The sequence below is a fragment of the Microbacterium sp. A93 genome (assembly GCF_051842835.1).
This window is the reverse complement of sequence record NZ_JBPXMT010000015.1, coordinates 1-213156: the sequence shown is the minus strand read 5'-3', so window position 1 is coordinate 213156 and position 213156 is coordinate 1. Positions and strand designations below refer to the sequence as shown.

Annotated in this window: 199 protein-coding genes, 4 tRNA genes and 1 pseudogene; 124 read left to right on the top strand and 80 right to left on the bottom strand. The window is 69.0% G+C overall.

From position 1 onward, the window contains the following. The first annotated feature begins 124 nt into the window (after positions 1 to 124). A complete protein-coding gene (locus tag ACSU1G_RS30500; protein ID WP_439284711.1) occupies positions 125 to 1087 on the top strand; it encodes an EamA family transporter in 963 nt (320 codons plus the stop codon). Here the strand turns inward: ACSU1G_RS30500 and ACSU1G_RS30495 are convergent. The 3 genes from ACSU1G_RS30495 to ACSU1G_RS30485 form a co-directional block, all read right to left on the bottom strand. Beyond that, entirely contained in the window at positions 1042 to 3384 is a 2343-nt protein-coding gene (locus tag ACSU1G_RS30495; RefSeq protein ID WP_439284709.1) for a S9 family peptidase, read from the bottom strand. The genes ACSU1G_RS30500 and ACSU1G_RS30495 overlap by 46 nt on opposite strands. Positions 3385 to 3424: 40 nt before the next feature. After that, entirely contained in the window at positions 3425 to 4168 is a 744-nt protein-coding gene (locus ACSU1G_RS30490) for an SDR family NAD(P)-dependent oxidoreductase (RefSeq protein WP_439284707.1), read from the bottom strand. Between the two features lie 104 nt (positions 4169 to 4272). Next, complete coding sequence (locus ACSU1G_RS30485; RefSeq protein WP_439284726.1) at positions 4273 to 5679, bottom strand: NCS2 family permease; 1407 nt, start codon at positions 5677 to 5679, stop codon at positions 4273 to 4275. 347 nt (positions 5680 to 6026) lie between these two features. Between ACSU1G_RS30485 and ACSU1G_RS30480 the strand changes: the two genes are divergently transcribed. From ACSU1G_RS30480 to ACSU1G_RS30455, 6 genes are all read left to right on the top strand, one after another. Beyond that, the gene (locus tag ACSU1G_RS30480; protein ID WP_439284705.1) at positions 6027 to 6848 is read left to right on the top strand and encodes an ABC transporter ATP-binding protein; all 822 of its coding nucleotides are present in this window, start codon (positions 6027 to 6029) and stop codon (positions 6846 to 6848) included. Next, the gene (locus ACSU1G_RS30475; protein ID WP_439284703.1) at positions 6835 to 7548 is read left to right on the top strand and encodes an ABC transporter ATP-binding protein; all 714 of its coding nucleotides are present in this window, start codon (positions 6835 to 6837) and stop codon (positions 7546 to 7548) included. The genes ACSU1G_RS30480 and ACSU1G_RS30475 overlap by 14 nt, the downstream gene beginning before the upstream one ends. Continuing rightward, a complete protein-coding gene (locus ACSU1G_RS30470; protein ID WP_439284701.1) occupies positions 7548 to 8429 on the top strand; it encodes a branched-chain amino acid ABC transporter permease in 882 nt (293 codons plus the stop codon). The genes ACSU1G_RS30475 and ACSU1G_RS30470 overlap by 1 nt, the downstream gene beginning before the upstream one ends. Further along, positions 8429 to 9559 (top strand): branched-chain amino acid ABC transporter permease, encoded by a 1131-nt coding sequence (locus ACSU1G_RS30465; protein ID WP_439284699.1) that lies wholly within the window; start codon positions 8429 to 8431, stop codon positions 9557 to 9559. The genes ACSU1G_RS30470 and ACSU1G_RS30465 overlap by 1 nt, the downstream gene beginning before the upstream one ends. Then, entirely contained in the window at positions 9556 to 10833 is a 1278-nt protein-coding gene (locus tag ACSU1G_RS30460) for an ABC transporter substrate-binding protein (protein ID WP_439284697.1), read from the top strand. Before ACSU1G_RS30465 ends, ACSU1G_RS30460 begins: the two co-directional genes overlap by 4 nt. A 64-nt stretch (positions 10834 to 10897) precedes the next feature. Then, entirely contained in the window at positions 10898 to 12250 is a 1353-nt protein-coding gene (locus ACSU1G_RS30455) for an MFS transporter (RefSeq protein ID WP_439284695.1), read from the top strand. Here ACSU1G_RS30455 and ACSU1G_RS30450 read toward each other — a convergent pair. Beyond that, positions 12247 to 13161, bottom strand: coding sequence for a phosphatase PAP2 family protein (locus ACSU1G_RS30450; protein WP_439284693.1), 915 nt, complete (start codon positions 13159 to 13161; stop codon positions 12247 to 12249). The genes ACSU1G_RS30455 and ACSU1G_RS30450 overlap by 4 nt on opposite strands. Positions 13162 to 13246: 85 nt before the next feature. Here ACSU1G_RS30450 and ACSU1G_RS30445 point away from each other — a divergent pair, with 85 nt between their 5' ends. The 4 genes from ACSU1G_RS30445 to menD all read left to right on the top strand — a co-directional run bounded on the left by ACSU1G_RS30445 (position 13247) and on the right by menD (position 19220). After that, entirely contained in the window at positions 13247 to 13870 is a 624-nt protein-coding gene (locus tag ACSU1G_RS30445; protein ID WP_439284691.1) for a hypothetical protein, read from the top strand. 47 nt (positions 13871 to 13917) lie between these two features. Further along, entirely contained in the window at positions 13918 to 14961 is a 1044-nt protein-coding gene (locus tag ACSU1G_RS30440) for an o-succinylbenzoate synthase (RefSeq protein WP_439284689.1), read from the top strand. Between the two features lie 166 nt (positions 14962 to 15127). After that, on the top strand, positions 15128 to 17221 hold the full coding sequence (locus tag ACSU1G_RS30435; protein WP_439284687.1) for a PhoX family protein: 2094 nt from the start codon (positions 15128 to 15130) through the stop codon (positions 17219 to 17221). A gap of 73 nt (positions 17222 to 17294) precedes the next feature. Next, entirely contained in the window at positions 17295 to 19220 is a 1926-nt protein-coding gene (gene menD / locus ACSU1G_RS30430; RefSeq protein ID WP_439284685.1) for a 2-succinyl-5-enolpyruvyl-6-hydroxy-3-cyclohexene-1-carboxylate synthase, read from the top strand. A gap of 87 nt (positions 19221 to 19307) precedes the next feature. On the opposite strand, the gene ACSU1G_RS30425 is transcribed toward menD, so the two are convergent. Beyond that, positions 19308 to 20531: an NAD(P)/FAD-dependent oxidoreductase gene (locus ACSU1G_RS30425; protein WP_439284683.1), complete on the bottom strand. Its 1224-nt coding sequence runs from the start codon at positions 20529 to 20531 to the stop codon at positions 19308 to 19310. A gap of 163 nt (positions 20532 to 20694) precedes the next feature. Here ACSU1G_RS30425 and ACSU1G_RS30420 point away from each other — a divergent pair, with 163 nt between their 5' ends. After that, complete coding sequence (locus ACSU1G_RS30420) at positions 20695 to 21174, top strand: Lrp/AsnC family transcriptional regulator (RefSeq protein WP_439284681.1); 480 nt, start codon at positions 20695 to 20697, stop codon at positions 21172 to 21174. 142 nt (positions 21175 to 21316) lie between these two features. On the opposite strand, the gene ACSU1G_RS30415 is transcribed toward ACSU1G_RS30420, so the two are convergent. Then, the gene (locus ACSU1G_RS30415; RefSeq protein WP_439284680.1) at positions 21317 to 22750 is read right to left on the bottom strand and encodes an isochorismate synthase; all 1434 of its coding nucleotides are present in this window, start codon (positions 22748 to 22750) and stop codon (positions 21317 to 21319) included. Positions 22751 to 22816: 66 nt separating this feature from the next. On the opposite strand from ACSU1G_RS30415, the gene ACSU1G_RS30410 reads away from it, so the two are divergent. Beyond that, entirely contained in the window at positions 22817 to 24166 is a 1350-nt protein-coding gene (locus ACSU1G_RS30410; RefSeq protein WP_439284678.1) for a geranylgeranyl reductase family protein, read from the top strand. Further along, on the top strand, positions 24138 to 25268 hold the full coding sequence (locus ACSU1G_RS30405) for a polyprenyl synthetase family protein (protein ID WP_439284676.1): 1131 nt from the start codon (positions 24138 to 24140) through the stop codon (positions 25266 to 25268). Before ACSU1G_RS30410 ends, ACSU1G_RS30405 begins: the two co-directional genes overlap by 29 nt. Before the next feature lie 94 nt (positions 25269 to 25362). Here ACSU1G_RS30405 and ACSU1G_RS30400 read toward each other — a convergent pair whose 3' ends face one another. Genes ACSU1G_RS30400 through ACSU1G_RS30370 form a run of 7 tightly spaced genes read right to left on the bottom strand, consistent with a single transcriptional unit; the run spans position 25363 to position 34155 of the window. Further along, the gene (locus tag ACSU1G_RS30400) at positions 25363 to 25848 is read right to left on the bottom strand and encodes an HIT family protein (RefSeq protein WP_439284674.1); all 486 of its coding nucleotides are present in this window, start codon (positions 25846 to 25848) and stop codon (positions 25363 to 25365) included. After that, positions 25845 to 26363 carry a hypothetical protein gene (locus ACSU1G_RS30395; protein WP_439284672.1) on the bottom strand — a complete coding sequence of 173 codons (519 nt, stop codon included), beginning with the start codon at positions 26361 to 26363 and terminating at the stop codon, positions 25845 to 25847. Before ACSU1G_RS30395 ends, ACSU1G_RS30400 begins: the two co-directional genes overlap by 4 nt. 9 nt (positions 26364 to 26372) lie before the next feature. Continuing rightward, positions 26373 to 27275 (bottom strand): EamA family transporter RarD, encoded by a 903-nt coding sequence (rarD, locus tag ACSU1G_RS30390; RefSeq protein WP_439284670.1) that lies wholly within the window; start codon positions 27273 to 27275, stop codon positions 26373 to 26375. Continuing rightward, positions 27272 to 31351, bottom strand: a complete 4080-nt coding sequence (eccCa, locus tag ACSU1G_RS30385; RefSeq protein WP_439284668.1) for a type VII secretion protein EccCa — start codon at positions 31349 to 31351, stop codon at positions 27272 to 27274. The genes rarD and eccCa overlap by 4 nt, the downstream gene beginning before the upstream one ends. Next, positions 31348 to 32415 carry a hypothetical protein gene (locus tag ACSU1G_RS30380; RefSeq protein ID WP_439284667.1) on the bottom strand — a complete coding sequence of 356 codons (1068 nt, stop codon included), beginning with the start codon at positions 32413 to 32415 and terminating at the stop codon, positions 31348 to 31350. Before ACSU1G_RS30380 ends, eccCa begins: the two co-directional genes overlap by 4 nt. Beyond that, positions 32415 to 33767 (bottom strand): type VII secretion integral membrane protein EccD, encoded by a 1353-nt coding sequence (gene eccD, locus ACSU1G_RS30375; protein ID WP_439284665.1) that lies wholly within the window; start codon positions 33765 to 33767, stop codon positions 32415 to 32417. The genes ACSU1G_RS30380 and eccD overlap by 1 nt, the downstream gene beginning before the upstream one ends. A gap of 1 nt (position 33768) precedes the next feature. Beyond that, entirely contained in the window at positions 33769 to 34155 is a 387-nt protein-coding gene (locus ACSU1G_RS30370) for a hypothetical protein (protein ID WP_439284664.1), read from the bottom strand. A 277-nt stretch (positions 34156 to 34432) separates the two neighbouring features. On the opposite strand from ACSU1G_RS30370, the gene ACSU1G_RS30365 reads away from it, so the two are divergent. The 5 genes from ACSU1G_RS30365 to htpX all read left to right on the top strand — a co-directional run bounded on the left by ACSU1G_RS30365 (position 34433) and on the right by htpX (position 39005). After that, the gene (locus ACSU1G_RS30365) at positions 34433 to 34792 is read left to right on the top strand and encodes a hypothetical protein (protein WP_439284662.1); all 360 of its coding nucleotides are present in this window, start codon (positions 34433 to 34435) and stop codon (positions 34790 to 34792) included. A 92-nt stretch (positions 34793 to 34884) separates the two neighbouring features. Next, a complete protein-coding gene (locus ACSU1G_RS30360; RefSeq protein ID WP_439284660.1) occupies positions 34885 to 35184 on the top strand; it encodes a hypothetical protein in 300 nt (99 codons plus the stop codon). 173 nt (positions 35185 to 35357) lie between these two features. Continuing rightward, entirely contained in the window at positions 35358 to 36761 is a 1404-nt protein-coding gene (locus ACSU1G_RS30355) for an FAD-dependent oxidoreductase (protein ID WP_439284659.1), read from the top strand. Between the two features lie 17 nt (positions 36762 to 36778). Next, positions 36779 to 38107 (top strand): MFS transporter, encoded by a 1329-nt coding sequence (locus ACSU1G_RS30350; protein WP_439284657.1) that lies wholly within the window; start codon positions 36779 to 36781, stop codon positions 38105 to 38107. 28 nt (positions 38108 to 38135) lie between these two features. Beyond that, positions 38136 to 39005, top strand: coding sequence for a zinc metalloprotease HtpX (htpX, locus tag ACSU1G_RS30345; protein ID WP_439284655.1), 870 nt, complete (start codon positions 38136 to 38138; stop codon positions 39003 to 39005). 69 nt (positions 39006 to 39074) lie between these two features. On the opposite strand, the gene ACSU1G_RS30340 is transcribed toward htpX, so the two are convergent. Together ACSU1G_RS30340 and ACSU1G_RS30335 are read right to left on the bottom strand one after the other, a co-directional pair. Next, positions 39075 to 39563 (bottom strand): hypothetical protein, encoded by a 489-nt coding sequence (locus tag ACSU1G_RS30340; RefSeq protein WP_439284654.1) that lies wholly within the window; start codon positions 39561 to 39563, stop codon positions 39075 to 39077. Positions 39564 to 39571: 8 nt separating this feature from the next. Next, positions 39572 to 40060 (bottom strand): YajQ family cyclic di-GMP-binding protein, encoded by a 489-nt coding sequence (locus ACSU1G_RS30335; RefSeq protein ID WP_439284652.1) that lies wholly within the window; start codon positions 40058 to 40060, stop codon positions 39572 to 39574. Between the two features lie 178 nt (positions 40061 to 40238). Here ACSU1G_RS30335 and ACSU1G_RS30330 point away from each other — a divergent pair. Next, a tRNA-Tyr gene (locus ACSU1G_RS30330) sits at positions 40239 to 40320 on the top strand. A gap of 67 nt (positions 40321 to 40387) precedes the next feature. Here ACSU1G_RS30330 and ACSU1G_RS30325 read toward each other — a convergent pair. Both ACSU1G_RS30325 and ACSU1G_RS30320 read right to left on the bottom strand, forming a co-directional pair. Next, a complete protein-coding gene (locus ACSU1G_RS30325; protein WP_439284650.1) occupies positions 40388 to 41320 on the bottom strand; it encodes an NADP-dependent oxidoreductase in 933 nt (310 codons plus the stop codon). Positions 41321 to 41379: 59 nt separating this feature from the next. Continuing rightward, positions 41380 to 41841: a hypothetical protein gene (locus tag ACSU1G_RS30320; RefSeq protein WP_439284648.1), complete on the bottom strand. Its 462-nt coding sequence runs from the start codon at positions 41839 to 41841 to the stop codon at positions 41380 to 41382. Between the two features lie 205 nt (positions 41842 to 42046). Between ACSU1G_RS30320 and ACSU1G_RS30315 the strand changes: the two genes are divergently transcribed. Then, positions 42047 to 42421 carry a thioredoxin family protein gene (locus tag ACSU1G_RS30315; RefSeq protein ID WP_439284646.1) on the top strand — a complete coding sequence of 125 codons (375 nt, stop codon included), beginning with the start codon at positions 42047 to 42049 and terminating at the stop codon, positions 42419 to 42421. Between the two features lie 9 nt (positions 42422 to 42430). Here ACSU1G_RS30315 and ACSU1G_RS30310 read toward each other — a convergent pair whose 3' ends face one another. Beyond that, a complete protein-coding gene (locus tag ACSU1G_RS30310; RefSeq protein WP_439284644.1) occupies positions 42431 to 43411 on the bottom strand; it encodes a DNA-3-methyladenine glycosylase family protein in 981 nt (326 codons plus the stop codon). 90 nt (positions 43412 to 43501) lie between these two features. Here ACSU1G_RS30310 and ACSU1G_RS30305 point away from each other — a divergent pair, with 90 nt between their 5' ends. Then, a complete protein-coding gene (locus ACSU1G_RS30305) occupies positions 43502 to 44989 on the top strand; it encodes a cystathionine beta-synthase (RefSeq protein WP_439284724.1) in 1488 nt (495 codons plus the stop codon). 20 nt (positions 44990 to 45009) lie between these two features. After that, positions 45010 to 46203 (top strand): cystathionine gamma-synthase, encoded by a 1194-nt coding sequence (locus ACSU1G_RS30300; protein WP_439284642.1) that lies wholly within the window; start codon positions 45010 to 45012, stop codon positions 46201 to 46203. Between the two features lie 119 nt (positions 46204 to 46322). Here the strand turns inward: ACSU1G_RS30300 and ACSU1G_RS30295 are convergent, their stop codons facing one another. Next, on the bottom strand, positions 46323 to 46925 hold the full coding sequence (locus ACSU1G_RS30295) for a hypothetical protein (protein WP_439284640.1): 603 nt from the start codon (positions 46923 to 46925) through the stop codon (positions 46323 to 46325). 381 nt (positions 46926 to 47306) lie between these two features. Between ACSU1G_RS30295 and ACSU1G_RS30290 the strand changes: the two genes are divergently transcribed. From ACSU1G_RS30290 to ACSU1G_RS30250, 9 genes are all read left to right on the top strand, one after another. Further along, complete coding sequence (locus ACSU1G_RS30290; protein WP_439284638.1) at positions 47307 to 49298, top strand: DEAD/DEAH box helicase; 1992 nt, start codon at positions 47307 to 47309, stop codon at positions 49296 to 49298. Positions 49299 to 49365: 67 nt separating this feature from the next. Then, positions 49366 to 49437: transfer RNA gene (locus tag ACSU1G_RS30285), tRNA-Thr, on the top strand. Between the two features lie 55 nt (positions 49438 to 49492). Then, positions 49493 to 49566 (top strand) — tRNA-Met (locus tag ACSU1G_RS30280). 58 nt (positions 49567 to 49624) lie between these two features. After that, positions 49625 to 49861, top strand: coding sequence for a hypothetical protein (locus ACSU1G_RS30275; RefSeq protein WP_439284636.1), 237 nt, complete (start codon positions 49625 to 49627; stop codon positions 49859 to 49861). A gap of 70 nt (positions 49862 to 49931) precedes the next feature. Further along, positions 49932 to 50381, top strand: a complete 450-nt coding sequence (locus ACSU1G_RS30270) for an FAS1-like dehydratase domain-containing protein (protein WP_439284634.1) — start codon at positions 49932 to 49934, stop codon at positions 50379 to 50381. Beyond that, positions 50381 to 50806, top strand: a complete 426-nt coding sequence (locus tag ACSU1G_RS30265) for a MaoC family dehydratase (protein ID WP_439284722.1) — start codon at positions 50381 to 50383, stop codon at positions 50804 to 50806. The genes ACSU1G_RS30270 and ACSU1G_RS30265 overlap by 1 nt, the downstream gene beginning before the upstream one ends. Beyond that, positions 50803 to 51900, top strand: a complete 1098-nt coding sequence (locus tag ACSU1G_RS30260) for a UDP-N-acetylmuramate dehydrogenase (protein WP_439284632.1) — start codon at positions 50803 to 50805, stop codon at positions 51898 to 51900. Before ACSU1G_RS30265 ends, ACSU1G_RS30260 begins: the two co-directional genes overlap by 4 nt. A 69-nt stretch (positions 51901 to 51969) precedes the next feature. Beyond that, positions 51970 to 52773 (top strand): SGNH/GDSL hydrolase family protein, encoded by an 804-nt coding sequence (locus tag ACSU1G_RS30255; protein WP_439284630.1) that lies wholly within the window; start codon positions 51970 to 51972, stop codon positions 52771 to 52773. Between the two features lie 62 nt (positions 52774 to 52835). Beyond that, the gene (locus tag ACSU1G_RS30250; RefSeq protein ID WP_439284629.1) at positions 52836 to 53834 is read left to right on the top strand and encodes an NAD(P)/FAD-dependent oxidoreductase; all 999 of its coding nucleotides are present in this window, start codon (positions 52836 to 52838) and stop codon (positions 53832 to 53834) included. A gap of 22 nt (positions 53835 to 53856) precedes the next feature. Here ACSU1G_RS30250 and asd read toward each other — a convergent pair whose 3' ends face one another. The 11 genes from asd to ACSU1G_RS30195 all read right to left on the bottom strand — a co-directional run bounded on the left by asd (position 53857) and on the right by ACSU1G_RS30195 (position 62926). Beyond that, positions 53857 to 55044 (bottom strand): aspartate-semialdehyde dehydrogenase, encoded by a 1188-nt coding sequence (asd, locus tag ACSU1G_RS30245; protein WP_439284627.1) that lies wholly within the window; start codon positions 55042 to 55044, stop codon positions 53857 to 53859. Positions 55045 to 55054: 10 nt separating this feature from the next. Further along, on the bottom strand, positions 55055 to 55273 hold the full coding sequence (locus ACSU1G_RS30240) for an NF038396 family protein (RefSeq protein WP_439284625.1): 219 nt from the start codon (positions 55271 to 55273) through the stop codon (positions 55055 to 55057). Next, positions 55270 to 55797 (bottom strand): dihydrofolate reductase, encoded by a 528-nt coding sequence (locus ACSU1G_RS30235; RefSeq protein ID WP_439284623.1) that lies wholly within the window; start codon positions 55795 to 55797, stop codon positions 55270 to 55272. The genes ACSU1G_RS30240 and ACSU1G_RS30235 overlap by 4 nt, the downstream gene beginning before the upstream one ends. Beyond that, positions 55787 to 56590 carry a thymidylate synthase gene (locus ACSU1G_RS30230; protein ID WP_439284622.1) on the bottom strand — a complete coding sequence of 268 codons (804 nt, stop codon included), beginning with the start codon at positions 56588 to 56590 and terminating at the stop codon, positions 55787 to 55789. The genes ACSU1G_RS30235 and ACSU1G_RS30230 overlap by 11 nt, the downstream gene beginning before the upstream one ends. Beyond that, a complete protein-coding gene (locus ACSU1G_RS30225) occupies positions 56587 to 56982 on the bottom strand; it encodes a GntR family transcriptional regulator (protein WP_439284620.1) in 396 nt (131 codons plus the stop codon). Before ACSU1G_RS30225 ends, ACSU1G_RS30230 begins: the two co-directional genes overlap by 4 nt. Beyond that, on the bottom strand, positions 56979 to 58004 hold the full coding sequence (locus tag ACSU1G_RS30220; protein ID WP_439284618.1) for a hypothetical protein: 1026 nt from the start codon (positions 58002 to 58004) through the stop codon (positions 56979 to 56981). The genes ACSU1G_RS30225 and ACSU1G_RS30220 overlap by 4 nt, the downstream gene beginning before the upstream one ends. Then, positions 58001 to 59773 carry a hypothetical protein gene (locus ACSU1G_RS30215; RefSeq protein WP_439284616.1) on the bottom strand — a complete coding sequence of 591 codons (1773 nt, stop codon included), beginning with the start codon at positions 59771 to 59773 and terminating at the stop codon, positions 58001 to 58003. The genes ACSU1G_RS30220 and ACSU1G_RS30215 overlap by 4 nt, the downstream gene beginning before the upstream one ends. Before the next feature lie 79 nt (positions 59774 to 59852). Continuing rightward, positions 59853 to 60212 (bottom strand): GNAT family N-acetyltransferase, encoded by a 360-nt coding sequence (locus ACSU1G_RS30210; protein ID WP_439284614.1) that lies wholly within the window; start codon positions 60210 to 60212, stop codon positions 59853 to 59855. Between the two features lie 32 nt (positions 60213 to 60244). After that, the gene (locus tag ACSU1G_RS30205; RefSeq protein ID WP_439284613.1) at positions 60245 to 61240 is read right to left on the bottom strand and encodes an NUDIX hydrolase; all 996 of its coding nucleotides are present in this window, start codon (positions 61238 to 61240) and stop codon (positions 60245 to 60247) included. Next, a complete protein-coding gene (gene mshD, locus ACSU1G_RS30200; protein WP_439284611.1) occupies positions 61240 to 62205 on the bottom strand; it encodes a mycothiol synthase in 966 nt (321 codons plus the stop codon). Before mshD ends, ACSU1G_RS30205 begins: the two co-directional genes overlap by 1 nt. A gap of 10 nt (positions 62206 to 62215) precedes the next feature. Further along, on the bottom strand, positions 62216 to 62926 hold the full coding sequence (locus ACSU1G_RS30195) for a winged helix-turn-helix transcriptional regulator (protein WP_439284610.1): 711 nt from the start codon (positions 62924 to 62926) through the stop codon (positions 62216 to 62218). Positions 62927 to 63013: 87 nt separating this feature from the next. On the opposite strand from ACSU1G_RS30195, the gene ACSU1G_RS30190 reads away from it, so the two are divergent. The 4 genes from ACSU1G_RS30190 (at position 63014) to ygfZ (ending at position 66176) form a co-directional block, all read left to right on the top strand. Beyond that, on the top strand, positions 63014 to 63844 hold the full coding sequence (locus tag ACSU1G_RS30190; protein ID WP_439284608.1) for a hypothetical protein: 831 nt from the start codon (positions 63014 to 63016) through the stop codon (positions 63842 to 63844). Between the two features lie 18 nt (positions 63845 to 63862). Beyond that, complete coding sequence (locus tag ACSU1G_RS30185; RefSeq protein ID WP_439284606.1) at positions 63863 to 64207, top strand: hypothetical protein; 345 nt, start codon at positions 63863 to 63865, stop codon at positions 64205 to 64207. 147 nt (positions 64208 to 64354) lie between these two features. Further along, a complete protein-coding gene (locus ACSU1G_RS30180; RefSeq protein WP_439284604.1) occupies positions 64355 to 65005 on the top strand; it encodes an FABP family protein in 651 nt (216 codons plus the stop codon). 4 nt (positions 65006 to 65009) lie between these two features. Then, positions 65010 to 66176 carry a CAF17-like 4Fe-4S cluster assembly/insertion protein YgfZ gene (gene ygfZ / locus ACSU1G_RS30175; RefSeq protein WP_439284602.1) on the top strand — a complete coding sequence of 389 codons (1167 nt, stop codon included), beginning with the start codon at positions 65010 to 65012 and terminating at the stop codon, positions 66174 to 66176. Positions 66177 to 66238: 62 nt separating this feature from the next. On the opposite strand, the gene ACSU1G_RS30170 is transcribed toward ygfZ, so the two are convergent. Genes ACSU1G_RS30170 through ACSU1G_RS30150 form a run of 5 tightly spaced genes read right to left on the bottom strand, consistent with a single transcriptional unit; the run spans position 66239 to position 70155 of the window. Further along, complete coding sequence (locus ACSU1G_RS30170; protein WP_439284600.1) at positions 66239 to 66985, bottom strand: GNAT family N-acetyltransferase; 747 nt, start codon at positions 66983 to 66985, stop codon at positions 66239 to 66241. Between the two features lie 13 nt (positions 66986 to 66998). Next, positions 66999 to 68030 (bottom strand): 6-phosphofructokinase, encoded by a 1032-nt coding sequence (locus ACSU1G_RS30165; protein WP_439284598.1) that lies wholly within the window; start codon positions 68028 to 68030, stop codon positions 66999 to 67001. 38 nt (positions 68031 to 68068) lie between these two features. Then, a complete protein-coding gene (locus ACSU1G_RS30160) occupies positions 68069 to 68323 on the bottom strand; it encodes a PspC domain-containing protein (RefSeq protein ID WP_439284596.1) in 255 nt (84 codons plus the stop codon). 12 nt (positions 68324 to 68335) lie between these two features. Further along, a complete protein-coding gene (locus tag ACSU1G_RS30155; protein WP_439284594.1) occupies positions 68336 to 68701 on the bottom strand; it encodes a hypothetical protein in 366 nt (121 codons plus the stop codon). A gap of 5 nt (positions 68702 to 68706) precedes the next feature. After that, positions 68707 to 70155, bottom strand: coding sequence for a PspC domain-containing protein (locus ACSU1G_RS30150; protein ID WP_439284592.1), 1449 nt, complete (start codon positions 70153 to 70155; stop codon positions 68707 to 68709). Positions 70156 to 70279: 124 nt separating this feature from the next. Between ACSU1G_RS30150 and ACSU1G_RS30145 the strand changes: the two genes are divergently transcribed. Both ACSU1G_RS30145 and ACSU1G_RS30140 read left to right on the top strand, forming a co-directional pair. Continuing rightward, the gene (locus ACSU1G_RS30145; RefSeq protein WP_439284590.1) at positions 70280 to 71548 is read left to right on the top strand and encodes an ATP-binding protein; all 1269 of its coding nucleotides are present in this window, start codon (positions 70280 to 70282) and stop codon (positions 71546 to 71548) included. Next, positions 71545 to 72204: a response regulator gene (locus ACSU1G_RS30140; RefSeq protein ID WP_439284588.1), complete on the top strand. Its 660-nt coding sequence runs from the start codon at positions 71545 to 71547 to the stop codon at positions 72202 to 72204. Before ACSU1G_RS30145 ends, ACSU1G_RS30140 begins: the two co-directional genes overlap by 4 nt. On the opposite strand, the gene ACSU1G_RS30135 is transcribed toward ACSU1G_RS30140, so the two are convergent. From ACSU1G_RS30135 to ACSU1G_RS30115, 5 genes are all read right to left on the bottom strand, one after another. Next, positions 72170 to 72805, bottom strand: coding sequence for a sulfate/molybdate ABC transporter ATP-binding protein (locus ACSU1G_RS30135; protein WP_439284587.1), 636 nt, complete (start codon positions 72803 to 72805; stop codon positions 72170 to 72172). The two genes, ACSU1G_RS30140 and ACSU1G_RS30135, sit on opposite strands and share 35 nt — an antisense overlap. Continuing rightward, positions 72802 to 73632 (bottom strand): ABC transporter permease, encoded by an 831-nt coding sequence (locus ACSU1G_RS30130; protein WP_439284585.1) that lies wholly within the window; start codon positions 73630 to 73632, stop codon positions 72802 to 72804. The genes ACSU1G_RS30135 and ACSU1G_RS30130 overlap by 4 nt, the downstream gene beginning before the upstream one ends. After that, positions 73610 to 74410 carry a molybdate ABC transporter substrate-binding protein gene (gene modA / locus ACSU1G_RS30125; RefSeq protein ID WP_439284583.1) on the bottom strand — a complete coding sequence of 267 codons (801 nt, stop codon included), beginning with the start codon at positions 74408 to 74410 and terminating at the stop codon, positions 73610 to 73612. Before modA ends, ACSU1G_RS30130 begins: the two co-directional genes overlap by 23 nt. Next, a complete protein-coding gene (locus tag ACSU1G_RS30120; RefSeq protein WP_439284581.1) occupies positions 74407 to 74802 on the bottom strand; it encodes a TOBE domain-containing protein in 396 nt (131 codons plus the stop codon). Before ACSU1G_RS30120 ends, modA begins: the two co-directional genes overlap by 4 nt. Positions 74803 to 74890: 88 nt before the next feature. Beyond that, positions 74891 to 76096, bottom strand: coding sequence for a pyridoxal phosphate-dependent aminotransferase (locus ACSU1G_RS30115; protein WP_439284579.1), 1206 nt, complete (start codon positions 76094 to 76096; stop codon positions 74891 to 74893). Between the two features lie 227 nt (positions 76097 to 76323). Here ACSU1G_RS30115 and ACSU1G_RS30110 point away from each other — a divergent pair. The 13 genes from ACSU1G_RS30110 to ACSU1G_RS30050 all read left to right on the top strand — a co-directional run bounded on the left by ACSU1G_RS30110 (position 76324) and on the right by ACSU1G_RS30050 (position 88572). After that, positions 76324 to 76396, top strand: a tRNA-Trp gene (locus ACSU1G_RS30110). Between the two features lie 72 nt (positions 76397 to 76468). Beyond that, complete coding sequence (gene secE / locus ACSU1G_RS30105; RefSeq protein ID WP_439284578.1) at positions 76469 to 76729, top strand: preprotein translocase subunit SecE; 261 nt, start codon at positions 76469 to 76471, stop codon at positions 76727 to 76729. A gap of 438 nt (positions 76730 to 77167) precedes the next feature. After that, positions 77168 to 77932 carry a transcription termination/antitermination protein NusG gene (nusG, locus tag ACSU1G_RS30100; RefSeq protein ID WP_439284721.1) on the top strand — a complete coding sequence of 255 codons (765 nt, stop codon included), beginning with the start codon at positions 77168 to 77170 and terminating at the stop codon, positions 77930 to 77932. Between the two features lie 141 nt (positions 77933 to 78073). Next, positions 78074 to 78508 carry a 50S ribosomal protein L11 gene (gene rplK, locus ACSU1G_RS30095; protein WP_439284576.1) on the top strand — a complete coding sequence of 145 codons (435 nt, stop codon included), beginning with the start codon at positions 78074 to 78076 and terminating at the stop codon, positions 78506 to 78508. Positions 78509 to 78600: 92 nt separating this feature from the next. Then, a complete protein-coding gene (gene rplA, locus ACSU1G_RS30090) occupies positions 78601 to 79317 on the top strand; it encodes a 50S ribosomal protein L1 (RefSeq protein WP_439284574.1) in 717 nt (238 codons plus the stop codon). Between the two features lie 103 nt (positions 79318 to 79420). Further along, the gene (locus tag ACSU1G_RS30085; RefSeq protein WP_439284572.1) at positions 79421 to 80500 is read left to right on the top strand and encodes a GNAT family N-acetyltransferase; all 1080 of its coding nucleotides are present in this window, start codon (positions 79421 to 79423) and stop codon (positions 80498 to 80500) included. Positions 80501 to 80644: 144 nt separating this feature from the next. Continuing rightward, positions 80645 to 82480, top strand: coding sequence for an FAD-dependent oxidoreductase (locus ACSU1G_RS30080; RefSeq protein WP_439284570.1), 1836 nt, complete (start codon positions 80645 to 80647; stop codon positions 82478 to 82480). Then, on the top strand, positions 82477 to 83463 hold the full coding sequence (locus ACSU1G_RS30075; RefSeq protein ID WP_439284568.1) for a DMT family transporter: 987 nt from the start codon (positions 82477 to 82479) through the stop codon (positions 83461 to 83463). Before ACSU1G_RS30080 ends, ACSU1G_RS30075 begins: the two co-directional genes overlap by 4 nt. After that, positions 83463 to 84248 (top strand): IclR family transcriptional regulator, encoded by a 786-nt coding sequence (locus tag ACSU1G_RS30070; RefSeq protein WP_439284566.1) that lies wholly within the window; start codon positions 83463 to 83465, stop codon positions 84246 to 84248. Before ACSU1G_RS30075 ends, ACSU1G_RS30070 begins: the two co-directional genes overlap by 1 nt. A gap of 143 nt (positions 84249 to 84391) precedes the next feature. Continuing rightward, complete coding sequence (locus ACSU1G_RS30065; RefSeq protein WP_439284564.1) at positions 84392 to 84685, top strand: YciI family protein; 294 nt, start codon at positions 84392 to 84394, stop codon at positions 84683 to 84685. Positions 84686 to 84689: 4 nt separating this feature from the next. Further along, complete coding sequence (locus ACSU1G_RS30060) at positions 84690 to 85793, top strand: zinc-binding dehydrogenase (protein ID WP_439284562.1); 1104 nt, start codon at positions 84690 to 84692, stop codon at positions 85791 to 85793. Next, positions 85790 to 87457 carry an FAD-dependent oxidoreductase gene (locus ACSU1G_RS30055; protein ID WP_439284560.1) on the top strand — a complete coding sequence of 556 codons (1668 nt, stop codon included), beginning with the start codon at positions 85790 to 85792 and terminating at the stop codon, positions 87455 to 87457. Before ACSU1G_RS30060 ends, ACSU1G_RS30055 begins: the two co-directional genes overlap by 4 nt. Next, a complete protein-coding gene (locus tag ACSU1G_RS30050) occupies positions 87454 to 88572 on the top strand; it encodes a Gfo/Idh/MocA family protein (protein WP_439284558.1) in 1119 nt (372 codons plus the stop codon). Before ACSU1G_RS30055 ends, ACSU1G_RS30050 begins: the two co-directional genes overlap by 4 nt. On the opposite strand, the gene ACSU1G_RS30045 is transcribed toward ACSU1G_RS30050, so the two are convergent. Then, on the bottom strand, positions 88533 to 89426 hold the full coding sequence (locus tag ACSU1G_RS30045) for a GlxA family transcriptional regulator (RefSeq protein WP_439284719.1): 894 nt from the start codon (positions 89424 to 89426) through the stop codon (positions 88533 to 88535). The two genes, ACSU1G_RS30050 and ACSU1G_RS30045, sit on opposite strands and share 40 nt — an antisense overlap. On the opposite strand from ACSU1G_RS30045, the gene ACSU1G_RS30040 reads away from it, so the two are divergent. Beyond that, complete coding sequence (locus tag ACSU1G_RS30040; protein ID WP_439284556.1) at positions 89335 to 89931, top strand: HD domain-containing protein; 597 nt, start codon at positions 89335 to 89337, stop codon at positions 89929 to 89931. The two genes, ACSU1G_RS30045 and ACSU1G_RS30040, sit on opposite strands and share 92 nt — an antisense overlap. A gap of 184 nt (positions 89932 to 90115) precedes the next feature. Here ACSU1G_RS30040 and ACSU1G_RS30035 read toward each other — a convergent pair whose 3' ends face one another. From ACSU1G_RS30035 to ACSU1G_RS30025, 3 genes are read right to left on the bottom strand one after another with little or no spacing between them, the layout of a single operon-like run. Next, complete coding sequence (locus ACSU1G_RS30035; RefSeq protein ID WP_439284554.1) at positions 90116 to 91699, bottom strand: tripartite tricarboxylate transporter permease; 1584 nt, start codon at positions 91697 to 91699, stop codon at positions 90116 to 90118. Beyond that, the gene (locus ACSU1G_RS30030; protein WP_439284553.1) at positions 91696 to 92217 is read right to left on the bottom strand and encodes a tripartite tricarboxylate transporter TctB family protein; all 522 of its coding nucleotides are present in this window, start codon (positions 92215 to 92217) and stop codon (positions 91696 to 91698) included. The genes ACSU1G_RS30035 and ACSU1G_RS30030 overlap by 4 nt, the downstream gene beginning before the upstream one ends. Before the next feature lie 3 nt (positions 92218 to 92220). Next, complete coding sequence (locus ACSU1G_RS30025; RefSeq protein WP_439284552.1) at positions 92221 to 93210, bottom strand: tripartite tricarboxylate transporter substrate binding protein; 990 nt, start codon at positions 93208 to 93210, stop codon at positions 92221 to 92223. A 347-nt stretch (positions 93211 to 93557) separates the two neighbouring features. On the opposite strand from ACSU1G_RS30025, the gene ACSU1G_RS30020 reads away from it, so the two are divergent. The 7 genes from ACSU1G_RS30020 (at position 93558) to ACSU1G_RS29990 (ending at position 106311) form a co-directional block, all read left to right on the top strand. Next, the gene (locus ACSU1G_RS30020; protein WP_439284550.1) at positions 93558 to 94628 is read left to right on the top strand and encodes a LacI family DNA-binding transcriptional regulator; all 1071 of its coding nucleotides are present in this window, start codon (positions 93558 to 93560) and stop codon (positions 94626 to 94628) included. A 327-nt stretch (positions 94629 to 94955) separates the two neighbouring features. Further along, positions 94956 to 95501 (top strand): 50S ribosomal protein L10, encoded by a 546-nt coding sequence (rplJ, locus tag ACSU1G_RS30015; RefSeq protein WP_439284548.1) that lies wholly within the window; start codon positions 94956 to 94958, stop codon positions 95499 to 95501. A 94-nt stretch (positions 95502 to 95595) separates the two neighbouring features. Further along, the gene (gene rplL / locus ACSU1G_RS30010; protein ID WP_439284546.1) at positions 95596 to 95979 is read left to right on the top strand and encodes a 50S ribosomal protein L7/L12; all 384 of its coding nucleotides are present in this window, start codon (positions 95596 to 95598) and stop codon (positions 95977 to 95979) included. Between the two features lie 310 nt (positions 95980 to 96289). After that, positions 96290 to 97492 (top strand): acyltransferase family protein, encoded by a 1203-nt coding sequence (locus ACSU1G_RS30005; RefSeq protein ID WP_439284544.1) that lies wholly within the window; start codon positions 96290 to 96292, stop codon positions 97490 to 97492. A gap of 247 nt (positions 97493 to 97739) precedes the next feature. Continuing rightward, positions 97740 to 101261 (top strand): DNA-directed RNA polymerase subunit beta, encoded by a 3522-nt coding sequence (rpoB, locus tag ACSU1G_RS30000; protein WP_439284542.1) that lies wholly within the window; start codon positions 97740 to 97742, stop codon positions 101259 to 101261. Between the two features lie 104 nt (positions 101262 to 101365). Beyond that, positions 101366 to 105262, top strand: a complete 3897-nt coding sequence (locus tag ACSU1G_RS29995) for a DNA-directed RNA polymerase subunit beta' (protein WP_439284540.1) — start codon at positions 101366 to 101368, stop codon at positions 105260 to 105262. Between the two features lie 164 nt (positions 105263 to 105426). After that, positions 105427 to 106311, top strand: a complete 885-nt coding sequence (locus ACSU1G_RS29990; RefSeq protein WP_439284538.1) for an aldo/keto reductase — start codon at positions 105427 to 105429, stop codon at positions 106309 to 106311. A gap of 83 nt (positions 106312 to 106394) precedes the next feature. On the opposite strand, the gene ACSU1G_RS29985 is transcribed toward ACSU1G_RS29990, so the two are convergent. Continuing rightward, complete coding sequence (locus ACSU1G_RS29985) at positions 106395 to 107675, bottom strand: lipid II:glycine glycyltransferase FemX (RefSeq protein WP_439284537.1); 1281 nt, start codon at positions 107673 to 107675, stop codon at positions 106395 to 106397. 50 nt (positions 107676 to 107725) lie between these two features. Between ACSU1G_RS29985 and ACSU1G_RS29980 the strand changes: the two genes are divergently transcribed. The 37 genes from ACSU1G_RS29980 (at position 107726) to rplQ (ending at position 136274) form a co-directional block, all read left to right on the top strand. Then, complete coding sequence (locus ACSU1G_RS29980) at positions 107726 to 109138, top strand: carboxylate--amine ligase (protein ID WP_439284535.1); 1413 nt, start codon at positions 107726 to 107728, stop codon at positions 109136 to 109138. Between the two features lie 379 nt (positions 109139 to 109517). Next, positions 109518 to 109892 (top strand): 30S ribosomal protein S12, encoded by a 375-nt coding sequence (gene rpsL / locus ACSU1G_RS29975; RefSeq protein ID WP_309811927.1) that lies wholly within the window; start codon positions 109518 to 109520, stop codon positions 109890 to 109892. Next, a complete protein-coding gene (gene rpsG, locus ACSU1G_RS29970) occupies positions 109892 to 110362 on the top strand; it encodes a 30S ribosomal protein S7 (protein ID WP_439284533.1) in 471 nt (156 codons plus the stop codon). The genes rpsL and rpsG overlap by 1 nt, the downstream gene beginning before the upstream one ends. Before the next feature lie 90 nt (positions 110363 to 110452). Further along, complete coding sequence (gene fusA / locus ACSU1G_RS29965) at positions 110453 to 112567, top strand: elongation factor G (RefSeq protein ID WP_439284531.1); 2115 nt, start codon at positions 110453 to 110455, stop codon at positions 112565 to 112567. A gap of 291 nt (positions 112568 to 112858) precedes the next feature. Further along, positions 112859 to 114049 (top strand): elongation factor Tu, encoded by a 1191-nt coding sequence (gene tuf, locus ACSU1G_RS29960; protein WP_439284529.1) that lies wholly within the window; start codon positions 112859 to 112861, stop codon positions 114047 to 114049. A gap of 119 nt (positions 114050 to 114168) precedes the next feature. Continuing rightward, positions 114169 to 118272, top strand: a complete 4104-nt coding sequence (locus ACSU1G_RS29955) for a hypothetical protein (RefSeq protein WP_439284527.1) — start codon at positions 114169 to 114171, stop codon at positions 118270 to 118272. Between the two features lie 60 nt (positions 118273 to 118332). Beyond that, on the top strand, positions 118333 to 118461 hold the full coding sequence (locus tag ACSU1G_RS29950) for a hypothetical protein (protein WP_439284525.1): 129 nt from the start codon (positions 118333 to 118335) through the stop codon (positions 118459 to 118461). A 5-nt stretch (positions 118462 to 118466) separates the two neighbouring features. Then, on the top strand, positions 118467 to 119033 hold the full coding sequence (locus ACSU1G_RS29945; RefSeq protein WP_439284523.1) for a DUF3817 domain-containing protein: 567 nt from the start codon (positions 118467 to 118469) through the stop codon (positions 119031 to 119033). A gap of 467 nt (positions 119034 to 119500) precedes the next feature. Further along, entirely contained in the window at positions 119501 to 119809 is a 309-nt protein-coding gene (rpsJ, locus tag ACSU1G_RS29940) for a 30S ribosomal protein S10 (RefSeq protein WP_010145320.1), read from the top strand. A 20-nt stretch (positions 119810 to 119829) separates the two neighbouring features. Next, the gene (rplC, locus tag ACSU1G_RS29935; protein WP_439284521.1) at positions 119830 to 120480 is read left to right on the top strand and encodes a 50S ribosomal protein L3; all 651 of its coding nucleotides are present in this window, start codon (positions 119830 to 119832) and stop codon (positions 120478 to 120480) included. 4 nt (positions 120481 to 120484) lie between these two features. Continuing rightward, entirely contained in the window at positions 120485 to 121144 is a 660-nt protein-coding gene (gene rplD, locus ACSU1G_RS29930; protein WP_439284519.1) for a 50S ribosomal protein L4, read from the top strand. Next, positions 121141 to 121446 (top strand): 50S ribosomal protein L23, encoded by a 306-nt coding sequence (gene rplW / locus ACSU1G_RS29925; RefSeq protein WP_309811899.1) that lies wholly within the window; start codon positions 121141 to 121143, stop codon positions 121444 to 121446. The genes rplD and rplW overlap by 4 nt, the downstream gene beginning before the upstream one ends. A gap of 36 nt (positions 121447 to 121482) precedes the next feature. Further along, positions 121483 to 122322, top strand: a complete 840-nt coding sequence (rplB, locus tag ACSU1G_RS29920) for a 50S ribosomal protein L2 (RefSeq protein ID WP_439284517.1) — start codon at positions 121483 to 121485, stop codon at positions 122320 to 122322. A gap of 13 nt (positions 122323 to 122335) precedes the next feature. After that, on the top strand, positions 122336 to 122617 hold the full coding sequence (rpsS, locus tag ACSU1G_RS29915) for a 30S ribosomal protein S19 (RefSeq protein WP_309811895.1): 282 nt from the start codon (positions 122336 to 122338) through the stop codon (positions 122615 to 122617). A 41-nt stretch (positions 122618 to 122658) separates the two neighbouring features. Next, positions 122659 to 123021, top strand: a complete 363-nt coding sequence (gene rplV / locus ACSU1G_RS29910) for a 50S ribosomal protein L22 (protein WP_439284514.1) — start codon at positions 122659 to 122661, stop codon at positions 123019 to 123021. A 3-nt stretch (positions 123022 to 123024) separates the two neighbouring features. After that, positions 123025 to 123840: a 30S ribosomal protein S3 gene (gene rpsC, locus ACSU1G_RS29905; RefSeq protein ID WP_439284512.1), complete on the top strand. Its 816-nt coding sequence runs from the start codon at positions 123025 to 123027 to the stop codon at positions 123838 to 123840. Continuing rightward, positions 123840 to 124256 (top strand): 50S ribosomal protein L16, encoded by a 417-nt coding sequence (rplP, locus tag ACSU1G_RS29900; protein ID WP_439284510.1) that lies wholly within the window; start codon positions 123840 to 123842, stop codon positions 124254 to 124256. Before rpsC ends, rplP begins: the two co-directional genes overlap by 1 nt. Positions 124257 to 124258: 2 nt before the next feature. Beyond that, complete coding sequence (rpmC, locus tag ACSU1G_RS29895; RefSeq protein ID WP_439284508.1) at positions 124259 to 124585, top strand: 50S ribosomal protein L29; 327 nt, start codon at positions 124259 to 124261, stop codon at positions 124583 to 124585. Between the two features lie 20 nt (positions 124586 to 124605). Continuing rightward, the gene (gene rpsQ / locus ACSU1G_RS29890; RefSeq protein ID WP_439284718.1) at positions 124606 to 124908 is read left to right on the top strand and encodes a 30S ribosomal protein S17; all 303 of its coding nucleotides are present in this window, start codon (positions 124606 to 124608) and stop codon (positions 124906 to 124908) included. 439 nt (positions 124909 to 125347) lie between these two features. Beyond that, the gene (rplN, locus tag ACSU1G_RS29885) at positions 125348 to 125716 is read left to right on the top strand and encodes a 50S ribosomal protein L14 (RefSeq protein WP_115931886.1); all 369 of its coding nucleotides are present in this window, start codon (positions 125348 to 125350) and stop codon (positions 125714 to 125716) included. 5 nt (positions 125717 to 125721) lie between these two features. Further along, the gene (rplX, locus tag ACSU1G_RS29880) at positions 125722 to 126063 is read left to right on the top strand and encodes a 50S ribosomal protein L24 (protein ID WP_439284506.1); all 342 of its coding nucleotides are present in this window, start codon (positions 125722 to 125724) and stop codon (positions 126061 to 126063) included. After that, positions 126063 to 126680 (top strand): 50S ribosomal protein L5, encoded by a 618-nt coding sequence (rplE, locus tag ACSU1G_RS29875; RefSeq protein ID WP_439284504.1) that lies wholly within the window; start codon positions 126063 to 126065, stop codon positions 126678 to 126680. The genes rplX and rplE overlap by 1 nt, the downstream gene beginning before the upstream one ends. Before the next feature lie 73 nt (positions 126681 to 126753). Next, positions 126754 to 127152 carry a 30S ribosomal protein S8 gene (gene rpsH, locus ACSU1G_RS29870; RefSeq protein WP_439284502.1) on the top strand — a complete coding sequence of 133 codons (399 nt, stop codon included), beginning with the start codon at positions 126754 to 126756 and terminating at the stop codon, positions 127150 to 127152. A 30-nt stretch (positions 127153 to 127182) separates the two neighbouring features. Next, the gene (gene rplF / locus ACSU1G_RS29865; protein ID WP_439284500.1) at positions 127183 to 127716 is read left to right on the top strand and encodes a 50S ribosomal protein L6; all 534 of its coding nucleotides are present in this window, start codon (positions 127183 to 127185) and stop codon (positions 127714 to 127716) included. Then, the gene (gene rplR / locus ACSU1G_RS29860) at positions 127716 to 128090 is read left to right on the top strand and encodes a 50S ribosomal protein L18 (RefSeq protein ID WP_439284498.1); all 375 of its coding nucleotides are present in this window, start codon (positions 127716 to 127718) and stop codon (positions 128088 to 128090) included. Before rplF ends, rplR begins: the two co-directional genes overlap by 1 nt. Further along, positions 128087 to 128896, top strand: a complete 810-nt coding sequence (gene rpsE, locus ACSU1G_RS29855; protein ID WP_439284496.1) for a 30S ribosomal protein S5 — start codon at positions 128087 to 128089, stop codon at positions 128894 to 128896. Before rplR ends, rpsE begins: the two co-directional genes overlap by 4 nt. Then, on the top strand, positions 128889 to 129116 hold the full coding sequence (rpmD, locus tag ACSU1G_RS29850) for a 50S ribosomal protein L30 (protein ID WP_363356135.1): 228 nt from the start codon (positions 128889 to 128891) through the stop codon (positions 129114 to 129116). The genes rpsE and rpmD overlap by 8 nt, the downstream gene beginning before the upstream one ends. Next, positions 129109 to 129567, top strand: coding sequence for a 50S ribosomal protein L15 (rplO, locus tag ACSU1G_RS29845; RefSeq protein WP_439284494.1), 459 nt, complete (start codon positions 129109 to 129111; stop codon positions 129565 to 129567). The genes rpmD and rplO overlap by 8 nt, the downstream gene beginning before the upstream one ends. 189 nt (positions 129568 to 129756) lie before the next feature. Continuing rightward, complete coding sequence (gene secY, locus ACSU1G_RS29840; protein WP_439284492.1) at positions 129757 to 131064, top strand: preprotein translocase subunit SecY; 1308 nt, start codon at positions 129757 to 129759, stop codon at positions 131062 to 131064. 122 nt (positions 131065 to 131186) lie between these two features. Further along, positions 131187 to 131822: an adenylate kinase gene (locus tag ACSU1G_RS29835; protein ID WP_439284491.1), complete on the top strand. Its 636-nt coding sequence runs from the start codon at positions 131187 to 131189 to the stop codon at positions 131820 to 131822. Between the two features lie 57 nt (positions 131823 to 131879). After that, positions 131880 to 132719 carry a type I methionyl aminopeptidase gene (map, locus tag ACSU1G_RS29830; RefSeq protein ID WP_439284489.1) on the top strand — a complete coding sequence of 280 codons (840 nt, stop codon included), beginning with the start codon at positions 131880 to 131882 and terminating at the stop codon, positions 132717 to 132719. A 208-nt stretch (positions 132720 to 132927) separates the two neighbouring features. Further along, on the top strand, positions 132928 to 133149 hold the full coding sequence (gene infA, locus ACSU1G_RS29825) for a translation initiation factor IF-1 (RefSeq protein WP_439284488.1): 222 nt from the start codon (positions 132928 to 132930) through the stop codon (positions 133147 to 133149). Between the two features lie 40 nt (positions 133150 to 133189). Further along, positions 133190 to 133303, top strand: a complete 114-nt coding sequence (gene rpmJ, locus ACSU1G_RS29820) for a 50S ribosomal protein L36 (protein WP_115931874.1) — start codon at positions 133190 to 133192, stop codon at positions 133301 to 133303. 292 nt (positions 133304 to 133595) lie between these two features. After that, on the top strand, positions 133596 to 133964 hold the full coding sequence (rpsM, locus tag ACSU1G_RS29815; protein ID WP_439284486.1) for a 30S ribosomal protein S13: 369 nt from the start codon (positions 133596 to 133598) through the stop codon (positions 133962 to 133964). Positions 133965 to 134046: 82 nt separating this feature from the next. Beyond that, positions 134047 to 134451: a 30S ribosomal protein S11 gene (gene rpsK / locus ACSU1G_RS29810; RefSeq protein WP_439284484.1), complete on the top strand. Its 405-nt coding sequence runs from the start codon at positions 134047 to 134049 to the stop codon at positions 134449 to 134451. Positions 134452 to 134574: 123 nt separating this feature from the next. Further along, positions 134575 to 135573: a DNA-directed RNA polymerase subunit alpha gene (locus ACSU1G_RS29805; protein ID WP_439284482.1), complete on the top strand. Its 999-nt coding sequence runs from the start codon at positions 134575 to 134577 to the stop codon at positions 135571 to 135573. 98 nt (positions 135574 to 135671) lie between these two features. Further along, positions 135672 to 136274, top strand: a complete 603-nt coding sequence (rplQ, locus tag ACSU1G_RS29800) for a 50S ribosomal protein L17 (protein WP_439284480.1) — start codon at positions 135672 to 135674, stop codon at positions 136272 to 136274. Positions 136275 to 136424: 150 nt separating this feature from the next. Here rplQ and ACSU1G_RS29795 read toward each other — a convergent pair whose 3' ends face one another. After that, positions 136425 to 137354, bottom strand: a complete 930-nt coding sequence (locus ACSU1G_RS29795; protein ID WP_439284478.1) for a CPBP family glutamic-type intramembrane protease — start codon at positions 137352 to 137354, stop codon at positions 136425 to 136427. 36 nt (positions 137355 to 137390) lie between these two features. Between ACSU1G_RS29795 and truA the strand changes: the two genes are divergently transcribed. Continuing rightward, a complete protein-coding gene (truA, locus tag ACSU1G_RS29790; RefSeq protein ID WP_439284476.1) occupies positions 137391 to 138269 on the top strand; it encodes a tRNA pseudouridine(38-40) synthase TruA in 879 nt (292 codons plus the stop codon). A 98-nt stretch (positions 138270 to 138367) separates the two neighbouring features. Here the strand turns inward: truA and ACSU1G_RS29785 are convergent, their stop codons facing one another. After that, the gene (locus tag ACSU1G_RS29785) at positions 138368 to 140101 is read right to left on the bottom strand and encodes a DUF222 domain-containing protein (RefSeq protein WP_439284475.1); all 1734 of its coding nucleotides are present in this window, start codon (positions 140099 to 140101) and stop codon (positions 138368 to 138370) included. A 402-nt stretch (positions 140102 to 140503) separates the two neighbouring features. On the opposite strand from ACSU1G_RS29785, the gene ACSU1G_RS29780 reads away from it, so the two are divergent. The 3 genes from ACSU1G_RS29780 to rpsI all read left to right on the top strand — a co-directional run bounded on the left by ACSU1G_RS29780 (position 140504) and on the right by rpsI (position 143916). After that, on the top strand, positions 140504 to 142495 hold the full coding sequence (locus ACSU1G_RS29780) for an S-layer homology domain-containing protein (protein ID WP_439284473.1): 1992 nt from the start codon (positions 140504 to 140506) through the stop codon (positions 142493 to 142495). 444 nt (positions 142496 to 142939) lie between these two features. Further along, positions 142940 to 143383 carry a 50S ribosomal protein L13 gene (gene rplM / locus ACSU1G_RS29775; RefSeq protein WP_439284471.1) on the top strand — a complete coding sequence of 148 codons (444 nt, stop codon included), beginning with the start codon at positions 142940 to 142942 and terminating at the stop codon, positions 143381 to 143383. A gap of 35 nt (positions 143384 to 143418) precedes the next feature. Then, a complete protein-coding gene (rpsI, locus tag ACSU1G_RS29770) occupies positions 143419 to 143916 on the top strand; it encodes a 30S ribosomal protein S9 (protein ID WP_439284469.1) in 498 nt (165 codons plus the stop codon). Between the two features lie 231 nt (positions 143917 to 144147). On the opposite strand, the gene ACSU1G_RS29765 is transcribed toward rpsI, so the two are convergent. Then, positions 144148 to 145326 (bottom strand): peptidoglycan recognition protein family protein, encoded by a 1179-nt coding sequence (locus ACSU1G_RS29765; protein WP_439284467.1) that lies wholly within the window; start codon positions 145324 to 145326, stop codon positions 144148 to 144150. A gap of 321 nt (positions 145327 to 145647) precedes the next feature. Here ACSU1G_RS29765 and ACSU1G_RS29760 point away from each other — a divergent pair, with 321 nt between their 5' ends. Both ACSU1G_RS29760 and ACSU1G_RS29755 read left to right on the top strand, forming a co-directional pair. Beyond that, on the top strand, positions 145648 to 147426 hold the full coding sequence (locus tag ACSU1G_RS29760) for an ABC transporter transmembrane domain-containing protein (protein WP_439284465.1): 1779 nt from the start codon (positions 145648 to 145650) through the stop codon (positions 147424 to 147426). Then, positions 147423 to 149261 carry an ABC transporter ATP-binding protein gene (locus ACSU1G_RS29755; RefSeq protein ID WP_439284463.1) on the top strand — a complete coding sequence of 613 codons (1839 nt, stop codon included), beginning with the start codon at positions 147423 to 147425 and terminating at the stop codon, positions 149259 to 149261. The genes ACSU1G_RS29760 and ACSU1G_RS29755 overlap by 4 nt, the downstream gene beginning before the upstream one ends. Before the next feature lie 122 nt (positions 149262 to 149383). Here ACSU1G_RS29755 and ACSU1G_RS29750 read toward each other — a convergent pair whose 3' ends face one another. The 12 genes from ACSU1G_RS29750 to ACSU1G_RS29695 all read right to left on the bottom strand — a co-directional run bounded on the left by ACSU1G_RS29750 (position 149384) and on the right by ACSU1G_RS29695 (position 163162). Next, a complete protein-coding gene (locus ACSU1G_RS29750) occupies positions 149384 to 150385 on the bottom strand; it encodes an endonuclease domain-containing protein (protein WP_439284461.1) in 1002 nt (333 codons plus the stop codon). A gap of 213 nt (positions 150386 to 150598) precedes the next feature. Next, positions 150599 to 151558, bottom strand: a complete 960-nt coding sequence (locus tag ACSU1G_RS29745) for a siderophore-interacting protein (RefSeq protein ID WP_439284460.1) — start codon at positions 151556 to 151558, stop codon at positions 150599 to 150601. 47 nt (positions 151559 to 151605) lie between these two features. After that, positions 151606 to 153423 carry a glycoside hydrolase family 15 protein gene (locus tag ACSU1G_RS29740; RefSeq protein WP_439284458.1) on the bottom strand — a complete coding sequence of 606 codons (1818 nt, stop codon included), beginning with the start codon at positions 153421 to 153423 and terminating at the stop codon, positions 151606 to 151608. Further along, the gene (locus ACSU1G_RS29735) at positions 153420 to 154211 is read right to left on the bottom strand and encodes an SDR family oxidoreductase (protein ID WP_439284456.1); all 792 of its coding nucleotides are present in this window, start codon (positions 154209 to 154211) and stop codon (positions 153420 to 153422) included. The genes ACSU1G_RS29740 and ACSU1G_RS29735 overlap by 4 nt, the downstream gene beginning before the upstream one ends. Continuing rightward, a complete protein-coding gene (locus ACSU1G_RS29730) occupies positions 154186 to 155493 on the bottom strand; it encodes an acyltransferase family protein (protein WP_439284454.1) in 1308 nt (435 codons plus the stop codon). Before ACSU1G_RS29730 ends, ACSU1G_RS29735 begins: the two co-directional genes overlap by 26 nt. Before the next feature lie 105 nt (positions 155494 to 155598). Then, positions 155599 to 156411 carry an ABC transporter ATP-binding protein gene (locus ACSU1G_RS29725; RefSeq protein WP_439284452.1) on the bottom strand — a complete coding sequence of 271 codons (813 nt, stop codon included), beginning with the start codon at positions 156409 to 156411 and terminating at the stop codon, positions 155599 to 155601. Then, entirely contained in the window at positions 156408 to 157505 is a 1098-nt protein-coding gene (locus ACSU1G_RS29720; RefSeq protein WP_439284716.1) for a FecCD family ABC transporter permease, read from the bottom strand. Before ACSU1G_RS29720 ends, ACSU1G_RS29725 begins: the two co-directional genes overlap by 4 nt. Then, on the bottom strand, positions 157502 to 158629 hold the full coding sequence (locus tag ACSU1G_RS29715; protein ID WP_439284451.1) for a FecCD family ABC transporter permease: 1128 nt from the start codon (positions 158627 to 158629) through the stop codon (positions 157502 to 157504). Before ACSU1G_RS29715 ends, ACSU1G_RS29720 begins: the two co-directional genes overlap by 4 nt. Beyond that, positions 158626 to 159729: an iron-siderophore ABC transporter substrate-binding protein gene (locus ACSU1G_RS29710; protein WP_439284449.1), complete on the bottom strand. Its 1104-nt coding sequence runs from the start codon at positions 159727 to 159729 to the stop codon at positions 158626 to 158628. Before ACSU1G_RS29710 ends, ACSU1G_RS29715 begins: the two co-directional genes overlap by 4 nt. A 213-nt stretch (positions 159730 to 159942) precedes the next feature. Further along, positions 159943 to 160806 (bottom strand): AraC family transcriptional regulator, encoded by an 864-nt coding sequence (locus ACSU1G_RS29705; RefSeq protein WP_439284447.1) that lies wholly within the window; start codon positions 160804 to 160806, stop codon positions 159943 to 159945. Between the two features lie 119 nt (positions 160807 to 160925). After that, positions 160926 to 161663 carry an amino acid ABC transporter ATP-binding protein gene (locus tag ACSU1G_RS29700; RefSeq protein WP_439284714.1) on the bottom strand — a complete coding sequence of 246 codons (738 nt, stop codon included), beginning with the start codon at positions 161661 to 161663 and terminating at the stop codon, positions 160926 to 160928. A 71-nt stretch (positions 161664 to 161734) separates the two neighbouring features. After that, positions 161735 to 163162, bottom strand: coding sequence for an amino acid ABC transporter substrate-binding protein/permease (locus ACSU1G_RS29695; protein WP_439284713.1), 1428 nt, complete (start codon positions 163160 to 163162; stop codon positions 161735 to 161737). A gap of 247 nt (positions 163163 to 163409) precedes the next feature. On the opposite strand from ACSU1G_RS29695, the gene ACSU1G_RS29690 reads away from it, so the two are divergent. The 3 genes from ACSU1G_RS29690 to ACSU1G_RS29680 are packed head-to-tail and all read left to right on the top strand — an operon-like array spanning position 163410 to position 166805. Next, positions 163410 to 164702, top strand: coding sequence for a type III polyketide synthase (locus ACSU1G_RS29690; protein WP_439284445.1), 1293 nt, complete (start codon positions 163410 to 163412; stop codon positions 164700 to 164702). Continuing rightward, a complete protein-coding gene (locus tag ACSU1G_RS29685) occupies positions 164699 to 165481 on the top strand; it encodes a class I SAM-dependent methyltransferase (RefSeq protein ID WP_439284443.1) in 783 nt (260 codons plus the stop codon). Before ACSU1G_RS29690 ends, ACSU1G_RS29685 begins: the two co-directional genes overlap by 4 nt. Beyond that, a complete protein-coding gene (locus ACSU1G_RS29680; protein WP_439284441.1) occupies positions 165459 to 166805 on the top strand; it encodes an FAD-dependent oxidoreductase in 1347 nt (448 codons plus the stop codon). Before ACSU1G_RS29685 ends, ACSU1G_RS29680 begins: the two co-directional genes overlap by 23 nt. On the opposite strand, the gene ACSU1G_RS29675 is transcribed toward ACSU1G_RS29680, so the two are convergent. Beyond that, the gene (locus ACSU1G_RS29675) at positions 166802 to 167845 is read right to left on the bottom strand and encodes an LLM class flavin-dependent oxidoreductase (RefSeq protein WP_439284439.1); all 1044 of its coding nucleotides are present in this window, start codon (positions 167843 to 167845) and stop codon (positions 166802 to 166804) included. The genes ACSU1G_RS29680 and ACSU1G_RS29675 overlap by 4 nt on opposite strands. A gap of 91 nt (positions 167846 to 167936) precedes the next feature. Between ACSU1G_RS29675 and ACSU1G_RS29670 the strand changes: the two genes are divergently transcribed. The 3 genes from ACSU1G_RS29670 to ACSU1G_RS29660 all read left to right on the top strand — a co-directional run bounded on the left by ACSU1G_RS29670 (position 167937) and on the right by ACSU1G_RS29660 (position 170288). After that, positions 167937 to 168470 carry a MarR family winged helix-turn-helix transcriptional regulator gene (locus ACSU1G_RS29670; protein ID WP_439284437.1) on the top strand — a complete coding sequence of 178 codons (534 nt, stop codon included), beginning with the start codon at positions 167937 to 167939 and terminating at the stop codon, positions 168468 to 168470. Between the two features lie 230 nt (positions 168471 to 168700). Further along, positions 168701 to 170059, top strand: a complete 1359-nt coding sequence (gene glmM, locus ACSU1G_RS29665) for a phosphoglucosamine mutase (RefSeq protein ID WP_439284435.1) — start codon at positions 168701 to 168703, stop codon at positions 170057 to 170059. 7 nt (positions 170060 to 170066) lie between these two features. Continuing rightward, entirely contained in the window at positions 170067 to 170288 is a 222-nt protein-coding gene (locus tag ACSU1G_RS29660; protein WP_439284433.1) for a hypothetical protein, read from the top strand. 105 nt (positions 170289 to 170393) lie between these two features. On the opposite strand, the gene ACSU1G_RS29655 is transcribed toward ACSU1G_RS29660, so the two are convergent. Then, positions 170394 to 171308 carry a transporter substrate-binding domain-containing protein gene (locus ACSU1G_RS29655; protein WP_439284431.1) on the bottom strand — a complete coding sequence of 305 codons (915 nt, stop codon included), beginning with the start codon at positions 171306 to 171308 and terminating at the stop codon, positions 170394 to 170396. 237 nt (positions 171309 to 171545) lie between these two features. On the opposite strand from ACSU1G_RS29655, the gene ACSU1G_RS29650 reads away from it, so the two are divergent. Both ACSU1G_RS29650 and ACSU1G_RS29645 read left to right on the top strand, forming a co-directional pair. Next, on the top strand, positions 171546 to 172775 hold the full coding sequence (locus tag ACSU1G_RS29650; RefSeq protein ID WP_439284430.1) for an MFS transporter: 1230 nt from the start codon (positions 171546 to 171548) through the stop codon (positions 172773 to 172775). A gap of 58 nt (positions 172776 to 172833) precedes the next feature. Then, positions 172834 to 173646 carry an IclR family transcriptional regulator gene (locus ACSU1G_RS29645; RefSeq protein ID WP_439284429.1) on the top strand — a complete coding sequence of 271 codons (813 nt, stop codon included), beginning with the start codon at positions 172834 to 172836 and terminating at the stop codon, positions 173644 to 173646. 167 nt (positions 173647 to 173813) lie between these two features. Here the strand turns inward: ACSU1G_RS29645 and ACSU1G_RS29640 are convergent, their stop codons facing one another. The 10 genes from ACSU1G_RS29640 to ACSU1G_RS29595 form a co-directional block, all read right to left on the bottom strand. Beyond that, the gene (locus tag ACSU1G_RS29640; protein WP_439284428.1) at positions 173814 to 174611 is read right to left on the bottom strand and encodes an enoyl-CoA hydratase/isomerase family protein; all 798 of its coding nucleotides are present in this window, start codon (positions 174609 to 174611) and stop codon (positions 173814 to 173816) included. Then, complete coding sequence (locus ACSU1G_RS29635; protein ID WP_439284427.1) at positions 174608 to 175891, bottom strand: CaiB/BaiF CoA transferase family protein; 1284 nt, start codon at positions 175889 to 175891, stop codon at positions 174608 to 174610. Before ACSU1G_RS29635 ends, ACSU1G_RS29640 begins: the two co-directional genes overlap by 4 nt. Continuing rightward, positions 175878 to 177095 carry a citramalate synthase gene (locus ACSU1G_RS29630; RefSeq protein WP_439284425.1) on the bottom strand — a complete coding sequence of 406 codons (1218 nt, stop codon included), beginning with the start codon at positions 177093 to 177095 and terminating at the stop codon, positions 175878 to 175880. The genes ACSU1G_RS29635 and ACSU1G_RS29630 overlap by 14 nt, the downstream gene beginning before the upstream one ends. Then, entirely contained in the window at positions 177095 to 178555 is a 1461-nt protein-coding gene (locus tag ACSU1G_RS29625) for an MmgE/PrpD family protein (RefSeq protein ID WP_439284424.1), read from the bottom strand. The genes ACSU1G_RS29630 and ACSU1G_RS29625 overlap by 1 nt, the downstream gene beginning before the upstream one ends. A gap of 8 nt (positions 178556 to 178563) precedes the next feature. Next, positions 178564 to 179751, bottom strand: coding sequence for an acyl-CoA dehydrogenase family protein (locus ACSU1G_RS29620; RefSeq protein ID WP_439284422.1), 1188 nt, complete (start codon positions 179749 to 179751; stop codon positions 178564 to 178566). 282 nt (positions 179752 to 180033) lie between these two features. Then, entirely contained in the window at positions 180034 to 180939 is a 906-nt protein-coding gene (locus ACSU1G_RS29615; RefSeq protein ID WP_439284421.1) for a transporter substrate-binding domain-containing protein, read from the bottom strand. Positions 180940 to 180979: 40 nt separating this feature from the next. Continuing rightward, complete coding sequence (locus tag ACSU1G_RS29610) at positions 180980 to 181870, bottom strand: amino acid ABC transporter permease (RefSeq protein ID WP_439284419.1); 891 nt, start codon at positions 181868 to 181870, stop codon at positions 180980 to 180982. A gap of 10 nt (positions 181871 to 181880) precedes the next feature. Then, positions 181881 to 182690 carry an amino acid ABC transporter ATP-binding protein gene (locus tag ACSU1G_RS29605; protein WP_439284418.1) on the bottom strand — a complete coding sequence of 270 codons (810 nt, stop codon included), beginning with the start codon at positions 182688 to 182690 and terminating at the stop codon, positions 181881 to 181883. 9 nt (positions 182691 to 182699) lie between these two features. Further along, on the bottom strand, positions 182700 to 184190 hold the full coding sequence (locus ACSU1G_RS29600) for an aldehyde dehydrogenase family protein (protein ID WP_439284416.1): 1491 nt from the start codon (positions 184188 to 184190) through the stop codon (positions 182700 to 182702). Then, positions 184190 to 184945: an SDR family NAD(P)-dependent oxidoreductase gene (locus tag ACSU1G_RS29595; protein WP_439284414.1), complete on the bottom strand. Its 756-nt coding sequence runs from the start codon at positions 184943 to 184945 to the stop codon at positions 184190 to 184192. Before ACSU1G_RS29595 ends, ACSU1G_RS29600 begins: the two co-directional genes overlap by 1 nt. Before the next feature lie 352 nt (positions 184946 to 185297). Here ACSU1G_RS29595 and ACSU1G_RS29590 point away from each other — a divergent pair, with 352 nt between their 5' ends. The 3 genes from ACSU1G_RS29590 to ACSU1G_RS29580 all read left to right on the top strand — a co-directional run bounded on the left by ACSU1G_RS29590 (position 185298) and on the right by ACSU1G_RS29580 (position 188989). Next, a complete protein-coding gene (locus ACSU1G_RS29590) occupies positions 185298 to 186920 on the top strand; it encodes a sulfatase family protein (protein ID WP_439284412.1) in 1623 nt (540 codons plus the stop codon). Then, positions 186911 to 187915 (top strand): formylglycine-generating enzyme family protein, encoded by a 1005-nt coding sequence (locus tag ACSU1G_RS29585; RefSeq protein ID WP_439284410.1) that lies wholly within the window; start codon positions 186911 to 186913, stop codon positions 187913 to 187915. Before ACSU1G_RS29590 ends, ACSU1G_RS29585 begins: the two co-directional genes overlap by 10 nt. Positions 187916 to 188038: 123 nt before the next feature. After that, positions 188039 to 188989 (top strand): hypothetical protein, encoded by a 951-nt coding sequence (locus tag ACSU1G_RS29580; protein ID WP_439284408.1) that lies wholly within the window; start codon positions 188039 to 188041, stop codon positions 188987 to 188989. Positions 188990 to 189078: 89 nt separating this feature from the next. Here ACSU1G_RS29580 and mdlC read toward each other — a convergent pair whose 3' ends face one another. The 6 genes from mdlC to coaA form a co-directional block, all read right to left on the bottom strand. Beyond that, positions 189079 to 190680, bottom strand: a complete 1602-nt coding sequence (gene mdlC, locus ACSU1G_RS29575) for a benzoylformate decarboxylase (RefSeq protein ID WP_439284406.1) — start codon at positions 190678 to 190680, stop codon at positions 189079 to 189081. A 95-nt stretch (positions 190681 to 190775) separates the two neighbouring features. Beyond that, on the bottom strand, positions 190776 to 192230 hold the full coding sequence (locus tag ACSU1G_RS29570) for a benzaldehyde dehydrogenase (RefSeq protein WP_439284404.1): 1455 nt from the start codon (positions 192228 to 192230) through the stop codon (positions 190776 to 190778). A gap of 285 nt (positions 192231 to 192515) precedes the next feature. Continuing rightward, positions 192516 to 192941 carry a large conductance mechanosensitive channel protein MscL gene (gene mscL / locus ACSU1G_RS29565; protein WP_439284402.1) on the bottom strand — a complete coding sequence of 142 codons (426 nt, stop codon included), beginning with the start codon at positions 192939 to 192941 and terminating at the stop codon, positions 192516 to 192518. A gap of 147 nt (positions 192942 to 193088) precedes the next feature. Beyond that, positions 193089 to 193658, bottom strand: coding sequence for an AMIN-like domain-containing (lipo)protein (locus ACSU1G_RS29560; protein ID WP_439284401.1), 570 nt, complete (start codon positions 193656 to 193658; stop codon positions 193089 to 193091). Positions 193659 to 193858: 200 nt separating this feature from the next. Next, the gene (locus tag ACSU1G_RS29555) at positions 193859 to 194626 is read right to left on the bottom strand and encodes a M15 family metallopeptidase (protein ID WP_439284400.1); all 768 of its coding nucleotides are present in this window, start codon (positions 194624 to 194626) and stop codon (positions 193859 to 193861) included. After that, positions 194626 to 195684, bottom strand: a complete 1059-nt coding sequence (gene coaA, locus ACSU1G_RS29550; protein WP_439284399.1) for a type I pantothenate kinase — start codon at positions 195682 to 195684, stop codon at positions 194626 to 194628. Before coaA ends, ACSU1G_RS29555 begins: the two co-directional genes overlap by 1 nt. 175 nt (positions 195685 to 195859) lie before the next feature. On the opposite strand from coaA, the gene ACSU1G_RS29545 reads away from it, so the two are divergent. After that, a complete protein-coding gene (locus ACSU1G_RS29545) occupies positions 195860 to 196972 on the top strand; it encodes a hypothetical protein (protein WP_439284397.1) in 1113 nt (370 codons plus the stop codon). A 55-nt stretch (positions 196973 to 197027) separates the two neighbouring features. Then, positions 197028 to 197912, top strand: a complete 885-nt coding sequence (locus ACSU1G_RS29540; RefSeq protein ID WP_439284395.1) for an SGNH/GDSL hydrolase family protein — start codon at positions 197028 to 197030, stop codon at positions 197910 to 197912. A 14-nt stretch (positions 197913 to 197926) separates the two neighbouring features. Here the strand turns inward: ACSU1G_RS29540 and ACSU1G_RS29535 are convergent, their stop codons facing one another. Then, positions 197927 to 199357: a hypothetical protein gene (locus tag ACSU1G_RS29535; RefSeq protein WP_439284393.1), complete on the bottom strand. Its 1431-nt coding sequence runs from the start codon at positions 199355 to 199357 to the stop codon at positions 197927 to 197929. A 156-nt stretch (positions 199358 to 199513) separates the two neighbouring features. On the opposite strand from ACSU1G_RS29535, the gene glmS reads away from it, so the two are divergent. From glmS to ACSU1G_RS29490, 9 genes are all read left to right on the top strand, one after another. Further along, the gene (gene glmS / locus ACSU1G_RS29530) at positions 199514 to 201385 is read left to right on the top strand and encodes a glutamine--fructose-6-phosphate transaminase (isomerizing) (RefSeq protein WP_439284391.1); all 1872 of its coding nucleotides are present in this window, start codon (positions 199514 to 199516) and stop codon (positions 201383 to 201385) included. Positions 201386 to 201631: 246 nt separating this feature from the next. Then, the gene (locus ACSU1G_RS29525) at positions 201632 to 203422 is read left to right on the top strand and encodes a polysaccharide biosynthesis protein (protein WP_439284389.1); all 1791 of its coding nucleotides are present in this window, start codon (positions 201632 to 201634) and stop codon (positions 203420 to 203422) included. 55 nt (positions 203423 to 203477) lie between these two features. Beyond that, the gene (locus ACSU1G_RS29520; RefSeq protein ID WP_439284387.1) at positions 203478 to 205373 is read left to right on the top strand and encodes a GNAT family N-acetyltransferase; all 1896 of its coding nucleotides are present in this window, start codon (positions 203478 to 203480) and stop codon (positions 205371 to 205373) included. Then, positions 205366 to 206544 (top strand): DegT/DnrJ/EryC1/StrS family aminotransferase, encoded by a 1179-nt coding sequence (locus ACSU1G_RS29515; RefSeq protein WP_439284385.1) that lies wholly within the window; start codon positions 205366 to 205368, stop codon positions 206542 to 206544. The genes ACSU1G_RS29520 and ACSU1G_RS29515 overlap by 8 nt, the downstream gene beginning before the upstream one ends. Next, a complete protein-coding gene (locus ACSU1G_RS29510) occupies positions 206541 to 207131 on the top strand; it encodes a sugar transferase (RefSeq protein ID WP_439284383.1) in 591 nt (196 codons plus the stop codon). Before ACSU1G_RS29515 ends, ACSU1G_RS29510 begins: the two co-directional genes overlap by 4 nt. Before the next feature lie 46 nt (positions 207132 to 207177). Then, a complete protein-coding gene (locus ACSU1G_RS29505; protein ID WP_439284381.1) occupies positions 207178 to 208224 on the top strand; it encodes an SDR family NAD(P)-dependent oxidoreductase in 1047 nt (348 codons plus the stop codon). Further along, complete coding sequence (locus tag ACSU1G_RS29500) at positions 208221 to 209324, top strand: polysaccharide biosynthesis C-terminal domain-containing protein (RefSeq protein WP_439284379.1); 1104 nt, start codon at positions 208221 to 208223, stop codon at positions 209322 to 209324. Before ACSU1G_RS29505 ends, ACSU1G_RS29500 begins: the two co-directional genes overlap by 4 nt. Before the next feature lie 28 nt (positions 209325 to 209352). Then, positions 209353 to 210471: a non-hydrolyzing UDP-N-acetylglucosamine 2-epimerase gene (gene wecB, locus ACSU1G_RS29495; RefSeq protein ID WP_439284377.1), complete on the top strand. Its 1119-nt coding sequence runs from the start codon at positions 209353 to 209355 to the stop codon at positions 210469 to 210471. Between the two features lie 107 nt (positions 210472 to 210578). Then, positions 210579 to 212099 (top strand): hypothetical protein, encoded by a 1521-nt coding sequence (locus ACSU1G_RS29490; RefSeq protein WP_439284375.1) that lies wholly within the window; start codon positions 210579 to 210581, stop codon positions 212097 to 212099. Between the two features lie 46 nt (positions 212100 to 212145). Here the strand turns inward: ACSU1G_RS29490 and ACSU1G_RS29485 are convergent. Continuing rightward, positions 212146 to 212616, bottom strand: a pseudogene (locus ACSU1G_RS29485) (IS1634 family transposase); the annotation flags it as partial. Positions 212617 to 213156: the final 540 nt, after the last annotated feature.

The following is a 213156-nucleotide window of genomic DNA, read 5'->3' as shown; positions in this document are numbered from 1 at the left end:
TGACATCACCCCCCGGATCATCAACGACTGGGGGCAGCAATCATGCCGAGGCCTTCCGGCCAGCACACCCACATCCTCTACGAAGAAGGGGCTCCAAGAAAGGTAACGGGGGCAGAATGAGGGGGTGACCCCCTCGACGAATCCCCTGCCCCGGATTGTGCCGGCCGCCCCACCCGGCACCCCGCCGGCCGGCCAGCAGAACCTGCTGGCCGGCGTCGGGCTGGTGATCGGGGCCTGCATCTCGCTGCAGTTCGGTGCGGCCGTGGCCGTCCAACTGTTCCCGCACCTGGGCTCGTGGGGTGTGACCACGCTGCGGCTGGGACTGGCCGCCGTGATCCTGCTGGTGGTCGTCCGGCCGAAGGTGCGGGCCTGGACCCGCCGGCAGTGGACCGCGGTGGTGCTCTTCGGTGCGGCGATGGGCTGCATGAACGGCAGTTTCTACGCGGCGATCGAGCGGATCCCACTCGGGGCGGCGGTCTCCATCGAGTTCCTCGGCCCGCTGGTGCTCGCGGCGGTGCTGGCCCGTCGGCTGCTGGACGGCCTCTGGGTGGCGGTGGCACTGGCCGGCATGGTCCTGCTGGGGCTGGACAGTGCGTGGGGGGAGCCCCTGGACCCGGTCGGCGTGGTGCTCGCCCTGGTAGCGGGGGCGTTCTGGGCGGGATACGTCCTGACCAGCGCCCGGGTGGGCCGGTTGGTGCCCGGGGCCGGCGGGCTGGCCGTCGCGCTGGTGGTGGCCACGGCCGTGGTCGCGCCGCTCGGCGCACCCGGCGCGGTGCGGGCCTTCGGCGATCCGATGCTGCTCGGGATGGCCCTGGTGACCGCGCTGCTGGCCTCGCTCGTGCCGTACACGCTGGAGCTGTCCGCCCTGCGCCGGGTGCCGGCCCCCGTGTTCAGCATCCTGCTCAGCCTCGAGCCGGCCTTCGCGGCCCTGTTCGGCTGGATCCTGCTGGGCCAGGAGTCGGGGCTGCTGCGCAACCTCGCCATCGTGCTGGTCATCATCGCCAGCGCCGGGGTCACCCTGACCGGCCGCCGGGCCGCGGGTCAGCGCAGCTCGGTGGCCCCCAGCGCGGTCAACAGGAAGGCGTAGTCCCACGCCCGGTCCTCCCAGGCCCGGTACCGGCCGGAGGCCCCGCCGTGACCGCCGTCCATCTCGGTCTTCAGCACAATGGGCGCCCCGCCCTCGGCCAGCGGAGCAGACTGGTCCGAGGTGACCGTCCGGCGCAGCTGCTGCACCCACTTGGCCGGCTCCACGTAGAGCACGCGCGTGTCGTTCAGGGAGGTCACGGCGGCCACGGCCGGGTAGTCGGCGGCCCGCACGTTCTCGTACGGGGTGTACTCCTGCATGTACCGGTACACCTCGGGGTCCTCGATCGGGTTGCCCCACTCCTCCCACTCGAGGGCGGAGAGCGGCAGGTCCGGGTCCAGGATGGAGGTCAGCGCGTCCACGAACGGCACCTGGGCCACGCAGGCCCGGTAGAGCTCCGGCGCCAGGTTCAGTACCCCGCCCATCAGCAGGCCGCCGGCCGAGCCGCCCATCGCCGCGATCCGGTCCGGATTGACCCAGCCGGACTGCGCCACGAAGCGGGTGGCGTCCGCGAAGTCCGTGAACGAGTTCTTCTTCGCCAGCTTCTTGCCGTCGTCATACCAGCCGCGGCCCAGCTCGCCGCCGCCGCGCACATGCGCCACCACGTAGACCACGCCCCGGTCCAGCAGGGACAGCCGTGCCGCGGACAGGCCCGGGTCCATGGACATCTCATAGCTGCCGTAGCCGTAGACCACACAGGGGTTGGAGCCGTCCCACTCGGTGTCCTTCCGGCGGATCACGGTCAGCGGGATGGCCACCTTCCGGCCGCCGGCTGCCGCCGACTGCGCCGCCGGCGCGGAGTCCGCCGGTGCCCACCAGCGCTCCACCAGGTACTGCTCCGGGTCATAGCCCGGCACCTCCACCTGCCGGCGCAGGTGCAGCGTGCCGGTCTTCGTGCCGCCTCCCACCTCGTAGTCCAGGACCTGGGACGGGGTGATCCAGGAGGAGTAGGCCAGCCGCAGGAACGGGGACTCGAAGGGCGCCCCGGCCAGCTCGCAGGAGTACAGCTCCTCCCCGAAGTCCGGCTCCACGGCCGTGGCCTGGTCCTCGGCGCCGAGGCCGGCCAGAGGCATGATCAGGGTGCGCGGGGTGGTCTCGCGGCGCACCCCGAGGGCCAGGTGGGTGGCGGTGACGGCGGCGCCGTCCACCTTCACGGTCTCCGAGTGCCCGACGACGGTGCGCCAGGACCGCGGATCCGTCACCGTCTCGCGGGCGGCGAGCGAGACCATGTTGTTCGGGGCCGGCGCCGGGCTGGGCGCCCCGTCCTGCGCAGCGTCGCCCGCGGTGAAGTCCTTGTTGTGCACGATCACGTAGTGGCGCTCACCGTCCAGGGTGACCGGGTCCACGCCGTGCAGCAGCCCGAGGTCCCGGGACACCAGCATCCGCAGCTCGCCCAGCGGCTCGTCCACCGTGGCCGGCAAGTCCAGGGCGAGGGTCTCGGCGACCTCGGAGTTGCCCACGGAGACCAGCAGCTCGGTGCGGTCGGCGGAGAGACCGAAACCGGACCACAGGCCGGGATCGTCCTCCTGGAACAGCAGCTGGTCCTGCTCCACGGCGGTGCCGAGGGTGTGCGCGAGGATGCGGTAGGGGCGCCACGAGTCGTCCGGGACGGTGTAGAACACGCGCGTGCCGGTGGCATCGAACACGATCCCGTAGGAGACGTTGGGGATCTCATCCGCCAGCTCCGCGCCCGTGGCCAGGTTCCGGAGGCGCAGGGTGAAGCGCTCGTCCCCGGCATGGTCCACGGCGTAGGCCATCAGCGTGCCGTCCCGGGAGACGGCCAGCCCGCCGAGGGAGAAGAAGGGCTGGCCCTCCGCCTCGGCATTGCCGTCCAGGATGACCTGTTCACCCTGGACCGGCACGCCCGGTTCGATCACCGGGGGAGTCCAGTCAGCGAGCCGGTCTCCGGTGTCCGTGGCCTTCACCCGGCAGTGACGGGCGTACTGCTGGCCCTCCTCGGTGCGGGAGAAGTACCACCAGCCGTCCCGGCGGGCCGGCACCGAGAGGTCGGTCTCCACGGTGTGGGCCTTGATCTCACCGAAGATGGCCGTCCGCAGGGCGTCCTGGTCCGCCGTGACGGAGTCCGTGTAGGCGTTCTCCGCGGTCAGATGCGCGAGCACCTCCTCGGACTCCTTGTCCCGCAGCCAGTCGAAGTCGTCCGTGAAGGTGTGCCCGTGGTATTCGCGGGCCACCGGCCGCGCCGCGGCCACCGGGGGAGCGGTGACCGCGGGGGTGGTGAGGCGGTGCTGGGAGGAGGCGGCCGTCGTCGTGCTGTCCGTGCTGGTGTGCTGGGAAGTCATGGTGCCCATTCAACCGCATGGCTCCGGCCGCCCGGCGTGGTTACCGCGGGGCCATCCGGATGGCGCCGTCCAGGCGGATGGTCTCGCCGTTGAGCATCCGGTTCTCGACGATGTGGGTGACCAGGGCCGCGTACTCCTCCGGCTGGCCCAGGCGGGAGGGGAAGGGGACCTGCTCGCCGAGCGATGCCTGGGCGGCTTCCGGCAGACCGGCCATCATGGGCGTCCAGAAGATCCCCGGGGCGATCGTCATGACCCGGATGCCGTACCGGGCCAGCTCGCGCGCGATCGGCAGCGTCATCGCGGCCACACCACCCTTGGAGGCGGAGTACGCGGCCTGGCCGATCTGCCCCTCGAAGGCCGCCACGGAGGCGGTGTTGACGATGATCCCGCGCTCGCCGTCCTCACCGGGCTCGTTCTGGGACATGGCCTCGGACGCCAGCCGGATCACGTTGAACGTGCCGATGAGGTTGATCTGGATGGTCCGGGCGAAGGACTCCAGCTCGTGCGGCCCGGTCTTGCCCAGCACCTTCTCGGCGGTGGCGATACCGGCGCAATTCACGACGCCGGCCAGCGGCCCGCCCTGCTGGCCCGCCACCTCGACGGCGTGGGCCACCTGCGCCGGGTCGGTCACGTCCGTCTCGACCAGGACGGCACCCTCCGGGGGCGTGCCCTTCAGGTCGGCGGCGACCACGTGGGCGCCGCGGGCGAGCAGGGCGGTGGCGGTCGCGGCACCGAGGCCGGAGGCCCCGCCGGTGACGAGGAAGGTGCGGTCAGTGAATTCCATGGATGCTCCCGGGTTCGGTGGGCAGGTCGGTGGGCGGGCCGGTGGTCAGGCCGATGTTCGCCTGTTGATCACCCGACCGTAGCGCAGGGCGGCCGTGGGGTGGGTCACAGTCCCAGCAGTCCGCGGAACACGCCCATCCCGAAGTACAGGACGAAGGCCGCGGCCACCACCCACAGCAGCGGGTGGACGTCCTTGGCCCGGCCCTGGGCGGTGCGGATGACGGCGTAGGCGATCATGCCGGCGCCGATCCCGTTGGCGATCGAATAGGTGAACGGCATCAGGATGAAGGTGAGGAAGGCGGGGAAGGCCACGCCCCAGTCGGACCAGTCGATCTGGACCACCTGGGTGGCCATCATGAAGCCGACGACCACCAGGGCCGGGGCCACGGCCTCGAACGGCACCAGGTGGATCAGCGGCGTCAGGAACATGGCCAGCAGGAACAGTCCGCCGGTCACCACGGAGGCGAACCCGGTCCGGGCCCCCTCGCCGATCCCCGTGCCGGACTCCACGAAGATCTGGTTGGCCGAGCCGGAGGCCCCGCCGCCGGCCGAGACCGCGAGGGCGTCCACCATCAGCACGCGGTTCAGGTGCGGGATGGTCCCGTCCTGCGTGACGTTCCCGGCCTCGCGGGCCAGCCCCACGGAGGTGCCCATGGCGTCGAAGAACACGGAGAGCAGCACCACGAACACGAGCAGGACGGCCATCAGGGGCCCCACCTGGGTGAAGGCCCCGAAGAGGTCCGCCTGGCCGATCAGGGACAGGTCCGGTGCGGTCCAGGCGGGGAAGGAGGGGGCCACCAGTGACCACCCCATCGGGTCCACCTGGCCCGCCTCGTCCACCGAGGGGCCGATGTGGAAGACCGCCTCCAGGATGTTGGCCAGCACGGTGGCCACCACGATCCCGATCAGGATGGCCCCGCGCGTCTTGCGGATGACCAGCACCGAGGTGACCAGCAGGCCCACGATGAACACGAGCACCGGCCAGCCCTCCAGGTCGCCGCCCGTGCCCAGGCCCACGGGAACGGTGGTGCCCGCGGCGTCCGGGATGCGGCGGATGAAGCCCGAGTTGACCAGGCCGATCAGGGCGATGAACAGCCCGATCCCCACCACGATCGCGGTCTTGAGTCCCTCAGGCACCGCGTTGAACACCGCCTTCCGGAAGCCCGTGGCCACCAGCAGGGCCATGACCAGTCCGGCGATCACCACCAGGCCCATCATGGCCGGCCAGGTCAGTCCCTGGGTGGTGGCGACGGTGATGGCCACCAGGGCGTTGACGCCGAGTCCCGCGGCCAGGGCGAAGGGATGCCGGGCCCAGACGCCCATGGCGATGGTCGCGATCCCGGCCACCAGCGCGGTCACGGCAGCCACCCGGGCGATGCCGAGGGTGTCCCCCTGGGCGTCCGGCCCGGACAGCACTAGCGGGTTCAGCACGATGATGTAGCTCATCGCCAGGAAGGTGGCGAGGCCGCCCCGGACCTCCTGCCCCAGGGAGGACCCACGCCTGGAGATCATGAAGAAGCGGTCGAGTCCGTTGCGCGGCTGGGTGGCGACGGCGGTGTTCAGGGTGTCCAGCGGGGGGTGATCGGGCAAAGGCATGGGGACATGCTAATGGCGGGAGGAACGCTCCGGGGCGCTGGGCGGGACGCTGTGAGGGGCACGGTGCGGGCTCCGGACAACGAATCGGGAACGGCCACCCGGATTGCCACCAAAATTGTTGCCAATCTCACAGCGAGCGTCTACGATCCAAGCCAGACGCTGTTGTGATCCGGGACACCCCCCTCCCGGTCCTGCACGTCTGGAGCGTTCCACCCGAGGGCGCCCTCCCCCATCCCGACTCGCACCGGAAGAACAGTGGGCACATGGCGGCACGTTTGACGTTGACGGATGTCAACCTGCATTTCGGCGGGGTGACCGTGCTGAAGGACGTCGGCTTCGTCGTGGAGCCGGGAACGATCCTCGGCCTGGTCGGTCCCAACGGCGCGGGCAAGACCTCACTGTTCAACTGCATCTCCGGCCACTACCGGCCCAGCTCCGGGTCCATCCGGATCGACGACGCCGAGATCAGTCAGACCCGGCCGGCGGGGATGTCCCGGCACGGATTGGCCCGCACTTTCCAACACCCGGCCCTCCAGCTGGAGTCCACCGTCCTGGACAATGTGCTCCTCGGCGGACACAGCCGCCTGCCCGGCGGCCCGGCCGAATGGGCCCTCCGGCTGCCGCCGATGGTACGCAGCGAACGCGCGCTGCGGACCGAGGCGCTGGGCGTGCTGGATGATCTGGGCCTGGGCTGGGCGGCACACCGGAGCGCCGATGAGCTGTCCCACGGCCTGCACAAGGGCATCGAGCTCTGCCGCGCCCTGATGGCCAAGCCTCAGGTGCTGCTGCTGGACGAGCCCGCCGCCGGACTGTCCCACGGCGAGATCGACGATTTCATCGCGACCATCCGGACGCTCAAAGCTGCCGGGGAGATCACGCTCGTGATCGTGGAACACCACATGGGCGTGATCTCCGCGCTTGCGGACCGCGTGGTGGTGCTGGACCACGGCAGCAAGCTGATGGAGGGCACCGCGGCGGAGGCCCAGTCCGACCCCCGGGTCATCGAGGCCTACCTCGGCCGGGACGGCACAGAGGATGCAGAGGCCACAGAGGGTGGGGAGGGGATCGGCGATGACGTTGCTTGAGATCACCGACCTGACGGCGCACTACGGCCCCGTCCAGGTCCTGCACGGAGTCTCCCTGACCGTCCCGGAGCGGGGCGCCGTAGGCATCCTGGGGGCGAACGGGGCCGGGAAGACCACCACGTTGCGCGCCATCAGTGGCGCGGTCCGGTCCGCCGGGAGCATCCGCTTCGAGGGCCAGGACATCCGTGGTCGGAAACCCCACGAAGTGGCCGCCCTGGGCATCGCGCACGTGCCGGAGGGACGCGGGACGCTGGGCAACCTGACGGTGAAGGAGAACCTGCAGGTGGGTGCCTACCTGCGCAAGGACCGCGCCGGCGTGCGGACGGACATCGAGCACCTGCTCGAGCTGTTCCCCAACCTGAAGGCGCGCTACACCTCCAACGCCTCGGCGATGTCCGGTGGCGAGCAGCAGATGCTGGCCGTGGGCCGCGCCTACATGGCCCGCCCCAAGCTCCTGCTGCTGGATGAGGCCTCCCTGGGGCTGGCCCCCAGTACCGCGCAGACCGTCTACAACGCGATCCGGGTGCTCCGTGAGGAGACCGGCGTGGCCATGCTGCTCGTGGAACAGAACGCCAACCTCGCCTTCAGCATCGTGGACACCGCCACCGTGCTGGAGACCGGTCGCAGCGTCCTCAGCGGCACCTCGGCGGAGCTCAAAGGCCGCGACGAGATCCGCAAGGCTTACCTGGGAGGCTCATGATGGGAACCGTCATTCAACTGGTGGTGGACGGGCTCGCCCTGGGCTCGGTCTACGGGGCGATCGCGCTCGCGATCGTCCTGGTGAACCAGTCCACCGGCATGATCAACTTCGCCCAGGGCGGGATGGCCGTCCTCTCCGCCTACCTCGCCTTCACCTTCCTCGGGCTGGGCCTGCCCCTGATCCTGGCGATCATCCTGTCCGTGGCCGCCTCCTTTGTGATCGGTGCACTGATCGAACGCTTCATCATGCGCCGCTTCATGGGCGGCGCGGAGGACACCCAGGTGGTGGTCACGGTCGGCCTGCTGACCCTCTTCACGGGCATCTGCGGCTGGCTGTGGTCCTACAACAACCACCAGTTCCCGTCCCTGTTCCCGTCCTCGGCCTTCCACGTCCTGGGCGCTGCGATCAGCTGGCGGTCCCTCGGCACCTTCCTGGTGATCGCCGCCATCATGATCCTGTTGCAGCTGCTCTTCCAACGAACCAAACTCGGCCTCGCACTGAGGGCCGTGGCGGACAACCGGCAGTCCGCCTCCTTCTCCGGGCTGCCGGTCGGACGGCTGCTGATGATCGGGTGGGGCCTGGCCGCAGCCCTGGGCGCGGTGGCCGGCGCCCTGGTGGCGCCGCGGCTCTCCCTGACCCCGGGCATGCTGGACACCACCCTCGTCTATGCGTTGGCCGCCGTGATCCTCGGCGGCATCACCAGCCCCCTGGGGGTGGTCGTCGCGGCGTGGCTGATCGGCGTCCTGGAGAACCTCGCTGCCGTCTACATCCCCGTGATCGGCTATGACCTGAAGATCGCGGTGCCGTTCATCCTGTTGTTCGTGGTGTTGCTGCTGCGGCCCCAGGGCCTGTTCGGGCGCAAGACCGTGGTGCGTGTCTGATGGGCGCGCAGCAGACCGGACTGCTCCGGAAGCCGTGGTTCCAGGGTGCCGTGACCCTGCTGGTGGTGGCCGCCCTGGTGGTGGCCCCGCTGGTGCTGCCCATCCCCGTCAACCAGTCGTTGGCGCGGATCGGCGTCTTCGCGGTGGCCGTCCTCGGACTGAACGTCATCATGGGATACACCGGCGTGGTCTCCCTGGGCCAGATCTTCTTCCTCGGCCTGGGCGCCTACGTGACGGCGTACGGCGTGAACAGTGAGTGGAACATCGGGCTGGTGTTCCTGGCCACGGTGCTCATCTGCGGCGTCGCCGGACTGGTGGTGGCCCTGGCCGCAGCGCGGCTCGGTGGACTCGCCATCGCCATGATCACCATCGCGCTGCCGATCATCGGTGTGCCCCTGGCCAAACGCCTCAGCGAGTTCACCGGTGGCTCGCAGGGTACCTCCGCCCGGTTCACCTCCGCCCCGGACTGGAGCGGGCTGGCCAATGACCAGTGGCAGTACTACCTGGTCCTGCTCATCGGTGGGGTGACCTTCCTGCTGGTCCACAACCTGGTCCGCGGCAAGTACGGCCGGGCCTTCCGGATCGTCAAGGAGAACGAGGCCGTGGCCGGCGCCATGGGCATCTCGCCCTACCGCTACAAGGTCCTGGCCTTCACCATCGCCTCGATGGTGGGCGGTGTCAGCGGGTTCCTCTACATGGTGGTGATCCAGTACACCTCACCGGAGACCCTGGCCTTCCACCACTCCATCAGCCTGCTGGCCTCCATGGTGGTCGGTGGTGCCGGCAGCATCATCGGCTCGTTGATCGGCGGCGTCTACTACGTCCTGGTCCCCAACTTCACCAATGACGTGGCCCCCACCCTCACCTCGCTGATCCAGGGCATCATCCTGCTGGTGGTGCTGTTCGTCCTGCCGGGCGGTATCGCCAGCCTGCCGAGGATCGTGCGCCGCTGGACCGGCCGCTCCTCACGTCACGGGGCGGCCCCTGCCACCCCTCCACCCGGCACCACCCCCGGCACCACCCCCGGTGCCATTGCCGGCAACACCACCAGCAGTACCCCCGGCAGTACCCCCAGTAACACCCCCGCACCTGACGAAGGCGCACCACCAGAGAAGGAAGTCTCGCCATGACACCGCACCGCATGAACCTGAAGAAGAAGGTGCTCAGCGCCGTGGCCCTGAGTGCCGCAGCCGCCCTGGCCCTGTCCGGCTGTGGGCGCTCGGATGGCGGGGGAGGAGGCGGTGAGGACGGTGAGGGCGTGACGGCCAGCCCCGGCATCACCGACGAGACCCTGACCCTGGGCGTCACCACCCCGCTCAGCGGCGGCACCGCCGGACCGGGTACCTGCACGGTGGCCGGCCTGGCCGCCTATATGGGTGCGGCCAATGAGGCCGGCGGCATCGAGTTCGGTGACGGCAAGACCCGCACCGTGGAGATCGAGGCGTTCGACGACGCCTATGACCCGCAGAAGGCCCTGTCCAACTTCCAGCAGAACAACGGCCAGGTGTTCGCGTTCACCTCCGGGCTGGGCACGCCCACCAACCGCGCCTACCGTGAGGCGGCGATCGACTCCGAGGTGCCTCAGGTCCTGGTGCAGACCGGTGACCCGATCTTCAGCGACCGCGAGGAGAGCCCCTGGCAGCTCGGTTTCGTGCCGATCTACCAGAACGAGGGCGAGGCCTTCGGCGAGCTGCTGGCCAGCTCGGACGAAGACCTGACGGTGGCCATCCTGTCCCAGAACGACGACTACGGCGAGGGCTACGTGGAGGGCTTCAAGGACGCGATCTCCGGCTCCGAGAACATCGAGGTCGTCACCGAGCTGACGTACGAGGCCACGGACACCTCGGTGGACGCCCAGCTCACCGAGCTGGCCGGCAGCGAGGCGGACGTGTTCTTCAACGCCATGTCCATCACCCCGCTGGTCATCTCCGCGATCGAGAAGAGCCGCGAGCTGGGCTGGTCCCCGAGCTGGTTCCTGCCCTCGAACACCTCCAGCCCGGTCGCCATCCTCGACCCCGCCGGTGCTGACGCCGAGGACGGCTTCTACTCCGTGTCCTTCGCCAAGGCCCCGCAGAGCCCGGCCTTCGCCGAGGACGAGGACGTGGTGGCCTTCCTGGAGAACCTCGAGAAGTACGCCTCGGAGTACACGACCACCCCGGACTTCCCGCACTGCATGTGGAGCTACATGGTCGGGGCCACCCTCGAGGAGTCCTTCAAGAACATGACCGAACCCACCCGGGAGAACTTCATGGAGGCGCTGCGTGACATCGAGGACCTGAAGGCGCCGCTGATGCTGGAGGGGACCTCGGTGGACACCACCGAGGACGGCCAGCCGGCGGTCTCCACCGTGGTCGTGCAGAAGTACAACGGCACCGGCTACGCGACCGCGGAGTCCTTCGAGTAAGAGCCACGCCCCTCCCCGGAGGGAGCCCGCCGCGGCGCCCCCAGCTCCCATCGAAAGGCAGGCCATGTCCCCAGCCGAGGACAGGCCTCGCCGGTTCGGTGGCCGCGGGGGGTTCCGCGGCGGACCGCTGGAGCAGGCCTTCCAGATCTACGCGCCCTCGGCGGTCTACTCCGTGGGGCTGGGCGCACTCACACCCGCCATGGCCCCGGCCGCCACGGCCTTCGGTGCCTCGGTGGCGCTCGCAGCCGCCTCCGTGGTGCTGGTGGGGCTCGGCTCCCTGGCCGCCAACGCCCCGGCGGCCTGGCTGGCCTCCCGCGCCGGGGAACGGTTCACCATCATCGTCTCCGCCTGGGCCGGGACCCTGGGCGCCCTGCTGACGCTGGCCGCCGTCGCCGGCTGGTTGCCGGTCCCACCCCGGACCGGACTCGGGATCCTGATGGCCGGCCTCGTGGTGGTCGGCATGGCCGGCGCGGGTTTCAACCTCGCCCGCCAGTCCTACCTGGCGGTCGCCGTCCCGGGCAGCCATCGGGCCCGGGCCATGTCCACCCTCGGCGGCACCATCCGCATGGGCCTGTTCGTCGGTCCCTTCCTCGGTGCCGGCCTGCAGGCCCTGCTCGGTCTGCAGGGGGCGTTCGTGGCTGCGGTGGCGGCCATGGCACTGGCCGCCGGCCTGAGCTTCACCATCCGCGACCTCCCGCTCCCCGGCCCTCAGCACCAGGGCCCGACGCCGGCCACGGACTCCCAGCCCGACCTCACCGCCCAGCCCCCCGCCCAGCCCGCCGCCCAGCCCGCAGCCCGGCCCCCGCGGCCCACCATGCGGTGGCTGGCCCGCCGGCACCGGCGGGTGCTGCTCACCTCCGGGATCGGGGTGGTGTGCCTGTCCGCGGCCCGGGCCAGCCGCTCCGCCGTGATCCCGCTGTGGGCCACGGAACTCGGACTGTCCCCGGCGGCCGCCTCCGCTGTGTACGGGCTCTCCGGGCTGGCCGATCTGCTGATGTTCTATCCCTCGGGGCTCATGATGGACCGCCGGGGGCGCCGCGTGGTGGCCGTGTGCTGTCTGGCGGGACTGGCCCTGGGCACTGCGCTGGTCCCCGTGACCGGTTCCCCCTGGTGGTTCGCCGGCGTGGCCCTGCTGGTGGGACTGGGCAACGGCTTCGGCTCGGGGATCGTGATGACCCTCGGCGCGGACTACTCCCCGCCGGATGGACGGCCCCAATTCCTGGCCCTGTGGAGACTCCAGTCCGATGCGGGGATGCTCGGTGGCCCGGCCGTCCTCTCCCTCGTCACCGGGCTGGCGGGCCTGGCCGCGGGGATCTGGGCCGTGGCCGCGATCGCCGCGGTGGGAGCCGTCATCTTCGCCCGGTCCCTGCCGCCCGGCCCCGGCCCGGTGGCCGAGCCCGCGCAGGTCGCCGGCTAGCGCCATCCCGACTGCCAGCGGAAGAACGCGGAGAGTCCCGCGAAGACCAGCAGCCCCGGCCCGGTGGCCATCAACAGCCCGGTGAGGAAGTGCCAGCCGGAATACCAGTCCGGGTCCGGGGTCAGCGCCGCGGTGCCGCCGGCCATCTCGAACGCCCCCCACGCCCCCACGGTCAGGACCGCGCCGGCCACCGCCAGGCCCCCGTCCCACAGCGGGTGCCCGCCGGGGTGGGGATACCGCCGGGAGCGGGTGCCACGGAGGTTCCAGTCGGGTCCGGTGCGCAGGATGATGAAGCCCGCGGCGAGCCCCCAGAACCCGGCCACGAGGTAGGCGGCCACCATGTCCGCGGGCCGGTGCCACGTCTCGATGAAGGTCCCCGCGCCCACGGCCGTGGCGAAGAGCGCGCCCACCGCGGCGGTCAGAGGCCGCCACCGCGGTGCCACCATCAGGAACACCGCCACCACGGCGGCTGCCGCGAACGTGGTGTGCCCCGAGGGCAGGGAGTTCCCCGTGTAGTACGGCACCCCGTTGTCCAGGTCCGGCCGCACCAGCACCCAGTTCTTCAGTACCTGCGTGCTCAGATTGGCGGCCCCGAAGGCCAGCGCGGCCACGAGGGACGCGAGCCAGCGCCGCCGGTAGACGGTCAACACCAGGAACACCACGACGCCGGCCACCCCCACGATCTGCGGCAGCCGGTTGAGCACGGTGAGGGTGGACCCCTGGAGGCCCGCCAGCCGGTGCGTGGCCGCCTCCAGGGCCAGGTACTCGGTCAGCTGGCCCTGCTGCGTGGTCACGAAGATCTCGAACACCACGGCCACCAGGGCCGCGGTGATCACCAGGGCCAGTACCCAGGCCCACGTGCTGCGGGCCGGACGGAGGCGGATCGGGGAGGCGGAGGCAGCAGCGGGCATGCTGGCCATTCTCGTGCAACCGGCTGGGAGGAATCCGAACGGCGGGCCGTGGTGCCGCTCACGTGGCCCGCCTACTGTAGGGGCCATGGCACACAGTGCGCGGAATGCGCCCGAGCACCAGCAGACAGCAACCCCGCAGACAGCAACCCGACAGGCACTCTCCGTCTTCGGGCCCACGAGCCGTCAGGAACCCCTCGAATGGACCGGTGAGGCGCCGCTGGCGCCGGAACTGGCCCGGTTCTACCGCGAGGTCGGCCCGGAGTGGATCGAGATCGACACGGCGGGGCTGCCCTTCCAGTTCTTCGCCCTGGAGCAGCTGTGGGGCGAGCAGGCCGGCTATCGGTGGAACCGTCGGACCGGCGCGCAGCTGGCGGACTGGAACGAGGAGTGGACGGTGGTGGCCAAGCAGGGCTCCGACCCGTTCATCCTGGACGGGCTGACGGGCAGGATCCTCACGGCGCCCGGTGATGACGGCTGGGAGGACCGGCTCGCCGACCCCGAGCCGACCTTCGAGTCCCTCGAGGAGATGGCACTGGCCCTCGCTGCCACGGGCACCGCCTGGGCCCGGTGGGATGACCCCTTCGACGAGCGGTGGTCCCTGCGCCGCGAGACCACGGACTCCGTGGTCGAGGCCTTGGAATCAGTCCTCGGCAGCCACCCCCGCGCCGCCGCCGTGGCCCGCAAGTTCGGCTATTACGCCGCCGTCTGAGGGACGGGATCCCGGCCCCGGGGACCGCCCGTCCGTAGACTGGGCCGGTGACTGAGACCGGTATCCCACCCCTGCTGGACGGCCTACGGATCCCGGAGCCGGACGAGCTCCTGGACGGGGCCGTCGTCGTGTCCCAGAGGATGCACACCCGCTTCCGGGGGACCACCGTGCGCGAGGCGATGCTGCTGCGCGGGCCGGCCGGATGGGCCGAGTTCTCACCCTTCCCCGAATACGGGCCCGCCGAGGGCTCGCGCTGGCTGGCCGCCGCCATCGAGGCGGGCTGGCACGGCTGGCCGGCGCCGGTCCGGGACCGGGTCCCCGTCAACGCGACCGTCCCCGCGGTGCCGACGGCCGACGTCGGGAGGGTCCTGGACTCCTTCGGCGAGGTTCCTGCCGTCAAGGTCAAGGTCGCGGAGACCGGTCGCACCGGCCCTGAGGGCGTGGAGGAGGACGTGGCCCGCGTGGCCGAGGTGCGCCGGCTGCGCCCGGACGCCGACCTGCGGATCGACGCCAACCAGTCCTGGGACCACGGCACCGCGCTGTCCGCCCTGCCCCGGCTCGCCGAATATGACCTCGAGTACGCCGAACAGCCCGTGGCCGGGATCCAGGGCCTGGCCCGGCTGCGGGAGGCCCTGGCCGCTGCCGGCACGGAGGTGAGGATCGCCGCCGACGAGTCCGTGCGCAAGGAGACGGATCCGCTCGCCGTGGCCCGCGCCGGCGCCGCCGACCTCGTGGTGGTCAAGGTCCAGCCGCTCGGCGGGGTGCGCCGGACCCTGGGGATCGTGGCGGCCGCCGGGCTGGACGCCGTGGTGTCCTCCGCCCTGGACACCTCCGTGGGGATCGCCGCGGGGGTCGCGCTGGCCGCGTCCCTGCCGCGGCTGCCGTACGCCTGCGGGCTGGGCACCGTGGCGCTGTTCACCGAGGACGTGGCGGAGGACCCGTGGATCCCCGACGCCGGCCGGCTGGTGGTGCGGGACCGTCCGGTCCCCGAGGCGGGGGCGCTGGTCCGGCTGCGCGCTGACGAGGACCGCCAGCGCTGGTGGCACCAGCGGCTGCGGACGGCCTGGGCCGAGTTGGCGGCGACGAGCTGACCCCTCGGCGGGGTCTTCGCCTCGGGATCGTCGGTCGTCTCGAGGGGATGTACGTTCCGCTCACCGACTGTTCACCGGGCGGTCACCGCGGGTCATCCGGGAATCGATGTGGGGGGAGCAGGGTGGGCCTGAACCCGAACCCCCGCGTCTGACCTGAAGGACTCCCATGCTCAAGCGTCACCTGCCCATGGCCGGCCACACCCGTGGCAACCGCCTGCCCATCACCTGCGAGCTCAAGTGTGGCAGCGCCTGCGCGCATCCGGTGCCGAACACCTCGGACAACTCGCACTTCCGGGACATCGCCAACGCTGCGATCTCCCGCCGCGCCGCCCTGGGCCTGGGCGGCGGTCTGGCGGCCGCCGTGGTCATCGGCGCGAGCGCCCTGGACCGCGCCCCCGCGGCCGTGGCGGACCGCGGCGTCTACCCGAAGGGCGGCGGCAAGCTGCCCTTCACCGCGATCGCCCCGGTGGAGCGCACGGTGGATGACATGACCGTGCCCGCCGGCTACGACTGGGCGCCCATCATCCGCTGGGGCGACCCGCTGTTCGACGACTCCCCGGAATTCGACCTCGAGCAGCAGACCGGGGCGTCCCAGGCCTTGCAGTTCGGCTACAACTCGGACTACCTCGATGTCATCTCGGACGGCGGCGACGACCGCCGCGGCTACCTGGTGAACAACCACGAGTACACGAACGAGAACATCATGTTCTCCCCGGAGTACATCAAGTCCAACCCCCAGGACGTCATCGAGGCCGGCATCGAGGCGCACGGCCTCTCGATCGTGGAACTGAAGCGTGCCGGCAAGGGCCAGCCCTGGGAGTACGTCCGCGGGGGCCGCCGCAACCGCCGCATCACCGGCTCCACCCCGTTCACCGTGGACGGCCCGGCCGCCGGCTCCGACCTGCTCAAGACCACGGACGACCCCACCGGCACCAAGGTGCTCGGCACCCTGAACAACTGTGCGGGCGGCACCACGCCGTGGGGCACCGTGTTATCCGGTGAGGAGAACTTCGACCAGTACTTCGTGGGCACCGGCGCCGAGGCCGAGCGCCGACTGGGGATCTCTCCCGGCCCGACCTCTCGCCGCTGGGACACCGTGGACCCGCGCTTCAACCTGAACAACTCCGGCTACGCCAACGAGGCCAACCGCTTCGGCTGGGTCGTGGAGATCGATCCGGAGGACCCGACCTCCACCCCGGTCAAGCACACCGCCCTGGGCCGCTTCAAGCACGAGGCCGGCACCGCCGTCATCTCCCGCGACGGCCATGCCGTGGTCTACTCCGGTGACGATCAGGCCAACGACTACGCGTACAAGTTCGTCTCGCGCAAGAAGTTCCGCAAGGGCGACAAGAAGCACAACATGACCCTGTTGTCCGAGGGCACCCTGTATGTGGCCCAGTTCCACGGCAACTCCCCGGACTCTGAGATCGACGGCTCCGGCGCCGTGCCCTCCGACGGTGACTTCGACGGCTGGGGCCGCTGGATCCCGCTGGTGAAGAACGACACGTCCCTGGTGAAGGGCTTCACCGTGGAGGAGGTGCTCGTCAACACCCGCCTGGCCGCGGACACGATGGGCCCCACCAAGATGGACCGCCCGGAGGACTTTGAGGCCAACCCGGTCTCCGGCAAGGTCTACCTGGCCCTGACCAACAACTCCGGCCGCACCCCCGACGCCGTGGACGAGGCCAACCCGGTCTCCAGCCCCAGCGGCGGCAACCGCGATGGGCACGTCATCGAGATGATCGAGCGCCGCGGCGACCACACCTCCGAGCGCTTCAACTGGAACATCCTGTTCCTGGCCGGCGATCCGAACCAGGAGGGCAACAAGGCCTACTTCGACGGTGTCCCGCTGGAGATGGTCTCGCCGATCTCCTGCCCGGACAACCTGGCCTTCGACTCGAAGGGCAACCTCTGGGTCTCCACGGACGGCCAACCGGGCAAGATCGGCTATGCCGACGCCCTGCACAAGGTCACCCTCGAGGGCCGCAACCGCGGTCTCGTGGAGCAGTTCCTGGCCGTGCCGGCCGACGCCGAGACCTGTGGCCCCGTGATCCACGACGAGGACAACTCCGTGTTCGTGGCCGTGCAGCACCCGGGTGAGGGCGGCAACTGGGGGGCCCATACCTCCTACTTCCCGGACTTCGTCCCGGACGGCCCGCTGAAGGGTGACAAGGTCGCCGTCCCGCGCCCCGCCGTGGTCCAGGTGTTCTCCACCACGGGCAACAACGGCGTGGGCCGGGGCCGGGGCAACGGGCGCTGAGCATCCCGGCGGGTCTCCGGCTGATCACCGGCCGTCCACCCGGTGATCAGCCGGAATCCGTAGGATGAGGACCATGGAGCATTCACGGCGTGAGCCCACCGACATCCGTCCCGTCCTGGCCCTGGATTCGATGCAGGTGGCCCGGACGGTGGCGGACGCTCTGGTGGAGGGCGGCCTGCGCGAGGCCGTGGTGGCCCCCGGCTCCCGCTCGGCACCGCTCGTCTACGCCCTCGCCGAGGCCGAGCGGGCCGGCCGGGTCCGGCTCCATGTGCGCATCGACGAACGCTCGGCCGCCTACACCGCGCTGGGACTGTCCCTGGCCTCGGGCCGTCCGGTCGGGGTGGTGACCACCTCCGGGACGGCCGTGGGCAACCTGCTGCCGGCGCTCATGGAGGCGGACCACTCCGCGGTCCAGCTCGTGGCCCTGACGGCGGACCGCCCGGACGAGCTGCAGGGCACCGGCGCCAACCAGACCACCCGGCAGGACGGGATCTTCCCCGAGCACGTGCGCTTCGCCACCACCCTCAGCGGAGACGTTCCCCTGGACCTGGACGCGGATCAGATGCCGGAGTGGCTGGCGGCCGAGGCCGCCGAGTTCTCGGACGACGACCCCCGGGCCACCGCCCTGGACCAGCACGCCGGGCATCTGCGGTCCGTGGTGTCCCGGGCCCTGCTGGCCGCCGGCGGCTTCGACACCGAGGACGTGGAGGGGTTTGGTGGGACGCCCGGCGTCGCCGTGCGGGAATCAGCGCCCGGACCGATCCACCTGAACCTCCGCTTCCGGGAGCCCCTGGTCCCCGCAGGACAGGGTCACTCCAGCTGGGTCTCGCCCGCCGGGGAAGAACTCATCACCGGGCCGTCCGGCCCGCTCACGGTGAACCCCATGGACCTCACCGAACAGCTCGACCTGGACGTCTCGGAACTGCCCGAGTCCCGCACCGTGGTGGTGGCCGGCCACGGCTCCGGCCCCCTGCCGGCCGCGTTCGCCGCGGCCCTCGGGCTGCCCCTGCTGGCCGAGCCGAGCTCGAACTCCCGCTTCGGCTTCAACGCGATCGGCGCCTATCCCTGGCTGCTCGGGTCTCAGGGAGGGCTCGGGGAGGACTCCCATCCGCTGGCCGGGACCATCGAACAGGTCATCCTCTTCGGCCGTCCCACCCTCACCCGCCAGATCTCCGCGCTGCTGGCCCGCGAGGACGTGAGCACCGCATTCCACCAACCGGAACCGGTGGCCTGGTTCGAGCCCGGCGCACGCCGGGAACGGCCCGTGGAGGACCTGGAGGAACTGGCCGTGGTGGCCGGGCGCGGGCCTGCCGGCTGGCTGACGGACTGGCAACGGGCCGGTGTCCGGGCCCAGTCGGCGGTGGATGACGCGCTGGCCACCCGCCACGATGCGGTCGGGCGGCCCGGGGCCTTGCGCACCAGCCAGCTCGTCGCCACCACCGTGCGCGGCCCGCTCGTGCTCGGCTCCTCCTCCGTGATCCGGGATGTGGACCTCTCCTGGCGCCCGCCGACGTCCCCGGAGTCCGTGGTCTTCGCCAACCGCGGTCTGTCCGGGATCGACGGCACCGTCTCCACGGCGACCGGCATCGCGCTGGGCACGGGTCGGCGCACGGTGCTGCTGTGCGGGGACCTGACCCTGCTGCATGATGCCGGGGGACTGCTGATCGGGCCGGGGGAGCAGGAGCCGGACCTGGACATCGTGGTGGTCAATGACGCCGGTGGGGCCATCTTCGCCGGGCTGGAGCACGGTCTCGTGGCCGAACAGGCGGGCATGGCCCCCGTGGTGGAGCGCTTCTTCGGCACCCCGCAGGACGTGGACGTGCGGTCGTTGTGCGCCGCCTATGGGCTGGACTGGGCCCCGGTCGAGTCCGAGGACGGGCTGTTGGCCGCCCTCGGCAGCCCGGCCCGGGGCCGCCGCGTGCTGGAGCTGCGTTCGGACCGTTCGGCCCGTCCCTCGGTCCGCCGCCACGTCGAGGACGCGGTCCGCGCGACCTTCTGACCTCCCATCATGAGAGCGACAACCATCATGAGAGCGACAACTGTCGATCGGCTCGGCGTGTCCCGACGACTACCGCAGCCGTGATGGTCAGCGCAAGGGGTCGAACGGGGCGATCGCCGGGTCGATCCGGCCCGTGACGATCTGCTCGGCCAGCAGCTTGCCCGTGGCCGGTCCCAGGACGACGCCCCACATGCCGTGCCCGCCGGCCACGTAGACGCCCGGCGCCTGCGTGGCTCCCACGAGTGGCAGCCCGTCCGGGGTCACCGGGCGGGACCCCACCCACTCGTCCTGCCGGTCATCAAGGTCCATGCCCGTCATCAGCGACCGGGCCTGATTGACGATGGCCTCGATCCGGCGGGGCTGCAGCGGCTCGTCGGGTCCGCGGAACTCCATGGTCCCGGCGATCCGGAACCGCCCCTGGTAGGGCGTGCAGGCGATCCGCTGGGCCGGCAGGTAGACCGGATAGCGGGCCGGCTCCTCGGTGGCCACGGAGAACGAGTAGCCCCGCCCGGCCTGCACCTTGGTCTTCACGCCCAGGGTGCGGGTCAGTGCGGGCAGCCACGCCCCGGTGGCCACCACCACCGAGTCCGCGCTGAGGGTCTCTCCGTCCGCGAGGGTGACCCCCGGGCGGATCCCGCCCGTGAGGCCGGTGACCGCGGTGCCGGTCCGGAGGGTCCCGCCGCGGGCCACGAAGGCGTCGGCGAGGGCCTGGACGAACGGTCCGGGCTCGATGAAGCGTTGCCCGCCCATGCGGTAGACCACCTCGACCTGCTCGGAGAGCTGGGGGACCACCGCACGCGGGTTGTCCACCCGTTCGAGCGGGACGTCCTGACCGTGCCGGACCACGCCCTCGACCTCCCGGAGGAATCCTGCCGACTGCCGTTCCTCGGTGAATCCCACGATGAACGGCCCCTCCTTCGTCCAGGCGTCGACTCCCGATCCGGTCAGCTCGTCGAAGCATTCCAAGGCGATCCGGTCGATCGGCGTCAGCGCGGCCATCGTGCGCTCCCAGGCCCGTCGGGTGCCGTGCGCGGCGAACCGGGCCAGGAAGGACCACAGGCCCGGGTCCGCGCGGAACGGTACATGCAGCGCTGCATCGCGGTCGAGCAGGGCGGTCGGGCCGTAGGTCCACAGGCCGGGGTCGGCCAGCGGGATGGTCTTGCCCGGGGAGAGCCAGCCGGCGTTGCCCCACGAGGATCCGGCGGCCACGCCCGTGCGGTCCACGACCGTGACCTCCACGCCGTGCTCCTGCAGGTGCCAGGCGGTGGCGAGTCCGACCATTCCTGCACCGATGACGATTGAACTGGACATGCTGGCCTCCTGGGGACGCTCCCGGACACGGGATGGTGTTCTTCCCCACAGGCTGGCAGATTCCACCTACTCTGGGGGGACCATTTGTCGATTCCGCACCAAGAGCCGAAGATTCGACGGATTCCACCGCAGGTAGCGCTGTCCGAGAGGAACGACTGACCCCATGGCATCACGAGACGGAATCGACCGCCCGAGGCTGGATGAGGTGGACGTGGCCATCCTCCGGCTCCTGGAGCGCAGTGGCCGGATGCCGTTCAGCGAGCTGGCCACCCGGGTGGGCATCGCCGAATCCACGTGCCACAAGCGGGTGCGGGCGCTCGTCTCCTCGGGCGCGATCTCCGGCTTTCACGCCACGGTGGATCCGGCCGTCCGGGGACTCGGCCTGGAGGCGCTCATCGCCGTGCGGCTGCACGCCCACGCCCGTTCGGGCCTGCGCCGCTTCCAGCGGTACCTGGAATCGCTGCCGGCCACCCAGCGGGTGTACTTCCTCGCCGGAGACCGGGACTTCCTGCTGCACGTCGCCGTGCGGGACGCCGCCGAGTTGCGGACCCTGGTCTCGGACACCCTCAGCGTGCGCGAGGAGGTGGCCGCCACGAACACGAGCCTGATCTTCGAGCACGCCCCCGGCCGGCTTGCCGACTGACCCGGATAAGTACCTGACGTCCCGGAACACGGCACCGCCAGTTGTCGACTCCACCGGCGAGTCTCGACGTCAATTGCGGCCGTGATGCATGGGGCGGCCGTGATGCAGGGTGCCACCGTGATCCGGACGGGTGGTCAGGCAGTCAGTCGCGCAGTCCCAGCGCCTGCAGCATGGGGCGCATCTTGGCGTGGGTCTCGGCCAACTCGGCCTCGGGGTCCGAGGCCGCCACGATCCCGCAGCCGGCGTACAGACGCACCGTGTGCGGGTCCTCCACGACGGCCCCGCGCAACGCGATGCCGAACTCGCCGTTCCCGTTGCCGTCCAGCCACCCCACCGGGCCGGCGAAGAGCCCGCGGTCCAGGCCGTGGTCGGCGGTCTCCAACTGGCCGATGAGCGCGGCGGCTGTCTCACGCGGGGTGCCGCACACTGCGGCCGTGGGATGCAGCACCTCGGTGAGGGCCAGTGCGCCGGGCCCCGTGCGCCGTGTCCCGTCCGCGCCCACGAGCCGCGCGGTGACATCCGTGGCGAGATGCCACACATTGGGCAGCTCCAGGACGAACGGTGAGTCCGGGGCCTGAAGGGAGGTGGTGAACGGCTCCAGCCGCTCGGTCAGCGAGTCCACGGCCAGCCGGTGTTCGTACCGCTGCTTGGGGTTCTCGGAGAGCAGGCGCCGGGCGTAGTCGCCACCAGCCGCGCCCAGCGGTGCCCCGTCCCGGTCCAAGGTCCCCGCCAGGACCCGGGCCTGGGCGGTGTCCCCGTCCACCTTGACCAGCATCTCCGGCGTCGAGCCGATCAGCCCGTCCACGGCGTAGGTCCAGCAGTCCCGGTACCGCTCGGACAGGGCGCGCAGCACCCCGGGCACGTCCACGGGATCGTCGGAGCGGACCACGGCGTCACGGGCGAGCACGAGCTTCGTCAGGTGCCCGGCCTCGATCTGGTCCACCCCACGGGCGACGGCGGCCCGGTAGCCGTCCTGGGAGAGCACCCCGTCGGTGAGCTGGAGACCTTCCCCCGCCGGCCTGGCGGACGCAGGACGTGCCGACGCGGGGCCTGCCGCGGGGGCGGACTCGGCGAGGAACTCGGCCAGCCGCTGCTCGGCACCGTCCCGGTCCGGCCGCCAACCGGCGGCGGCCCGCTCGGCGTAGGCGGGGGAGTCGAGGTCCACCTGCCAGGTCAGCCAGGACCGGCCCTGGGCTGAGCCGAGGACGAACTCGGGGACCGCGAGGACGGAGTCGGCGGGGCTGTCGTCGGCGAAGGCGAACGCGGCGAAGGCGAGCGGGGAGCGCCGGGGCAGGCCGACGTCGGGCACGGTGCTCCGGTCCGCACCCTCTGATTCGGCCGCCTCGGCCGCCGTGGCGGCCATCCACCAGCGGCGGGCCGCCTCGAAACGGCCGGGGCCGGTCACGGTGAAACGGGCGGCGGAGCCGAGCCCCACCATGCCCTCGCCCGAACGGATCCAGGCACACTCCGAACCCGTGGAGATCAGCTCGGCCAGGGCCGCTCCGCCGGGGAGGGGACGCGCACAGGTGAAGGACGCCAATCGGGGTGCGGGCGCCGCAGATCCAGGGTTGCTCATGACCTGTCCAGCGTACCGCCAGCGTCGGTGCGGCCGGCCCGTTGCGGCTGATGGGAGAATGGAGGAGTGGCCACTGAAACTACATCCCAAGTCCTCATCGCTGGTGGCGGTCCGGCCGGCGCCACCGCCGCCTGGCACCTCGCGAACGCCGGCGTTCAGGTCACCGTGCTGGAGAAGACGGCCTACCCGCGCGAGAAGGTCTGCGGCGACGGCCTGACCCCGCAGGCGGTGCGCGAGATGAACCTGATGGGGATCCGGCATGCCCCCGGGGACGGCTGGCAGCACATCAAGGGGTTGCGACTGGTGGCCGAGGGCCGCGCCGTGGAGGTCCCGTGGCCGCAGACCCACACCTGGCCGGACTACGCCCTGGTGCGGACCCGCGAGGACTTCGACGAGGTGCTGGCGAACCACGCCCGCGCCGCCGGCGCCACCATCCTGGAACGCCACTCCGTCACCACCGTGCTGCGCGCCGAGGACGGCACCGTCAACGGCCTGCGCGCCGAGCTGTTGGACCCGCGGGGGCGCAAGACCGGCGAGTTCCGGGACTTCCACGCCCCGATCGTGATCGCCGCGGACGGCAACTCCACCCGCACCGCGGTCTCCGCCGGACTGGCCAAACGGGACGACCGGCCCATGGGCGTGGCGGTCCGCGCCTACTACGAGATCCCGGACGTCTCGCCACGCCACGACCATGACTGGATGGAGTCCTGGCTCCAGTTGCCCGACGCCCAGGGCAACCTGCTGCCCGGCTATGGCTGGCTGTTCCCGCTGGGCGGCGGCACCGTGAACGTCGGGCTCGGCATCCTGGACACCTCCCCCCAGTTCGGCAAGCTCAACTACCGCTCCATCCTCAAGGACTGGTCCGGGGCGCTGACCGAGTCCTGGGGCCTGTCTGAGGACACCCGGACCTCGAAGATCCTCAGCGCCGCCCTGCCGATGGGCTTCAACCGCACCCCGCAGTACGTGCCCGGGATGCTCCTCGCCGGCGATTCCGCCGGCATGGTCTCCCCGTTCAACGGCGAGGGGATCTCCTTCGCCATGGAGTCGGCCCGGATGGCCGCGGACCTGGCGGTCACGGCCCTGCAACGCCCGACGGCGGCCGGCCGGGAGGCCGAGATGTCCCGTTACCCGGTGCTCACCCAGGAGGCGTGGGGTGCCCACTTCGCCCTCGGCACGCGCTTTGCCGAGCTCATCGGCCACCCCGCCGTGCTGAAGGCCGCCCTGGCCACCGGCATGCGGGTCAGACCCCTGTTCCGGACCGTGGTCCAGGTGATGGCCAATCTCGTGGACGAGCGGGGCACGGCCCCGGTGGACCGGATCGTCCGGCTCCTGGAGTCGGTGGTCCCCGCAGCGACCACCCAGGGACCGGCGGCCGGACCCGGCGTCAATGCGCCGTCCCCGGCCAACGTTGGATAGTGTTGCTCAGGTGACTTCACCCGAGCCCGCACCCCGTGCCGACGCCGCTGCCGGCGTGACGATCGGTGACCTCGCCCTGCCTCGCGGTTTCGAGAACCTGGCGGCCCACGGCGACCTGCTGGACGTGGTCATCACGGCCCTCGACGCGGTGGAGGGGGAACTGGCCACCGCCGTGTCCAATGCAGACCAGCTGGCGGACCACACCTCCCGGCACCTGCTGGAGGCCGGCGGCAAGCGGATCCGCCCCCTGCTGACCATCCTCTCCTCCCTCGTGGGTGATCCCGGGGTCGGGACCGGGCAGGTCGGCGAGGTCCCGGCGGCCGTCCGCTCGGCCGCCGTCGTGATGGAGCTGACCCACCTGGCCACCCTGTACCACGATGACGTCATGGACGAGGCGCCCGTGCGCCGCGGCGCCCCGGCCGCACACCAGGTGTGGGGCAACTCGATCGCGATCCTCGCCGGCGACCTGATCTTTGCCCGCGCCTCGCTGTTGATGGCCTCCCTCGGCCCCGACGCCGTGGCCATCCAGGCCCGGACCTTCGAGCGGCTCGTGATGGGCCAGCTGTGGGAGACGGTGGGGCCCACCGAACAGGACGACCCCCTGGAGCACTACCTGCGGGTGATCGGCGGGAAGACGGGCTCGCTCATCGCGGCGGCCGGACAGCTGGGCGCCCACTTCGGCGGCTGCGACGCGGCCACCGTGCACCTGCTCGAGGAGTACGGGGAGAAGGTCGGGACGGCCTTCCAGCTGGCGGATGACGTGATCGACTTGACGAGCTCCTCCCACGCCTCCGGCAAGACGCCCGGCACGGATCTGAAGGAACGGGTGCCGACCCTGCCGGTGCTGCTGCTGCGGCAGGCGGCCGAACAGGATCCCTCGGCCCGTGCCGCGCTCGAACTGGTGGACGGACCGCTGGACACGGACGAGCAGCTGGCGGCGGCCGTGGCGGCCGTGTCCACGCACCCGGTGATCGAGCAGGCGTGGGAGATCACCCGGGGTTGGGCGGCGGACGCCGTCCAGGCCTTGGAGCCGTTGGCCGACTCCCCGGTCAAGGGCGCGCTGGTGGCCTTCGCCGACTACGTGGTCGACCGCGACAACTGACCTTCAGGACCTCTGGAGTTTTCAGTCGACTTGGGGTGGGTTCCACGCCGAATGACCCACCCCAAGTCGACTGAAAACGGGGAGGGTCGGGCGGTCAGGGGAGGTGGGTGGGGCCGGGGTCGAGCACCGCGGCCAGTTCGCGGGCCTTGACCGCCCGGACCGCCGGTTCCACGGGGTGGCGCAACTGCCGGTAGAGCTGGTCCTCGTGCCAGCGCGGGAACACGTGCAGGTGGTAGTGCCAGACGTGCTGGTTGCCGGCGGGCTCGTTGTGCTGGCGGGTGGAGACACCGTCCGGGGACCAGACCTGCTTCATGGCCAGCGCCACCTGACGGGTCATCAGGGCGATTCGCTGCAGCACCCGGTCCGGGAGGTCGTACAGCGTCTCGTAGTGCTCCGTGGGGGAGATCATGGCGTGGCCTTCGTGATCGCCGAAGCCGTCCACGGCGATGAAGACCATCAGGTCCTCATCCTGGAAGACGAGGTCCTCGAGCTCACAGCGGTTGTCCGGGGCCGACACGTCGGCCGAGGCCAGGCCGCAGAAGGGGCACTCGTACCCCTCGGGGGCGTGGGAGTGGATCACTCCTCGGGCCCCTCGGGTTCCTCGGATCCATCCGGCTCTTCGAAGGTCCAGGCCAGCAGGTCCGTGGTGAACTCGCTGAAGGTCCCGCCCTCGCACCGCCACACGCCGTGCTCCGCGTCCGCGCCCGTGGAGCGGCGCCAGACCAGAGGATCCGGCAGCTCGGCATCCTCCACGCGCAGCCCCCAGACGGTGGATTCCGCGGCGTCCTCGAGGAACAGCACGAAGCCGTCCAGGATCTCCAGCTCGTCGGCATCCCAGAAGAAGTGGTCCGTCTCCAGCAGGTCCGGGCAATTGCCCAAGGCGAGGTGGAACTCATACAGGGCCAGCGGCAGCGGGACCCGGCCGGTGCCGTTGAGGCGTGCCTCGGCCGCGGGGGAGGCGGCCAGCAGGGCATCCAGCTCGCCGGGTTCCATCCCATCCTCCGGGACCCACGGGGTCTCCAGGAGGGTGGGGACGAGCTTCTGGAAGATCGGCAGGAAGATGGAGGCGGTTGGTGCGGTGGGATCGGCAGGCATGGGCCCAGTCTAAGGTCTCGGGTTGCGCCGGGCCGCGCGCAGGGAGTCGGTCATCAGCACCACCAGGGCGCACCAGATGAGGATGAACCCGGCCCAGCGCCCGGTGCTCATGGCCTCGCCGAAGACCAGGAGGCCGATGAGGAACTGGATGACCGGATTGATGTACTGCAGCAGCCCCAGCAGGGTCAGCGGCAGCCGGCTGGCCCCGGCCCCGAAGAGGATCAGCGGGATCGCCGTCACGGGCCCGGACAGCACCAGGATCCAGAAGTGCCCCGTGCCGTGGGAGAGCATCGTCAGCTGATCCGTGGCGGCCAGCCACCACATGCCGGCCAGGCACACCGGCACGAGCAGGATGGTCTCGGCACCCAGCGAGGCCACGGGGCTGACGGACGTGGCCAGCCGGCTCTTGACGATGCCGTAGCCCCCGAAGCTCAGGGCCAGCAGGAGCGCCAGCCACGGGAACGCCCCGTGACCCACCACCATGACCACCACGGCCGCCACCGAGAGGGCCACGGCCACCCACTGGGCCCGCCGGAGCCGCTCCCCGAACAGGAGAACCCCGGCCAGCACGGAGATCAGCGGGTTGATGAAGTACCCCAGCGCCGCCTCGAGGGTCTGCCCCGAGAGCACCGCGTAGGTGTAGATGGCCCAATTGCCCGTGATCAGGACGGCGGCCAGGGCTGTGGCACCCAGCCGCCGCGCCCCGCCCAGCTGCCGGCCGACGTCGTTCCAGCGCCGCAGGGCGAACAGCAACACCACGCAGGTGATGAGCGTGAAGCCGATCCGGGCGAAGACCACCTCGAGCGCGGTGGCCGGGACCGTGGCCGCCATGTAGAGCGGCAGCCCGCCCCAGAAGAGGTAGGCGCCCGCCCCGAACCCCAGGCCCGCCGACGTGACGGGGCGTTGAGTCACTCCGCCGTGCTGTCGAAGAAGGTCTGGACGGTCATGACGGGTTTGCCCGTCTGGAGCAGCTGGCCGCGGCCCGGTGGCATCTTCCGGGCCTTCAGGCCGTTGATGAGGTTGCCCTCGCGCTTGTCACCGGACATGATCAGCGCCGAGGTGCCGTTGTCCCGCAGGGTGGAGAAGAACGTCTCGTACATGCCGCGGGAGGCGCCGCGCACCCTGCGGGTCAGCACGAAGTTGATCCGCAGGTCGGCCGCCATGGGGATGAACGGCACGAAGCCGCCCAGCGGTGACTGACCCCCGCCCACCGTCAGCACGTCGTAGTCGTCGATCAGGGCCACGATCCGCGTCTGGCGCTGATCCGTGCTCTGGTCCTCCTTCGGATCCTGGCGCTTGCGCAGCTCGTTGACCACGGCACCCACCAGGGACTTGGCCACCTCGGCATTGGTGGCATAGCCGCCCAGGTAGTCGTCCGGGACGAAGTCGCCGAGGCCGCGGCGCGGATCGAACACCACGAACATCAGCTCCTCGTCCGTGTGGTTCGCGGTGAAGCGGTGGACCACCTGACGCAGCAGGTTCGTCTTGCCGGACTCCTCGTCTCCCATCACGATCAGGTTGCGGTCCGCCCGCTCCAGGTCGAGCTGCTGCACGCCCAGGTCCAGCTCCCGCAGGCCCAGTGGGAACAGCCCCTTGCGCTCCGGGGTGGGGACCGAGGCGGCCTCCACGAACGGAGGCAGGACGCGGACCTTCATGGCGGAGCCGGTGGAGAACCGGCCGACGTGGGCCACCAGGTCCTTGAGCCCGTCCGTGGCGGATTCGCGCTCCGCCTGGCCGTCGATCCGTGGCAGGGCCAGATGACCCTGCAGCTTGAGCGGCATCAGACCGCGACCGGGGGCCTCGGGGTTGACGTTGGCGGCCAGCTTGCGGTCGATGGTCGAGTCCCCGGGCTCGGCGAGGGCCAGCTCGATCCGGTGCGTGAAGTACGACTGATGGGTGGCCCGGATCTCGTTGTTGCGGTTCACGGAGGAGATGATGTGGATGCCGTAGCCGGAACCACGGGTCATGAGGGTGACGATCTTGGGCAGCAGGTCGTCGAACTCCTCCTGGAACTGGCCGTGGCCGTCCACCACCAGGAAGATGTCCGCGCTGGGCAGCTCCGGGATCTGACCGGCGGCGTGCATCCTGCGCATGGTGGTCAGGGAGTCGATGGAGTGCTTCTCGAAGACCCGCTCCCGGTGGGCCAGCATGCCGACGATCTCGTCCACGGTGCGGGAGATGACCTCGGTGTTGGTCCGGATGGCGACGCCGCCCACGTGGGGCAGGTCCTGCAGCGGCAGCAGGCCGGAACCCAGCAGGTCGATGCAGTAGATGCCGACCTGTTGCGGTGAATGGGTCAACGCCAAGGACGTCACGAGGGTCCGCAGGGCGGTGGACTTGCCGGACTGGGGGCCGCCGTGGACGATCATGTTGCCCGAGCCCGTGGTGAAGTCGATCTCCCACAGGCCCTGCCACTGCCGCGCCGGATCGTCCAGTAGGCCGATCGGCACCGTGAGGTTCCCCCCGGCGGGGAGGCGCAGTCCCTGCTCGGTGTTCTTCGGCTCGCCGACGATCTGGTCCAGGGTCGCCTCCAGCGGCAGCGGAGGCAGCCAGATCGGCTTCACGGACGGTGGGTAGGTGCGCAGGGTGTCCATCATGGTGGACATCACGGTGGGGCCGGTGGTGCGGCGGGCCGGCCCGTCCTTCTTCGGAGCCGGGGCACCCTCCTCGCCGGGCTGACCCGAGCCCTGCTCCTCCAGGATCAGGGAGTAGTCCGGGGCACGCAGCACCGGTGGGATCTCGTCCTCCGGACTGGCCTCTTCCTCCTCCTCGATCACCTCGTCCTCGAGTGGACCGGAGACGTAGCCGGACTTGAACCGCGAGTACACGGTGGTGTCCACCTTGAGATAGCCGTAGCCGGGCAGGGGTGGCAGGTGGAAGGCATCCGGGGTGTCCAGCACGGTGCGGGACTCGGACTCGGAGAGGGTGCGCAGCCCGATCCGGTAGGACAGGTAGGTCTCCAGTCCGCGCAGCTTGCCGGACTCCACCCGCTGGGAGCTCAGCAGCAGGTGCACGCCGATCGAGCGGCCGATGCGCCCGATGGACAGGAACAGGTCGATGAAGTCGGGGCGGGCCGTCAGCAGCTCGCCGAACTCGTCGATGATGACGACCAGGTGCGGCAGGGGCTCGATGTCCCGGCCTTTGGACCGTTCCTCATCCCGGTGGATCTGGTAGTCGGTGATGTTGGCGATGTTGCCGGCGGCCTTGAGCACCTCCTGCCGGCGCAGGATCTCGCCGTTCAGGGAGGCATAGACGCGCTCCACCAGGGTCAGGTCGTCGGAGAGGTTGGTGATGATGCCCGTGACGTGGGGCGCGCCCTCGAAGGGGGCGAAGGTCGCGCCGCCCTTGAAGTCCACCAGCACCATGGCCAGGCTGTCCGGGGAGTGGGTGGTCAGCAGGCCGAACACCAGCGAGCGCAGCATCTCCGACTTGCCGGAACCGGTGGCGCCCACGCAGAGCCCGTGCGGGCCCATGCCGAGCTGGGCGGCCTCCTTGAGGTCCAGCAACACGGGCTTGCCCTTGTCATCCGGTCCCAGCGGGACCCGCAGGAAGTCGGCCTGGGAGCGGGGTCGCCAATTACGTTCGACGTCGGCCCGGTCCAGTTCGGGGGACAGGTGCAGCATCTGCAGGAAGGACGAGGAGGAGGCGGCCTCGGCGCCGGTGTGCTCCAGGGAGTCGAAGGACAGCCTCAGCGGGGCGAGGTCTGCCACCAGTCCCGTGGCCATGCTGGTGTCGAGGGGGTCCAACACGCCCTCGGTGCGTTGCGGGCTGCCCTGGTCCTCGGTGCGGTCCTCCAACAGGAACCAGGGGCGGCCATCCGCGGCCTGCGCGTCCGGGCCGTGGCCCGGGTGATGACCGTCATGGAGGGTCACCCGGTAGCTCACCTCAGAGGGTTCCTGGAGCCGGTCCGCACACAGGTGCAGCGCCGTGATGCCGCGGGACTGCAGGCCGTGGTGCGAGTCGCCGAAGGACAGGTCGGTGGAGGTGTGGCCGTAGCGGTCCACGATCACGATGAGCCGGGACAGCATGGCCGGGCCTTTGGCGGTCTCCTCACCGAACTTGGTGTACTCGCCGGCGACCTTGGAGCGGTACTGCAGGTCAACCTCCAACAGCTCCTCCAGGGACTCCGGATCCGGGGCGATGAGCTTGACGGGGCCGGTGTAGTGCTTGGCCGAGGAGTCGTCCAGGTGGGGGAGCAGCTCCAGCCAGTCCCAGTCCTCACGGCTGGCGCGCGGGGTGATCAGGGCGATCCGCAGGTCCTCGGGGGACTGAAGGGCGGCCGCCCCGGCCACCAGGGATCGGACGACCTGGAGGGTGAGCTCGCGCGGGCCCACCAAGGAGACGTTGCCGGCCGAGTCCAGGGGGAGGGTCACGGGCATGTCCGGGGCCTTCTCGAAGCGGCTCTTGAGGGCCTCGGCCTCCCGCATCATGAACTCGTCCTGCAGGGCGGTGGAGCTCTCCGTCACGGAGATGTCGATCTCGCGGGTGGGACGCCGCCCCGAGCCCAGTCGGATCTGCAGGAAGTCCTCGTCGTACCGCCGGCGTTCCCACACGCGCGCCGGGTTGCGGATGATGTCGAACAGCGCCGCCGCCGGCGGGGACGAGGCCCGGGCCGCCAGCTGGGCCCGCTGTTCGTCATCCCGCAGCTTCACCCGGGTCCGCTCCAGGTAGCGGGCATAGGTGTCCCGCATGGTCTTGCGCAGCCGGCCGGCCTTGCCCCGCTGGGAGAACATCATGATCACGGCCACGGTGAGGGAGAGCATCATGGCGATGGCCCCGACGGCGGCGAAGGGGCTCTGCCGGAAGGTCATCATCACCATCATCGAGGCGCCGGCGGCGAACATCGGCATGATCCGCAGGAACCCGGCATTGCTCTCGCCCTCGGCAGCCGCCGGGTCCAAGGGCTGAGGCCCCTCGATCCGGAAGGGCCGGTAGAGCCGGGCCGGGGCCGAGGTGCGGGCGGGCCGGTGGATGATCTTCCGGGTCACCGTGCCCCCTGGGTGTTGGCGGCGGCCAACGCCTGGGCGGACAGCTCCGCCGCGGCCAGCCGGTTCTCGGGTCGGATCAGAGGCAGGGTGATGCCCACCCCGCCGCCGATGTGACGGTCGTGGCGCAGGGCCACAGCGCCCACCCCGATCCGGGTGAGCGCCGCCGCCTGGGCCAGGGGGTCCAGGACGCCGTTGCGGGAGGTCCCCACCACGGCGGCCACCACGGGGATGGCGGAGAGGAAGGGGTCTGACTGCCAATGCCGCAGGTAGCCGGCGGCCTCGTCCACCCCGGCGGCCGTGGCCGGGACCACGAAGACGGCGGCATGGGCGCGCGTCAGCACCGCAGCCGTGTCCGGGTGCTCGGGGCCGGTCGGGCAATCGATCACGGTGACGGGGAAGTAGCGGGAGAGTCCGGACAGCAGGGTGGTGGCGGCCGCCTCGCCCAGGGCCCGGCCGGTGACCCGCGGGCCGGTGTAGTACAGGTCGTTGCTGCCGGGGGACATCAGCGCGGTGACGGAGTCGAAGGTCGTGGTCTCCAGAGAGGCCAGGCCGGCGGCGATCTGGTCCGCACCGGGGGCGGGGCGGTTCCCGAGCCGCAGGCCCAGGGAGCCGCAGGCCGGATCCAGGTCCAGGGCGGCCACCGGTTCGGGGCGCAAGGCGGCGAAGGTGGCGGCGGTCAGGGCGGACACCACGGTCTTGCCCGCCCCGCCCCGCAGGGAGACCACTGCGATGCGCCGTCCGGTGGTGACGGGGGACTGGACCACCTTCGCGGAGGATGCCAGCCGGTCACCGGTCCGGTCGTGTCCCCACAGCGCGCCCAGGGCGCGCCAGCCGCGGGACCACAGGGTCAGGGCCGGACGGCGGGAATAGTCCCGCTGGACCCGGGCGGCCACGGACTCGAAACCCACCGAGGGGTCGTCCTGCGCCCGGTGGAGGTCCTGCCGCAGGTCGGTCCGGGTGGACCAGAGCGCGTCATCGGAGTCCCCGGCCCGGCCGGTGCCGGCACGGGGACGGACCGGTGCGGGGCCGGCGTCGTTCCAGGGGTCCAGGGGGGCAGCGGACATCAGAAGGTCTCCAACAGGGTGGCGTAGATCCCGTAGTAGCCGATCAGCAGCGGGATGGGGGCGAGCAGGGCGATGGCTTCGATGGTGTCCCCGGTCTTGCGCATCCGCGCCTGGGAGTGTTCCGGCAACTCGACGGACAGGCTGGCGCCGGTCACGAGGGCCAGGGCCAGCAGCGCGGCCAGGAACACCCCCTCGAAGTCCGGGAGGAAGGCCGAGGCCAGGCGGACCAGCGCCAGCGTCCCGAGGCCCGTGGCCAGGTACAGCGGGATGCGCTCGGCGGCCAGGGGGAAGGAGCGGGCCCGCAGGCCCAACGCCAGCACCATGCAGGCCAGAAGCGGCAGGGAGTAGGGGTAGGCCTGGGTGTCCCCGCCCACCAGCCAGACAGACAGGGCCGCGGAGAGCGAGCAGACGATGGCGCTGGAGATCAGGCCGCCGTGGGCGGAATCGATCGCCGTGGCGACGTCACGGCGCAGGACGGCGGCGCCGTTGGCATGTCGGTCGTCCATCCCCGCCAGTCCGGAGACCCCCAGGGCGATCGACGGGAGGATCCCCAGCACCAACAGGGCGATGATCCCGGCGATGGCGGCCGAGCCGACCACCGGATCCGCGGCCCGGTCTCCGATGGCCCACACCGACAGGGCCGGGGCCACGGCCCAGACGGCCGTGAGGATACCGGTCACCGCCGCGGAGATGAACATGGACAGGGGACGGTTGACGATGAAACCCAGGACGCCCTGGACCACAGCGGCCAGCCCCGCCAGCGCCAGGTAGGACCACGGGGTGGGAAGGCCCAGTCCTACCAGTCCGGAGACGGCGAACAGGGTGCCCGCGCCGGCCAGGGTGCTGGCCACCGCCTGCTGCCGGCCGGGGGAGGAGACCACGGCGGCGGCCACGAGCGCCACGCCGGCCAGACCGAGGGCGATCCAGTGCTGCTGCGCCGGGGCGAAGGACGCCAACAGCCCGGTGATCGCCAGCCAGGAGCCGAGCGCGGCGAGAAGTCCCGAGATGATGAACTTGTACACCGGGGACCACCGGCCCGGGACGGCCTCGGTGTGGTCGGAGACCGTGTCATTTAGGTCGTAGACGATCGGCGACGGGGGTGCCTCGGTGCGAGACACCAGGCGGAGGCGCTCGCCGTCCAGGACGCCGGACTCGCCCAGGGTCTGGGAGGTGGGGACCTCTCCGCCGTCGGTGCGGACCAGCAGCTTGGCGCCCAGCGAATCCTGAGGCTGATCCCCCAACACGTCCAGGATCTGCGGCATCAGGGTCCCCACGGGGGTGTCCGAAGGCAACAGCAGGTCCGCGTTGCGCCGCTGACCCACCAGGGCCACTCGCGTATAGGGGCTGGGCACGTCAGGACCTCCAGGGGGTCGGTGGCAGGGCGGTCAGTGAGGAGAGGGCAGTGGGAGAGGTCGAGGCTGCCGGGGCACCCTGAGGCTGCTCCTGCTCCTGCTGCTTGCGTTCCTGCTCCATCTGCTCCCGCTCCAGCTGCTGCTGTTCCTGCTGCTGTTGGCGCTCGTTGCGGTCATTGATGTAGTTGGTGAGGATGTTGATCACGAAGGAGAGCGCCACGCAGAAGGCGCAGATCAGGGCGGCGATGATGAGGCCGTAGACGAAGGAGTTCTTGCGGTCCTTCCAGCGGCGTTCCGTGGGGTTCAGCCCGAACAGGAAGGAGGCGCTGAGCCGGTTGCGCCGCACCTCGACCGACTCGATGAGCTGTGAGTCGAAATCCATGGCCATGGCTGCTGTTCCCCCTTACCCCGGCATCCACCGGATCTCTTGGCGTCGGCGCACCCCGGCATCGCGACCCTGCATATCATTCCAGTATTCCTCCGGGGGCGGAAACGACTGCACCGGGCGTGCATGGGGAGTTCTCCCCATCGGATCCGGTTGACCAGAGTCCACTGCTGGCAGAAGGATGGAGACATCGGGCCGGCGGATTGCCACTCTGGGCAGGCGTCAGGCACACCATCAACGGACCACCGGTCCGACTCAAGAACTCCACTAGGGGATGAACATGCCAAAGCTTGAACTCACTGAAGGCCTTGAGACGTTTGAAAAGGCCGCTCGGGACTCCGGGGACTCCGGCGAACTCCTGGTCGTCGAGGTGCAGAACCTCGAGAACTCCGTCGTCTCGCTGAAGGAGACTTTCAAGGGCGCCGGCGCCAACGCCTACACGAATTTCATGGTCAAGGTCAACGAGTGCCAGAGCACTCTGGTCGAGGCGCTGTCCATGATCAACACCGGCCAGGCCGATCTCTACAAGGCCTACAACGTCTCCGAGGAGACCTCGGTGTCTGATGCCGATGCCGCCGGTGGCGACAACCTCGACCTGTCCTGGGGTGGCGCCAGCGGTGGCGGCTCCTCCATGGCCTGATCGATCCCGATCCGAGCGGGAGGCCCCGCTCGATCACTCATTCATCACCTTCAGATTTCGCCGGGTCCCCCGGACACCGAAAGGACTAGACCATGGTTATCAAGTACGACTCCGGAGCATCGGCCGCCTACGAGTATGAGGTCGGGCAGATCGCCGACCGCATCGAGGGCATCCTCGGTGACCGCGAGCAGCAGAAGGCCTACGTGGAGGAGAACTACGAGGCCACCGGCACCTCGGAGGATCTCTCCGGCGTGGAAGCCAAGTGGCTGGCCGCTTGTGAGCAGGTCCGCGACCTGGTCCGCGAGGCACGGACGCTGATGGAGAAGAACGACGTCACCGCTGAGGAAGCCGCCAAGGCTGCCGGCGGAGCCGTTGCAAGCATGGGCGGCTGAGTAACGCCCACCCATCGCCGATCCAGCGCGCAGACAGGGGCTGGCCCACAAGGGCCGGCCCCTGCTTTTCGTGCATTGCATCACGGTCACTGCGCGTATTTCACCCTTCCCGTTAGACTGGATCGCTGGCGGGACCTCTCGCCCGCCCACGACCCCACGTGATTGGACATCCAGTGACCTCTGCCCCCGACCGCCCCCTCCGCCTCGCCATCATCGGTGCCGGCCCGGCTGGCGTGTACACGGCAGACCTGCTGACCAAGGCCGAACGTGACTTCGAGGTCAGTATCGACCTCTTCGACCGCTATCCGGCTCCCTACGGCCTGATCCGCTACGGCGTGGCCCCGGACCACCCGCGCATCAAGGGGATCGTCAAGGCTCTGCACAAGGTCATGGACCGCGGGGACATCCGCTTCCTGGGCGGCGTGGACTACGGGACGGACATCACCCTGGCGGACCTGCGCGAGCACTATGACGCCATCGTCTTCTCCACCGGTGCCATCAAGGACGCGGACCTGCCCATCCCGGGCTCCGACCTGCAGGGCTCCTTCGGCGGTGCCGAGTTCGTCTCCTGGTATGACGGTCACCCGGACGTCCCGCGCGAGTGGCCGCTGACGGCCCGTGAGGTCGCCGTGATCGGCAACGGCAACGTGGCCTTGGACGTGGCCCGGATGCTCTCCAAGCACGCCGACGACCTGCTGGTCACCGAGATCCCGGAGAACGTCTACGCCGGACTCAAGTCCTCGCCCGTCACGGACGTCCACGTCTTCGGCCGCCGCGGCCCCGCGCAGGTGAAGTTCACCCCGCTGGAGCTGCGCGAGCTGGCGCACTCGAAGGACGTGGACCTGGTGCTCTACCCGGAGGACTTCGAGTTCGACGCCGCCTCCGAGGAGGCCGCCACCTCCAACAACCAGATCAAGACCATGGTCGGCACGCTGACCAATTGGCTGGTCGAGGAGCAGGACACCGGCGCCTCCCGCCGGCTGCACCTGCACTTCCTGCAGCAGCCCGTGGAGATCCTGGGTGAGCACGGTCAGGTCGTCGGGCTGCGGATGGAGCGCATGGAGCTGGACGGCACCGGCAACGTCAAGGGCACGGGCGAGTTCACCCATTACCCGGTCCAGGCCGTCTACCGCGCCATCGGCTACCACGGCTCCGAGGTGCCCGGGCTCGCCTACGACGAGCGCAAGGGCGTCATCCCCAACGACGCCGGCCGCATCCTGGGTGCCGACGGCACCCCGGTGCCCGGACTGTATGCCTCCGGCTGGATCAAGCGCGGCCCGGTGGGCCTGATCGGCCACACCAAGGGCGACGCGCTCGAGACGATCGGCTGCCTGCTGGAGGACCAACCGACCCTGTGGACGGCACGGAACCCGGATGAGCAGGCCGTGCTCGACCTGCTCGAGTCCCGGGGGATCGACTACACCTCGTGGGAGGGCTGGCTGGCCCTGGACGAGCACGAGCTGTCCCTGGGCGCCGAGGCCAGTGCCAACGGCCCCGTGGCGCGCGAGCGCGTCAAGGTGGTGCCGCGGGAGGACATGACCCGCATCAGCCGCGGCGTCCTGTCCCACCACGGCTGAGCGCAGACCGACCCGCGGTGCCCCGCCTGTTCGCCGACCTCACCCCGCTGAAGGTCAGCCCCGCCTACCGGCGGCTGTGGATCGGCAACTCACTCTCGGCGATCGGCACCCAGCTGACCCTGGTGGCGGTCAGCCTCGAGGTCTTCCACCTCACGGGCTCCTCCCTGGCGGTCGGGATGCTGGGGCTCTTCGCCCTGGTGCCGCTCGTGGTGGCCGGCCTGTACGGCGGTGCCGTGGCGGACCATGTGGACCGGCGCAAACTGGCGTTGGGTTCCTCCGCCGTGCTGTGGCTGACCACCGCGCTGATCGCGGCCCACGCCTGGCTGGGCATCGAGAACGTCTGGGTGCTGTACACCCTGGTGGCGGTGCACTCCGGGGCCTCCGGCATCAACCAGCCCACCCGGGGCGCCATCATCCCCGCCCTGGTGGGGACCAAGCTGCTGCCGGCCGCCAACGCCCTGAACATGATGACGTTCTCGGTGGCCATGATGGTCGGACCCCTGCTCGCCGGGGTGCTGGTGGCCGGTGTGGGCTACGCGTGGACCTACTCCGTGGACGTGGTGACGTTCCTGGCCGCCCTCTACGCCGTCTGGCGGTTGCCCTCGCTCCCGCCGCAGCGCGACCCCGCCGCGGAGGGCCAGGGTCAGGGTGCGCAGCAGGGGCCGCGCCGTGTGGGCTGGCGCTCCGTGGTCGAGGGCTTCGCCTTCCTCGCCTCCCGGCCCAACCTGCGGATGACCTTCCTGGCGGACATCGTGGCCATGGCCACCGCCTTCCCGCGGGCCCTGCTGCCCGCGGTCGGCGCCGTACTCGGTGCCGCGATGCTGGGAGGCGGGGAGGCCGCCGTCGGGATCCTGCTGGCCGCCATGGCGCTGGGGGCCTTCCTGACGGGGCTGTTCTCCGGGCCGCTGACCCGGATCGTGCGGCACGGGGTGGCGGTGTACGCCGCGATCATGGCCTGGGGGCTGGCGGTGGCCGGTTTCGGCGTGGTGGTGTTCTTCGCCGCCCGGGGCGAAGCCGCCGGCGAGGACCTGGCGCCCTACCTGTGGGCGGGCGCGGGCTGCCTCGCGCTGGCGGGTTGCGCGGACTCCGTCTCCTCCGTGTTCCGGAACACCATCCTGCAGACGGCCACCCCGGACCACCTGCGCGGGCGGTTGCAGGGTGTGTTCATCGTGGTGGTGGCGGGTGGGCCGCGGGTGGGGGAGATGCTCACCGGCAGTGCCGCGGAATGGATCACCGAGCCGGTGACCCTGATCGCCGGCGGGGTGCTGTGCGTGCTCGGGGTGAGCGCCCTGATGCGCTGGCAACCCGGGTTCCTGCGGTACGACGCGCGGCATCCCGTGCCCTAGTGGAAGCCGTGCCGACTAGGCTGAAGGTATGAATCGGCACCACAACGGATTGAAGACGACGCTGCTGTTCGCCGGCCTGTTCGCGGTGCTGCTCGCCATCGGCGGGATGATCGCCGCCGGCACCGGCCGGGCGATGTGGATCTGGGTCTTCGCCGTGATCGGGGTGGCCACCACCGCCTACAGCTACTGGAACAGTGACAAGATCGCCATCCGGTCCATGCACGCCTACCCGGTCACGGAGCAGGAGCAGCCGGAGATGTACCGGATCGTGGCGGAACTGTCCCAGGCGGCCAACCAGCCGATGCCCCGGCTCTACGTGGCGCCCACGCCGTCCCCCAACGCCTTCGCCACGGGTCGCAACCCGCAGCACGCGGCCGTGTGCTGCACCGAGGGGATCCTGAGGATCCTGAATGCCCGTGAGCTGCGCGGGGTGCTGGGCCATGAGCTGATGCACGTCTACAACCGGGACATCCTGACGTCCTCCGTGGCGGCCGCGGTGGCCGGGGTGATCACCTCGGTGGCCCAGTTCATGCTGTTCTTCGGGGGAGGCCGCGGCAATCGCGGGGGCAACCCGCTGGCGATGATCGCCCTGGCGTTGCTGGCACCGCTGGCCGCGTCCCTGATCCAGATGTCCATCTCCCGGACCCGTGAGTATGACGCGGATGAGGACGGGTCCCGGCTGACGGGGGATCCGCTCGCACTGGCCTCGGCCCTCCACAAGCTGCAGAACGGCATCCAGGCGGCGCCGCTCCCGGATGACCAGCGGCTGCAGAACACCGCCCACCTGATGATCGCCAACCCCTTCAAGAACGTGAAGAACATGTTCTCCACGCACCCGCCCATGACCGAGCGCGTCCAGCGGCTCGAGGGGATGGCCCGGGAACTGGGCCACGGCTAGTCCGGCTAGTACGGCTAGTCCGGTCAGCCGAACGGCGGACTGGACTAGAAGGCTAGCAGGGCTGGAAGGCTAGGACGCCGGGACCAGTCCGCCGGCCCGCTGCCAGGCACGGGCCAGCCGGTCCTTGACCGGTGCGTCCATCAGCTCCTCTGCCGCGGCCTCGGCCCGGCGGATCGAGCCGCCGGCGGCCTGGCGGGCCTCCTCGGCAATCGCCCGCTGACGGCGGTGCCAGTCCCGGTCCTCATGACGGGGTTCCGCGGCAATCGATTCCAGCTGGGCGGCGATCCGGTTCTGGTTGCGCTCGGCCGCGCGAAGCCGCTCAGGCTCCAGCGCCTGGTCGATGAACCCGCCGTGGACCACGAGCCCGATCGTGGCGTCGACCCCATGCCGCAGGGCGATCGCCAGCACCTTCTCGGGGGAGACGCCGCCGGCGACTGACGGCTGGGTCTGCCAGGGCTGCCGGGCCAGGGGACGGCCACGCTGGGCGTCCACCAAGGCCTCGCCGAGGGAGGCCTCCGAGGTGCTGACGATGCCGTCAGGGGTGATCAGGTAGAGCATGGGGTTCCTCAGCGGAAGTTGATGAACTGCAGGTCGGCGTCCTCGAAGCCTTTGAGCAGGCTGATGGTCGCCTGCAGGTCATCGCGGGACTTGGAGGAGACGCGCAACTCGTCCCCCTGGATGGAGGCCTTGATGGACTTCGGACCCTCGTCCCGGATCAGCTTGGTGATCTTCTTCGCCGTCGGCTGGTCGATCCCCTCCTTGATGCTGGCCTCCAGGCGGTACTCCTTGCCGGAGGCGTAGGGCTCACCGGTCTCGAGGGACTTCAGGGAGATGTTGCGCTTGACGAGCTTGGACTGGAAGACATCCAGGACGGCCTTGACCCGTTCCTCGGAGGAGGCCTTCATCAGGATGGACTCGCCGCTGAAATCGACTTCCGCACCGACGCCCTTGAAGTCGTACCGCTGGGCGATCTCCTTCTGCGCCTGGTTCAGGGCGTTGCTGATCTCCTGCTTGTCTACCTTGCTGACCACATCAAACGTTGAATCGCTGGCCATGGCTCCTCTTCGGGTCCTCGGGGGTGGGTGCGTCTCGCCGACAGCCTACCGGTGGGCTGAGAGCGGTGGGCGGATCGGTCCGCGTCCCGATTCGAAATCTCGGCCCGGCTCCGCTAAAGTGAGGTGTCGCCGACCGAACGGACTGGTCCAGATCAGTTCCGAGCGGGTGGCAGGCCCCGGCAGATTACCCGAGTGGCCAAAGGGGGCTGACTGTAAATCAGCTGGCATTGCCTTCACTGGTTCGAATCCAGTATCTGCCACACCGCAAAAGCCGCGGGAGTCACCGACTCCCGCGGCTTTTTCGTGTCCAGCCGGCCCGCCAGAACCTCAGAACGTCAGGACCAGCCGGCCGCGGACGCCTCCGGCCTCCAAGCGACGGTGGGCCTGCGGGGCCTGTTCCGCGGGCACGGCCTCCGCCACACGCAGGCTCAGCACGCCGTCCTCCGCCTGTTGCCGGAGCGTGTCCAGCTTCTGTTGTTCGCGGGCGTAGTCCGCGACCAGGATCGGGTGGAACCTGACGCCGCGTTCGCTCGCCTCGTCGTAGCCCCGGATGGTGATGACAGTGCCACCATCCCGGAGGGCGGGGGCGACGGCGGCGTGCAGCATCGCGCCATCGACGGCACCGTCCACGCCGTCGGGGAACTGCTCACGGACGCGGGCGGCGAACTCCTCACCGCGGGGCAGCACCACGTCCGCCCCGAGGCCCACCACGAGCTCCTCATCCTTCTCGGCGGCATCGGCGATGACCGTCAGACCGTCCGCCTTGGCCAGCTGCACGGCGTAGCCGCCCATGGCCCCGGCCGCCCCGGTGACGGCGAGGACGCTGCCGGGCGGCAACCCGAGGGTGTCCAGGGCCAGCCGCGCGGTGAGGCCGTTCATGGGCAGCGTGCTGGCCTCCACGGGACTGCTGCCGCGGGGCGCTGCGGTCACCGATCCGGCGGGCAACACCACCTGCTCCGCGTAGGCCCCGTGCGAGCCGCGCGGCACCACGATGCCCATCACCGCGTTCCCGACCTGCAGGGTGGTCGAGGCGCCGGGGCCGATCTCCTCCAGTACCCCGGCGACGTCCATCCCGGGGACCAGCGGGAGGGACTGTCCGGAGGTGTCCCGCTGCCCGGAGCGCAGGATGGTGTCCGTGGGATTCACGGCGGCCGCCTGGACGCGGATCCGCACCTCTCCCTCGGACACGGCGGGTCGGGGCAGGTCAACGACCTGCAGGGCGTCGGGTGTTCCGGGTTCGTGGATTCCAATGGCTCGCATACCCGGGCAACGGGTCCGCCCTCGGGGTTATTCCGTCTGAGCGTGGTTCACGGCGTGGTTCACGCCGCGGCGGGCAGGGGCGTCAGATCCCAGATGGTGCAGTAGGCCCGGTCCGGGGCCCCCATGACCGCCTCGTAGTAGGCCCAGGCCCACGCCGGTGCCCCGTTGGAATCTGGCGGGGCCACGGGGCAGGTACCGGGATTCAGCCACCGCCCGTCCGCACAGATGAAGTCCAGGTGTTCTGCCACGGAGCTGTCGCGGGGAGGACGCAGGGAGTCCTTGAGGTCCTCGGCGAGGGCCACCCCGTAGAGCTCCGTGGCATCGGTGTCCACGACCAGTCCGCAGTCCCGTTCGAAGGCGTGCACCCACTCCAGCGATTCGGCCAGCGCCTGCTCCGGCTCATCCTGTTGGACCACCACCATCAGGGTGGCGCGCCGTCCGGGAGCCATCCGGCCCGGGTCCGCCGGTCCGTGTTTGGGCTGCGGCGATGGAAGGTGCTGGGGGGAGAGTTCGTGCGTCATCGGAAGCTCCTGATCTGGCGTCTCGGCCGGCGGCCCCGGCGGGGTACCGGTGTCTCCGAGGCTAGGAACGCGGCGCCGCGACGCATCAGGGGGGCGGACCCCCGCGGTGGGCGACGCGCGGGCGGGATGTTCGCTGTGGAGTGAAGGACCCGGTGCCTGTGGATCCCGCCTTCGCGGTCCCGGGCCCGGCCGTTAGGGTGGGTCCATGGCTACCACTGAGATCACCGAAGCGGGTTTCGAGCAGACCCTGACCGAGAATGACATTGTCTTCGTGGACTTCTGGGCTGGCTGGTGCGGACCGTGCAAGCAGTTCGCCCCGGTCTATGAGGAGGTCTCCGGAGAACATCCGGACGTACTCTTCGGCAAGGTGGACACGGAGGCCGAGAGCGGTCTGGCCTCGGCCGCCAACATCACCTCGATCCCCACCCTGATGGCCTTCCGGGACCAGGTCCTGGTCTTCGCCCAGCCGGGTGCCATCAACTCCACCCAGCTCCAGGAGCTCGTCACCGCCGTCAAGTCCCTGGACATGGATGAGGTCCGGGAGAAGCTGGCCAGCAACCAGAACCCGGACCAGAACTAGCTAGCCCGGCTACCGCCGCCGGTGGTCCGCCGGCGCCAGTTTGGGGCCGAAGCGGCTGAACCGGTAACCGGCCAGCCCGATGAGGCGGACCACCCGCTGCCGGTGCCCGGCCCAGGGGGACAGCAGTCGCAGCATCCCGGCGTCGTCGGTCCGCCGGCCCGAGAGCGCCTCACCCACGTGGTGCGCCAGGTGGTAATCGCCGACCGCCACCGTATCCGCCGCCCCGTGGGTCCGTTGCACGGTCTCCGCGGCGGTCCACGCGCCGATCCCCGGCAGGGTGGTCAGCGCGCCGACCACCTGGTCCACCTCGTCCGCGCCCCGTGCCCCGAGCCGTTCCAGTGCCGTGGCCCGTTCGGCCACCCGCAGCAGGGCCCTGGACTGGGCCGGCTGGACCCAGCCGGCATGCCACTGCCAGCTGGGGACATGCCGCACCACCCGGGCGGTGGGTGGCAGCAGCATCCCCGCGGGCGCCGGTGCCGGGGCGGGGTCCCCGTGGCTCCGCACGAGCCACCGCCAGCCGGCCCGGGCCTGATCGTGGGTGACCTTCTGTTCCAGGACCACCATGAACAGCTGGTCCACCATCCGGCCGGTGGCCGGTAGCCGCAGCCCGGGATGCGCCCTCCGGGCCCGGACCACGGCGGGCGGAAGTCCCCCCGCCCCGTCCGAGGCCAACCGCGCATCAAAAGCCGACCAGTCGTCGTCGAGCCCCAGCAGCCGGTGCGCGCCGTCCACCGCCGCCTGCGCACCCGGACCCCACGCCAGCACCGGCACCGGCCCCGGGACCAGGGCGGAGGGAGCGGGGCGTATCAGCATCGTCACGGGGTCGCCGGTGCCCGGGACCCGGAAGCAGAGCCAGACCCCCTCCGGCCGCGACTGCACGGTCGGATCCGCGTGGCCGCGCTGCAGCACCCCGAGCGTCAGCCGCACGTCCACCGGCACGTCAGGGCGCAGTGTCGCCGAGGCGTCGGGGGTGGGTAACGAGTCCAGCACTCCACCATTGTCCCAGTCACGCGGATTCATGATCTTGGCGTGCCCCCGCGGCCCGGCGGTACCGTGGGGACCATGACAGATCATCAGGGCATGACCTATGCCGACAACGTCCTCGGCCTCATCGGCAACACCCCGCTGGTGAAGTTGAACCGGGTCACGGAGGGCATCAAGGCCACCGTCCTCGTCAAGCCCGAATACCTGAACCCGGGTGGTTCGGTGAAGGACCGCATCGCCCTGAAGATGATCGAGAACGCGGAGGCCGAGGGCAAGCTGGCCCCCGGTGGCACCGTGGTGGAGCCGACCTCCGGCAACACCGGGGTCGGGCTGGCGATGGTCGCCCAGCTCAAGGGCTACCGCTCCGTGTTCGTCACCCCGGACAAGGTGGGCCAGGAGAAGCGGGACGTGCTGACGGCCTACGGTGCCGAGGTGGTCGTCACGACGTCCTCCGTGCCCCCGGAGTCGGAGGACTCCTACTACGGCGTGGCCAACCGCCTGGAGCGGGACATCGCCGGCGCCTACCAGCCCAACCAGTTCTTCAACCCCTCCGCCCCGGAATGCCACTACGAGACCACCGGCCCGGAGATCTGGCGGGACACCGCCGGCCGGCTGACCCACGTGGTGATCGGTGCCGGCACCGGCGGAACCATCACCGGTACCGGCCGCTACCTGCACGATGTCTCGAAGGACCGCCCCGCCGGCCCCGTGAAGGTGATCGCCGCGGACCCGGACGGCTCCATCTACTCCGGTGGGACCGGACGCCCCTACTCCGTGGAGGGCGTGGGCGAGGACATGTGGCCCGGCAACTATGACAAGACCGTCCCGGACGAGGTCATCGCCGTGGACGACGCCGCCTCCTTCGAGATGACCCGTCGCCTCGCGGCCGAGGAGGGCCTGCTCGTGGGCGGATCCTCCGGCATGGCCGTCGTCGCGGGCCTGCAGGCCGCCCGGGAGCTGGGCGAGGACGACGTGATGGTCATCATCCTGCCGGACTCCGGCCGCGGCTACCTGGGCAAGATCTTCAACGAGGCCTGGATGGACGAGATGGGCTTCACCACCACCCGGCAGGACTCGGTGCTGCCGCCGGAGAAGGCCGCCAACACCGGGCCCGACGCCGGCCCGGCGGCTTCCGCGGCTCCCTCACCGGACGCTGTGCCCGCCTGGGATGTGCCCGTCGGCGAGATCCTGGCGGAGAAGTCCACCTGGCTGCCGGGTGCGCTGCCGGCCGTGGTCACGGCGCCGAAGGACGCCACCCTGGCCGAGGCGATCTCCACCATGAACCGCTACGGGGTGGACGCACTGCCCGTGGTCGGCGCCCCGCGGGACGACCTGCGGGTCGGCGAGATCCTCGGCGCGGTGGACGTGATCACCCTGACCGACCTGCTGGCCTCCGGACGGGCCCGGCCCACGGATACGGTGTCCGACCACGTCGGCGCCCCGCTGCCGAAGGTCAACGTCAACGCCCCGCTGTCCTCCGCCCGTGAAGCCCTGCGCTCCGCCCCCGCCGTGATGGCCACCCACCAGGGTGTGGTCACCGGCATCGTCACCCTGCACGACCTGCTGGCCCGCGTGGCCCGCTGAATGACCCGAGAGGAATCAGCATGAGCGAGTACCAGTACACCTATGAGGGTTTCAACACCCGCGCCATCCACGCCGGCCAGGCCCACGAGGAGGTCTACGGCGCGGTGGTCCCGCCCGTGCACCTGTCCACCACCTACGCCCCCGTGAAGGTGGGCGAGCTGCGTCACGGCTATGACTACGGCCGCGGCACCAACCCCACCCGCGACTCCCTCCAGGTCCAGCTCGCCGCGCTCGAGGGCGGGGTGGACGGGAAGGCACAGGCGTTCACCTTCGGCTCCGGGCTGGCCGCGGAGAACGCCCTGATCCACGCGATCGCCGGCCCCGGCGCGCACATCGTGATGGGCAACGACGTCTACGGCGGCACCTACCGCCTCGTGGACAAGATCCTCGGCCCCTGGGGCGTCGGACACACCGTGGTGGACATGGGGGACCTCTCTGCCGTGGAGCAGGCCCTGGCCGCAACCGCCAGCGCCGGAGCCACAGACCGCATCCTGTGGCTGGAGACCCCGTCCAACCCGATGATGAAGATCTCGGACATCGCCGCGCTCGCCGAGGTGGCGCACGCCGTCGGGGCGCTGCTGGTGGTGGACAACACCTTCGCCACGCCCTACCTGCAGCTGCCACTGGAACTCGGCGCCGACGTCGTGGTCCACTCCACCACCAAGTACATCGGCGGGCACTCCGACGTGATCGGCGGAGCCGTGGTGGTCAACGATGCGGAGATCGCCGAGAAGGTCAAGTTCCAGCAGTTCGCGGCCGGCGCCGTCAACGGGCCCCTGGACGCGTACCTGACCACCCGGGGACTCAAGACGCTCGGGGTGCGCATGGACCGCCACAACGCCAACGCCGGCACGATCGCCCAGTACCTGCTGTCGGTGCCCGGCGTGGAGCGCGTGCTCTACCCGGGCCTGGCGGACCACCCGGGGCACGAGCTGGCGGCGAAGCAGATGCGTGGCTTCGGCGGCATGGTCTCCGTCCAGTTCACTGGGGGAGCGGCCGCTGCCAAGCAGGTCGCCGAGACCACCCGCCTGTTCCAGCTGGCCGAGTCCCTGGGCGGCATCGAGTCCCTGATGAACTACCCGGCCGAGATGACCCACGCCTCCGTGGCCGGCACCGAGCTGGCCGTGCCGGACAACCTGGTGCGCCTATCAGTGGGGATTGAGGACGTGGCCGACCTGATCGACGACCTGGACCGCGCCATCAGCAGCCTCTGACCCACACCACCTGAACCTCGCACACTGAGTAGCACGAATTGGTCCCGATCAGGCGTTCCTGGGGCCAATTCGTGCTACTCAGCTGCGCGGCTACTCGGTTGCAGGGTGGGGGCGAATCGTCAGCGCAGGAACTTACGGACGGCGGGAACCCAGAGCAGGGCGGCACCGGCCAGCAGCACCACGGCCAGGACGATCAGCAGCGGGTGGCCTCGGACGATCAGAGGGATACCGACGATCACGGCGACCCCCGTCAGCAGGCCGGCCGCACTGCGCCGTGACCGCAGCAGCTGCACCGTGCCGGTGCCGGCGGCCACCGCCAGGACGCCGGCCAGTCCCGCGAGGACGTACTGCCCTGTGGGGGTGGACTCCGGGGCGGCGACATCAAATCCGCTGGCTGGCCCGGCGCCCCCTGGAGCCGGGGCGTTGAGACCGGCCAGCAGGAAGGCCACGGTCACCAGGGCGAAGAGTGCGGTCGCCGCGGCCCACCACCAGCGGGCGACCTTGAGGGCGGTCGGGGTGGCGGCCTGGCGGGCCTCGGCGGCCCGCTCCTCGGTGGCCTGACGTTCCGCCCGCCGCTCACGCTCCACCCGGGTCCGCTCGGCGTCATCCTTCGAGGTGTCCAGGAAGGCACGCGTGGCCTTGCCCGCCGCACGGGCGAAGCGGTGGTGTGGTTGATCCGGTCGTTGATCCGGTGGCTGATCCGGTGGTTGGTCCTGGGGCACGTGACGAGCCTAACGGCCCGGATCGGCTGATACGGCACCCTGCGACTACCGTGATGCGATAGACTGATTGCACCATTCCGGTCAAATCCCCTGTGCATGCCCCGCCGTAGCTGATACAGCGAGGCATCAAGTTGTGTGGCCCGCTTTCGGCAGAGTGTCGACAGTGCGGGCGGCCGGTCCTTCAACCCCCTTCCGTTCCTCCGCTGTTGATCTGTGCCGCCCGTGCGGTCGGATCGCTACCGGAACCGGCAGGGTGGGGACCGCCAGGAGAAATGGAACGGGCGTGATGTTGGACCACGCCACGGGGAGCACCGGAGAGCAATAATCCGATGCGTTGCGGCACCCAACCGGCTGCAATCACCGACCCCGTGAGGAATCACCGTGACTGACCACGCCCAGAATGACACCACCCAGACCGCTGTCCAGGACCCCGTAGAGGCTCCTGTGGAAGCCGCTGTGGATGCCCCTGCAGAAACCGCTGTGGATGCACCCGTAGAAGCCCCTGACGAGACGCCGGCCGAGACGCCGGCCGGTCCTGCTTTCGCCGATCTCGGCATCGACGGCCGCGTCCTCGCCGCCGTCTCCGACCTCGGCTACGAGACCCCGTCCCCGATCCAGGCCGAGACCATCCCGCTGCTGCTCAACGGCCGCGACGTGGTGGGCCTCGCCCAGACCGGCACCGGCAAGACCGCCGCCTTCGCCATCCCGGCCCTGTCCCGACTGGCCGAGACCGCGGACGTCTCCGGGCCGGCGTCGTCCCCGCAGATCCTGGTCCTGGCCCCGACCCGCGAACTGGCCCTGCAGGTGGCCGAGGCCTTCACCTCCTACGCCAAGCACATCAAGGGCGTGACCGTGCTTCCCGTGTACGGCGGCGCCCCCTACGGCCCGCAGCTCTCCGGACTGCGCCGTGGCGCCCAGGTCGTGGTGGGCACCCCCGGCCGCGTCATCGACCACCTGTCCAAGGGGTCGCTGAACCTGTCCGACCTGCAGTACATGGTCCTGGACGAGGCCGACGAGATGCTGCGCATGGGCTTCGCCGAGGAGGTCGACCAGATCCTCTCCGCCACCCCGGAGGGCAAGCAGACCGCACTGTTCTCGGCCACCATGCCGCGCGCCATCCAGCGGATCGCCGGCAAGTACCTCAACAACCCCGTTGAGGTCAGCGTGGCCGCGAAGAACACCACCGCCGGCAACATCCGCCAGCGCTTCATGCAGGTCAGCCACCAGTGGAAGCTCGAGGCGATCACCCGCATCCTCGAGACCGAGGAGCATGACGGCGTGATCGCCTTCGTGCGGACCCGTAACGCCACCGAGGAGCTCACCACCAAGCTCAACGCCCGGGGTTTCCGCGCCGCCGCCATCTCCGGCGACATCGCGCAGAACCAGCGGGAGAAGACCGTGGAGAACCTGCGCGCCGGCCGGGTGGACATCCTGGTCGCCACGGACGTGGCCGCCCGCGGCCTGGACGTGGAGCGCATCAGCCACGTGTTCAACTACGACATCCCGCATGACACGGAGGGCTACGTCCACCGCATCGGCCGTACCGGCCGCGCGGGGCGTTCGGGCAACGCCGTGCTGTTCATGACCCCGCGGGAGAAGTACCTGCTGCGCGCCATCGAGAAGGCCACCCGCCAGACCGTTGAGCAGATGTCCATGCCGTCCGTGGCGGACGTCAACAAGACCCGCATGGGCCGTTTCAGCTCCCAGATCACCGAGACCCTGTCCCAGGGCGATCTGGGGATCTTCCGCGAGCTCATCGACTCCTACGTGGCGGAGAACGATGTCGACGCCGAGGACGTGGCCGCGGCCCTGGCCAAGATGGCCCAGGGCGGCCGTCCGCTGCTGACCGAGGAGCAGGACATGCCTCCGGCCCGGATGGACCGTGGCGGCCGGGACGACCGCTCCGAGCGGGACGGCCGCGGTTCCCGCGGACCGCAGCGCGGCCCCGCCGAGGGCAACGCCACCTACCGTATCTCCCTGGGGCGCCAGGACCGGGTGCAGCCGGGCAACATCGTGGGCGCCCTGGCCAATGAGGCCGGACTGCGCTCGAACCAGATCGGTCACATCGACATCCGCTCCAACCACTCCCTCGTGGAGCTGCCGGCGGATCTGTCCGGCCAGCAGTGGAGCGCCCTGGGCAACACCACCATCAACGGCCGGCCGATCGAGATCCAGAAGGACACCGGACGTCCGACCAGCGCCGAGCGGGACAGCAAGCCCTTCCGGTCCGGCGGAGGCGGCTACCAGGGCAAGTCCGGTGGTGGGTTCAAGGGCGGTTCCGGCGGCTACAAGGGTGGTGCGAAGGGCGCTTCCGGCGGTTACAAGGGCGGCGGCAAGAAGTCCTTCGACAAGCCCTCACGCGACCGTTACTGACCGGTTCTGACGTGGAAACACCTCGATTTCATTTGTGTGAATATCGCTGGTAGAGTTTCACGTCGTTGCCCCGATAGCTCAGTGGTAGAGCGCCATCTTGGTAAGATGGAGGTCCCGGGATCGATTCCCGGTCGGGGCTCTGAATGAGAGCCCGTGCGTTGCGAGATGTCGCGGCACGGGCACACTCATTTCATGGCGGCGTAGCTCAGCTGGTTAGAGCGCACGACTCATAATCGTGAGGTCGGGGGATCGAGTCCCCCCGCCGCTACGGAACTGGACCTGGACCCTCGCGGGGCCGGGTCCTTTTTCGTTGCTACGGTAGAGCGGTGTTCAATCCCTGGGACAACGGCTCGAGGCCGTATCGCATCACCCTGCTGACCGGCACGGGACTGATCCTGCTCGGCATCGTCCTGGCGGTGGTCGGCGGCGCGGTGTCCCTCCTGCCGCTCCAGTGGACGGCCATCGGGCTCATCGGCCTCGGGCTCGTGACCCACCTCGCGGCGCAGGTCCTGCGCGCACGGGACTCCCGGCTGCGGAACCGGGGCGGTTCTTCCCGCGGCTGACAGCCTCCGGCAGCCGGTAGTCTGGAGGGCGATCAGACCGCCGTCATCAACACACCTCAGGAGGACCGCCGTGGGCGTGAACCCGGACCTGCAGGGGCGCAGCTATCCGCCCACCGAGCCCTATCTCGTCGGCCGGGAGAAGATCCGTGAGTTCGCCGCGGCGGTGCAGGCCACCCACCCCGCCCACACGGACCTGGCCGCCGCCCAGCGGCTCGGCTACGCCGATCTGGTGGCGCCGCCCACCTTCCTGGTGACCCTGGCGCAGCGGGCCGAGGCCGCCGTCGTGAACGATCCGGAGGCCGGCATCGACTTCTCCCGGGTGGTCCACGCGGACGAGCGCTTCACCCACCACCGGCCAGCCGTGGCCGGGGACGAGCTGATCGGCACCACCTCCGTGGAATCCGTGAAGTCCCTGGGCGGCCACACCATGGTCACCACCGCCACCGAGATCACCACCGCCGGCGGTGAGGCCGTCAGCACGGTGCGGTCCACCCTGCTGGTCCGCGGAGAGGCAGCATGATGCAGAAGGGCGATTCCATCGGCTCCACCACCCTCACCCTGAGCCGCGCGGACCTCGTGCGCTACGCGGGGGCCTCGGGCGACTTCAACCCGATCCACTGGTCCGAGTCCACGGCCCGCTCCGTGCAGCTGCCCGGGGTGATCGCGCACGGCATGCTGACCATGGGCGCCGCCGTCCAGCTCGTCACGGACTGGTGTGGGGACCCCGGGGCGATCCTCGACTACCAGACCCGCTTCTCCGCCATGGTCCCGGTGGACGAGGCCGAGGGCGCCACCCTCGAGGTGTCCGGCAAGATCGGCAAGGTCTGGCCCGCAGCAGAGTCCGGTCCCGGCGCCGGCACCGTCCGGATCGACCTCACCGTCACCGACCCGCGGAACGGGAATGCGAAGATCCTGACCAAGGCGCAGGCGGTCGTGCGCCGGTGAGCGGACCCGTGAGGCTCGCCGAGCACACCACCAGCCGCGTGGGCGGCCCGGCTGCCGACTGGATCGAGGCCACCTCGGCCTCGCAGGCCGTTGAAGCCATCCGGGCGCTGGACTCCTCCGGGATCCCCCTGCTGGTCCTGGGGGGCGGCTCGAACACCCTGATGGCCGACGCCGGCTTCCCCGGTACCGTGGTCCAGCTCGCCTTCACCGGGACGCAGGTCATCCAGGAGGCGTCCGGCGGGACCACGCTCGTGCGCCTGGCCGCCGGGCAGGACTGGGACGAGGCCGTGGCCTGGACCGTGGCGCAGGGACTGACCGGGCTCGAGGCACTCTCGGGCATCCCGGGCTCGGCCGGGGCCACCCCGGTGCAGAACGTGGGCGCCTACGGGGCGGATGTCTCCCATACCCTGGTCTCCGTGCAGGCCTGGGACCGGGTGGCGGGGGATCTGGTCACGCTCACCGCGCAGGACCTGCAGTTCGGGTACCGGGACTCCATCATCAAGCGCAGCCTGCTGGCCTCCGATGACACCACGCCGCGCTGGGTGGTGCTCTCCGCGGACTTCCGCCTGCACCACACCGGCCGCACCGCGCCCGTGCGGTTCTCCCAGCTGGCCCACGCCCTGGGCGTGGAGGAGGGGGAATGGGCCCCGTTGGAGACCATCCGCCACCACGTGCTGCACCTGCGCGCCGGCAAGGGCATGGTCTTGGACCCGGAGGATCATGACACGTGGTCCACGGGCTCCTTCTTCACCAACCCGATCGTGCCGGCCCCGGTGCGCGCCCATCTGCCGGGGGACGCCCCGGCCTATGGTGCGGGGGCGGACGAGGACGGGAACGCCCTGGTCAAGCTCTCCGCCGCGTGGCTGATCGACCGCGCCGGGTTCTCGAAGGGCTTCGGGCTGGGACCGGAGGAGCACGACGTCGCCGGGGCCCGCGCGTCGTTGTCCACCAAGCACACGCTCGCGGTGACCAACCGCGGTACGGCGCGCACCGCGGACCTGCTGGCCATCGCCCGGACGGTGCGGGACGGCGTGAGGGACCGGTGGGGCGTGGAGCTGCACCCCGAGCCGGTGCTGGTGGGCTGCAGGCTGTAACGACCCGTTCACGGGGCCGTCACCGGCAGGCCACCCGCCTGCACGGTCACCTGCCTAACGTCATCCCCCATGGGCGGATTGTTTGTGGCCATCGGAGACTCCTTCACCGAAGGCGTGGGGGACTGGGACGCCCGGCACCCCAACGGGGTGCGCGGCTGGGCGGACCGGGTGGCCAAACAGCTGTCCAAGGCCGACCCGGACAGCCGCTACGCCAACCTGGCGATCCGCAGCCGACGCCTCGCGGGGGTGGCCGAGGAGCAGATCGGACCGGCCCTGGAGATGAAACCGGATCTCATCAGCTTCTATGCGGGCGGCAACGACCTGCTGGAGGTGCGCCAGGACCTGGGGGTGGTCCTGGCGGCCTACACCCGGGCGGTGGAGCGGCTCGTGGCCTCCGGGGCGCAGGTGCTGCTCTTCACGGGGTTCGACGTCCCGCTGCACCCCGTGCTGGAACCGTTCAAGCGCCGGAACTGGGTGTTCAACGACCACGTCCGTCAGACCGCCCGCCGGCACCCGGACTCCGTGACCCTGGTGGACTACTGGATGTGGGACGCCTACCGTGACCGCCGGATGTGGGACATCGACAAGCTCCACATGAACCGGGCCGGCCACCGCTACATGGCCATCCAGATCCTCAACATCCTGTGCGTCCGGCACCAGCTGGAGTTCGAGCCCTTCGGGCCCAGCGAGCGGGTGGGGCCCGTCCAGTCCCTCAACCGGGATGTGGAGTGGCTGCGTCAGTGGGTGCTGCCCATGTTCGGCCGCCGGATCCGGGGCGTCACGCTCGGTGACGAGCTGCGGCCCAAATGGCCCGAGCCCATCCGGCCGGCAGACGGCATGAAGAAGACCTACCGCAGGCGGCGCAAGCTGTAGGTGGATTTGCTGTTCAGCAAGAATGTTTGCGCACTGGTCAACATGGCTGCAGGATGAACGCCATGACCTCAACACACGAGCCCTCCACAACCCCACCCCTCGACGTCCTGGTGGCCGGCGGTGGCGCCGCCGGCCTTGCCGCGGCGGTGACGCTGGCGCGGTCTCGCCGGACCGTCACCGTGGTGGATTCCGGCCGGCCGCGCAATGCCCCGGCCGAGGGCATCCATGCCCTGCTCGGCCGCGAGGGCATCAGCCCGGCGGAGCTCCTCGCCGCCGGTCGCCGCGAGGTCACCGGCTACGGGGGAGCGGTGCTGGACGGGAAGATCACGGCGGTCCGCCGCCTGGCGGACGGCCGCTTCGAGGCCACGGTGCGCGGTGATGCGGGCCAGGGCGAGGGCGAGGGCGAGGGCGAGGGCGAGGGCACGGTCCTCACCGCCCGCCGGCTGCTCATCGCCACGGGACTCACGGATGAGCTGCCGGACGTCCCCGGGCTGGCCGAGCACTGGGGCCGCAGCGTCATCCACTGCCCCTACTGCCACGGCTGGGAGGTCCGGGACCGCTCCATCCTGATCCTGGGGACCTCACCGAACTCGGTGCACCAGGCCCTGCTGTTCAGCCAGCTCAGCGCGGATGTCACGTTCCTGGCGGAGATCGGGCGGGGGCCCGGGCTGGAGGCAGATCAGGTGCGGATGCTGGCAGCGCGCGGGATCGAGGTGGTCGCGGGGGAGGCGGCCGGCGTCGAGTCGACGCTCCAGGCCGGCGAGGCCCGTCTCGCCGGGGTGCGCCTGACCGGCGGTGAGCTGCTGCCCGCCGAGGTGCTCGTGGTGGCCCCGCGGATGCTGGCGAACACCGAGGTTTTCGAGCCGCTCGGACTGCGCCTGGAGGAGAACCCGATGGGCCGGTTCATCTCCACGGAGGACATGGGCCGCACCGGCGTGACCGGTGTCTGGGCCGCCGGCAACTCCTCGGACCTCTCCGCCCAGGTCGGGGCGGCCGCCGCGGCCGGGACCATGACCGCCGCCCTGATCAACGCGGAGATGGTGATGGAGGGGCTGGCCTAGATCTAGAAGAGCTGACCGGGGTTCAGAGGTTGCCGGTGGCGATGGCCAGCATGCGGCGCACCGGCTCGGCGGCGCCCCAGAGCAGCTGATCGCCCACGGTGAACGCGGAGAGGTACTCCGGGCCCATCTCCATCTTGCGCAGCCGGCCCACGGGGATGGTCATGGAGCCGGAGGCGGCCACCGGGGTCAGGCCCGCCATGGAGGCCTCCTTGGTGTTCGGCACCACGGAGGCCCACTCGTTGTCCGCGGCGATGATCTGCTCGATCTCGTCCAGCGGCACGTCCTTCGTGAGCTTCAGGGTCAGGGCCTGGGAGTGGGAGCGCAGGGTACCGATCCGCACGCACAGCGAGTCGAAGGGGATCCGCTCGCCGTGTGCTGAGCCGGCGCCGCGCCCGAGGATCTTGTTGGTCTCGTCCCCGGCCTTCTTCTCCTCCTTGGACATGCCGTTGCCCAGGTCGGCGTCGATCCAGGGGATGAGGGAGCCGGCCAGCGGGACGCCGAACTGGGAGGCGTCCAGGGCACCGTCGCGCTGGGCGGCGGAGACCTTCCGGTCGATCTCGAGGATGGCGGAGGCCGGATCGGCGAGCTCGTCCGCCACCAGGCCGTGCAGGGTGCCGAACTGGGTCAGCAGCTCGCGCATGTGGCGGGCGCCGCCGCCGGAGGCCGCCTGGTAGGTCATGGCGGTGCCCCACTCCACGAGGCCGGCCTTGAAGAGTCCGCCCAGGCCCATGAGCATGCAGGAGACGGTGCAGTTGCCGCCCACGAAGTCCTTGACCCCGGAGGCCAGGCCGGCATCGATGACGTTGCGGTTGATCGGGTCCAGCACGATGATCGAGGAGTCGTCCATGCGCAGCGTGGAGGCGGCGTCGATCCAGATGCCGTCCCAGCCGGCGGCCCGCAGCTTCGGGTAGACGGCCTGCGTGTAGTCCCCGCCCTGGGTGGTCAGGATGACGGGCAGCTTCGCCAGCGTCTCGAGGTCATAGGCGTCCTGCAGGGTGCCGGCATCACCCTGCATCCCGGCCAGCTTCGGCGCGGGCTTGCCGGCGGCCGAGGTGGAGAAGAACACCGGGTTCAGGCGGCGGAAATCGCCCTCCTCGGCCATCCGCTGCATGAGCACGGAACCGACCATGCCGCGCCAGCCGATGAGTCCCACGGTGGGGGTGGCGGCGGCCTCAGGGGTGGACAGGATGGTTGAATCAGGGGAAAGCATGTAGGCCAGTCTACGGGCCTTCGGTGTCAGACGTCAGTGACGTGCGCTTCTTCAGGGCCCATAATCCGCCGAAGATGAACACCTGCGTGAGCACCACGAGGAAGACCACGCCCATCACCACGTTGCCCGTGAAGATCATCACCAGGCCCATCACGGCGGTGACCAGGCCCAGGATCGGGCAGGCGATGAACGCGATGAAGGTCAGGGTGGTCTTGTTCATCAGGCTCATGGCCTCTCCCAGCGTTCGAAGCGGTAGCCGTCATGGTCCTGGACCGCGGTGCGGTCCCACTGGCCGTCCAAGGCGGGGGCGTGGGTGTCTCCGGTGACGTCGGTGTCGATCACCGTGATCTCGGCCAGCGTCGCCACATCGAGGGCCTGCTCGTAGAGCGTCGCCCCGCCGATCACCCAGATCAGGTCCAGCCCGTCGGCCTCGGCGGCGGCCTCGAGGGCCTCCTGGAACCCGGGGACGACGACGGCCCCCGCCTGGCGCATGGCCGTGGCCGATTCCTGGCGCCGGGACACCACGATGTTGGTGCGACCCGGCAGGGGGCGGAACTTCTCCGGGAAGGAGTCCCAGGTGCGCCGGCCCATGATGACGGGGTGGCCGAGGGTGAGCTCCTTGAAGTGGGCGAGGTCCTCCGGCAGGTGCCAGGGCATGGTCCCGTCGGCGCCGATCACCCGGTCCGGGGACTGGGCCCAGATCATGCCGATGCGGGAGGGGGTGCTGGTGGAACGGGGTGGGTCAGACGGCAATGGGGGCCTTGATCGTCGGGTGGTGCTGGTAGTCGACCAGCGCGAAGTCCTCGAGCCGAAAGCTGAACAGGTCATCCGGGGTGCGGGCGATCTGCAGCTGCGGGTAGGGGTACGGCTTGCGGCTGAGTTGTTCGGTGACCTGGTCCACGTGGTTGGCGTAGATGTGGCAGTCGCCACCGGTCCACACGAACTCACCGGGTTCCAGTCCGGTCTGCTGGGCCACCATGACGGTCAGCAGGGCGTAGGAGGCGATGTTGAACGGCACGCCGAGGAAGAGGTCCGCCGAGCGCTGGTACAGCTGGCAGGACAGGCGGCCGTCCGCCACGTAGAACTGGAACATCGCGTGACACGGCGGCAGGGCCATGTTCTCCACCTCGGCCGGGTTCCACGCGGTGACGAGGTGCCGGCGGGAGTCCGGGTTGGTCTTGATCGACTCCACGACCTGGGCGATCTGGTCGATCTGCCCACCGTCCGGCGTGGGCCAGGAACGCCACTGCACGCCGTAGACGGGGCCGAGTTCACCGTCCGCGTCCGCCCATTCATCCCAGATCTTCACGCCGCGCTCCTGCAGCCAGCGGACATTGGAGTCCCCGCGCAGGAACCAGAGCAGCTCCAGCGCCACCGACTTGAAGTGCACGCGTTTGGTGGTGATCAGCGGGAAGGACGCGGAGAGGTCGTAGCGCAGCTGGCGTCCGAAGACGCTGCGGGTTCCGGTTCCGGTGCGGTCGGTCTTGACGGCGCCGTCGGCCAGGACCTCGGCCAACAGGTCCTCATACGGGGTCGGAATGCTCACCGGCCCAGTCTACTGGCCGTCCGGGCCACCAGATCCATCGTCTCCTGTCGGCTGAAACCGGCCTCGGTCGCCTTCCGCACGAGGTCCTCGGCGGCCTGCACGACGCCGGCCGGAGGCTTGCGCTGCGACCCCGGCGGCCGCTCGGGCAGGGTGTCAGCCACCGTGGTGCCGTGCCGGCGGCGGGACAGCACGTACCCGGCGGCCTCGAGTTCGCGGTAGGCCCGCGCCACGGTTCCCACGGCGATCCCGAGGTCTGAGGCCAGCGCCCGGACCGAGGGCAGCCGGGCACCGGGGGCCAGCGTGCCGTCGTCGACCAGCTCGGTGATCCGGGCCCGCAACTGCTCGAACGGCGGCACCGGCGAGGACAGGTCCAGGGTGATCTCGGCACTCATGGTGAGCTGACTTTCGCGGCCCTGATGTCGTGAAGGGCCGCCGGGCGCCAGAGCAGTAGGACGAGCATCCCCGCCAGCGCCGCGAGGGGGATGCCGTAGACCAGCAGCTCGATCGCGGGGGACAGATCCGGTGCCGGCGCGGTGATACCCGCAGCATACTCCTGGGCCAACTCCTCGAGGTCGCCGTACCTGGTGCGGTGGGCGTGGCCTCGCAACCCCTGGGCCCAGCTGGAGGTGGCCACCGCTGCCACGGCGAGGGTGGCCGCGGAAGCGGTGCGGAGGATGCGGTGCACCGCGAGGCGCCGGACGGCATCGTCGGCTGCGGGGGAGAGTCCGGTCAGTGAGGGGCGGCGAGCCATGAGGACGGTGGCGGCCCAGGTGGCGGCGGCCAGCAGTGCCAGCGCCAGGACCAGGTAGGGGGCGAACGCGGTTCCGGGGCGGGATCCGGCGGTGTAGGTGCCCATGGTGTGGTTCTGCGTGACGTAGCTCAGGTACAGGGCGTCGACCCCTGGGGTGGACCAGGACACCACCACGACCGCCACCGCCACGAGGCCGCTCCCCACGCTGACCCACAGCAGGGGCCCCGGGACGTAGTCCAGGGTGCGGCGGGCCACCAGGCGGGCGTTGCGCACCGGTCCGGTCTGCCGGGGCCAGGTGTGCTGGGCCACCGCGTAGATCCCCAGCAGCAGTAGCGCAGGGAGGGCGGCCGTCAGCACGGCGGACACCGGGTCCGGGGGCGGCGCGGGGGCCGCGACGGCCTCGGCCCCCTGCCGGGCATCGGCGCCGTCCTGCGGGCCGTCCGTCGAGAGGCCGCCGTCGGCGAGCCCCTGGAGCAGGAAGACGGCGAAGAGGACGGCCAGGGTGGCGATCAGGGCCATGGCGAAGCCGTGCATCCGGGCCGAGGTCACGGGGGCGCCGTCGTCCGGGGACCAGCCGGACAGCCGGACCAGGGCGTAGACCAGGATCGCGAGGGCGGTGAGGGCCAGGCCCAGGCCGAGGAGGAGGACGGGAAGCACGGTCATCGCTGGGGGACCTCCTGCTGGAGCCGGTCGGGAACGGGACGGGACGGTCGCGTGGCCACGCCGGGCACCGCGGGGGCGGGGGCGATGAGGCAGGCCACGATGAGGCCGAACAGCGCGAACAGCAGCAGGCCCCGGGTCATCAGCAGGCCGTCCGGCAACTCGTTGATCCCGGGGTCGAAGACGGCGGAGGTGATGAAGCCGTTCCACACCTGCACGCCCGCCAGGAGGGCTGCCCCGGTCACGGCGAGGACGCCGGCTGCGCCGACCGCCAGGATGCGGTTGGCCCCGCCGGTGCGGATGGCCTCGTCCTGTGCGGGGGTGGCACGGCCGAGGTCCGGCCGGCGCAGGGCCAGCCGGGACAGTGCCAGGCAGAGCACGGCGAAGCCCGCCGTGGTGACCGCCAGGGCCGCTGCCAGCTCGGCCGCCTGCCGGGTCTGGAAGGCCGGCGTGACCAGGCACAGCACGCACCACACCGCGGCCAGCACCACCGCCAGCCCCAGGGCTGCCAGGGGCCACCGCGAGGATCTTCCGGTGCTCGAGGGGGCATCGGCAGGGCAGTGGCCGCGGCGGACGCCCAGCTCGGTGAACCCCAAGATCAGCAGGGCGGCGGCGCAGGGCAGGGCAGTCCACAGGAGGAGGGACCACGGGCCGCCGTGGTCGGACGGAGCGGCCCTGAGGAAGAGGAGGAAGGCGACCATCACACCGATTGGGACCCCGGCGGTCCACGCGATCGTCGCCCCGTCGAGGCGTAGCCGCAGTACAGCGCGCGCGGTCCCGGGCCGTGACGGTGAGCTGACCGCTCGGGGCGAGCGGCCGGCGTCGTAGGCCTGGCGTCCGGATGCCGTGTGGGAGCCGAGCTCGGAAACGTGGGGCGAGCGCCAGAACAGCAGGACGACCAGCAGGGCGATGCAGAGGCCGGCCCACCAGGGGGCGGGCTCCGCGCCCATCTGACTGATGCCGAGCACCATGGCGGCGGCCGTGCGCAGGGCCCGGTTGACGGCGATCCGCCGGACGAGGTCGTCATCGTGGGGGTGCAGGCCGAACAGGAGGGGCCGGCGGGCGATGGTCTGCAGCACCACCATGAATCCCACCCCGGTCAGCACCAGCGCCAGGACCAGCCACGGGACCACATCCGTGCCGGCGCGCTGCCCTGCCTCGAACCACGAGCTGCCGCCACTGCCCGTCTCATCACTCCATTGCTCGTCGATCTGCCGGGCCTCGACGCCCGGCACGGTCCAGGTCAGGGCCACCGGGCCAAGGGCGGCCACCGCGATCAGCACGGTGAAGGCCGTCAGGTACCGGGGCAGCAGATCAGCGGGCCGGCGGTCCTTCAGCCGCGCTGTCCGCACGGCACCGGACTGCCGGGGCCAGGTGTACTGGGCCACCACGTAGACGAGCACGAAGCCCAGGACGGGGCCGAGGGTGATGCCGAGCCCTTCGACCCAGGTCAGTCCGGGCACGGGGGCACTGATGATGGTGCGGTGGATCTCGCCCTCGGTCTCGGTGGTGACGGGGAAGGCGCCGTCGCCGAAGACCTGGTACTCCTCCGCGGTCCGCAGCCTGCTCAGCCCGGCGGTACCCGAGGCGAAGAAGGCGATGAGGGCCGTGATCATGGCGTGGGTGCGGACGGCGCGGACGGGGTCCCCGCGGCCGGGACTCCACGCGGTGCCGCGCAGGATCAGATAGAGCACCCCGAGGCCGAGGGCCAGCCCCAGCCCAGCCGAGCCGGCCCAACCGAGCCACTGGCCGCCGTCGTCCACTTCACCCATGGTGCCCCCTTGTGTCTGTATCAATGTATCAAGTCATTGACACATTCAAAAGGGGCGACCCGGAAAGGGGCAGCGGCGATTACTCCGGCAGTTGCCCCTCGAACACCATCGGCTGGTACTCCGGGTAACGCCGCAGGTAGTCCTGCACATAGGAGCAGTGGGGCACGACCGAGTAGCCCTCGGCCTTCAGCCGCTCCAACACGATCGTCACGAGGGCCCGGGCGTAACCGCGGCGCCCGAAGGACTCGTCGATGATGGTGTGCTGCAACACCACCACGGCCTGATCGCCCACGGTCTGCTCCGTGTAACCGAGGAAGCCGATGAACTGGTCCCGCTGCCACAACTCGACCCGCCCGCGGTCTGGGTCTCGCTCCACGCGCAACTCGTCGTGGACGATCTTGGGTGCCTGCTCGGAGTCCTGCTCGCCGCCGGTGGTCATGGCTCGACCCTAACCCAGTCCGCCGGCGAAGATCAGTCGTCCCAGACGTCGTAGGTCTCGACCGAGACGATCTTCCCGCCGAGGTCCAGGGCCTGATGCGCCACGATCAGCGCCCCGGGGGAGAGGAAGGGGTCCTTCTCCGGCAGGGCAGCCAGGACGGCCGGCGCGATGTTCTGGGCCAGCACCTCCAGCAGCAGCGGCAGTACGGGCCGGTGGGTGCACAACAGGGTCGAGCGCTGCTTGCCGAGCAGTCTGGCCATCTCCTGGCGAGCCTTCTGGGGCTTGTTCTTGGCCGACTTCTCGGTGAAGGCGGACACCTCCTTGAAGACGCGCTTGGTGTCCTTGACGTAAGGGGTCACGGTCTCCACGCAGCGCAGCCACGGGGAGGTGATGACCTTCTGCGGGTCCCAGACGGCCAGGAGCCGGCGGACGGCCACCGCCTGGCGTCGGCCCGTCGCCGCGAGCGGGCGTTGGCCCTCCGCCCGGGACCAGGAGGAACGCGGCTTGGCCTTGGCATGGCGCAGGATGATGAACGGGGCGGTGCGCAGCGTCTGGTTCCGGTGTGCGGCGATCAGCGCCTCCAGCGGCTCGGCGTCCGTGGCGTTGGTGAGCAGCCCGCGGGCCGCCTCAGCCGTGACCCACTGGGTGCGGTCCACCTCCTGGCCGTCCGGCACCGGCGTGACCCGGCCGGCCTCGGCGGCCCAATACCAGACCTCTTTCGTGGTCTTCTTGCCGTTGCCGATCGTGTAGCGGGTGATCGGCAGGGGGAGCCCGAGCTCGACCTCGAGCCCGATCTCCTCGAGGACCTCGCGCCGCGCGCATTCGGGGAGGGTCTCGCCGTCGTCCAGCTTGCCCTTGGGCCAGGACCAGTCGTCGTAGTGGGGACGGTGGATCAGCAGGACCTCGAGCCCCTGGCCCGTGGCGCGCCACGGCAGGACCCCGGCGGCGAGGACCTGAGCTGTGGGTCCGGCATCCAGGGCGACGGCGGTGGAACGGGAGGCCACCATGCGGTGGTTCTCGGTGCTCATCAGGCGCCGGGGGCGTACATCACGTCGGTGTCCCAGCGGATGAAGCCGAGCGCGCGGTACAGCTCCACGGCGGGCGTGTTGTCCGCATCCACGTAGAGCATCACGGCCGCCACGCCCTGCTGCTGCAGGTGGCGGATGCCGGCCACGGTCAGTGCCCTGCCCAGGCCGCGCCCCTGCGCCGCCGGGGCGATCCCCACCGAGTACACCTCGCCCAGCGGAGGACTGTCCTCCACCCCGGGATGGATCTTCGTCCAGTGGAAGCCCAGCAGGGTGCCGTCGGCATCCTCGGCCAGCAGGAACCCCACCGGGTCGAACCAGGGCTCGGCCATCCGCGCGTCCAGGTCGGTCTGGTCCAGGGCGCCCTGTTCCGGGTGGCTGGCGAAGGCCGCGGCGTTGACCGCGAGCCAGGCCGCGTCATCGGCGCCGGGGACGAAGGAGCGGATCGTGACCCCGTCCGGCAGCGGCAGTGCGGTGAAGGGCTCCTGATGGGTCAGGCGCAGCCGCAGCAGCTCGCGGACGGGGGTGTAGCCGAACTGCTCGGCCAGCCGGGCGGCGGCCGCGTGGTTGCCGTGGGCCCAGGCGTTCAACGGGACGGCTCGGCCGGGGCGGTTCTGCACGCCCCGTGCCAGCGCGGTGGCGACCCCTTGTGAACGGCAGTTCGGGTGCACCACCAGTTCCAGTGTTCCCGCGGCCTCGGCGCCGTCGTCGGGTGCAGGCGAGATGGCGACGGCGGCGCCCGCCAGCTCGCCCTCCCGCCCCTCCTGATGGTCCAGCCAGGCGATTACGGTGTGGACCCGGTCCGGATCGTCCGTGGTGCGCAGCTCGACCCAGGTCTGGTCGGAGAACGGGGGGTTGCCGTCGGCCTGTTCGGCGGCCTCGGCCAAGGTCACGAGGTCTCGCAGCCGAGCGGCCTCGAGCTGGCCGGCGCTCGTGGACAAGGTCGGGGATTCGTGCGGGTGGTCCATGGGGCCAACCCTAGTCGCTCTGACGTGCATCCTCCCTGCCGTTGTCCCGGGGAACGAAGCGGTAGCCCACGTTGCGCACGGTGCCGATCAGCTGCTCCTGGTCTGGTCCCAGCTTGGCCCGCAGCCGCCGTACATGGACGTCCACCGTGCGGGTGCCGCCGAAGTAGTCATAACCCCACACCTCGTGCAACAGCTGCTCCCGGGTGAAGACCAGGCCGGGGTGCTGCACCAGGTGCTTGAGCAGCTCGAACTCCTTGAACGTGAGGTTCATCGGCTCACCGTGGACCTGAGCCGTATAGGTGGAGGCGTCCACATAGATCCCGGACGCACGGATCGGCTGATCCTTCGCGGACACGGCCTCGCCGGCGCCTGACCGGGGCAGGAGCGCCAGACGCAGCCGGGCTGTCACCTCGGCGGGGCCGGCGGTGTCCAGCAGGAAGTCGCGCGCACGCCAGGCCGGGGAGAAGCCCGCGAGCCCACCCTCCGTCAGGACCGGCAGCAGCGGCAGCTCGGGTGAGGCGGCGGCCAGGGCCCGGCACAGGTTGCGGGCGGCGGCGAGGTCCCGGCGGGCATCCACCAGGACGACGTCGGCCTCCGGGTGCCGCAGCACCGACTCGGCCCGCGGTGGTCCCGCGATCGTGCGGTGGTCCAGGAAGGCCAGGGAGTCCAGGACCGCCTCGGGGCGGTCAGACGCGCCGGAGAGCATCAACAGAACGGCCATGAAGGGCCTCCTCCTCCGGGTCTTCCGGGTCAGGACGATTATAGGGAACGGTCGGTGTCCGGATGGAGTCAATGGCAGGATGGAAGGGTGAAGCATCCACTGTTGGCCGGCACGGCCGCGATCGCCGCCGTGCTGGTGGCCGCCGGAGGCCTTGCAGCGGTCTGGCTCGGTACCGGGTGGACGGTGTGGGCCGTGGTCTTCGTGGCGGCCGCGCTCGTGGTCGTCGTCGCCCTGGGGTGGCCGCAGATGCTCGGCGCCCCCGCCCGGAAGTCATTGACCGCCGTGCTCGGCCTGGCCGGACTCGCCGCCGCCGTGGCCGCGGGCCTCTGGCCCGGGCGGGAACCCGGTGAAGGCCCCGAGGAGTTCGGGGCCTCACTCATCGAGCCGATCGCGGTGGCCATCGCCCTCGGGGTGGTGGCCGCGTTCATGGTCCAGCTGTTCCGTGGCTCCGGCAGCCCCCACCGCCTGGAATCCACCGCCGGGACCATCGCCGGCGTGGCCGTGGTGTGCTGCGGTGCCGGTTGGGTGGCCCTCACCCGGTACGACGCCGGCCCTCTCGCCTTCTCGGTGGGCCTCTCCCTGGCGCTCGCGGCCCTGGCCGGACTGGTGTCGTCCCCGCGTCGCGCCGGAAAGCGCACCAGCGCGGGGCTGTCCGCGGTGCTCTCCGTGGTGCTGGCCGGCGTCGCGCCCTGGTTGGTGGCTGGCATCTGGCCCGCAGCCTGGCCGGAGTATCCGCTGCCGAGCGCCGTGGTGGCCGGTGCCCTGGCCGGCCTGGTGCTTGTGCTGATGGGAGGCCTGGCGCCGGAGGACGGCCCGGGCCGCCCCGCGGGTCGTCGCGCGGCGATGGCCCTGGGTGCGGCCCCGGTGGCAGTGGCGGGACTTGTGACCTATTTCGTGTTCAGGATCATGCCGGTCTGACCGGCGGGAGGAGATGTCATGACTGATATGGCCGCGGCCCACTACACGGCTGCGCTGGAGGAGGGCGGGGACGACGCTTTTGAGCGGGCGTTCCGGTTCGTCGGTGGGGTGCTCACCCAGGTCTTCGGGGGTTCCGGGGCCGATGTGGTGGGAGCCTCCGTGGTGGTGCGCCGCCGCAGTGACGAGGACGAGGTCCTGCGCATCGACGCCGTCAACGCGGAGGACGGGGACCAGATCCTGCAGGCGATCCAGGGGGACCTGGACACCTACCCGGAGGACGAGTTCGTGACCTACTGGCTGGAACAGGTCAAGGGCGGACGTCATGTGGCGGGACGCGACGGCGATGAGACGCGGCAGGACTAGCTCTGGAGTAGGATCGGGGACATGTCGATTCTTGCACTTGAGGTTTTCTTCACCACCCTGCTCGTCATCGCCGGACTGGCCATGGCGGCCTTCGCCGTACTCGTGGTGACCGGCCTGTACAAGGGCCAGCGCTGAGGCTGAGCCCGCGTGGCCACTGAACTCCCGTTTGACCTGACCCCGGAGCTCGCTCCACTCTCCTGGCTCATCGGCGCCTGGGAGGGGCAGGGGCGCCTCGGCTCTGGCGAGGACGGGACCGAGATCTTCTATCAGCGGATCGATTTCACCGACCACCATCTGCCCTTCATCGAGTACCGGGCCGAATCCTGGCTCTGCGAAGCGGACGGCACCCTGTTGCGCCCGCTCACCGTGGAGAACGGCTTCTGGGCCCTGGACCGGGAACGCCGCGACGGGGACCCGGGTCCGGGCATGCAGCCGGCCGACGTGGTGCCCGTCCTGCGGTCCGCCGACGATGTGGAGACCTTCCGCCGGCCGGACGGCTCCTTCCCGATCACCGCACAGATCTCCCACCCCGGTTCCCTGACCGAGCTGTACTACGGCGTGATCAAGGGCCCCCAGCTCGAGCTGGCCACCGATTCCGTCCTGCGCGGTTCGGCCGCCGGGCCGTACGAGGGCGGATCCCGGATCATGGGCCTGGTCAACGGCCAGATGTTCTGGCGTTGGGACGCCACCCACACTTCCGAGGCCGGCGAAGAGCCGCATGCCTCGGCCATTCTCGACCGGATGCCGGACCCCACCCAGGGGCGGCTGGCGCCCGGGAAGCCACGAACGGAGTCCTGAGACTGTGTCTGTCCTGCCTTCTGCCCTGCTGTCCGTCAAGGGGGCTGTGGCCGGTAACGGCCCTGACGCCCCGGTAGCCGCCCACTATGGCCAGCCGAACGCCGAGCAGCGGGCTCTGGCGGAGGGGACTGCGGTGGTGGATCTGTCGCACCGCGGCGTGGTGACCGTGACCGGCGCCGACCGGCTGACCTGGTTGAACGTGCTGAGCAGCCAGAAACTTGACCGCCTGGCGCCCGGTACCTCGAGCGAGACCCTGTTCCTGGACGTCCAGGGCCGGATCGAATTCGACTGTCACCTCGTGGACGACGGCGAGACGACCTGGCTCACCGTGGAGCCCGGGCATAGCGACGGGTTGACCGCCTGGCTGCAGAACATGAGGTTCGCCTCCCGTGTCGAGGTCGCCGACCGCACCGGGGAGATCTCCGTGCTCGGCTCGACCGCGGCCGTGCCCGGGTGGGATGCGGACGGTGACTCCGTGGCCGTCGCCCGGTGGCAGGACCCGTGGCCGGCCATCGGCGAAGGCGGTTTCCCCTATACCGCCGACCCGGATCCCGCCCAGCACCCGGCGGCCGACTGGACCTGGAACGAGTACCTCGTGCCGTCGTCGGTGCTGGCGGAGTCCGGGGTGGAGGCCCTGCCCGAGGGCTGGACCCTGGCCGGCACGATGTCCTCGGAGGCCCTGCGGGTAGCGGCTCTGCGCCCGCGGCAGGGCATGGACACGGATGAGCGGACCATCCCGCATGAGGTCGACCTGGTCCGTACCGCCGTGCACCTGGACAAGGGCTGCTACAAAGGCCAGGAGACCATCGCCCGGGTCCACAACCTGGGCCGGCCGCCGCGGCGCCTGACGTTCCTGCAGCTCGACGGCTCGGGCCACACCCTGCCGGCGCCCGGCTCCGATGTGGTGGCGCGGCCGGAGACGGAGGACCAGGCGGCGACGGCCCGGCCCGTCGGCACCCTGACCTCCGTGGCCCTGCACCACGAGATGGGCCCCATCGCGCTGGCCATGCTCAAGCGCAACACCGACCCCGAGGCCGGGCTGCTGGTGCGCAACGGATCGGCCGAGGACGGCTGGTCCTTCACCGCAGCGACCCAGGAGACGGTGGTCTCGCCGCAGGCCGGCCAGGTCCTCGGGCGCCAGACCGGATTCCTCCGCAAGGGCGGTCGCTGAGCCGGAGGGGCGACCGGCAGTATGGAAGGGCCGCGAGCCGGAGTGCCTCAGACCGACATGCCCTACTGGTCGAACAGCATCGTCGTCTGTGAACCGGCCAGCTCGAAGCCCAGTGATGCGGCCACCCGCTGCGCCCCGGTGTTGCCCAGCGCCGCCCGCCACTGGGGGATCAGGCCTTCCGTGACGGCCTCCTCCATCGCGACCGCACCGGCATACGACCCCAGTCCCATGAGCCGGACGTCCGGACGGACCAGGACGCCCAGGTGGGCGATCAGCCCCTGCCATTCCTCGTACCCGGCACCTGCCACCGGCCGACCGGCGGGGGTGCCCGCGCCGTCGTCGGGAATGAGGGTGAAGGTGGAGTCCAGTCCGGACAGGCCCACCTCGGTGAGGTCATCGGCAGGGCACTGGGCCTCCACCTCCTGGGCGTCCGCGGCCTCGTAGGACACCGCCACGGTGGAGGACCGGTCCAGCTCGGGGACCTCGTCCGCGTAGTACAGCACCCATTCGCCGAGGGATCGGGCGGAGTGCCCCGCCCCGAGGCGGATCATGGTCGATTCCAGGGCCAGGACCTCGTCGTCCAGACCCCGCGCCGCATCCAGCAGCCAGCTGGGCCCGTAGAGCACGGAGGTGCCGTACAGCCGGACGAAGGTGGCGATCCGGTCGTCCTCGAGGGGTTGGTCATCGATCGGCACCTCGATCCGGTGGCCCCCGGCGGCGGACGCCTCGGTGATCGCGCCGTCCTCGATCCCCAGGATGCGGGACCAGGCCAACTCGATGATCTGACGGGTATGGGTGTTGACGGGCATGCCGTCCACGCTACTACCGCCCGAACAGCACCTTGGCCTCGTCATAGCGATGCGCCGGGACCTCCTTGAGCCCGTCCAGCGCTGCCGCCAGGTCCACCTGCACGATCTCGGTGCCGTCCAGGGCGACCATCTGCCCGAACCGGCCCTGGGCGACCAGATCGATGGCGCCCATGCCGAAGCGCGTGGCCAGCACGCGGTCGAAGCCGGTGGGGGCGCCGCCGCGCTGGATGTGGCCCAGCACGGTGTTGCGTGTCTCGATCCCGGTGGTGTCCTCGATCTGGCGGGTGACCCATTCGCCGATGCCGCCCAGCCGCGGCCGTCCGGAGGCGTCCGCCCCACCCTCGGCCAGCGGATCGTCCTGGCCCTCGGGGACGAAGCCCTCGGCCACCACCACCAGGGGGGCGCGGCCGCGGTCATGCACCTGCTTGACCCACTCGCAGACCTGTTCCATGGAGGTGCGCTGTTCGGGGATGAGGATGGCGTGGGCGCCGGCGGACATCCCCGAGTGCAGGGCGATCCAGCCGACGTGCCGACCCATCACCTCGGCCACCATGCAGCGGTGGTGGGACTCGCCGGTGGTGCGCAGCCGGTCCATCGCGTCCGTGGCGATCGAGACGGCGGTGTCGAAGCCGAAGGTGTAGTCCGTGGCCTTCAGGTCGTTGTCGATCGTCTTCGGCACACCCACGAGGGGCACGCCCTCGTCCGCCAGCCGCTTTGCCCCGGCCAGGGTGCCCTCGCCGCCGATGACGACCACCGCGTCCAGGGCCCTCTCCGCCATCCGGGCCTTGATGTTCTCCGGTCCGCCGCCCGGGTGGTTGTACGGGTGGGTGCGCGAGGTGCCGAGGATGGTGCCGCCCGTGCGGGCCAGACCGCGGACCCTCTGCCGGGGCAGGTCTTCCATGTCCGCCTCGATCAGCCCACGCCAGCCGTCCCGGATGCCGACCAGCTCGTAGTCATAGGACTTGATCCCGTGCAGCACGGCCGATCGGATGACGGCGTTGAGGCCGGGGCAGTCCCCGCCGCTCGTGAGGAGGCCGACGCGCATGCTGGGGGTCCTTTCAGAGGGCTACAGGAACCTCCAACCTACAGAGGTCGTTGCGTTCCGGGGAACATGCGTTCCAGGGGGATGGTGTTGTCCTGCCACGGCAGCAGGATCCAGGCGATCACATACGCGGCGGGGCCGATCACCGGCAGGATGAAACTGAGCAGGACCACGATCCTGACCATCGTCGGGTCCCAGCCGAACTTGGCGGCGATCCCGCCGCAGATGCCGCCGATCCAGCGGCGCGGGCCGCGGCGGAAGGGGATGTTCCTCAGGGTGCGGTACAACGTGTCCATGGTGGATCTCCTCTATCGGGTCTTGCTTCGGGTGGCGCCGGCGATGCCGCCGGCCAGCAGGGCCGCGCCGCCGACCACGGCGAGCCCGATCATCACCAGCACCGGGTCCACGTTCCAGTCAAGCACGGTGACGGACAGGGACCATAGGGCCACCAGCAGGGCGATCACGCCCCACACGAGGGTGCCGGTACGCAGGGTTGAACCCTCCTGGGATGCCCCGGGCACGACGTCGGCCGGACCGTCGGTCTCGAAGGCCCGGTCGGCCGCGCGGTTGGCCTCATAGTGGCGGTCGTGCACCGTGCCGCGGGTGATCTCGTCCTCGAGGGCGTCGCCCTCGGGATCATGTTGGGGGGTGTACTCGGGGCGGGGGGTGGTCATGTCATTCACTCCTGCGTGGTGCTGGTGTCGGTGCTGGTGCTGGTGTCGGTGCTGTCGGTGCCGTCCGTCGTGGCGGTGGGCGCCTCGGCGCGGACGTTCAGCGTGGAGAAGGAGAGGTCTGCGTTCACCACGATCTGCTCGTCCCCGGGGGCGTCCACCACCCGGATGCGGCCGGCGTCGTCGGTGCCGAGGTTGGGTCCGCCCACGGAGCTGAAGGAACTCTCCACCTCCAGGTAGACGTCCACGTCATCCGGGACGACCAGGTCCACGGTGGAGAAGCTGAGGTCCATCTCCACGGGGTCCACCGTGGCGGCCGGGCCGCCCTCGAGGCCGGTGAGGTTGAGGGTGGCGTCACCGAAGCTCAGCTCGTAGCCGTCCGTGGGATTGCCGGACAGCACCCCGCCGTCCCAGTCGCCGCGCACGGACCAGGAGTCCCACGGGACTCCGTGGCCGTCGCTGAACGCGGCGCCGCCGGTCGCTCCGATCACGGGCAGGGCGAGGATGGCCGTGGTCACGGTCAGCCCGCCCCCGCCGCGGCCGGCGACCGCCCCGATGATCAGGCCGAGTGCCAGCACGGCGAGGGTGGTGGCCAGGGAGGCGGCCCAGATGACGGGCCACGAGGCCGTGAAGACGTCCAGGTACCGCAGCAGGGAGACTGCGGCTCCGGCCAGCACGGCCAGCCCGACGACGGCCAGCTGGGTCGAGCCCGCCAGCGAGGGTGGGGTGCGGTTCACCGGGGGTGCCGGTTGGTACGGGGGTTGGTGCGGGGGCTGGTAGGGGGGCCGGTACGGCGGCTGGTAGGCGGGGGCTGACATCGGTTCGGGTCCTTCCGGGACGGGGGAGGCGGAGGGTGGAGCGGAGGCGGCACCGGCGTACCAGCCGGTGTCCGAGGGCGCCAGGTAGATGGGTTCGGTGCCCGTGGGGCCGGCGCTGCCGGCGGTGCCCACTGGATTGGTTGAGGCCTCCGTGGATGCCGCGGTCGCCGAGGTTTCAGGGGAGCCGCCGGAACCGATGGCGCCCTGACGGCCCCTGGAGGCCACGAGCCAGACGAAGAAGCCGATGACCGCGAGCCCGACGATGCCGCCGAAGTCCCAGAAACCCTCACCCCGGCCGATCTGGCCGGGGATGCTGAACAGGTTGCCGATCCCCAGCACCACGGCGATCAGTGCGCCGGTGGTGCCGGAACTCCACCGTCCACGGGCGGCCTCCCGGGCGTGGATGCGGCCGTCGGGCTCGGGCAGGAACATCCAGGCCGCCCCGTAGAGCAGGACGGTCAGTCCGGCCGTCAGCAGGGTGAGGACCACGAACAGGGCGCGGCCCAGGGTGCGGTCCAGGCCGAGGCGTTCGGAGGCTCCGGCGACCACACCGCCGATCCAGCGGTTCGGGGAGCGCACGGTGCGCAGCGATTCGATCCAGGGGTAGAAGCCGCCGGGGTGGACATCGTTCTCGTTCATGGTTCCATCGTTGCCTCCCGCCGGCCTGTGCGGTATCCGTCATGCCCCTGATCCGACCCGGAGAACCCCCTGACCGGTGCCCGTCGAGGCCCCCGGAGCCTCCCGCGTCGGGCAGGATGGAGCCATGACCGCAGTGTCCGACCGTCTTCTGACCCGTCCCCGTGAGCACCGTGCCATTGCCGGCGTCTGTGCCGGGCTGGCGCGCTACCTCGGGTTGCCCCTGGGCTGGGTCCGGCTCGGGGTCGTGGCCCTGTCGCTGCTCAGCGGGGTCGGCGTGGTGTTCTACGCCTGGCTGTGGATCTTCGTCCCGGATGAGCGGGAGGCCGTGGTCGGCACCGCCGGACCCGTGCGCGGCGCCCCCGAGCAGACCCGGTCCTGGTCATCCCGCGTGAAGCTCGCCGACCTGCCGGAGTCCCTCGGCCGCGGCTGGCAGGTCGTCCTGGGCATCGTGCTCCTCGGCCTGGCCGCTGCCCTGACCCTCCAGATGGTGGCCGGCGTCGGGCTGAACTGGGGCATGCTCGGCCCGGCCACCGTCGTCCTGCTCGGCGTGGCACTGGTCTGGCTCCAGTTCGACGCCCTGCGCGGAGGCGCCGGTGAACACCGCGTCCACCGCGTCACCTTCCTCGTCCTCGGCCTGCTCCTGGTCATGGCGGGCATCCTGACGCTCGCCGCCGGATTCGTCGGCACCCAGGACCTGTGGCTCGGCCTCGTGGTGGCGCTGGTCATCCTGGCCGGCGTGACCCTCGTGGCCGCCCCCTGGGGGCTGAAGCTCTGGCGGGACGCCGCCGCGAAGTCCTCCGCGCTCGCGGTCCAGACCGAGCGGGCCGAGATCGCCGCCCACCTGCACGACTCCGTGCTGCAGACCCTCGCCCTGATCCAGCGGAACGCGGACGACTCGGCCACGGTCGCACGGCTCGCCCGCGCCCAGGAGCGCGACCTGCGCCAGTACCTCTACGCCGATCCCACCCGCCCGGACGGCAACCTGACGGACCGGCTGCAGGACCTCGCGGCCGCCATCGAGGACAACCACGGCCAGCCCATCGAGGTCGTCACGGCGGGCACCGCCACCGGCGGATGGCTGGACCCGGTGCTGCAGGCCTCCCGCGAGGCCATGCTCAACGCCGTGCGCCATGCAGGGCAGGGAGGCCCCGTGCGCGTCTACGCGGAAGCCGGCCCGGCCGCCGTCGAGGTCTTCGTGAAGGACCGCGGCCAGGGCTTCGACCTGGACGCCATCCCGCCGGACCGCCTCGGGATCCGGGAGTCCGTGATCGGCCGGATGGAGCGCGCCGGCGGGACGGCCGCCATTTCCACCGGCGAGGATGGCACTGAAGTCCGTCTGCACCTGCCGGTTCCCGAGGCACACCAGACCAGGAGAGAAGGACCCACCGTATGAGTACCAGTAACGCCGTCCGCGTCGTCATCGTGGACGACCACGCGATCTTCCGGACCGGGCTGAAGGCGGACCTGGACCCGGCCGCCGTCGAGGTGGTGGGCGAGGCCGGGGACGTGGACGCGGCGATCCGCGTCATCCACGAGACCGAGCCGGACGTGGTGCTGCTGGACGTGCACCTGCCCGGCGGGCGGGGCGGCGGCGGGGCCGAGGTGGCGGCCTCCTGCCAGTCACTGGCGCCCGAGGTGCGGTTCCTGGCGATCTCGGTCTCGGATTCCGCCGAGGACGTGGTGGCGGTGATCCGGGCCGGGGCCCGCGGCTACGTCACCAAGACCATCTCGGGGCCGGAGGTCTCGGACGCCGTGCGGCGGGTGGCCGGCGGGGACGCCGTGTTCTCGCCGCGGCTGGCCGGATTCGTGCTGGACGCCTTCGGCACCGCGGACGTGGCCGTGCGGGACGAGGAGTTGGACCGGCTCTCCGCCCGGGAACTCGAGGTCATGCGGCTGATTGCCCGCGGCTACACCTACCGTGAGGCCGCGAAGGACCTGTTCATCTCCGTGCGGACCATCGAGACCCACGTGTCCAACGTGCTGCGCAAGCTGCAGCTCTCCAACCGCCACGAGCTCACGCGCTGGGCGGGGGAGCGGGGATTGTTGTGACCGCGTCCGCCAACGCATCGACGTCCGCCTCCTGATGGGAGACCAGCACGGTGGTGCGGCCGGTCAGCCCCTCGGCCAGCAGGGCCCGGATCTGCGGGACCGCCTGGGCGTCCAGGGCGGCGAGCGGCTCGTCCAGCAGGACCAGATCCGGGCCTGAGGCCAGCACGCGGGCGATCGCGGTGCGCTGCGCCTGACCCCCGGAGAGTTGGTGTGGGCGGCGCCCGGCCAGGTGCCCCACCCCCATCCGCTCCAGCCAGTCCCGGGCCACCTGACGGCGCTGCGCGCGGTGTACGACGCCGGCCCGGCGCAGTCCGAAGGCGACGTTCGCCTCGGCCGTGAGGTGGGGGAAGAGCAGGGCATCCTGCGTCAGGTAGCCGACGTTCCGGCGTCGTGCGGGGGTCCAGGTGTGCGCATCGAAGAGGACGCGGTCCCCGAGGAGGGCGTGACCGGACTCCGGCCGCAGCCAGCCGGCCACGGCGGAGAGCACCGTCGACTTGCCGGCGCCGTTGGCCCCGGTCAGGGCGAGGGTCTGGCCCGGTTCCACCGTGAACCCGACGTCCACCCCGCGTTCGGGGACCACCACGTGGCAGTCCAGCCTCACGGGGTGCTTCCCCGGCGGCCGTAGGCCACCGTGATGACCACGAGCGCGACCACCACGAGGACCAGGGACAGGGCGACGGCAGCCTGCGGGTCCGTCTCGCGTTCCAGGTAGACCTGCAGGGGCAGCGTGCGGGTGGTGCCCTGCAGGGAGCCCGCGAAGGTGATCGTGGCTCCGAACTCGCCCAGGGCGCGGGCGAAGGTCAGGACCAGCCCGGAGACCAGTCCGGGCACGAGCAGCGGCAGCGTCACCGTGAAGAAGGTGCGCAGCGGCGAGGCCCCGAGGGACAGGGCCGTGCGCTCGTGGGCCTCCCCGCGGGTCAGTAGCGCCCCCTCGAGGGCCACCACGAGGAACGGCAGGGACACGAACACCTGCGCCATCACCACGGCGGTGGAGGTGAAGGCGATCTCGATCCCGAGCACGTGCAGGTGCTCTCCGATCAGGCCGCGCCGGCCGAAGGCCTCGGTCAGGGCGATGCCGCCGACCACGGGCGGGACCACCAGCGGCAACAGCACGAGGGCCCGGGCCAGGCTGCGGCCCGGGAAGTCCAGGCGGGTCAGGACCAGGGCCAGTGGGGTCCCGAGCAACAGGCAGATCGCGGCGGCCGTCAGGGCCGTGCGCAGGGAGAGCCCGAGGGCGTCGAGGGCGCTCGGGGAGGTCAGCAGTTCCGGCAGCCGGGCCGGGTCCACCCCGGCCAGGAGCGCGGCGAACGGCACCAGGAGGGCCAGCCCGCCGAGCAGTCCCACTGCGATCAGTGCCCCGGGGGGCCGGACTCGGACGGTGCGGTCGGGCAGGGCCATCGTGCGGCTACTTCGGAGGGCCGAAGCCATGGTCCTCCAACACTGACTGACCGTGGCCGGAGAGCACGTGGTCCACGAAGCTCCGGGCCAGCTCGGCCTGTTCCGGGCTGTGGTCGCCGGCGCCGCGCAGCACCGCGATCGGGTAGGTGTTCACGGCGGCCGCGGCGTGCTCGAGCGTGATGGTGTCCACGGCGTCCCCGGCCCCGGCGGCGTCCGTGACGTAGACCAGGCCCGCGTCCGCCTCCCCGGAGGTGACCTTGCCGAGGACGTCCGTCACCTGGGCCTCCTCGCTCACCGGGGTCAGCTCCACGCCGGCGTCCTCCGCCAGGGTGGCGGTGGCGGCACCGCAGGGGACCTGGGGCGCGCACACCACGAGCTTGGCATCAGAGTGCTCAAGGTCCTGCAGGGAGGAGAGGTCTGAGGGGTTGCCGGCAGGGGTGATGAGGGTCAGCATGTTGGTGGCGAAGGCGGTGGGATCCCCGGACACCTCCGAGGCCGCCACGGCCCGGTCCATGGTGTGCCCGTCGGCCGAGGCGAAGACGTCCGCCGGGGCGCCGGCGGTGATCTGCTCCACGAGCGTGGAGGAACCGGCGACGTTGTACTCGACCTCGGCCCCGGGGTACTCCGCCTCGAAGGTCTCGGCCAGTTCCTCGAACGGGGCGCCCAGGGAGGCGGCCGCGAAGACCGTGAGGGTGGCGTCCGTCTCGCCGGCGTGCACATCAGCGCCGGCGCAGCCGCTCAGGGTCAGGACCGCCAGGGACAGGACCGCCAGGGGTCGCACGGCGGTGTGGTTCACGGCGGATCTCATGGGGCCGTCTCGCGGTTGATGATCACGGTGGTCGCCTTGACCACGGCGGTGGCCGGCATCCCCGGTTCCAGGCCCAGTTCGCGCGCCGCCTCGGCGCTCATGAGGGACACCACCCGGAACGGGCCGCACTGCAACTCCACCTGGGCCATCACGGTGTCCATCACCACCCGGGTCACCAGGCCGGCAAAGGTGTTCCGGGCGGAGGTGGGCGCCTGATCGTCCGGTTCGTTCGAGGCTTCCCGGGCCAGGGCCGCCACCTCCACCCCGTCCACGGCGGCCTTGCCCGCGTCGTCCGTGCGCCCGGTCAGCCGCCCGGCCGTGACCCACCGGCGCACCGTGTCATCACTGACGCCCAGGTAGCGGGCGGCCTCGGAGACGCGCAGAAGAGTCATGCTCGCGACTCTAATGCACGCAGGTGCGGTTCAGGAGGGTCTTCTGGTCCGCATCTGCGGATTCTGTGGGGAGGGGTGGCGGGAGGGGTCAGCGGGAGAGGAGGGCGCGGATGCGCTCCACACCTTCGGCCAGATCCTCGTCTCCCAGGGCGTAGGACAGCCGCAGGAATCCCGAGGGGCCGAAGGCCTCTCCGGGCACGACGGCGACCTCGGCCTCCTCGAGGATGTAACCGGCCAGCTCGGCTGAGGTCTGGTGTTTCCCGCCCAGCGCACCGCGGACGTCCACGTACGCATAGAAGGCCCCCTCCGGCGTCGGGCAGGAGAATCCGGGCACCGTGTTGAGGCCGGTGACGATGGCCTTCCGGCGGCGGTCGAAGGCGGTCTTCATCTCGTCCACGGCATCCAGCGGCCCGGAGACGGCGGCCAGGGCCGCGCGCTGGGAGACGTTGGCGACGTTCGAGGTGGCGTGCGACTGCAGGTTGGTGGCGGCCTTGATGACGTCCACGGGGCCGGCCATCCAGCCCACGCGCCAGCCGGTCATGGCGTAGGTCTTGGCCACGCCGTTGAGGACGACCACCTGGTCGGCCAGCTCGGGCACGGCCGTGGCGATCGAGGTGAAGGGCACGCCGTCATAGGTGAGGTGCTCGTAGATCTCGTCCGTGACGACCCAGAGGCCGCGCTCGTGCGCCCAGCGGCCGATGGCGGCGGTCTCCTCGGGTGAGTAGACGGCACCGGTCGGATTGGAGGGGGAGACGAAGGAGAGCACCTTGGTGCGGTCGGTCACGGCGGCGTCGAGCTGCTCCACGGTGACCTTGTAGCCGTTCTCCGGCCCGGCGAAGACGTCGACGGGGACACCTCCGGCCAGCCGGATCGACTCAGGGTAGGTGGTCCAGTACGGGGTGGGGACGATGACCTCGTCGCCCGGATCCAGCAGCGCGGCGAAGGTGTTGTAGACCGCCTGTTTGCCGCCGTTGGTCACCAGGACCTGGGCCGGCTCGATCTGGAACCCGGAGTCACGCAGGGTCTTCTCCGCGATCGCCTGCTTCAGCTCCGGCAACCCGCTGGCGGGGGAGTAGCGGTGGTTCTTGGGGTCCCGCGCGGCCTGGACGGCCGCCTCGACGATGTAGTCAGGGGTGGGGAAGTCCGGCTCCCCGGCGCCGAACCCGATCACCGGGCGTCCAGCGGCCTTGAGCGCCTTCGCCTTCGCGTCCACGGCGAGGGTCGCGGACTCGGCGATCGAGCCGATCCGCTGGGATACGCGGCGGCGGGGCTGGGGGGACGGTGTGTTCGGCATGGGGTCCTTCCGGCGGGTGGATTCCGGGTGTCGTTGGGCTCCAGCCTAGTGGGCTGCCATGGCATGCCATAGCGTGGATGGCGCGGGATGGCGCGGGATGGCAGGCCGCCGGAGCAGGCCGGTTCGACTCACCGACGGTGATGACGTAAAGTTGTTCCCCGGTGTTGAAAAACACCACGCTGGGCCGTGCCATGGCATGTCCGTTCGGAGATGACATTCCGGCCCATAGGGTAGTGGCGCAATTGGTAGCGCAGCGGTCTCCAAAACCGCAGGTTGCAGGTTCGAGTCCTGTCTACCCTGCGCAGGGCGGTCCCGGTGATCCGGGGGCGCTCGGCAGGACAGTTTAAGTGTCGACCTAGCAAGTGAGGCCACGTGACCGAGGCAGCTGCGAACAGCACGGGGGATCAGTCCTCCGGGGCGCCGCGGAAGCGAGGCTTCTTCGGCCGCATCCCTCTGTTCTTGCGCCAGGTGGTGGACGAACTCAGGAAGGTCGTCACGCCCACCCGCGAGGAGCTGGTGAAGCTCACGGGCGTCGTGCTCGTCTTCGTGATCTTCATGATCTTGCTGGTCACCTTGTTGGACTTCTTGTTCGGCTCGGGTGCCTCCTTCGTCTTCGGCGACGGCAGCGCCTGAGTCCGCAGGCGGGTCTGCGCAGGGGGCGCACCACACCCGTCCCGCCGGAGGAGATGCCCTGCCGGAAGTACGTTGAACGCGTGAAGAAAGCAGGAACCAGTGTCCGAGCAGGAACTCGAACCGCAGGCCGACGCCCTAGCCGAGGCCGATGCCCTCGAAGAGGAGCAGTCCCAGCCGTCTCAGGACCCTCAGACCGCTGAGGACGCCGCCGTTGCCGGCGAGCCCGTCGTTCCGGCCGACCCGGCCGAGGAGTCGGAGGCTGAGGCAGAGGCGGAGGCTGAGGCAGACCCGCAGGTCGCCGTGGACCCCGCGATCGAGGCCGACGGGATCGATGAGGCCCACGACGAGACCGCGGAACCGGCCGTCGAGGCCTCCGAGGTCGATCCCGAGGCTGAGAGCCGTGAAGCCCCAGCCGAGGACGCTGAGGACCAGGGTGAGATGACCCTGCAGGAGGAGGACCTGGCCCAGAGCGGCGCTGAGTCCGCCGATCGGTCGGACGCCGACCTGGTGGGCGAGGACTCCCTGGACGTGGAGCCGGTCGCCGAGGCGGCGCCTGAAGTAGAGGCCGAGCCTGAGGTCGACCCCTCCGAGGAACTCCGGACCCGACTGCGCCGTCAGCCGGGCGACTGGTACGTCATCCACACCTATGCGGGCTACGAGAAGCGCGTGAAGACCAACCTGGAGACGCGTATCCAGACCCAGGAGATGGAGGACTACATCTATGAGATCGAAGTCCCCATGGAAGAGGTCGTGGAGATCCGCAACACCACGCGCAAGCTCGTCAACCGGGTGCGCATCCCCGGCTACGTGCTCGTGCGGATGGACCTGACCGACGCCTCGTGGGGCGTCGTCCGCCACACCCCGGGTGTGACCGGCTTCGTGGGCAACGCCCACGATCCGTTCCCGCTGTCCCTGGACGAGGTGCACTCCATGCTGGCCCCCTCGGCCCTGCAGGAGGCCACCAAGATGGCCGAGGCCGAAGGTCGTCCCGCCCCGGCCGGCGCCGGCGCCAACGCCCCGGCGATCGAGATCGATTTCGAGGTCGGCGAGGCGGTCACCGTCAACGACGGCCCGTTCGAGACGCTGCCGGCCACCATCTCCGAGGTCAAGGTCGAATCCCAGCAGCTCGTGGTCCTCGTGACCATCTTCGAGCGCGAGACCCCGGTCACCCTGTCCTTCAACCAGGTCACCAAGATCCGGTAGAGGACGTACAGACTTCGCCGCCGACCGGTTGCTTTGCCGGGCGGAGGGCGGACCGGCCACCGCGCCACGGTGGCCACCCGCTCCGGGCACACTCCTGTGCTCCGGGGAACACGCAAGAAGTTACAGAAGAAGGAGCCGATCATGGCCCCCAAGAAGAAGAAGGTCGCAGGCCTGATCAAGCTGCAGATCCAGGCAGGAGCGGCCAACCCGGCCCCTCCGATCGGCCCTGCGCTCGGTCAGCACGGCGTGAACATCATGGAGTTCTGCAAGGCGTACAACGCCGCGACGGAATCCCAGCGTGGCAACGTCGTCCCGGTCGAGATCACCGTGTACGAAGACCGTTCGTTCACCTTCATCACCAAGACCCCGCCGGCCGCTGAGCTGATCAAGAAGGCCGCCAAGGTCTCCAAGGGCTCCGCCACCCCGCATACGGACAAGGTCGGCAAGCTGACCAGCGCCCAGTGCGAGGAGATCGCCCAGACCAAGATGGAAGATCTCAACGCCAACGATCTCGCGGCTGCCACCAAGATCATCGCCGGCACCGCCCGCTCCATGGGCATCACCGTCGACGGCTGACGGAACCACCCACTTTTCGTCACCACAGTACTCACCCAGTGGCAGGGTCGCGCGCGACCCGCAGACCACGACTGCATAAGGAGAACACGCAGATGGCACAGCGCAGCAAAGCATACAAGTCGGCCCAGGAAAAGATCGGCGAGACCGTCTACGGTCCCGTCGAGGCGATCGCCTTGGCCAAGGAGACCAACCCCTCCAAGTCGGACGCCACCGTGGAGGTCGCCTTCCGCTTGAGCGTCGACCCCCGCAAGGCCGACCAGATGGTGCGCGGCACCGTCAACCTTCCGCACGGCACCGGCAAGGTCGCCCGCGTGGTCGTCTTCGCCACCGGTGACCGGGCCGCGGCGGCTGAGGCGGCGGGCGCCGACTTCGTCGGCTCCGATGACCTGATCGCCAAGGTCCAGGGCGGCTGGACCGACTTCGACGCCGCCGTGGCGTCCCCGGACATGATGGGCAAGGTCGGCCGCCTGGGCAAGATCCTCGGCCCCCGTAACCTCATGCCGAACCCGAAGACCGGCACGGTGACCCCGGACGTGGCCAAGGCCGTCACGGACATCAAGGGCGGCAAGATCGACTTCCGCGTCGACAAGCACTCCAACCTGCACTTCATCATCGGCAAGACCAGCTTCGCCGCCGAGCAGCTGACCGAGAACTACGCCGCTGCCCTGGAGGAGGTGCTGCGCCTGAAGCCCTCCGCGTCCAAGGGCCGGTACATCTCCAAGGCCACGGTCTCCACGACCTTCGGCCCCGGCATCCGGGTGGACCCGAACGTCGTGAAGATCGAGTCGGAGGCGGACGCCCAGGCCTGACCTGAGCGTCTGAGCCCAGGCTCACCAGCCCGAGGCCGGAACCCGCGAGTGATCGCCGGTTCCGGCCTCGGGCGTTTAATGGCCGGAGTGTTTAATGAGGGGTATGAGAACCGCATGGCTCCGGCTGCCTGACGCCCTCGACCAGGCCCGCCTGCCGATGCCCCCGGCCACGGCCGACTTCCTGCAGGTGGCGCAGCTGGCCAATCTGGTGACGTCCCTGTTCTGGGGGACCAACGACTTCTACGTCTCGCCGGAGCATCAGCTGGCCGGTGCCACCGCCCGGGGCGAGGTCCGCAGCTACGTCGTGGCCCGTGAACCCCTGGGCACGGAGGGTGCGGATCGGATCGTCGGGTATGCCACGCTGAGCCTGCCGGTTGAACCCGGCGGCACGGAAGCCGGCGGCACGGAATCCGGCGCCGAGCAGCACGCGGAGGTGTGGGTGGGCGTCCACCCGGACTTCCGCCGCCGAGGGGTGGGATCCGCACTGCTGCGCGAGGCCGAGGCCGAGGCGGCCCGCCGGGGGTGCTCCGTCCTGCGGTCCTGGACGGACAACGCCCTGCTGGACCCGGCCGCCGTCGGCTCCGGCCCGGTCTTCGTCACCGGCACCTCGCTGCAGACCGGCCTGATCCCGGCGGTCCGTACCGGTGACCAGGCGGAGCCCGACGCCGGCCCCGTTGCCGTGCGCTGGGAGGCGCCGGACGCGGCGTTCGCAGCGACTCACGGCTATGGTCTGGCGCAGGTGGAGTGGACCTCCGTGCTGGACCTGCGGGAGGCCGCCGGTGCGGCGCTGCGGGCCGAGTCCGGATCGACGTCGGTGGCGGAACACGGCTATGAGCTGGTCGGCTGGGAACGTGCGGATGATGACCGGGGCGTGAGCATCGTGACCACGGCGGTGCGGGATCCGGCGACAGGCCAGCTCGTGGGACACACGGACATCGAGACCTCTGCCGACCTGCCGCAGACGGCATATCAGGGCAGCACACCGGTCCACCCCGACCACCGCGGGCGAGGCCTGGTCCTGCTGCTCAAGGCGGTCAACATCTCCCGGCTCCTGGAGCTGAAGCCCGAGACGGAGCGCCTCTACACCTGGAACGACGCTGAGCACCAGGAGATCCTCCGGGCGAACGACGAGCTCGGGTTTGTTCCGGCGGCCACCCGCCCGGGGTGGCGGAAGAGCATCTGAGTCCCGTTCAACGGGAAGGTGGAGTCCGATCAGGTGATTCGTGCGCCACGATGGTCCGTGAGCCGCGTCACGGATGCGGCGGAAGCATGCCGCAGCACAGCATGCCGCAACCCAGCATGCCGCAACACAGAATCAGGTGGGCCGATGTCCGAGAATCCAGCCACACAGCCGACCTCCGCGCCGGAGGCGTCCCCGAGGCCTTCGAGCCTGCCCTGGGACCGCGAGGTCGACCTGCTGGTGCTGGGCGCCGGGGCCGCCGGCCTGACGGCCGCCCTGACCGGCGCCCGGGAAGGCCTGGACGTGCTGGTGCTGGAGAAGACCGGGTACATCGGCGGTACCACCGCCTACTCGGCGGGAACCTGCTGGATCCCGGACAACCCCTTCCAACGTGAGACCGGGAACACCGACGACGCCGAACGGGCCGAGCGCTACCTGGACCGGCTGGTGGGGGAGAAGTCGGACAAGGCCTTGCGGCAGGCGTACCTGGACCACGGGCCGCAGATGCTGGACTACATGGCGGACCTGGGCGTCACGTTCCGTCCCTCGCCCGCCGTGGTGGACTACCACTCCGAGCTGCCGGAGACCGGCCAGACCGGGCGGGCGTTGGAGCCCGAGCCTTTCGACGGCCGTCTGCTCGGCCGGGACCGGTTCCGGCAGATCCGCCCGCCGGTGCCGGAGTTCGCCCTCATGGGTGGGACCCTGATGCTCCGCCGGCCGGAGGTCGCCACGCTGCTGGGCCTGTTCTCCGGGGAGGCCGGCAAGACGCTCCGGGCCGGGACCACGGCGCTGGGTCTGGGGGCCCGGTGGGCCCTGGACCGGGTGCGCTATCCGCGGGGCACCCGGTTGGTGATGGGTAACGCGCTGGTGGCCCGCCTCTACCATGGGCTGCTGCAGCGGGGCGGTGAGGTGTGGCGGAATGCCTACACCGCCGAGCTGGTGCGCGAGGGCACGGAGTCGGGCGAGGAGTTGGGCGAGGCGGGGACGGTGCCGGGCGCCGTCGTGGGGGTTGTGGTGGGGCACGGCGGACGCCAGCTGCGGATCCGTGCTCGGCGCGGCGTCGTCCTGGCCGCCGGGGGCTTCGCGCAGAGCCCGGAGCTACGGGAGCGGTTCCTGCCCTCGCCCACGCCCCAGTTCTCCCGTGCCGGCGAGGGCGCCACGGGGGACACCCTGCGGCTCAGCGCGGCCGTGGGGGCGTCGGCCGGAACGGACGACGGAGAGAACGCCCTGTGGTTCCCGTCCTCGATCGGCACTCGCGCGGACGGATCCACCGTGGTGTTCCCGCACATCTGGGACCGGGCCAAGCCGGGGCTGATCGCGGTCAACGCCGCCGGGCGGCGCTTCGTGGACGAATCGGTCTCCTACCACCGCTTCGTGCGGGCCATGTACGCCTCCCACCAGGCCGTGCCGACCATCCCGGCCTGGCTCGTGGTGGACTCCCGCACCCTGGCGACATACGGTCTGGGCATGATCACCATGCCGCACCTGCCGGCGGCCGCACTGCAGAAGTACCTTGACTCCGGCTACCTGTACCGCGGGGCGAGCCTGGCGGAGCTGGCCGGGCAGATCGGTGTGGACGCGGCGGGGCTGCAGGAGACCGTGGCCCGATACAACGGCTTCGCCGAGACCGGCGTGGACGAGGACTTCCACAAGGGCGAGCTGCTGTTCGGGCGGGTGGCCGGGGATCCCGGGCACGAGCCGAACCCGAACGTCGGACCGGTACAGCACGGTCCCTTCTACGCGATGGCCGTGGTCCCGACCCCGTTGGCCACCGCCTACGGGATCCGGATCAACGCGCAGGCGCAGGTGGTGGATGCGGCCGGGGCGGCCATCGCCGGTCTCTACGCCGCCGGCAACGACGCCGCGTCCGTGATGGGCAGCGAGTACCCGGGCGCCGGCTCACAGGTGGGCTCGGGCATGACCTTCGGCTGGGTGGCCGCGCGGCACGCCGCCGGCCTGGACGCATCCGGCCCGGGTACATGAACAGAACACTCTCGCTGCTGCTGGCGCTGGCCGGCGGCGTGGCGATCGCGGTCCAGGCCCGGATCACCGGCGCGCTGCGGACCGAGCTGGGGGATCCGACCCTGGCCGCCTCCGTCACCTTCGGCTCCGGCCTGGTGCTGATGCTGGTGGTCAACGGTCTGATCCCCGCCAACCGCCGTGGCGTCGTCCGGCTGGTCCGGGGGGCCATGACGGGACGATTCCCCTGGGTCTTCGCCCTCTCCGGACTGCTCGGGGCGTTCGCCGTGTACGGCCAGGCGGTGACCGTGGACCTCGTGGGCGTCGCCCTGTTCTCACTGATGTTCATCGGCGGACAGATGCTCTCCTCCACGGTGCTGGACACCATGGGGTGGGTCCCATCCGGCCGCCAGCGGCTGGGACGGCGCCGGCTGGCCGGCCTGGTCCTCGGCCTGGCCGGTGTGGGACTGGCGGTCTCGCCCCGGCTGCTCGGCGGGGACGTGGACTCCTCGGCCCTGGCGGTCCTCGCCCTGCCGCTGGTGTTGGTCCTGGCCGGAGGGTTGCTGCAGCCGCCGCAGATGGCGATGAACGGGGTCATCGGGGCCGCCGTGGGCCGGGTGGAGCCGATCGTGCTGTTCAACTACCTCACCGGAACCCTGGCCCTGCTGGCGGTGGCCGCGCCGCGGATCGCCGCCGGCGGATTCCACGGCCTGCCGCTGGAGCCCGGGGACTGGTGGTACTACACCGGCGGCCTGCTGGGTTCCGTGGTGGTGATCGGCGGGGCGATCCTCACGCGCACGATCGGGGCGATGCTGTTCACCCTCGGACTGGTGGCCGGGCAGCTGGCGGGCTCGCTCGTGCTGGACACCGCCTGGCCGACCCCGGGGGCCGAGGTGACCTGGCCGGTGGTCACCGGCGCCGTGATCACCCTGCTGGCCCTGATGCTGGCCTCGGCCACGGCACTGCGGCGCGGGCTCGCGCCAGCCGGAGATCGGAGGACCACCTGATGGCCAACTCCCGCTCCGGGGAGTCGTTGATCCAGCGCCTCGTGCGGGTCCTGCACGCCTTCGACGCCGACCATCCAGAACTCACCGCCTCCGAGCTGGCGGACCGTGCCGGGCTGTCCTCCTCCACCGCCCACCGGCTGGCCGGGGACATGGCGGCGGAGGGCCTGCTGCGGCGGACCCCCGGCGGTCAGTTCCGGATCGGGCTCGTGCTGTGGGAGCTGGGCCAACGCAGCTCCACATACCAGGAGTTCGGCCAGGCCGCGCTGCCGTTCATGGAGGCCGTCCATGTGACGCAGCGCCAGAACACCTCCCTGGCGATCCTGGACGAGCAGGACGGCACCATCATCTACCTGGAGCGGCTCATCAGCCAGGACGTGCCCACAGACCTGACGAAGATCGCCGGGCGGCTGCCCGCGCTGTCCACCGCCCCCGGCCTGGCGATCCTGGCCTACTCGCCCCGGCACCTGCAGGAGCAATTCCTCACCTCGCCGTGGGACCGCTTCACCCGGGACTCGGGCATCACCCAGGAGGGCCTGCGGCGGCGGCTGGCGCAGGCGCGGACGGACGGCTATGTGCACCTGCGCGGCGTCACGGTGGCCGGCTCCTCGGGGACGGCGGCCCCGGTGTTCGGGCCGGGCGGCCGGGTACTCGGGGCCATCTCGATCGTGGCCCAGGTGGACCAGGTCAACCTGCAGATCCAGGTCCCCGTGCTGCTCGCCGCGGCCCGCGGGCTGTCCCGTCAGATGGGCTCCCGCGGCCGGTCCGGGGCGCCGGACGCACGCTGACCCGCGCTCACCCGTGTAGCCGTGCTGGAGCATGATTCCCGTTGAACGGGAAGGAGGGAGCGGAGGGGCCGCCGGTGCCCGCACGATAGGACGTAATGCCGGTCACGTCGCCGGCGTGCACGTCAACTGCAAGGAGCACCACCATGGCTGCCTACGCCGTCACCTACAACTACGTCCCCGAGACCGAGGAGATGGTGGCCGTCCGCCCTACTCACGTGGACTTCTTGTCCGGCCTCCACGAGCAGGGCACGCTGCTGGTCTCCGGCCGCCTGACCGAGGCCGATCCGCTGGGCGCGCTGCTGATCATCAAGGGCGACTCCGTGGACGAGGTCGCCTCGATCATGGACGGGGATCCCTTCCACGCCGGTGGTTTCGTGGCCGAGCGGACCGTGCGCCGGTGGAACATCGCCTTCGGCTCCATCGAAGGTGCCGAGTAACCGCATGACCAGCCCTGCTGCCACCGCTGCCGCCACCGCTACCGCTGCTGTCACCACCAGCCGGCGGACCATCGAGTACCGCAGCCTCCCGGCACCCGTTCCCGCTCCGGGCACGGCCGTGGTCCGGATGGCCTCGGTGACCCTGTGCGGCACCGACGCCCATATCTGGGACGACGACTACGCCACCGAGCTGCCGATCATCCAGGGCCATGAGGCGGCCGGCACCATCGTGGCCCTCGATCCGGCCGATGCCGTCTCCACTGCCGGCTGGACCCTCGGCGAGAGGGTGGCCGTCTCCCCGATGTTCTACTGCGGACAGTGTTATGCCTGCTCCGTGGGCCGGGTCAACGCCTGCCGCCACATGAGCGTGTACGGCTGCTACGAGGACGGCTCCCTCGTGACGGAGCAGGCCATCCCGCTGGAGAAGCTCTACCGCGTGCCGGACGGGCTGGACCTGTCCCTCGCCCCGCTGGCCGAGCCGACCTCCATCGCCCTGCAGGCCGTCCACCGCGGCCGGGCGCAAGCCGGTGAACGCGTCCTGGTCTCCGGAGCCGGCCCGATCGGCCTGCTGGCCACCGTCTACCTCAAAGACCTCGGCTGCGACGTCACCGTCGCGGACATGAACCCCTCCCGGCTGGCGCTCGCCGCGGGACTCGGTGCGGACCGCACCTTCACCGTCACCCCCGGGGATTTCCCGACGGCGGCGCAGCGGGCCGAGCTGGACGAGCTCACCGGCGGGGATGGGCCGTCCCTGGTCATCGACGCCACCGGTGCGCCGGCCTCCGTCGCCACCGGTGTGGACCTGGTGGCCACCGCCGGCCGCGTGGTCTGCGTGGGCATCTCCGACGCCGAACTGCGCCTGACGCTGCGGACCCTGCCGGTCAAGGAGATCGACCTGCTGGGCTCCCGCAACTCACAGAACCTCATCGGCGAGGCCCTGGACCTGCTGGACCGGCACCAGGACATCATCGCCCCCCTGCTGACCCACCGCTTCGCCTTCGAGGACCTGGACGCCGCCTTCGCCACCCTGGTGGACCCGGCGGCCGGCGTCGGGAAGATCGCGATCGACTTCGGCACCAGCACCAGCAAAGGACACCCCGGATCATGACCGAACCCCGCCCGCCGCTCACGACTCCACTGCTGACACCCGTGGCCGAGCTGGCCGAACGGTATGACCTGGTGGTCATCGGCTCCGGATGCGCCGGGATGACGGCCGCCCTCGTGGCCCGAGACGCCGGTGCCTCCGTACTGGTGCTCGAGAAGGACGAGCAGCTGGGTGGGACCACAGCGGCCGGGGGCGGGGTCATGTGGGCCCCCGACAACCACCTGATGGGCTCACTCGATTTCACGGACACCCCCGAGGACGCTGCCGCCTATGTGCGGGCCGCGACGGGCGGCAGGCTCTCCGAGGAGGAGGTCGGCTGGTACGTGGCCACCGCCGCCGAGGCGGTGCGCTTCCTGGATGAGCACACGCACGTGGACTACGCCCCGTTGTCCCGCCCGGATTACCACATGGACTGGCCCGGGGCCACGGCCGGTGGGCGCGGACTGGACCACCGCGAGTTCGACCCGTCCGTGGTGCCGGGACTCACCGAGGCCTTGCGTCCGCCGACCTACCTGTCATTGATCACCATGGATGAGCGGGACCAGCTGCACGGCGCGGCGCCGGACCCCGAGCTGCTGGACGGGCGCGCGGAGCGCGGGGTGCGCACCATGGGTGGGGCGCTGGCCGGTGCCCTGACCGCCTCGGCCTGGGAGGCCGGCGTCGTGATCGCGGCGCCCGCCCCCGCCACCGGACTGGAGCGATCCGGCGGACAGTCCGGCGGGCAGTGGCAGGTGACCGTGGCCGGGGTCAAGGACATCTCGGCCGCCTCCGTGGTCATCGCCTCCGGCGGCTTCGAATGGTCACCCGAGCTGACCGGCACCCTGCTGACGTTCCCCATCACGCCGATCTCCGCACCGAGCAACACCGGTGACGGGCTGAAGCTCGGGATGGCCGTGGGTGCCTCATTCGCCGAGACCACGGACATCTGGGGCGTCCCGGTCATCACCGCCCACGGGGCCCAGTACGGCGGGCATCCTTCGGGCCGCATGGGCAACGTGGAGGCCACCCTGCCCGGCGGGATCGTGGTGAACTCCGCGGGACGGCGCTTCGTCAACGAGGCGCTGAACTACCACGACTTCTCCCGCGTCTTCGCCAATATCGACCCGGCCACCTCGGACTTCGCCAACATCCCGGCGTTCCTGGTGATGGACTCACGGTTCGTGTCCCGCTACCCCGTGGCCGGTCACCCCCTATTTGACGACCCGGCGGACGCCCCTGACTGGCTGGTCCGGGCGGACACCCTTACTGAGCTGGGCGCGCTGATCGGGGTGGACCCGGACGGGCTCGAGGCCACGGTGGCCGCGTTCAACCCGGCCGCCGCACGGGGCGAGGACCCGGAGTTCGGACGCGGCTCCTCGGAGCAGGACCGGCACCTCGGCGATCCCGCCCACGCACCCAACCCCTGCCTGGCCCCGGTGGCCCAGGCGCCGTTCTACGCCGTGCAGCTGCACCCGGGCGTGCTGGGAACCGCCGGAGGCCTGCGCGCAGACCTGGACGGGCGGGTCCTGGACTGGACCGGAGCCCCGCTGGAGGGCCTCTACGCCGCCGGCAACTGCTCGGCCACCGTGTTCAAGGACGCCTATCCCGGGGGCGGGGCCACCATCGGCTCCGCCATCACGCGGGCCTACGCGGCCGGCCGGCACCTGGCGCAGGCGGTGCGGGCATGACCGGCGGGGCGGGCCGGGCAGGCGTCCTGCGCGTCGGCATCGCCGGGGGCGGGGCGATCTTCCGCAACCACCTGGAGGCCTACCGGGCCGTAGACGAGGCCGGCCGGGACACGGGGCAGACCGTGGAGGTCGTCGCCCTGTGCGACATCGACGCCGAGCGAGCTGGCCAGGTCGCGGCGGCACACGGGATCGGCCACGCCTTCGGCTCCGTCACCGAGATGCTGGCCTGGCGCGGCACGGACGGCCGCGGGATCGACGTGATCTCGGTCTGCACCCCGCATCCCACCCACGAGGCCGTGGTCACCGAGGCCGCCGCCGCCGGGGTGCACGTGCTGTGCGAGAAGCCGATCGCGATCGACCTCGCCGCCGCCGAGCGCATGGTCGCCGCCTGCCGCGAGGCCGGCGTGAGGTTCGGGGTGCTGTTCCAGCGCCGCTTCTGGCCCGCCGCCCAGCGGATCCGCGCCGCGATCGACGACGGCACCCTCGGCATCCCGATCCTCGGCCACTGCTTCGTGCTGCTGCACCGCGAGCCGGAGTACTACTCCGCCACCGCCTGGCGCGGCACGTGGGCCTCGGACGGCGGCGGGGTGCTCATGACCCAGGGCATCCACTACATCGACCTGCTCCAGTGGTACCTGGGGGAGGTGGTGGAGGTCCACGGCCACACCGCCACCTATGTGCACGGCGAGCACATCGAGGTCGAGGACTCCGCCGTGGCCACCCTGCGGTTCGCCTCCGGGGCGCTGGCCACCCTGCATGCCTCCACCGCCGTGACGCCGTCCCTGGGCGTCCAGATCCGGGTGACCGGATCCACGGGGGCGTCGGCACAGCTGACCGAATTCCCCGAGGGCACCGACGGCCGCGTGGACATCTGGGCCACGGGGGACAGCGTGGGGGCGCAGGAGACCTGGCCTGCCGCAGCGGCTCCCAACGTGGACCTCGCCACCATCAACGGCGCCCTCATCCCCTGGCACCGGGCCCAGGTGGCCGACTTCGTGGACGCCGTCCGCACCGGCCGGGAGCCGGCCGTCACCGGCGAGGAGGCCATGAAGTCGCTGCGCATCCTGCTGGCGGTCTACGAGTCCTCCCGGACCGGGGCGCCCGTCCGGTTCTGAGCGGAGGCGGTGCTGGCGGTGCTGGTGAAGCGCTGGCGGTATTCGGTGGGGGTGGTCCCCAGCTGGCGGGCGACGACCCGGCGGAGGGTCTCGTCGCTGCCGAAGCCGCTGCGCCGGGCCGTGGCCGTCACGCTGAGGCCGTCGAGGAGCAGCTGGGTCGCCCGGTCCAGGCGGGCCTGCTCGACCCAGCGTGCCGGGGTGGTCTCCAGTTCGGTCCGGAACAGGCGGGTCAATTGCCGGGAGCTGACGGTGGCCGCCCGGGACATGGTGTTCAAGCTGTGGTCCGCCGCCGGGTCGGCCAGGACCGCCTCGGTGACCGCCCGCAAGGGGCTGTCCGGTGCCGCGGACCCGGACAGTGCGGTGGAGTATTGGGACTGCCCGCCGGGGCGCCGCAGGAACATGACCAGCTCCCGGGCGATGTCTCGCGCCGCCCGGGGGCCGTGGTCGTCCTCCACGAGGGCCAGCGCCAGATCGATCCCGGCGGTGATGCCGGCCGAGGTGTAGCACTGTCCGGCGCGGACGTGGATGACGTCCGGTTCCACCCGGACCCGGGGATACCGGCGGGACAGGGCCGCGGCGTGGCGCCAGTGGGTCGTGGCCCGGCGGCCGTCCAGCAGCCCGAGCTCGGCCAGCACGAACGCCCCGGTGCACACCGAGGCCACCCGCGCGGCCCGGCCGGCCAGACCCTCCACCAGGGACAGCAGCGCCTGGTCGATCCGACCCTGCGGCAGCGCCGGAGAGCCCGGCACCACCAGCGTGTCGATGGGCCCCAGTCCCTCCGCCGCCACCGTGGGGCCCAGCCGGACCCCGGACGAGGCCGTGACCGGTCCGCCGCTGGGCGAGACGAGGCTGATGGCGTACGGATGGGAGCTGGTGCGGGAGGCCAGCTCGGACCTGATCTATGACCACTCCCGCCGCGTCTACGTCTTCGGCGCCCTGCGCGGCCGGGAGCAGGGGCTGGCGTACGACCCGGAGCTGCTGTACGTGGGCGCGATGTTCCACGACCCGGGCCTGACCGAGAAGTACCGCCGCGACGACCAGCGCTTCGAGGTCGACGGCGCCGACGAGGCCCGCCGGTTCCTGACCTCGCACGGCATCGCCGAGCAGCAGGCCGACCGCGTCTGGCAGGCCATCGCCCTGCACACCACCCCGGAGATCCCGCTACACATGGTCCCGGAGGTCGCCCTCGTCACCCGGGGGTGGAACTGGACGTGCTCGGCGTCGGCTATGACGCGATCACCGAGGAGCAGCGCCGGGCCGTGGTGGCCGCACACCCGCGCCCGGACTTCAAGGAGCAGATCCTGCAGGCGTTCACCGAGGGGATCGGGAACCGCCCCGAGACGACCTTCGGCAACGTGAAGGCCGACGTGCTGGAGCACTTCGTCCCGGGCTTCGAGCGCGGGGACTTCGTGGAGGTCATCCGGGCCAACGCCTGGGCCGAGTGAATGACTGTTCCGGGCAGCCGGAACGTCCGGGGGAACGACGACGGCCGGTCACCTTCCGTGCGGAAGGCGACCGGCCGTCGTCGTGCGGGGTGGTGTTGTTACGGAATCAGGACCGAGAGGCCCTCGTCCTTGCCCGCCAGCGCCTGCTTGCGGCGGGTGCGCATGGCCTGCAGCGGCGGCAGGAGCAGGGCGGCCGCCGAGATCGCGAAGAGCACCAGGGCGATGGGGCTGGTCAGGAACGCCTCGGGGCCGCCGCCGATCAGGGTGCGCCGCAGGTTGGACTCGGCCAGGGGGCCGAGGATGAGACCCAGGACAGCGGGTCCGGCGGGGAAGCCGAAGCGCAGCATGAACAGCCCGACCACGCCCATGATCAGCATGACGAACACGTCGAAGACCGAGTTGCTGATCGAGTAGGTGCCGACCATGCAGAACACCAGGATGATGACCCACAGGTATTGGTTCTTCAGCTCGAGCAGCTTGACCATGGACTTCATGCGGACCAGGGAGAGTGCCAGGGAGAGCACGGTGGCCACCAACAGGATCGTCGCCAGCGTGTAGACCAGGGACGGCTGGTTGGTGAACAGCGCCGGTCCGGGCTGGATGCCCCAGATCATCATGGACCCGATCAGCACCGCCATCACCGAGTCGCCGGGGACGCCGAGTGCCATGGTGGTGGTCACGGAGCCGCCCAGGGTGGCCGTGGAGGAGGTGTCTGCGGCGGTCAGGCCCTCGATGGAGCCGTGGCCGAACTCCTCCTTGTGCTTGGACAGGCGCTTGGCGTTGTCCCAGGAGATGATCCCGGCGATGTCTCCGCCCACCGCGGGGACCAGGCCCACTACGGACCCGGTGCCCGCGCCGATGCTCATGGACTTGAGCAGCCGACCGGTCAGCTCCTTGCCCGGCCACCAGGCGCCGAGCTGGCTGATGGGCTTGTCCTGGGACTTGTTCTTCTGGTGCGTGACCATCTGGTTGAGCACCTCGGCCAGGCCGAAGAGCCCGATGATCACGGGGATGAAGGGCACGCCGCCGTTGAGCTCGAGGATGCCCAGGGTGAAGCGCTGGTCCCCGGTGATCGGGTCCCGGCCCACGGTGGCCAACAGCAGGCCGAACGCACCGGCGATCAGTCCCTTGAAGATGCGGCCGGAGGAGACACCGATCATCATGGTCAGGCCGAACACCACCAGGGCGAACATCTCCGGCGGGCCGAACTCCCGGGCAAAGCCCGCCAGCGGGATGCCGAACAGGGACAGCACGATGATGCCGAAGATCATCCCGAACGCCGAGCCCAGGGCGGATGCCGTCATCGCCAGTCCGGCCTTGCCCTGCTTGGCCAGCGGGTAGCCGTCGAAGGTGGTGGCGATCGAGGCCGGGGTGCCCGGGGTGTTGATCAGGATCGAGGGCACACGGTCACCGAACTGGGCCGCCACATAGATGGTCAGCAGCACGGCCAGGCCCTGGATGGGCTCCATGGTCAGGGTGAAGCCGGAGGCCAGGGCCACGGCCATGGTGGCGGTGACGCCGGGGAAGGCACCCACGAGCATGCCGACCAGCATGCCCAAGCCGATGTACAGCAGGGTGTCCCACTGCAGGACCTCCAGGATGCCCTCGGTGACGGCGTTGGCCGCCACCGGCAGGGGCAGAGGGGGCAACAGGGGCAGGGTGTTCAACAGGTCGGGGATCACAGGGGCACCTTCAGCAGGACGATGAACAGGACGTGCAGGATGACGCCGATGATGATGGGCAGGAACACCAGCACCTTCCAGTTGCGGATCCCGTAGACCACCAGCAGCACGAAGGTCGCCACCAGGGTGATCAGCCAGAACTGGAGCACGTTGAACAGCAGCAGGTAGCCGATCAACACCAGTCCGGTCAGCACCATCTGCCCGATGCCCCACCAGGTCATGTCATCGGGGATGTCCGAGGGGCGGACCCCGCGCAGCACGTTGGTGAAGATCAGCAGCACGCCGAGGGCGATCAGGCCCCAGGCCAGCATGCTCGGCCAGAACCGAGGCCCGACCCCGGCACCGCGATCAGTGATGTCACCCACCAGGACCAGCACCGTGAGGCCCAACCCGATCGCGGCAGCGACCGGGATCAGTTCCCGCAACCGGTACGGCAGGTTCTTCAGGAGTGCGACGTCCTCGGGGTGCTCCCCGGGCCGCTCGGCGGTGCCGACCGGCCCGGGGGTTTCGGTGGACATGGGTCAGCCCTGCTTGGACTGTGCCAGCTCGATCCACGGGCCGTAGCGTTCTTCCTCGGCCTGGATGAAGTCCGTGAACTTTTCGGCAGAGCTGTCGGTGACGGGCACCAGGTTCGACTGCTCGATGACGGACTGGTAGTCCTCGTTCTGAGTCGCCGCGGCGATCGCGTCAGACAGGGTCTGGACCACGTCATCCGGGGTGCCAGCCGGGGCCATCAGGCCGGTGAAGGAGGCGTTCTGCAGGTCGACGCCCTGTTCAGCGGCGGTCGGCACGTCGGGGTAGTCCTCTTGCCGCTCCTCCGACAGCACGGCCAGGTAGCGCAGCTCGCCGCCGTCCACCTGGGCCTTCTGGGAGCCCATGGCGTCGATGGAGAAGTCCACGTCACCGGCGGCTGCGGCCGCGATGGACGGTGCGGAGCCGTCGAAGGGCACGTTGGTCAGCTCGATGCCGGCCAGCTCCTGGAAGCCCTGGGCGGGGTTGTCCCACACGGAGCCGACGCCGGGGGAGGAATAGGTGAGTTCGCCCGGGGCGGCCTTCGCCGCATCGATCAGGGCCTGCAGATCTTCATAGGGGCTGTCCGTAGGCACCGCGATGGCTCCGGGGCCCTCGAGGATCTTGCCGAGGAAGGCGTAGTCGGCCGGGGCGATGTCGTAGTCCATGAACTGCAGGGTGGCCACCTCGGCGCCGAGCATGGAGAGGTTGTAGCCGTCCGGCTCCTGCTCCTTGAGCCAGTTGTAGCCGACCGAGCCGTTGGCGCCGGGGCGGTTCTCCACGATGACGCTGACGCCGAGCTCGTCCTCGAGCAGGGGGGCCAGGGTGCGGGCCGAGAGGTCGCCGGAGCCGCCGGCCGCCCACGGCACCACGAGTCGGACGTCCTTCGTGGGGAACTCGTCCCCCTCGCCGGAACCGCCGGCGTTGTCAGCGCAACCGGACAGCAGCAGTCCGGCGACGGCCAGTGCGGCCGTGGAGGTCATCAGGGTGCGTTTTTTCATGTCTGTCTCCTGGGGATACACGAGGGTGCGGATGGGGTGCCGTTGGCTTGCGGCTGGTGATGCCCATCACAGAATGCGAGGTGAACAGAAGGATGGCATGAATGACACGACAAAGGCCAGCCGATTGCCAGAATTTGCCAAAATGCCGCCTCCGTGACGGATGGGTGACGCGACTCAACCACGGTCCTTCCGGGGATCTTCCGGGTCATCGGAACCAGATCGGTGCTGGACTATTGATGGCAAACGGTGGAAAGATCCTGCACACAGCCCAGCCCGCCGTACCCGGTCCGTTCTCCCGATGTCCCACGATGTCCCCCGAATATCCTTCGACAAAAGTTGACAACGCCATGAATGCAGCACGGAACAACGCGATGCGGAATGACGCGGTGCCGAACCATGCAGTGCCGAACCATGCGGCGCCCTCTGGCGTGCCTGAAGGCCGGGTGCGCCTGGAGGACGTCGCGCGGGCGGCCGGTGTGGCCCCGTCCACCGTCTCCCGGGCCTTCACCCGTCCGGACCGGGTGAACTTCCAGACCGTGGAGAGGGTCATGGAAGCCGCGGGGCAGCTGGGATACCGCCGCGAGCCGCCGCGGCCGGCAGCGGTGACGGCCTCCCGGACGGTTAACCTGCTGGTGCAGGACCTGGCGAACCCGTTCTTCGCCGACCTGCTGAAGGGCGCCGTGAACCAGGCTCGTTCCTCGGGCTACCTGGTGACCCTGGGGGATGCCGAGGAGTCCGCGACCATGGAGCGGACCCTGCTGGAGCGGTTGACGGGGGAGGCCAACGGGGTGGTGGCCGCGGCCCGTTGGACCTCGGACACCGAGCTGCGGGAGATGGCGCGGAGGCGCCCGCTCGTGCTGTTCAACCGGGAGGTGGCCGGTATCAGCTCGGTGGTCGCCGGGGACGCCGACTCCAGCCGCCACCTCATCGAACACCTGCATGCACTGGGGCACCGACGGATCGTCTACTGCGCGGGGCCACGCAGCGCCTGGAGCAACGCGCTGCGGCAGAAGGCCCAGGACGAGGCGGCGCAGGCGCTGGGGATCGAGCTGATCACCGTGGGCCCCTTCAAGCCGTTGATCGGCCAGGGCCCCGCGGCGGCCGCGCTGGCCTGGGCCCGGAAGCCCACCGCCATCATCGGCTACAACGATCAGCTGGCGGTCGGCATCCTGCGGCACCTGCTGTCCCTGGGGGTGGACGTCCCGGGGCGTGTCTCCGTGGCCGGGTATGACAACACCTATGGTTCCGAGTTCGTCCACACCGGGCTGACCTGTGTGGATGCCCCGGTGGAGCAGTCCGGCCGGGCCGCCGTGGACCTGGTGCTCGCGCAGATGGCGGGGGAGGGTACGGTGCGTCAGCTCCGCCTCGCCTCGGGGTTGCAGGTGCGCGGGTCGACCGGCCCCGCGCGCAGCGGCTGAGCGGGGGGTGAGCGGGGGGTGGGCGGAGGCTGGATGGCGGTGGGCGAGAGTACGCGGCCTCGATTTGGTGACCGGCCGTCGTCGGGACTATCGTGGGGGGAACCAAAGACCGCCGGTCGTTGGCGCACGCCGGGAATCCTCGCTGATCCCCGGTGGGCGCAACCGTAAAGCCCTCCACACGGAGGCGGCCCGCGCAGGTGATACTGAGCAATGCTTCACGGTCCTTCCGGGCCGTCCTGCCACGCCCCGTGCACCTGCACGGGGCGTTTTTCGTTGCCTAGTCCTCTAGGGGAGGGTGACCGGCCCCACTGCAATGGAAGGAGTGCCATGGCGACGTCTGAGAAGAACGCTGTTGTGGCGGAGTTGGCGGATCTGTTCCGTACCTCCACCGCAGCTGTGCTGACGGAATACCGTGGACTCACCGTGGCGGAGCTCAAGGAGCTTCGCCGTGCACTCGGTGAGAACGCGACCTATGCCGTGGTGAAGAACACGCTCACTGAAATCGCGGCCGATCAGGCCGGCGTCGATGCCTTCAAGGGCAAGATGACCGGTCCGTCCGCAATTGCCTTCGTCTCCGGTGACCCGGTGGACGCGGCCAAGGCGATGCGTGACTTTGCCAAAACCCACGAGGCGCTGGTCGTCAAGGGTGGCTACATGGAGGGCCAGTTCCTCGATGCGGCCGGCATGACGAAGCTCGCGGACCTTGAGTCCCGCGAGGTTCTGCTGTCCAAGCTGGCGGGTGCCATGATGGGCAACCTCCACAAGGCGGCCTACATGTTCCAGGCCCCGCTCTCGAAGGCCGTCCGCACCGTGGACGCCCTGCGTGCGAAGGTCGACGAGTCCGGTGGCGCCGCGGCGCCGACCGCCGAGTAACACCACCCCGGTCGCTCGTGCGGCCAACACACCCTCACATCCGTGAAAACTCATCCGTGCCATCTGTGAATGCGCGGAAGTAAAGGAGCCCACCATGGCTAAGCTGTCCACCGAAGAACTGCTCGAGGCCTTCTCCGAGCTGTCCCTCATCGAGCTCTCCGAGTTCGTCAAGGCCTTCGAGGAGAAGTTCGAAGTCACCGCTGCCGCCCCGGTCGCCGCTGCAGGTGCCGCCCCGGCCGCCGCTGCCGCTGAGGCCGAAGAGGAGCAGACCGAGTTCGACGTGGTCCTCGAGGCCCCCGGCGAGAAGAAGATCGGCGTCATCAAGGAGGTCCGCGCTCTGACCTCGCTGGGTCTGAAGGAAGCCAAGGACCTCGTCGACGCCGCTCCGAAGGCCGTCCTGGAGGGCGTCAACAAGGAGACTGCCGACAAGGCCAAGGAGCAGCTCGAGGGCGCCGGCGCCACCGTCACCCTCAAGTGATGAGGGCGGCCCGGTCCTGACCGAGCCGCTGTCTGCTTGCTTGAACGGCCCCATCCGAACCGCTGTGCGGGGAGGATGGGGCCGCTCTGTGTTTAACGGCTCCCTGATGGTTTCGCGGCTCCCCGATGATGGAGTCATTCCCAGCATCCGTTCAGACAGGCTTCGTATGATCACGAAACGATAAAGACGACGCCCGCCTCGACGAACGCCAGGCACACACCACGGGGGGTGCGGAGCGCGTCTGCGGTGCCACCGAACGGGATCGGTGATGCCGTCTGGACCGCCTGGACAGTGAGGGAGGGGGCCGAGCATGGTCGCGACAACGGAGCTGCCGCGGGTCGAGCCGCGAATCCGGGGGGCCGGGTCGGACGTACTGGAGGCACCGGGTACGACGACGGCCGCGCCCCTCCCAGCCCGGCCTCGCCTGGCGCTGCTGGATGGTCTCCGGCTGCTCGCCGCCCTCGCCGTGGTGCTCTTCCACTGGACGGCGTGGCACCACGGGTATTGGGGGCGCCACGGGGAACCAGCCGCCGAGGCTTGGCCGTGGCTCAGTCAGTTCAGCTCCGTGGGGGCCCTCGGCGTCCAGCTGTTCTTCATCATCTCGGGCTTCGTGATCCTGCTCTCCTCCTACGGCAAGTCCCCGGCGAGGTTCATCGGCTCCCGTGTGGGACGCCTGTATCCCGCCTACTGGGTGGCCGTGCTCGCCACCGCCACGCTGACCTTCGTGATCTGGCCGGAGATGGGCTCCCAGCGCAGCCCCTCGGACATCTGGGCCAACCTCACCATGTTCCAGGGTGGGATGGGGGTCGGCCACATCGACGGCGTGTACTGGACCCTGTGGGTGGAGATGAAGTTCTACCTGTGGATCCTGGCCTTCACCCTGATCGGGATGACCGTGCGCCGGGTCCAGGCCTTCGCCCTGGTCTGGCCGCTGCTCGGCAACGCCATCTACTTCGGCCTCCGGGCGTCCGGGCAGTCGGTCTCCTGGGTGGAGCACGTCTTCTTCCCCCAGTACTCGGCGCTCTTCGCCGGGGGGATGGCCCTGTTCCTGCTCTTCAAGTTCGGTCACACGCCACTGCGCTGGGTGGCCCTGGTGGTGAACGTGGCGATCGGCAGTCTGTGGTCCGCCCGGGTCCAGCAGCCGGAGACCGTGAAGCTCACCGGCTACGACTACCCGTTCTGGGTCTTCGTGGCGATCGCCGCCGTGCTGTTCGCGCTCGTGGCCGTGGTGGTGCTGACCCCGCTGGCCCGTCTGCAGGTGCCGGGGATGACCCTGGCCGGACAACTGACCTACCCCGTGTACCTCCTCCACCAGCTGTGGGGGTGGTGGCTGATCATGCTGCTCTCACCCCACCTGCCGCGGGAGGCAGTCCTGGTGGTGGCCCTGGCCGCCGTGCTGGGTGCCGCATGGTTGCTGCACCGATGGGTCGAGCGCCCGCTGGGCCCCAGACTGCAGCGGGCGGTGACGGCCGGCGTCGGGCGTTGGTCAGTCCTGGGCTCCCGCCGTCTCTAACACATGCCTCCGGTGCCCTCGGCGGCGGCGCGCGGGCGGGACTGGACTTCGGGGCCCAGGATGGTTAGGATGATTCCTTACGTCTCCCCTCAGTCCACTGTGCCCTTCCCCCGACTATGTCTTTAGATATGCCGGGGTTACTGGGGCGTGGCGTCTGGTCTGGCCTTCAAATAGCGGTGGGCCCCAGCGTTGTGGACTGAAATGGGGGAGTGCACGGAAGTAAAGACGGTCTGTGGAAGGATCCCTCTTGGTCGCCTCGAGCACCTCAAATACCGATACCGCTAATTTCCCCGGGGGCGTCTCGCCCCGCTCCGGCGCCAGTGCTGGCCGAATCTCCTTCGCGAAGATTCATGAGCCGCTGGAAGTGCCGGACCTGTTGGCCCTGCAGACGGAGTCGTTCGATCGGCTCGTGGGCAATGATCGGTGGGCCGAGCGCGTGGCCCACGCCCAGGAGATCGGTGACGACTCCGTGGCGGCCACCTCCGGTTTCGCCGATATCTTCGAGGAGATCTCCCCGATCGAGGACTTCCAGGGCACCATGTCCCTGTCCTTCACCGAGCCGGAGTTCTCGGACCCGAAGATGCCGGTGGACGAGTGCAAGGAGCGCGACACCACCTACGCGGCCCCGCTGTACGTCAAGGCCGAGTTCATGAACAACAACACCGGCGAGATCAAGCAGCAGACGGTGTTCATGGGCGATTTCCCGCTCATGACGGACAAGGGCACCTTCGTCATCAACGGCACCGAGCGCGTGGTCGTCTCCCAGCTCGTCCGTTCGCCCGGCGCCTACTTCGAGCGCACCCCGGACAAGACCAGTGACAAGGACATCTTCACTGCGAAGATCATCCCGTCCCGTGGTGCCTGGTTCGAGCTCGAGGTGGACAAGCGCGACCAGGTGGGCGTCCGCCTGGACCGCAAGCGCAAGCAGCCCGTGACCGTGCTGCTCAAGGCCATGGGTTGGTCCGAGTCCCGCATCCTGGAGGAGTTCGGTCAGTACGACTCCATCCGTGCCACCCTCGAGAAGGACCCCACCGAGGGCCAGAACGAGGCGCTGCTGGACATCTACCGCAAGCTCCGCCCGGGCGAGCCCGCCGCCGTGGACGCCGCGCAGAACCTGTTGAACAACCTGTACTTCACCCCGAAGCGCTACGACCTGGCGAAGGTGGGCCGTTACAAGCTCAACCGCAAGCTGGGCGTGGACGTGCCGCTGTCCGATCCGAACGCCTCCGTGTTGACGGAGGATGACATCCGCCAGATGGTGCACTTCATCGTGGCCCTGCACGCCAACGAGAAGACCATCCCCGGCAAGCGTGGCGGCGAGTCCGTGGACGTGCGCGTCGAGGTCGATGACATCGACCACTTCGGCAACCGCCGTATCCGCGCCGTCGGTGAGCTGATCGAGAACCAGATCCGCACCGGCCTGTCCCGCATGGAGCGCGTGGTGCGCGAGCGGATGACCACCCAGGACGTCGAGGCGATCACCCCGCAGACCCTGATCAACATCCGCCCCGTGGTGGCCTCGATCAAGGAGTTCTTCGGAACCTCCCAGCTCTCGCAGTTCATGGACCAGAACAACCCGCTGGCGGGACTGACCCACAAGCGGCGCCTGTCCGCGCTCGGCCCGGGCGGCTTGTCCCGTGACCGTGCGGGCATGGAAGTCCGTGACGTGCACCCGTCCCACTACGGCCGCATGTGCCCCATCGAGACCCCGGAAGGCCCGAACATCGGCCTCATCGGCTCGCTGGCCACGTACGGCCGCATCAACCCCTTCGGCTTCATCGAGACCCCGTACCGCAAGGTCGTGGACGGCATCGTGACCGAGCAGGTCGACTACCTGACCGCCGATGACGAGCTGGAAGCCCAGATCGCCCAGGCCAACGCCCCGCTGAACGAGGACGGCTCCTTCGCCGAGGACCTCGTGCTCTGCCGCCAGCGCGGCGGCGGCGGCGAGCCCGTGCTGTCCGGTGTGGACGAGATCGACTACATGGACGTCTCCCCGCGGCAGATGGTCTCGGCCGCCACCGCGCTGATTCCGTTCCTGGAGCACGACGACGCCAACCGCGCCCTGATGGGTGCGAACATGCAGCGCCAAGCCGTGCCGCTGCTCCAGGCCGAGGCACCCCTGGTGGGCACCGGCATGGAGAAGTACATCGCGGTGGACGCCGGCGACTCCATCACGGCCGAGGCCCCCGGCGTCGTGACCGAGGTCGCGGCCGACCTCGTGACCGTCATGAACGATGACGGCACCATGCGCCACTACCCGATCATGAAGTTCGCCCGCTCCAACCAGGGCAACGCCTACAACCAGCGGGTGCGCGTCACCGAGGGTGACCGCGTGGAGAAGCTGTCGGTCATCGCCGACGGCCCCGCCACGGACCACGGCGAACTGGCGCTCGGCAAGAACCTGCTGGTGGCCTTCATGCCCTGGGAGGGCCTGAACTACGAGGATGCCATCATCCTGTCCCAGCGCATGGTCTCCGAGGACGTGCTCACCTCGATCCACATCGAGGAGCACGAGGTCGACGCCCGTGACACCAAGCTGGGCGCCGAGGAGGTCACCCGGGACATCCCGAACGTCTCCGACGAGGTGCTGGCCCAGCTCGACGAGCGCGGCATCATCTACGTCGGTGCCGAGGTCGAGGCCGGGGACGTCCTGGTGGGGCGTGTGACCCCGAAGGGCGAGACCGAGCTGACCCCGGAGGAGCGGTTGCTGCGCGCCATCTTCGGCGAGAAGTCCCGCGAAGTGCGTGACACCTCCCTGAAGGTGCCCCACGGCGAGTCCGGCACCGTGATCGGCGTGCGGATCTTCGACCGCGACGAGGACGACGACCTGCCCCCGGGCGTGAACCAGCTGGTCCGCGTGTACGTGGCCCAGAAGCGCAAGATCACGGACGGCGACAAGATGGCCGGCCGCCACGGCAACAAGGGCGTCATCTCCAAGATCCTGCCGATGGAGGACATGCCGTTCCTCGAGGACGGCACCCCGGTGGACATCATCCTGAACCCCCTGGGTGTTCCGGGTCGTATGAACCTGGGTCAGGTCATGGAGCTGCACCTGGGTTGGGCCGCCTCCCGCGGCTGGGACATCCAGGGCGAGCCCGAGTGGCTCAAGGACCTGCCGAACCTGCCGCGTTCCTCCGGTCCGGTCAACGTCGGCACCCCGGTGTTCGACGGTGCCGAGGCCCACGAGATCGAGGGTCTGCTCGGCCACGTCAACGTCACCCGCGACGGCCAGCGCCTGGTGGGCACCAACGGCAAGGCCACCCTGTTCGACGGCCGCTCCGGCGAGCCCTTCCCGGACCCGGTCTCCGTGGGCTACATGTACATGCTGAAGCTGCATCACCTGGTGGATGACAAGATCCACGCGCGCTCCACCGGCCCGTACTCCATGATCACGCAGCAGCCGCTGGGTGGTAAGGCACAGTTCGGTGGCCAGCGCTTCGGTGAGATGGAGGTCTGGGCCCTGGAGGCGTACGGCGCCGCCTACACCCTGCAGGAGCTCCTGACGATCAAGTCGGATGACATCCATGGTCGTGTGAAGGTCTACGAGGCCATCGTGAAGGGCGAGAACATCCCGGAGCCGGGCGTTCCCGAGTCGTTCAAGGTCCTCATCAAGGAAATGCAGTCGTTGTGCCTGAATGTGGAGGTCCTCTCCGCCGACGGCACCACGATCGAGATGCGTGACTCGGACGATGAAGTCTTCCGGGCCGCCGAGGAACTGGGTATCGACCTGTCCCACGCCGAGCCCAGCTCGGTCGAAGAGGTCTGAGCCGGTCCGGATCACCGGACACCCCTGTTCCCCGTCCCACCCCAGACTTCAAAAGACTTCTTCCACGTCTTGAATCACGCAACGAATCAGGAGTTCAACGGACCATGTCCAACGACAACTCATCATTTGGCCACATGCGCATTGGCCTCGCGACTGCGGACGAGATCCGCGATTGGTCTTTCGGCGAGGTCAAGAAGCCCGAAACCATCAACTACCGCACCCTGAAGCCGGAGAAGGACGGACTCTTCTGCGAGAAGATCTTCGGCCCCACCCGGGACTGGGAGTGCTACTGCGGCAAGTACAAGCGCGTCCGCTTCAAGGGCATCATCTGTGAGCGCTGCGGCGTCGAGGTGACCCGCTCCAAGGTCCGCCGTGAGCGGATGGGCCACGTCGAGCTGGCTGCCTCGGTCACCCACATCTGGTACTTCAAGGGCGTGCCCTCTCGCCTGGGCTACCTGCTGGACCTGGCACCGAAGGATCTCGAGAAGATCATCTACTTCGCGGCCTACATGATCACCTCGGTGGATGAGGAGGCCCGCCACGCGGACCTGCCGAACCTGCAGGCCGAGCACGACCAGGAGACCAAGCACCTGGCGGACACGCGCGATGCCGACATCGCCGCCGTCGCCGGGGACCTGGAGAAGAACCTGGCCAAGCTGGAGGCCGAGGGGGCCAAGGCTGCCGAGAAGAAGAAGGCCCGCGACTCCGCGGACAAGACCATGGCGCAGATCCGCAAGCGGGCCGACGCCGAGCTGGACCGGATGGAGAAGATCTGGGACAGCTTCAAGACCCTCAAGGTCGCAGACCTCGAGGGCGATGAGGGCCTGTTCCGTGCGATGCGTGACAAGTACGGCAAGTACTTCGAGGGCTCCATGGGCGCCGAGTCCATCAAGAAGCGTCTCGAGACCTTCGACCTGGTGGGCGAGTCCGAGTCCCTGCGGGAGATCATCAAGACCGGCAAGGGCCAGCGCAAGACCCGCGCCCTGAAGCGTCTGAAGGTCGTCAACGCGTTCCTCACCACGGACAACTCGCCGCTGGGCATGGTCCTGGACGCCGTCCCGGTGATCCCGCCGGAGCTGCGCCCGATGGTCCAGCTGGACGGTGGCCGCTTCGCGACCTCCGACCTGAACGACCTGTACCGCCGGGTGATCAACCGCAACAACCGCCTGAAGCGCCTGCTGGACCTCGGTGCTCCCGAGATCATCGTGAACAACGAGAAGCGCATGCTCCAGGAAGCGGTCGACTCCCTGTTCGACAACGGCCGCCGCGGCCGTCCGGTCACCGGACCGGGCAACCGTCCGTTGAAGTCGCTGTCCGACATGCTCAAGGGCAAGCAGGGCCGGTTCCGCCAGAACCTGCTCGGCAAGCGCGTGGACTACTCCGGGCGTTCCGTGATCGTGGTGGGTCCGCAGCTGAAGCTGCACCAGTGTGGCCTGCCGAAGCAGATGGCGCTGGAGCTGTTCAAGCCCTTCGTCATGAAGCGTCTGGTGGACCTGAACCACGCTCAGAACATCAAGTCCGCCAAGCGGATGGTGGAGCGTTTCCGCCCGCAGGTGTGGGACGTGCTCGAAGAGGTCATCAGCGAGCACCCGGTGTTGCTGAACCGTGCACCCACCCTGCACCGCCTCGGCATCCAGGCCTTCGAGCCGATGCTGGTGGAGGGCAAGGCCCTGCAGCTGCACCCGTTGGTCTGTGGCGCGTTCAACGCCGACTTCGACGGTGACCAGATGGCAGTGCACCTGCCGCTGAGCCCCGAGGCGCAGGCTGAGGCGCGGTTGCTGATGCTCTCGAGCCACAACATCCTGAAGCCCTCCGACGGCCGCGCCGTGGCCGTCCCGGCCCAGGACATGATCATCGGTCTCAACCACCTCACCACCGTGCGTGAGGACGAGACCGGTGCCGGCAACGAGTACTCCTCCGTCGCCGAGGCCCTGATGGCCTTCGACGCCGGCCAGCTGCACCTGAACGCCCCGGTCCGGATCACGGTGGAGGGGTTCGTCCCCTCGGCCGAGTCCCCGGCTCCCGAAGGCTGGGTGGAGGGCGCCTCGGTGATCCTGGACACCACCCTGGGTGTGGTCCTGTTCAACGAGCTGCTCCCGGTCGACTACCCGTGGCTGTCCACCCAGGCGACCAAGGGCTCCCTCGGGGCCTTGGTCAACGACCTGGCGGAGCGGTACCCGATGGTGCAGACCGCGGCGACGCTGGACAACCTCAAGGATGCCGGTTTCCACTGGGGCACCTGGTCGGGTGTCACCGTGGCGATCTCGGACATCACCTCGGACTTCGACAAGGCGGCCATCATGGTCGGCTACGAGGACCAGGCGCTCAAGGTCCAGGCCCAGTACGACAAGGGCTTGATCGCGGATGAGGAGCGCCGTTCCGAGCTGATCGACATCTGGAACAAGGCCACTGACGAGGTGGCCGCCGCGATGAAGAAGGGGATGCCGGAACTCAACACCATCAACCGCATGGTGACCTCCGGTGCTCGTGGTAACTGGCTGCAGGTCCGGCAGATCGCCGGTATCCGTGGCCTGGTGGCCAACCCGCAGGGTGAGATCATCCCGCGGCCCATCAAGTCCTCCTACCGGGAGGGCCTGTCCGTGCTCGAGTACTTCATCGCCACCCACGGTGCCCGTAAGGGCCTCGCGGATACCGCGCTGAAGACCGCCAACTCGGGTTACCTGACCCGTCGTCTGGTGGACGTCTCCCAGGACGTCATCGTCCGCGAGGAGGACTGCGGCACCGAGCGCGGCCTGACCGAGGTCATCGGCGTGCCGAACGCCGACGGCGAGCTCGTGCGTCACGAGACCGTGGAGAACTCCTCGTTCGCCCGGACCCTCGCGGTGGACGTGTCATCCGAGGACGGCACCGTGTTGGGCGGGGCCGGCGAGGCCATCGGCGATGTCGCCATCGACGCGTTCATCGCCGCGGGCATCACCGAGATCAAGGTGCGCTCCGTGCTCACCTGTGAGTCCGCTGTCGGGACCTGTGCCAAGTGCTACGGCCGTTCCATGGCCACCGGTCAGCTGGTGGACATCGGCGAGGCCGTGGGCATCATCGCGGCCCAGTCCATCGGTGAGCCGGGTACCCAGCTCACCATGCGGACCTTCCACACCGGTGGTGTGGCCTCCGCGGACGACATCACCCAGGGTCTGCCTCGTATTCAAGAGCTCTTCGAGGCACGTACCCCGAAGGGTGTGGCCCCGATCTCCGAGGTCGCCGGCCGCGTCAACATCGAGGACGGCGAGAAGCAGCTGCGCCTGGTGCTGACTCCGGATGACGGCTCTGAGGAGATCGCCTACCCGGTGCTGCGCCGCTCGCGCATGCTGGTGACCGACGGCGAGCACGTGGCCGTGGGCACTCAGCTGGTGGCCGGCGCCGTGGACCCGAAGCAGGTGCTGCGCGTGCTCGGTCCCCGGGCCGCCCAGAAGTTCCTGGTCCAGGAGGTCCAGGACGTGTACCAGTCCCAGGGTGTGGGCATCCACGACAAGCACGTGGAGGTCATCGTCCGCCAGATGCTGCGGCGGATCACCGTCATCGAGTCCGGGGAGACCAACCTCTTGCCGGGCGAGTTGGCGGACCGTTCGCGCTTCACCGCGGCGAACCGCCAGGCCGTGGCCGAGGGTCGCCAGCCGGCCTCCGGCCGTGACGAGCTCATGGGCATCACCAAGGCCTCGCTCGCCACCGACTCGTGGCTGTCCGCCGCGTCCTTCCAGGAGACCACCCGCGTGCTGACGCAGGCGGCCATGGAGGGCAAGTCGGACCCGCTGCTGGGCCTGAAGGAGAACGTGATCATCGGCAAGCTGATCCCGGCCGGCACCGGCCTGGACCGCTACACCAAGGTCAACGTGGAGCCCACCGAGGAGGCCAAGGCCAACCTGTTCACCGGGCCGGCCGGCTTCGCGGACTTCGATTACCCGGGGCTCGACCAGTCCGGCACGCCGGAGTTCCACGCGATCAGCCTGGACGACTACGGCATGGGTGGCGACTTCCGCGGCTGACCCCCGCTGAAGCGCTAGCCTTCTGAGCGCAAAGTGACCTGACCCCCCACCGTTGTGACGGGGTCAGGTCACTTTGCGCTTAAAGGTCACGGTGATTCTGCACCACGGTGTTTCAGAAGCGCTGTGTTTCAGGACCACGACGCCGGCATGGCAGGCTGGGTGCCATGGTCACCCAGATTTCTGCTCCCCTCACCGGCACCAACATCCCCGACGGCCGCGTCGACGGCGATGGCAGCGCTAAGCCCGCCGTCAGGATCCCACTCATCGGGCTCGGCACCTGGCCCCTGACCGGAGCCGAGTGCACCGCGGCCGTCTCGACCGCGCTCGAGGCCGGGTACCGGCATCTGGACACGGCCGAGAACTACCGGAACGAGGACGCGGTGGGGCGGGCCGTCGTCGAATCCGGCATCGACCGGGACAAGGTGTTCGTGACCTCGAAGTTCAACCGCGAGTGGCACGGACCGGTGCAGTCGGTGCGCGCCGGGCTCGAGGACGCGCTCGAGCGGGCCGGTCTGGAGTACTTCGACCTGTACCTGGTGCACTGGCCCAACCCGGACCAGGGGAGGTACGTCCAGGCGTGCGAGGCCCTGGCCGAGCTGACCGGTACCGGGTTGATCCGCTCCTGGGGCGTCTCCAATTTCAAGCCCGCCCACCTGCAGGAGGTGCTGGCGGCCGGGCTGGTGCCGGCCCTCAACCAGATCCATTGCCAGCCGGCGTTCGCCCAGCGAGCCGTGCAGGAGGCCAACACCGCCGCCGGCGTGCTGACGGCGGCCTACACGCCGTTGGGCCGGGGCAGTGAGTTGCTGCAGCAGCCCGCGATCACGCGGATCGCCTCACGCCTGGGCCGGACGGCCGCCCAGGTGGTGCTGCGCTGGCATGTGCAACAGGGCCGGATCGCCCTGCCGAAGTCGGCGGACCCACAGCGTCAGCGGGAGAACCTGGATGTGTTCTCCTTCGAGCTGACCGCCGAGGACCTGGCCGCGGTGGACGCGCTGGACTCGGCCACCCCGCCCGAGTCCTTCAAGGACGCGGACGCGTTCGGGCACTGAGCCAGCCGGGGACCAACTGCGGGACCAGCCCCGGCATCAACCCGTGATCAGCCCGGGAATCAACCCCGTGATCAGCCCAGGAATCAGCCCCGCCGGGACATGTACAGCTTGAACGCCGCGGCCAGCGCGCGGTTCACGGGATAGTCCCACTCGCCGTAGGTCTGGACCACGTCGGCCCCCATGGTCGTCTTGAAGCGGGTCAGTCCGGCCAGCTCGTACTCGGGGTCCAGGGAGGGGGACATCCCGCCGAGGTCGAACCAGGTGCAGCCGGCGGCCAGGGAGTCCTGGATCTGCCGCAGCTGCAGGGCCCGGGGGGCGTAGCGCTTGCGTTCCTCGGAGGAAGAGGCGCCGTAGACGTACCAGCCGAACTGGGCCTGACGCACGTAGATGGCGGCGGCGAGCAGCTGGTCGCCGAAGTGGGCCAGGTACAGGGTGCACTCGGTGTCCGGTGCCGCGTTGAGCTCGGTGAACATGCGCTGGAAGTAGGCCAGGGGCCGGCCGGTGAAGCGGTCGCGGGTGGCGGTCTCCTCGTACAGGGCCTGCCAGGCGGGCAGGTCCTCGGCCGTGCCCACGGTGACCGTGAGCTCGGAGCGGGTGGACTTGCGGGTCTGCCGTCGGGAGGTCGAGTCCATCCGGCTCAGGGCCGCCTCGAGGGCGGGGGACTCGCCGTTCTTGTTGGGTTCCACGGGGGTGCCGTCCGGGCCGGGGGCATCCAGCGCGGGCTGCAGGGGGATGCGCGCCTGGAACTGTGGCTGGCCCGCCTCGAACTCCTCGGACTCGCCCGGGGCACGCCAGCCCAGCGCGGTGAGCCGTTCGCGGACCTGGGCGGCCTCCGGCGCGGTGTGGATCGGCTTCAGCTGGGTGACGGAGCGGTGGTCTCCGGCGGCCAGGGCCTTGCGCACCTCGGCACCGTCCCAGCGGTTGACCACGCCCGGCAGGCCCACCCGGACCAGGAAGGCGCCACGGGACTTCAGGTACTGCACCAGGGGGACCAGCACGGACTCCAGGTCCACCCCGGCATCCCCACCGCCCTCACCAGCGCTGCGATCGAACACGGGGCCTTCGGCGACGTAGGCCAGGGAGCGGTTCCTCAACACCGGCACGGGGACGGGCAGCCGGCGGAACAGCACCAGGGCGGCGGCGCGGAGGGTCTCACCGTCGTAGAAGCCCAGCGAATCCCCACGCCAGTCGATCTTCACGCCGGGCCACTGCGGGCTCTGGAGGAAGGACGCCTCGGGGTGTTCCGCCAGGAACCTGCCGTGCTCGGCGCGGGTGATCCGGCGGACGGTGAACGGACGCCTGCCGGTACCGGAGCCGGTACTGGAGCGGGGGGTTGAACTGGGGGTGGAGGCTAGATCTGGCACGCCTCCCACCCTAGCCGCCGGGGGTCTGCCCCGCCGGTAACATCGAAGCCATGGCCTCGACCGTGGTACCCGCTGAGCAACCCTTCGTTCCCGTGATCACCGGGGGGGATGTGGGCGCCTACTCCCTGGCCCGCGAGTTCCACGAGGCCTACGGCGTGATCTCCGCCGTGGTGCCCACCACGGTCAACCGCAACCTGCGGCACTCGCGCATCCTGCAGGCCTTCCCCGCCGGGCCGATGACGGAGGAGCAACCCGTGATCGACGCGCTCGTGCGGGTCGCCGGTCAGCTGCGCCGGGCGGGTGCAGCCCAGGACCGGCCCCTGTTGCTGCTGGCCAGCTACGACCACCTCGTGCGGTTCGCGGTCCGCCACCGCGCGAGGCTGGCGGCCGCCGGCTACACCGTGCCCTACCCGGACGAGGAGTCGCTGGACGCGGCCGCCCTGAAGGAGAACTTCTACGCGCTCTGCGAGCGGCTGGCGGTGCCCTACCCGAAGACCACCTCCTACGACGCCGGCTCCCACACTCCCGAGGCAGCGCGCCGGTTCGCCGCGGGGCTGGGCGGGACGGGGTTGGGCGGGACGGGGCTGGGTCGGACGGGGACAGCGGGGGAGGAGGACGGGTCCGGGGTCCGGTTCCCCGTGATCCTCAAGGCCGGGGACGGCGGAGCCTGGGCGGACATCCGTTTCGAGGGGCGTCGCAAGGTCCACGTGGTGCACGAGACGGCCGGGCATGGCAGGTCCGGTGCCGAGGAGATCGAGCGGCTCGTCACCCTCGCCAGCGAGGCCGGCTACACGGGGTCCCTGATCGTGCAGGAACTGGTGCCGGGGCCCGATTCCCAGCTGGGCATCGCGACGTTCTTCCGTGACCGCACCGGGGCCACCCGCCTCGTCTCCTACGGTGAGGTCATCGTGGAGGACCACGCGCCGGGGACCGAGGGCAACGCCCGCGCGGTGCTGGCCTCACAGCACCCCGTCATCGCCGAGCAGGGCGCCGCTCTGTTGGAGGCCCTGGACTGGCACGGCTTCGCGATGTTCGACACCAAGATCGATCCCCGCACCGACCAGGCACAGTTCCTGGAGATGAATCCCCGGCTGGGGCGCAACCACTACTACCTCACGGCGGCCGGGGCGAACCCCGCGCCCTACCTCGTGGAGGAGTACCTGGGCGGAGTATCGGTCACGCCCGGCTCCGCCACTCCCGAATCCGCCGCCTCGGGCGCCGCGGCCCCTGAGTCCATCACCACCGCCGGCCCGGCGCTGATCACCACCATCCCGATGTCCCTGGTGCGCCGGTACGCCACCGAGTCCCAGCGCGGGCGCATCCGCCAGGCCGCGCAGCAGGGGCGGGTCGTCCGCCCGTTCTCCTACCCGGCCGACCGGGACCTGCGCCGCGAGGCCTACCACCGGGCCACCGAGCTCAACGCCCTGCGGGTCTTCCGGAACCATCCGGCGCCGGACGCCTGAGGCGCGACCGGAGGCCTGAGGCGAAACCGGACGCCTGAGGCGAGATCTGCCCAGGAGGCGCCCGGCCGGCGTCGTGCTCGGATTCCCCAGGGCCGGTCCCTGTGCACCGGTTTCCTGAGCACTGCCAGCGGGTGGTAGGATGAACTCAATTGTTTTTGTGTGGCACCAGGGACACAGTCCGGGTTGCGGGGTTCTTGCGCAACGAATGCCACACTTTTGCACGCCTACGGTCGTTCACGCGAACCCCCTCGGGTGCGAAGAAACGACCACCAGCAGTCCAGGTTGACGCGGGCCCGTCCTGTGCGCCCGCATGGGCTGGAGCAAGCAAGTCAGCAGACATCAGCAACTGACCTGGAAACAAACAACGGAGAGTCCAAGAGTGCCTACGATTCAGCAGCTGGTCCGCAAGGGCCGCTCACCGAAGGTTGTCAATACCAAGGCCCCGGCCTTGCAGGGCAACCCCATGCGCCGTGGCGTGTGCACCCGTGTGTACACCACCACCCCCAAGAAGCCGAACTCCGCCCTGCGTAAGGTCGCCCGCGTCCGCCTGAACGGTGGCATCGAGGTCACCGCGTACATCCCGGGCGAGGGTCACAACCTGCAGGAGCACTCCATCGTGCTCGTGCGCGGTGGCCGCGTGAAGGACCTGCCGGGTGTCCGCTACAAGATCGTCCGCGGCGCCCTCGACACCCAGGGTGTCAAGGGTCGCGGCCAGGCCCGCAGCCGCTACGGCGCGAAGAAGGAGAAGAAGTAATGCCACGTAAGGGCCCCGCGCCGAAGCGCCCCCTCGTCGTAGACCCGGTCTACGGCTCCCCGCTGGTCACCCAGCTCATCAACAAGGTGCTCGTGGACGGCAAGAAGTCCACCGCCGAGCACATCGTCTACGGCGCCCTCGAGGGCACCCGCGAGAAGAGCGGCACCGATCCGGTGACCACCCTCAAGAAGGCCATGGACAACGTCCGCCCGGCCCTCGAGGTCAAGTCCCGCCGTGTCGGCGGCGCCACCTACCAGGTGCCGATCGAGGTCAAGCCCGGCCGCGCCACCGCCCTGGCGCTGCGCTGGCTCGTCGGCTACTCCAAGGCCCGCCGCGAGAAGACGATGACCGAGCGTCTGCTCAACGAGATCCTGGACGCCTCCAACGGCCTCGGTGCCGCGGTGAAGCGCCGCGAGGACACGCACAAGATGGCCGAGTCCAACAAGGCGTTCGCCCACTACCGCTGGTGACCCACGGAGGCCCGGAGGCCGTTGTCTAGGCTTCCGGGCACCGTGCCGCTATCCGACTGGAACCACCCACCCAAACCTTAGGGAGACACCGTGGCACAGGACGTGCTGACCGACCTCAAAAAGGTCCGCAACATCGGCATCATGGCGCATATCGATGCCGGCAAGACCACCACTACCGAGCGCATCCTGTTCTACACGGGCGTCAACCACAAGCTGGGCGAGACCCACGACGGCGCGTCCACCACCGACTGGATGGAGCAGGAGAAGGAACGCGGCATCACCATCACCTCCGCCGCGGTGACCTGCTTCTGGGACGACAACCAGATCAACATCATCGACACCCCGGGGCACGTGGACTTCACCGTCGAGGTGGAGCGGTCCCTGCGCGTGCTCGATGGCGCCGTCGCCGTCTTCGACGGCAAGGAAGGCGTGGAGCCGCAGTCCGAGACCGTGTGGCGCCAGGCGGACAAGTACAACGTCCCCCGCATCTGCTTCGTCAACAAGATGGACAAGCTGGGCGCGGACTTCTACTACACCGTGGACACCATCGTCTCCCGTCTCGGCGCCAAGCCGGTCGTGATGCAGTTGCCGATCGGTGCTGAGAACGACTTCGTCGGCGTCGTGGACCTCGTGACCATGAAGGCCTTCGTCTGGGAGGGCGACTCCAAGGGTGACGTCACCATGGGTGCCGCCTACGAGATCAAGGACATCCCGGCCGACCTGGTGGAGAAGGCCGAGAAGTACCGCGCGGACCTCATCGAGGCCGTCGCGGACACCTCCGAAGAGCTGATGGAGAAGTACCTCGAGGGCGAGGAGATCACCAACGAGGAGATCGTCGCCGGCGTGCGTCACCTGACGATCAACGCCCTGGCCTACCCGGTGTTCTGTGGTTCTGCCTTCAAGAACCGCGGTGTGCAGCCGATGCTGGACGCCGTGGTCTCCTACCTGCCGAACCCCATGGACGCCGGTGCCATCAACGGCCTCGACGTCCGGGACGAGGAGAAGGTGCTCACCCGCGAGCCCTCGAAGGACGAGCCGTTCTCGGCCCTGGCCTTCAAGATCGCGGCCCACCCGTTCTTCGGCCAGCTGACCTTCATCCGCGCCTACTCGGGCAGCCTGAAGCCGGGCGACCAGATCCTGAACTCCACCAAGGGGAAGAAGGAGCGCATCGGCAAGCTGTTCCAGATGCACGCCAACAAGGAGAACCCGGTCGAGGAGGTCGTGGCGGGGCACATCTACGCCGTGATCGGCCTCAAGGACACCACCACGGGTGACACCCTGTGCGCCGTGAACGCACCGATCATCCTCGAGTCCATGTCCTTCCCGGAGCCCGTGATCTCCGTGGCGATCGAGCCGAAGACCAAGGGTGACCAGGAGAAGCTCTCCACCGCCATCCAGAAGCTCGTCGCCGAAGACCCCACGTTCACCGTGAACCTGGACGAGGAGACCGGCCAGACCGTCATCGGCGGCATGGGCGAGCTCCACCTGGACGTGTTCGTGGACCGTATGCGCCGCGAGTTCAAGGTCGAGGCCAACGTGGGCAAGCCCCAGGTGGCCTACCGCGAGACCATCAAGAAGAAGGTCGACAAGATCGACTACACGCACAAGAAGCAGACCGGTGGTTCCGGTCAGTTCGCCAAGGTGCAGATGTCCTTTGAGCCGCTGGACACCTCGGACGGCGAGTTCTACGAGTTCGTCAATGCCGTCACCGGCGGCCGCATCCCGCGCGAGTACATCCCGTCCGTGGACGCCGGCATCCAGGACGCCATGCAGTTCGGCATCCTGGCCGGCTACCCCATGGTCGGCGTGAAGGCGACCCTCCTGGACGGCGCGTACCACGACGTCGACTCCTCGGAGATGGCGTTCAAGCTCGCCGGCTCCATGGTGTACAAGGAAGGCATGCGCCGGGCCAACCCGGTCATCCTCGAGCCGCTGATGGCCGTGGAGGTCCGCACGCCGGAGGAGTACATGGGAGACGTCATCGGTGACCTGAACTCCCGCCGTGGGCAGATCCAGTCCATGGAGGATGCCCAGGGCGTCAAGGTCATCAAGTCCAGCGTCCCGCTGTCCGAGATGTTCGGTTACATCGGTGACCTGCGGTCCAAGACCCAAGGCCGTGCCGTGTACTCGATGACGTTCGACTCCTACGCCGAGGTCCCCAAGGCCGTGGCCGAGGAGATCATTCAGAAGAACAGCGGCGAATAGCCCGCTGTTCACACCCTCAACGTGTCCGCCACCATGGCGGGGCCTTCAGAAGAAGAGGCCCCACCATTGGAACGGACAGGTGGCCCGCCCGCATTCCGGAGGGCGTCTCCACCACAGGACGGAAGGTCGGTCCGCGTCATATGGCGGTCCGGGTGGCCTGATCTAAGGACCGGTCCTGACCCAATCCGGAGAATTATCACCAGCAGACAGATCGAAGTAGACTTTCCCAAGTTGTCAGCACGCCACCCGCGGCTGAGAAGTCTCTTCAGATAAACGTTCTAGGAGGAACCTGTGTCGAAGGCAAAATTCGAGCGCTCGAAGCCGCACGTCAACGTCGGTACCATCGGCCACGTTGACCACGGCAAGACCACGCTCACCGCGGCCATCTCGAAGGTCCTGTACGACAAGTACCCGGACCTCAACGAGGCCCGCGACTTCGCGACCATTGACTCGGCGCCGGAAGAGCGCCAGCGTGGCATCACCATCAACATCTCCCACGTGGAGTACCAGACGGAGAAGCGTCACTACGCCCACGTCGACGCCCCGGGTCACGCTGACTACATCAAGAACATGATCACCGGTGCTGCCCAGATGGACGGTGCCATCCTGGTGGTCGCCGCCACCGACGGCCCGATGGCCCAGACCCGCGAGCACGTGCTGCTGGCCCGCCAGGTCGGCGTTCCGGCACTGCTGGTCGCGCTGAACAAGTCGGACATGGTCGAGGACGAGGAGCTCCTGGAGCTCGTCGAGATGGAGGTCCGCGAGCTGCTGTCCTCGCAGGAGTTCGACGGCGACGAGGCCCCGGTCATCCGCACCTCCGGCCTGAAGGCCCTCGAAGGCGACCCCAAGTGGGTCAAGTCCGTTGAGGACCTGATGGACGCTGTGGACTCCTTCATCCCGGATCCGGTCCGCGACAAGGACAAGCCGTTCCTGATGCCGATCGAGGACGTCTTCACCATCACCGGCCGCGGCACCGTCGTGACCGGCCGCGCCGAGCGCGGCACCCTGAAGATCAACTCCGAGGTCGAGATCGTGGGCATCCGCGATATGCAGAAGACCACGGTCACCGGTATCGAGATGTTCCACAAGCAGCTCGACGAGGCCTGGGCCGGCGAGAACTGTGGCCTGCTGCTTCGCGGTCTGAAGCGCGAGGACGTGGAGCGCGGCCAGGTCGTTGTGGCCCCGGGTTCCATCACCCCGCACACCGACTTCGAGGGCAACGTCTACATCCTGTCCAAGGATGAGGGCGGGCGTCACAACCCGTTCTACTCGAACTACCGCCCGCAGTTCTACTTCCGCACGACCGACGTCACCGGCGTCATCACGCTGCCGGAAGGCACCGAGATGGTCATGCCGGGCGACACCACCGAGATGACGGTCGCGCTGATCCAGCCGATCGCCATGGAGGACGGCCTCGGCTTCGCCATCCGCGAGGGTGGCCGCACCGTGGGCTCCGGCCGCGTCACCAAGATCATCAAGTGATCTGAGGCGTCACACCTCGACAACCCCTTCGGCTTCGGCCGGAGGGGTTGTTGCGTTCACGGGACGGACACCTGTGGACAAGGCGCTGGCTGGTCTCGGGAACCCCGTACGCTGACGCTGTGGGAATAGTCATAGCGCTTGTGCTCGGTCTGGTCATCGGTGGGCTCCTCGGCCGGGTCTACGGTCGGCGTACACGCCGATCTGAGGTGGAGGGGCCTGCAACGGCGCGCGGTGAGTTGGCCCGCGCGTGGCAGGAAGGGTACGACGCCGGCTCGCGCACCTCTGCAATGCTCGTCAGCCCCGCGCCCATCACCTCTGCGCCCATCGCCTCTGCGCCCGCCAGCCCTGCGCCCGCCAGCCCTGCGCCCGCCAGCCCTGCGCTGGCCGAGCCCGTGCCCGTCAGCCAGGGGCCCCTGCAACAACCCTTCGCGCCGCCCACGTCGGCTGTGGCGCCCTCACAGGCCGCGCCCTCACTGTCGGCGCCGCCCGCCGTCCGGTCAGCAGCCCCGCCCCTGCCGGTGATGCCTGCCATGCCGGTGATGCCCGCCGCATCGGAGGAGGAGCAGGCCGAGGCCAAGGATCGGCGCGACCGCCGGAACGTCAACATCACCCTGTACACGGCGTGCCTGTTGCTGGTGGCGGCAGCGTCGCTGTTCATCGGCGCCGCATTGCCGGCGACGGCCAGGCTCGCGGGACTGGCCGTCGTCGTGAGCCTGTTCTACGCCGGGGGACTGATGGTCCATGCGGTGAGCCGGACACTCCGACCGGCAGCCACGGCCTTCGCCGGCACGGGGCTGGCCCTGCTGCCGGTGGCGGGAGTGGCCCTGGACCTGCTCGTGGTGCATCGGCCGGAGGTCTCGTGGCTGATCACCTCCGTGGTGGGAACGATCATGATGGTCGTGGCCGCCGTGCGACTGGACAGCCGTGTGGTGGCCTACCTGACCGTGCCGTTCCTGCTCTCCACCGTGATGGCCTCCGGTGCCGCGGTACAGCAGGGCATGGTCTGGGCACTGATCGCCTCGATCGGGCTGGCGGTGCTGATGGCCTGGTGGTCCGTGGACGCGGAGGACCGGAACCTGTGGATGCCCCCGGCCTACCGTGAGGCGACGGCCCGGACCCACCAGTGGATCGTGCCGGGCGCGGTGGCAGCGGGACTGTTCCTGGGCGTGTGGATCGAGCCGGTGCAGATGCTCCTGCTGCTGCTCGCCGCGTGCGCCTACTACGCGACGGTGGCGGTCATCGGCCCGCCGCGGTACCGGCTGGCCTCTGCCTATGCGGTCCGCGGCGGGCTTCTACTGGCGCTGCTCGCGTGGGCGGCCATGCTGGAATGGCCCGTCTCCGTGACGCTGACCTTCCTCGTGGTGTACCTGTGCCTGCAGATCCCGCTGGTGCGGTGGGGGAGGGACGGCGGGGGATACCTGCCCGCGGGTACCGCGGCCCTGATCGACCACGGCATCAGCTGGATCCTGGCGGCGTCGACCGCGCTGGCCGCGCAGATTTGGGTGGCGAGCCTGGCCTGGTCCGGGCTCCGCGGCACCCAGAGTGCTGGGAGTGGCGACGGTGCCGTGCTCGAGCTGGCGCCGGGTCTCGGCTGGGCGGCCGTGATCGTGGTGGTCACCACGGCCTTGTACTCCCTGATCTTCCTCCGCACCATCCCCGCGACGGAGGTCGCGCCGCTGGTCTGGCAGGCCGCGACCCCGCTGTCCGCCGTGCCGCTGCTCGTCCACGCCGCAGCGGCTGGCGTGCCGGAGCGCGCGTGGAACCTGGAGATTGTCCTGGTGGTGACCCTGGTGATGGAGGCCCTGATCCTGGTGCAGCTGACGCGCGATGGCCACCGGCACCGGCTCGACGCCCGGATCGCACCCCATGCGATGGCAGCCGGCGCGGTGGCTCTGGTCTACCTCCTTACCGACCGGATGGCGGAGCGCTGGGCAGAGGGCGGGGCAGAAGGGTGGGCAGAGGGCTCGACCGCTCTGGTGGTCACCGCCCTGGCCGCCCTGGTCTGGGCCACCGTCACAGCACTCCACCGGGGGACACTCAGCGGTTCGTCCGGGCTCGGCCTGCCGGTGGGCGTATGGTCCGGCGCCAGCCTGCTGGCGGTCCTCCTGCTGCTCGGGGTGGAGATGTCTGGCGGAGTGGACCTGCTGGGCTGGTACGGAGTCGCCGTGGTGACCGGTGCTGTCGCCCTGTGGTGGCTGGCCCGGGGCCTTCGGGCGGAGGTGGAGCAGCGGGTGGACACGGCCCGGCTGGTCATCCTGGGCATCGGAGCCCTGAGCCTGATCGTCGCCACGGTGCGGTTCGCCGGGGCCACCGGATCCGCCTCCGGGATCTGGTCTTGGCATGTGGTCATCGCGCTGGGACTGCTGACGGGCTGGCTGGTGACGGTCGCCGTCGTGACGACGGACCGGCTCCCGGACGGGGTGCGGACCGCCGTGCTCCTGACCGGTCAGGCAACCTCGGCGATGCTGGTCTCCACGGTGACCGACCGCCTGGGTGGGGACGGATCCGCCGCTCGGGCCGCCGCCGCAGCGGCCCTGGTCTGCGGGGTGGCCCTGCGCCAACGCTTCGCGCGGCGGCTTCCGGGCGCTGATGACGCCTCCGGTGCTGCCGGCGGTATGCACGGCAGAGTCGCCTCGTGGCTCGTGACGGGTGCCGTGGCCCTGCTGTGGCTCATCGAACTCGGGACCGGCGGCGACCGTGCCGCCCTGATGGTCGTGGCGGTGGCCCTGATCGCCGCCGGGCTGGTCCTGCGAGCCGCCCGAGGAGGCCATTGGGCCGTACTGGCCGGAGGCCCCGCCCTCGTGGTGGCGGCCTCGCCATGGTTCGGATTGACCGGCGGTTGGCTCCCGGACGCCTTGTTCCCGACGTCGGCCGCGGTCGCCCTGCTGCTGCTCCTCGCCTTGGCCGTGGCCGCCGCGGAGATCGCGACGGCGGTGCGAGGTCCGGCTGCCGGTGTGGTCACTGGTCAGGATGTAGGACGGGCATCAGGTGAGGTGCCGTGGTGGGCTGACCTCACGGTGTTTCGGCTGGTGGCCACCGCCGCCCTCGGGGTGGCATCGCTGGTGCTCGGTCTCACCGGAGACGTGGACGGCACCCCGCATGCCGGCGCCCTGGCCATGACCATGGCTGCAGGTGGCCTGGTGGGGTATGTCTTCGCGCGGACTCGGGGAATTGCCTGGCTGGTCATCGGCACGGTGGTGGGTGTCCCGTCGGCCGTGTGGCTCCTGACCATGTGGTGGCAGGACCGCGGGTTGTGGTTCCCGGACGGGGACTGGCGTGCCGTGGGCAGCGGCCTGGTGGCCCTGGCGGTTCTGGGATGGTGGGCCGTCCTGGACGCCCGGGGAGATCGGAGGGCTCGGGAGGGTGCTGGCTCCCGTGCGCGGGCCGCGATCCTCTGGCAGGGTGGGCTGGTGGTGGTGCTGATCACCGCACTGGCTACCGTGCTCGACGTCGGGCTGCGCGCCGGCATGCCGGAGGATGCAGCCGTCTGGACCAGCCTCGCGGCCGCCGTGATGGCCCTCTGGCTCACCGTGGACGCGTGGGGACGGACCCTGCTATGGCCCGGGTCCCCGGCGGCCTGGGTGCTGAACGGCAGGGACGCTGCTGTGGTGCTGACCTGGGCTGCAGTGTCCCGGGCCTGGTGGCAGACGGCGATCGTGGACGATCCGGGCCGGGCCGGCTGGTGGAACGTCCAGCTGCTGGTCGTCGTGCTGGTGGGGCTGGGGTACTGGCATCTGCTGCACCGGCCGAATCATGGGACAGCTGGTGAGGAATCGGGCGAGGCATCGGGTGAGGACGCTGGCGAGGTGATGGGTGGCCAGGTGGGTGACGTGGCCGACGAGACAACCTCCCGCCGGCCCCTGTGGTGTTTCCTGGCAGCAGCGCTGGTCTTCACGCTGGCCGCGACCTACGTGTTGGCCAATGGAACGGCCGGTATGCAGCTCACCGTGCTTATCGGCTTCGCGCTCCTGGTGGTCCTCGGCCTGACCCGCCGTGAACAGATGCTCACCTGGTGGGGTGCGGGCGGTGTGGCACTCTCGGTGCTCTGGTATCTGCGCGGCTACACCTACATCTACCTGGCCCTGCTGGGACTCGTGCTGATCGTCCTGGCGGTGCGACAGCTGCGCCGACACCAATCGCGGCAGGTGGCAGGACAAGAGATGGCCGATGAGCAGTCTGCCGACGAGCGGCACGCCGATCAAGGGTCGGCCGGTGAGCGGTGAGCGGCGACCGGTGACCCGGGAAGCGGTGAACGGCACGCGGGGGACCGGTAGGCTGGGCCCATGGAATTTCTCATTGCCCTCGTGGTCATCGCGGCGGTGGTCTACGCGATCGTGCGGTTGCGCAAGACCTTCCGCAGCGAGATCGGCCGTGCCAAGCGCATCAAGCGCGCGAACGACTCCGACCGTTGAGCTCCATGAGCCCTCAGAGCAACAACGCCGAGCCCCGCGCGGATACCGCGACTCCCGGTACGTCGAGTGCTGGAGCACCGGCCGCCGGTCTCGACCGCGGGACCCTGATGCCCGGGCCCCGAGCCCTGTACCGGTTCTTCGCCACGGCGGAGATGGGCACCTGGGCCCTGCTGATCCTGGCCATGATCCTGAAGTACTCCGGTACCACCGACGCGTTGATGACGGTGGGCGGAGGACTGCACGGCTTCGTTTTCCTCTGCTACTGCGTGGTCAGCGTGGGCGTCTGGGTCAACCAGCGGTGGACTGCCGGTCGGGGTGCGGCCGCCGTGCTCCTGGCCGTGGTGCCCTTCGCCACCCTGCCGTTCGAGCATTCGCTGGCCAAGCGCGGTGAGCCGGACGCCACCTGGCGCCTGGTGGACGGGCGGAGTCCGCGGCCGGCCGGGTTCTGGGAGTCGCTGGAAGCCTGGGTCCTGCGTCACGTGATCCTGGCCGCGGTACTGGTGGTGGCCGCCGTCGCGGTGGTGTTCTCCCTGCTGTTGCTCGCGGGACCGCCGGGAGAATGGTTCAGCTGAACTGGTGCTGAGCTGGTGCTGAGCTGGTTCTGGAGCTGGCTCAGCGGCCGTCCAGGGCCGGAACTGCGCCGATCCTGCGCCGAAATAGAGCGTGCACCGCGGGTGAATTCGCGCCTGCGGCATGGATCTGTCATACTGGATCAGTTGCTCAAGCACTTGGGCGTGTGTGGAGCTGTGTCGCGGATGTTCTCCGGGGCCAACCACTCCGCCGTTCAAGACCAAATACAACACATAATCCCCATCAGGATCAGGCGGTCCTGTGATCTGCTGTGTCTCTGGCATGGTGAATGCCTGCGGAGCAGATCGCGACACGCCCGACCGCGTGGGTCGATGCCCCGGCAGGGCGAGGAACCCGGACTATCCGGATTCGGTCTGCGTGGGTGGATAAAGAAGCGCGGGACCGGTTCACCGGGCCCGTTGCGAACAGGGACAGGTACGGACAACAAGTACGAAAGAGGCATGACGCCATGGCGGGACAGAAAATCCGCATCCGGCTGAAGTCGTATGACCACGAGGTCATTGACACTTCGGCTCGGAAGATCGTCGACACGGTCACGCGCGCAGGAGCAACGGTGGTGGGCCCCGTGCCGCTGCCGACTGAGAAGAACGTGTACGTCGTGATCCGCTCTCCCCACAAGTACAAGGACAGCCGCGAGCACTTTGAGATGCGCACGCACAAGCGGCTGATCGACATCATCGATCCGACGCCGAAGGCCGTTGACTCGCTCATGCGTCTCGACCTGCCGGCCGACGTCAACATCGAAATCAAGCTCTGAGAGGGAGGTGCTGAGAAACTATGACCATCATGCGTAATGTCAAGGGCCTGTTGGGCACGAAGCTCGGCATGACCCAGGTCTGGGATGCAGACAACAAGCTCATCCCCGTCACTGTCGTCCAAGCCGAATCCAACGTCGTGACCCAGCTGCGGAACGCGGAAGCCAATGGCTACTCCGCCGTGCAGATCGCCTACGGGGCGATCGATCCGCGCAAGGTCACCAAGCCGCTCGCCGGCCACTTCGAGGCCGCAGGGGTCACCCCGCGCCGCCACGTGGTCGAGCTGCGGACCGCTGACTCCGCCGAGTACACGCTCGGACAGGATCTCACCGTGGAGGTCTTCGAGGCCGGCCAGAAGGTCGACGTCATCGGGACCACCAAGGGCAAGGGCTTCGCCGGTGTTATGAAGCGTCACGGCTTCGCCGGCGTCAGCGCCTCCCACGGCGCCCACAAGAACCACCGCAAGCCGGGTTCCGTCGGTGGCGCCTCCACCCCGGGCCGCGTCTTCAAGGGCCAGAAGTTGCCTGGCCGCATGGGCGCCGTCCGCCAGACCACCCAGAACCTCACGCTCCACGGCATCGACGTGGAGAAGAACCTGCTGCTGATCAAGGGCGCCGTCCCGGGTCCTCGCGGCCGGGTCGTCCTGGTTCGCACCGCAGTGAAGGGAGCATGAGCAGATGGCTACCGAATCTAACGCAGCCAACACCGCTTCGGTCGTCGCCGTGGATCTCCCCGCCGAGATCTTCGACGTCCAGTCCAACGTGCCGTTGATGCACCAGGTCGTGGTGGCCCAGCTGGCCGCCGCCCGCCAGGGCACGCACAAGGTCAAGCGTCGGGGCGAGGTCTCCGGCGCCGGCCGCAAGCCGTTCAAGCAGAAGGGCACCGGCCGCGCCCGTCAGGGTTCGATCCGCGCTCCGCAGATGACCGGTGGCGGTGTGGTCCACGGCCCCGAGCCGCGCGACTACTCCCAGCGCACCCCCAAGAAGATGAAGGCCGCCGCACTGCGTGGCGCCCTCTCCGACCGGGCCCGTAACGACCGCGTCCACGTGATCGAGGAACTGGTTGCGGCCGGAACCCCGAACACCAAGGCGGCCAAGTCCGCTCTGGCATCGCTGACCACAGGCCGTAAGAACATCCTGCTGGTCATCGAGCGTGCCGACGACGCCGCGGCGCTGAGCGCCCGCAACCTGGAGTCGGTGCACACCCTGTACTTCGACCAGCTGAACACGTACGACGTGCTGGTCAGCGATGACGTGGTCTTCACCCGCGCCGCCTATGAGGGCTTCGTGGCCCAGGCAGCCGCGAAGGCCAGCGCACAGAAGGAGGATGCCAAGTGAGCGGCTCCATCAACAAGAACCCCCGCGACGTGGTCATTGCCCCGGTCGTGTCGGAAAAGAGCTACGGCCTGATCGATGAGGGTAAGTACACCTTCCTGGTCGACCCGCGCTCCAACAAGACCGAGATCAAGCAGGCGGTGGAGTCCATCTTCTCCGTCAAGGTTGACTCGATCAATACCCTGAATCGTGCCGGCAAGCGTAAGCGCACCAAGTTCGGTTGGGGCTCTCGCAAGAGCACCAAGCGAGCGGTCGTAACGCTCAAAGAGGGCACGATTGACATCTTCGGAGGTCCGCTCGCCTGAGGCGTAGCGGAGACCACTTAATCGAGGAACTGACACATGGCTATCCGTAAATACAAGCCGACCACCCCGGGCCTTCGCGGCTCGTCCGTGGCCGACTTCGCAGAAATCACCCGGACCACCCCGGAGAAGTCGCTGCTCCGTCCGCTCACCAAGAGCGGCGGACGCAACAACTCCGGCAAGATCACCACCCGCCACAAGGGCGGCGGTCACAAGCGCCAGTACCGAGTCATCGACTTCCGTCGTCATGACAAGGACGGCGTTCCCGCCAAGGTCGCTCACATCGAGTACGACCCGAACCGGACCGCTCGCATCGCCCTGCTCCACTACGTGGACGGCACCAAGCGCTACATCCTGGCCCCGGCCAAGCTGAACCAGGGTGACATGGTTGAGGCCGGCGCCACCGCGGACATCAAGCCCGGCAACAACCTGCCGCTGCGCAACATGCCCCTCGGCACCGTCATCCACGCCGTGGAACTTCGTCCCGGCGGCGGTGCCAAGTTGGCCCGCTCCGCCGGTTCGTCCATCCAGCTGGTGGCTCGCGAGGGCAAGTACGCCCAGCTGCGTCTGCCCTCCGGCGAGATCCGCAACGTCGATGTGCGCTGCCGCGCCACCGTCGGCGAGGTCGGCAACGCCGAGCAGTCGAACATCAACTGGGGCAAGGCCGGCCGCATGCGGTGGAAGGGCGTTCGCCCGACCGTCCGCGGCGTGGTCATGAACCCCGTCGACCACCCCCACGGTGGTGGCGAGGGCAAGACCTCCGGTGGTCGTCACCCGGTCAACCCCAATGGCAAGCTAGAGGGCCGCACCCGCCGCCCCAACAAGGAAAGCGACAAGCTCATCGTGCGCCGTCGCCGTTCCGGCAAGAACAAGCGATAGGAGCGGAGGAGACATGCCACGCAGCCTGAAGAAGGGTCCCTTCGTCGACCAGCACCTCTACCTCAAGGTGGATGCTGAGAACGAAAAGGGCACGAAGAACGTCATCAAGACCTGGTCCCGCCGGTCCATGATCATCCCCGACATGCTCGGCCACACGATCGCGGTGCACGACGGGCGTAAGCACGTCCCGGTGTTCATCACCGAGTCGATGGTCGGGCACAAGCTCGGCGAGTTTGCCCAGACGCGGACCTACCGCGGTCACGTGAAAGACGACCGGAAGGGCAAGCGCCGCTGACGCGGGGCTTGACCGTCCGAGAACTCGAAAGAAGGAAAGCAATGGAAGCCAAGGCAATTGCGCGCCACCTGCGTGTAACGCCGATGAAGGCCCGGCGCGTCGTCAACCTTGTCCGTGGCAGGCAGGCGAACGAAGCGCTGGCCATCCTGAAGTTCGCCCAGCAGGGCGCTTCGGAGCCGGTATACAAGCTGGTCGCCTCCGCGGTGGCCAACGCCCGGGTCAAGGCCGACCGTGAGGGTCTGGCGTTCAACGAGGACGCCCTGTTCATCACCGAGGCCTTCGTCGACGAAGGACCGACCATGAAGCGATTCCAGCCGCGTGCCCAGGGCCGCGCCGGACGCATCAACAAGCGCACCAGCCACGTGACCGTGGTCGTTGCCACCGAGGAAGAGAAGGGGAAGTAGCCCATGGGTCAGAAGATCAACCCGAACGGTTTCCGCCTCGGCATCACCACCGACCATGTCTCGCACTGGTTCGCTGACTCCAGCAAGGAAGGCCAGCGGTACAAGGACTTCCTGAAGGAAGACATCAAGATCCGCGAGCTGATGACGCACGGTATGGAGCGTGCCGGCATCTCGAAGGTGGAGATCGAGCGGACCCGTGACCGTGTGCGGGTGGACATCCACACCGCACGTCCCGGCATCGTCATCGGTCGCCGTGGCGCCGAAGCCGACCGCATCCGCGGTGAGCTCGAGAAGCTCACCGCCAAGCAGATCCAGCTGAACATCCTCGAGGTCAAGAACCCCGAGGTGGACGCCCAGCTGGTCGCCCAGGGTGTGGCCGAGCAGCTCGCCTCTCGCGTGGCCTTCCGTCGGGCCATGAAGAAGGCCATCCAGTCCGCCACCCGTGCCGGTGCTCAGGGCATCCGTATCCAGTGCGCCGGTCGCCTGGGTGGCGCTGAGATGTCCCGCTCGGAGTTCTACCGCGAAGGCCGTGTGCCGCTGCACACCCTGCGCGCGAACATCGATTTCGGCAAGTTCGAAGCCAAGACCACCTTCGGCCGCATCGGCGTGAAGGTCTGGATCTACAAGGGCGACCTGACGGCCAAGGAATTGGCCGCCAAGGAAGCTGCTGCACCGTCCGGCCGTGGTGGCCGCGGTGGCGACCGCCGTGGCCCTGGTGGCCCCGGTGGTGGCGACCGCCGTCGTCGCCCCGAGCGCGCTCCGCGTCAGGACTCGGCTGCTGCAGGCACCTCTGCGCCCGCTGAAGGAGGCAATGCCTGATGTTGATTCCCCGTCGAGTCAAGCACCGCAAGCAGCACCACCCGAAGCGTTCGGGGATGGCGAAGGGCGGCACCACCGTCACCTTCGGCGAGTGGGGCATCCAGGCCATGACTCCGGCCTATGTCACCAACCGTCAGATCGAGTCCGCCCGTATTGCCATGACGCGCTACATCAAGCGTGGCGGCAACGTGTGGATCAACATCTACCCCGACCGTCCGATCACCAAGAAGCCTGCCGAGACCCGCATGGGTTCCGGTAAGGGTTCCCCCGAGTGGTGGGTCGCCAACGTCAAGCCGGGTCGTGTGCTCTTCGAGCTCTCCGGCGTCAGCGAGGACGTGGCCCGCGAGGCGCTGCGACTGGCTATGCACAAGCTGCCGTTGAAGGCACGTATCGTCCGCCGAGAGGGTGGTGAGTGATCATGGCTACCGGTTCGAAGGAACTGAACGTCGAGGCCCTGGATGGCCTGGACAACGCCCGTCTGGCCGAGGAGCTCAAGCGCTCCAAGGAGGAACTGTTCAACCTCCGTTTCCAGTCGGCCACCGGCCAGCTGGACAACCATGGCCGGTTGAAGACCGTCAAGCGTGACATCGCACGGATCTACACGATCCTGCGGGAGCGCGAGCTCGGTCTCCGCGAGGACGTCGAGGCTCCGGCCGAGGACGTCAAGGCTGACAAGAAGGCCAAGAAGGCTGCCAAGTCCGCCGACACCGAGAACACCGAGAAGACCGAGGAGGAGGCCAAGTGACTGAGAACGCCAACGCATCCGTGAACGACGACGCCACTGCAGCCGCTGCCGCCGGTACTGCCGGTGAGACCGAGCGTAACGACCGCAAGTCCGTGCGCGGCATCGTCGTGTCGGACAAGATGGACAAGACCATCGTGGTGCAGGTCCAGGACCTGAAGAAGCACGCCCTGTACGGCAAGGTGCTGCGGACCTCCAAGAAGCTGAAGGCCCACGACGAGGAGAACTCGGCCGGCATCGGCGACCGCGTGGTCCTCTCCGAGACCCGTCCGGTCTCCGCCACCAAGCGGTGGCGCCTGGTCGAGATCACCGAGCGCGCCAAGTAGTCTGCGCTCCGCCTCAGATCTCGGGTCCAACAACCCAGCACGACGTCGGCCGGTCACCTTCCCTGCGGAAGGGGCCGGCCGTCGTCGTCCCCGGGTTGATCTCCGGTTGAGGGGCAGCTCGAGTTGAGGGACAACCAGTGTGGATTAACCCCCGTGGCGCGGATGCGCTAGGATAGAGTGTCTGTGCGCCCTTGTTGGCGGGACCATCCATCCCGCGCGCCGAGGGTTTCGCAAAACTTCTCGATCAGCCGCCTCGGCCCTGCCCTGCGGATTGACGGTTGTTGCAGCGCCGGTTCCTGTCTGACAGGGGGACCGGAAGGCTCTGCAGCCGGCTCTCTCGCCATGGGGGAGGGGTAAGCGGCCCGGGAACATCAAAATATCCGTTCCGCAAGGCTCGCCCGGCTTCGGGGGAGAACCAGCGCGACGACAGGAGTTATGAGTGATTCAGCAGGAGTCGCGGCTTAAGATCGCTGACAACACCGGTGCCAAGGAAATCTTGACCATCCGTGTTCTCGGTGGATCTGGACGCCGCTATGCAGGTATTGGCGACACCATCGTCGCCACCGTGAAGGACGCCATCCCTGGCGGCAACGTCAAGAAGGGCGACGTCGTCAAGGCTGTCATCGTGCGGACCAAGAAGGAGCGTCGGCGTCCCGATGGTTCCTACATCAAGTTCGACGAGAACGCCGCCGTCATCCTCAAGACCGACGGCGAGCCGCGAGGCACCCGCATCTTCGGCCCCGTGGGTCGCGAGCTGCGTGACAAGAAGTTCATGAAGATCGTGTCACTGGCACCGGAGGTGATCTGACCACTATGGCAAAGATCAAGAAGGACGATCTCGTCCAGATCATCGCCGGCAAGGACAAGGGCAAGCAGGGCAAGGTCCTGCGGGTCTTCCCGTCCCGTGACCGCGTGTTGGTGGAGGGCGTCAACCGCGTCACCAAGCACCTGCGCGCCGGCCAGAACAACAACGGATCCACCGAAGGCGGCCTGCAGGTCGTCGAGGCACCCGTGCACGTGTCCAACGTGGCGGTTGTGGATCCCGAGACCAAGAAGCCGACCCGCGTGGGTTACCGCTTCGAGACCGTTGAGAAGAACGGCGAGTCGAAGACCGTCAAGGTCCGCTTCGCCAAGGCTTCCGGAAAGGTGCTGTGATGACTGAGACCACTGAAGCAGCAGCAACCCCTGCGGAAGCCCCGATCACGGTGCGCCCGCGTCTGAAGACCAGGTACCGCGAAGAGATTCGCAACACCCTTCAGGAAGAGTTCGGCTACCCCAACACCATGCAGATCCCCGGTCTGGTGAAGGTCGTGGTGAACATGGGCGTCGGCGAGGCCGCCAAGGACTCGAAGATCATCGACGGTGCCATCCGCGATCTGACCCAGATCACGGGTCAGAAGCCGCAGGTGACCAAGGCCCGCAAGTCCATCGCGCAGTTCAAGCTGCGTGAGGGCATGCCGATCGGCACCCACGCGACCCTGCGTGGCGACCGCATGTGGGAGTTCCTGGACCGCCTCGTCACCCTGGCGCTGCCGCGTATCCGTGACTTCCGCGGCCTGTCCCCGAAGCAGTTCGACGGCAACGGCAACTACACCTTCGGTCTGGCTGAGCAGTCGGTCTTCCACGAGATCGACCAGGACAAGATCGACCGCGTGCGCGGCATGGACATCACTGTGGTGACCACCGCCAAGAACGACGACGAAGGCCGTGCCCTGCTCAAGGCGCTCGGTTTCCCGTTCCAGTCGAACGAACCCCAGACCGCCCAGAAGTAAAGATCTACGTTGCAGGTCCCCACCGGTGTAGGCCGAACGGGGAAACCGTAGCGAGGAAGGGCACGAAGCCCACATGACCATGACAGATCCTGTCGCAGATATGTTGACGCGTCTGCGCAATGCCAACTCGGCCTTCCACGACTCCGTGGAAATGCCGTCGTCCAAGCTGAAGATTCGCGTGGCTGACATCCTCAAGAACGAGGGTTACATCGCCGAATACACCGAAGAGGATGCCCCGGTGGGCAAGAAGCTCGTCATCGAGCTGAAGTTCAGTCCTCAGCGTGAGCGGGCCATTGCCGGCCTGCGCCGTATCTCCAAGCCCGGACTGCGCGTCTACGCGAAGTCCACCAACCTCCCGCATGTGCTGGGCGGCCTGGGGATTGCCATCCTGTCCACCTCCTCCGGTCTGCTCACCGACCGTCAGGCAGCCAAGAAGGGCGTGGGTGGGGAAGTCCTCGCCTACGTCTGGTAACGGCGAGTACGGAAGAAAGGTAGAACAGACATGTCACGTATTGGACGTCTTCCGATCACCGTGCCGTCCGGCGTCGAGATCAAGGTCGACGGCGACACTGTTGCCGTCAAGGGCCCCAAGGGCGAGCTGAGCCATGTGATGGCCAGCCCGATCGGGGTCTCGTTCGAGGAGGGCATCATCACGGTGACCCGCCCCGACGACGAGCGCGAATCGCGTTCGCTCCACGGTCTCACCCGCACGCTGATCTCGAACATGATCGTCGGTGTCACCGACGGTTACGAGAAGAAGCTCGAAGTCATCGGCACCGGTTACCGCGTGCTGGCCAAGGGCTCGGACCTCGAGTTCGCGCTCGGCTACTCCCACCCCGTTCCCGTCAAGGCACCTGAAGGCATCTCCTTCGCGGTCGAGGGCAACAAGGTGACCGTGGCCGGCATCGACAAGCAGCGCGTCGGCGAGACCGCTGCCAACATCCGCAAGCTGCGCCGTCCCGACCCGTACAAGGGCAAGGGCGTTCGTTACGCAGGCGAGGTTATTCGCCGCAAGGCCGGAAAGGCAGGTAAGTAATGTCCACGCTGAAAGTGAAGGGCAAGGGGAAGTACGTCTCCCGCACCCGCCGCCACTTGCGCGTCCGCAAGCGGATTTCCGGCACTGCCATCCGTCCCCGCCTGGTGGTCAACCGCTCGGCACGGCACATGTTCGTGCAGCTGGTGGACGACACCCGCGGCGTGACGCTGGCCTCGGCCTCCACCATGGAAGCCGACCTGCGCGCGCTCGAGGGCGACAAGTCCGTCAAGGCCAAGAAGGTCGGCGAGCTGATGGCCGAGCGCGCCAAGGCTGCCGGCATCGAGGCCGTGGTCTTCGACCGTGGCGGCAACAAGTACCACGGCCGTGTGGCCGCCGTCGCTGACGGCGCCCGGGAAGGTGGGCTGAAGCTGTGAGCGAGACGAACACCGAGAGCAACAAGAAGGACACTCAGGTGACCGAAAACACCGAGAACACTGCCGTGGTCGCCGCGTCGGAGACTGCTGGCGGTTCCGCCAGCCAGTCCACCGAGGCTGCTGGCCGGGGCGGCCGTGGCGGCAACGACCGCGGTGGCCGTGGCGGCAGCGGCGGCGGTGGTCGCGGTGGTAATGACCGCGGTGGCCGTGGCGGCAATGACCGTGGTGGCCGTGGCGGTCGCGATGACGACAAGGACAAGTTCCTTGAGCGCGTCGTGGCCATCAACCGCGTGTCCAAGGTCGTGAAGGGCGGACGTCGGTTCTCCTTCACCGCCCTCGTGGTGGTGGGCGACGGCGACGGTATGGTCGGCGTCGGGTACGGCAAGGCCAAGGAAGTTCCGGCAGCCATCCAGAAGGGTGTGGAAGAGGCCAAGAAGTCCTTCTTCCGCGTTCCCCGCGTCGGCACCACCATCCCGCACCTGGTGCAGGGTGAGGATGCCGCCGGTGTGGTGCTCCTGCGTCCGGCGTCCCCGGGTACCGGCGTGATCGCCGGTGGTCCGGTCCGCGCCGTGCTGGAGTGCGCCGGTGTCCACGATGTGCTGTCCAAGTCGATGGGCTCAGCCAACGTGATCAACATCATCCGCGGCACCGTGGCCGCCCTCAAGATGCTGGAGGAGCCGCAGTCCGTGGCAGCCCGTCGTGGCAAGCCCCTGGACGAGGTTGCTCCGCATGCGATGCTCCGCACCATCGAGGAGGATCGCGCCAAGAAGAGCGCAGACAAGGCAGGTGCGGCATCCCGTGGCTAATTTCAGCACCCGGAAGAACGTCGCCGTGAGCGACGCCACTCTGGAAATCACCCAGACCAAGTCCGTCATCGGCGGCAAGCAGAACCACCGGGACACCTTGCGGTCCCTCGGTCTGAAGCGCATCGGCCACACGGTCACCCGCTCAGCCGATGCGGTCACCGTAGGCATGGTCAACACCGTGCCGCACCTGGTGAATGTGGAGGAGATCAACAATGGCTGACGAAATTCAGGACGCCATCAGGGTCCAGGACCTACGTCCGGCCCCCGGCGCCAAGAAGTCCAAGACCCGTGTGGGTCGTGGCCATGGTTCCAAGGGCAAGACGGCAGGCCGCGGTATGAAGGGCACCAAGGCGCGTTACCAGGTGAAGGCCGGCTTCGAAGGCGGCCAGCTGCCGCTGCACATGCGCCTGCCGAAGCTGCGTGGGTTCAAGAACCCGTTCAAGGTCGAGTACCAGGTCGTGAACCTGGACAAGCTGTCGGAGAACTTCTCGACCGGCGGCGATGTGACCGTGGACGCCCTCGTGGACAAGGGCCTGGTCCGCAAGAACCAGCCCGTCAAGGTCCTCGGCACCGGCGAGGTCTCCGTGGCGCTGAACGTGAAGGCCAACGCCTTCTCGTCCTCCGCCATCGAGAAGATCTCGGCTGCCGGCGGATCCACCGAGACCGTCTGATAGTCCTGTGACGGTTTGATGCACCGACGTAGGCCCCCGGGCCGCTGTTCCACGTGGAGTCCATGTGGGGGAGCGGCACGGGGGCCTTCTTCTTTCCGATAGACTCGCTCAGTGGTTCACTGGGCCACCCCTCACTGACCACAACATCAGCTGGCCCCCAGCACAGCAACCCCACCACCAGGAGGACGCTTGTTCAGCGCGATTGCCCGGGTTTTCCGGACGCCCGACCTGCGGCGAAAGATCTGGTTCACCCTCGGGATCGTCGTCATCTACCGGATCGGTGCCTTCGTCCCGACTCCCGGTGTCGACTACGGGACCGTCCAGGTCTGCCTCGACCAGGGCAACACCTCCGGTGGGCTCTACTCCTTCGTGAACATGTTCTCCGGCGGCGCCATGCTGCAGGTGTCCGTCTTCGCGCTCGGCATCATGCCGTACATCACGGCCGCCATCATCGTGCAGTTGCTGCGCGTGGTGATCCCCCGCTTCGAGGAGCTGCAGAAGGAAGGGGCGCAGGGCCAGTCGAAGCTGACCCAGTACACGCGCTACCTCACCGTGGCCCTGGCCCTCTTGAACGCCACCACCATCGTCTCGCTGGCACGCACCGGCGCACTGCTCGGCTGTAACCTGCCGATCGTGCCGGATGACAGCCTGTGGACCATCCTGCTGATGATCATCACCCTGACCTCGGGCACCGTCATGATCATGTGGCTGGGTGAGCTCATCACCGAACGTGGCGTCGGCAACGGCATGTCCCTGCTGATCTTCCTGTCCATCGCCGCCGGCTTCCCGGCCGGTCTGGGACAGATCTGGACCACCCAGGGTTGGCGCGTGTTCGGCATCGTGATGATCGTCGGGCTGCTGACCATCATGGCAGTGGTGTTCGTGGAGGAGTCCCAGCGCCGCGTTCCCGTGCAGTACGCCAAGCGCCAGATCGGCCGACGCACCGTGGGTGGGACCACCACGTACATCCCGATCAAGGTCAACATGGCCGGCGTGATCCCCGTGATCTTCGCGTCCTCGATCATGATGCTCCCGGGCATCCTCATCCAGTTCAACACCCCACAGGACGGCAGCAACCCTCCGGGGTGGATCCTGTTCCTCTCCGAGTACTTCGGCACCGGTTCCCACCCGGTCTACATGGCCATGTTCTTCCTGCTGACGATCGGCTTCACGTACTTCTACGTGACGATCACGTTCAACCCGGTCGAGATCAGCGACAACATGAAGAAATACGGCGGCTTCATCCCGGGCGTCCGCGCAGGTGGGCCCACGGAGAAGTACCTGGAGTACGTCATCAGCCGGATCACCTTCCCCGGTGCCCTGTACCTTGGTGTCTTGGCGATGATCCCGATGATCGCCTTCGTGCTGATCAATGCCGACCAGAACTTCCCGTTCGGTGGCATCTCCATCCTCATCATGGTGGGTGTTGCGCTGCAGACCATCAAGCAGATCAACGCCCAGATGGAGCAGCACAACTACGAGGGCCTGCTGCGGTAGATTCCTGCCACAGCTGGGCGGTGGCTGTCCTGCTCCATCCGCTCCGGCCCCGTCCGCGCGTACCCGATCCCCAGACGTACTCCTGAACAACGAAAAATGCTGATCGACAGTAAGGAATACCTATGACCCGCATGCTGATCATGGGCCCTCCCGGGTCCGGCAAGGGCACTCAGGCTTCCCGCATCGCGGACAAGCTCGGCATCGTGGCTATCTCCACGGGCGATATCTTCCGGTTCAACGTCAAGGAAATGACGGCTCTGGGCAAGGAAGCCAAGAAGTACATGGACAACGGAGACTTCGTCCCGGACGAGGTGACCAACCGGATGGTGGCCGACCGCATCCGACAGTCCGATGCCGAACACGGCTTCCTGCTGGACGGCTACCCGCGCACCGCCGGTCAGGTGGAGGCCCTGGACGGGTTCCTCACCGAGGACGGACAGGCCCTGAACGTGGTCATCGAGCTCACCGTTCCGGATGACGAGCTGGTCACCCGGCTGCTGGGCCGGGCCGAGAGTGAGGGCCGCGCCGATGACACCAAGGAGGTCATCCAGCACCGCCTGGACCTCTACCACGAGCAGACCGCAGCCGTGATCGAGTCCTACGTGGGCCGCGGCATCGTGGCCCGCGTGGACGGCAGCGGTCAGATCGATGACATCACCGAGAGCCTGCTGCAGGCCGTGTACTCCGTGCGCGAACGGACCGGCAACCTGCCGATCGTCGAGCCGGTGGGCGACGGCGACGCCTCGAACCCCGAGTAGCCCCCGCCGGGTCACCCGCCAGACCACCCCTTCCGAGAGAATCGAGCACCGCCACCGATGAGCCGTCGCCAGGTCGAGCTGAAGACCGTCCCGCAGATGCAGACCATGCAGCGCGCGGGGCTCGTCCTACACCGAGCCCTGGACGCGGCGGTGGCGGCCTCGGTCCCGGGCACGACGACGGCCGCGGTAGACGCCGTGTTCGCTTCCGTTCTCGAAGGGGCTGGCGCCACCCCCAACTTCCTCGGGTACTACGGCTATCCCAAGACCATCTGCGCCTCGGTCAACGAGGAGGTGGTCCACGGGATCCCGGGGGAGCGGGTGCTGCAGGTCGGGGACGTGCTCAAGATCGACGGTGGGTGCATCATCGACGGCTGGCACTCTGACTCGGCCCGCACCGTGGTGCTGGGCTCCTCCGCGGCAGGCACTGCTGACCCGGAGGACGAGCGACTGTCCGAGGTCACCCGCCAGGCGATGTGGCGGGGGATCGCGGCGCTGGCCACGGCCAAGTACGTGGGGGACATCGGAGACGCCATCGACGACTTCGTCTCGGCGCAGCCGGGAGCCCCGCTGGGCATCCTGCAGGACTACGTGGGACACGGCATCGGTACGGCCATGCACCAGGCCCCGGACGTGCTCAACTACCGGTCCCGGCACCGCGGGCCCAAGGTCAAGCCGGGCCTGTGCCTGGCGATCGAGCCCATGCTCGTGCGCGGGGAACTGGAGACAGACACCCTCGCGGACGACTGGACCGTGGTCACCCGCGACGGCGCGCGCGCCAGCCAGTGGGAGCACTCCGTCGCCCGGCACCCGGGCGGCATCTGGGTGCTGACCCAGCCGGACGGCGGCGCGGCCGAACTGGCCCCGCTCGGCGTGGTGCCCACCCCCCTCGGTGAGTAGTCGGGTAAGGTCCCCGCTTAATTTCACTTCTGCGTCGTAAACCAGTAACATTGCTTGCTGGTTGTCTCTACGGTGCGCCGTGTTCCCCATGTGTCGCGCCTAACCGGTCAACTGGAAACATCCCCGCCTAGTTTCTGCCGTGCACAGGACGAGTCGTTCGCGACGCTTCCCGGGGCGGCTGGAACCCGGCACGACGTAAGTGGAGGACATGGCTAAGAAGGAAGGTGTCATCGAGGTCGAGGGCACGGTCAGCGAACAGTTGCCGAACGCAATGTTTCGCGTCCGCCTGCAGAACGAGCACGTTGTGCTCGCCACGATCTCGGGAAAGATGCGTCAGCACTACATCCGAATCCTCCCTGAGGACCGGGTTGTGGTCGAACTTAGCCCGTATGACCTCAACCGAGGTCGGATCGTGTACCGCTACAAGTAAACCCATCCACCACTAAACAGCAAGCGCTGGAGGAGGAACCATGAAGGTTCAGCCGAGCGTGAAGCGGATCTGTGAAAAGTGCCAGGTGGTGCGCCGTAAGGGCCGCGTCCTGGTGATCTGCGAGAACCCACGCCACAAGCAGCGCCAGGGCTGATTTCGTCTTTCGACGGGATGCTCTACGCGCAGCACCGGTCCACTGAGCACACCACTCACGGGCCAGGTCCAACCGGACCAAACAGCAGCACAGCCGTGATCCACACCTGAGGATCACGGCAACCCCTGGACGCAGAGGCCGGGGACCCGAACCGCGGCAACGCCGGTTGGCGGATTGAAACGTCCGGAGCTTCGCCGGAACCGCCACCAGGGCACCGCAGGGAAGAGATTCCCGCAGTGAGGGGACGTGCTGGTGCAGACCTTTGCTTCAGAAGAACCAGGAGGACGGCCATATGGCACGTCTAGCAGGCGTCGACATCCCGCGCGAGAAGCGCGTCGTCATCGCTCTTACGTACATCTTCGGTGTGGGCCAGACCCGCTCCGAGCAGGCCCTCGCCGCGACCGGGATCGACCCGGGCACCCGCGTCAAGGATCTGTCCGACGATCAGCTGGTTGCACTGCGCGACTACATCGAGACGAACTTCAAGGTGGAGGGTGACCTGCGCCGCGAGGTGGCAGCCGACATCCGCCGCAAGCTGGAGATCGGTTCCTACGAGGGTGTCCGCCACCGCCGCGGCCTGCCCGTCCGTGGCCAGCGCACCAAGACCAACGCCCGTACCCGTAAGGGCCCGAAGAAGACCGTCGCCGGCCGTAAGAAGTAGGCCACGGCGCTCCCGCGCTGTCAGCTCACTTCCCCGCCAGGCGGTCCCTTCCGCACAACACCAGCTTTCGTAGGAGAGACACATGCCCCCCAAGACACGCGCTGCGGTAACCCGCAAGCCTCGTCGTAAGGACAAGAAGAACATCACCGTGGGCCAAGCCCACATCAAGAGCACGTTCAACAACACCATCGTGTCCATCACGGACACCACCGGTGCTGTGATCTCGTGGGCCTCGGCCGGCGACGTGGGGTTCAAGGGCTCCCGCAAGTCCACGCCCTACGCCGCCCAGATGGCCGCTGAGAAGGCTGCCAAGGCCGCTCAGGAGCACGGGCTGCGTAAGGTCGACGTCTTCGTGAAGGGTCCCGGCTCCGGCCGCGAGACCGCGATCCGCTCGCTGCAGGCCGCTGGCCTGGAGGTCGGCTCCATCTCGGACGTCACCCCCGCTGCCCACAACGGTTGCCGCCCGGCCAAGCGCCGCCGCGTCTGACCTCGTACCGAGCGCACGTCCCCGTTTGACGGGGGCGTGCGCCTCGGTGCTCACCAGCCCACCCCATTCGTTTCCACCCATCGTGTGCGTCATATGGCGGACGCTCGCCGAAAGGAAATGTCAGTGCTCATTGCCCAGCGCCCCACGCTGACTGAAGAAGTCGTTGTCGACAACCGCTCCCGGTTCATCATCGAACCTCTGGAACCCGGATTCGGCTACACCCTCGGGAACTCCCTTCGCCGGACCCTGCTGTCCTCCATCCCGGGCGCTGCTGTCACCAGCATCCGCGTGGATGGGGTGCTGCACGAGTTCAGCACCGTCTCCGGTGTGAAGGAAGACGTCACCGAGGTCATCCTGAACATCAAGAAGCTCTCGGTCTCCTCCGAGCATGACGAGCCTGTCGTCGCCTACCTGCGCAAGCAGGGTCCCGGCGTCGTCACGGCCGCGGACATCACGTCCCCTGCCGGCGTCGAGGTCCACAACCCGGATCTGCACATTGCCACCCTGAACGGCAAGGGCAAGTTCGACATGGAGCTCATCGTCGAGCGTGGCCGCGGCTACGTCACGGCCGCTCAGAACAAGTCCGCCGACGCGGAGATCGGCCGGATCCCGGTTGACTCCATCTACTCGCCGGTCCTGAAGGTCACCTTCAAGGTCGAGGCCACCCGTGTGGAGCAGCGCACCGACTTCGACCGCCTCATCATCGATGTGGAGACGAAGGAATCGATGGCTCCGCGTGACGCCATCGCCTCCGCCGGCACCACCCTGGTGGAGCTCTTCGGCCTGGCCCGTGAGCTGAACCTGGAAGCCGAAGGCATCGAGATCGGCCCGAGCCCCACGGACACCACGGTGGCCGCGGACATGGCTCTGCCGATCGAGGACCTGGAGATGACCGTGCGCTCCTACAACTGCCTGAAGCGCGAGGGCATCCACACCGTTGGCGAGCTCGTTGCCCGCTCCGAGGCCGATCTGATGGACATCCGGAACTTCGGTGCCAAGTCCATCGACGAGGTCAAGGAAAAGCTGACCGAACTGGGTCTGTCCCTGAAGGACTCCCCGGCTGGCTACGACCCCTCCGTGCACTCCCAGGAGTCTGACGAGGAGTCCTACGGGCAGTTCTGAGCCCCGGTTCTTTGAACTGGGCTTGGTCCTTTCCGTACCACCACCCATAGCGTCCTGACGGCCAGTGGCTGTCAGGGACCATCTGAGGAGAATTACCAATGCCTACCCCCACCAAGGGACCGCGCCTGGGCGGCGGCCCTGCCCACGAGCGGATCATGCTGGCCAACCTCTCGGCCAACCTGTTCGAACACAAGAAGATCACCACCACGGTGACCAAGGCCAAGCGCCTGCGTCCCTACGCCGAGCGCCTGATCACCTTCGCCAAGAAGGGCGATCTGGCTTCGCGTCGCAAGGTTCAGGGCATCATCTCGGCCAAGAACCGGACCAACAAGACGATCGTGCACGAGCTGTTCACCGTGATCGGCCCGGCCATGGCCGCGCGTGAAGGTGGCTACACTCGCATCACCAAGATCGGCAACCGCCACGGGGACAACGCCCCCATGGCCGTGATCGAGCTCGTGATGGAACCGGTGTCCGCCAAGCAGGCAGTGGTCCAGGAGGCCGAGAAGGCCGCCGAGGTCGCTGCCCCGGCTGCTGAGGCTCCGGTTGCCGAGGCTCCCGCCGAGGAGACCCCGGCTACGGACGCCCCGGCTGTTGAGGCGTCCGAGACTGAGACTGTCGAGTCTGAGGCTGCCGAGACACCTGCTGCCGACACCTCTGCTGCAGAGGACTCCGCTGAGGAGAAGACCGACGAGAAGTGATTCTCCCGGTCTGATCCGGCAGGCTGCGTTCTCGTAGCCCGCCAGACGGCAGATGTTGCCGAGCTGAACCACCCCGACCCGCCACCGTGCACCTTGCGTGCGCCGGTGGCGGGTTCGTGTGTTTAAGAAGGCTCCTTCCGTGGTCCAGTCTCAGATCAGACCCGAGGCCAGCACGAAGATGGCGCCGGCGTGGGCCACGGTGGCGCCGAGCACACCGTGGCGGAGGGCGATGACGGCGCAAACAAGCCCCTCGAGAGCGGTGAAGGCGATGATCGGCCAGCCCAAGCCCGTCAGGTTATAGGCCAGGAAGAGGTGCCCCGCGGCGAAGAGCAGGGCCGAGAGCAGGGCCGCCCGCCACCGGCCGGTGCGTCCGGGGAGCTGGTCCTCAAGATGCGCTTGGAGGAATCCTCGGAAGAGCACCTCCTCCACCAGATTCCCGCACAGAGCGAAGAGCACCAGCACCACCAGGACTCCGCCGGCCACGGCGCCTCCACGGTGCTCGACGGGGACCACCGGCATGGTCAGGGCAGGGGCCACCGAATGGAGTGCGGGGATCCACTGTCCGAGCGTTCCGTAGAGGTACAGGAACGGCAGGACGATCAGCCCACCACCGAGCACGCCGACGAGGACCGAGGCCCACCAGCGGCGCCCCGTCCACAGCACCGTCCAGCGGAGGTCACGGCAGGCCCAGAGGATTGCGGCCACCAAGACGAGCGAGGCCACGGCCATGACCAGCAGGGCGAGGGGGTCGTCGGTGAAGCGAAGCCACAGCGTCGGCAGCTCGCCGGTTCCGCCCATTGCACTGGTCCCTGGGTCGGCACCAGAGCCTAAACCAGAGCCGGTACCTGCCATGGGACCTGCGCTGGCATCTGCGCTGGCACCTGTGCCGCCCACCCTGCCGAACTCCCACAGCCCATGGGTGGTCATGGCGTCCCGGGCGAAGATGAAGCCGAGGATCAGCATCATGATGCGCACCCCGTGCGACTCCCGTGGGAGCAGGGCCACCACCACGCCGACCAGTACAACCCCGGGCAGCACGGTGAGCAGGTAAGCCATCCACGGCGCGAGGTTCGGATCCATGCGGTCCATTCTGTCCCGGGATTTAGAATGGTCCCCATGTCCACGCCGTCACCCGCACTAGTCCGCGTTCGCCTCGATCTGGCCTACGACGGCACGACATACAAGGGTTGGGCCACTCAGCCTGGTCTACCGACGGTGCAGGGGGCCCTCGAGGCAGCGTTGGCCATGATCATCCGCCGTCCCGTGCGCACCGTCGTCGCCGGTCGCACGGATGCCGGCGTCCATGCCCGAGGCCAAGTGGTGCACTTCGACGTGACCGAGGCCGAATGGAAGGCGGTGACGCGGCATCGGGAAGCCCTGGAGCCGGAGCCGACCTTGGTGCGCCGGCTCAGTGGCGCTCTGAGCCGGGAAGAGGGCGCAGTGGTCATCCATCGGGCGTCGCTGGCCCCGGAGGGATTCGACGCACGGTTCTCGGCGCTGTGGCGCTCCTACCGGTACGCCATCAGCGACTCGGCAGAAGCGCGTGACCCGCTGGACCGTGGTTTCACGTACTGGCACAAGGCCCCGCTGGACGTGGAGCTCATGAACGCCGAGGCGCGGTCCGTGCTGGGCCTGCATGACTTCCTGACCTTCTGCAAACCGCGGGAGAAGGCGACCACGATCCGTGAACTCCAAGCTTTCGGCTTCTCTCGCGACGCCCATACCGGACTCATCACCGCCCACCTGCAGGCTGATGCCTTCTGTCACAACATGGTGAGGGCCCTCGTCGCCGCCACGGTGCAGGTGGGGGAGGGAAGGCACCCTGCCGGATGGGTGGCTGGGCGGCTTGAGGCCATGGTGCGTGATGCGCAGACTCGGTTGGCTCCGCCGCATGCGCTGGTGTTGGAGCACGTGGAATACCCTGATCCCGGCGCTGATCCTGAGGCACTGGGTGCCCGCGCGGCGGGCACGCGTGCCAGGCGGGTTCGACTGTAGTCGGGCACTCGGGCACTCGGGCACTCGGACACCCGGGTGCTCGGTCACCGGGACACTCGGGTGTCCTGAGCGGGGCTGGCGGGACTCCGGCGAGGTGCTCATCGTTGGCGCCAATAGAGGTTGCGTTGTGGTTGTCTTCGTGGGTCTAGGTAGGGCGCTGGGATGAACCACGGGCTGCCGGTTCTCATGTCGATGTCCCAGGCGCCTGAATGCACGGCGTGATGGTGGTGGACACAGAGCAGCACTCCGTTCTCGACGGAGGTGGGCCCTCCGTGTTCCCAGTATTCCACGTGGTGGGCTTCGCACCACGGTGCGGGGATCCAGCAGCCGGGGGCGGTGCAGCCGCCGTCTCGTGCGGCGATCGCCTGGCGTAACCGGGTGGGGAAGAGTCGTTGGGCCCGTCCGATGTCGAGGACCTGGCCCTCAGTGCCGAGGACCACTGGAAGGATGTCCGAGTCGCAGGCCATGGCCCGGATGATGTTCGGGTGGATCGTGCCGGTGAAGGCAGCCGAGGATTCGAACTGGCTGAGGTCCTCTGCCGTAAGGGCACCGGTCCTGTCCAGATCGCCGAGCAGGGTGTGGAAGTCGATGGTCACGGCGACTTGGGGGCGCTGACCGCCGGTGGAGGGTAGCTGGTCTGACTCGATCAGCGCCAGGCCTCCGGCGATGCACGCGATCAGGCCGTCCAACTGCTGTTGATTCCGTGAGCGGGGGTCAAGGGCCGGCACGACGGTGAACTCGCCACAGTCGTCGGACAACACCTCGGCCATCAGCTGCCCCTCGATTCCCTCGGTTCCCTGGTCGGGCCTACGGTGCTGGGCTCGGGGGTTCGTAGCGGCTCCGGCAATGGTCTCGAGGTATTCATTCTGGGCGTCGTCGACGGCCAGTAGCCAGTGGTGCAGGCCGTTGCGTTTGCCCTTGCGGATCATTCCCTGGATCTGCGGGAGGTCGGCATCGTGTGGTTCGGCGCCGTCTGGGTCCACGGTGGCTTCGAACCATTTGAGCCAGTGGTTGCTCACCTTGCGCAGGGTGCCCGGGTCCACGGAGAGGGCTTGCGAGACCAGTCGCTGCTCGCCGTCGTCCAGGAGGGTGCCGGCGGCGTGCGGGTCAGCACCGACCCGGCGGGCCATCTGGCGGGCTGTGTCGATGGCCTGGGTGATGACGTCCACGGCAGCACGGTCTACCGCACCTTGCTGGACTGCTTCGGACAGCAAGGGAAGCAGGGCAGGGAGGGCGTCTCCGGACAGGGTTTGGGTCGGGCGGAGTGTGGAGGCCCAGCGGATGCGTCGGCGGGCCTCGGTGGCGTCGATGCGCAGGGCGAGTTTGAGGTAGTCGGTGGCGTCACGGAACGCGGTCTTGCCCGCGGGCAGGCCCAGGAGCCGTTGGCGTTCTGAAGGGTTCTCGTAGGCCTCCACGGCGTGACCGGTCAGGGACGTCTGGGCTGCCGTGATGCAGCGTCCGACGTTCTCCAGGACCTGTTGCAGCGTGGGCAGGGTGAAATCGGCGGCGTCAGTGGGATCCAGGGCACCGGCACCGGCATCTGCAGGGTCCACGGGACCGACACCGGCACCGGCAGCGGCATCGGCCGTAGCGTCAGCCTCGTCCGGTCGGGTGGCGAGCATGGCGCCCCAGTCCTTGGACGGGTCCGCAAGGTCGCCGGGGGAGGGGCAGAAGTCCAGGGGAACCACCTCGCGCAGTGCATCCGGGGCCGCGAGGCGATCCGTCACGGCCCGGGTGGCCGCATGCAACAGCGTCAAGAGCTGCTCGAGGGGCAGCTCCCCCAGAGGCAGTCTGGCGTCATGATGCTGGTCTGATGCTTCGCCGAGATCCATGCCGCCCTCCTCCACCCATCTTCACCCATGGGAACAAGTGTTCGAATGAGTCCATTCGATCATGGGTCTCGGGCAGAAGGAAGGGTCTGCGGAGATCTGTGGATGACACGCCAGGGATTGGTCACCTGTGGAGGAGTGGACCGGCCGCGTGTGGGCGCGAGGGGGCCCTTGAGAGGAGCGGCGCCTGCCGCGCGGAGGGTTGTCGGTCGACCTGCGGAGATCGGGGGGCGTGGCCCGTCCACAACCGTTATGACCCTGTGTCCCCGCAGCGCCCGAGCATGGACTAGATTCAGCGATCATCACCGCAGCCGGGCCCCGCCGCCGGCCCTTCTCGGGAGCCCGGATGCCACACCCCTGCGCGGTTCAACCGCACCGGACCAGGTGCCCGTTCAGAGGCTCCCCATGAACCCCGCATCGAACCCCGCGTCGTCCCCCTCGGACCTTCCCCCGCCGCCTGTGGACGGCTCCCCGCCTGATGTGGTGGTCGCCTCGAAGTCGCGACCCTTCACGACGACGGCCACCTCCAGGGTGCCCACGCGCCGGTTCGGCGCCGCGCGGGTGACAGCTGCGGTGGTGCTGGCGGGCGCCGTCGCCGTCGGCCCGGGGATGGTCCTGCCTGCCGCTGCCACTCCGCTCGCCGGTGCCCCCGCAGCGCTCGCTGGCCCCGCTGCCGGACTCGCCGGCACCGCCGGTCTCCCTCTGCTCGCCGATGCCGAGGGGCTCACCAGCGTGGAGCACGGCTACCCGGGCTACTTCAGTGGTCTCTCCGTGGTGGAGGATGAGCTCAGTGCCGAGGCGAACCACCTCACCGTGAAGGCCGATTTCTGCCTGCACCCCGACGCCACGGCGGAGGACGGTGTGGGGTTCGACATCATGTGGGACGCACCGATCAGCAAGTGGGAGGTGTTGGTCGGGCTGGATGAGCGGTACACGTCCTCCGTCCCCGTCCTCGATGACAGCGGCGAGACCGTCCTCACCGCTGACATGGTCTTCTCCGTCACCGAGCTGCCGGATGGCTGGGGTCAGGAGCTCAAGACGAGCGTCGACCTCACTCTGGGCGCCGGCGCGGCCGGTGCCGGCACCTGCGGCACGCTGGAACTGCCGATTGCCGCGCCGCTGGCGCTGGCCGACGTCGTGGAATCGCAGCCGGGTGACCCCGCCCACGCCACCGACCCCGCCAGCCCCACCGACCCGACCGACACGGAGTCCGGCGAAGCCGATGAGCTAGATGAGTCAGATGAGGTCGACGAGTTCGACCCGTACGCCTACACCGTGGCCTTTGTGGACCAGGACGGCCGCCGCAGCTCGGACACGGTGCGTCTGAACCCCACGGAGCTGCCGGTGCGCGAGGCCTGGGCCAGCGGCGAACTGGACTTCACCGGCTCCACCCACTGGGTGATGCTCACGAAGGCAGGCCCGTCGGCGGCCCTGGACACCTCGGTGGTCCTACAGGACGGGACGCTCTGCCGGGAGTCCTACGATGCCCTGATCATCGATTCCACCACCCTGATGCCCACCAACCAGGAGCCTGACCTGGATGTCAGTTGCGACGCTGGAACCAAGACCTTCACCCTGGAGAACCGGCTGCGGGCCGATCGTCAGCTGGTGATCTCCCAGTTCGACCCCCGCCCGGGCGCGGCGGCCGTCACCCATGAGCTCGCGGCGGACCTCACCACGGACGGGGTGACGGAGCGCCGGACCGCTCAGGTCGTCTCGGCCGCACCGGTCGGCCGGCTGACCGGTTCCTGGACCGCACCTCAGGCCTGCCCCGCGCCCTTCGCGGACAACGCCCCCGGCTCCACCGCCACCTACCAGCGGGACATCCGCTGGATGCAGTGCTGGTCCATCACGCAGGGTTACGCGAACGGGACCTACCGCGCGGGCCAGTCCATCAGCCGGGGCGAATCCGTCGCCTTCCTCTACCGCTACAACGAGCAGGTGGGAGAGGCCTTCCCGCTGATGGCCCCCGGCGAGGGAGACTTCTGGTTCGAGGGCGAGGAGAACCCGTTCCGGGATCTCAGCGAGGACCACCCCTTCTTCGAACCCATCGCCTGGGCGGTGGGCCAGGGGGTGACCGCCGGGTATGCGGACAGCACCTTCCGCCCGGCTCGATCGGTCACCCGCGGCGAGCTGGCGGCCTTCATCTACCGACTGGTGGACGGGGGATACAGCGATTTCGACGACGAGTTCGACAATGGCAGCGGCGAGGAGCCCAGCGCCCCGTTCAGCGATGTGCCGGTCGACCACGCCTTCGCCCGCGAGATCAGCTGGCTCGCCGGACAGGACGTCCTCAGCGGCTACCGGGACGGCACCTTCCGCCCCGCTCAGCGGATCAGCCGGGGTGAGGTCGCCCGCGTGCTGACCCAACTCCACGAACAGCTGGTCCAGCGCTAGTCAGCAGGCACCGCGCGGGTGCCGGGCCAGCCCCGAAGCAACACCCTTCAGGCCCGACGACGGCCGGTCACCTTCCCCGGGAAGGCGACCGGCCGTCGTCGTACCCGGGGTGAAATCTGGGGAGAAGCGGGGGAGAATCGGGGTGAATCGGGGTGAATCCGGGGCGAATCCGGCGCTCTGCGCCACACTTTGCCCCGACCGCGCCGACACGGTAGTATTGACCTTCGTTGTGCGTGTCCATTCCCGGATTCGCTGCGCCCACGGGTGGCCTGGTTGCATGGTCACTAAAGCCCGGGGTGCCGTCGGGAAGCTTTCGGACCCGGCCTCACGTCAGTCCTCACCTGGCGTACCGGCTGCGCACCGATGAACTCAGTGACCGGATTCGCGATTTCACGATCGTGGGCCGGAGAGCTGTAACCGACACCGAACACGAAGGCAAACAACGTGCGTACGTACACCCCGAAGCCCGGCGACGCCGATCGCCAGTGGCACGTCATTGACGCCACTGATGTCGTACTGGGTCGTCTTGCCAGCCAGACCGCAACACTGCTGCGCGGAAAGCACAAGCCGACCTTCGCCCCCCACATGGACATGGGCGATTTCGTCATCATCATCAACGCTGAGAAGGTCGCCCTCACCGGCGCCAAGCTCGAGAAGAAGCGTGCCTACCGCCACTCCGGTTTCCCGGGTGGACTCTCCTCCATGTCCTACGCGGAACTGTTGGAGAAGAACCCGGTGCGCGCCGTGGAGAAGGCCGTGCGCGGCATGCTCCCCAAGAACTCTCTGGCTGCTGACCAGATGAACAAGCTGAAGGTGTTCCGCGGTGCTGAGCACTCGCACGCCGCTCAGCAGCCCAAGACATTCGAAATCGGCCAGGTCTCCCAGTAACGGGTCAGCCCACCACACATCTTTCAAGGAGAACCATGACTCTCAACGAGAATGAGTCGACCGAGGAAGTGGAGCTGACCAGCTACACCTCCGAGTCCACGTCCGCACCCGAGGCCGTTGCCGTCGCTGAGCGCCCTGCGCTGACCGTCGGCGGCGGAGCCGTTGGACGCCGTAAGCGGGCCATCGCCCGCGTGCGACTGATCCCGGGCTCCGGCTCCTGGACCATCAACGGCCGCAGCCTCGAGGACTACTTCCCGAACAAGCTGCACCAGCAGGAAGTCAACGATCCGTTCAAGCTCCTCGAGCTCGAAGGCGCGTATGACGTCATCGTCAACATCAGCGGCGGTGGCCCCTCCGGCCAGTCCGGTGCCGTGCGCCTCGGCGTGGCCCGCTCCCTCAACGAGATCGACCGCGAGAACAACCGCGCCGCTCTCAAGAAGGCTGGCTTCCTGACCCGCGACGCCCGTGCGGTGGAGCGCAAGAAGGCCGGCCTCAAGAAGGCCCGCAAGGCCTCGCAGTTCTCGAAGCGCTGATCCTCAGCCCTTCACCTGCACCATCTCGCACTGTGCGGGCGTCATCCCTTCGGGGGCGGCGCCCGCACAGGCGTTTAAGGCCTCGCGTGCGTCGTCTGCATCGTCTGCATCGTCTGCATCGTCTGCATCGTCTGCGTGGGTCGTCCGCGTGGGTGGTCAGTTGCCGCTGCAATCCGTGGCTGATCGCCACTGGAACTGACCACCCACGGTAGGGGGAGGGGCTGGCCGGGGTTATCGGCCCGTCTGGAGGGCGCCCCAGGTGTCCGGACCGGCGATCCCGTCGGCGGCCAGGCCGCGCGAGGACTGATAGGTGCGCACGGTGGAGTCGGTCTGGGCGCCGAACACGCCGTCGTCCGCCAGGGCGGTGCCGGCGGCCGCATTGAGGCCGCGCTGGAGATAACGCACCTCGGTGCCGCTGTCTCCGGAACGGACCGAGGCCCCGGCGGCATGGTGGGTGGCCAGCGCACCCCACGTCCGCGCGCCGACCACGCCGTCCACGCCGGTGCCGATCGATGACTGGTAGTCGCGGACGGCCTGCTCCGTGGCGTCACCGAAGACACCATCGGCGGCGCCGGGCTGGTGTCCGATCCCGGCGAGGGTCACCTGGACGCGGCGCACGGCGTCGCCCTCGTCTCCACGGCGCACCGTGGGATAGTCGCGGGAGGCTCCCGGGCCGGCGTCGAGCCCTCCTGCCAAGGCGGCCTTGACCTCCTGGCGCAGGGCCGGAAGCTGCGCGTAGAAGGCATCCCCGCAGCACAGGGTCTGGGCCCCCGGCACATCACGGTGCGCGATGATCTGGTCTGCGGAGATCCCGTACCGCTCGCAGATGAAGGCACTGAGGTGCACCAGCGAGGTCCACTGGGCATCGGTCGGCAGGGCGCTCGTGTACAGGCCGTCCACCTCGATGCCCACCGACTGGTCGTTGAACCCGTAGGCATGGGCGCCCTCGATGAAGCGGGTCCCGTCCACCACGGCTGCGAGCGATCCCTGCCGTCCCTCGAGCATCTGACCGCCGCGGGCGATGGTGAACTGCTGCCCCGTGTCCGCCCAGCCGTTGGTCAGATGGTTGCGCTGGATCAGCCGGGCCACCTCCTTCGCCGCCTCCTCCGAATAGTCGGAGGAGTTCACGTGCGTGGTGTGGTGGATGACGAGGTGTCCGGGGCGGTGATTGATGGTGGGCAGCGAGCCCTTCGGCGAGGAGGCGCCCCAGCTCTCGGCCGAGATGATGCCCGGACGCGCGATGGTGGCGGCGTAGGCGGGTGCGGTGGACGCGGTGACCGCGCTGCCGAAGGCGAAGAGGCCGCCCAGGGCGGCGGTGCCCTGCAACAGTCGGCGGCGGGAGAAGCCGGGCCGGGCCGGGGTGGCAGGAGAGGGGTGCGCGGAGTGCGGTGCGGTGAGGTGATCGTTCACGTCAGGCTCCATTCAGGACGATCCTGGACCTCGCGGGGGACTGCTGGGGAAGCACGCGGGGGCCGGACCGCTGGTGGTGGTCGACTTGAGACGGTTCCCCCAAACTACGTGGGTGACCTGGCTCATGCGCGGCAGAAACGCCGACGTCGGCCTGCAGGGGACCAGGTCGAGACCTTTGGTCAATGCCGGGTGCGGAGCCACCGCCGGCGTACCAGGCGAGCATCACGCGGTGGTGTGGAACAGTGGAGTCCGCTGTCACCTGTCACTATTCACCAGTCGCCGTCCACCTTTCACCTGTCACCCGTCGCGAGGAGCCCGAGCATGCCGACACCGTCTGGCCTGCCGGCCCCTGCGCCGGTACCTGTCGGCGGCCCGCCAGCCACCGCCGGGGCGTTGCTGTGGCGGTCCCTTCGCCGCCGCAGGAACCTGATGGCCGGGAGCCTGACGTTGATGACGCTGTGGCAGGTGTGCGAGGCGTTCGTACCGATCGCCATCGGGGTCATCGTGGACGTGGCGATCGTCCCCCTGGACGGCACCGCCATGATCCTGAGCCTGGTGGGGATCGGGCTGCTCTTCACCGTGCTGTCCCTGGGCTACCGTTTCGGCTCCCGGCTGGCCAACACCGCCCTGCAGGAGGAGGCCCACGCGCTGCGCGTGGAGGTCGCCGAGGTGCCGCTGACCTCCGGGACGGTGGCCGCCCGGTCGAACGCCGGCGAGGTGCTGTCCCTGTCCTCGGCCGACGCCGACGTCACCGCCCTGGTGTTCCGGCAGATCGCCGCCGGCGGTTCGGCGGTCATCGGTCTGGTGGCGGTCTCGGTCTACCTGCTGGTCACGGACGTGGCGGTCGGGCTGGTGGTGCTCGTGGGGGTGCCGCTCAGCCTGCTGCTCGTGGCGCTGCCCTCGCGGTCCATCTCGCGGCACTCCACCGTGCAGCAGGAGGCGATCGGCCTGGCCAGCCGCCGAGCCGGCGACATCCTGGCGGGGCTGCGGGTGCTCAGCGCGGGCGGCGGTGAACGCTGGGCGAGCGCGCACTACCGTGACGCCTCACAGCGGGCCGGGAGGGCCGGCGTCGTGATGGCCGAGCGCAGCGGCAGACTGGAGGCGATCGGTGCACTCGGCACCGCCGTGGTGCTCGCGCTGGTCCTGCTGGTGGCCGGGCAGCGGGTGCTGGCCGGTGACCTGAGCCTGGGCGCCCTGATCTCCGTGGTTGGCGTGGCCGTGTTCTTCCAGGAGCCGGTGCGCACCATCACCGCGATGGTCGGGACCTTCGCGCGCTCGCACGGGGCGGCCCGGCGGATCGCGGCCTTCCTCAACGCGGTCCCGGCGGAGCAGACGGGGGAGCAGGTGCCGGAGTCGGCGGGCCTGCGGATCACCGGGCTGGTGCTGGGGGCGGAGGATATCCAGCAGGCCGAGCACGACGGCGGCGCTCGGCTCGGGCGCGACGCCCACCTCGACCTGGACGTGCCCCCGGGGCGGTTCGTGGCCCTGGTGGTGGAGGATCCGGCGCACGCCGGCACGATCCTCGAGGCCGTGGATGGGCTCGGCGACCAGGCCGGCACGGTGCTGATCGGAGGGCACCCACGCAGTCTGCTGCTGCCCCGGCTGGCCGCACACCTGGTGGTGGCCCCGCACCGGGTGGACCTGTTCTCCGGCACCGTGCGCTCCAATATCGTCCTGCACCACGGGGGCGCGGAGCCGGATGGCGAGGTCGATCCACAGGTGCTCGCCGCGGCGGGGGCCGCCGAGATCATCGAGCACTTCACGGACGGGTTGGATCACCGGGTGGACGAGGGTGGGCGCAACCTCTCCGGCGGCCAGCGCCAGCGGATCGCACTGGCCCGTGCCCTGCACGCCGACCCGGCCGTGCTCGTCCTGCACGAGCCGACCAGCGCCGTGGACGCCGTCACCGAGTACCAGATCGCCCAGGGCGTGAGGTCGCTGCGGTCCGGGACCACCACCGTGGTGGTGACCTCCTCGCCGGCCTTCCTGGCCGTGGCGGACACCGTGGTGCACGTGCAGCTGGATGGCACGAGCACCACGGGAACCCATCAGTCGCTGAGCGAGAGCTCGGACGCCTACCGGACGGCGGTGGATCGATGAGCCGGTACGCGGCGGCGGACTCCGGTAGCGGGGCCGGCCACGGGGCCGGCACCCTGCCCTTGGCCCGCCCGGCCGACTCCTTCCGGATGCTCTGGCGGCACACGCGTGGCCAGCGCGGATTTGTGGTGCTCGTCGGGATCACGGGTCTGGTGGCCGCCGTCGCCGGCCTGGTGGCGCCGGTGGTGATCGGCTGGCTGGTCGACGTGTTGTTGGCCGCCGGGGAGGGCGGCGCCGCCGCGCCCAGCCCCGATCCAGCTAGTCTCGATTCAGCCAGCCCCAGCGGTCCGGGGACCGCCCTCTGGTGGGCCGCGGCCGCCGTCGCCGGTGCCGGTCTGGTGGCCGCCGCCTGCGCCTGGGCCGGACAGGCGTGGCTGGCCCGGGCTGCCGAACCCACGGTGGCCGGGCTGCGCGAGGCCGTGATGGACCGCGCCCTACGGATCGGCTCGGCGCGGCTGGACGGCACCGAGACCGGCGACCTGGTCTCCCGGGTGGCCGAGGACGCGCGCGAGGTCAGTCAGGCGGCCAGCACGGTGATCCCGCTGGTGGTGCAGTCGCTGTTCACGGTGTTGGTCTCCGGCGCGGGGCTGGCGGTGGTGGACTGGCGGCTCGGCCTCGTCGGACTGCTGGCCGTCCCGATGTACTGGACCACCCTGCGCTGGTACCTGCCGCGCTCGGAGCCTATCTACCGCCAGGAACGCGCCGCCTTCGGCACCCGCGCCTCCCGGTTGCTCGGCGGGATCACCGGTGCCCGGACGCTGCGCGCCTACGACGCCCAGGGGCCCGAGCTCGAACGCATCCACGCCGCCTCCGCCCAGGCCCGCGACCTGTCCATCGAGGTGTTCGGCTTCCTCACCCGCGCCTTCAGCCGGAACAACCGGGCCGAGGCCGTGGTGCTCGCGGCCCTGCTCGGCGCCGGGTACCTGCTGGTGGCGGGCGGCTACCTCACCGCCGGCGCCGTGACCACGGCCGCCCTGCTGTTCCACCGCCTGTTCAACCCGATCGGCGCCCTAGTCGGCATGTTCGATCAGGTCCAGTCCGCCGGCGCCTCGCTGGCCCGGATGGTCGGGGTCATCGACCTGCCCGTTCCCGAGCGTCTCGAGCGGTTGCGCGGCGGACCGCTGGAACTGGCCGGGATCTCCCATACCTACGACGACGGCACCCCCGCCCTGCACGACGTCCACCTGGCGATCGGGCCGGGGGAGGTGGTGGCCGTCGTCGGGACCACCGGGGCCGGCAAGTCCACGCTGGCGCAGATCGCGGCGGGCATGGTGGCGCCCAGCGTGGGGACGGCGCGGCTCGGCGGCGTGGAGCTGACTGCGGCAGACCCGGTGAGCCTGCGCGAACACGTCACCATGGTCTCCCAGGAGGTGCACGGCTTCGCCACCACCGTGGCCGAGAACCTGCGGGTGGCCCGGCCGGGGGCATCCGTGGAAGACCTTCAGGCGGCGCTGGCCACGGCCGGGGCCGACTGGGTGGCGCAGCTGCCGCACGGTCTGGACACCGAGGTGGGGGAGGACGGCCACCGGCTGGACCCCATGCAACTGCAGATGCTGGCCCTGGCCCGGGTGGCGCTCGCCAACCCCCAGCTGGTGGTGCTGGATGAGGCGACGGCGGAGGCCAGCTCGGCCGGCGCGAGGAGGCTGGACGTCGCTGCGGCCAAGGTGTTGGCCGGGCGCAGCGCCCTGGTGGTGGCCCACCGGCTCAGCCAGGCCGTCAGTGCGGACCGGATCCTGGTGATGGAGGACGGGCGGATCGTCGAGTCCGGGACCCACGAGCAGCTGCGCGCCGCCGGGGGCCGTTACGCCGCGCTCTCCCGAGCTTGGTTCGGCGCCTGAGGCACTGCCTTCCTTGCGCTTTTAGTCGACTTGGCGTGGGTGTTCGAGCCAAACACCCACGCCAAGTCGACTGAAAGCGGTGGGGCTGAAAGCCGGGGAGCGGGGCGGGGTGGCCCGTCAGCTCACGCAGCGGCCTCCACGGCATGGGCGTGGTTCCTCACCAGGGCGATGATGCGGCGGAACCCGTCCTGGAGGTCCTCGGCGGTGGCCCGGATGACCATCCATCCGTGTGCCTGGAACCAGGCATCCCGGCGGGCGTCCCGCGCCTGCTGCTCCTTGGTACGGTGGCGCGCCCCATCGAACTGGAGGGCGATCTTCCACTGCCGGTATCCCAGGTCGGTCAACGGCGCCTGTGGGTCACGTGGGTCCGCGGACACCTGGAGCTGTGGCTCGGGCAGGCCGTCGTCCACCAGCGCGAGTCTGAGGAACGTCTCTGGGGGTGAATCCGATCCGGCCCGTACACGTGGCAAGGCGGCGCGGGCCAACCGGACGCCCTTGAAGCGCCCCATCTCGGACAGCGTCTGGAGCAGGGCGGCGGGCGTGGACTTCGGCTCGGCCCTGCCGTCGGGAGTCCACGGCGGTGTCACGAGGAAATCTGCTGCCGCCACCAGATGCTGTTCCTGGCCCGGACGCAGGAGTGAGGAGAGATCGCACCACGTGCGCTCGGCCGAGGTCATGTGAAGACCGCGGATGGTGACGATGTGCGCCTCGGGCAGGGGGCGGCGGTGCGCCGTGAATCCGGGCCGGATGGAGGTGTGGCTCCGGCCCGAAAGGGTCACGTCCAGATCTTCGTCGTCATCGAGCCAGAAGGGGAGGGGGATGCCGTGACAGAGCGCCGCGGACCGGTGGGACAGGACGCCGCTGACCTTCCGGAGCAGCACGGCATCCCGCACGGCATGCCTGAACGGGTCGAGCTTCCGGGGGAACGCCCGGGCGGGGGAGTCTGCTGATGCCTCCGGGAGGGACTGTTCCTCCAGGTCGCTGCCAGAACGGTAGACACCCCGGGCCACGGCCGTGACGTCCGCCGCCCTCAGCCGGTTGCGGTTCACCCGATGTGAAGCGGCATCCTGCGCGGTGAAGACGGTGTCCAGGAGAGCTGATGGCAGTGGCTTCCGGTGGGTCACTTTCTCGAGTATTCCCACGCATCCACCGCGTGTGGCGCGGGCGGCGCGGTACGGTGGACGGCTCGCCGCCACCGGGGCGGCTGTGGAGGAGCGGACGACTGGCGGAGCGGAGGAGTGCAGGACCGCAGGCCGATCCACCCACTGTGCTTTCAGTCGATTTGGCGTGGGTGTTTGGCTTAAACACCCACGCCAAGTCGACTGAAAGTGGAAGGGTCAGGAGCCCTCCGCGCGGCCCTGCTTCCAGTAACCCATGAAGGACACGCACTTCTTGTCGATGCCCAGGTCCTTCACCAGGTGCCGTCGCAGCCCGGTGATCGTCCCGGCCTCGCCGGCCAGCCAGGCGTACCAGTGGCCGTGGGGGCTCGCCGGCGGGACCTCCCACAGCGTTGCGTCCGGGTCCTCGGCGGTGTCCGGTTCGACGCCGAGAGCACCAGCAGCACCACCCGCCACCTCGGCGCCGAACTCCTGGCCCCAGGCGCGCACGGCCTCGGTCAGCACCTCGCCGTGCGGGCGGTCACCGCGGGCGAGCCAGTTCAGCTGCACCTCGGCCCGGGTGTCCACGGGCAGGATGTCCTCAGCGCTCGGCACCTCGAGGAAGACGTGCCCGCTGAAGCCCGCATCCAGCGTCTCGAGTACGGCGCAGATGGCGGGCGCTGCGGTCTCGTCGCCCACCAGCAGCACGGAGCGGGCCGTGCCCGGGTCCCATTCGATCCCGCCGCTGCGGCCGCGGCCGCCGGTCTCGGAACGCTCGTCCGGCCCCAAGATCACCAGCTCATCCCCGACGCCGGCCCCCATGGCCCACGCGGACGCCGGACCCTGGGTGCCGTGCAGGACGAAGTCGACGTCGATCTCCCGGGCTTCCGGGCGGACGTCACGCACGGTGTAGGTCCGCAGGGGGTTCCGCTCCTCATCCGGCAGCTGGCGCCACCGGGAGTACCACTCCATCATCGCGGGGGCGGGGTCATCGAACAGTCCCACCTCCGGCAGGGTGCCGTCCGCACGGGGCAGCATCAGCTTGATGCGCTGGTCGAGGCCGCCGGTGCCGAAGTGCTGCAGGTCCTCATCGGCGAAGGTGAACCGCACGAAGTGCTCGCTGAGCCGGCTGATCCGCGCCACCGTGGTGCGGTAGGCCCGGGTGGTCGGATAGGTGGTGGTGGTGAGGGTCTCGGTCATGGTCTACTTCCCACGTTGAGGTAAGGCTTACCTAACTATAACCCACATCACTGACCGTTCAACGTCAGCGCCGCCACCAACAGTGCCAGGTGGCTCAGGGCCTGCGGCATGTTCCCCCAGAAGGAGGAGTCCTCGGGGTCGATCATCTCCGTGTAGAGGCCGACGTCGTTCGCCAGGGCCAGCAGTTGACCCATCTGCTCCACAGCCTCCTCGCGCCGACCCACCAGCGCGAGCGATGCCGCGCACCAGAAGCCACACGCCGTGAAGGTGCCCTCCTCCTCGGGCATCCCGCTGTACCGGAACAGCAGCGGCCCGCGGCCCAGCTCCGCGCGCAGCGCATCGATGGTGGAGGACATCCGCGGGCCGGTGTCGAAGCCGCTGATCGTGTGCAACAGCACGGAGGCGTCCAGCTGCTCGGTCCCGCGGTACCAGACGTAGGCGCCGCGCTCCTGGGACCAGCCGTGCTCGTCGATCCAGGCCCGGATCCGCTCGCGTTCATCCCGCCACCGGTCGTCCGTGCCCGGCAGGTGCCCGCCATCGGCCAGGGCGATGGCGCGGTCCAGGGCCACCCAGCAGCCCATCTTCGAGCTGGTGTAGTGCCGGTGCTCGGGCAGTTCCCACATGCCGGCATCGGGTCGGATCCAGAGGTCGCACACGGCGTCCGCCAGCCCGGACAGCATCCGGGCCGTCTCCGCGTCCAGGACGTTGCCGCCCTCCACATACAGCGTGGCCATGTCGAAGATGTCCCCGTAGACCCCGAGCTGCAGCTGTCCGGCCGCGTCGTTGCCGGCGACCACCGGCCCGATGCCACGCCAGCCGGGTGCGTCCAGTTCCGTGGTCACGGCCTCCGGCACCTGCCCGTTGAGCCGGTTCAGCACGTGCAACTCCGGCGACTGGGCGCGGGCCAGGCGCAGCAGCCAGGAGACGGCGGCGTGCACGTCCTCCTGCTCGTCCAGCCGCAGCAGCGCGTGCAGCGTGTAGGTGGCGTCGCGGATCCAGGCGAAGCGGTAGTCATAGTTCTTGGTGCCCTCGCGGTTCTCAGGCAGCGAGGTGGTGGCGGCCGCCGCGATGGACCCGGACGGACTGTGGCTGAGCATCTTCAGCACCAGCGCACTGCGGTGCACCTCATCGCCGTAGGGGCCGTCGTACTCCAGCAGGTCGGTCCACCGCCGCCACAGGTCCACGCTCAGTCCCACGTTGCGGCGGATCGCGTGCGGCTCCGGCAACCGCAGCGGCTCCGCCGCGGTCCCGACGACGGCCAGCAGGTGTTCGGTGCCCTCGCCCGTGGTGAACCGCCCAGCGATAGCCTGCGGGCCGACGTCGTGCGCTCCGATGTCCTCGCCGCGCACGGCGAGGGAGACCTCGCCCACGCGGAGTACGGGGCCCTGGTGGGTGTTCTGCACCCAGGGCGAGGCGGCGTTGAGCATGGTGCCCGGCACCACCCGCCACACCATCGGCACCTGGCCCGCGACGCCGTCCACGCAGCGGGCCAGCTCCGTCCACGGCAGCGCTCCGGTGGAACCCATGTTGAGCGAATCGGTGACCTGCGCGGTGCCCATGCCCGTGGTGTACGTGGTGCGCAGCACGTTCGTCCCGGGGACGTACTCCCGGTGGACGCGGAGATCGGTGGCCACGTCCACGCCCGCCGCGGCCAGGGCCTCCTCGTCCGGCTGCAACTCGATGCAGCCGCCGTGGTCGGCGTCGAGCAGGCGCGCGAACACCGGGGCCGAGTCCAGGTCCGGCACGGGGAACCAGTCCACGGAGCCGTCATGGGCGATCAGCGCCACGGTCCGCCCGTTGCCGATCGCCGCATAGGAGCGTAGGTCCACGGAGCCGTCACGACGATCGGCGTGCCCGGCGCTCACAGGATCGGCGAGCCGCCCGTGACGGCGACGCGGGCCCCGGAGACATAGCTGCCGTCGTCACTGGCCAGCATCACGTAGACCGGAGCGAGTTCGGCCGGCTGCCCGGCCCGGCCCAGCGGCGTCTGGGAGCCGAAGCCCTCCACCTGGTCCGCCGGCAGGGTCGCCGGGATCAGCGGGGTCCAGATGGGCCCAGGCGCCACAGAGTTCACGCGGATGCCCCTCGGACCGAGCAGCTGGGCCAGGGAGGCGGAGAAATTGGCGATCGCCGCCTTCGTCGCGGCATACGGGGCCAGGGTCGGGGTGGGGGAGTCCGCGTTCACGGAGGAGGTGCCGATGATGGAGGCGCCGGCCTTCAGGTGCGGCAGGGCGGCCTTGGCCAGGTAGAAGTAGTGGCCGATGTTGAGCCGGAACGTATGGTCGAACTCCTCGTCGCTGATGTCCTCGAGGTTCTCGTGCGTCATCTGATAGGCGGCGTTGGCCACGAGCACGTCCAACCGGCCGAACTCGTCCACGGCCTGCTGGACCACGGTGCGGCAGTGGGCCGGTTCGGAGAGGTCGCCGGGCACCAGTACGGCCCGGCGCCCGGCTTCCTCGACGTACCGGGCGGTCTCCTGTGCATCGCCGTGCTCATCGAGGTAGGCGATCAGCACGTCGGCCCCCTCGCGGGCGAAGGCGATGGCCACGGCGCGGCCGATGCCGCTGTCCCCGCCGGTGATGATGGCGGCCTTGCCCTCGAGCTTGCCTGAGCCGCGGTAGCTGGTCTCACCGCAGTCCGGGACGGGGGTCATCTCCGATTGCACGCCCGGTGGCCGCTGTTGTTGGGCGGGAATATCCTGCGGGTAGTCCTCGGGCTTCGTCTGGTCTGATGGCGTCATGATGGCCTCCCCTGGTCGGCAGCGTGGGGCCCACTGTAAGGGACCGTGCCGGGGCAGTCCATGGTGGGCCCGGCACCTCGAGCAGCGGACGCAGGGCCGGGGCCCCGCGGGCGGCGCGGCCGACGAGCAGCCCCACGCCGATCGCGAGCGCCGCCACCGCTGCCACGGTCCAACCGCCCCACGGTGCGGCCAGCAGCGGCGAACCGGTGCCGTCCGGGCCTCCCAGCAGGTACAGCATGCAGCACACGGCCACCACCACCGTGGTGTGCGAGACGTAGACCTCGAGGGTGTGCCGGCCCAGGTGTGCCAACCCGCGCGCCACCACCGGGATCCACTGCAGCGTCACGGCCAGGGCCACACCGCCGATCACGCCGCAGACCTGGCCGAAGAACTCGACCCCGATCGTCTCGCGATGCCCGTCCAACACGTCCAGCCAGACGAAGGCCACGAACCAGCCGGCCGCCACGGCAGCCCACACGGTGCGGGGAAGGCGGGCGACGCCGTCGCGCACCAGGGAGCTGCCCCGCGCCGCGGCGAGGAAGAAGATGAGGTAGGCCGGCGCCTTGTGGAACCCGGTGCCCAGCAGGTGGCGGATCTCGCCGGGCTCCCAGCCGGCGAAGCCCTGCCAGAGGACCCCGGACCAGAGCACGGAAACGGCGGCTGCTCCGAGCAGCAGCACCCCCGTGGGGACGCGTCGCAACAACCGGCCGGCCAGGAAGAAGGCCACCAGCGCCCAGAGGAACCACAGCTCGGCATTGGCGCGCAGCGGCGACCAGGCCCACGTCTCAAGCTGTTGCGGCAGGTGCGTCTGGACCATGCCCGGCAGCAGCTCGCCGCCGATGATCCGGTAGACGATGATCGGGATCTGCCACAGCAGGAAGACCCAGACCAGCAGCACGATCTTGCTCCGCATCAACTCACGCCAGCTCGAGCGGAGCCACTTGGTGGCGAACAGGCCGGACATGGCGAAGAACAGCGGCATGCGCAGGTCCTCGAACGCCAGGTTCAGGGTGCTGAAGGCCTCGATCCGCTCCATGTCCGTCTGGCGCAGCCACAGGCTCGTGTGCAGCAGGACCACCAGGACGATGGAGAGGCCTTTGGCGGTGTCCACCCACTGGGCGCGGGCGCTGGGCACGCCGCTGGACGCGCCGCTGGGCACGCCGCTGCTCAGGGTGGGGCGGACGGTGCGGAGCATGGAGGCATTTCTGCTGGGGGCAGCGGTATCAGTCGCGTCATGGTCACCACGGCAGACGGCGGTGACACAGGTGATACGAGTGACACCCCCACCGTACCCCGGGGTCTAGGACCGGTGGTGCCGCCCCACCGGGACCACCATCGGCCCGCCGGACACCGGGTCCTCGAGGATCCGGCTGCGCAGCCCGAACACGTCCCGCACGCACTCTTCGGTGAGTACGACGTCGGCCGGCCCGGCCGCGTAGACGCGCCCGCCTTCCAGCGCCACGAGCCGGTCGGAATAGCGGGCGGCGAGGTTGAGATCGTGCAGCACCATCACGATGGTGGTGCCGCGGTCCCGGTTGAGGTCCGCGAGCAGGTCCAGCACCTCGATCTGGTGGCTGACGTCCAGGAACGTGGTCGGCTCGTCCAGCAACAGCACGTCCGTGCCTTGGGCCAGCACCATGGCGATCCACACGCGCTGGCGCTGGCCGCCGGAGAGCTCGTCCACGGGGCGGTCGGCCAGCTCGGCGGTCCGGGTGGCGTCCAGGGCGGCGGCCACGGCGGCGTCGTCCTCCCGGCTCCAGGCCCGGAACATCCGCTGGTGCGGGTGCCGGCCCCGGCCCACCAGGTCCGCCACCGTGATCCCGTCCGGGCTCAGCGGGGACTGCGGCAGCAGGCCCATGGTCCGGGCGAGCTTCTTGGCGGGCATCGAGTGCACGGAGGACCCGTCCAGCAGGACCCGGCCGGCGGTCGGGGTCAGCAGCCGGGACAGGGAGCGCAGCAGGGTCGACTTGCCGCTGGCGTTGGCTCCCACGATCGAGGTCACCGTCCCCGGTTCGATCTCCAGATCCAGTCCGGCAAGCACGGTGCGCTCGCCATAGCCGACGGCCAGCCCCTCGGCGCGCAGCTGGTGGGCGCGGACAGCGGTGGTGGTCATGGGGTTCCTCCCGAGCGGTTCTGGCGGACGATGAGGTAGAGCAGGAACGGGGCGCCGAGCACGCCGGTGACCACGCCCACGGGATAGCGGGTGCCGAGCGCGTACTGGCCCACCAGGTCGGCCAGCAGCACGAGCAGGGCGCCCACCAGCATCGCCGGGACCAGGCGGTTCCCGTGGGCGCCGAGCAGTCGCGCGGCGATGGGCCCGGAGAGGAAGGCGACGAAGGAGATCGGCCCGGAGGCCGCCGTCGCGAAGGCCACGAGCCCGACGGCGGCCAGCACCAACAGCAGCCGGGTGCGGTCCACGCCCACGCCGAGGCCGGCGGCGGTGTCATCTCCCAGCTGCAGGGCACCGAGGTTGCGTCCCTGGGACAGCAGCAGCGGCCCGAGCACCACGAGGGCGATCAGCGCGGGCAGCACCTGCTCCCACGCGGCCCCGTTGAGGGAGCCGGTGAGCCAGCGCAGGGTCTCCTGCAGGTCCCAGGTCCCGGCGCGGGAGAGCAGGTAGTTGGTCACCGAGGTGAGCATGGCCGCGATGCCGATGCCCACCAGCACGAGCCGGGTGCCCGCCGCCCCACGCCGGTAGGACAGCAGGTAGATGCACAGGGCCACGCCCAGGGCGGCGGCGATGGCGAAGGCCGAGCGGACGGGACCGGAGAGCCCGAGCACGATGATGGCGAAGGCGGCGGCCGTGGAGGCCCCGGCGGTGATGCCGATGATGTCCGGGCTGGCCAGCGGGTTGCGCAACATGGTCTGGAACACCACGCCGCCCAGGCCGAAGCAGGCCCCGGCCACCACGGCCAGCACCGCCCGGGGCAGGCGCAGGGTGCCCACGGTGAAGGCGGCACCCGGCACGTCCTGACCGGCGATCACCGCCAGCACCTCATCCAGCGGGTAGACGGTCCGGCCGTAGACCAGGGAGGCGAAGAACACGGCAGCGATCAGCACGGACAGGATGCCCACCACGCCCACCCAACGGCGCCGCAGGCGCCGGCGGGTGGCGACCACCCGGCCCAGGGTGCCACCGGCGAGGGTGCCGCCGACCGAGGTGACCTGCCCCGGGGAGGCCTCGGTGTTCAACGGGGTGGACATCAGAGTTCACGCACCTTCCGCCGCCGCACGATGTGGATGAAGAACGGGGCGCCGATCAGGGCGGTGATGATGCCGACGTCCACCTCGGTGGGCGGGGCGATGACGCGGCCGACGATGTCCGAGAGCGTGAGCAGGGCGGCCCCGGCGAGGGCCGAGAGGGGGATGAGCCAGCGGTGGTCCGGGCCGGCGAGCATCCGGCAGGCATGGGGGACCACGAGGCCGACGAAGCCGATGGGCCCGGCCGCGGCGGTGGCGGCGCCGCAGAGCAGGACGGCGGAGAGGGCGGCCAGGGCACGGGCCAGGGCCACGCGTTCGCCCAGGCCGGCGGCCATCTCGTCGCCCAGGGCCAGGGAGTTCAGGCTGCCGGCACTGAGCAGGGCCAGCAGCAGTCCGATGACCAGGAACGGGGCCACCGTGGCCAGTGGCTCCCAGGAGGCGCCGCCCACACCGCCGATCAGCCAGGAACGCACGGTGGCGGCGATGTCCCCGCGCGGCAGCGAGATGGCGGTGATCAGGGAGGAGCACACGGCGGTGATGGCGGCCCCGGCCAGGGCGAGCTTCAGCGGGGAGGCCCCGCCGCGGCCGCGGGAGGCGATGGCGTAGACCACCACGGCGGCCACGGCCGAGCCCGCGATCGCGACCCAGAGGGTGGAAGCGGACCGGAACAGGCCGAACCAGGCGATGCCGGCCACCACGAACAGGGAGGCGCCCATGTTCACGCCCAGGATCCCGGGGTCCGCCAGCGGGTTGCGGGTGACGCCCTGCATGACGGTGCCGGCCACCCCGAGGGTAGCCCCGACGGCCAGGGCCAGCACGGTGCGCGGGATGCGCTTGGCCACCGCCGCGTGGTCCAGGCTCCCGGTCTGGCCGGACAGCGCCTCGAGGACCTGGGGCGGGGCCACGGTGCGGGAGCCGATGGACACCGAGGCGGCGGCCACCAAGACCAGGAGCACGACGCCGGCCACGAGCCAGAGCAGGCGGGTGCGGCGGGCGCGGGCCACCAAGACGGCGGTGGCGGTACCCGTGCGGGAACCGCCACCCGACGTCTCGGTGTCGGTCTCGGTCTCGGTGCCGGCTTCGGGGCCGGCCTCCGTGCCGGCCTCTGTGTCGGGGCGCAGCAGGGTCATTCGCCGGAGTGGGCTGCGGCCTCGGCGAGCAGTTCGACGTACTCGTCCAGGACGTAGGAGATGGACAGCGGCGTGGGGTTGGCGGCGGTGCCCATCGGCCCGGTCCCGTCCAAGGCCACGATGGCGTTGTTCTCCACGGCCGGCATGCGGGAGAGCAGCTCATCGCCCTCCAGCACGTCCACGAGTTCCTGGTCCCCGTAGGTGACGATCACGTCGACGTCGTCGAACTGGTCCACCTGCTCGGCGCTGATGGTGCCGGAGAACTCCTCGGTGCCGGCGGAGGCCTCCTGTACGGAGGTCGGGGTCTGCAGGCCGAGGTCGCTGAAGAACATCACGCGGGTGTCATGGGAGGTGTAGAAGTTCACCTCGGACAGGTCCCCGGTGTCCACGTGGGTGACGAACATGGCGGAGGCCTCGGCCAGTTCCGGGTGCTTCGCGGCGGCCTCGCTGATGTCCCCCTCCAGTTCGGTGATGAGCTCCTCGCCCTCGGCGGCCATCCCCATGCCCTGGCTGTTCAGGGTGATCATGTCCTGCCACGAGGTGCCCCAGGCAGTCTCCGGGAAGGCCACCACGGGTGCGATCTGAGAGAGGGTGTCATAGTCCTGCTGGGTCAGGCCGGAGTAGGAGGCCAGGATGACGTCCGGGTCCGTGTCCGCCACGGCCTCGAAGTCGATGCCGTCGGTCTCGTCGAAGAGCACGGGCTCCTCGCCGCCGAGTTCCTCCAGCGCGTCTTCGACCCAGGGCAGGATGCCGTCTCCGTCATCGTCGCCGAAGTTGGCGGCCGCCATGCCCACCGGCACCACGCCCAGGGCCAGCGGGACCTCGTGGTTGGCCCACTGCACGGTGGCCACGCGTTCCGGGGCGGATTCGATGGTGGTGGTGCCCAGGGCGTGCTCGATGGTCAGCGGGAACTGCTGCTCGCCGGCGGTGCCGGCCACTGTGTCCGCGGAACCGTCCGCGGGACTGCCACTGGATCCGGCAGCGGAGGCCTCGGGGCCGGCGTCGTTGGCCGGACCGCCGCAGGCGGACAGGGCGAGGACCAGGCCGAGGGTCGTCACGGAGACGGCGACCGGGAGGGTGAGGGAACGGGGCGAACGCACGATGATGACTCCACTGTTCGGGGACGAGGACGAGGGTGAGGACCTGATGGCCGGGCAGTTGGCTTCCGGTGACATTCGGAACCCTCCGGTGGCCCCGGGCTGATCAGGTAAGGCTTGCCTAAATAATGTAAGCGGACGTGCCCTAATGGGCAATCGCGACGAAAGGCACGGTTCTATCGCGCTTCGGACACAAGCCCACGGAGCGGGGCGGGGTCAGCCGCGCAGGCTGCTCGGCGTCGTGCCCGTCAGTTTCCGGAACGCCGCCCCGAAGGCGCTCGGGCTGCGGTAGCCCATGGCCTCGGCGATCTCCTCGATCGGTTCCCCGGCGGCCAGCAGGGCGGTGGCCTGCTGGACCCGCACGGAGCCCACCCAGCGGACGAAGCCCAGCCCCGTCTCCGCACGGAAGGCCCGCGTGATGGTGCGCTCGCTGACCCGGAGCCGCAGTGCCCAGTCGCCCAGGGTGCGGCGGTCGGCGGGGTCGGCCAGGACCGCGGTGACGATCGGCTGCAGCAGCGCGGCCGTGGGCTCGTGGACCAGGAACTGGTGCGGGGAGGGGGCCAGGACGTCCAAGACCATGGCCTCGGTCAGTTCGCGTGAGGAGGTCGCCAGCCCGCTGACGCCCAGACGGTCCAGCAGTTCCCGCAGCAGCACGGTGATCCGCACCGAGGCCGGTCCGGCGGGCAGTGCCGTGGCGCTGAGCGGGCCAGCGGAGCGGCTGGCGGAGTGCCCGGCGGGGCGGCTGGCGGAGTGCCCGGCGGGGCGGCCGGCGTCGGGGGAGAAATAGGTGGCCCGGTAGCGAGTCCCGGCCGGGGCGGAGGCAGCGTGCACCGTGCCGGCCGGCATCCAGAGGCCGATCGCCGGAGTGACCGTCCAGGTCCGCTGCCCCACGCGCAAGGTGGAGGCCCCGGCATCATGCCAGAGCAGCTCGTGGACGGCGTGCGAGTGGTCCGGCCACCGGGTGGCGGCGGCCAGCGTCTCGCCGATCCCCACGCTGGTGAAGTCCGCCGGCACCGAGCCGGCCGGTTCCAGCGCCATCGGGCGGTACGGGCCGGTGGGCGCGGGAAGGGCGGGGGACACGCGGACGAGCCTACGCCGGACCGTGCCCTGACCACTCCCAGGCAGCCCTTTGAACGCAATCCCCGTCCGTGGGGATTGCCCCCTAAGTGAGGAGGGGGTGGGATGGAATGAGAGGCGGCTCAGAGCACCTTCGAGAGGAACTCCTGCAGGCGCGGCTGCTGGGGGTGGTCGAAGATCTCCTCCGGCGTGCCGGCCTCCACGATCTTCCCGCCGTCCATGAACAGCACCCGGTCCGCCACCTCGCGGGCGAAGCCCATCTCATGGGTCACGAGCACCATGGTCATGCCCTCCTCGGCGAGGTCGCGGATGACCTGCAGCACCTCGCCCACCATCTCGGGGTCCAGGGCGGAGGTGGCCTCATCGAACAGCATGATCTTCGGGCTCATGGCCAGTGCGCGCGCAATCGCCACGCGCTGCTTCTGCCCGCCGGACAACGACGCCGGCCGCGCGTCCGCCTTGTCCGCCAGACCCACGCGGTCCAAGAGTTCCTCGGCGCGCTGGCGCCCCTCCGCCTTGGACAGGTTCCCGAGCTCGACGGGGGCCAGCATGATGTTCTCCGCCACCGTCATGTGCGGGAACAGGTTGAACTGCTGGAACACCATGCCGATGTGGCGGCGGACCTTGTTGATGTCCACCTTCGGATCGGTCAGGTCGTAGTCACCGACCCGCACGGTGCCACCGGAGATCTCCTCCAGCCGGTTCAGGCAGCGCAGGAAGGTGGACTTGCCGGAGCCGGAGGGCCCGATCACGCACACCACCTGGCGCTCGCGGATCTGTCCGGTGATGCCGGTCAGGACGTGGTTGTCCCCGAAGGACTTCTTCAGGTTCTGCACGTCCACCACCACGGTCTCGCCGATGGAGCGGCCGGTGGTGGCGCCGGTGGTGCCGGTGGTGCCGGTGGTCTCTGGTGTTTCAGGGGCGGAGGCGCTCACTTGTTGACCTTCCTGTCCACGTAGTTGGCGAGCTGGGTGAGGGCGGTGATTGCGATGAAGTACAGCAGTGCGGCGATCAGCAGCACCTCGGTGACGCGGAAGTTGGCCGCGTAGATCTGCTGGGCCTGGTAGAGCAGCTCAGCGAAGCCGATGGCCAGCAGCAGGGAGGAGTCCTTGAGCATGATGACCAACTGGTTGATCAAGGACGGGGTCATCATCTTGAACGCCTGCGGCAGCACGACCTTCTGCATGGTCTTGCCGTGGCCCAGCCCCAGGGACCTGGAGGCCTCGGCCTGGCCGGGATCCACGGACTGCACGGCGCCGCGTACGATCTCCGCGATGTACGCCGCACCGTTGAAGGTCAGGGTCATCACGCCGGCCACCCAGATGTTGACCGGGGTGCCGATCAGCTGGGGCAGGCCGAAGTAGAAGAAGAAGGCCCAGACCAGGATCGGGGTGCCGCGGAAGATGCTGATGAAGGTGATGGCGACCCAGCGCAGCACGGGGTTGCTGGCGATCTTCATGAAGCCGAACGCCAGGCCCAGCACCATGGCCAGGACGAAGGAGATGCCGGTGACCAGCAGGGTGTTGCCCAGGCCGGACAGCAGTGCCGGCATGGCGGTGACGATCAGCCCCGTGAAGGAGCTCTTGTCCACACCGTCGTCCTCGCCGCCGAGGTAGGTGTCCACGATCTGGTCGTATTCACCGGACTCCTGCAGTGCGGCCAACCCGGTGTCGAACTTCTCGAGCAACTCGGCGTTCTGGCCCTTGTTGACGGCGAAGCCGTAATCGCCGGTGGGGATCTCCTCACCGATGGTGACTAGGCCAGAACCCTGCTCCACGCCGTAGGCGATGATCGGGTAGTCGTCCATCAGGGCGTCGGCACTGCCGGACTTCACGGACTCCACCATGGTGGTGGTCTGGTCCAGGGCGGTGATCTCGAAGCCGTATTGCTCCTGTTGTGTCTTCGCCTCCTCCTCGGACAACGAGCCGGTCTTGACGGCCAGGGTCTTGCCCTCGAGGTCCTCCCACCCGGCGATTGCCTCGGCGTTGTCCTCGGTGGTGGCCAGCGTCAACGTGCCGGTGAAGTAGGGCTCGGAGAAGTCGAAGATCTCGGCTCGTTCATCCGTGATGCCCATGCCGGCGATCACGCCGTCGGCCTGGCCGGACTGGACGGCCTGCAGGGCTGCGTTGAAGCCGAGCGACTGCCACTCGACCTCGAATCCCTGATCCTCGGCGATGGCCTCCATGATGTCGATGTCGATACCGGTCAGCTCGCCCGAGGCGTCCCGGAACTCGAACGGCGCGAACGTGGTGTCCGTGGCGATCGTGTAGGTCTCGCCGGATCCGGACTCGCCCTCGGCGAGGGCGGCGGCACTGGCAGCGGGGGCGAGCCCGAGCAGCAGCAACCCCAGGGCGGCCATCGCCGCGAGCACAGTCCTCACGGCGGTTCTGAAGCGGGTCTCTCTCACGAGGGTGTCCCTTCGAAGGGTGGAGTGGTGACGTCTCGGTAGCCTACTCCGGCGGTGATGCCGATCACCGCAGGCCATGGCCCTTCTCCGGCGCCGGCCATCAGGCACAGAGTGACCAGACCACGTCACAACGGCGGGGGCGAGGTCACTTTGTGCCTGAGGGGTTGTCTCTGCCGACCGAAGGACCACACCATGGAGCATGACCGCCCTGCTCAGAGCCCTGCACACCGCCGTCCCGCCCACCGTGTTGCACCAGGAGCGGGTTCGTGATGCGCTCGCGGCCCAGCCGGGACTCAGCCGGCTCGGCGCGCGGCTGGTGGGCGCAGCCTTCAACGCCTCCGGGATCGAGCGCCGGCACACGGTGGTGCGGGAATGGGAGCAGGGCGAGCAGGGCGTGCAGGGGCAGCGGGAAGGACAGGCGCACGACGCCGGCCGGCCGGCTTCCAGCACCGAGTCGGACCCCAGCGCGGAGTCCGGCCCCAGCGACGGACTGTTCTTCGACCCGGAGACCGGCCACGTCCTCAACCCGAGCACCGGGGTTCGCAACGCCGTCTACACCGAACACGTCAACGACCTGTACGAGGAGGCGGCCGTCGGGGCCCTGGCCGGCTGCCCGGACCTCGCCCGGGAGGACGTCACCCACGTCATCACGGTCTCCTGCACGGGATTCTTCTCCCCGGGACCGGACTACCAGCTGGTCCGCCGGCTCGGCCTGGCCGCCACCACCAAGCGCATGCACCTCGGGTTCATGGGCTGCTACGCCGCCCTGCCGGCCCTGCGGGAAGCCGCGGCCATCTGCGCGGCGGACCCGGCCGCCGTCGTGCTGGTGGTGTCCGCGGAGTTGTGCAGCGTGCACGTGCGCGTGGCCAATGACCAGGACACCATCGTGGGCGCCTCCCTGTTCTCGGACGGGGCGGGTGCCGCGGTGGTGACGGGGGCGGACCGGCCGGTGCCGGCGGGCAGCGGGCCCGCGCTGCGGCTGGACGGCTTCGCCACGGTGCTGACCCCGGTGGGGGAGGACGCGATGGCGTGGAACATCGGCGATCACGGCTTCGAGATGATCCTGGGTACCTATGTCCCGCACATCATCGATGAGCACATCACCGGTGCCCTCGCCCCCCTGTTCGCGGCCGACCACGCCGCCGACCACGCCTCGGGGCCGCCGCTGGCCGAGCGGGCCTACGCCGAGCTGGAGCACTGGGCCATCCACCCCGGTGGGCGCAGCATCTTGGACAAGGTGCAGGCCCGGCTCGAGCTGACCGACGCCCAGCTCGTACCCGCCCGGGACACCCTGCGCGACTACGGCAACATGTCCAGCGCCACCGTGCTGTTCGTGCTGCAACACATCCTCGAGGGGGCCGGGGCAGCGGGGGCGGGGGAAGCGGGCGCCGGGGCAGCGGGCAGCCGTGACGGCGAGCGGGTCTGCGCCATGGCCTTCGGGCCCGGGCTGACGGTGGAGTCGGCGCTGATGACCTTGGTCTGCCCGGCGTGACCCGGAGGCTCCTGCCGCCCGACCTCTCCGTGCGCCGGCCGCAGACGCCCGAGCAGATGGACTTCCCGGACTGCGACCTGGAGGCACTGCACCGCACCTATCGCGGCTTCGGGGTGGTGAACCCGGTGGTCGCCGGCTGGCAGCTGACCTACCGCTCGTTGATCCGCCCGCTGTTGGTCGCGCATGCCAGCGGCAGCACGCGCGACAGCACACGACCCCTCACCGTCCTGGACATCGGCTCCGGCGGTGGGGACGTGGCCCGGGCCCTGCTGCGCCGGGCCACCGCGGACGGCTTCACCGTGCACGTCACGGCCCTGGAGCCCGACGCGCGGGCCCACGCCTGGGTGGCCGGCCGACGGCCGGTGCCGGGGCTGGAGAACCGGAGGGGCACCAGCGGTGACCTGGTCCGCGAGGGCCGGCGCTTCGACGTCGTGCTCTCCAACCACCTGCTGCACCACCTGGATCCCGGCGAGCTGGACGCCGTGCTGGCCGACTCCGAGGCGCTCGCCATGCGGCGGGCGATCCACTCGGACATCCGCCGCAGCCCGGTGGCCTACGCCCTGTTCTCCGCCGGTGCCGGACTGGCGACCCCGCTGTTCCCGGGCTCCTTCATCCGCGTGGACGGGCTGGCCTCGATCCGGCGCAGCTACACGCCGGACGAGCTCGCCGCCGCGGTGCGGCCCGGGTGGCGGGTGCGGGCGCAGGTGCCGTGGCGGAACCTGGCGGTGTGGGACTCAGGGTGGGAGGCGGTGCCCGATGCAACCCCCGATGCACGCTGATGTCCTGATCGTCGGGGGCGGACCGGTCGGACTGTTCCTGGCCGGGCTTCTCGTGCAGCGGGGCGTGGACGTGGCGGTACTGGAACGTCGCGAGCGACCGGCGGAGCAGTCGCGGGCCATCGGCCTGCACCCGCCGGCACTGGACGCGCTCGCCGCGCTGGGGCTGGACGCCGCCGCCCTGGCCGAGGGCGCCGTGGTGCGCCGCGGCGTGGGCTACGGGGACGGCCGGCGGCTCGGGGACCTCACCTTCGAGCGCGCCCATCCCCGGTTCCCGTTCGTGCTGACCCTGCCGCAGTCCCGCACCGAGCGGCTGCTCGCCGCGCACCTTGAGCGGGTGGCCCCGGGGACTCTGCTCCGCGGGGTGGAGGTGGTGGGGATGGAACACCCCGGGCCCGACGGCGGCCGGCCCGTCCGCGTGTCGGTGCGGTCCGCGGGGGTGGGAGTGGGAGTGGGAGTGGCGGAGGAGTGGTCGGCTTCCGTGGTGGTCGGCGCGGACGGCGCCCACAGCACGGTGCGCCGGCTGGCCGGGATCGGCGTGGACCGACGCGAGTGGGGTGACAGCTACCTGATGGGAGACTTCGCGGCGGAGGATGGCGCTGAGAATGCCGGGGAACCGGGGGCCGGGCTGCGTGACGAACCATCAGCCGTGATCCACCTGCACCGGGACGGCGTGGTGGAGTCCTTCCCCTTGCCGGGCGGGCAGCGGCGTTGGGTGGTGCACACCGGCCAGGAACTGCGGTCCGAGAACGCGGAAGAGCTGGTGGCGATGCTGAGCGAGCGGTGGCCGCCCGGCGGCCGGACAGCGGACCGTGTCTCCGGTGCTGACGTGCCCGGGCTACCGGATCCCGCGACGGCCACCATGGTCAGCGCCTTCAGGGTCTACCGTCAGATGGCTCGTCGGATGGTCGCGGGGCGGACGGTGCTGATCGGGGACGCCGCCCACGCCATCAGCCCCTTCGGCGGTCAGGGCATGACCCTGGGATGGCTGGACGCGCTGGACCTGGCGCCCCTGCTGGCGCGCCGGCTGGCGACTCCGCGGGGTGGTGCGCTGGATGCGGAAGGCGACGGGCCGGCGTCGGGCTCTGGTGTGGAGGAACGGGAACTCAACCAACGGACGCTGCGGGACTTCCAGCGGCAGCGGAAACGGGCCGCGCTCGCGGCCGCCCGCCAAGCCGAGGCGAACATGCTGCTCGGCCGGCGCCTGCCCGTCCCTGCGCTCGCGGCCCGGGACCTCGCTGCGCGCGCGGTCCTGGCTACGCCACTGCGGCACGTTTTGGCGCGGCGGTACACCATGTCGGGCGCGAGCGTGGGCGACCTCCCTTAGGCGCGGGCCAGCAGCCGCTCGACGCGGGGCTTGACCTCGGTGGCGAGCAGGGTGAGGGATTCCAGGAAGTGCTCCTGGGGCAGCCCGCCGATGTCCATCTGCAGGAAGTGGCGCATGTGGCCCATGTACCCGTGCAGGTGCACGATGCGCTCGGCGACCTCGTCCGGCCCCCCGATGTAGTAGGCGCCGGGGGCCTCGGCCTGAGCGAGGTAGGCATTCCGGTCCGGTTCGGGCCAGCCGCGCAGCCGCCCCATCTCCACGTTGAGGTTGTACCAGCCCGGGTAGAACCGGTCGAGGGCCTCCTGCTGGGTGGGGGCCACCAGGCCGAGCGCGGCCACGGAGACCTTGATGCCGCCCCCGGTGTGCCCGGCCTGGGCGGCGGAGCGGCGGTAGAGATCGGCTAAGGGGGCGAAGCGGTGGGGTTCCCCGCCGATGATGCCGTAGGAGACGGGCAGGCCCAGCTGTCCGGCGCGGGCGGAGGAGCCGGCGTTGCCGCCGGTGGCCAACCAGATTGGCATCCGGCCGTGCACCGGGCGGGGCACCACGGCCAGGTCCTTCAGGGCCGGGCGGCGTGCCCCGGACCAGGTGACGGACTCGGAGTCGGCCTCGTTCAGGGTCATCAGCAGGTTCAGCTTGTTGGCGTAGAGCTCGTCGTAGTCGTCCAGGCTGTAGCCGAACAGGGGGAAGGTCTCCACGGAGGAACCCCGCCCGGCGGTGATCTCCACGCGGCCGCCGCCGGAGATCGCATCGGCGATGGCGAACTGCTGGTAGACCCTGACCGGATCATCGGTGCTGATGATGCTGGCGGCGCTGCCCAGGGTGATCTGCTGGGTGGTGGCGGCCGCCGCAGCGATCACGGTCCCGGGGGAGGAGGCAGGCATCGAGACGGTGTGGTGCTCGCCCACACCGAAGTAGTCCAGTCCGGCCGCGTCGGCGTGGATGATCGCCTGGTGCAGGTTGGTGATGGCCTCGGCGGTGTGCCGCGGGGACCCGTCCGGGTCCAGAGGTGTATCGCCGAAGCTGTAGGCGCCGATGTCCATGGTGTCTCCCAGGCCGAAAGTATGATGTTTCACAGACTATCTCACAGGCAGATGATCTGAAGAACCGACGACCCTGCGTATGATGGACCGCATGGAAGGCAGTGCAGGGCTCGACGGCGGCGCGGCGGCTGGTGCTGCCGGCGCCGGTGGCGCTCGCGGCACCGTCCCCGGTGATCTGGGGTGGAACCTGGGCATGGTCCTGCGCGGCTACCAGACCCGCTTCGAGGAGGCCGTCGAGGGGATGCCCTCCGGGATCCGCGGCTTCCAGGTGCTCTCTGCCGTGGTCCACCGGGATCCGCCCAATCAGCAGGCACTCGCAGCGCACCTCTCCATCGACCGGACGGTCCTCACCTACCTGCTGGACACCCTCGTGGACGCCGGGGTGGTGGAGCGCGTCCCGGCTCCCTCGGACCGCCGGGCCCGCAAGATCGTGGCCACTCAGCGTGGCCGCTCCGTGTTGGTGCGGTACGAGGAGCGCGTCGCCGCAGCCGAGACTGGGCTCCTGGCCGGTCTGGACGAGGGCGAGTCCGGGGTCCTGGAGTCCTTGATCAGTCAGCTGGCCATGGCCATCCACCGAGACCAGCCCGGTTCCAGTCCGTGTGAGGCCATGGATCACCTGCCGTGACGGCCTCCTCCCCTCACGGCACCGCCCATCACGGCACCGGTAACTGTCGATCGGATCGGCGATTCTCGACCTCGACTGCGGCCGTGATCGAAGGGCGTGATCGAAAGGTGTAGTCGGTTCATGGCGGTGCCGGAGTATGACGAACTGCCAGTAGGGGGTTCCCACTAGTCAGCCCCCGGTCACCGCGCGGTGCCCGGAAAACCGGGAATCACAGCATAGAATCCACCGTGATGAGCAGATTATTCGGAACAGACGGCGTCCGTGGCCTGGCCAATGGGATCCTGACCGTCGAACTGTCGATCCAACTGGCCCAGGCCGCCGCCGCGGTGCTGGGGCACCAGGAGACCGCGGGGCGCCGCCCCGTGGCCGTGGTGGCCCGTGACCCCCGCATCAGCGGTGAGTTCATCATCGCAGCCGTCTCGGCGGGGCTGGCCAGTGCGGGCGTGGACGTCTATGACGCCGGTGTGCTGCCTACCCCAGCCGCGGCCTTCCTCGTGGATGACCTGGACGCAGACTTCGGCGTGATGATCTCCGCCTCCCACAACCCGGCCCCGGACAACGGCATCAAGTTCCTGGCTCGCGGCGGCGAGAAGCTCACGGATGAGCAGGAAGACGCCATCCAGCGGCAGATGGGCATCGAGCCGCACCGTCCCACCGGCCCGGACGTGGGCCGCGTCCAGCGCTTCGCGGACGCCGAGGACCGCTACATCCTGCACCTGCTCCAGACCCTGCCGCACCGCCTCGACGGACTGAAGGTGGTGCTCGACTGCGCCCACGGTGCCGCCGCCGGTTGCTCGCCGGAGGTCTTCAAGGCCGCCGGGGCCGACGTCGTGGTCATCGGCGCGGAGCCGGACGGGCTGAACATCAACGACGGCTACGGCTCCACCCATCTGGAGAACCTCCAGGCCATGGTGCTGGAGACCGGCGCGGACTTCGGGATCGCCCATGATGGCGATGCGGACCGCTGCCTGGCCGTGGACGCCGCCGGCACCGTGGTGGACGGAGACCAGATCATGGGCATCCTGGCCGTGGCCCTGAAGGAGTCCGGCCGCCTCAAGGATGACACCCTGGTGGTCACCGTGATGAGCAACCTGGGCCTGAAGCTCGCCATGCAACGCGAGGGCGTGCGCCTGGTCGAGACCAAGGTGGGGGACCGGTACGTGCTGGCCGGCATGAAGCACGGCGGCTACTCCCTGGGCGGCGAGCAGTCCGGCCACGTGATCTTCTCCGAGCACGCCACCACCGGCGACGGCGTGCTCAGCGGTCTGCAGCTCGGCGCCCGGATGGCCGCCAGTGGGCAGTCCCTGGCCGAACTGGCCGCCGTGATGGAGCGCCTGCCGCAGGTGCTGATCAACGTCAAGGATGTGGACCGGGGCCGTGCCGGCGCGGACCCGGAGGTCCAGGCCGCGGTCGCGGAGGCGGAGGCTCGGCTGGGCGAGACCGGCCGCGTGCTGCTGCGCCCCTCCGGCACCGAGCCCGTGGTCCGGGTGATGGTGGAGGCCGCGGACGAGGACCAGGCCCGCCGCGAGGCCGAGGACCTGGCCGCCGTGGTCCAGCGCGAACTCGCCCTGGCCACCGAGCCGGCCTGATCCTGCCGTGACGGAGCCGGAGCGGTCGGAGCCGGACGCGGTGGCGGAACCGGTGGCGGATCCGACGGCGGTGGACTACCTCCAGGGCACGACGCCGGCCCGCCGGTGGGCCGTCTTCCTCACCACGGTGCTGCTCACCGGTGCGCTGATCCTCTTGGTCCTCTTCGCGATCCAGCTGCCCACCTGTGAACACCCGCCCAACTCCTGGACCCCCTGCATCGGGCCGTGACCGCCGCTGCCGCTTCTGCAGATCACGGCCGCGCTAACTGTCGATTCGCTCGGCGATTCTCGACGTGTAGCGCGGCCGTGATCTGAGGGGTTAGAGGCCCAAGGGTTAGGACTGAGGCATGCCCTCCTGGTTGACGTAGACCTTATCCAGGGTCAGGTTGTCCTGGCCCCACTCGGACATGACGTCCTCGTACACGCCCTCGTCCATGAGGGCCTGCATGGTGTCACGCAGCAGGTCCACCTTCTCCTGCTCACCCTTCTTCACGCCGAAGGCGATGGGCGCCAACAGTTCCGGCTCGCCCACCAGACGGAACTTGTCCGCCTCGTGGTCCGCGGCGTAGAGCATGTAGGAGACGGAGTCGTAGGCCACGTCAATACGGTCGGCCTCGAGCGGCACGGTGATCAGGGTGTTGGAGAAGCCCACGGACTCGGTGCCCTCGATGCCCTTGGCCTCGCACTCGGCCACGAAGTCCTCTGCGCGCTGTTCCTGGTCGGTGCCCTTGATGGAACCGATGACGTGACCGCAGATGTCCTCCTTGGTCTCGATGTCCGAGTCCTGGGTGGTCAACCAGGCGACGCCGGCGTTGATGTAGTCCACCATGTCCATCACGTCACGGCGCTGCTCGTGGTCGCCGGTGGAGGCGGTGAAGGCGTACTTGCCGGCCATGACGCCGGGCACGTGGCCGTCGAAGCCGACGGCCTCCATGGTGACGTCCACGCCCCACTTGGCACCCATGGCGCGCACGAAGTCGGGCTGCAGCCCCACCGTCTCGCCGTCCTCATCCACGAAGGCGTTGGGCTGCAGGACCTTCACGGGCACCGTGATGCCCGCCTTCCACTCCTCGGGGACCCGCTCCGCGAGCGCCTCGTCCTGGGAGATGGTGTGGCCGTAGAGCTCCAGGTCCTGGTCGCCGGCCTCGGCGTCGGCACCGCAGGCGGACAGGCCCAGGGCCAGCGCGCCGGCGGCGAAGAGGCCGGTGGCCTGACGGAGACGGCGGACGGTGCGGGGGGATGTGCTCATGGTGTTTCCAATCATCGTCAGGTATTGCTCTAGGGACTGCACCACCGATCACGAGAGCGCTAGCTGTCGAAATCTCCGGCGGTTCTCGACGGTAACTGCGGCCGTGATCCGTGGGGTGCTGATGGGGTCTCTCTAGAGTGCCGGGCCGTGACGACAGTCACGGTTGACTCTCTCACCCACCAGAATTTGACGGCGCGGGAGCGATGGCGCCGCCGGGACTTCACTAGTATCCGAGTGATGAGTCCACAGAACGGGTCCGGCGGCCCCCCGCCCGCAGCAGCGGGAGGAGACGTGCCGGAACCACTGTGGACCAGGGCCTATGTCATGGCCATGGTGGTCCAACTGGGCGTCTCGATCGTCTTCGTGACGCTGATGACGTACATGGCCGTGTACGCCATGACCCTGTTCGGAATGCGGGACTCGGCGGCGGGCTTCGCGGCCAGCGCCTTCATCCTGGGCTCGGCGCTGACCCGGATCTTCGTGGGCAAGTACGTCGACTTCATCGGCCGCAAGCGGCTCATCACCATCGCCCTGGTCGTCTTCCTGTTCTGCTCCGCGCTCTATCCGCTGATCTCGGCGTACCCCGCTCTGATCGCCCTGCGCATCGTCCACGGCGGAGCCTTCGGTGCGATCTCCACCGGCATCACCGTGTCCGTGGTGGGGATGGTGCCCGCCGCCCGCCGCGGCGAGGGGATGGGGTATTTCCTGGCGGCCTCGACCTTCGCCATGGCGATCGGCCCGCTGTTGGCCGTGCAGCTGTCCGAGAACGTCAGCCCCGAGGCCGTCTTCCTGATGACCGGAGTCTCCTCGGCGGTGGCCCTGATCGCCGCCCTATTCGCCCGGCTTCCCGAGCGGACGCCTAGCCCGGAGGAGCACGCGCAGCGGTACCGGCTGCGACTGAAGGACATCCTGGACCCGGATGCCCTCCCCGTCGCCCTGGTGGTGATGCTGTGCGCCTTCGGCTACTCGGGGATCATCACCTACCTCAGTCCCTTCCTGCTGGAACGGGACATGCCCGCCGCGGCCTCCCTGTACTTCGTGGTCTTCGCCGCCGGGATGCTGGTGATCCGCGTGGTCTCCGGCCGGCAGCAGGACGTGCGAGGGGACAACGCGGTGATCATTCCCCTGACCCTGGTCTTCGCGGTTTCCCTGGCCGTCCTGGGACTGGCCACCCAGCTGTGGATGGTGGTGGTGGCCGGTGCACTCGGCGGCATCGGTTACGGTGCCCTGCTGCCCAGCCTGCAGGCCGTGGCCGTCACCCGGGCCCACCCCGAACGCATCGGGATCGCGGTCTCCACCCACTACCTCCTGTTGGACACGGGCGTGGCCCTGGGGCCGGTCCTGTTCGGGCTCCTGATCCCGCTGGGCGGCTATCCATTGCTGTACGAAGCGCTGGCCGGGACGGTGCTGGCCGCGGTGGTGCTGTACTGGTTCGTGCACGGACGGTGGCTGACCCAGCCCACTTGAGCGCACCGGGCCCTGACTGAAGGATGGACACGTGAATGATGGATCAACGAAGGATGGCATGACCTCAGAACCCTCCCCTGAGCCGGACCAGCCGGACCAGCTGAACCAGCCGGAACAGCCTGATTCCCGCCGCTCCGTGCTGGGCCGGGCCTTCCTGGTGCTCGACTGCTTCGCCGGCGGCGTGGAGATGAGCGTCTCCCGGATCGGCCAGCGCACGGGGCTGCCCCCGGCCACGGTGCACCGCATCCTCGGCTCACTGGTGGAGTGGGGCGGGGTGGAGCACGTCTCCCACGGCCGGTACCGGCTGGGATCCCGGATCTGGCGGCTCGGCGTCGGCGCCCCGCAGGTGCGTGTGCTGCGTGAGCTGGCCCAGCCCTACCTGGTGGACCTGCACATCCACACCGCCGGGACGGTCTACCTGGCGGTCCGGGACGGGGCGGACACGGTCTTCTCGGACCGCATCACCCGGGTCCGGCGCTCCACCGACACCCGCCGGGTGGCTCGCCGGGCTCCTCTGGAACAGTCGGGCGCCGGGCGGGTGCTGCTGGCCTACTCGGAGGAGGCCTGGTCCCTGCTGAAGGCGACCACCGAGGCCTCCGCAGCAGATCCCGCCGAGTCCACGGCACGGCTGAAGCGACTCCAGGGCGAGATGGCCCAGATCCGTGAGGACGGGGTGTCCATCACCAGCAACGACGGCCTGCAGGGCCGGTTCTCGGTGGCCTGCCCCGTGTTCGGGTTCGACGGCGTGGTGGTCGCCTCGATCGCGGTGGCCTTCCCGGACACGCGCATCGCGGACCCGGGGACCGTGGCGCCCCGCGTCATGTCCACGGCGCAGGCGATCAGCAAGGACCTCGTAGACCTCGGATACTGACGCGCGGCTGCGTCACGCCGCGGCCCACCAGTACCACCACCTGGGGCCCGACGGCGGCCGCCCGGGAACCGCAGAAGCCGGCCGTCAGGGGACGGCCGGCTTCTGGAATCCCGCCTCTACAGAGTCAACGCTTCAACAGCGTCAGAGGTTCAACCGTGACAGGTGTGTCAGCGGTTCGCCCAGACCGGGTCCCGCTTCTCGATGAAGGCGCGCACGCCCTCCACCCGGTCCTCGGAGAGGTACGGGTTCGGGCCCACGTTCAGGCGCAGCGCCGTGGTGACGGGCAGTCCCCAGGACTTGGTGGCCATCTCCTTGTAGCGGCGCTGGGTGACCGGGGAGTTGCGGACGATGCGCTGCACCATCTCCTCCACCTTGTCCGCGTACTCCTCGGCGGAGTACACGTGATTGATCAGGCCGAGCTCCTGGGCTTGCTCCACCGGGATGGTGTCCGCGGTGTACAGCAGCTCGAAGGCCAGTCCCCGCGGGATCAGCCGGGGCAGCAGGATGGAGCCCAGGTTGGCGCCCATGCCGCGGCGGGCCTCGGTCAGCCCGAACTGCGAGCCGGCCTTGGCGAGCCGGATGTCCGAGGACAGGGCCAGCTCACAGCCGCCGGCGATGGCGTGGCCGTTGAGGGCCGCGATCACCGGCTTGTAGGTCTCCAGCATGACCTCGAACAGGTTGCGCAGCTGGCCGGTCATCGGGACGTGGATCTGACGGCCGGCCTGGGCGGTCTCGTCCATCTCCTTGAGGTCCCCGCCGGCGCAGAACGCCTTGTCCCCGGCCCCGGTGAGCACCACGCACCAGACGTCCGGATCCGCCCCGGCCTCCACGAAGGCCTCCACGAGGGCCGCGGTGGTTCGGGTGTCCATGGCGTTGCGTCGTTCGGGACGGTTGATGGTGATCCGGGCGACGTTTCCGTCCATGGAGTAGAGGACGCGGCCCTCCTCCAGTTCGATGGTGCTCATGCCTTCTGCTCCTGCTGGGTCTGCTGGTGATGTGCGGTCGGTGTGGGAGGGGTGGCTTCGCCGATGACGCCGGCACTGACCAGCTCGTCGATGCGCTGCGCGTCCAGTCCCAGGTTCTCCAGGACGGAGCGGCTGTCCGCGCCGAGCTCCGGCGGGGCGGTGGGACGGTCCAGCGGGTACTGCCCGTCGAACGTCATGGGCAGGTTCACCACCGAGAAGTCGCTGATGCCCGGGTGGTCCATCGGCACGATCTGCTCGAGGGACTGCACCTGCTCATCGGCCAGCACCTGGGGGATGTCGTTGACGGGGGAGTGGGGGACCCCGGCGGCCCGCAGCCGGGCCTCCATGTCCTTGACCGTGAAGCGTCCGGTGATCGCCGAGAGCAGGTCGTTGAGCTGATGGCGGGCGCCCACGCGTTCGGCGTTGTCCGCGAAGGCGCGGATCGGATCCGCGTCCGGGACCTCGAGGGCGGCCAGCAGCCGGTTCCAGGTGGCGTTGTTGCCGGCCGAGATGAAGATGAACCCCTCATCAGCGGACGGGAACGCGCCGTAGGGCACCACCCCGCCGAAGCCCGAGCCGAGCCGCTGCGGTTTGGGATTGCCGGCCTGCACCGCCTGCAGCTGGGGTGACATCCACATCAGGGCCGTCTGCAGCAGGGACAGCTCGATGTGGCCGCCCTCGCCGGAGACCTCCCGCCGGCGCAGTGCCTCGAGCACGGACAGTGCGGTCCACATGCCGGTCCCCATGTCCAGAACTGAAACCGGCACGCGGGCCGGTGCGCCGCCGTCGTCCCCGGTGACGGAGACGATCCCACCGTAGGCCTGGACCAACGGGTCATAGGCGGGACGGTCCGCCATGGGGCCGGTACCGCCGAAGCCCGTCATCTCGCAGTAGATCAGGCCGGGGTTCGCCGCGCGCAGGGCCTCCGCGGAGAAGCCGGCCTTGGCCAGCGCCCCGGGCCGCAGGTTCTGCACCAGCACGTCCGCGGAGCGCACCAGCTCCCACAGCACCTCGGCGCCTTCGGGCTTCTTGTAGTCCAGCACCACCGAGTTCTTGCCGCGGTTCAGGGACAGGAACGTCACGGAGCGCCCGTCCCAGGAGGGTGGGGCCCAGTTCCGGCTGTCATCGCCGGTGCCGAAGCGCTCCACCTTGATGACGGTGGCGCCCAGATCGGCCATGATCTGGGTGGCGAAGGGTGCCGCCACAGACGTCCCGATCTCGATGACGGTCACGCCGTTCAGTGAACCCAGGGCCGGATTCAGTTGCTCAGTTGCCTTCATGGTGTCCTTCGTGTCGTTCGTGTCCTTGCCCGTGCCGGGCGGCTGATGCGTCCCGGACGGTGCGTTCGTAGTGGTCGCGTTGGGCCGAGGCGATCGGCGCCTTCCAGGGCGAGGGGGCCCCGGCGTAGACCTCCGGGCCGAGCCGGAAGTGCTGGGCCTGCTCGAAGGTCTCGATGAAGGGCAGGTCCATGGGGTAGACCGCGTCCCCTTCGGGGCGGGGCCCGGCCTGGGAGACCCGGCCCCAGAGCGCGTGGCCCACCATGTCCGTGGCGAGGGCGGCCGCCTCGATCAGGGTCTCCAGGCTGATGCCGGTCTCGACCCCTTCGGACTCCAGCAGGTGCACGAAGTCCTCGGTGGGGATCATCCCGGTGAGCCGGCCGTTGCCGCAATAGGGGCAGCCGCCCATCCCGCCGAGGCCGGTGTCCACCACCAAGTGGTCCTCGGCCTCCAGCTGGTACAGGGCCTCGTAGGCGGAGAGCATGGCCATGCCCCGGGCATCATGCAGGTGCAGCTGGAAGCGGCGGATCTGCGGCCAGGTGGCCTTGATCAACGCGATCTGCTCGCGCATGGCCTTCGGGGTGTTCCAGCTCATCGGATCGCCCAGCTGGACGCGGGTGACCGGGATACCGGCCCGCTCCCACGCCTCGATCTGGGTGGTCAGGGCCTCCATGCGCTGCTCCTGGGTGAAAGGGCCCACCCAGTTGGAGCCCCAGGCCGCGTTGACGCAGACCTCGGCCTCGGTGACGCCGGCGGCCTTCGCCTCCGCCACCACGGTGGGCAGGGACTCGCGCTCCTGGGCGGTGGTCCGGGCGTTGTTGCGCTGGACGAACACATCGCACAGGTGCAAGCGGGACACCCCGACCCCCGGCTCGCCGGCGGTGAACTTGTGCGCGTACTGGGCGATGCGCTCCCGGCCGCGGGCATTCAGCGCCAACGCCGTGTAGTTGACCCCGGGGGCAGGCTCGAAGCGTTCGGCCAGCTCGTCGATCTGGGCCATCTGCGGCACCCACTTGGGGCTCACGAAGGATCCGACCACGATGTTCTGCAGTCCCGAGGTGGACAGCAGGTCCAGCAGCTCGAGCTTGCGGTCCACGGGGATGTCCGCGCTCTCGATCTGCATCCCCTCCCGCAGGGCCTCCTCCACGAGGGAAACCTGCGGCAGCGCGTTTCCCCGTGCAGGGTGGTGTGCATCATTGCGGCCCATCACAGGGCACCTCCAGTCCATCCGATGAGTAGTTCCTTGACGTCCGCCTCCGCCGCCAGCCCGTCCACCGCGGCCGAGAGCCGGGTTGCACCCGCGCCGTCCGAGGGGAGTCCGGCGTAGGCGAAGCAGGAGGCCACCTTGTCCTTCAGATCCGTGGCGGTCAGCGGGTTGCTGCTGTCCCCCCGGGCGGCGTAGACGGTGGCATCGGGCCGGGAGCCGCCGGCCATGGACATGGAGACGGTGGCGTACTCGCGCCCGGCGTACTCGTGCCCGGCGCCCGCCTCGCCCAAGGTGACCTTCCGGGCCAGCTCGCGCACGGCGCCGGCGGCCTCGAAGCCGGCCGGGGTGAAGTCCTCCAACACGATGGTGCCGTTGACCAGGGCCAGCGCCACGCAGTACTCGAGGCTGAACTTGGCCTCGCTGCCCGTCTGCGGCGGCTCGGTGCGCAGCGGCGCCGTGCCGGTCTCGTGGACGAGCACGTCGATCGATTCGATGTCCTGCAGCGGGGCATCCCCGCGGAAGTCCAGCCGCATGTCCAGCACGGCGTCCACGGCGCGGTGGGTGCCGTAGCAGGACGGGTAGCGCTTCAGTCCCCAGTCGAAGGCCCAGTCCTTCAGCCAGTACTCGAAGCGTTCCTCCACGTCCTCGGCGAACGTGGCCAGGGGCGTGCTGGAGGAATCCCCGAACCGGGCGAAGTACCCGGCCGGGGCCTCGAGCTCGTGCAGGTTGGCGGTGATGCCGGCCTGGGCCCAGCGCACGGCCAGGAGCGCGTCCTGGGCGGAGAGCCCGGCGTGCATGGGCTTGGTCATGGTCCCGAAATTGGCCCGCGAGCCCGAGGCCAGGGTGGAGGCCATGGCCAGGGCCGTCTGCGTGGTCGCCGGGTCCAGGCCCTGAAGCCGGGCCAGGGCGGCGACGGCGGCCAGTCGCCCGACCGTGGAGGTCGAGTGCCAGCCCCGGGCGTAGTGCTCGTGGCTCGGCAGGGCCTGGGCGATCGTGCGGAACATGGCGTGGCCCACGTTGAAGGCCTCCGCGAACCTCGAGAAGGTGAGCGGGCCGGCGTCGGCCGCCAGCAGTGCCGGGACCAGCACGGCGCTGGGGTGCAGCGGCATGGTGGGGGAGACGTCGTCGAAGTCCAGGAAGTGGGCCGCGGTGCCGTTGAGGAAGGCCGACGCCGGGGCGCCGCCTGCCGCGTCCGGCGCCCAGGGGGCGCTGCCCGCCGGGTCCGCCACGGAACCGGCAGAGCCCTGCGGTCCCGTCACGGACCGCAGCCGGCGGATGCCGTCCTCCCCGGCAGCGGCCGCAGCGACTGCGAGGGTGTCCACCAGGGCGTGACGGACGATCTGCCCGTGCAGGGACGCCGGGACCTCGGTGGTCAGGGCGGCCTCGGCCAACCGTTCGGTCAGCCCCGTCCGGGTGGCGGTCGTGGTGGCCGTGGTGGCCGTGGTGCTCGTTGGGGTCATGGCCATGATCAGAAGGACTTCGGCAGACCCAGCGTGCCGTGGGCGATACCCGCCAGGACCACGTTGTTGCTGATGGGCGCGATGGAGGGCAGGCGGGCCTCACGGAAGTGACGTTCGATGCCGTACTCCTCGGCCACGGCGTAGCCGCCGAAGGTGTCGAAGGCGGCGTTGGCGGCCTTCCACAGGGCCTGGCTGGCCAGCAGCTTGGCGCCGTTGACCTCGAAGCGGGGGTTGTCCCCGGCCTCGTACATGGCGGCAGCGCGCCAGCGCATCAGGGAGGCGGCCTCCAGGTCCGAGTAGGCCTGGGCGATCGGGAACTGGATGCCCTGGTTCTGGCCGATCTGACGGCCGAAGACCTCACGCTCCTGGGCGTACGTGACGGCCCGGTCGATCATGTACATGCCGGCCCCGACGTACTCGGAGGTAGCCAGGATGCGCTCGGCATTCATGCCGGAGAGGATGACCTTGAAGCCCTTGCCCTCCTCGCCGATGCGATTGGCCACCGGAACCTCAAGGTCCCGGATGGTCAGCTCATTGGTCTCGTGGTTGACCATGGTGCGGATCGGGTTGGCCACGATCTGGCCCTTGGCCTGCGCCTCGTTGAGGTCCACCAGCATGGCGGTGAGACCGTCGGTCGGCTTGGCCGCGTCCTCCCGCTTGGTGGTGCGGGTCAGCAGCAGGATCAGGTCCGAGTGCTGGATGCGGGAGATGAAGATCTTGTTGCCGTTGACGATGTACTTGTCGCCCTCGCGCACCGCGAAGGTGCGGATCCGCGTGGTGTCCGAGCCGGCATCCGGCTCGGTGACGCCGAAAGACTGCAGGCGCAGCTCGCCGTCGGCGATCTTCGGCAGGAACTCGTTCTTCTGCTCCTCGCTGCCGTGCCGCAAGATGCTGCCCATGGTGTACATCCCGGCGCGGACGGCACCGGCGTGGCAGCCGTTGCGCTCCAGCTGCTCCAACACCACCGCGGCGTCGGAGATGCTGGCGCCGCCGCCGCCGTACTCGTCCGGGATCAGCATGCCCATCCAGCCCTCGGCGTACAGGGCGTCCACCATCTCCTCCGGGTAGGAGCGCTCGCGGTCACTCTTGATCCAGTACTCGTTGTCGAAGGGCTTGCACAGCTCGTCGATGGCCTCGCGGACGGACAGCTGTTCCTCGGTCAGTCCGTAGGAGGAGGATGCGATCTTGTGGGACATGGGTGTCACCTCTCTGGAAATGGCGCTCAATGGCTCTGGTGGTGGGATCTGGTGGTGCGTTCTCCTCAGTCAAGCCCGGGCGGGGACAACCCGGGATGAGTCGTAGCGCACAGTGGAATTCTGTTCCGGGGCAGGGGCGGGTGCAGGGTCTGGAGCAGGATCAAAAAGTCTGTTAACGGTGACGGCCGGACCCCTTCGAACGCTGAGGTTCAAAAGGGCCCGGCCGTAGGGTCACCACCGATCGTCCGCCCCGGCTGGGGGAGGGGGCGGCAGTAGACCGGATCAGTTCAGGGTCAGGCCCTCGGAGTTGATGTAGATGTCATCCAGCATCAGGGTGGGCAGGCCCCACTCAGTGAAGACGGACTCGTAGACGCCCGCGTCCTTGAGCTCCTTCAGGGTGGCCCGCAGCAGCTCGGCCTTCTCCTGCTCACCGGCGATCACGCCGAAGGCGATCGGGGCGTCGTTCAGCTGGTCGCCGACCATCGTGAAGCGCTCCGGCTCCTTCTCGGCGAAGTGCAGCACGGAGGAGATGGAGTCGTAGGTGACGTCGATGCGGTCGGCCTCGAGGGGGACGGTCATCAGGGTGTTGGAGAAGCCCACTGCCTCGGTGCCCTCCACGCCCTTGGCCTCGCAGTCGGCGATGAACTCCTCGACCTTGACCTCCTGGTTGGTGCCCTTGGCCACGCCGATGGTTGTGCCGCAGATGTCATCCACGGTCTCGATGTCCGAATCGGCCTTCGTCAGCCAGCCCAGTCCGGCGATGGTGTAGTCCACCATGGTGAGGACCTTCTGACGCTCGGGGAAGTCGCCGGTGGCCGTGGTGAAGGCGTACTGGCCGGCCTGGACGCCCGGGACCTGGGCGTCGAAGGGTGCGACCTCCATGTCGATGTCGATGCCGAGCTTGGTGGACATCGCCTTCACCAGGTCCGGCTGGACGCCCACGGAGTTGCCGTCCTCATCCACGAAGGCGTTGGGACGCAGCACCTGGAGGGGCACGGTGATGCCGCCCTCCCAGTCCGCCGGGACCCGGTCCGCCAGGTCCTGGTTGAACTCGACCGTGTGGCCGTAGAGCTCCATGGACTCAGCGGTGTCCGAGTCGCCGCCGCCGCAGGCGGTCAGGCCGCCGGCCAACAGGGTGAGGGTGGCACCTGCGCCGAGGGCGCGCTTGGTCTGGGATGTGAGGTTCATGGTGGGTTTCCTAGTCAGCAAGGGGTCAGCACAAGAGGGGTCAGTAGCCGCGGCCGAAGCGCTTCTCCAGACGGGACTGGCCGATCATGGCCAGGATGGTCAGCAGCAGGTACCACATGCAGGCCACCGTCAGCAGGGGGAGGGTCTCGTAGGTGCGGCCGTAGATGTTCTGGGCCACCGTCAACAGCTCGGCGTAGCCGATCACGGAGACGAGCGAGGTGTTCTTGAACAGGGTGATCAGCTCGGTGGCGAATGCCGGGATGGTGACGCGGATCGCCTGGGGCAGCACGATCCGGCCGAAGGCCTGGCCGCGCGGGATGGACAGGGCGCGGGCGGCCTCCGTCTGGCCCTTGGCCACGGACATGATGCCGCCGCGGATGATCTCCGCGGTGTGCCCGGCCACGATCATGGCCAGGCCGAGCATGGCCGCGCCGAACTGGCTGAGGATCGTGTTGGTGGGGACGGAGATCAGTGGGTCCATCAGGGGCAGGCCGATCCCGATGACGGGGAACAGCGCCGAGAGGAAGTACAGCACCAGGATCAGTACGAGGGCCGGGATGGCGCGGATGAAGCCGATGTAGGTCAGGGCGATCACGCGCAGAGCGGGGGACTTGGACATGTTCATCAGCCCGACCACGAGACCGGCGACCAGGCCCACGGCGCCGGCCGCGAAGGTCAGCATGATGGTGCGGCCCAGGCCGCCGAAGATCTGGGGGTCAAAGAGGTAGGTGAAGACCACGTCCCAGTTCCACCGGGGGTTGGTGAAGAGGTTGATGACCGCGGAGATGGCGATCAGGACCAGGACGATCCAGGCGATGACGTTGACCCAGTTGGTGGGCTTGACGGCCCGGGCCACGTCATAGTCGGGTAGCTTCGCCGCCCCGGCGGTCTCCGGGCCGGTGGTGGTGATGGGGGTGGTGGTGTTGTTCATCGTAAAGCTCCTAGTGCTCGACGTGAGCGAGGAAGTTGCGAAGCCGGCTGCTCTGAGGGCGGTCCAGCAGGTCGTTGGGGGGGCCGATCTCCACGATGTGGCCGCCCTCCATGAAGGCGATGCGGTCACAGACGTTGCGGGCGAACTCCATCTCGTGGGTGACCACGACCATGGTCATCCCGGTGTCCGCGAGGTCCTGCATCACGCCGAGGACCTCGCCCACGAGCTCGGGATCCAGCGCGGAGGTGGGCTCATCGAAGAGCATCACCTTGGGGTTCATGGCCAGCGCCCGGGCGATGGCCACGCGCTGCTGCTGGCCGCCGGAGAGCCGCTGCGGGTAGGCGTCCTTGAACTCCATCAGCCCCACCCGCTCCAGCAGTCTCATGGCCCGGTCTCGGATCTCCGCCTTGGACTGGAGCTTGTTGAGCTTCGGGGACAGGGTGATGTTCTCGTAGACCGAGAGGTGCGGGAACAGGTTGAACTGCTGGAACACCATCCCGGTGGGCAGCCGCTGCCGGGCCACCTCCTTCTCGCGGAGCTGGTAGAGCTTCTCGTCCTTCTCCACGAAGCCGAGCCGGGAGCCGAACAGGTGGATGGCTCCGCCGTTGATCTCCTCGAGCTGGTTCATGCACCGCAGCAGCGTGGACTTGCCGGAGCCCGAGGGGCCGATCAGGGCGAGGACCTCGCCTTCGGCCACCTCGAGGTTGATGTCCTTGAGCACCTCCTTGGGACCGAAGGACTTGGCCAGGTGGCGGATGGAGACTGCCGCCGTCAGGTCCGGCAGATTCACGTCCGGTTGCATCTGTGTGGGGTTTGACATGGGGTTCCTTCACTCTCCGCCGGGAACGCCGGCCGCGAGCTCGACGGCGATCGCCTTGGTGTGGGTGTATTGCGTGAGGGCTTCGAAGCCCTTCTCCCGGCCGTAGCCGCTCATCTTGTACCCGCCGAAGGGCAGGTCGATGGTGGGGCCGAGATAGGTGTTGATGTAGACCTGACCCGATTCGATCTCCCGGGCCACGCGGTGGGCCCGATCCAGATCACGGGTCCAGACGGCGCCGGCCAGCCCGAAGTCCGAGTCGTTGGCGATCTCGATCGCCTCCGCCTCGTCCTCGAAGGGGATGACCACGCCGACCGGCCCGAAGACCTCGTCCCGGGCGATCGGCATGGTGTTGTCCACGCCGGTGAACACGGTGGGGGAGACGAACAGCCCGCCCGAGCCCTCGGCGGCCAGCGGCACCACGTGCTGCTGGGCCCCGTGCTGCCCGGCGGTCTCAAGGATCTCGCGGACCTTGCGGAACTGGGCGCGGGTGGTGAGCGGTCCCATGTCATGCTCAGCGGCGAATTTCCCGACGGCGGCCAGCAACAGTTCCACGAATTCGTCATGAACCGCGCGTTGCACCAGGATCCGGGTGCCCGCGCTGCAGGCCTGGCCGGAGTTGCCCAGGAAACCGCGGGCGGCGATGGTGGCCGCCTTGGCCAGGTCGGCGTCGGCGAAGACGATGTTGGCCGACTTGCCGCCGAGCTCCAGGCTCAACGGCAGGATCCGCTGGGCGGCGAGGGCCCCGATGGCCTGGCCCGTGCGGACGGAGCCGGTGAAGGCCACCTTGGACACGGTGCGGTGCGTCACGATCGCCTCGCCCACGGCCGGGCCCGAGCCGCTGACGATGTTGAGCAGCCCGTCCGGTAGCCCCGCCTGCTGAGCGAGCACGCCCAACTGGAAGGTCGTCGTCGGGGTGAATTCCGAGGGTTTGATGACCACGGCGTTGCCGACGGCCAGGGCCGGGGCGGCTGCGCGGGCGGCCTGGTTGAGCGGGGCGTTCCAGGGCGTGATGACCCCGACCACGCCGTAGGCCTCGCGGCGGGTGTAGGAGTGGTAGCCGCCGCCCATGTCGATGGTCTCGCCCATCAGTGCCGGGACCATCCCGCCGTAATAGGAGAAGTACTGGGCGGCGGCCTTGATCTCCACCAACGCGCCGCCGGCGGGCTTGCCGGTCTCCTCGGCCTCCCACGCGGCCAGATCCGCGGCGTTCTCCACGATGAGCTGGGCCAGACGGATCAGCTTCTCGGAGCGGACCAGCGCGGACTCTCGGGCCCAGGACTTCTGCGCGGCAGCGGCCGCCCCCACCGCGGTGGCCACGTGCTCGGCGGTGCCGGCGGTGGAGTGACCCACCACCTCATTGGTGCGTGGGTTGATGATCTCCAGGGTGTCCGCGTCGGCCGGATCGCCGGAGCTGACCACGGCTCCGTTGATCCAGTGCGGCACCGTGCGCAGCTCGCCGGCGGGGCCGACTGCGCTGGTCCGGAAGCGGTGGACGCCCATCAGATGCTCCGTCCGCCGTCGACGTCGAGGCAGACGCCGGTCTGGAAGGAGGCCATCTCGGAGGCGAGGTAGACGATGGCGTTGGCCACGTCCTGGGTGTCGGCGGTGCGGCCCATCGGGATGCCGGCCACCATGGAGGTGCGGACCTCGTCCGGGAGCTTGTCCGAGCCCATGGCGTTCTTGACGAAACCGGTCTCCGCGATGACCGGGCTGACCGAGTTGACCCGGATCTGCGGGGCCAGCTCGACGGCGGTGGCGCGGGTGAGGGCCTCGACGCCGGCTTTGAGGGAGCAGTACACGGCGTGGCCGGGGCGGGGACGCTTGGCGGAGATGGAGGCCACGTTGACGATGTTGCCGATGTTCGAGGCGCGCAGGTGCGGCAGGGCCGCCTGGGTGGCGAGCACGGTGGAGCGGTAGTTGATCTGGTAGAGCCAGTCCATGTCCTTCACCGAGGTGTTCTCGAGCGGGCCGCTGCGGTTCGGGGCGCCGGCGTTGTTCACCAGCACGTCGAGGGAGCCGAAGGTGTCCACGGCCGACTGGATGCCGGCGGCGATGGACTCCGGGTCGGTGACGTCCATCTTGAGGGCGACGGCGGAGGGGATTTCCGCAGCGACCTCCTGGGCCTTCTCCAGGTTCAGGTCGGCTACCACCACGTTGGCGCCGCGCGCGCCGAAGCTGCGGCAGGTCTGGCCGCCGAAGCCGCCGGCCCCGCCCGTCACCAGTACGGTCTTGCCATCAAATCTGAGATCGCTCATGGAAGTCTCCTTGCGTCGTGCGTCTGAGGGGTACGGAGGTTCGTCGCTCGGTCCGGTGGTGAAAGAACCGGCGGTGTCCTGCGTCCCGATGTCCGTGACTAGCATCACGCGTACCGGAGGCGCCCCACGTCCGGATCTCTCACCCACCGGAATACAGTCGCCGGACCGTAGGCCTGACGCAGGGTTGACCTGAGCGGAGCCGCTGGCCGGCCCCACGGCGTCACGGCCGCGCTAACTGTCGATTCGTTCGGCGATTCTCGACGTGTAGCGCGGCCGTGATCTGGGGTGGGGGACAATAGTTCTTAAGTTCAAAGGTTTCCACCCTAGTACCGCACCCGACCGAGGAGAGCCCGTGCAGCAACGCCGACCCAATATCCTGTTCGTCCTGGCGGATGATCTGGGCCAGGGAGACGTCTCCAGCTTCAACCCCGGCGCTGCCTGGACCACCCCGCACCTGGACCGGCTGGCGGCCGGCGGGATGCGGTTCACCGACTCCCACGCCACCAGCTCCCTGTGCACCCCGTCCCGCTACGCCGCCCTGACCGGCCGCTATAACTGGCGGTCCCGGCTCAAGCGGTCCGTGCTGCCGGGGGATTCCGAGTCCCTGATTGAGAAGGACCGGCTGACGCTGCCGGGCTTCCTGGGCACCCAGGGCTACCGGACTGCCGTCGTGGGCAAATGGCACCTCGGCCTGGACTGGCAGCTGACCCCCGAAGGCAACGCGCTGCAACAGGACGCCGCGGCGAACGGCGAACCGCCGCTGCCCGAGCAGCGCATGGGCCGGGGCGGGAACTTCGACCCCGACTACATGCACCGCTCGGAAGGGTTGGACATCGACTACGCGAAGCCGGTCACCTTCGGCCCGCGGGAGGTCGGCTTCGACTACTCCTTCATCACGGCGGCGAGCCTGGATCAGCCGCCGTACGTCTACCTCGAGGACGGACAGGCGCAGCAGGTCCCCACCCACATCGGGGGAGACTACTCACCGCTGAACCGGGTCACCGCCGAGCACCAGCAGTCCATCCAGAAGGGGCCGATGGCGGAGGGCTATGACATCCACCGGGTGGCCCCGGACTTCCAGGCCAAGGCACTCGAGGTGCTGGACGGCTTCCTGGCCGGGGAGGACCCCTGGTTCATGTACGTGCCCAGCCACCTGGTGCACGGCCCCATCATCCCCAACGAGCCCTGGCAGGGACGCAGCGGGCAGGGCCCCTACGGTGACTTCGTGCTGCAGTTCGACGAGTACGTGGGCCAGCTGGTGGAGCGCATCGACGCGGCCGGCGCCGGCGAGGACACCATCATCATCGTCACCTCGGACAACGGGGCCTCCGGGGTGGCAGACCTGCCCCGGCTCGCCGCCCAAGGCCACGATTCCTCCAACGGCTGGCGCGGCATCAAGTCCGAGATCTGGGAGGGCGGGCACCGGGAGCCGACCATCGTGCGCTGGCCCGGCACCATTCAGGCCGGCTCCGTCAGCGCGGAGACGGTCTCCCACTCGGACCTGTTCGCCACGGTGGCGGACGTGCTGGGGGCCGCGGTCCCGGAGACCGCCGCCGAGGACTCGATCAGCAACCTGCCCCTGTGGACCGGGTCCCAGGAGCCGGTGCGCACGGACCTGGTCTCCCACTCGGGCGGCGGCGGCTTTGCCATCCGTCAGGGGGACTGGAAGCTGGAGTTCGTGACCACGGGGGACGGCATGGCCCAGCGCTTCGCGGAGAGCCAGGGGGCCACCCCCACCGAGTACCGCGCCGCCCAGCTCTACCACCTGGGTCAGGACCCCCGCGAGCAGCACAACCGCCTGGACGAGGAGCCCGAGGTGGTGCGCGAACTGACCGAACTGCTCTCCAGCCACATCCGCCGCGGACGGTCCACGCCCGGCGCCGAGCGGCCCAACCACGCCAACGCCCCCTCCCGCAGCTGGCGGCAGATCGCATGGATGACGGACGCCGAGACGGTGGTGGAACAGTGCCTGTAGAGCGGTCTGGACACCAGGCGACAGGGCCCGACGGCGGCCCCGGCACCTCGGGCGCACCGGGCGGGCTTTCCGACCTCGTCACGGTGCCTGGGGGCTCGTTCCGGATGGGCTCGGACCGCGACTACCCGGAGGAGGCCCCGGCGCACCGGCGGTCTGTGGCCGCCTTCCGGCTGGAGCGGCACCCGGTGACGAACGCGCAGTTCGCCGGCTTCGTGGAGGCCACGGGCTACGTCACCGAGGCGGAGGAGGATCCCGATCCCGCCGAGCTGCCCGGCGTGGACCCGGCCCTGGTGGTGCCCGGCGGGATCGTCTTCACGCCGACTGCCGGCCCGGTGCCGCTGGACGACTGGCGGCAGTGGTGGAGCTACGTGCCCGGGGCCTGCTGGCACCGGCCCACCGGGCCCGGCAGCTCCGTGGTGGAGCAGCCGGACCATCCCGTGGTGCACGTGTCCTACCGGGACGCGAGCCGCTACGCCCACTGGGCTGGGCGGCGCCTGCCCACCGAGGCCGAACTGGAGTACGCGATGGGCCGGGACCACCCGTCGTCGCGCTATGCCTGGGGCGAGGAGGTGCGCCCGGGAGGCCGGCTGAGGGCCAACACCTGGCAGGGCGCCTTTCCGTACCGCAACGACGGCGCCGCGGGTTGGGTCGGCACCTCACCGGTGGGGACCTTCCCCGCCGACTCGCTGGGCCTGGTGGACCTGACCGGCAACGTGTGGGAATGGACCTCCACGCTGTTCACGGCGCACGGATCCCAGCCCGAGGCGGCGGAGCCATCGGTCAGCTCGGCCAGCTGCTGCGGCGGTGGCGGCGCGCGGTCAGCCCCGGAGGGTGCCCCAGCCGAGACCACACCGGGAGGACCACCGCAGTACGTGGTCAAGGGAGGCTCCCACCTCTGCGCTCCGGAATACTGCCACCGCTACCGGCCGCCCGCCCGGCAGGCGCAGGCCGCGGACACGGCCTCCGTCCACGTGGGCTTCCGTTGCGCCGCCTGACCCCCGGATCATGAGAGCGATAACTGTCGACTCCTTCGGCGATTCTCGACGTCAACTGGTGCCGTGATCAGGGGGTGTGGATAACTTCTGCGGGATGCGCCGGGATCGTCGACGCTGGACCGCATGGAGCACGAACAACACCAAGAGATCTTCCAGGCCTCCATCTTCACCGTGGCTGAGGCCACGGACGCCGGATTCACACAGTACCGGCTGAGGGACGCACGGCTGACCTCACCCACGCGAGGCATCAGGATGTGGGACGGCGCCACCCCGCCGTGGTTCGAGACCCTGCGGGCCTACTCAGGACTGGAGGGCGAGCACTACCTGAGCCACACCACGGCCGCCCAGATCTGGGGTCTCTGGGTGCCGTTCTGGCTGAAGATCGAGTCACCCATCCACATCACGGGCCGGAAGGGCGCCACCGGTGCCCGCCGTCGCCCGGAGGTGGTGGGACACCGGGCCACACTGGACCCAAGGGACGTGGTGGAGGTCGACGGGTTGCGGCTCACCACCCCGGCCCGGACCTGGCTGGATGTGGCACCGATGTTGCGGGACCCCTTCGACCTGGTGGCCGCCGGCGATGCCCTGCTGCAGCGGGCCGACGGACCGGACCGGCCGGAAGGCGTCCTGGGGGCCAACCCCCTGGCCAGCCTGCCCGAGATCGACGAGGTCCTGGGCCGGCGTCGTTCGGTGAAGGGCATCCAGGCGGCGCGTGAGGCACGCGGGATGCTGAGGGCCGGCGTCGACTCGGCGCCGGAGTCCCGCATGCGTTCGGTGATCCTCGCCGCGGGCCTGCCGGAGCCCGTGGTCAACCAGGAGGTGCGACTGCCGGACGGTCGGGTCAAGCGGCCGGACCTGCACTACCTGCGGTGGCGGATCGCGCTGCAGTACGAGGGCGAGGGGCATGCCGGCCGGGTGCAGCTCAACAAGGACATCCACCGGGACGATGCCTTCGCGGCCAACGACTGGATCACCGTCAGGGCCGGGCATGACCTCTACACCATGGCGGGCGAACGGCAGTTCCTGGATCGGTTGCGCAGGGCCATCGCGCAGCAGTCCCGCCGCTTTGGCTGACTCGCCACTCCAATCACGGCCGCGCGAACTGTCGATTCGCTCGGCGATTCTCGACGTGTAGCGCGGCCGTGATCCAAGGGGGAAGGGGATTACACGATCCGGGCGTCGATCAGGACCGGGCCCTCCGCCTTGAGGGCGCGCTGGTAGGCCGCCTCGAACTCCTCGCGGGTGTCCGTGCGGGAGGCCGGCACCCCGTAGCCCGCGGCCAGGGACACGAAGTCGATCCCGCCCAGCGTGATGCCAGGGACGTCGGGGACACCCATGCGCTCGGCGAAGCCGGCCAGCGCGCCGTAGCCGGAGTTGTTGACGATCACGAAGACCGTGCGGGTGTTCCGCTGCGCGGCGGTGTACAGGGCGCTGAGCCCGTAGTTCGCGGAGCCGTCCCCCACGGTGGCCACCACGGTGGCCTCCGGCAACCCCAGGGACATCCCGACGGCGGCCGGCAGCCCGAATCCCAGCCCGCCGGAGGCGGGGAAATGGTATTTACCCGGCTGGTCGATCGCGATCCGCTCGAGGTAGTCCAGGTCCAGGGTGGTGGTCTCGTTGACGTAGACCACGTCGTCGGTGACGTACTGGTTGAGCACCTCGAGGATCTCGGTGCCCGTCATCCCGTCCGGGGAGGTCCGGGCGGCCGGCAGCTCCCGGGCCGGACGCCGGGTGCCGCGGTCCGTGACCCCCTCGGCTAGGTCCACGACGGCGGCCCCCACCTCGGCGATGATGGCGCGGCCGAAGGGGGCGCGGGTGGCCTCGGAGGGGTCCTGGGTCAGGTGCCACACGTCGGTGCCGGCGTCCAGGTAGTCGCCCGGCTCCCAGCGGTGGTACCGGAACACGGGGGCGCCGAGCACGAACACGGCGTCATGGCCGGAGAGGTGGCGGCGCACGGACTCGATGCCCGGCACCATCACGCCCCCGAAGTTCGGGTGCGCCGTGGGGAAGGGTCCGCGGGGCGGGGACGGCGCCACGTACACGGTGGCATCGGTCCGCTCGGCGAGCCGGACGATCGCCTCGAAGACGGCGGGATCCTGGACCGAGGACACATCGACCTGGGGACCCAGGACCAGTGCGGGGTGCTGGGCGCCGTCCAGGGCGGCCACCAGCTCGTCTCGCAGCGCAGGGGTGAGGGCACCCGAGGTGGTCACGGAGCGGGAGGTGAGCAGGCCGTCGTCGGGCAATGCCGGTTCTTCCCAGTCATCCATGGGGACGGAGACGTAGACCGGGCCGCGGGGATGGGTGGTGGCCTCGAGGATGGCCTCGGAGAGGGTACGGGGCACGTCCGCGGCGGCGAGCGGCTCGTGGGAGTACTTGGTCAGGGGCCGGGTCAGGGTGGCGGCGTCCACGTTGGCCAGCATGGCCTGCTGGCCTACGGTGCGCCGGATCTGCTGGCCGGCGAGCAGCACCAGCGGCACGTGGGCGTACCGGGCGTTGGTCAGGGCGCCCATGGCGTTGCCCGTGCCGGAAGCGGCGTGCAGGTTCACCAGGACGGGCTGGCCGGTGGCCCGGGAGTAGCCCTCGGCCATGCCCATCACCACCTGCTCGTGCAGGCCCAGCACGAAATCGAAGTCCTCGCCGAGCCCGGCCAGGAACGGCAGCTCGTTGGACCCGGGGTTGCCGAAGATCCGCGTCATGCCGTGGGTGCGGAACACGTCCAGGGAGGCCTGAAGGACCGTCCGATTCTCTGCTGTGTTGCCCATGAAGATCAATCCGTTTCGATTCACCGCGGTGAGAGGGGTAGGTGCGTTTTGAGGGCGATCCCACGGGTGGGATCGCCCTCAAAACGGGGTGGGGTTTAGAAGGGGTAGGGAGCGATCTCGGGGCGCATGGTGAGCCACTGGGTCTCGGTGAAGGCCTCGATGTTCGCGGCGTAGCCACCGAACCGTGAACCGGTGCCGGAGGCCCCGACCCCGCCGAAGGGGGCATTGGACTCATCCGAAACCGTCTGCTCGTTGATGTGGACCTTGCCCGAATGCACCATGTCCGCCAGGCGCATGGCCGGGCCCACGTCCCCGAGGATGCCCACGGAGAGCCCGTACTCGTTGGCGTTGATGATCTCCGCGGCCTCCTCGATGCTCGAGAAGGACATCACCGGGGCCACCGGCCCGAAGATCTCCTCCGCCCAGGCCGGGTTGTCCTGATCGATCCCGGAGATCACGGTGGGGGCGTAGAACAGGTTCTCGTACGTGCCCCCGGCCTCGATGTTCGCCCCGGCATCCTTGGCGCCGCGCACGATCCGGTCGATGTTGTCCCGCTGACCGGCATCGATGATCGGACCGATGGCGACCTGCCCCGTCGGATCACCCACCGGCAGGTTCTCGGCCTTCTCCTTCAGCGCGGCCACGTACTCGTCCTTCAACGATTCGTGGACCAGGTGCCTACCGGTGGTCATGCAGACCTGGCCCTGGTGCAGGAAGGACCCGAACGCCCCGGCGCTGGCGGCGGCGGCGACATCGGCCCCGGGCAACACGACCAGGGCATTGTTCCCACCGAGTTCCAGGTGGGCGCGCTTGAGGTTGCGCCCGCAGGCCTCCCCGACCTTGCGGCCGGCGGCGGTGGACCCGGTGAAGGACACGATCCGCACCTCCGGGGCCTCCGTCAACGCCGCCCCGGTGGCCGCACCACCGGGCAGTAGCTGCAGCACCCCGGCGGGCAGGCCGGCCTCCTCGAAGGCACGCATGATCATCACGCCACCGGAGACGGGGGTGCGGGGGTCGGGCTTGAGGATCACCGCGTTGCCCAAGGCCAGGGCGGGGGCCACGGAGCGGATGGAGAGGATCAGCGGGAAGTTGAACGGGGAGATCACCGCGACCACCCCGGCGGGCTGGCGGCGGGCGAAGGACCAGTGGTCCTCGTCCGAGGTCAACACGTCCCCGGCCGGGTGGTGGGGCAGCCCGGCGGCGTCGAAGCACTCATTAGCCGCCACGTGGGTCTCCAGCCCGGCCTTGGGGGCGATGGCCCCGGTCTCGCGCTGGACCCAGGTGTTCAGCTCGTCCACGTGGTCCTCGAAGACCTGACCGGCCCGGCGCAGCACCGCGGCCCGCTCCTCCGGCTTCTTCGCAGCCCATTCCTTCTGCGCGGTGGCGGCCCGGGTGGCCGCGGCGAACACATCCTCCGGCGAGGCCATCCCGGCAGAGCCCAACACCTCACCGGTGGCCGGCTCGATCACGTCCGCCGACTCGGCCGAACCCTTCGTCCAACCATTCGTGTAGATCTTCCCGCCCCAAACAGACGAATCCAGAAAACTCATGACACTCCTTCATGTGGTGGCCGTGCGGGGGTGCCGGCCTGGTAGGTCCCTACCTCATTGTCCGTTATAGCCTCGCATGTGGTCGCGGACACGTCAGGCGACTCTCTCACTCCGCGAAATGCGCCTCCGATCACGGCCTCGCCAACTGTCCATCCGACCGGCGTGTCTAGTCATCACCTGAGGCCGTGATGTAGCAGGTGTCAGCAGAAACAGAACGGTGCGGCTCCCCGGGTGGGGCGCCGCACCGTTTTGGTCGGTGTCGATGGAAGGACGGAAAGGGGTGTGTCAGACCTCGGTGCGCGGGGGCATGGCACCGCCGCCGCGCTGGGCGGAGAGCAGATCGCGGATCTCGGTGAGGAGGACGACGTCGTCGGAGACCTCCACGGCGTCCGGGTCGATGCCGAGCTTGCGGTTGCGGCGCTCGATCATCTTGTTCATGGGCATGACGATGATGAAGTAGATGGCGGCGGCGATCAGCAGGAAGTTGACCAACGCGGTGAGCAGCACGCCGAACCTGATGTCATTGCCGTTGAGGGTGACTACGGCGAACGAATCGAAGTCCGGAGACCCCACCACGCCGGAGATGAACGGCATGAGCACTGAATCGACCATGGCGGTGACGACGGCGCCGAAGGCCCCGCCGATGACGACGGCAACGGCGAGATCGACGACGTTGCCCTTCATGATGAAATCTTTGAATCCCTGGAGCATGGCTAGAGAATAGGCCCGCTTAGGGACCAACAGGCGTCAAGAGCGGCAACGACACGCCGGACGTCCGGCGAAAGTGCTCCCGCCCCATGGGCTGGGACCACCCCACCGGACGTCCGCCGTCACCTGCATCAGCGCTTCACCGGCACCTCACCACCGGTGCGCCACGTCCACCACCAAACGCGAGCCGGTGCCCGGTCCATCCAGTATGAAGGCGCGCATCGGCAGCCGGGCCCGCACGCCCAGCCCGAAGGTGGTCTGACCTTCGAAGCTGCCGGCGTAGGCGACCTGGCGGTAGGTGTCGAAACCACGGACGTTGACGGCGTTGGCCCAGCTGGCCGGGGTGTAGGTGGGCGAGCCCCAGCTGGTGTAGGCCGCCGAGCGGACCACGATCCGGATGTCGCCTGCCCCGGACAGGGGCACGTACTGGCCCGATCCCTCTCGATAGACGGAGGCGTAGCGTACGTCGAATCCGGAGACCTTGCCCCGCAGGTCGATGACCATTCGGTCGAAGCAGCTGTGCCGGCCCGCCCGGGCGTTGGTGATCTGGGCCCCGGAGTAGGTGCCGGCGGACTTGGTCAGTGAACCCCAGGTAATGCCGCAGTAGGGATCGTTGTACGGTCCCGAGGCGGCCGCCGGCGGCGGTGCGGCGGCGCTCAGCCCGGTGGCCAGTCCGATGGCCAGGGCAAAGGTCCCTGCGGCGGCGAGTGGCTTTCTCATGACGGTGCCTTCCACTGGTGGCCCGGCGCCGTGCCGGGTCCGACTAGCAGAAGTGTGCGCCCGCGCCGCCGAAACGGACAGCACGGATTGGCTGAGTTCCGGTTGCTTTCAGACCGTCAGGAGGCCCGGTCACGGTCCCGTTGGCCTCGGTTCGGTGACGCCGAGGAGGGGGTGGCGGCGGGAGCGGTTCAGCGGCGCGGTCAGGAGGCGTAGTCCGGCGCCGCCTCGAAGCCCCAAGCGGTCTCCAGCACCCCGCCGGAAGCAACGACGTCGGCCGCGGCCTGGGTGCCCACGTACCGCAGGTGCCAGGGCTCGGGGGAGTACCCCGTGGTCTGTTCGGCGCCCTCCGGGTAGCGCACGATCCAGCCGTGCCCGGCCGCGTGTTCCGCCACCCAGGCACCCTCCCCGGTGTCCCCGAAGCACTGCTCCAGGGCGCAGGCGCCGGAGGCCGCGCCGACGTCCATGGCCAGCCCCGTCTGGTGCTCGGAGAAGCCCGGGCGCGCGGAGATCCGGTCCGCCTCGGCCTGGCCGTACTTCTGAACCCAGCCGCCGTAGGTGCCCTGCTGGTAGGCGTAGGAGCGGTAGGCGCTGAGAAGCGTCAGCTCCACGCCGTCCGCGGCGGCCGCAGCGAACAGTTCCTCAGCCGCGCCGGCGGCCTCGGCGCGCAGTTCCAGACTCGTGCGCGACGACGGCACGTCCGGCACGCTCAGATCCTCCGGCGCGTAGTCGGCCGGGTCCAGCGGGTGCTGCTTGTTGACCAGTACGTGGAGGGACGCGGGGGAGGAGTGGTCCAGCTCCGGTTCCGGCTCCGGTTCCGTGGAAGCTGAGGCCGGGCTGGACATACCGGGCGGGGAGTACGTCGGAGTGGAAGACGCCGTGGAAGAGACCGAGGGGTCGGCGGTGGAACACCCGGTCATGATCACCGCGGCAACGCCGAGCAGTGCCATGGCCCGCAGACGATCTGTCATCAGACCTTCCTCAACAGAACGCGGGTGACGGCGTGGCCGGCATTCTTGGTCATCACGAGCTTGGCGCGGCCGCGGGTGGGCAGCACATTTTGGACGAGGTTGGGGCCGTTGATGCGGTCCCAGATGTCCTCGGAGGTGGCGGTGGCCTCGGCGTCGGAGAGCTTGGAGTAGCGGTGGAAGTAGCTCTTGGGGTCCGCGAAGGCCCCGGAGCGCAGGCGCATGAACCGCTCGGTGTACCACTGCTTGATGGCGGCGGTCTTGGCGTCCACGTAGATGGAGTAGTCGAAGAAGTCGGAGACGGAAAGCCCGGCGGTGCCGTCTGCCCGGACCCGCGGCGGGGCGAGCACGTTCAGCCCCTCGACGATCAGCACGTCCGGGCGGTGCACCACCACCTCCTCGTGCGGAAGGATGTCATAGGTGAGGTGGGAGTACATGGGGGCCCGGACCTCCGGGGCACCCGACTTGACGTCGGCCACGAACCGCATCAGCCGCCGTCGGTCATAGGACTCCGGGAATCCCTTGCGATCCATGAGGCCGCGGCGCTCTAGCTCCGCGTTGGGGTAGAGGAAGCCGTCCGTGGTGATCAGCTCCACCCGGGGTGTGTTGGGCCAGCGGCGCAGCATCTCCTGGAGCACGCGGGCCGTGGTGGACTTGCCCACGGCCACGGAGCCGGCCACGCCGATCACGAAGGGGGTGCGCCGGGTGGACTCACCGAGGAACTCGTTGGAGGCCCGGCGCAGGTGGGCGGCGGCGTCCACATTGATGCTCAGCAGCCGGGACAGCGGCAGGTAGACCTCGGCGACCTCGCGCAGGGAGAGGTTCTCGCCGATGCCCCGCAGCCGGTCCAGGTCGTCCTGGTCGAAGGGCTGTTCCATCTCATTGGCCAGCCGCGCCCAGGTGTCCCGCTCGAGTTCCACGAAGGGGGAGTAGTGGTTCTCGCCGGAGTCCGGCTCGGGCGGGGAGCCGGCCCAGGTGATGGGCCCGGCGGCGGTGACAGGCGTGGCCTGGGGGAGTCCGGTGCCGGGTGCGTCGGGGGGATTCACCCGTCCATTATCCATGCGGTGCGGCACCCGCTGTGAAGCGGGCCTCGTATGCGTCGGGGAGCTTCCCCGGCTGGGACGCACCGGCTCTGGACCTCGGGCGCCGCGGAGGCGTTGACTTGACCCAGCACCAGGGTGGTCCGCGACGTCGGCCAACGGGGTCGGCGGCGTCCCACCTGGAGGAGGCATTCTGATGGAACACCGGGACCGCGTGCCCGCACGCCACGAGATCGCGGCGATCAAGCCGGTCAAGGACCACTCCGAGGACGAGCTGCTGGCGCGGCCCGGCGTCGTGGGCGTGGACATCGGGGAGAAGGTGCGGGGCGGCCGGGGCACCGGGGAGCCCAGCATCCTCGTCTTCGTCACCCAGAAGAAGCCGGAGGCGGACCTGGCACCGGACGAGCTCATCCCGGCGGAGATCGACGGGGTCACCACCGACGTGCAGGAGATGGTGATCGAGCTCCAGTCGGCCCGGCAGCGCGTGGAGACCGGGCGCCAGGTGGACGGCTCCCGGTACCCGGTGCTGGCCGGCGGCATCAGCATGGGCCCGTCCCGCGCCGTGTTCCTGGCGCCCCCGGACGTGGAGGAGGAGGGCGAGTACACGTTCGTCGGGACCCTCGGGGCGCTGGTCCGGGACCGGGACTCGGGAACGGTCATGGCCATGACGAACTTCCACGTGGCCTGCGTGGACGATCAGTGGAGCGCGGGGGACCGCATGGTCCAGCCCGGCCGGCCCGACGGCGGCGACCCGGCCGCCGATGAGTTCGGCACCTTGACGAGGGCGCAACTGACGGAGAACACCGACGGCGCCGTGGTGACCCTCGAGGAGGGACGGCAGTGGTCCGCCGAGGTCACCGGGATCGGAGACGTGACCGGCGTCGCGGAGGCCGCCCCGGGGATGGCGGTCCAGAAGCGGGGCCGGACCACGGAGCACACCGCCGGAACCGTGGCCTCCACGGAGGCCTCGCTCAGTCTCGACTACGGCGACGGCCTGGGCAGCCGGACGTTCCGGCGGCAGGTGCGCATCACCACCGACGCGGAGCGGTCCGAGCGCTTCTCCGACGGCGGGGACTCCGGTTCGGTGATCCTGGACGCGGACCGCCGGGTGGTGGGCCTGCTGTTCGCCGGCTCCACGGACGGCAGCACGACATTCGCGAATCCCATCGCCGCCGTGTTGGAGGACCTGGGGGTCGAGGTCCAGGTGGGTCAGCCCGCCGAGGAACCGGAGGTGCCCCCGGCCGCCGGCACCGGGGGGTGCACCGTCGCCGTCACCATCGGGACGGTCAACGTCACGGTGAACCGCTGAGCGTGCCGCGCACCCGGTAGGATCTGCCCTTGTGAGAGACAAACGAGGGAACTCCATGCCGAAAACCAGCCAGGGCCTGGCCCCCAAGCTGCAGTGGACGGCGCTCATCGTGCTGGTTCTGGCCATCGTGGCCTTGCTCGTGGTCCTGTTCACCCAGCAGCAGGCCTACCGCGCGGACGCTGAGTCTGATCGGGAGGCCAATCTCTCCGGTTCATCCCAGGAGGCCACCGCGGGCTCCGGCGAGGCCTCACCCAGCCCCACCGCCACGGAGACCGCCGAGGAGGAGGCCCCCGCTGATCCGGTGGAGGCCGCCACCACCGCCGCGCGGGACGTGGTCCACGGCAGCGATGATGCCGTGATCAACGTGCTGGGCGATTCCACCTCCAACACCAGCAGCGAGTGGGTCTACCGCTGGGCGGAGGCGCTCGGTGCCGAGGCCTCCGTGAGCGTCCACACCTGGAACCCGGAGTCCGGCACCTGGTTCCCACAGGCCCGCGAGTACGGCGAGGGCGAGCGGACCATCACCATCTGGAATGCCTCCGCCAATGAGGGCACCCCGGGCTTCCCGCTCGAGCTGAACGACATGATCGAGCCCGAGGCCGACCTGACCATCCTCAGCTACGGCCACTTCGGTGCTCCGGAGGCCGTGGCCTCCTCCCTGGACGAGCTGCTCGGGACCTTGGACGCCGGCGGTGAGGAGGCCGCCCCCGTGGTGCTGACCGCCCAGAACCCGGCGCTGGCCACCTGGTCCGGCTACGCGGACACCAACCGGGACGCCATGCGCGCCGCCGCCGAGGAAAACGAGCTGCCGGTGATCGACGTCTTCGCCGCCTTCGAGGAGGCCGGCGACTGGGAGTCCCTGCTCACGGACCAGATCAATCCGAACAACGACGGCCAGCAGCTCTGGGCGGACACCGTCACGGAGTTCTTCGCGGCCTGAGATTCCGGCAGAGATCAGTTGCCCAGCCATCCAGGGTGGCTCAGCAGGTACCGGGCTGCGGCAAACCACGCGTGCTCAGCGCTGGGAGACATCAGCACACGGCCACCGTGATCGGTCAGGAGCTGACCGGCGGTGACTTCGGCCGCCAGCACCGCGTCGATTGCGTCACCGGCGGCCCGGTAGTCGATGTAGCCCGACGATTCCGCCGAACCGCTCAGGCGCTTCAGCGCGCCATCCAGCGGCACTGCAACCGTCCGTTGGGTGAAGGCCCTCTCGGCGCCTCGCTGGCGCCGGGCCGAGAGGTCCTCGGCCGTGCAGTCGAGTCGGACGAGGCCGGAGAACTCCGGCTTCATGGCCCGGTCCACCCAGCGGAAGTATCCGGTCACCACAGCGGAGTCTGCAATGATCTCCTCTGGCCGAACCAGGCTCTCCTCGCACAGTTCGCGGTGCATTCCGGTCAACACCAGGTCTGTCAGGGCCCGCCGCGGCTGGACGGTGTGGCGACTGCCGAAGAGGACCTTTCTACGTCCCTTGCTGCCCAGGTCGATGTCCTCCAACGATCCGGACCCGCTGACGGCCAGCGAACCGGGGGCGATCGAGTTGCCGTGGGTCTGCTGGACGAAGACCACATGACGGTCCGCCGTCACGGCCACGGTGCTGATGCCGACAAGGTTGGCCGCTCGAGCGTTCTCCAGCATGCGGATGCGCCCGGCGCGGTCCAGGACAAACTCCTCTACCGGGCATTCCCCTGCCTCCTCACCCCCGTTGGTGTTGACCAGCGGCCACGTCTCGTTGCTGGCTTCTCCGTCGAAGTAGGTGACGGGCTGGACCTCGAAGTCGCCGGACTCCAATTGGGAGACGGTCGGCTCTGTGGTCAACCGCAGCAACCGGCCATTGAAGCGGATCGGTAACTTGCGCCGACGCGACGTGTTCCGGTCCACGCGCAGGGCAGCGGCGGCTCCGGAGGCGAGCACAGCCGGCATCTCGTAGGCGTGCCGGCTCCGGCGCACGACGGCTACCTGGTTACCGCCCGTTTCTTCATCGCGGTGGGCGGGGGACTGCGCTTGCAGGGCGCGGTCCACGGCCTCGTCAAACCAAATCTCCACCGCCTTGACACCCGGCTGTTGGCCCGTCCGCTCCAGGCGCGGTTCTGAGGCTGCCCACTGAACGGCAGCGGCGGGATCGCCATGCCGTTCACCGAGGAAGGAGGGCTCGTCTCGAAATGCGAAGCGCACGGAGCGCCACTTCCGGAAGATCAGGACCAGCCGCCAGACCAGCGCGGCGGCACCAAGAGCCGCGAGAGCGATGAAGGCCGGCGTGACCCACGCTTCTGGCAAGACCACGATGCCCAGCAGGAAGGCTACGGAGCCCCAGAGGAACGCGGTCTCCTCGGCGTAGACGAAGCGGTAGTAGTCCCAATGGGATTGAATCTGGCGCCAGAGCATTGTCCTGCCTTGTGGTTTCGGCTTGGGGAGACCGCCCCAGGCTGCGGTCTCAGACCCTTCGCCGCACCAGCCTAATGTGCGGTCATCGCAGTCATGTAAACCGCCTGCGTGCGGTGGATGCTCGGGTCAGCTGCGGGACCGGATAACCTAGTGCCCATGTGTGGAATCGTCGGCTATATTGGCCAGCCCTCTCAGTTGAATCAGCACTCGTCCTTGGACGTGCTCATGGAAGGCCTCAAGCGCCTCGAATACCGCGGATATGACTCCGCAGGGATTTCGGTGGTGGCCAACGGTGCCGTGGAGCACCGGAAGAAGGCAGGCAAGCTGGCCAACCTCACCGCAGAGCTGGAAGAGCACCCCGTGCCGGTGTCCTCGGTGGGCATCGGCCACACGCGGTGGGCCACGCACGGCGCCCCCACTGACCTGAACGCCCACCCGCACCTGGCTGACGATGATCAGCTCTCAGTGATTCACAACGGCATCATCGAGAACTTTGCCGAGCTGAAGAAGGAACTGCTGACTCACGGCGTCATCTTCCGCTCGGAGACCGACACGGAAGTGGCCGCCGCACTCCTCGGTCACATCTACCGCAATGAGGCGGGCCAGGACCTCACCAAGGCTATGCAGCTGACCAGCCAGCGCCTCGAGGGTGCCTTCACGCTGTTGGCCGTCCATGCCGACCACCCGGACCGGGTGGTTGCCTCCCGCAAGAACTCGCCGCTCGTGGTCGGTTTGGGAGACGGCGAGAACTTCCTCGGCTCGGATGTCTCGGGCTTTATTGACTTCACCCGCCGGGCCGTCGAACTCGGGCAGGACCAGGTCGTCACGATTACCGCAGACGCAGTCGAGATCACAGACTTCTTCGGCAACCCGGCCCAGGGCAAGGAATTCACCGTGGACTGGGATGCCGCCGCTGCCGAGAAGGGTGGCTTCGCCACCTTCATGGAGAAGGAGATCTACGATCAGCCGCAGGCCGTGGCCGACACTCTCCTGGGCCGCAGCGACACCGAGGGCAATCTCATCCTGGATGAGTTGCGCATCGACGAGGACGAGCTGAAGTCCATCCGCAAGATCATCGTCCTGGCCTGCGGCACCTCGTCCTATGCCGGGATGGTGGCGAAGTACGCCATCGAACGCTGGTGCCGCATCCCGGTGGAGGTCGAGCTCTCCCACGAGTTCCGCTACCGCGACCCGATCATCGACGTCAATACCCTGGTGGTCTCCATCTCCCAGTCCGGCGAGACCATGGACACGCTGATGGCCGTGCGTTATGCCAAGGAGCAGGGTGCCCGCACGGTCTCTATCTGCAACACGAACGGCTCGACCATTCCGCGTGAGTCTGACGCCGTGCTCTACACCCACGCCGGCCCTGAGATCGCTGTGGCATCGACGAAGGCCTTCCTGGCGCAGATCACCGCGGCCTACTTGTTGGGGCTCTACATGGCGCAGCTGACCAAGAAGCTGTACAGCCAGGAGATCAAGGACATCCTCGCCGATCTGGCGGAGATCCCGGCCAAGGTCCAGCAGATCCTGGACAACGCCGATCAGATCAAGGAGCTGGCTCGGGCCATGGCGGAGACGTCCTCCGTACTGTTCCTGGGCCGCAATGTCGGTTACCCGGTAGCCCTCGAAGGTGCGCTCAAGCTCAAGGAGCTGGCCTACATCCACGCGGAGGGCTTCGCGGCAGGTGAGTTGAAGCACGGTCCCATCGCGCTCATCGATGAAGGCCAACCGGTCTTCGTGGTGGTGCCCTCCCCGATGGACCGCCACTCGCTGCACGCCAAGGTGGTCTCCAACATTCAGGAGGTCCGCGCGCGCGGGGCCAAAACGATTGTGGTGGCAGAGGCCGGCGACGAGACCGTCAAGGATTACGCGGAGCAGGTCTTCTACGTACCGGAGACCCAACCCTTGCTCATGCCGCTGTTAACTACTGTCCCGCTGCAGATCTTCGCTTGTGAACTTGCTTCAGCCAAGGGCTATGACGTGGACCAGCCTCGTAACTTGGCGAAGTCCGTGACGGTGGAGTAAGACGAATCACAGTGTGAGTCCTGACGTGGGCATATAATTGTCAGTTCACCCAAAATTGGGTTGTTCGTCAGAAGATCACCGCATGTAGTGCCTGAAACATCCGAAACAGATCAATGTTCCCGTTTCGGGTTATAGGTCATGACGTAGTATCTGTTTGTCATTCTGTCGTCCGCCTGAGGGGGCCACGGCAGTGGAACGGCGCCGAGAAGCCAGAGGTTCTCTCGGACTCGCGCATCTTGGAGGACCATGAACCGGCGGACTCGAACACACGTTGCCAGGACGGCTTTTTTTGCCGTCGACATGGCGAGCTGGATCGCTATGATCCTGTTCGCTGCCTGGCTGAGGTACGAGTTCGACTTCATTCAGATGGACTGGGGGCGCCTGCTTCTCTTCGGTCTTGTCGCGGCAGCACTTCAGGCCGTTCTAGGGCTGGTCAGTGGTATCTATCGGGGCCGGCATGTCTACGGCACCTTCGACGAGGTCAAGTCCCTGACCTATATTGTCGTTCTGGTCGGACTGATGACGACGGTCCTGATGCTCGTGCTGGGCAATGTCTTCGACACCCCGCGGAGTACCGGGATCATCGCCACCCCCATGGCGCTGATCTGCATGTTGGGTATCCGGTACATCTACCGACTCTTCATGGAACGGCGGCGTAAGCCCGGCAGCACGGCCAAAGCCACCATCGTCTATGGTGCTGGATATCTTGGCGAGACGGTTGTCCGGCGTATGCAGACGGACGCGGATTCCGAGTACCGTCCCGTGGCGCTCCTCGACGACGATCCTCAGCTGTCCAACCTGGAGATCCGGGGCGTCAAGGTGATGGGCGGCTTCAACGAGCTGACGGACGTGGTGGAAAAGACCGGCGCGATGGAACTCGTGCTGGCCATCGGCCGAGCCGACTCCTCGTTGGTTCGTGAGATCTCCGATGCGGCAGGCGAAGCCGGACTGCACGTCCGTGTTCTTCCCCTCATGGAGCAGATCATGGCGGGTCACACCAAGCTCTCCGACCTCCGCGACATCTCCATCGAGGATCTCATCGGACGGAACCCCGTGGACACCGAGGTTGAATCCATTGCGGACTACATCGCAGGAAAGCGAGTTCTGGTCACCGGTGCGGGCGGGTCTATCGGCTCGGAACTCTGCCGGCAGATCTCTAAGTGGGCCCCTTCGGAGCTCATCATGGTGGATCGCGACGAAACAGGTCTGCAAGAGGCACAAATCGGTGTCATCGGTCACGGATTGCTCCATACCCGCGATGTCGTCCTGGCCGATATTCGTGAGCCTGAAGCCTTGGAGCGGATCTTCCAGGATCGCAAGCCACAGGTGGTCTATCACGCTGCTGCACTCAAGCACTTGCCGATGCTGGAGCAGTATCCGGAGGAGGCCTGGAAGACCAACGTCTTGGGGACCCTCAACGTCCTCAACGCGGCACGCAATGCCGACGTCGAGACGTTCATCAATGTCAGTACGGACAAGGCTGCGAATCCAACCAGCGTTCTGGGGCATTCCAAGCGGGTCGCAGAGAAGCTGACGGCCTGGATGGCTCAGGAGACAGGCCGCCCGTACCTCTCCGTGCGGTTCGGAAACGTCATCGGTAGCCGCGGTTCCATGTTGCCGACCTTCCGGACATTGATTGAGAAGGGTGGCCCGTTGACGGTTACTCACCCGGATGTCACCCGCTACTTCATGACCATTCCGGAGGCCTGTCAGCTGGTCGTCCAGGCCGGCGCCATCGGCGCACCTGCCGAAGTGCTCATCTTGGATATGGGTGAGCCCGTCAAGATCCTCGATATTGCAGAGCGCATGATCGAGATGTCCGGCAAGGACATCGAGATCACGTTCACTGGACTCCGCGAGGGCGAGAAGATGCACGAGGAATTGGTGGGGCTGGGCGAGGGCGACGCGCGACCCTATCACCCCAAAATAACCCATGCTCACGTTCATACATTGTCACCGATCGATATGAACAAGGCGGTTTGGTTGGAACGCTGCGGCAAACTCGAGGACCAGCGCGAGACCCCTGGTGTCGCGTGATTCCCAGTATTTCTACTGTCGTCGTAACGATCAGTGAAGGGCGGTTTGCGGCGGCATGAAGATCGGGATGATCACTCAGTGGTACGACCCGGAGCCGGGGCCTGCCTCGCTACCGGGAGTCCTCGCCCGAGAACTCGTCAAACGCGGGCACAGCGTCAATGTGGTGACCGGCTTCCCAAACTATCCCGACGGCAGAGTCGCTGATGGATACCGTCTGGAACCTCGCATGCACGAGACGCTGGACGGGGTGAACGTGACCCGGACCTACTTGTTTCCGAGCCACGATAACTCCCTAGCCAAGAGGCTCCTCAACTATGGATCCTTTGGGGCTAGCGCTGCAGCACTCGGACTTGGCGCTCTCCGTGGGGCGGACGTGGTCTGGGTCAACTACTCACCGATCACGGTTGCGCTGCCCATGCTTCTGCAGCGTTATCTGCGGGGTACCCCGATCATCAGCGAGGTTGCAGATCTATGGCCGGATACCGTCATGGTGTCGGGATTCGAGTCTGGTGGCGCAGCCGGTCGCCTCGCTGCTCCAATCCTCAATGCCTGGGTCTCTTCGATGTACAAGGCCTCTGACGCAGTCGTGCACATTGCTCCCAGCGTGGGGCGGATTCTGGCCGAACGAGGCGTACCCGCGGGAAAGATCACCTACATCCCGAAGCCGGCCAATGAGAAGGTGTTCCACCCCCAGGGGGCGTCCATGAGGACGGAGCTGGGCATCGACGAGGATCAAATCGTGTTGGTCTACGCAGGCGCGATGGGTCAGGCGCAGGGACTCGACACCCTCATGACGGCCTGCCGCGACCTCGATCCAGAGCGCGTCGTATGTGTGATGGCCGGTGGAGGCAACCAGGAGAACCGCCTCCGACTCCTCGCCGCCGAGGCGCCAGCGGTACGATTCATCGGCCGAGTCCCTCAAGATCGAATGACTGACCTCATGGCGACGGCCGATATCGCATACATCAGCCTGGTGGATGATCCCCTCACGCCCATGACCATGCCGAGCAAGACTCAGGCGATTCTCGCCTCCGGCACAGCGGTCCTGGTGGCTGCCTCCGGGGACGTTGTTGATGTCGTCACCTCGGCAGGTGCGGGCGTGGCTGTCGACCAGAGTGAACCGGCGGAGATCTCCCGGGGCATCCAGGAGTTGGCAGATTTGGGGCGGGAGGGGCTCGCCTCGATGGGCGCCACCGCACGGGCGACGTACTTGGACCAGTTCAGCGTGGCGAGGACCACCGATCTCGCTGAGCACACCCTGGCTGTTGCCGCCGGGCGCACTCGGCGGACGGGCACGGCGAGCTCTGCGCCAGCGCTGCAGGTGGTACCGCTCCGTCGGGCGCACGTGGACGAGATCGCGGATCTCCATCGGCAGGCCTTCCCCGAGTTCTTCCTCACGAAGCTCGGTACGGGATTCCTGAAGGAGTTCTACCGAGGCTTCTTGGACGACCCGACTGCTGTGTCGGCAGTCCTCCTCGACGCCACCGGCAAGGTGCGGGGAGCAGCCGTGGGAACCACGGAACCCTCCGGGTTCTTCAAACGCCTGCTGAAGCGTCGTCTCGTGGGCTTCGCCACCCAGAGCGCCGCCGTCGCGCTGAAAAGCCCCTCGCGTGCACCACGATTGCTGCGAGCGGTAGCCTACCGCGGGGAGGTCCCTGACAACCTCCCCGGGGCAGCCCTCTTGAGTTCGATTTGTGTTGATCCGGACCTTCAGGGACAGGGTGCAGGCCGATTACTTCTCGAAGAATGGACAGAACAATCGCAACGGCAGGGCGCCTCATCAGCAGTCCTGACCACTGACGCTGACGGAAACGAGAGCGTGAACGCCTTCTATCGACGACTTGGATGGACAGTTCACGATGATTACAAGACGGCGGAGAACCGCCGCATGAACCGATACGTCAAGGCCATGCTTGATTCTGATCCCGAAAGGACCTCTGACGATGCCTGAAGCCACAGAGAACGACCCCTTCCTGCCCTTCGCCCGGCCCGACATCACTGAGGCCGAGATCGACGCTGTCACCCAGACGATTCGTTCGGGATGGCTCACCACCGGCCCGAATGCTGCGGCTTTCGAGAAGGAAATGGCGGAGTTCCTCGGCGGTGAGGACATCATCTGTGTGGCGGTGAACTCGGCGACGGCGGGACTCCATCTGGCAGTGGAGGCCTTGGGAATCGGTCCCGGGGATGAAGTCCTGGTCCCGACGTGGACGTTTACGTCCACCGCAGAGGTGGTCAGGTATGTCGGTGCAGATCCTGTGCTCGTGGATGTGGATCCCGAGACACTCAACATCGACTTCGTTGACGCAGAGCGGAAAATCACCGGTCGTACCAAGGCCGTGATGCCGGTGCACCTAGCCGGGATCCCGGTGGATGCCGGAGAGCTCGAGGACTTCGCATCCCAGCACCAACTTCTGGTGGTCGAGGACGCGGCTCATGCGTTCCCCGTGATGTCCAACGGCAAGTACGTCGGCAACTCCACCTCAGACGCGGTGGTGTTCAGCTTCTATGCGACCAAGACGATCACCACAGGTGAGGGTGGCATGGTGATGGTCCGATCTGAGGAGATGGCCCAGCGAATGCGGACCATGCGCCTGCACGGGATCAGCCGAGACGTCTTCAACCGCTACCAGTCAACGGTGCCGGCCTGGCGCTACGACGTTGTGGCACCCGGCTTCAAATACAACTTGCCGGACACGGCGGCGGCGATGGGTCGAGTTCAGCTGGGACGGGCCGTGGAAATGCGGGATAAACGGCGCGAGATTGCCCACCGATACCTGGAAGCGTTCCAAGATTTGCCCCTTGAGATGCCACTGGTGCCCGAGGGCCCGGAAAATCATGCTTGGCATCTCTTCGTGCTGCGAATCGATGCCGAGTCCGTAGGAATGCACCGTGACGAGTTCATCAACCGGATGAGCGAGGAGGGAGTCGGGACCTCAGTCCATTTCATTCCGCTTCACCTACATCCGTACTGGAAGGAAGCTTGCGGTTCGACGGATGCTGACTTCCCGGTGGCCACTCGTGAGTTCGAGAGGGCAGTGAGCCTTCCGATCTTCTCCTCGATGACCGATGGCGACGTGGAAAAGGTCATCCGTGCGGTCGGGCGGGTGCTGGCTCGGTGATCAAACGGCTTTTCGACACGGTCGTTTCGGCGGGGGCCTTGTTGGTCACGAGCCCCGCCTTGGCCGTGGTGGCCGTCACCATCAAAGTGACATCCCCTGGTCCGGTGCTCTTCACCCAGGAACGTGTTGGCCAGTACGGTCGGACGTTCCGGATTCACAAGTTCCGGACCATGCGGCCCGACCATGGTGGCCTGGCAGTATCCGGCACGGGGGATCCGCGGGTGACCCGCATCGGCGCGATTCTCCGGAAGACCAAGATGGACGAGATTCCGCAGTTTTACGACGTCCTCCGAGGCAGCATGTCGCTGGTGGGGCCTCGCCCTGAGGTTCCAGAGTATGTTGCACAGTGGCCTACTGAGATGCGGCCGGTGATCCTTTCTGTGAAGCCGGGCATCACGGATCCGGCGTCCATCGAATTCCGGAATGAGGGGGACGAGCTGGCCTTGGCCCAGGACCCTGAGTCGCACTATGTGAACTCGATCCTTCCGAGAAAGGCGGCTGCATACGTGGAGTACGTGCAGCACAGGTCTCTGGTGGGGGACCTGAAGATTCTTGGCAACACCGCGAAAGCGGTGCTGCTCCAGTGAGATCAGTCAGCAGGCAGCGAATGACGAACAAGCATGGAGGACAACAGTGAGTGACAAGAGCGAGCCGAAACAGACGGTTCCCGAGTCAGTGCTCATCACTGGCGGCACTGGAAGCTTCGGCCACAGGATGGTGCGCTATCTACTCGATCAGGGGAGTGAACGTGTCCATGTCCTGAGCCGCGATGAGGCAAAGCAGGACCAGATGCGCCATGACCTCGGCGACAACAGGATCAGGTACTTCCTCGGTGACGTTCGCGACTATGACAGCATCCGAGCTTCCATGCAGGGCGTGACGCACGTCTTCCATGCGGCCGCGCTCAAGCAGGTTCCGTCCGCGGAGTTCTTCCCGATGCAGGCCGTCAAGACCAACGTCCGAGGCAGCGAGAACGTAATCAAGGCGGCCGAAGAAGTCGGCGTCGAATCCGTGGTGTGTCTCAGTACCGACAAAGCGGTATACCCGGTCAACGCCATGGGAATGACCAAGGCACTGATGGAGAAGGTTGCACAGGCCCACGGCCTGGAGAACCCGCAGGCCAAAACCATGGTCTCGTGCGTGCGCTACGGCAATGTCCTGTACTCCCGTGGAAGCGTGGTCCCGCTGTTCATCAACCAGCTCAAGACCGGCAAGAAGATCACCGTCACGGATCCGGACATGACGCGCTTCATGATGAGTCTTGACCAGAGCGTGGACCTGGTGCATTACGCCATGAACAACGCCGAACAGGGCGATCTGTTCATCCGTAAGGTCCCTTCGTGCACCATCGGCAACCTTGCGTCCGCTGTCTGTGAACTCTTCGACCGTGAACCTGATATGAATATCATCGGCACACGCCACGGGGAGAAGCTCTCCGAGCAGCTGGCCACTCGTGAAGAACTGGCCCGCGCCGTGGATCACGGCGACTATTTCCGGGTGACAGCAGACAAGCGGCAGCTGGACTACACACCGTTCTTCGAAGAGGGCAGCAAGACGGTTAACGCCTACGCGGACTACGACTCGCACACGGCCCGGCATATGGATGTAGAGGAGACCAAGGAACTTCTCCTGAGCCTTCCCGAGATCCAGCGCGAGCGGAAGAGCTGGGGGCTGGCGTGAGCATCATCGCTGCGACCGGTGCCGGTGGCTTCCTGGGCTGGCACCTGCGGATCCGGAACTTCTCCAGGACGGGTGAAGACGTCCGTCCCATTCACCTCGGTGACGGCTTCGACCTGGCTGATGCGACTGCGGCCATTGACGGTGCTGACCGGCTCGTGCACTTGGCGGGCGTCAATCGTGGCACCGATGAGGAAGTCGCCCACGGGAATCGGCTGATGGCCGGACAGATCGCTGAGGCACTCAGGAATGCTCCGAGCCGGCCGGAGACCGTGGTGTTCGCCAATTCCGTCCAGGCGGGTAACGGGTCGGAATACGGCTCGGCTAAGCAGGACGCGGCTCGTATCCTCGGAGATGTCTGCAGCGAGCTGGGACTGGTCTTTGTAGACCTGCTCCTTCCCAACCTTTTCGGCGAGCATGGCAAACCGTTCTACAACTCGGTGGTGGCGACGTTCTGTCATCTGACGGCTCAGGGGGAGCCCGTCCAAGTGCAGCAGGACAAGGAGCTCCAACTCATGCACGCCCAGGTGGCGGCGGAAGCCCTTCTGGAGGCCCAGTCGTCTCCAGATCTGGACGCCTACCGAACAACCGACATCACCGTCTCGGAGATCGCTGAGAAGCTGGCACATTTCAACGTGCTCTACTCGCGGTCGGAGATCCCAGACCTGACAGGTGCCTTTGATCGGGACCTGTTCAACACCTACCGGTCCTTCGCCTTCGAGGTCCGGCCTGCGCAGCCGCTTGAACCGCGCGCCGATCACCGGGGACACTTGGTGGAGACGGTCAAGAGCCATGGAGGTGAGGGGCAGACGTTCTTCTCCACCACGAAGCCGGGCGTGGTCCGCGGACAGCACTACCACCTGCGGAAGATCGAGCGTTTTGTGGTGCTTGCCGGTAAGGCCTCACTCGGGCTTCGGCGCATGTTCTCCACTGAGGTGATGACTATCAACGTCACCGGCGATCAGCCCCAGGCAGTGGACATGCCCATTGGCTGGGTGCACAACATCTGCAATACGGGCACGGACGAGGATGTACTCACCCAGTTCTGGACCAACGAGATCTTCAACCCCGATGACACCGACACGTTCTACCAGGAAGTCTGAGGCTGCTGTGGCCAAGAAGTTGAAAGTCATGACCGTTGTGGGGACCCGGCCGGAGATCATTCGCCTGGCGTGCGTGATCCGCCGTCTGGAAGACACCACGGACCACGTTTTGGTGCACACGGGCCAGAACTACGACTACAACCTCAACGAGGTTTTCTTCCGGGACCTGGGGCTGCGGAGCCCTGACCACGTTCTGAACGTGGATACCTCGTCTCTCGGGGCGGTACTGGGCGATGTACTGCGTGGCACTGAGCGAGTGCTGCTGGAGGAGAAGCCGGACGCCATGGTGGTCCTGGGGGACACCAACAGCTGTGTCTCCGCCATCATGGGCAAGCGGCTCAAAGTGCCGGTGTTCCACCTCGAAGCCGGCAATCGGTCGTTCGACCCCAATGTTCCTGAGGAGATCAATCGACACCTCGTGGACCATGTGAGTGACTACAACCTCGTCTACACGGAGCACTCGCGGCGCAATCTGCTCTCGGAGGGACTGCACCCGCAGAATGTGATGGTGATGGGGTCGCCGATGATGGAGGTACTGTCGAGCTACCGCGATCAGATCGACGCCTCGGACGTGCTGGACCGCCTCGGACTGGAGCCCGGCGGCTACCTGCTGGCCAGCGTGCACCGGGAGGAGAACGTGGACCGCAAGGACCGGCTGGAGCAGGTTCTGGCGTCCCTGCAGGCTGTGGCCGCTGATCAGGACATGCCGTTCCTCGTCTCGACTCACCCCCGGACTCGCAAGAGGATCGAGCAGTATGGCCTGGAGACCAACAGCAACCTGCGTCTCCACGAGCCCCTCGGCTTCCATGACTACAACAAGCTGCAGCTTGCGGCCCGCTGCGTCATCTCGGACTCCGGCACCATCTCCGAGGAATCATCCATGCTCGGATTCCCGGCCGTCACTATTCGCGACGCGATTGAGCGCCCAGAGGCCATGGACACGGGGGCCATCATCACCACAGGACTGGACCCCGATGATGTGGTCGACGCGGTCAGGATCACGATTGATCAGCACGGCACCGACGGACGGTCAACCATCCCAGCTGACTACCAGATCACCGATTCCTCCCGCCGCGTGGTAAATTTCATCCGATCAAACGCTCGACTCCACAACCGCCGTGCCGGAATTCGCGTCGAACGATCATGACGTGGCGATCCTGCCGGTCTTATGTTTTCGGCGGCAGTCATCGCGCATCCCTGTGTCTTGTCAAATATGCTCATGCCACGGTAGCTTGATTTAAGTTATGACGATTTATGGATCGAATTGAAAACCAATTTATGTTAAATTCAGGCAGTGATGTCATGGACCGCAAACCCGGCAAACTGGCCTTCAGGTTAAGTATCATTCTTGGCGTCGTGGTATACGCACTGGTGCTCGAGTACGCTTATGTAAACTTTGCTGCAGATAGATTCGCTTATCTTAGGTATTACTACGTCGAGCCGGACAGAGTCTTGATGGGGATCGGCCTTTGTGCCCATATCCTCACCGGATGGACCTTGAGTGCGAAATGGCGTCGCCCCTCGGACGTCATTGCCTGGATGACCTTCAGCTTGGTCGTGGTGCCCATCGGTGTCATCCCGTTCTTCAGCGGCGCAATTGGGGGATGGGAAGCATTTGGTTGGTCCGTGGGATCAGCAGCGACCCTCCTGGTCATGAACAAGGTGTGGTCCGTCAGGGCGGCGACGTTCGTCCCCATCGTTGTGCGTCAATCAGCCTGGTTATGGTCGACGATAGCCGTATTCTCAGTCGCCACCTATGGAGTCATGGCAGTCACGGTGGGGCTGTCCATCGACCTTCCGGGACTCTTCAGCGTCTACGATATTCGAAGCGAATACAAATCCACCCTTGCGGAGACCAGCCCACTTCTGGGGTATCTGGTGAGCAATCAGGGTAACGTGATCAACCCGCTGATTATGGTCTTGGGAGCAAAAAGGAAAGGCTTACCGCTTATACTCATCGGCATCGTCGGACAGTTGCTCATTTACTCGGACACTGGTTTCAAGGCGATTTTTCTTTCCGTACCGGTTGCAGTCGGTCTTGGTTGGTTTTTGCGGAATAGATCGAGCCTGAGGAGTGGGCTCTTCCTGCATTCCGTGAATGTAATCGCGATCCTGTCGATAGTGATTGAGACGTTTCGTGAAATAGGTATCGTGCAGATACTCGTCAATCGACTAATGATCAATGCCGGTTATCTCACGGCCATGTATGCAGATTTTTATGGCGGTGCACCTAAGCACAAATGGTCCTATTCGTTCCTCGAAGGTGTCACGCAGAGTCCGTATCAGATGTCACCCGCTCAATATCTGGGCGAATCTTACTTGGGCTTTGAAGGACTCAACGCAAATGCCAATTTCTTTGCGGATGGGTTTGCCAACTGGGGAATCATGGGAATAGTTATTGAAGCTGCTATCCTGCTCATCACTGCCTTGGTGTTGAATAGCGCAGCTCGAGGACTGCCCATATCCCTCGTGGTCGGTGTTCTTCTGTTGCCGATGATAGGCCTCGTTAATGGCAGCCCCATCACGTCGTTGCTGAGCTACGGTTTCGTTCTGGCAACGATCATCTTCGCCCTCTGCCCTCGGGAACAGCCTGTCGAGGACGTTGCCGCGCCTCATAATGCTGTTGAAAAAAAGGGCAACGTAGGGGTGAAGAATCCCCTCAAGGCAGGACGTCCTCAGCATTACGTCGCGCCAAGCCGCGGGGAATATTCGCATCACCGTGGTCTATCTGCAGTGCACGTGGCGCCAGTGGGCACATCTGCCGGTGGTGTATAGAGACGGCTTTTTCGGTAGCGAGTGTGTAGCCCGACTTGGCTCAGATTTAGTGCCCCGCGTGGGAGCTGATCTGGTCGAGGATTTCCTGGGTGTCGGCGTCGATGGCTGGGGCGGCGGTGAGTTCGTGACCGTTGACGTTGACGTTGACGTTGACGTTGACGTTGATGATCACGGTCCGCAGGGGCCTGAGGGTCTGGACGAGCTGCTTGATGCTCACCTCGATGACGTCCTGAAGGTGGCGGGCCACGGCCAGGGCACAGAACACCACGGTCAGGTGGGCCTCAATCGAGTCCCGCTGATGGTGGAACATCGGCCGCGCGCGGATATCCGACTTGGCCATGCGGAAGGACTTCTCCACCTGCCACAGCGAGTGGTACGCCGCCACCACGGCCGGCCCGTCGAGCACTTCTGGGCCGATATTCGAAACGTAGCCTTTCAGGCCCAGGAGCTGGCGGGCCCGTTCAACCAGAGCCCAGTCCACGCCGGGTTTCTTGCCGGCGAGCTTCACGAAGCGGTTGAGTATTCGGAGGCTTGGGAGCCACCCGATATTGCCATTCGGGGCCAGCGATATTGCCGTTGGGGGCCACCAGTCGCGGCGGTGGGAGCCACCACGGGCCATCCTGTCTCAGATGAGTCATCATCAAGCACGAATCACCACCCCACGGCGTCCGGTGCACCTTCTCGAGGCGTGGTTTCCGGCGGCCCAACCATCTGCCCTGCGCCTCAAGAACGACTGTCCGCACCGTCCGGCGGGAGCAGGGAACGTTCAACGGACAGCGGCCCTCCCGGGCGTCCTGGACCGCTCCCACGCATCTGAGGGACGTGCCCTGCCCACGGGGCCTGTGACGTCACCCGGGTGGGTGTCCGCTCAGCGCGTGGCCGTCCTTGCCGACGGTGCCGATGACTTGAGCCGTCGGCATTCCGAAGTTCCAGTAAGCCCCCAGCGTGTATAGACGGCTCTTTCGGTAGCGGGTGTGTAGCGATCCGGTAGCACGGGCGCAGGTATCCGGTAGTGCTTCTATCGGGGTCACTGCGCCCGCGCTGTTGGGTCAGGCCG

Coding starts and splice junctions, on each gene's coding strand:
- rpsI (WP_439284469.1), top strand. CDS start 143,419: ATGACTCTCAACGAGAATGAGTCGACCGAGGAAGTGGAGCTGACCAGC.
- ACSU1G_RS30185 (WP_439284606.1), top strand. CDS start 63,863: ATGACTGATATGGCCGCGGCCCACTACACGGCTGCGCTGGAGGAGGGC.
- ACSU1G_RS29670 (WP_439284437.1), top strand. CDS start 167,937: ATGGAAGGCAGTGCAGGGCTCGACGGCGGCGCGGCGGCTGGTGCTGCC.
- rplP (WP_439284510.1), top strand. CDS start 123,840: ATGTTGATTCCCCGTCGAGTCAAGCACCGCAAGCAGCACCACCCGAAG.
- ACSU1G_RS30365 (WP_439284662.1), top strand. CDS start 34,433: ATGCCAAAGCTTGAACTCACTGAAGGCCTTGAGACGTTTGAAAAGGCC.
- ACSU1G_RS30085 (WP_439284572.1), top strand. CDS start 79,421: ATGAGAACCGCATGGCTCCGGCTGCCTGACGCCCTCGACCAGGCCCGC.
- ACSU1G_RS30475 (WP_439284703.1), top strand. CDS start 6,835: ATGACGTTGCTTGAGATCACCGACCTGACGGCGCACTACGGCCCCGTC.
- mscL (WP_439284402.1), bottom strand. CDS start 192,941: ATGCTCCAGGGATTCAAAGATTTCATCATGAAGGGCAACGTCGTCGAT.
- ACSU1G_RS29535 (WP_439284393.1), bottom strand. CDS start 199,357: ATGCTCTGGCGCCAGATTCAATCCCATTGGGACTACTACCGCTTCGTC.
- ACSU1G_RS30455 (WP_439284695.1), top strand. CDS start 10,898: ATGTCCCCAGCCGAGGACAGGCCTCGCCGGTTCGGTGGCCGCGGGGGG.
- ACSU1G_RS30115 (WP_439284579.1), bottom strand. CDS start 76,096: ATGCCGAACACACCGTCCCCCCAGCCCCGCCGCCGCGTATCCCAGCGG.
- ACSU1G_RS29950 (WP_439284525.1), top strand. CDS start 118,333: ATGGAATTTCTCATTGCCCTCGTGGTCATCGCGGCGGTGGTCTACGCG.
- ACSU1G_RS30325 (WP_439284650.1), bottom strand. CDS start 41,320: ATGCGAGCCATTGGAATCCACGAACCCGGAACACCCGACGCCCTGCAG.
- ACSU1G_RS30065 (WP_439284564.1), top strand. CDS start 84,392: ATGGCTGCCTACGCCGTCACCTACAACTACGTCCCCGAGACCGAGGAG.
- truA (WP_439284476.1), top strand. CDS start 137,391: ATGTCCACGCCGTCACCCGCACTAGTCCGCGTTCGCCTCGATCTGGCC.
- ACSU1G_RS29515 (WP_439284385.1), top strand. CDS start 205,366: ATGCCTGAAGCCACAGAGAACGACCCCTTCCTGCCCTTCGCCCGGCCC.
- rpsJ (WP_010145320.1), top strand. CDS start 119,501: ATGGCGGGACAGAAAATCCGCATCCGGCTGAAGTCGTATGACCACGAG.
- ACSU1G_RS30060 (WP_439284562.1), top strand. CDS start 84,690: ATGACCAGCCCTGCTGCCACCGCTGCCGCCACCGCTACCGCTGCTGTC.
- ACSU1G_RS30425 (WP_439284683.1), bottom strand. CDS start 20,531: ATGTCCAGTTCAATCGTCATCGGTGCAGGAATGGTCGGACTCGCCACC.
- ACSU1G_RS29990 (WP_439284538.1), top strand. CDS start 105,427: ATGGTCACCCAGATTTCTGCTCCCCTCACCGGCACCAACATCCCCGAC.
- ACSU1G_RS29795 (WP_439284478.1), bottom strand. CDS start 137,354: ATGGATCCGAACCTCGCGCCGTGGATGGCTTACCTGCTCACCGTGCTG.
- ACSU1G_RS30420 (WP_439284681.1), top strand. CDS start 20,695: ATGGCATCACGAGACGGAATCGACCGCCCGAGGCTGGATGAGGTGGAC.
- ACSU1G_RS29680 (WP_439284441.1), top strand. CDS start 165,459: ATGCAACCCCCGATGCACGCTGATGTCCTGATCGTCGGGGGCGGACCG.
- rplF (WP_439284500.1), top strand. CDS start 127,183: ATGTCACGTATTGGACGTCTTCCGATCACCGTGCCGTCCGGCGTCGAG.
- ACSU1G_RS29760 (WP_439284465.1), top strand. CDS start 145,648: ATGCCGACACCGTCTGGCCTGCCGGCCCCTGCGCCGGTACCTGTCGGC.
- ACSU1G_RS29490 (WP_439284375.1), top strand. CDS start 210,579: ATGGATCGAATTGAAAACCAATTTATGTTAAATTCAGGCAGTGATGTC.
- ACSU1G_RS30005 (WP_439284544.1), top strand. CDS start 96,290: ATGGTCGCGACAACGGAGCTGCCGCGGGTCGAGCCGCGAATCCGGGGG.
- ACSU1G_RS30460 (WP_439284697.1), top strand. CDS start 9,556: ATGACACCGCACCGCATGAACCTGAAGAAGAAGGTGCTCAGCGCCGTG.
- rplL (WP_439284546.1), top strand. CDS start 95,596: ATGGCTAAGCTGTCCACCGAAGAACTGCTCGAGGCCTTCTCCGAGCTG.
- ACSU1G_RS30495 (WP_439284709.1), bottom strand. CDS start 3,384: ATGACTTCCCAGCACACCAGCACGGACAGCACGACGACGGCCGCCTCC.
- ACSU1G_RS30130 (WP_439284585.1), bottom strand. CDS start 73,632: ATGGCTTCGGCCCTCCGAAGTAGCCGCACGATGGCCCTGCCCGACCGC.
- ACSU1G_RS30490 (WP_439284707.1), bottom strand. CDS start 4,168: ATGGAATTCACTGACCGCACCTTCCTCGTCACCGGCGGGGCCTCCGGC.
- ACSU1G_RS29725 (WP_439284452.1), bottom strand. CDS start 156,411: ATGACCACCACCGCTGTCCGCGCCCACCAGCTGCGCGCCGAGGGGCTG.
- ACSU1G_RS30485 (WP_439284726.1), bottom strand. CDS start 5,679: ATGATCTCCAGGCGTGGGTCCTCCCTGGGGCAGGAGGTCCGGGGCGGC.
- ACSU1G_RS30195 (WP_439284610.1), bottom strand. CDS start 62,926: ATGGCCGTTCTGTTGATGCTCTCCGGCGCGTCTGACCGCCCCGAGGCG.
- rpmC (WP_439284508.1), top strand. CDS start 124,259: ATGGCTACCGGTTCGAAGGAACTGAACGTCGAGGCCCTGGATGGCCTG.
- ACSU1G_RS29995 (WP_439284540.1), top strand. CDS start 101,366: ATGTCCAACGACAACTCATCATTTGGCCACATGCGCATTGGCCTCGCG.
- ACSU1G_RS30225 (WP_439284620.1), bottom strand. CDS start 56,982: ATGAGTGCCGAGATCACCCTGGACCTGTCCTCGCCGGTGCCGCCGTTC.
- ACSU1G_RS29690 (WP_439284445.1), top strand. CDS start 163,410: ATGACCGCCCTGCTCAGAGCCCTGCACACCGCCGTCCCGCCCACCGTG.
- ACSU1G_RS30205 (WP_439284613.1), bottom strand. CDS start 61,240: ATGAGCACCGAGAACCACCGCATGGTGGCCTCCCGTTCCACCGCCGTC.
- ACSU1G_RS29610 (WP_439284419.1), bottom strand. CDS start 181,870: ATGAACAACACCACCACCCCCATCACCACCACCGGCCCGGAGACCGCC.
- rplQ (WP_439284480.1), top strand. CDS start 135,672: ATGCCTACCCCCACCAAGGGACCGCGCCTGGGCGGCGGCCCTGCCCAC.
- rpmJ (WP_115931874.1), top strand. CDS start 133,190: ATGAAGGTTCAGCCGAGCGTGAAGCGGATCTGTGAAAAGTGCCAGGTG.
- ACSU1G_RS30405 (WP_439284676.1), top strand. CDS start 24,138: ATGCGCCGTCCCCGGCCAACGTTGGATAGTGTTGCTCAGGTGACTTCA.
- ACSU1G_RS30220 (WP_439284618.1), bottom strand. CDS start 58,004: ATGACCGTGCTTCCCGTCCTCCTCCTCGGCCTGGGCCTGGCCCTCACC.
- ACSU1G_RS30240 (WP_439284625.1), bottom strand. CDS start 55,273: ATGAGCCTGATGAACAAGACCACCCTGACCTTCATCGCGTTCATCGCC.
- ACSU1G_RS29625 (WP_439284424.1), bottom strand. CDS start 178,555: ATGACCCCAACGAGCACCACGGCCACCACGGCCACCACGACCGCCACC.
- nusG (WP_439284721.1), top strand. CDS start 77,168: ATGACCCTGCAGGAGGAGGACCTGGCCCAGAGCGGCGCTGAGTCCGCC.
- ACSU1G_RS30435 (WP_439284687.1), top strand. CDS start 15,128: ATGCTCAAGCGTCACCTGCCCATGGCCGGCCACACCCGTGGCAACCGC.
- ACSU1G_RS30250 (WP_439284629.1), top strand. CDS start 52,836: ATGACCTCAACACACGAGCCCTCCACAACCCCACCCCTCGACGTCCTG.
- menD (WP_439284685.1), top strand. CDS start 17,295: ATGGAGCATTCACGGCGTGAGCCCACCGACATCCGTCCCGTCCTGGCC.
- mshD (WP_439284611.1), bottom strand. CDS start 62,205: ATGGACCACCCGCACGAATCCCCGACCTTGTCCACGAGCGCCGGCCAG.
- ACSU1G_RS29635 (WP_439284427.1), bottom strand. CDS start 175,891: ATGAAGGCAACTGAGCAACTGAATCCGGCCCTGGGTTCACTGAACGGC.
- ACSU1G_RS30150 (WP_439284592.1), bottom strand. CDS start 70,155: ATGAACGAGAACGATGTCCACCCCGGCGGCTTCTACCCCTGGATCGAA.
- ACSU1G_RS30140 (WP_439284588.1), top strand. CDS start 71,545: ATGAGTACCAGTAACGCCGTCCGCGTCGTCATCGTGGACGACCACGCG.
- ACSU1G_RS29835 (WP_439284491.1), top strand. CDS start 131,187: ATGACCCGCATGCTGATCATGGGCCCTCCCGGGTCCGGCAAGGGCACT.
- ACSU1G_RS29560 (WP_439284401.1), bottom strand. CDS start 193,658: ATGAGAAAGCCACTCGCCGCCGCAGGGACCTTTGCCCTGGCCATCGGA.
- ACSU1G_RS30300 (WP_439284642.1), top strand. CDS start 45,010: ATGAGCGAGTACCAGTACACCTATGAGGGTTTCAACACCCGCGCCATC.
- ACSU1G_RS29695 (WP_439284713.1), bottom strand. CDS start 163,162: ATGGCCGCCCTGGGGTTGCTGCTGCTCGGGCTCGCCCCCGCTGCCAGT.
- ACSU1G_RS30055 (WP_439284560.1), top strand. CDS start 85,790: ATGACCGAACCCCGCCCGCCGCTCACGACTCCACTGCTGACACCCGTG.
- ACSU1G_RS29735 (WP_439284456.1), bottom strand. CDS start 154,211: ATGACCCCCGTCCCGGACTGCGGTGAGACCAGCTACCGCGGCTCAGGC.
- ACSU1G_RS30210 (WP_439284614.1), bottom strand. CDS start 60,212: ATGACCACCGGCGGCGAGCAGGACTCCGAGCAGGCACCCAAGATCGTC.
- ACSU1G_RS30120 (WP_439284581.1), bottom strand. CDS start 74,802: ATGACTCTTCTGCGCGTCTCCGAGGCCGCCCGCTACCTGGGCGTCAGT.
- rpsH (WP_439284502.1), top strand. CDS start 126,754: ATGACCATGACAGATCCTGTCGCAGATATGTTGACGCGTCTGCGCAAT.
- ACSU1G_RS29745 (WP_439284460.1), bottom strand. CDS start 151,558: ATGACCGAGACCCTCACCACCACCACCTATCCGACCACCCGGGCCTAC.
- ACSU1G_RS30255 (WP_439284630.1), top strand. CDS start 51,970: ATGGGCGGATTGTTTGTGGCCATCGGAGACTCCTTCACCGAAGGCGTG.
- ACSU1G_RS30315 (WP_439284646.1), top strand. CDS start 42,047: ATGGCTACCACTGAGATCACCGAAGCGGGTTTCGAGCAGACCCTGACC.
- ACSU1G_RS30040 (WP_439284556.1), top strand. CDS start 89,335: ATGGGCCCCAGTCCCTCCGCCGCCACCGTGGGGCCCAGCCGGACCCCG.
- rpsC (WP_439284512.1), top strand. CDS start 123,025: ATGGGTCAGAAGATCAACCCGAACGGTTTCCGCCTCGGCATCACCACC.
- ACSU1G_RS29555 (WP_439284400.1), bottom strand. CDS start 194,626: ATGACAGATCGTCTGCGGGCCATGGCACTGCTCGGCGTTGCCGCGGTG.
- rplA (WP_439284574.1), top strand. CDS start 78,601: ATGGCACAGCGCAGCAAAGCATACAAGTCGGCCCAGGAAAAGATCGGC.
- ACSU1G_RS29545 (WP_439284397.1), top strand. CDS start 195,860: ATGGAACACCGGGACCGCGTGCCCGCACGCCACGAGATCGCGGCGATC.
- rplX (WP_439284506.1), top strand. CDS start 125,722: ATGGCAAAGATCAAGAAGGACGATCTCGTCCAGATCATCGCCGGCAAG.
- ACSU1G_RS30415 (WP_439284680.1), bottom strand. CDS start 22,750: ATGAGCAACCCTGGATCTGCGGCGCCCGCACCCCGATTGGCGTCCTTC.
- rplK (WP_439284576.1), top strand. CDS start 78,074: ATGGCCCCCAAGAAGAAGAAGGTCGCAGGCCTGATCAAGCTGCAGATC.
- ACSU1G_RS30445 (WP_439284691.1), top strand. CDS start 13,247: ATGGCACACAGTGCGCGGAATGCGCCCGAGCACCAGCAGACAGCAACC.
- ACSU1G_RS29605 (WP_439284418.1), bottom strand. CDS start 182,690: ATGTCAAACCCCACACAGATGCAACCGGACGTGAATCTGCCGGACCTG.
- rpsM (WP_439284486.1), top strand. CDS start 133,596: ATGGCACGTCTAGCAGGCGTCGACATCCCGCGCGAGAAGCGCGTCGTC.
- rplD (WP_439284519.1), top strand. CDS start 120,485: ATGGCTACCGAATCTAACGCAGCCAACACCGCTTCGGTCGTCGCCGTG.
- coaA (WP_439284399.1), bottom strand. CDS start 195,684: ATGGATAATGGACGGGTGAATCCCCCCGACGCACCCGGCACCGGACTC.
- ACSU1G_RS30380 (WP_439284667.1), bottom strand. CDS start 32,415: ATGTCCGCTGCCCCCCTGGACCCCTGGAACGACGCCGGCCCCGCACCG.
- ACSU1G_RS30305 (WP_439284724.1), top strand. CDS start 43,502: ATGACCTATGCCGACAACGTCCTCGGCCTCATCGGCAACACCCCGCTG.
- ACSU1G_RS30335 (WP_439284652.1), bottom strand. CDS start 40,060: ATGGCCAGCGATTCAACGTTTGATGTGGTCAGCAAGGTAGACAAGCAG.
- ACSU1G_RS29640 (WP_439284428.1), bottom strand. CDS start 174,611: ATGAGCACCATCGAACTGGAGGAGGGCCGCGTCCTCTACTCCATGGAC.
- ACSU1G_RS29650 (WP_439284430.1), top strand. CDS start 171,546: ATGAGTCCACAGAACGGGTCCGGCGGCCCCCCGCCCGCAGCAGCGGGA.
- ACSU1G_RS29600 (WP_439284416.1), bottom strand. CDS start 184,190: ATGGGCGTCCACCGCTTCCGGACCAGCGCAGTCGGCCCCGCCGGCGAG.
- wecB (WP_439284377.1), top strand. CDS start 209,353: ATGACCGTTGTGGGGACCCGGCCGGAGATCATTCGCCTGGCGTGCGTG.
- ACSU1G_RS29595 (WP_439284414.1), bottom strand. CDS start 184,945: ATGAGCGATCTCAGATTTGATGGCAAGACCGTACTGGTGACGGGCGGG.
- modA (WP_439284583.1), bottom strand. CDS start 74,410: ATGAGATCCGCCGTGAACCACACCGCCGTGCGACCCCTGGCGGTCCTG.
- glmS (WP_439284391.1), top strand. CDS start 199,514: ATGTGTGGAATCGTCGGCTATATTGGCCAGCCCTCTCAGTTGAATCAG.
- ACSU1G_RS30340 (WP_439284654.1), bottom strand. CDS start 39,563: ATGCTCTACCTGATCACCCCTGACGGCATCGTCAGCACCTCGGAGGCC.
- ACSU1G_RS29980 (WP_439284535.1), top strand. CDS start 107,726: ATGGCCTCGACCGTGGTACCCGCTGAGCAACCCTTCGTTCCCGTGATC.
- ACSU1G_RS30465 (WP_439284699.1), top strand. CDS start 8,429: ATGGGCGCGCAGCAGACCGGACTGCTCCGGAAGCCGTGGTTCCAGGGT.
- ACSU1G_RS29540 (WP_439284395.1), top strand. CDS start 197,028: ATGCCGAAAACCAGCCAGGGCCTGGCCCCCAAGCTGCAGTGGACGGCG.
- ACSU1G_RS30080 (WP_439284570.1), top strand. CDS start 80,645: ATGTCCGAGAATCCAGCCACACAGCCGACCTCCGCGCCGGAGGCGTCC.
- ACSU1G_RS30480 (WP_439284705.1), top strand. CDS start 6,027: ATGGCGGCACGTTTGACGTTGACGGATGTCAACCTGCATTTCGGCGGG.
- map (WP_439284489.1), top strand. CDS start 131,880: ATGAGCCGTCGCCAGGTCGAGCTGAAGACCGTCCCGCAGATGCAGACC.
- htpX (WP_439284655.1), top strand. CDS start 38,136: ATGAATCGGCACCACAACGGATTGAAGACGACGCTGCTGTTCGCCGGC.
- ACSU1G_RS30145 (WP_439284590.1), top strand. CDS start 70,280: ATGACCGCAGTGTCCGACCGTCTTCTGACCCGTCCCCGTGAGCACCGT.
- rplV (WP_439284514.1), top strand. CDS start 122,659: ATGGAAGCCAAGGCAATTGCGCGCCACCTGCGTGTAACGCCGATGAAG.
- ACSU1G_RS30155 (WP_439284594.1), bottom strand. CDS start 68,701: ATGACCACCCCCCGCCCCGAGTACACCCCCCAACATGATCCCGAGGGC.
- ACSU1G_RS29620 (WP_439284422.1), bottom strand. CDS start 179,751: ATGTCCCACAAGATCGCATCCTCCTCCTACGGACTGACCGAGGAACAG.
- ACSU1G_RS29755 (WP_439284463.1), top strand. CDS start 147,423: ATGAGCCGGTACGCGGCGGCGGACTCCGGTAGCGGGGCCGGCCACGGG.
- ACSU1G_RS30165 (WP_439284598.1), bottom strand. CDS start 68,030: ATGCGCGTCGGCCTCCTCACGAGCGGCGGGGACTGCCCCGGCCTCAAC.
- rplE (WP_439284504.1), top strand. CDS start 126,063: ATGACTGAGACCACTGAAGCAGCAGCAACCCCTGCGGAAGCCCCGATC.
- ACSU1G_RS30020 (WP_439284550.1), top strand. CDS start 93,558: ATGAATGCAGCACGGAACAACGCGATGCGGAATGACGCGGTGCCGAAC.
- ACSU1G_RS30370 (WP_439284664.1), bottom strand. CDS start 34,155: ATGGCCATGGATTTCGACTCACAGCTCATCGAGTCGGTCGAGGTGCGG.
- ACSU1G_RS29730 (WP_439284454.1), bottom strand. CDS start 155,493: ATGCTCCGCACCGTCCGCCCCACCCTGAGCAGCGGCGTGCCCAGCGGC.
- infA (WP_439284488.1), top strand. CDS start 132,928: ATGGCTAAGAAGGAAGGTGTCATCGAGGTCGAGGGCACGGTCAGCGAA.
- ACSU1G_RS29785 (WP_439284475.1), bottom strand. CDS start 140,101: ATGGATCTCGGCGAAGCATCAGACCAGCATCATGACGCCAGACTGCCT.
- ACSU1G_RS29780 (WP_439284473.1), top strand. CDS start 140,504: ATGAACCCCGCATCGAACCCCGCGTCGTCCCCCTCGGACCTTCCCCCG.
- ACSU1G_RS30320 (WP_439284648.1), bottom strand. CDS start 41,841: ATGACGCACGAACTCTCCCCCCAGCACCTTCCATCGCCGCAGCCCAAA.
- rplO (WP_439284494.1), top strand. CDS start 129,109: ATGGCTGACGAAATTCAGGACGCCATCAGGGTCCAGGACCTACGTCCG.
- ACSU1G_RS30450 (WP_439284693.1), bottom strand. CDS start 13,161: ATGCCCGCTGCTGCCTCCGCCTCCCCGATCCGCCTCCGTCCGGCCCGC.
- ACSU1G_RS30160 (WP_439284596.1), bottom strand. CDS start 68,323: ATGGACACGTTGTACCGCACCCTGAGGAACATCCCCTTCCGCCGCGGC.
- ACSU1G_RS30395 (WP_439284672.1), bottom strand. CDS start 26,363: ATGCCTGCCGATCCCACCGCACCAACCGCCTCCATCTTCCTGCCGATC.
- ACSU1G_RS30265 (WP_439284722.1), top strand. CDS start 50,381: ATGCAGAAGGGCGATTCCATCGGCTCCACCACCCTCACCCTGAGCCGC.
- ACSU1G_RS30025 (WP_439284552.1), bottom strand. CDS start 93,210: ATGAAAAAACGCACCCTGATGACCTCCACGGCCGCACTGGCCGTCGCC.
- ACSU1G_RS30030 (WP_439284553.1), bottom strand. CDS start 92,217: ATGTCCACCGAAACCCCCGGGCCGGTCGGCACCGCCGAGCGGCCCGGG.
- ACSU1G_RS29520 (WP_439284387.1), top strand. CDS start 203,478: ATGAAGATCGGGATGATCACTCAGTGGTACGACCCGGAGCCGGGGCCT.
- asd (WP_439284627.1), bottom strand. CDS start 55,044: ATGCTTTCCCCTGATTCAACCATCCTGTCCACCCCTGAGGCCGCCGCC.
- ACSU1G_RS30470 (WP_439284701.1), top strand. CDS start 7,548: ATGGGAACCGTCATTCAACTGGTGGTGGACGGGCTCGCCCTGGGCTCG.
- ACSU1G_RS29570 (WP_439284404.1), bottom strand. CDS start 192,230: ATGAGTTTTCTGGATTCGTCTGTTTGGGGCGGGAAGATCTACACGAAT.
- ACSU1G_RS29630 (WP_439284425.1), bottom strand. CDS start 177,095: ATGGGCCGCAATGATGCACACCACCCTGCACGGGGAAACGCGCTGCCG.
- ACSU1G_RS30050 (WP_439284558.1), top strand. CDS start 87,454: ATGACCGGCGGGGCGGGCCGGGCAGGCGTCCTGCGCGTCGGCATCGCC.
- ACSU1G_RS29615 (WP_439284421.1), bottom strand. CDS start 180,939: ATGAACCTCACATCCCAGACCAAGCGCGCCCTCGGCGCAGGTGCCACC.
- ACSU1G_RS30075 (WP_439284568.1), top strand. CDS start 82,477: ATGAACAGAACACTCTCGCTGCTGCTGGCGCTGGCCGGCGGCGTGGCG.
- rplR (WP_439284498.1), top strand. CDS start 127,716: ATGTCCACGCTGAAAGTGAAGGGCAAGGGGAAGTACGTCTCCCGCACC.
- rpsG (WP_439284533.1), top strand. CDS start 109,892: ATGCCACGTAAGGGCCCCGCGCCGAAGCGCCCCCTCGTCGTAGACCCG.
- rplB (WP_439284517.1), top strand. CDS start 121,483: ATGGCTATCCGTAAATACAAGCCGACCACCCCGGGCCTTCGCGGCTCG.
- ACSU1G_RS29655 (WP_439284431.1), bottom strand. CDS start 171,308: ATGAGCACATCCCCCCGCACCGTCCGCCGTCTCCGTCAGGCCACCGGC.
- ACSU1G_RS30170 (WP_439284600.1), bottom strand. CDS start 66,985: ATGCCCGTCAACACCCATACCCGTCAGATCATCGAGTTGGCCTGGTCC.
- ACSU1G_RS29675 (WP_439284439.1), bottom strand. CDS start 167,845: ATGGACATCGGCGCCTACAGCTTCGGCGATACACCTCTGGACCCGGAC.
- rplJ (WP_439284548.1), top strand. CDS start 94,956: ATGGCGACGTCTGAGAAGAACGCTGTTGTGGCGGAGTTGGCGGATCTG.
- glmM (WP_439284435.1), top strand. CDS start 168,701: ATGAGCAGATTATTCGGAACAGACGGCGTCCGTGGCCTGGCCAATGGG.
- ACSU1G_RS30070 (WP_439284566.1), top strand. CDS start 83,463: ATGGCCAACTCCCGCTCCGGGGAGTCGTTGATCCAGCGCCTCGTGCGG.
- mdlC (WP_439284406.1), bottom strand. CDS start 190,680: ATGGGCAACACAGCAGAGAATCGGACGGTCCTTCAGGCCTCCCTGGAC.
- ACSU1G_RS29945 (WP_439284523.1), top strand. CDS start 118,467: ATGAGCCCTCAGAGCAACAACGCCGAGCCCCGCGCGGATACCGCGACT.
- ACSU1G_RS29580 (WP_439284408.1), top strand. CDS start 188,039: ATGGAGCACGAACAACACCAAGAGATCTTCCAGGCCTCCATCTTCACC.
- ACSU1G_RS29525 (WP_439284389.1), top strand. CDS start 201,632: ATGAACCGGCGGACTCGAACACACGTTGCCAGGACGGCTTTTTTTGCC.
- rpsS (WP_309811895.1), top strand. CDS start 122,336: ATGCCACGCAGCCTGAAGAAGGGTCCCTTCGTCGACCAGCACCTCTAC.
- rpsK (WP_439284484.1), top strand. CDS start 134,047: ATGCCCCCCAAGACACGCGCTGCGGTAACCCGCAAGCCTCGTCGTAAG.
- ACSU1G_RS30215 (WP_439284616.1), bottom strand. CDS start 59,773: ATGGGTGAAGTGGACGACGGCGGCCAGTGGCTCGGTTGGGCCGGCTCG.
- ACSU1G_RS29715 (WP_439284451.1), bottom strand. CDS start 158,629: ATGACCCTGCTGCGCCCCGACACAGAGGCCGGCACGGAGGCCGGCCCC.
- ACSU1G_RS30360 (WP_439284660.1), top strand. CDS start 34,885: ATGGTTATCAAGTACGACTCCGGAGCATCGGCCGCCTACGAGTATGAG.
- rplC (WP_439284521.1), top strand. CDS start 119,830: ATGACCATCATGCGTAATGTCAAGGGCCTGTTGGGCACGAAGCTCGGC.
- ACSU1G_RS29645 (WP_439284429.1), top strand. CDS start 172,834: ATGACCTCAGAACCCTCCCCTGAGCCGGACCAGCCGGACCAGCTGAAC.